General features: G+C 44.3%; 177 protein-coding genes and 2 pseudogenes (2 of these 179 running past the window's edge). 95 read left to right on the forward strand and 84 right to left on the reverse strand.

From position 1 onward, the window contains the following. The 7 genes from arsS to LEP1GSC047_RS07095 form a co-directional block, all read left to right on the forward strand. On the forward strand, positions 1-561 hold the 3' portion of the coding sequence (gene arsS, locus LEP1GSC047_RS07065; RefSeq protein ID WP_010411204.1) for an arsenosugar biosynthesis radical SAM (seleno)protein ArsS. The gene continues 492 nt to the left of window position 1, outside the view; 561 of the gene's 1,053 nt are visible here — the last part of the coding sequence; its start codon lies off the left edge, out of view; the stop codon is at positions 559-561. Between the two features lie 450 nt (positions 562-1,011). Beyond that, the gene (gene kdpF, locus LEP1GSC047_RS22505) at positions 1,012-1,095 is read left to right on the forward strand and encodes a K(+)-transporting ATPase subunit F (protein WP_020988458.1); all 84 of its coding nucleotides are present in this window, start codon (positions 1,012-1,014) and stop codon (positions 1,093-1,095) included. Between the two features lie 9 nt (positions 1,096-1,104). Further along, positions 1,105-2,793, forward strand: coding sequence for a potassium-transporting ATPase subunit KdpA (kdpA, locus tag LEP1GSC047_RS07075; protein ID WP_010411198.1), 1,689 nt, complete (start codon positions 1,105-1,107; stop codon positions 2,791-2,793). Between the two features lie 3 nt (positions 2,794-2,796). Next, on the forward strand, positions 2,797-4,890 hold the full coding sequence (gene kdpB, locus LEP1GSC047_RS07080; protein ID WP_010411195.1) for a potassium-transporting ATPase subunit KdpB: 2,094 nt from the start codon (positions 2,797-2,799) through the stop codon (positions 4,888-4,890). Beyond that, positions 4,887-5,480: a potassium-transporting ATPase subunit KdpC gene (kdpC, locus tag LEP1GSC047_RS07085; protein WP_010411191.1), complete on the forward strand. Its 594-nt coding sequence runs from the start codon at positions 4,887-4,889 to the stop codon at positions 5,478-5,480. Before kdpB ends, kdpC begins: the two co-directional genes overlap by 4 nt. Before the next feature lie 9 nt (positions 5,481-5,489). Continuing rightward, positions 5,490-8,153, forward strand: a complete 2,664-nt coding sequence (locus LEP1GSC047_RS07090; protein WP_010411188.1) for a sensor histidine kinase — start codon at positions 5,490-5,492, stop codon at positions 8,151-8,153. Further along, the gene (locus LEP1GSC047_RS07095) at positions 8,146-8,850 is read left to right on the forward strand and encodes a response regulator (RefSeq protein ID WP_010411187.1); all 705 of its coding nucleotides are present in this window, start codon (positions 8,146-8,148) and stop codon (positions 8,848-8,850) included. The genes LEP1GSC047_RS07090 and LEP1GSC047_RS07095 overlap by 8 nt, the downstream gene beginning before the upstream one ends. On the opposite strand, the gene LEP1GSC047_RS07100 is transcribed toward LEP1GSC047_RS07095, so the two are convergent. The 3 genes from LEP1GSC047_RS07100 to LEP1GSC047_RS07110 all read right to left on the reverse strand — a co-directional run bounded on the left by LEP1GSC047_RS07100 (position 8,847) and on the right by LEP1GSC047_RS07110 (position 12,543). Continuing rightward, the gene (locus tag LEP1GSC047_RS07100) at positions 8,847-11,030 is read right to left on the reverse strand and encodes a cation:proton antiporter (RefSeq protein WP_010411183.1); all 2,184 of its coding nucleotides are present in this window, start codon (positions 11,028-11,030) and stop codon (positions 8,847-8,849) included. The two genes, LEP1GSC047_RS07095 and LEP1GSC047_RS07100, sit on opposite strands and share 4 nt — an antisense overlap. Positions 11,031-11,179: 149 nt before the next feature. Beyond that, entirely contained in the window at positions 11,180-12,034 is an 855-nt protein-coding gene (locus tag LEP1GSC047_RS07105) for a penicillin-binding transpeptidase domain-containing protein (protein ID WP_010411180.1), read from the reverse strand. Further along, positions 12,031-12,543, reverse strand: a complete 513-nt coding sequence (locus LEP1GSC047_RS07110; protein WP_020988326.1) for a hypothetical protein — start codon at positions 12,541-12,543, stop codon at positions 12,031-12,033. The genes LEP1GSC047_RS07105 and LEP1GSC047_RS07110 overlap by 4 nt, the downstream gene beginning before the upstream one ends. Positions 12,544-12,750: 207 nt before the next feature. Here LEP1GSC047_RS07110 and LEP1GSC047_RS07115 point away from each other — a divergent pair, with 207 nt between their 5' ends. The 6 genes from LEP1GSC047_RS07115 to LEP1GSC047_RS07140 all read left to right on the forward strand — a co-directional run bounded on the left by LEP1GSC047_RS07115 (position 12,751) and on the right by LEP1GSC047_RS07140 (position 18,295). Continuing rightward, entirely contained in the window at positions 12,751-13,902 is a 1,152-nt protein-coding gene (locus LEP1GSC047_RS07115; protein ID WP_010411174.1) for a DNA methylase, read from the forward strand. A 464-nt stretch (positions 13,903-14,366) separates the two neighbouring features. Beyond that, positions 14,367-15,164: a flagellar basal-body rod protein FlgG gene (flgG, locus tag LEP1GSC047_RS07120; protein ID WP_010411171.1), complete on the forward strand. Its 798-nt coding sequence runs from the start codon at positions 14,367-14,369 to the stop codon at positions 15,162-15,164. 5 nt (positions 15,165-15,169) lie between these two features. Next, the gene (gene flgA, locus LEP1GSC047_RS07125) at positions 15,170-16,078 is read left to right on the forward strand and encodes a flagellar basal body P-ring formation chaperone FlgA (RefSeq protein ID WP_010411169.1); all 909 of its coding nucleotides are present in this window, start codon (positions 15,170-15,172) and stop codon (positions 16,076-16,078) included. Position 16,079: 1 nt separating this feature from the next. Beyond that, positions 16,080-16,751, forward strand: a complete 672-nt coding sequence (locus LEP1GSC047_RS07130) for a flagellar basal body L-ring protein FlgH (RefSeq protein ID WP_010411167.1) — start codon at positions 16,080-16,082, stop codon at positions 16,749-16,751. Then, complete coding sequence (locus LEP1GSC047_RS07135; RefSeq protein ID WP_010411165.1) at positions 16,748-17,821, forward strand: flagellar basal body P-ring protein FlgI; 1,074 nt, start codon at positions 16,748-16,750, stop codon at positions 17,819-17,821. Before LEP1GSC047_RS07130 ends, LEP1GSC047_RS07135 begins: the two co-directional genes overlap by 4 nt. A gap of 3 nt (positions 17,822-17,824) precedes the next feature. After that, the gene (locus LEP1GSC047_RS07140) at positions 17,825-18,295 is read left to right on the forward strand and encodes a rod-binding protein (RefSeq protein WP_010411162.1); all 471 of its coding nucleotides are present in this window, start codon (positions 17,825-17,827) and stop codon (positions 18,293-18,295) included. Between the two features lie 24 nt (positions 18,296-18,319). Here the strand turns inward: LEP1GSC047_RS07140 and LEP1GSC047_RS07145 are convergent, their stop codons facing one another. From LEP1GSC047_RS07145 to LEP1GSC047_RS07160, 4 genes are read right to left on the reverse strand one after another with little or no spacing between them, the layout of a single operon-like run. Then, positions 18,320-20,572 carry a YhjD/YihY/BrkB family envelope integrity protein gene (locus LEP1GSC047_RS07145; protein WP_010411159.1) on the reverse strand — a complete coding sequence of 751 codons (2,253 nt, stop codon included), beginning with the start codon at positions 20,570-20,572 and terminating at the stop codon, positions 18,320-18,322. Beyond that, positions 20,569-21,456, reverse strand: coding sequence for a class I SAM-dependent methyltransferase (locus tag LEP1GSC047_RS07150; RefSeq protein ID WP_010411146.1), 888 nt, complete (start codon positions 21,454-21,456; stop codon positions 20,569-20,571). The genes LEP1GSC047_RS07145 and LEP1GSC047_RS07150 overlap by 4 nt, the downstream gene beginning before the upstream one ends. Beyond that, a complete protein-coding gene (locus LEP1GSC047_RS07155) occupies positions 21,432-22,067 on the reverse strand; it encodes a class I SAM-dependent methyltransferase (protein ID WP_039934206.1) in 636 nt (211 codons plus the stop codon). The genes LEP1GSC047_RS07150 and LEP1GSC047_RS07155 overlap by 25 nt, the downstream gene beginning before the upstream one ends. Further along, the gene (locus LEP1GSC047_RS07160; RefSeq protein WP_039934397.1) at positions 22,054-23,319 is read right to left on the reverse strand and encodes an ATP-grasp domain-containing protein; all 1,266 of its coding nucleotides are present in this window, start codon (positions 23,317-23,319) and stop codon (positions 22,054-22,056) included. Before LEP1GSC047_RS07160 ends, LEP1GSC047_RS07155 begins: the two co-directional genes overlap by 14 nt. Positions 23,320-23,454: 135 nt before the next feature. Here LEP1GSC047_RS07160 and LEP1GSC047_RS07165 point away from each other — a divergent pair, with 135 nt between their 5' ends. Next, entirely contained in the window at positions 23,455-24,318 is an 864-nt protein-coding gene (locus LEP1GSC047_RS07165) for a flagellar hook-basal body protein (protein ID WP_010411140.1), read from the forward strand. A gap of 529 nt (positions 24,319-24,847) precedes the next feature. Here the strand turns inward: LEP1GSC047_RS07165 and LEP1GSC047_RS07175 are convergent. From LEP1GSC047_RS07175 to LEP1GSC047_RS20805, 5 genes are all read right to left on the reverse strand, one after another. After that, entirely contained in the window at positions 24,848-25,297 is a 450-nt protein-coding gene (locus LEP1GSC047_RS07175) for an SRPBCC family protein (RefSeq protein WP_010411130.1), read from the reverse strand. A 166-nt stretch (positions 25,298-25,463) separates the two neighbouring features. Then, the gene (locus LEP1GSC047_RS07180) at positions 25,464-25,910 is read right to left on the reverse strand and encodes a VOC family protein (RefSeq protein WP_010411127.1); all 447 of its coding nucleotides are present in this window, start codon (positions 25,908-25,910) and stop codon (positions 25,464-25,466) included. 70 nt (positions 25,911-25,980) lie between these two features. Then, positions 25,981-26,415, reverse strand: a complete 435-nt coding sequence (locus LEP1GSC047_RS07185; RefSeq protein ID WP_010411125.1) for an SRPBCC family protein — start codon at positions 26,413-26,415, stop codon at positions 25,981-25,983. Then, positions 26,412-26,741 carry an ArsR/SmtB family transcription factor gene (locus tag LEP1GSC047_RS07190; protein WP_010411124.1) on the reverse strand — a complete coding sequence of 110 codons (330 nt, stop codon included), beginning with the start codon at positions 26,739-26,741 and terminating at the stop codon, positions 26,412-26,414. Before LEP1GSC047_RS07190 ends, LEP1GSC047_RS07185 begins: the two co-directional genes overlap by 4 nt. Positions 26,742-27,733: 992 nt before the next feature. Further along, complete coding sequence (locus tag LEP1GSC047_RS20805) at positions 27,734-31,906, reverse strand: adenylate/guanylate cyclase domain-containing protein (protein ID WP_010411107.1); 4,173 nt, start codon at positions 31,904-31,906, stop codon at positions 27,734-27,736. Between the two features lie 837 nt (positions 31,907-32,743). Between LEP1GSC047_RS20805 and LEP1GSC047_RS07205 the strand changes: the two genes are divergently transcribed. From LEP1GSC047_RS07205 to LEP1GSC047_RS07225, 5 genes are all read left to right on the forward strand, one after another. Next, on the forward strand, positions 32,744-33,088 hold the full coding sequence (locus LEP1GSC047_RS07205) for an ArsR/SmtB family transcription factor (RefSeq protein WP_039934400.1): 345 nt from the start codon (positions 32,744-32,746) through the stop codon (positions 33,086-33,088). Then, positions 33,085-33,636: an SRPBCC domain-containing protein gene (locus tag LEP1GSC047_RS07210; RefSeq protein WP_010411101.1), complete on the forward strand. Its 552-nt coding sequence runs from the start codon at positions 33,085-33,087 to the stop codon at positions 33,634-33,636. The genes LEP1GSC047_RS07205 and LEP1GSC047_RS07210 overlap by 4 nt, the downstream gene beginning before the upstream one ends. A 237-nt stretch (positions 33,637-33,873) precedes the next feature. Next, positions 33,874-34,218 (forward strand): ArsR/SmtB family transcription factor, encoded by a 345-nt coding sequence (locus LEP1GSC047_RS07215; protein WP_010411099.1) that lies wholly within the window; start codon positions 33,874-33,876, stop codon positions 34,216-34,218. Next, entirely contained in the window at positions 34,205-34,678 is a 474-nt protein-coding gene (locus LEP1GSC047_RS07220) for an SRPBCC family protein (protein ID WP_010411096.1), read from the forward strand. Before LEP1GSC047_RS07215 ends, LEP1GSC047_RS07220 begins: the two co-directional genes overlap by 14 nt. 55 nt (positions 34,679-34,733) lie before the next feature. Next, entirely contained in the window at positions 34,734-35,162 is a 429-nt protein-coding gene (locus LEP1GSC047_RS07225) for a GFA family protein (protein ID WP_010411095.1), read from the forward strand. On the opposite strand, the gene LEP1GSC047_RS07230 is transcribed toward LEP1GSC047_RS07225, so the two are convergent. From LEP1GSC047_RS07230 to LEP1GSC047_RS07245, 3 genes are all read right to left on the reverse strand, one after another. Further along, positions 35,152-36,387, reverse strand: coding sequence for a lactonase family protein (locus LEP1GSC047_RS07230; protein WP_010411093.1), 1,236 nt, complete (start codon positions 36,385-36,387; stop codon positions 35,152-35,154). The genes LEP1GSC047_RS07225 and LEP1GSC047_RS07230 overlap by 11 nt on opposite strands. A 543-nt stretch (positions 36,388-36,930) precedes the next feature. Then, positions 36,931-38,163, reverse strand: a complete 1,233-nt coding sequence (locus LEP1GSC047_RS07240) for a lactonase family protein (RefSeq protein ID WP_010411092.1) — start codon at positions 38,161-38,163, stop codon at positions 36,931-36,933. Positions 38,164-38,839: 676 nt separating this feature from the next. Next, the gene (locus LEP1GSC047_RS07245; protein ID WP_010411087.1) at positions 38,840-40,489 is read right to left on the reverse strand and encodes a 7TM diverse intracellular signaling domain-containing protein; all 1,650 of its coding nucleotides are present in this window, start codon (positions 40,487-40,489) and stop codon (positions 38,840-38,842) included. A 984-nt stretch (positions 40,490-41,473) separates the two neighbouring features. On the opposite strand from LEP1GSC047_RS07245, the gene LEP1GSC047_RS07250 reads away from it, so the two are divergent. Further along, complete coding sequence (locus tag LEP1GSC047_RS07250; RefSeq protein ID WP_020988470.1) at positions 41,474-42,814, forward strand: ATP-binding protein; 1,341 nt, start codon at positions 41,474-41,476, stop codon at positions 42,812-42,814. A 20-nt stretch (positions 42,815-42,834) separates the two neighbouring features. On the opposite strand, the gene LEP1GSC047_RS07255 is transcribed toward LEP1GSC047_RS07250, so the two are convergent. The 7 genes from LEP1GSC047_RS07255 to LEP1GSC047_RS07295 form a co-directional block, all read right to left on the reverse strand. After that, a complete protein-coding gene (locus tag LEP1GSC047_RS07255; RefSeq protein WP_010411083.1) occupies positions 42,835-43,830 on the reverse strand; it encodes a response regulator in 996 nt (331 codons plus the stop codon). Positions 43,831-43,836: 6 nt separating this feature from the next. After that, positions 43,837-46,824: an MHYT domain-containing protein gene (locus LEP1GSC047_RS07260; RefSeq protein ID WP_010411079.1), complete on the reverse strand. Its 2,988-nt coding sequence runs from the start codon at positions 46,822-46,824 to the stop codon at positions 43,837-43,839. A 338-nt stretch (positions 46,825-47,162) separates the two neighbouring features. Then, positions 47,163-47,747, reverse strand: coding sequence for an SCO family protein (locus LEP1GSC047_RS07265; RefSeq protein WP_010411075.1), 585 nt, complete (start codon positions 47,745-47,747; stop codon positions 47,163-47,165). Positions 47,748-48,196: 449 nt separating this feature from the next. After that, entirely contained in the window at positions 48,197-48,910 is a 714-nt protein-coding gene (locus tag LEP1GSC047_RS07270) for a hypothetical protein (protein WP_010411072.1), read from the reverse strand. Positions 48,911-48,950: 40 nt separating this feature from the next. Beyond that, positions 48,951-49,922: a hypothetical protein gene (locus tag LEP1GSC047_RS07275; RefSeq protein ID WP_238325530.1), complete on the reverse strand. Its 972-nt coding sequence runs from the start codon at positions 49,920-49,922 to the stop codon at positions 48,951-48,953. A 35-nt stretch (positions 49,923-49,957) separates the two neighbouring features. Then, complete coding sequence (locus LEP1GSC047_RS07280; protein ID WP_238325531.1) at positions 49,958-51,085, reverse strand: hypothetical protein; 1,128 nt, start codon at positions 51,083-51,085, stop codon at positions 49,958-49,960. A gap of 1,044 nt (positions 51,086-52,129) precedes the next feature. Continuing rightward, complete coding sequence (locus LEP1GSC047_RS07295) at positions 52,130-54,103, reverse strand: hypothetical protein (RefSeq protein ID WP_010411061.1); 1,974 nt, start codon at positions 54,101-54,103, stop codon at positions 52,130-52,132. Positions 54,104-54,835: 732 nt separating this feature from the next. On the opposite strand from LEP1GSC047_RS07295, the gene LEP1GSC047_RS07300 reads away from it, so the two are divergent. Continuing rightward, entirely contained in the window at positions 54,836-55,303 is a 468-nt protein-coding gene (locus LEP1GSC047_RS07300) for a hypothetical protein (RefSeq protein WP_010411058.1), read from the forward strand. A 190-nt stretch (positions 55,304-55,493) separates the two neighbouring features. Next, positions 55,494-56,141, forward strand: a complete 648-nt coding sequence (locus LEP1GSC047_RS07305) for a hypothetical protein (protein ID WP_010411055.1) — start codon at positions 55,494-55,496, stop codon at positions 56,139-56,141. Positions 56,142-56,148: 7 nt separating this feature from the next. On the opposite strand, the gene LEP1GSC047_RS07310 is transcribed toward LEP1GSC047_RS07305, so the two are convergent. From LEP1GSC047_RS07310 to LEP1GSC047_RS07325, 3 genes are all read right to left on the reverse strand, one after another. Next, positions 56,149-56,529: a TfoX/Sxy family protein gene (locus LEP1GSC047_RS07310; protein ID WP_010411052.1), complete on the reverse strand. Its 381-nt coding sequence runs from the start codon at positions 56,527-56,529 to the stop codon at positions 56,149-56,151. A gap of 511 nt (positions 56,530-57,040) precedes the next feature. After that, entirely contained in the window at positions 57,041-58,039 is a 999-nt protein-coding gene (locus LEP1GSC047_RS07320; protein ID WP_010411046.1) for an alpha/beta hydrolase, read from the reverse strand. Between the two features lie 753 nt (positions 58,040-58,792). Further along, on the reverse strand, positions 58,793-59,401 hold the full coding sequence (locus tag LEP1GSC047_RS07325; RefSeq protein ID WP_039934214.1) for a glutathione S-transferase family protein: 609 nt from the start codon (positions 59,399-59,401) through the stop codon (positions 58,793-58,795). Between the two features lie 634 nt (positions 59,402-60,035). On the opposite strand from LEP1GSC047_RS07325, the gene LEP1GSC047_RS07335 reads away from it, so the two are divergent. Beyond that, positions 60,036-62,777, forward strand: coding sequence for a TonB-dependent receptor plug domain-containing protein (locus LEP1GSC047_RS07335; RefSeq protein WP_020988413.1), 2,742 nt, complete (start codon positions 60,036-60,038; stop codon positions 62,775-62,777). 46 nt (positions 62,778-62,823) lie between these two features. On the opposite strand, the gene LEP1GSC047_RS07340 is transcribed toward LEP1GSC047_RS07335, so the two are convergent. The 4 genes from LEP1GSC047_RS07340 to LEP1GSC047_RS07355 form a co-directional block, all read right to left on the reverse strand. Continuing rightward, positions 62,824-64,407 carry an ABC transporter substrate binding protein gene (locus LEP1GSC047_RS07340; protein ID WP_010411029.1) on the reverse strand — a complete coding sequence of 528 codons (1,584 nt, stop codon included), beginning with the start codon at positions 64,405-64,407 and terminating at the stop codon, positions 62,824-62,826. Positions 64,408-64,430: 23 nt separating this feature from the next. After that, positions 64,431-66,941 (reverse strand): tetratricopeptide repeat protein, encoded by a 2,511-nt coding sequence (locus LEP1GSC047_RS07345; protein WP_238325532.1) that lies wholly within the window; start codon positions 66,939-66,941, stop codon positions 64,431-64,433. A gap of 302 nt (positions 66,942-67,243) precedes the next feature. Beyond that, complete coding sequence (locus LEP1GSC047_RS07350) at positions 67,244-67,810, reverse strand: methylated-DNA--[protein]-cysteine S-methyltransferase (protein ID WP_010411027.1); 567 nt, start codon at positions 67,808-67,810, stop codon at positions 67,244-67,246. Beyond that, positions 67,807-69,207, reverse strand: a complete 1,401-nt coding sequence (locus LEP1GSC047_RS07355; RefSeq protein ID WP_238325533.1) for an AlkA N-terminal domain-containing protein — start codon at positions 69,205-69,207, stop codon at positions 67,807-67,809. Before LEP1GSC047_RS07355 ends, LEP1GSC047_RS07350 begins: the two co-directional genes overlap by 4 nt. A gap of 288 nt (positions 69,208-69,495) precedes the next feature. Here LEP1GSC047_RS07355 and LEP1GSC047_RS21805 point away from each other — a divergent pair. From LEP1GSC047_RS21805 to LEP1GSC047_RS07390, 4 genes and pseudogenes are all read left to right on the forward strand, one after another. Then, positions 69,496-69,876, forward strand: a pseudogene (locus LEP1GSC047_RS21805) (iron chaperone). Positions 69,877-71,478: 1,602 nt separating this feature from the next. Beyond that, positions 71,479-72,006, forward strand: a complete 528-nt coding sequence (locus LEP1GSC047_RS07380; protein WP_010411005.1) for a hypothetical protein — start codon at positions 71,479-71,481, stop codon at positions 72,004-72,006. A 110-nt stretch (positions 72,007-72,116) separates the two neighbouring features. Further along, on the forward strand, positions 72,117-72,557 hold the full coding sequence (locus tag LEP1GSC047_RS07385; RefSeq protein WP_238325534.1) for a hypothetical protein: 441 nt from the start codon (positions 72,117-72,119) through the stop codon (positions 72,555-72,557). Between the two features lie 408 nt (positions 72,558-72,965). Further along, positions 72,966-73,664: a FecR family protein gene (locus tag LEP1GSC047_RS07390; protein WP_020988273.1), complete on the forward strand. Its 699-nt coding sequence runs from the start codon at positions 72,966-72,968 to the stop codon at positions 73,662-73,664. Between the two features lie 173 nt (positions 73,665-73,837). Here LEP1GSC047_RS07390 and LEP1GSC047_RS07395 read toward each other — a convergent pair whose 3' ends face one another. Beyond that, a complete protein-coding gene (locus tag LEP1GSC047_RS07395) occupies positions 73,838-74,620 on the reverse strand; it encodes an enoyl-CoA hydratase/isomerase family protein (protein WP_020988330.1) in 783 nt (260 codons plus the stop codon). A gap of 272 nt (positions 74,621-74,892) precedes the next feature. Here LEP1GSC047_RS07395 and LEP1GSC047_RS07400 point away from each other — a divergent pair, with 272 nt between their 5' ends. Next, the gene (locus LEP1GSC047_RS07400; RefSeq protein ID WP_010410998.1) at positions 74,893-75,774 is read left to right on the forward strand and encodes an alpha/beta hydrolase; all 882 of its coding nucleotides are present in this window, start codon (positions 74,893-74,895) and stop codon (positions 75,772-75,774) included. Then, positions 75,771-76,064 (forward strand): alpha/beta fold hydrolase, encoded by a 294-nt coding sequence (locus LEP1GSC047_RS22095; protein WP_020988393.1) that lies wholly within the window; start codon positions 75,771-75,773, stop codon positions 76,062-76,064. The genes LEP1GSC047_RS07400 and LEP1GSC047_RS22095 overlap by 4 nt, the downstream gene beginning before the upstream one ends. 368 nt (positions 76,065-76,432) lie before the next feature. On the opposite strand, the gene LEP1GSC047_RS07405 is transcribed toward LEP1GSC047_RS22095, so the two are convergent. Beyond that, positions 76,433-77,002, reverse strand: a complete 570-nt coding sequence (locus LEP1GSC047_RS07405; RefSeq protein ID WP_010410993.1) for a Crp/Fnr family transcriptional regulator — start codon at positions 77,000-77,002, stop codon at positions 76,433-76,435. A 192-nt stretch (positions 77,003-77,194) separates the two neighbouring features. Here LEP1GSC047_RS07405 and LEP1GSC047_RS07410 point away from each other — a divergent pair, with 192 nt between their 5' ends. Continuing rightward, complete coding sequence (locus tag LEP1GSC047_RS07410) at positions 77,195-79,189, forward strand: hypothetical protein (protein ID WP_010410987.1); 1,995 nt, start codon at positions 77,195-77,197, stop codon at positions 79,187-79,189. 253 nt (positions 79,190-79,442) lie between these two features. Here the strand turns inward: LEP1GSC047_RS07410 and LEP1GSC047_RS22390 are convergent, their stop codons facing one another. The 5 genes from LEP1GSC047_RS22390 to LEP1GSC047_RS07435 form a co-directional block, all read right to left on the reverse strand. After that, positions 79,443-79,895, reverse strand: a complete 453-nt coding sequence (locus LEP1GSC047_RS22390; RefSeq protein WP_010410986.1) for a cysteine rich repeat-containing protein — start codon at positions 79,893-79,895, stop codon at positions 79,443-79,445. Next, complete coding sequence (locus tag LEP1GSC047_RS07420) at positions 79,873-80,313, reverse strand: SRPBCC family protein (RefSeq protein ID WP_010410984.1); 441 nt, start codon at positions 80,311-80,313, stop codon at positions 79,873-79,875. The genes LEP1GSC047_RS22390 and LEP1GSC047_RS07420 overlap by 23 nt, the downstream gene beginning before the upstream one ends. After that, on the reverse strand, positions 80,310-80,618 hold the full coding sequence (locus tag LEP1GSC047_RS07425) for an ArsR/SmtB family transcription factor (RefSeq protein WP_010410982.1): 309 nt from the start codon (positions 80,616-80,618) through the stop codon (positions 80,310-80,312). The genes LEP1GSC047_RS07420 and LEP1GSC047_RS07425 overlap by 4 nt, the downstream gene beginning before the upstream one ends. 126 nt (positions 80,619-80,744) lie before the next feature. Then, complete coding sequence (locus LEP1GSC047_RS07430) at positions 80,745-80,999, reverse strand: hypothetical protein (protein ID WP_020988396.1); 255 nt, start codon at positions 80,997-80,999, stop codon at positions 80,745-80,747. A 220-nt stretch (positions 81,000-81,219) separates the two neighbouring features. Further along, positions 81,220-83,232 (reverse strand): hybrid sensor histidine kinase/response regulator, encoded by a 2,013-nt coding sequence (locus tag LEP1GSC047_RS07435; protein WP_020988506.1) that lies wholly within the window; start codon positions 83,230-83,232, stop codon positions 81,220-81,222. A 727-nt stretch (positions 83,233-83,959) separates the two neighbouring features. On the opposite strand from LEP1GSC047_RS07435, the gene LEP1GSC047_RS07445 reads away from it, so the two are divergent. The 4 genes from LEP1GSC047_RS07445 (at position 83,960) to LEP1GSC047_RS07460 (ending at position 89,849) form a co-directional block, all read left to right on the forward strand. Beyond that, complete coding sequence (locus LEP1GSC047_RS07445) at positions 83,960-87,151, forward strand: ATP-binding response regulator (protein WP_052580664.1); 3,192 nt, start codon at positions 83,960-83,962, stop codon at positions 87,149-87,151. Positions 87,152-87,166: 15 nt separating this feature from the next. Next, positions 87,167-87,826 carry a response regulator transcription factor gene (locus tag LEP1GSC047_RS07450; RefSeq protein ID WP_010410968.1) on the forward strand — a complete coding sequence of 220 codons (660 nt, stop codon included), beginning with the start codon at positions 87,167-87,169 and terminating at the stop codon, positions 87,824-87,826. Positions 87,827-88,257: 431 nt separating this feature from the next. Then, positions 88,258-88,959, forward strand: coding sequence for an LBL_2463 family protein (locus LEP1GSC047_RS07455; RefSeq protein ID WP_010410966.1), 702 nt, complete (start codon positions 88,258-88,260; stop codon positions 88,957-88,959). Next, positions 88,923-89,849 (forward strand): LIC10906 family membrane protein, encoded by a 927-nt coding sequence (locus LEP1GSC047_RS07460; protein WP_020988419.1) that lies wholly within the window; start codon positions 88,923-88,925, stop codon positions 89,847-89,849. Before LEP1GSC047_RS07455 ends, LEP1GSC047_RS07460 begins: the two co-directional genes overlap by 37 nt. Before the next feature lie 4 nt (positions 89,850-89,853). On the opposite strand, the gene LEP1GSC047_RS07465 is transcribed toward LEP1GSC047_RS07460, so the two are convergent. Then, entirely contained in the window at positions 89,854-90,246 is a 393-nt protein-coding gene (locus LEP1GSC047_RS07465) for a hypothetical protein (protein WP_010410960.1), read from the reverse strand. 239 nt (positions 90,247-90,485) lie between these two features. On the opposite strand from LEP1GSC047_RS07465, the gene LEP1GSC047_RS07470 reads away from it, so the two are divergent. The 6 genes and pseudogenes from LEP1GSC047_RS07470 to LEP1GSC047_RS21190 all read left to right on the forward strand — a co-directional run. Further along, positions 90,486-90,866, forward strand: a complete 381-nt coding sequence (locus LEP1GSC047_RS07470) for a hypothetical protein (protein ID WP_010410957.1) — start codon at positions 90,486-90,488, stop codon at positions 90,864-90,866. Between the two features lie 838 nt (positions 90,867-91,704). Further along, on the forward strand, positions 91,705-92,727 hold the full coding sequence (locus LEP1GSC047_RS07475; RefSeq protein ID WP_010410953.1) for a DUF3089 domain-containing protein: 1,023 nt from the start codon (positions 91,705-91,707) through the stop codon (positions 92,725-92,727). 346 nt (positions 92,728-93,073) lie between these two features. Continuing rightward, on the forward strand, positions 93,074-96,604 hold the full coding sequence (locus tag LEP1GSC047_RS07480) for a PAS domain-containing protein (RefSeq protein WP_010410951.1): 3,531 nt from the start codon (positions 93,074-93,076) through the stop codon (positions 96,602-96,604). Then, the gene (locus LEP1GSC047_RS07485; RefSeq protein ID WP_039934223.1) at positions 96,601-97,008 is read left to right on the forward strand and encodes a response regulator; all 408 of its coding nucleotides are present in this window, start codon (positions 96,601-96,603) and stop codon (positions 97,006-97,008) included. Before LEP1GSC047_RS07480 ends, LEP1GSC047_RS07485 begins: the two co-directional genes overlap by 4 nt. 244 nt (positions 97,009-97,252) lie before the next feature. Next, the gene (gene tnpA / locus LEP1GSC047_RS22100) at positions 97,253-97,480 is read left to right on the forward strand and encodes an IS66 family insertion sequence element accessory protein TnpA (protein WP_081654359.1); all 228 of its coding nucleotides are present in this window, start codon (positions 97,253-97,255) and stop codon (positions 97,478-97,480) included. Between the two features lie 57 nt (positions 97,481-97,537). Next, positions 97,538-98,067, forward strand: a pseudogene (locus LEP1GSC047_RS21190) (IS66 family transposase); the annotation flags it as partial. Between the two features lie 213 nt (positions 98,068-98,280). Here the strand turns inward: LEP1GSC047_RS21190 and LEP1GSC047_RS07500 are convergent. Beyond that, entirely contained in the window at positions 98,281-100,332 is a 2,052-nt protein-coding gene (locus LEP1GSC047_RS07500) for a cellulase family glycosylhydrolase (RefSeq protein ID WP_010410943.1), read from the reverse strand. 366 nt (positions 100,333-100,698) lie between these two features. Here LEP1GSC047_RS07500 and LEP1GSC047_RS22105 point away from each other — a divergent pair, with 366 nt between their 5' ends. The 4 genes from LEP1GSC047_RS22105 to LEP1GSC047_RS07515 all read left to right on the forward strand — a co-directional run bounded on the left by LEP1GSC047_RS22105 (position 100,699) and on the right by LEP1GSC047_RS07515 (position 103,648). Beyond that, a complete protein-coding gene (locus tag LEP1GSC047_RS22105; RefSeq protein ID WP_010410940.1) occupies positions 100,699-100,929 on the forward strand; it encodes an IS66 family transposase in 231 nt (76 codons plus the stop codon). Beyond that, a complete protein-coding gene (locus tag LEP1GSC047_RS22110) occupies positions 100,863-101,459 on the forward strand; it encodes an IS66 family transposase (RefSeq protein ID WP_238325547.1) in 597 nt (198 codons plus the stop codon). Before LEP1GSC047_RS22105 ends, LEP1GSC047_RS22110 begins: the two co-directional genes overlap by 67 nt. A gap of 130 nt (positions 101,460-101,589) precedes the next feature. Then, complete coding sequence (locus tag LEP1GSC047_RS07510; RefSeq protein WP_010410934.1) at positions 101,590-102,693, forward strand: AraC family transcriptional regulator; 1,104 nt, start codon at positions 101,590-101,592, stop codon at positions 102,691-102,693. Between the two features lie 109 nt (positions 102,694-102,802). Next, positions 102,803-103,648, forward strand: a complete 846-nt coding sequence (locus LEP1GSC047_RS07515; RefSeq protein WP_010410931.1) for a sterol desaturase family protein — start codon at positions 102,803-102,805, stop codon at positions 103,646-103,648. Between the two features lie 53 nt (positions 103,649-103,701). Here the strand turns inward: LEP1GSC047_RS07515 and LEP1GSC047_RS07520 are convergent, their stop codons facing one another. Further along, entirely contained in the window at positions 103,702-106,869 is a 3,168-nt protein-coding gene (locus LEP1GSC047_RS07520) for a SpoIIE family protein phosphatase (protein WP_010410928.1), read from the reverse strand. A 224-nt stretch (positions 106,870-107,093) separates the two neighbouring features. Here LEP1GSC047_RS07520 and LEP1GSC047_RS07525 point away from each other — a divergent pair, with 224 nt between their 5' ends. The 11 genes from LEP1GSC047_RS07525 (at position 107,094) to LEP1GSC047_RS21865 (ending at position 117,498) form a co-directional block, all read left to right on the forward strand. Next, complete coding sequence (locus tag LEP1GSC047_RS07525; RefSeq protein ID WP_010410926.1) at positions 107,094-107,339, forward strand: hypothetical protein; 246 nt, start codon at positions 107,094-107,096, stop codon at positions 107,337-107,339. An 816-nt stretch (positions 107,340-108,155) separates the two neighbouring features. Beyond that, positions 108,156-109,385: a sensor histidine kinase gene (locus LEP1GSC047_RS20810; protein WP_155825654.1), complete on the forward strand. Its 1,230-nt coding sequence runs from the start codon at positions 108,156-108,158 to the stop codon at positions 109,383-109,385. 39 nt (positions 109,386-109,424) lie between these two features. Next, a complete protein-coding gene (locus LEP1GSC047_RS07535; RefSeq protein WP_010410922.1) occupies positions 109,425-109,712 on the forward strand; it encodes a hypothetical protein in 288 nt (95 codons plus the stop codon). A gap of 153 nt (positions 109,713-109,865) precedes the next feature. Continuing rightward, positions 109,866-112,355, forward strand: coding sequence for a chemotaxis protein CheW (locus LEP1GSC047_RS07540; RefSeq protein ID WP_010410917.1), 2,490 nt, complete (start codon positions 109,866-109,868; stop codon positions 112,353-112,355). A 13-nt stretch (positions 112,356-112,368) separates the two neighbouring features. Continuing rightward, positions 112,369-112,809 carry a chemotaxis protein CheW gene (locus tag LEP1GSC047_RS07545; protein WP_010410915.1) on the forward strand — a complete coding sequence of 147 codons (441 nt, stop codon included), beginning with the start codon at positions 112,369-112,371 and terminating at the stop codon, positions 112,807-112,809. Between the two features lie 12 nt (positions 112,810-112,821). After that, entirely contained in the window at positions 112,822-114,417 is a 1,596-nt protein-coding gene (locus LEP1GSC047_RS07550; RefSeq protein ID WP_010410912.1) for a methyl-accepting chemotaxis protein, read from the forward strand. A gap of 27 nt (positions 114,418-114,444) precedes the next feature. After that, a complete protein-coding gene (gene cheB / locus LEP1GSC047_RS07555; protein ID WP_010410909.1) occupies positions 114,445-115,530 on the forward strand; it encodes a chemotaxis-specific protein-glutamate methyltransferase CheB in 1,086 nt (361 codons plus the stop codon). A 5-nt stretch (positions 115,531-115,535) separates the two neighbouring features. Next, positions 115,536-116,387 carry a CheR family methyltransferase gene (locus LEP1GSC047_RS07560; protein ID WP_010410908.1) on the forward strand — a complete coding sequence of 284 codons (852 nt, stop codon included), beginning with the start codon at positions 115,536-115,538 and terminating at the stop codon, positions 116,385-116,387. A gap of 12 nt (positions 116,388-116,399) precedes the next feature. Further along, the gene (locus tag LEP1GSC047_RS07565) at positions 116,400-116,774 is read left to right on the forward strand and encodes a response regulator (RefSeq protein WP_010410905.1); all 375 of its coding nucleotides are present in this window, start codon (positions 116,400-116,402) and stop codon (positions 116,772-116,774) included. 117 nt (positions 116,775-116,891) lie between these two features. After that, entirely contained in the window at positions 116,892-117,167 is a 276-nt protein-coding gene (locus LEP1GSC047_RS07570; RefSeq protein ID WP_010410903.1) for a hypothetical protein, read from the forward strand. A 163-nt stretch (positions 117,168-117,330) separates the two neighbouring features. Beyond that, complete coding sequence (locus LEP1GSC047_RS21865; RefSeq protein ID WP_020988333.1) at positions 117,331-117,498, forward strand: hypothetical protein; 168 nt, start codon at positions 117,331-117,333, stop codon at positions 117,496-117,498. 120 nt (positions 117,499-117,618) lie between these two features. Here LEP1GSC047_RS21865 and LEP1GSC047_RS07575 read toward each other — a convergent pair whose 3' ends face one another. The 3 genes from LEP1GSC047_RS07575 to lsa26 all read right to left on the reverse strand — a co-directional run bounded on the left by LEP1GSC047_RS07575 (position 117,619) and on the right by lsa26 (position 119,867). Beyond that, positions 117,619-118,281, reverse strand: coding sequence for a hypothetical protein (locus tag LEP1GSC047_RS07575; RefSeq protein ID WP_010410900.1), 663 nt, complete (start codon positions 118,279-118,281; stop codon positions 117,619-117,621). A gap of 258 nt (positions 118,282-118,539) precedes the next feature. Beyond that, a complete protein-coding gene (locus tag LEP1GSC047_RS07585; protein WP_238325535.1) occupies positions 118,540-118,899 on the reverse strand; it encodes a hypothetical protein in 360 nt (119 codons plus the stop codon). 170 nt (positions 118,900-119,069) lie between these two features. Continuing rightward, positions 119,070-119,867, reverse strand: a complete 798-nt coding sequence (gene lsa26, locus LEP1GSC047_RS07590) for a surface adhesion protein Lsa26 (protein ID WP_010410895.1) — start codon at positions 119,865-119,867, stop codon at positions 119,070-119,072. Positions 119,868-120,264: 397 nt separating this feature from the next. Here lsa26 and LEP1GSC047_RS07595 point away from each other — a divergent pair, with 397 nt between their 5' ends. Then, on the forward strand, positions 120,265-120,786 hold the full coding sequence (locus tag LEP1GSC047_RS07595; protein WP_010410892.1) for an adenylate/guanylate cyclase domain-containing protein: 522 nt from the start codon (positions 120,265-120,267) through the stop codon (positions 120,784-120,786). 66 nt (positions 120,787-120,852) lie between these two features. Here the strand turns inward: LEP1GSC047_RS07595 and LEP1GSC047_RS07600 are convergent, their stop codons facing one another. Both LEP1GSC047_RS07600 and LEP1GSC047_RS07605 read right to left on the reverse strand, forming a co-directional pair. Beyond that, positions 120,853-122,079, reverse strand: a complete 1,227-nt coding sequence (locus LEP1GSC047_RS07600; RefSeq protein ID WP_010410888.1) for a glycoside hydrolase family 57 protein — start codon at positions 122,077-122,079, stop codon at positions 120,853-120,855. Beyond that, on the reverse strand, positions 122,076-123,431 hold the full coding sequence (locus LEP1GSC047_RS07605; protein ID WP_180993220.1) for a glycosyltransferase: 1,356 nt from the start codon (positions 123,429-123,431) through the stop codon (positions 122,076-122,078). The genes LEP1GSC047_RS07600 and LEP1GSC047_RS07605 overlap by 4 nt, the downstream gene beginning before the upstream one ends. Before the next feature lie 282 nt (positions 123,432-123,713). Here LEP1GSC047_RS07605 and LEP1GSC047_RS07610 point away from each other — a divergent pair, with 282 nt between their 5' ends. Continuing rightward, positions 123,714-124,091, forward strand: coding sequence for a hypothetical protein (locus LEP1GSC047_RS07610; RefSeq protein WP_010410880.1), 378 nt, complete (start codon positions 123,714-123,716; stop codon positions 124,089-124,091). A 73-nt stretch (positions 124,092-124,164) separates the two neighbouring features. Here LEP1GSC047_RS07610 and LEP1GSC047_RS07615 read toward each other — a convergent pair whose 3' ends face one another. Then, positions 124,165-124,821, reverse strand: coding sequence for a DUF2461 domain-containing protein (locus tag LEP1GSC047_RS07615; RefSeq protein WP_010410877.1), 657 nt, complete (start codon positions 124,819-124,821; stop codon positions 124,165-124,167). Between the two features lie 72 nt (positions 124,822-124,893). Beyond that, complete coding sequence (locus LEP1GSC047_RS07620; RefSeq protein ID WP_039934414.1) at positions 124,894-125,700, reverse strand: enoyl-CoA hydratase-related protein; 807 nt, start codon at positions 125,698-125,700, stop codon at positions 124,894-124,896. Positions 125,701-126,069: 369 nt separating this feature from the next. Between LEP1GSC047_RS07620 and LEP1GSC047_RS07630 the strand changes: the two genes are divergently transcribed. Continuing rightward, positions 126,070-126,906: a helix-turn-helix transcriptional regulator gene (locus LEP1GSC047_RS07630; RefSeq protein WP_010410871.1), complete on the forward strand. Its 837-nt coding sequence runs from the start codon at positions 126,070-126,072 to the stop codon at positions 126,904-126,906. Between the two features lie 91 nt (positions 126,907-126,997). Then, positions 126,998-127,549, forward strand: a complete 552-nt coding sequence (locus tag LEP1GSC047_RS07635; RefSeq protein ID WP_010410868.1) for a YbhB/YbcL family Raf kinase inhibitor-like protein — start codon at positions 126,998-127,000, stop codon at positions 127,547-127,549. A gap of 73 nt (positions 127,550-127,622) precedes the next feature. Here LEP1GSC047_RS07635 and LEP1GSC047_RS07640 read toward each other — a convergent pair whose 3' ends face one another. Then, on the reverse strand, positions 127,623-129,086 hold the full coding sequence (locus LEP1GSC047_RS07640; protein ID WP_010410861.1) for a PilZ domain-containing protein: 1,464 nt from the start codon (positions 129,084-129,086) through the stop codon (positions 127,623-127,625). After that, positions 129,067-130,917, reverse strand: a complete 1,851-nt coding sequence (locus LEP1GSC047_RS07645; protein WP_010410858.1) for a PP2C family protein-serine/threonine phosphatase — start codon at positions 130,915-130,917, stop codon at positions 129,067-129,069. Before LEP1GSC047_RS07645 ends, LEP1GSC047_RS07640 begins: the two co-directional genes overlap by 20 nt. Positions 130,918-131,421: 504 nt before the next feature. On the opposite strand from LEP1GSC047_RS07645, the gene LEP1GSC047_RS07650 reads away from it, so the two are divergent. Further along, a complete protein-coding gene (locus LEP1GSC047_RS07650) occupies positions 131,422-132,360 on the forward strand; it encodes an MBL fold metallo-hydrolase (protein WP_010410856.1) in 939 nt (312 codons plus the stop codon). A 130-nt stretch (positions 132,361-132,490) separates the two neighbouring features. Here LEP1GSC047_RS07650 and LEP1GSC047_RS07655 read toward each other — a convergent pair whose 3' ends face one another. After that, positions 132,491-133,456: an NAD-dependent epimerase/dehydratase family protein gene (locus LEP1GSC047_RS07655; protein ID WP_010410852.1), complete on the reverse strand. Its 966-nt coding sequence runs from the start codon at positions 133,454-133,456 to the stop codon at positions 132,491-132,493. Positions 133,457-133,648: 192 nt separating this feature from the next. Here LEP1GSC047_RS07655 and LEP1GSC047_RS22115 point away from each other — a divergent pair, with 192 nt between their 5' ends. Further along, entirely contained in the window at positions 133,649-133,831 is a 183-nt protein-coding gene (locus LEP1GSC047_RS22115) for a hypothetical protein (protein ID WP_020988320.1), read from the forward strand. A gap of 35 nt (positions 133,832-133,866) precedes the next feature. Here LEP1GSC047_RS22115 and LEP1GSC047_RS07665 read toward each other — a convergent pair whose 3' ends face one another. From LEP1GSC047_RS07665 to LEP1GSC047_RS07680, 4 genes are all read right to left on the reverse strand, one after another. After that, a complete protein-coding gene (locus LEP1GSC047_RS07665; protein ID WP_039934415.1) occupies positions 133,867-134,535 on the reverse strand; it encodes a hypothetical protein in 669 nt (222 codons plus the stop codon). A gap of 35 nt (positions 134,536-134,570) precedes the next feature. Continuing rightward, a complete protein-coding gene (locus tag LEP1GSC047_RS07670; protein WP_010410842.1) occupies positions 134,571-135,278 on the reverse strand; it encodes a Crp/Fnr family transcriptional regulator in 708 nt (235 codons plus the stop codon). A gap of 122 nt (positions 135,279-135,400) precedes the next feature. Next, positions 135,401-136,132, reverse strand: coding sequence for a LytR/AlgR family response regulator transcription factor (locus tag LEP1GSC047_RS07675; RefSeq protein WP_010410838.1), 732 nt, complete (start codon positions 136,130-136,132; stop codon positions 135,401-135,403). A 20-nt stretch (positions 136,133-136,152) separates the two neighbouring features. Continuing rightward, positions 136,153-137,532, reverse strand: a complete 1,380-nt coding sequence (locus tag LEP1GSC047_RS07680) for a PAS domain S-box protein (protein WP_010410835.1) — start codon at positions 137,530-137,532, stop codon at positions 136,153-136,155. 488 nt (positions 137,533-138,020) lie between these two features. Between LEP1GSC047_RS07680 and LEP1GSC047_RS07685 the strand changes: the two genes are divergently transcribed. Genes LEP1GSC047_RS07685 through LEP1GSC047_RS07700 form a run of 4 tightly spaced genes read left to right on the forward strand, consistent with a single transcriptional unit; the run spans position 138,021 to position 141,703 of the window. After that, complete coding sequence (locus LEP1GSC047_RS07685; RefSeq protein ID WP_010410832.1) at positions 138,021-138,836, forward strand: efflux RND transporter periplasmic adaptor subunit; 816 nt, start codon at positions 138,021-138,023, stop codon at positions 138,834-138,836. 7 nt (positions 138,837-138,843) lie between these two features. Next, positions 138,844-140,103 carry an ABC transporter permease gene (locus LEP1GSC047_RS07690; RefSeq protein ID WP_010410829.1) on the forward strand — a complete coding sequence of 420 codons (1,260 nt, stop codon included), beginning with the start codon at positions 138,844-138,846 and terminating at the stop codon, positions 140,101-140,103. After that, complete coding sequence (locus tag LEP1GSC047_RS07695) at positions 140,103-140,807, forward strand: ABC transporter ATP-binding protein (RefSeq protein ID WP_010410824.1); 705 nt, start codon at positions 140,103-140,105, stop codon at positions 140,805-140,807. The genes LEP1GSC047_RS07690 and LEP1GSC047_RS07695 overlap by 1 nt, the downstream gene beginning before the upstream one ends. A 44-nt stretch (positions 140,808-140,851) precedes the next feature. Then, a complete protein-coding gene (locus LEP1GSC047_RS07700; protein WP_010410822.1) occupies positions 140,852-141,703 on the forward strand; it encodes a hypothetical protein in 852 nt (283 codons plus the stop codon). Between the two features lie 77 nt (positions 141,704-141,780). Here the strand turns inward: LEP1GSC047_RS07700 and LEP1GSC047_RS21200 are convergent, their stop codons facing one another. The 3 genes from LEP1GSC047_RS21200 to LEP1GSC047_RS07715 all read right to left on the reverse strand — a co-directional run bounded on the left by LEP1GSC047_RS21200 (position 141,781) and on the right by LEP1GSC047_RS07715 (position 144,857). Continuing rightward, on the reverse strand, positions 141,781-142,089 hold the full coding sequence (locus tag LEP1GSC047_RS21200; protein ID WP_020988408.1) for a hypothetical protein: 309 nt from the start codon (positions 142,087-142,089) through the stop codon (positions 141,781-141,783). Positions 142,090-142,164: 75 nt separating this feature from the next. After that, complete coding sequence (locus LEP1GSC047_RS07710; RefSeq protein ID WP_238325536.1) at positions 142,165-144,447, reverse strand: hybrid sensor histidine kinase/response regulator; 2,283 nt, start codon at positions 144,445-144,447, stop codon at positions 142,165-142,167. 149 nt (positions 144,448-144,596) lie between these two features. Further along, positions 144,597-144,857, reverse strand: coding sequence for a helix-turn-helix transcriptional regulator (locus tag LEP1GSC047_RS07715; protein ID WP_010410813.1), 261 nt, complete (start codon positions 144,855-144,857; stop codon positions 144,597-144,599). Between the two features lie 261 nt (positions 144,858-145,118). On the opposite strand from LEP1GSC047_RS07715, the gene LEP1GSC047_RS07720 reads away from it, so the two are divergent. Then, complete coding sequence (locus LEP1GSC047_RS07720) at positions 145,119-145,385, forward strand: hypothetical protein (RefSeq protein ID WP_010410811.1); 267 nt, start codon at positions 145,119-145,121, stop codon at positions 145,383-145,385. Positions 145,386-145,395: 10 nt separating this feature from the next. Here the strand turns inward: LEP1GSC047_RS07720 and LEP1GSC047_RS07725 are convergent, their stop codons facing one another. The 4 genes from LEP1GSC047_RS07725 to leuC are packed head-to-tail and all read right to left on the reverse strand — an operon-like array spanning position 145,396 to position 148,545. Further along, positions 145,396-146,319, reverse strand: coding sequence for a lysophospholipid acyltransferase family protein (locus tag LEP1GSC047_RS07725; protein ID WP_010410808.1), 924 nt, complete (start codon positions 146,317-146,319; stop codon positions 145,396-145,398). 34 nt (positions 146,320-146,353) lie between these two features. Next, positions 146,354-146,488: a hypothetical protein gene (locus LEP1GSC047_RS22345; protein WP_020988397.1), complete on the reverse strand. Its 135-nt coding sequence runs from the start codon at positions 146,486-146,488 to the stop codon at positions 146,354-146,356. A 27-nt stretch (positions 146,489-146,515) separates the two neighbouring features. Further along, on the reverse strand, positions 146,516-147,136 hold the full coding sequence (leuD, locus tag LEP1GSC047_RS07730) for a 3-isopropylmalate dehydratase small subunit (protein WP_020988344.1): 621 nt from the start codon (positions 147,134-147,136) through the stop codon (positions 146,516-146,518). Then, complete coding sequence (gene leuC / locus LEP1GSC047_RS07735) at positions 147,133-148,545, reverse strand: 3-isopropylmalate dehydratase large subunit (protein WP_010410803.1); 1,413 nt, start codon at positions 148,543-148,545, stop codon at positions 147,133-147,135. Before leuC ends, leuD begins: the two co-directional genes overlap by 4 nt. Positions 148,546-148,649: 104 nt before the next feature. On the opposite strand from leuC, the gene LEP1GSC047_RS07740 reads away from it, so the two are divergent. After that, positions 148,650-149,534 carry a LysR family transcriptional regulator gene (locus LEP1GSC047_RS07740; RefSeq protein ID WP_010410801.1) on the forward strand — a complete coding sequence of 295 codons (885 nt, stop codon included), beginning with the start codon at positions 148,650-148,652 and terminating at the stop codon, positions 149,532-149,534. Positions 149,535-149,585: 51 nt separating this feature from the next. Here the strand turns inward: LEP1GSC047_RS07740 and LEP1GSC047_RS07745 are convergent, their stop codons facing one another. Continuing rightward, on the reverse strand, positions 149,586-150,584 hold the full coding sequence (locus LEP1GSC047_RS07745) for an alpha/beta hydrolase (RefSeq protein WP_010410798.1): 999 nt from the start codon (positions 150,582-150,584) through the stop codon (positions 149,586-149,588). 453 nt (positions 150,585-151,037) lie between these two features. After that, on the reverse strand, positions 151,038-152,540 hold the full coding sequence (locus tag LEP1GSC047_RS07750; RefSeq protein WP_010410792.1) for a transposase: 1,503 nt from the start codon (positions 152,538-152,540) through the stop codon (positions 151,038-151,040). 714 nt (positions 152,541-153,254) lie between these two features. Here LEP1GSC047_RS07750 and LEP1GSC047_RS07755 point away from each other — a divergent pair. Then, the gene (locus tag LEP1GSC047_RS07755) at positions 153,255-154,325 is read left to right on the forward strand and encodes an integrase core domain-containing protein (RefSeq protein ID WP_010410789.1); all 1,071 of its coding nucleotides are present in this window, start codon (positions 153,255-153,257) and stop codon (positions 154,323-154,325) included. Positions 154,326-154,537: 212 nt separating this feature from the next. Here LEP1GSC047_RS07755 and LEP1GSC047_RS20815 read toward each other — a convergent pair whose 3' ends face one another. The 6 genes from LEP1GSC047_RS20815 to LEP1GSC047_RS07785 form a co-directional block, all read right to left on the reverse strand. Next, positions 154,538-157,828: an intein N-terminal splicing domain protein gene (locus tag LEP1GSC047_RS20815; protein WP_020988284.1), complete on the reverse strand. Its 3,291-nt coding sequence runs from the start codon at positions 157,826-157,828 to the stop codon at positions 154,538-154,540. A 31-nt stretch (positions 157,829-157,859) separates the two neighbouring features. Continuing rightward, a complete protein-coding gene (locus LEP1GSC047_RS20820) occupies positions 157,860-159,083 on the reverse strand; it encodes a TIGR04388 family protein (RefSeq protein ID WP_337587469.1) in 1,224 nt (407 codons plus the stop codon). A gap of 210 nt (positions 159,084-159,293) precedes the next feature. After that, positions 159,294-159,578, reverse strand: a complete 285-nt coding sequence (locus tag LEP1GSC047_RS07770; RefSeq protein WP_337587470.1) for a TIGR04388 family protein — start codon at positions 159,576-159,578, stop codon at positions 159,294-159,296. Positions 159,579-159,876: 298 nt separating this feature from the next. Beyond that, positions 159,877-160,065, reverse strand: a complete 189-nt coding sequence (locus LEP1GSC047_RS07775; protein WP_010410756.1) for a hypothetical protein — start codon at positions 160,063-160,065, stop codon at positions 159,877-159,879. Between the two features lie 45 nt (positions 160,066-160,110). Further along, positions 160,111-160,728 (reverse strand): hypothetical protein, encoded by a 618-nt coding sequence (locus LEP1GSC047_RS07780; RefSeq protein ID WP_010410753.1) that lies wholly within the window; start codon positions 160,726-160,728, stop codon positions 160,111-160,113. Beyond that, entirely contained in the window at positions 160,667-169,141 is an 8,475-nt protein-coding gene (locus tag LEP1GSC047_RS07785) for a TIGR04388 family protein (protein WP_039934236.1), read from the reverse strand. Before LEP1GSC047_RS07785 ends, LEP1GSC047_RS07780 begins: the two co-directional genes overlap by 62 nt. A 1,908-nt stretch (positions 169,142-171,049) precedes the next feature. On the opposite strand from LEP1GSC047_RS07785, the gene LEP1GSC047_RS07800 reads away from it, so the two are divergent. Together LEP1GSC047_RS07800 and LEP1GSC047_RS07805 are read left to right on the forward strand one after the other, a co-directional pair. Next, positions 171,050-171,331, forward strand: coding sequence for a type II toxin-antitoxin system RelE/ParE family toxin (locus LEP1GSC047_RS07800; RefSeq protein WP_039934239.1), 282 nt, complete (start codon positions 171,050-171,052; stop codon positions 171,329-171,331). A 9-nt stretch (positions 171,332-171,340) separates the two neighbouring features. Beyond that, positions 171,341-171,682 (forward strand): HigA family addiction module antitoxin, encoded by a 342-nt coding sequence (locus LEP1GSC047_RS07805; protein WP_010409355.1) that lies wholly within the window; start codon positions 171,341-171,343, stop codon positions 171,680-171,682. Positions 171,683-172,164: 482 nt separating this feature from the next. On the opposite strand, the gene LEP1GSC047_RS07810 is transcribed toward LEP1GSC047_RS07805, so the two are convergent. Beyond that, positions 172,165-172,599, reverse strand: a complete 435-nt coding sequence (locus LEP1GSC047_RS07810; RefSeq protein WP_010409356.1) for an Rrf2 family transcriptional regulator — start codon at positions 172,597-172,599, stop codon at positions 172,165-172,167. Between the two features lie 196 nt (positions 172,600-172,795). Between LEP1GSC047_RS07810 and LEP1GSC047_RS07815 the strand changes: the two genes are divergently transcribed. Both LEP1GSC047_RS07815 and lsa20 read left to right on the forward strand, forming a co-directional pair. Beyond that, positions 172,796-174,268 (forward strand): discoidin domain-containing protein, encoded by a 1,473-nt coding sequence (locus tag LEP1GSC047_RS07815; RefSeq protein ID WP_052580673.1) that lies wholly within the window; start codon positions 172,796-172,798, stop codon positions 174,266-174,268. 2 nt (positions 174,269-174,270) lie between these two features. Then, positions 174,271-174,858, forward strand: a complete 588-nt coding sequence (gene lsa20 / locus LEP1GSC047_RS07820) for an LIC11469 family lipoprotein adhesin Lsa20 (RefSeq protein WP_010409359.1) — start codon at positions 174,271-174,273, stop codon at positions 174,856-174,858. A 48-nt stretch (positions 174,859-174,906) separates the two neighbouring features. Here the strand turns inward: lsa20 and LEP1GSC047_RS07825 are convergent, their stop codons facing one another. From LEP1GSC047_RS07825 to LEP1GSC047_RS07845, 5 genes are all read right to left on the reverse strand, one after another. Next, a complete protein-coding gene (locus LEP1GSC047_RS07825; RefSeq protein ID WP_010409361.1) occupies positions 174,907-175,488 on the reverse strand; it encodes an MORN repeat-containing protein in 582 nt (193 codons plus the stop codon). A gap of 43 nt (positions 175,489-175,531) precedes the next feature. Then, entirely contained in the window at positions 175,532-177,250 is a 1,719-nt protein-coding gene (locus LEP1GSC047_RS07830; RefSeq protein ID WP_010409362.1) for a hypothetical protein, read from the reverse strand. A gap of 4 nt (positions 177,251-177,254) precedes the next feature. Beyond that, complete coding sequence (locus tag LEP1GSC047_RS07835) at positions 177,255-178,121, reverse strand: DMT family transporter (protein ID WP_010409364.1); 867 nt, start codon at positions 178,119-178,121, stop codon at positions 177,255-177,257. Positions 178,122-178,223: 102 nt separating this feature from the next. Beyond that, the gene (locus LEP1GSC047_RS07840; RefSeq protein ID WP_020988290.1) at positions 178,224-179,294 is read right to left on the reverse strand and encodes a fatty acid desaturase; all 1,071 of its coding nucleotides are present in this window, start codon (positions 179,292-179,294) and stop codon (positions 178,224-178,226) included. Between the two features lie 105 nt (positions 179,295-179,399). Beyond that, on the reverse strand, positions 179,400-180,548 hold the full coding sequence (locus tag LEP1GSC047_RS07845; RefSeq protein WP_010409366.1) for a helix-turn-helix domain-containing protein: 1,149 nt from the start codon (positions 180,546-180,548) through the stop codon (positions 179,400-179,402). Positions 180,549-181,733: 1,185 nt separating this feature from the next. Here LEP1GSC047_RS07845 and LEP1GSC047_RS07860 point away from each other — a divergent pair. The 6 genes from LEP1GSC047_RS07860 (at position 181,734) to LEP1GSC047_RS07885 (ending at position 195,279) form a co-directional block, all read left to right on the forward strand. After that, positions 181,734-185,303, forward strand: coding sequence for a hypothetical protein (locus LEP1GSC047_RS07860; protein ID WP_039934428.1), 3,570 nt, complete (start codon positions 181,734-181,736; stop codon positions 185,301-185,303). Positions 185,304-185,312: 9 nt separating this feature from the next. Beyond that, entirely contained in the window at positions 185,313-189,062 is a 3,750-nt protein-coding gene (locus tag LEP1GSC047_RS07865; RefSeq protein WP_010410726.1) for a hypothetical protein, read from the forward strand. A 312-nt stretch (positions 189,063-189,374) separates the two neighbouring features. Then, positions 189,375-190,976: a bacterial transcriptional activator domain-containing protein gene (locus tag LEP1GSC047_RS07870; protein ID WP_010410723.1), complete on the forward strand. Its 1,602-nt coding sequence runs from the start codon at positions 189,375-189,377 to the stop codon at positions 190,974-190,976. A 173-nt stretch (positions 190,977-191,149) separates the two neighbouring features. Next, positions 191,150-192,151 carry a hypothetical protein gene (locus LEP1GSC047_RS07875; RefSeq protein ID WP_010410720.1) on the forward strand — a complete coding sequence of 334 codons (1,002 nt, stop codon included), beginning with the start codon at positions 191,150-191,152 and terminating at the stop codon, positions 192,149-192,151. Positions 192,152-192,192: 41 nt separating this feature from the next. After that, positions 192,193-193,215, forward strand: coding sequence for a putative solute-binding protein (locus LEP1GSC047_RS07880; RefSeq protein ID WP_010410718.1), 1,023 nt, complete (start codon positions 192,193-192,195; stop codon positions 193,213-193,215). A gap of 99 nt (positions 193,216-193,314) precedes the next feature. Then, positions 193,315-195,279, forward strand: a complete 1,965-nt coding sequence (locus tag LEP1GSC047_RS07885; RefSeq protein WP_010410716.1) for a TRAP transporter large permease subunit — start codon at positions 193,315-193,317, stop codon at positions 195,277-195,279. Between the two features lie 135 nt (positions 195,280-195,414). Here LEP1GSC047_RS07885 and LEP1GSC047_RS07890 read toward each other — a convergent pair whose 3' ends face one another. After that, positions 195,415-197,754, reverse strand: coding sequence for an inorganic phosphate transporter (locus LEP1GSC047_RS07890; protein WP_010410713.1), 2,340 nt, complete (start codon positions 197,752-197,754; stop codon positions 195,415-195,417). A gap of 301 nt (positions 197,755-198,055) precedes the next feature. Between LEP1GSC047_RS07890 and LEP1GSC047_RS07895 the strand changes: the two genes are divergently transcribed. The 7 genes from LEP1GSC047_RS07895 to pgsW all read left to right on the forward strand — a co-directional run bounded on the left by LEP1GSC047_RS07895 (position 198,056) and on the right by pgsW (position 204,988). After that, positions 198,056-198,418 carry an RNA recognition motif domain-containing protein gene (locus LEP1GSC047_RS07895; protein WP_010410711.1) on the forward strand — a complete coding sequence of 121 codons (363 nt, stop codon included), beginning with the start codon at positions 198,056-198,058 and terminating at the stop codon, positions 198,416-198,418. Between the two features lie 47 nt (positions 198,419-198,465). Beyond that, on the forward strand, positions 198,466-198,831 hold the full coding sequence (locus LEP1GSC047_RS07900; protein ID WP_103186178.1) for an FKBP-type peptidyl-prolyl cis-trans isomerase: 366 nt from the start codon (positions 198,466-198,468) through the stop codon (positions 198,829-198,831). A 143-nt stretch (positions 198,832-198,974) separates the two neighbouring features. Further along, positions 198,975-200,498 (forward strand): PAS domain-containing sensor histidine kinase, encoded by a 1,524-nt coding sequence (locus LEP1GSC047_RS07905; protein WP_010410705.1) that lies wholly within the window; start codon positions 198,975-198,977, stop codon positions 200,496-200,498. Between the two features lie 38 nt (positions 200,499-200,536). Continuing rightward, a complete protein-coding gene (locus LEP1GSC047_RS07910; protein ID WP_010410703.1) occupies positions 200,537-202,147 on the forward strand; it encodes a SpoIIE family protein phosphatase in 1,611 nt (536 codons plus the stop codon). 44 nt (positions 202,148-202,191) lie between these two features. Continuing rightward, complete coding sequence (pgsB, locus tag LEP1GSC047_RS07915) at positions 202,192-203,394, forward strand: poly-gamma-glutamate synthase PgsB (RefSeq protein ID WP_010410701.1); 1,203 nt, start codon at positions 202,192-202,194, stop codon at positions 203,392-203,394. After that, a complete protein-coding gene (gene pgsC, locus LEP1GSC047_RS07920; protein WP_020988529.1) occupies positions 203,394-203,873 on the forward strand; it encodes a poly-gamma-glutamate biosynthesis protein PgsC in 480 nt (159 codons plus the stop codon). The genes pgsB and pgsC overlap by 1 nt, the downstream gene beginning before the upstream one ends. Beyond that, a complete protein-coding gene (gene pgsW, locus LEP1GSC047_RS07925) occupies positions 203,870-204,988 on the forward strand; it encodes a poly-gamma-glutamate system protein (protein ID WP_010410697.1) in 1,119 nt (372 codons plus the stop codon). The genes pgsC and pgsW overlap by 4 nt, the downstream gene beginning before the upstream one ends. Here the strand turns inward: pgsW and LEP1GSC047_RS07930 are convergent. The 3 genes from LEP1GSC047_RS07930 to LEP1GSC047_RS07940 are packed head-to-tail and all read right to left on the reverse strand — an operon-like array spanning position 204,985 to position 207,517. Continuing rightward, positions 204,985-205,968 carry an alpha/beta fold hydrolase gene (locus tag LEP1GSC047_RS07930; RefSeq protein WP_010410695.1) on the reverse strand — a complete coding sequence of 328 codons (984 nt, stop codon included), beginning with the start codon at positions 205,966-205,968 and terminating at the stop codon, positions 204,985-204,987. The two genes, pgsW and LEP1GSC047_RS07930, sit on opposite strands and share 4 nt — an antisense overlap. Positions 205,969-205,977: 9 nt before the next feature. Then, the gene (locus LEP1GSC047_RS07935; RefSeq protein WP_010410692.1) at positions 205,978-206,277 is read right to left on the reverse strand and encodes a hypothetical protein; all 300 of its coding nucleotides are present in this window, start codon (positions 206,275-206,277) and stop codon (positions 205,978-205,980) included. Positions 206,278-206,281: 4 nt separating this feature from the next. Next, positions 206,282-207,517: a DUF445 domain-containing protein gene (locus LEP1GSC047_RS07940; protein ID WP_010410690.1), complete on the reverse strand. Its 1,236-nt coding sequence runs from the start codon at positions 207,515-207,517 to the stop codon at positions 206,282-206,284. 245 nt (positions 207,518-207,762) lie between these two features. On the opposite strand from LEP1GSC047_RS07940, the gene LEP1GSC047_RS07945 reads away from it, so the two are divergent. From LEP1GSC047_RS07945 to LEP1GSC047_RS07955, 3 genes are all read left to right on the forward strand, one after another. After that, complete coding sequence (locus LEP1GSC047_RS07945) at positions 207,763-209,340, forward strand: sensor histidine kinase (protein WP_010410687.1); 1,578 nt, start codon at positions 207,763-207,765, stop codon at positions 209,338-209,340. A 186-nt stretch (positions 209,341-209,526) separates the two neighbouring features. Beyond that, positions 209,527-210,000, forward strand: a complete 474-nt coding sequence (locus tag LEP1GSC047_RS07950) for a Crp/Fnr family transcriptional regulator (protein WP_010410685.1) — start codon at positions 209,527-209,529, stop codon at positions 209,998-210,000. A 22-nt stretch (positions 210,001-210,022) separates the two neighbouring features. Next, positions 210,023-210,937, forward strand: coding sequence for an alpha/beta fold hydrolase (locus LEP1GSC047_RS07955; protein WP_039934434.1), 915 nt, complete (start codon positions 210,023-210,025; stop codon positions 210,935-210,937). Here the strand turns inward: LEP1GSC047_RS07955 and LEP1GSC047_RS07960 are convergent. After that, positions 210,913-211,335, reverse strand: a complete 423-nt coding sequence (locus LEP1GSC047_RS07960; protein WP_010410680.1) for a response regulator — start codon at positions 211,333-211,335, stop codon at positions 210,913-210,915. The two genes, LEP1GSC047_RS07955 and LEP1GSC047_RS07960, sit on opposite strands and share 25 nt — an antisense overlap. 258 nt (positions 211,336-211,593) lie before the next feature. Here LEP1GSC047_RS07960 and LEP1GSC047_RS20825 point away from each other — a divergent pair, with 258 nt between their 5' ends. Together LEP1GSC047_RS20825 and LEP1GSC047_RS07970 are read left to right on the forward strand one after the other, a co-directional pair. Continuing rightward, positions 211,594-213,825: a PAS domain-containing sensor histidine kinase gene (locus tag LEP1GSC047_RS20825; protein WP_020988362.1), complete on the forward strand. Its 2,232-nt coding sequence runs from the start codon at positions 211,594-211,596 to the stop codon at positions 213,823-213,825. 50 nt (positions 213,826-213,875) lie between these two features. Then, the gene (locus tag LEP1GSC047_RS07970; RefSeq protein WP_010410675.1) at positions 213,876-215,753 is read left to right on the forward strand and encodes an ABC-F family ATP-binding cassette domain-containing protein; all 1,878 of its coding nucleotides are present in this window, start codon (positions 213,876-213,878) and stop codon (positions 215,751-215,753) included. Here the strand turns inward: LEP1GSC047_RS07970 and LEP1GSC047_RS21615 are convergent. Genes LEP1GSC047_RS21615 through LEP1GSC047_RS07990 form a run of 4 tightly spaced genes read right to left on the reverse strand, consistent with a single transcriptional unit; the run spans position 215,750 to position 224,201 of the window. Continuing rightward, positions 215,750-218,209: an autotransporter outer membrane beta-barrel domain-containing protein gene (locus tag LEP1GSC047_RS21615; protein WP_020988322.1), complete on the reverse strand. Its 2,460-nt coding sequence runs from the start codon at positions 218,207-218,209 to the stop codon at positions 215,750-215,752. The genes LEP1GSC047_RS07970 and LEP1GSC047_RS21615 overlap by 4 nt on opposite strands. Then, positions 218,203-219,387 carry an LIC11435 family protein gene (locus tag LEP1GSC047_RS07980; protein WP_010410663.1) on the reverse strand — a complete coding sequence of 395 codons (1,185 nt, stop codon included), beginning with the start codon at positions 219,385-219,387 and terminating at the stop codon, positions 218,203-218,205. Before LEP1GSC047_RS07980 ends, LEP1GSC047_RS21615 begins: the two co-directional genes overlap by 7 nt. Beyond that, on the reverse strand, positions 219,377-221,497 hold the full coding sequence (locus tag LEP1GSC047_RS07985; RefSeq protein ID WP_010410661.1) for a FecR domain-containing protein: 2,121 nt from the start codon (positions 221,495-221,497) through the stop codon (positions 219,377-219,379). The genes LEP1GSC047_RS07980 and LEP1GSC047_RS07985 overlap by 11 nt, the downstream gene beginning before the upstream one ends. Next, a complete protein-coding gene (locus LEP1GSC047_RS07990) occupies positions 221,481-224,201 on the reverse strand; it encodes an adenylate/guanylate cyclase domain-containing protein (protein WP_010410658.1) in 2,721 nt (906 codons plus the stop codon). The genes LEP1GSC047_RS07985 and LEP1GSC047_RS07990 overlap by 17 nt, the downstream gene beginning before the upstream one ends. A 226-nt stretch (positions 224,202-224,427) precedes the next feature. On the opposite strand from LEP1GSC047_RS07990, the gene LEP1GSC047_RS07995 reads away from it, so the two are divergent. From LEP1GSC047_RS07995 to LEP1GSC047_RS08010, 4 genes are all read left to right on the forward strand, one after another. After that, positions 224,428-224,889 carry a peptidylprolyl isomerase gene (locus tag LEP1GSC047_RS07995; RefSeq protein WP_010410654.1) on the forward strand — a complete coding sequence of 154 codons (462 nt, stop codon included), beginning with the start codon at positions 224,428-224,430 and terminating at the stop codon, positions 224,887-224,889. 133 nt (positions 224,890-225,022) lie between these two features. Then, positions 225,023-227,272: a PAS domain S-box protein gene (locus LEP1GSC047_RS08000; protein WP_020988382.1), complete on the forward strand. Its 2,250-nt coding sequence runs from the start codon at positions 225,023-225,025 to the stop codon at positions 227,270-227,272. Next, on the forward strand, positions 227,272-227,721 hold the full coding sequence (locus LEP1GSC047_RS08005; RefSeq protein ID WP_010410647.1) for a response regulator: 450 nt from the start codon (positions 227,272-227,274) through the stop codon (positions 227,719-227,721). Before LEP1GSC047_RS08000 ends, LEP1GSC047_RS08005 begins: the two co-directional genes overlap by 1 nt. An 8-nt stretch (positions 227,722-227,729) precedes the next feature. Then, positions 227,730-229,157 (forward strand): sensor histidine kinase, encoded by a 1,428-nt coding sequence (locus LEP1GSC047_RS08010; RefSeq protein WP_020988383.1) that lies wholly within the window; start codon positions 227,730-227,732, stop codon positions 229,155-229,157. Positions 229,158-229,220: 63 nt separating this feature from the next. Here the strand turns inward: LEP1GSC047_RS08010 and LEP1GSC047_RS08015 are convergent, their stop codons facing one another. Further along, the gene (locus LEP1GSC047_RS08015) at positions 229,221-229,700 is read right to left on the reverse strand and encodes a four-helix bundle copper-binding protein (RefSeq protein ID WP_010410640.1); all 480 of its coding nucleotides are present in this window, start codon (positions 229,698-229,700) and stop codon (positions 229,221-229,223) included. A 183-nt stretch (positions 229,701-229,883) separates the two neighbouring features. Here LEP1GSC047_RS08015 and LEP1GSC047_RS08020 point away from each other — a divergent pair, with 183 nt between their 5' ends. After that, positions 229,884-230,686: the 5' portion of a diguanylate cyclase gene (locus LEP1GSC047_RS08020; protein ID WP_039934437.1), read on the forward strand. 187 nt of this gene lie beyond the right edge of the window; only the first 803 of its 990 coding nucleotides appear in the window; the start codon lies at positions 229,884-229,886; its stop codon lies off the right edge, out of view.

Raw genomic sequence — 230,686 nt, forward strand, 5'->3', positions numbered from 1 at the left:
AAACGAAGGACGGATGCGCAGAGAGGGGAAGGGGTCTTCGACAAATCCATAGCGGCCCTGCGACGATTGAATGCGGTCGGATATGGACGACCGAATTCCGGCTTGGTTTTGAATTTGGTGTACAATCCGGCAGGTGCATTTTTACCGGGAGGTCAATCCACTCTCGAGGGAGACTTTAAGAAAGAATTGAGAACCCAGTTCGGAATCGAATTCAATTCTTTATTTACGATCACCAATATGCCGATCAGTCGGTATTTGGAGTATTTATTGGAAAGCGGGAATCTCGAGGGCTATCTGGAAAAACTGATCACTTCGTATAATCCGGCTGCCGCCTCCGGAGTGATGTGCAGAAATACTTTGAGCGTAGGCTGGGACGGAAGTCTTTACGATTGCGATTTTAATCAAATGTTGGATCTGAAAGTGGAGGGTCCCGTTCAAAAGATTTCCGACTTTAACCAAGAAACTTTAATCGATCGTCGCATTCGACTTGATCAACATTGTTTCGGTTGTACTGCTGGCAGCGGTTCCTCCTGCGGCGGTTCTATAGCAGAAGACAGATGACAGAGGACTGAGGACAGAACATTGGTGAGCGGAATTTCCATATTCTAGAGAAGGATTCTTATGTTATGGGGGATCTTTCCTCTACCCCAGCTGCTTTCCCAACTTCGAGCCGCTTATGTCTTTCAGAGGACGGAAGACAGAAGACTGAGGACAGAACATTGGTGAGCGGAATTTCCATGTTCTACAGAAAGATTCCTGTGTTACAGCGGATCTTCCCTCTACTTCTTTAACTTTTCCGAGATCGGGCAGCTTCTGTCTAGCGCGAGCAAGGCGAGCGCATCTGTCCTCTGTCTTCAGTCCTCTGTACACCCCAAATCTTAACGAGAAATTAACGCTTTCTTCCATCTTTTACACTTTACTCCTCATTGACGAGACGATAAAAAACAGCTACGTTTTTGGCACACGCATTCATCCGTGAATATTCGGATGACGCGTGATTAGGAGGCTTCCTTGTCCTATCCGTTTTTAATTGTAGTCGTATTCGGTTTAGTCGTCTATCTGACATACGCAATCGTTAGGCCAGAAAGGTTTTAGGTAAGTATTATGAATGGAAATGATTCGGTTTTTTACTTTCTTTACTTTGCGGTCCTTTTTTTGGTTTCACCGTGGTTAGGTTTATTCATCGCCAAAGTACTGGATGGAGAATTTCCTAAATTCCTGAAACCGGTCGTAGCTTTCGAGAATCTCATCTATAAAGTGACCGGCGTTGATCCGAACAAATCGGCTTCTCCCAAAGTTTATGCTTTGGAAATATTGGGTCTTAGTCTCCTCGCTCTTGGCGTGGTCACATTAGGATTAAGATTTCAGGAATTCCTTCCCTGGAACCCCGAGGGAAAAGCCGGCTTGAATTGGGATCTCGCTTGGAATACGAGCGTAAGTTTTGTTACGAATACGAACTGGCAGGCTTATTCCGGCGAAGCGAGCCTTTCTTACGGAAGCCAAATGCTTTTATTAGGAGTCCAGAACTTCGTGAGTGCAGCGGTCGGAATCGCCATCCTTGCCGCGATGGCCAGAGGTATCTTAGGAGCTTCTCCGGCCGGTATCGGTAATTTCTTCGTCGATCTGACAAGATCCACGCTGTATATTCTTCTTCCTCTTTCGATTCTGTTCGCGATCGCATTCGTTGCACAAGGTGTTGTGATGGATTTCTCAGCCTACGTAGGATCGACTTCGTTAGAAGGAGTCGATTCCCGAATCCCTCTCGGACCGGCGGCTTCTCAAATCGCGATCAAGCAATTGGGAACGAACGGAGGGGGTTTTTTCGGAGTGAATTCAGCGCATCCGTTCGAGAATCCCACGCCGTTTTCCAATTGGCTGGAATCTTTATTGATCCTTTTAATTCCGGCCTCTCTTCCGTTCGCTTTCGGAAAATGGGCCAAATCTTGGAAAGCCGGCGTCTCTCTTTTTATAGCGATGCTTTTGCTGTTTGCAGGAAGTATGATTCTCTCCTTCTGGTCGGAAATCTTTCATTCATCCCAAGGCTTTTGGCCTAATTGGGAAGGAAAAGAAATCCGTTTCGGGATTGCCCAAAGCGTACTTTGGGAAATGGCGACGACTGCGGCCTCCAACGGTTCGGTTAACTCGATGCATGATAGCTTCTCTCCGTTAAGCGGAGGCGCCGCCGTTTGGAACATTCTATTAGGAGAAATCGTCTTCGGAGGCGTCGGAGTCGGGCTTGCCGGGATGTTATTCTACGTGATTCTGACCGTCTTCCTTGCCGGACTAATGGTAGGTAGAACTCCGGAATATTTCGGAAAGAAAATAGAATCGCGAGAGGTAAAATATGCCCTCTTCGGAGCCTTGGCACCGGGAGTCTGCATCTTGTTATTTACGGCACTCGCTTCCTCGTACGAGTTCGGGCTTTCTTCCAGAGCAAACCAAGGACCGCATGGCTTAACGGAAATATTATATGCTTTCGCTTCAGCCTCGGGTAATAACGGCTCCGCATTCGCGGGATTGAATGCGAATACGCAATTCTATAATTTCGCGCTATCCTTTTGCATGCTTCTCGGAAGATTCGCCGTGATTTGGCCCGCAATCGGACTAGCGGGTGCCTTAATGAGCAAGAAAAAAGCGCCGGCAGGAGAAGGTACCTTCTCGACCGACGGTGCGTTATTCGTGCTTTTACTCGTATCCGTAATCGGTTTAGTGGGAGCCTTAACGTTCCTACCGGTGTTAGTTCTCGGTCCTGGAGTGGAATTTCTGCTGCAAGGAACGGGGAGGACTTTTTAATCTATGACTACTAAAAAGAATACTTCTTTTTTCGGTGATTCGGCCCTGCTTTTCAGGGCTATCGGTGATTCGTTTATCAAATTGGATCCAAGAACCCAATGGAAAAATCCGGTTATGTTCATGGTTTATCTTGGAGCGATCCTGACCACGAGCGAACTTTTCATTTCCTCCATTGAAAGAGGTTTTGCGATTCAAATTTCCGTTTGGCTTTGGGCCACCGTTCTATTCGCAAACTTTGCGGAAGCGTTGGCCGAAGGTAGAGGGAAAGCGAGAGCCGAATCTTTACGTAAAACTAGACGGGAAACGCAGGCTAGACGGCTTGTTGGAAACGTCGAGTCTCGTGTCCCCGCCTCGACCCTTAGGACCGGCGATCGAGTTATCTGCGAGGCCGGTGAAACCATTCCGGGTGACGGAGAAGTCGTGGAAGGAATCGCATCGGTCGACGAGTCCGCGATCACCGGAGAATCCGCCCCAGTAATACGGGAATCCGGAGGAGATCGATCCGCAGTTACCGCAGGAACAAAGGTACTTAGCGACAGGATCATCATCGAAATTACGACTGATCCTGGAAAGACGTTCATCGATAAGATGATAGCACTTGTGGAGGGTGCCGCTCGTCAAAAGACTCCGAACGAAATCGCGCTTTCGATTCTGCTCGCCGCTCTCTCTCTCGTATTCCTGTTAGCCGTGGCGACCATCGTTCCTATCGTTCAATACAGCGTAAGGGAAGGAGGCGGAGAGGCAGGGTTGTCCAACTCCTTACCTGCGTTAGTCGGCTTTCTCGTCTGCTTAATTCCGACTACGATCGGCGGACTTTTATCCGCGATCGGAATCAGCGGAATGGATCGCCTGATTCGAAGAAACGTTATCGCGAAATCGGGCAGAGCTATAGAAGCAGCCGGTGATATCGACGTCCTTCTTTTGGATAAGACCGGAACGATAACCTTCGGAAACAGAATGGCGACTCGATTTCTGCCGGCTCCCGGCGTAGGCGAGGAACGTTTAGCCAATGCGGCGCAGCTGGCTTCTCTCTCGGACGAAACGCCAGAAGGAAGATCTATCGTCGTCTTAGCCAAGGAGAGGTTCGCAATTCGAGGAAGAAACCTCGCCGAACTGGGAGGGGATTTTGTTCCTTTTACCGCCAAAACGAAGATGAGCGGTGTCGACTTTAAGAATACCACGGATGGAAAGGGGCGTCCCAATATCAGAAAAGGATCCGCCGATGCGATTCGTAATTATGTGATCGGTCTCGGAGGTGAATTCCCCGATGAAATCGTCCGCATCGTGGAGGATATCGCTAAAGAGGGTGCGACTCCTTTGGTCGTGTCGGAAGGACGCGAAATTCTAGGTGTAGTTCATTTAAAGGACGTTGTTAAAGGTGGAATCCGAGAACGCTTCGCCCGACTGAGAACCATGGGAATCAGAACGGTCATGATCACGGGCGACAATCCTTTAACCGCCGCCGCAATCGCCGCGGAGGCGGGAGTGGACGATTTTATCGCGGAAGCGACTCCCGAAAGTAAATTGAAACGAATTCGCGAGGAGCAGGCTTCCGGAAAACTGGTCGCCATGATCGGAGACGGAACGAACGACGCTCCGGCGCTGGCTCAGGCGGACGTCGGCGTTGCGATGAACACTGGAACTCAAACCGCGAGAGAAGCCGGAAACATGATCGACCTGGACAGTAATCCGACGAAACTGATCGAGATCGTCGAAATCGGAAAGCAACTCCTGATGACCCGAGGATCTCTCACCACTTTCAGCGTTGCAAACGACGTATCCAAATACTTCGTAATCCTGCCCGCTATTTTTGCGAGTCTATATCCGGTTGCGGGAAAAGGAGGACTTGGCGTTTTGAACTTCTTAGGTTTGGGAAGTCCGATGTCCGCCGTTTTGAGCGCGGTGATCTTCAACGCACTCATACTCGTGTTTTTGGTTCCGCTCGCTTTGCGAGGAGTGGAATATCGCCCGTTAGGTGCCGATACGGTTCTTGCTCGAAACGTTTTCATTTACGGTTTCGGCGGAATTATTCTTCCTTTCTTTGGAATTAAACTCATCGACGTAGTGTTGAATTATGTTCAAGGTTGGTTTGTATGAGAAGAATCTTCTCTCAGTTTATATTTTGGACGATCCTTTGCGGATTGATTTATCCTTTCTTAATTTACGGAATCGGAAAGCTTTCTTTCTCGAAAGAAAGTCAAGGATCGCTGATCATGAGAAAAGGAAAAATAGTCGGCTCGGAATTACTTTCTCAAAAATTCGAATCCCCGAAATTTTTCCAGGCGAGACCCTCTGCAGGAGGCTATAACCCTGAATCCGGATCCGCCAGTAACCTAGGTTTTACGAGCGAAACGCTTCGTAAACAAGTGGAAGAACGGAAAAACTATTGGCTGTCGAGGGGAGGCGACGCCAAAGTTCCTTCCGAGTTGGTTTTTGCTTCGGGTAGCGGCTTAGATCCGCATTTAAGTCCGGCAGCGGTCGAATACCAACTCCCTCTTGTCGTAAAAGCGAGAGGATTCAACGAAGAGCAAACCCAGCATGTGAAGCTGTTGATTAAAAACTCGACGGAATATCCGCAATGGGGAATTTTCGGTGAAGAAAAAATCAACGTCTTGAAACTGAATTTGTCTTTGGAGAATTATGTCGAAGGTTCCGCATTATCGAAAACGGAATCTTCGGTGAATTGATCTTACTGAATGGCATATCCTGAGGAAAAAAGACCGGATCCGGACGAGCTTCTCTCCAGAATAGAGGGTAAAACTTCCTCTAGAGGGAAGCTTAAGATTTTTTTCGGAATGGCTGCGGGCGTCGGTAAAACTTTCGAGATGCTTCGCGACGCCCAAAAGGCTAAGTCGGAAGGCCGAGACATAGTCGTCGGGTATCTGGAAACTCATAAGCGAGCGGAAACGGAAGCCCAGGCAGCCGATCTGGAAATTATTCCGAGGAAAAAATCCAAGTATAAAAACGTCGAATTGGAAGAAATGGATCTAGATGCGGTCTTGGAGCGAAAGCCGGATTTAGTGTTAGTCGATGAATTAGCTCATACGAATGTTCCGGGTTCTCGGCATCCGAAGCGATACCAGGACGTCCTGGAAATTCTGGATAATGGGATCGACGTGTATTCCACTTTGAACGTCCAGCATTTGGAAAGCAGGGCCAATATCGTCGAGGAACTTTCCGGGGCACCCGTAGCGGAACGGGTTCCCGATTCGATTCTGGAGGTCGCGGACGAGGTGGAACTTGTGGATCTTGTTCCGGAAGACCTAGTTAAGCGATTGAAAGAAGGAAAAATTTATCCGCCCGAAAAAGTTCCAGGCGCCTTACTTTCTTTTTTTAGAATTCCTAATTTGACCGCATTGCGCGAGCTCTCTTTGAGTTACACCTCCAAGCTTGTCGATAGAGAATTGGCTCGTCTCGAGCCGACCCGGGATTCCAAGTTATCGGAGAAAATTCTGGTCGCAATCAGTTCGTCGCCGGCTTCGGGGGAATTAATCCGGCACGCAAAAAGAATGGCCTTCCTTTTGAAATGTAGTTGGGTTACGATTTACATCGAAGACGGAAGAAGTTTATCGGCGGAAAACAGAAAGCAACTCCATTCGCATTTGCAACTGGCTCGCGAACTTGGTGCGGAAATTTTAAGCCTTCCTGAGAAGGATTTGGTTCAGGGGATTTTAAGAGCCGTGGATCGAACAAAGGCCACGCACGTAGTAATCGGGAGAACAACCAGAAATCGATTTTGGCAATTTTTAGAAGGCGGGACCTTACTGGAACGGCTGACTTCCGAATCGGCGAATTTTCAATTGGTGGTTGTTCCGAGTGGAGAAGGGAAATATGAAAATTTCAGACCTCTTTGGTGGGTAGGGAAATCGGGTCCCATACAATATTTCCTATCATTCCTTTCCCTTTTAGCGGTCACTTCCGTCAATCTTTTGACGCTGAACATAATCGGTTACTGGTCTATAGGTTTAGTTTATCTTTTTTTTGTAATGCTGATCTCCTTGTTTGCCGGTAGAGGTCCGGTGCTGATTACCGCGGCTCTCTCTGCCTTACTATGGAATTTTCTGTTTATTCCTCCTCGATTCACTTTCTTTATAGGAAAGCTCGAGGACTGGATGATGTTTGTGATGTATTTCGTGCTCGCCATGGTTTTAGGCGTGTTTACGACTCGTTTGAGATCCAGGGAGGACGCCTTAAAGCACGGAGAAGAGGCGATTTCGTCTCTCTATGAATTGTCCCTCGCTCTTTCCCGCACGCACACGGCGGACGGAATTGTGAGCGCGTCCATAGAACTACTATCTAAGACGTTCGGTTGTCCAATCTTTATCGTAATTACCGATAAGGACGGACGCTTGGAAAGGTCCGCTCATCCGAAGAGTACATTCGTTCCCGAAGCAAGGGAATTCGCGTTAGCGTCCTGGTCTTACCAAAATAGGAAACCTTCGGGTAATTCCACCGACACAGTTCCGCTTTCTCGAGGATTATATCTCCCGTTGTTATCGCCGGGCGGATGTTTCGGAGTGCTCGGATTGGATCGGGAAGGGAGAGAACCCTTAGAACCCGGAGTGGACGCGTTATTGCACTCCATGCTGAACCAAATCGCCTTAGCCGTGGAAAGGATTCAGTTGCTCGGCCTGCGCGAAAACGCGAGAATGGTGGAAGAATCCGAAAGGCTGCATTCGGCGTTATTCAATTCGGTTAGCCATGAATTTCGAACTCCTTTAACCATTATTCGCGCCTCTTTAGATCTTTTGGATGGTACGGTGGATCGGTCGGCAGAAAAGGAAATTTCTCTGTTAGCCGAGGTGCGTAGCGCGTATCGAAAATTGGAAAGACTGGTAAACAATCTTTTAGATATGACCCGCTTGGAGTCGGGTAGGCTGAAACTGGATCTGCAATGGGAGGATCCCGCCGATCTGGTATTGGGCGCCGTCGCGGAAGAGGAATCCGAAAGAGGATCGCATCGTTTAACGTCGGAAGTGGACCAAAACATGCCTCTGGTTCGATTAGACAATCGCATCATGCAGCAAGTGTTAATTCATCTCATTCAGAACGCTTTTCTGCATACGCCGGAGGGAACTCCCGTAACCGTACGTGCGAGCGTTCCGCGAGACCATCTTCTCTTAGTCGTAGAGGATAAAGGACCCGGCATTCCGAAGGGTGAGGAAGAGCGGATTTTCGATAAATTCACGAAAGTTTCCTCGTACGCTCACGGAACGGGACTCGGCCTTTCCATTTGTAAAGGTTTGGTCGAGGCGCAAGGCGGTCGTATCTGGGCGGAGAATCGGCCGGAAGGCGGGGCTCGATTCCTGATTCGGATCCCGGTTATGACCTTCCCGCCTTTGGAGGAAGACATTGGGTAGTCCGGTCATTTTAGTCATTGATGACGAAGTTCAGATTCGCAGATTATTAAGGATGGCCTGCGAACCCGAAGGTTATAAATTAGAGGAGGCCGTTTCGGTAGATGATGCATTATCAAAATTTTATATGGTCCGACCCGATATAGTCGTTTTAGATTTAGGTTTGCCTGCGAGAGGAGGTGAGGAATTTCTCGTTCAAATTCGGGAATCCGGCGCCAAGGTTCCGGTTCTAGTGCTGAGCGTTAAAGATTCGGAAAAAGATAAGATTCATCTGTTAGATATAGGCGCCGATGATTATCTGACCAAGCCTTTCGGGATAGGCGAATTTCTAGCCAGGATTCGAGTACTTCTTCGTCATTCTTCTCCCGAAAAGACGGATGTTAAGGTAAAAATAGGAAGTCTGGAATTGGACTTTGGAACGAGACGAGTAACGAAATCGGGAAAGGATGTTCGCTTGACTCCGACGGAGTATTCTTTCCTAAAATTGCTCGCCACCTATCCGGGTAAAATCGTCACTCAGACGCAAATTCTAAAGGAACTCTGGGGCCCGAACCAGATCTCGGAAGCGGGTTATTTGCGCGTTTACGTGAATCAGATTCGGAAAAAAATCGAAGCAGATCCGAGTAAGCCGGAGATATTGATAACCGAACCCGGTGTAGGGTATTATTTAAAAGCGGAAAATCAGCCCGGAAATTTCTAGAGAAATTCGATCTCTTTGGAAAAGCGAATCAGGAATAAACCCGAGCCATCGGAGAGTTCCCAATTTCGAAGTTCCGGTTCCTCCTCCCATGTCTCCAAATTGCAAAGAATTAAATCGGCCTCTCCCAATACGACAGGATCCGCTTCTCTCAAAATCGGAATTTTTTCCTTCTTAATCAGATTTCTGTCCTTTTGGGTCAATCGTTGAACCGCTCCTCTGGGATCCCAAACGGAAACTTTGGATCCTAGATTCTTTGCCAGTCTACATGCCAAAGTCAACAGCATCGAATCGGTTTCCGAGTACATCGCGACGGTTAATCGATCGAGATTGCCTAGCTTTTCCGCCACTAAAATTCCCGCATTACCGTTCGATTCGGAAAGTAAGGTGCGAATTTTTCCCCCCAAGACGTCGTCACTGAATAACGATCTCGCTCCGCCTGTCAGAAATATATTATAATTTCCTGATTGAATTGTCTTCAGAATGTCTTTCGTGACGTTATCGGAGGGCTTGTATAACGTTTTGAGTTTTAGGCCCAATTCTTTCGAAAGTTTATGCAGAGGCTCGAAGCTGGTTTTTTCGTATCTTTGCGCTACCTTTCGGGAAATGGAGGAGTCCGGACTCATGTGTAAGGCCGTGACTTCCTTGGCTTTGTTACCGTTCGGAAATAATCCGTCGGCTAACCGAAGCAGGTCGATTCCTCTCGAATGGAGCGCGAACGCGACTAGAATCCCTCCTCGTTTCGTATCCTTTCGAGGCGATGCGAATATCTTTTCGATCAGGCTTAAGGAAGGGCCGGTCATAAAGGTGGTCACGAGAGCCATGAGCACCATCATAGAGAACACTTGGGAAGAGAGGATGCCGAGATCGTATCCGATGTTCAGAACTATGAGCTCCATTAATCCTCGAGTGTTCATCAACGCACCCAAGGATAGCGAGTCCTTCCAAGTCTTACCCGATAATCTCGCGGCAATCGCGCTGCCCGCAAATTTTCCCAGGATTGCGACGGCCAATACCCATACGAAGTCCCACCATAGGTTTCCTTCGTTTAATAATCCGATCCGAGTACGTATGCCCGTTAATGCGAAAAATAGCGGAAGAAAGATCGCAGTGCTAACGTCCTCGACTTTTTCGGCTAGGAGAGTTCTCAGTTTCGGTCGATCCGGCATAACGACTCCCGCGAGAAACGCGCCGAATAACGCATGAATGCCGATCGACTCGGTGATCCATGCGGATCCGATCGGAAACAGTAGAAAAAAAGCGACCGCGGTCTTGGTAAAAGCCTCTCGGTTCGTAAATATTTGGCCCGCTCTCCGCATCCAAGGCAAAACCAACTTCCACATAAAAAGAATGTAAATCAGCGCCAGAAGAATCGTCATTAAACCGGGTAAGAGTCCGCCCGCTTGAACGAGAGCGATTACGCAGGCGAGCAGGCACCAGGCCGTTAGATCGTCGGAAGCGGCGCAGGTTAAAGCCAGTCCTCCTAATTTCGTTTTAGTAAGCCCTTTTTCCTGTACGATTCTTGCCAAGACGGGAAAGGCGGTGATGCTCATCCCGATTCCCATAAAAAGCGAAAAGGAGAGGAAGCTAATTCCTTCCGGCGCTAATCTTCCGTAAAAGGAAAGCGCTAAGATTCCGCCTAATAAGAAGGGTAGTAATATACTGGCATGTGAAATTAAGATCGCCGAGTCGGCCTGGTTCCTCAGAATCTTCAAATCCAATTCCATGCCTACGATGAACATAAAGAAAACCAAACCGATTTGGCTTAGTAATTGCAAAATACCTAATGAAGCTTTCGGGAATACGAACGAGTAAGTTTCCGGAAATAGGGTTCCGAATAGGGAAGGGCCCAATAAAATACCGGCCAGAATTTCCCCGATAACCGAAGGTTGTCCGATCGAGACCGCAAGTTTTCCGAATATCCTTGTGGCGATCAAAACGACACCGATTTGAAACAGAAGAATCGCGAGCGGTTCTTTCAATCCTTTGGCCAACTTTTCGAAGGTGTTCGAGATTGCGATCGTCGATCGGTCGAGCCATAGAGCCGATTCGTGGGTTGAATTCCGGGAAACGATCGGAGTGGAAATTTCCGCTTCTATCTTTTCACCGAAATTTAATATAATTAGAAAAACTAAGAAGAAGAGAGTTATAAGAAGAATATAGTAAAATACGTTACGTTTCATTAAGAATCGGCGATCCGTCCCGCCTAGAACGATTTTCTTCAGGCGAAACAGATCGGTTCCATGTTCAAGCCGAGGGTTTTCGAAGAAAAGTATAATCTTCCCGAGTAGCTAGGATTTTGAAAAAGAAAGCGATACCTTAGGATGAAGTTCTATTGAAAAAGAAATTTTTCCCAAATGCCGTTCGCTCGTAAAAATTCGGTTCCGTACCGAGCCGCTTCCAGAGGCGGTAATGTTTCGGATTCGCTCTCGATTCTGGAAAGAAATAGAAACGATTTATCCGGGAACTTCCAATAGAACCAAAATAGGGAAATACTTCGTCCGGCGCTATACGCGGATCCGGAATCCGAATAAAATTTCTCCGCGTTTCCCCAATTTCCCGCCAACCGATGGATTCCGGTGGAATTGCTGACTTCTCCCGGTGTTCTTTCCAATCCGGAAAGGATCATGGATGAGTTCTTTTCCCGGACGGATAATTTTCGAGTAACGAGTTTCTTTAGAAAAAAGAATAACTCCTCTCCGTTTAAGGCATAGTCTCCGTCCATCCAGAAAGCTCGGCCACTTTCGAGAGTCGAGGGCTTAGGTAGATCCGTGCCCGCCAACCAGTTTTGTATTTTGAATCCGGCGGTTTCGGTTAACAATTTTTGAAAATACCAAACCGTGGAAGAAGCTAGAGCCGTTCTTAAATTTTGGTCCTTTTGCCAGCGAATGTACGGATATTTCGTTTTGTCCCATTTATAAAGCGCGTCGGGTTCCTTGAGCGTACCGATTTCCAACGCTGCCAGTGCGATCATCGGATGGAAGAGATGTAGAGGAGGGAGGTCTCTTTTGCAATCCTTAGGATTGACGAGAAGCGTTTCATCAGTTTCCAGTTCCGAAAAAATTAGACAGATTTTTCTTCCGGGGACTTCCGCCAATTTCTCTACGGGAGGAGATATTTCCTTTCTAGTTCCGCAAGAGAGAAATAGGAAGAACTCCGTAAGGATGAAAAAAACGAGTCCTCTCATTCCAGCCACGCTAGGTACGTTAGGTACACTGTTAAAAGAAGAGTCGGAAAATAAAGGAGTAGAAAGTTCTTACCGATTTTTCTCCAGTTCGTAGAAGTCTTTTCCTTTACGAATCCGGAAAGTGAATCCCTATCCATTTCGAATAAATCGTTAGAGTCGTTCCAGCCGTAGACGTTACGAGCGAGTCTTCCGAGGATTTCATCCTTATGATTCAGGATCGTTTGCCACGCATGATCGCTTTCCTCCTTTTCAGGGGAAAGCAGTCTAAGAAAAACTTTAGGCACCAAGAAAACCTGGCCGATCATTAAGCTTGCAAATCGAGTGAATAAACCGAAGAAAAACAGGCTAGAGAATAACGGATTTTCCCGTTTTAACCCGAAGACGATCCAAAAACAAACTAGGTAGGATCCGTAGCCGATATAATATCCGGCTTGTTCCCATCGACGATTCGTTTTTTTCTCGGAAAGAAATTCCTCGTAATAGGCTTTTACTTCGGTGGCTGGAATCATGTTACGTTCTCTGAAAAATTTTTCCGAGTTTCCGTGTAGGAAACGTTTACGTATCTTATTTGCAGAATTTTTCCTCCAGCCGACGTAGACAAGCAGTAAAGAGGACTTCCTACCTTTCGATTTTATGTCCCGGAATCTTTCCAGGAAAAGGTCCGAGGAAAACCTTCTTACGTTCCGAATAGAGAAAGTAAAAGAAGGCGGATCGGAATGAGCATAGCGGTACGAAAGAAAGAACGGAAAATTCTGAGCGGAGAGTTTTGGACGGCTAAACAAAGGCAAGCTCATCCGATTCATTACGTAGTCAGCTATCGCGCCTCTTTTAAACCGGAATTGCCGTCTTTCTTTATCGGAAAATATTTAGGTTCAAAAAAAGGAGTCGTATTCGATCCTTTTGGTGGGCGGGGAACGACCGCTCTTCAGGCGAATTTAGAAGGTCACGCAGCGATACATAACGATATCAGCCCGATGTCCTTGGTTCTGGCAAAATCCAGGCAGACGATTCCTTCGGTCTCCGACTTGGAGAGAAGACTTTCCCGTTTGGATTTGAGCGCAAAAGTTCCCGAAGAGGAAGGCGACTCCGATTTATTACATTTCTATCATAAAGACACCTTACGGGAATTGAAAAATCTTCGTAAAATTCTTCTGGCCGACGATTCCCCGGAAATTAAGTATCTCGGATTGACCGCTCTATCGCGATTACACGGACATAGCGCCGGATTCTTTTCGGTTTATAGCTTCCCTCAAATTTCGATTCCGCCTCTCGCACAAAAGAGAAACAACGAAAAGAAAGGAGTTCGGCCGGAGTATCGGGAAGTGAAACCTAGAATTCTGCAAAAATTAAAGAGAGACTTAAAGGAGAATCTTCCTCCTTTTTTCCACGAATTTTCCTCCAGAAATCTTTATACGAATCATTCCTCACTCGATCTTTCCAGTCTTCCCGACTCGTGTACCGATTTAGTCGTGACCTCTCCTCCCTTTCTGGACAAGGTGAACTATGAAGAGGATAATTGGCTCCGGTATTGGTTCCTTGATATCATTTTGGAAAAGGAGCAGAAACCGAGCATTTTCGGAACTCTTGCAGGTTGGTGTGAATTCATTCAAGGAACTCTTCTGGAATTATCTAGAGTCATAAAGTCCGGTGGAGTTTTAGTATTGGAAGTGGGCGAAGTTCGAAAGGGTAAGACTGTCTTCAATTTAGACGAATACGTTATCCGTTGCTCCGAAGGTACCGGCTTAGTTTGGGAAAACACGTACATTAATGATCAGAAGTTTACGAAACTTGCCAACTGCTGGAATGTGTCCAATAACGAAAAGGGAACCAACTCGAATCGCTGTGTAGTTTTTCGGAATTTTAAATAAAGTCAGATTCAGAGGACGTTCAGAGGACGGAAGACAGAAGACTGAGGACAGAACATTGGTAAGCGGAGATTCCATGTTCTATAGAAAGATTCCTGTGTTATAGTGGATTTTTCCTCTACTCCAGTTGCTTTTCCAACCTCGAGCAGCATCTGTCTAGCGTGAGCAAAGCGAACGCATCTGTCCTCAGTCCTCAGTCTTCTGGGAGACAGAACATTGGTAAGCGGAGATTCCATGTTCTATAGAAAGATTCCTGTGTTATAGTGGATTTTTCCTCTACTCCAGTTGCTTTTCCAACCTCGAGCAGCTTCTGTCTAGCGTGAGCAAAGCGAACGCGTCAGTCCTCAGTCGTCTGTCCTCTGAAAGCGAGCGCACCTGTCCTCAGTCCTCTGTCTTCTGAACAAAAAAAGGAGGAATTCCTAGGGAAATTCCGAATTTAGCCGATAAAAAACCAGAGGTACACACCTATGATGCGATCCCTTTGGACCGCGGCGACCGGAATGATCGCCCAGCAATTCCATATTGATACTATTTCCAATAACCTCGCTAACGTAAATACGACAGGCTTTAAAAAGAACCGTGCGGACTTCGAAGACTTAGTTTATCAGCATATGGTTCTTGCGGGAACTCCTGCGACTTCGGTTAGCGAAATTCCGACCGGTGTGAACGTAGGACACGGAGTTCGAGCCGCAGCCTCTCAGAAACTATTCGAAATAGGTTCGTTTCAGGCCACCGGAAATAAGTTGGATTTAGCGATCACGAGCGAGATGGGCTTCTTTAAAATACAAATGCCGGATGGAAGCTTTGCGTTCACAAGAGACGGTTCTTACAAGATCGATTCGAACCAGCAGGTGGTGACCTCCAACGGGTATCTTTTGGAGCCTCCGATCATACTTCCCGAAGGTGCCATCTTAAACACTTTGATGATCTCGGAGCAGGGAGAAGTCACCGTCAAAATAGGCGCGGATGTTCGTCCGACGGTAATCGGTCAGATCGAATTATATCGATTCGTAAACCCGGCCGGTCTTCAAGCAATCGGTAAAAACTTATTCCAAGAAACGGTCGCCTCCGGTCCCGAAATTCCGGGAACACCGGGGATGGAGGGTTTCGGTAACGTCCTTCAAGGATTTTTGGAAATGTCGAACGTCAAGATCGTGGAAGAAATGGTGAATATGATCGTTGCTCAAAGGGCTTACGAATCCAATTCGAAGGCGATCCAAACTTCGGATAACATGTTATCGACGGCGATAGGTCTGAAGCGTTAAATAATATGAGTTTTCGTTTCCTTGGCATACCACTCTTCGTGTTCGGAATCGTATGGATCGGCGCCGGAGGAGTATTTGCCATGGATACGGTTTATCTGCGCGGAAAATTGCTAACGGATAAAAAGGAAGTCCTGCTTTCGGAGATCGCAAAAATGCCCGATCGGATGCAGGACAAAATAGTATTACGAAATCTTGAATCTCCTATTCTAATCGGACCGGAGGATATTCGAAATCTTTTTCCGAATGTTTCGGTTTCGGGAAAAGAAACGCTGATTTTACCGCTGAATTCCGAACTGGACCCCAAGGATTTGGAGGACAGCGTCTCTAAGGAGATCGCCAAATTTTCTCAGGAAAAGGGCGCCGAATATCGCATAACGTATTTGGACGGAGAACGATCGGTTCCCGCTTCCGGAGTCGATCTTCGGTGGGCAGGGTTACCGCAGGTGATTCATGCCGGACAAGTCGTCGCCTCCCTGGATTTTTACTTTCAGCAAAGAAAAGTCCATACTCAGAGAATCAAATTCAAAATCGAGAAGAAGGCCTCCGTATTCTTCGCAAAGAAAACCATATTGAAAGGCCAAAAATTGGATGCGGATTCCTTGGAAGAGCGAAGCGTTTTTCTTGAAGAAGCGTTTACTGACGGGATAGGATTGGAAAGCGTAGGATCTACTGCTCTAAAAGATCTACAGGCGGGGGAACTTCTGCGTCGGAAGCATATTCGCTTTTTGTACGATGTCCAGCGAGGCGGAGATATACAGTTGGTTTATATTCGAGGCAATTTGGTAGTGAAAGCGAAGACGAAAGCGCTGACCTCGGGGAACCTCGGAGAATTGGTGGAAGTTTCCTCTCATGCTAAGGAAGGAAAATTAACGGCTCGCGTAGTGGAAAAGAATACGGTATTATTAGAAAATTAAGATGTTTCGAATTGGAATTAAAAGACTAGCCGTCCTCTTATTTTCTTTAGGGACCTTCCTGGCCGTTGCCGCGCAGGAGCTATCTCAATGGCAGGACAAGAATCCGTATTCAAGATCGCAAAATATTAAGGTCGGAACCGCGGTATTCGTTCGACTGAAAGACGGTTTTAACGCCGAATTTGAAATGGAATCTACGGCGGACGAAAATATCACGATCAAAGCCGTGCCGGATAAAAAAATCATTCCGGATAACCCTTCGTATAACAACGATAGGAGCATAGTTCGAAAGAATAAAGGAAAGATAAAGTCTTTAGGAAAATTGAAAGGCAACTTAACAGCGACGGTGACTGCGATAGACCCTGCGACAGGGTTACTCACTCTGCAAGGCCAAAGATCCTCGACCTATAACGGGGAGCCTTCCGGCGTCGTTTTGACCGGGCGTCTCTCGCCGGAATTTCTAACCAAAGATAATTCGGTCGATGCGGATCGGATCGCGGATTTGCAGATCCAGTTCACGGGGCGTATCCAACCCAAGGATTTGCAGCCTCCGATAGCTCTTAAAACGATTACGAATCCGGACGGTTCGGTTACGGTTAAAGCCGAATTATCCGACGAAGAAAAACAGCGTTTCATTGTGGACCAGCTCAATCGTCTTTTGGGAGAATCCAGGTGAGTAGAATTCTTTTCTTTTTTCTCTTAATAACGGCCTCGGTTCAAGCTGCGGAAGTCCGACTCAAGGACTTCGCTAAGATCGAAGGAATTCGGGACAATCAAATCACGGGTTACGGAATTGTGATAGGTTTACCGGGAACCGGAGATAGCAAGACTCCCATGACAAGCGAAAGTATGAAAAACTACTTAAAAAATCTGGGAGTCGATGCGAATCTCAAGCCGGACCAAACTAAAAATATAGCCTCGGTTTTAATTACGGCCAATATTCCGTCTTACGCCCGTAAAGGAGATCGATTGGATGTTACCGTTTCTTCGATAGGCGACGCTAAATCTTTGGAGGGTGGAGTCCTTTTACAATCTCCGTTAAAGACCGCTAACGACAAGGTCTACGCCGTAGCGAGTGGAGTGATTTCCTTCGGTGGAAAGGTGGAGAATGAACGTTCTAGCTCGGGACGCGGTTCCAAGAAAACCGTGGGCATCGTTCACCAAGGCGCCATCGTAGAATCGGAATTGAAGGAAGAATTTTTCGCGAATCAGAGAGTCGTAATTCGGTTAAACGAAGCGGACTTTTCGATGTTGAATAACCTTATTAATAAGATACGTGAAACGGTACCCGAAAAATTCGGTTTAAAAGCGGACTCGATCCAGGCTTTATCTCCTTCGGAAATCGTCCTGGAAGTAGGCCCGGGATTTTCCAATAAATCCCCGGGTCTTTTGGCTCTCCTTTCCGATTTGGAAAATTTGTCGGTAGAATCCTCGCCGAAGGCAAAGGTGGTGATCAACGAGCGCTCCGGAGTCATCGTGATGGGCGGAAATATAGTCATAGACGAGGTAGCAGTCTCGCGATCCGGCTTAAGTCTTTCGGTTGCCGATAAAAACCGTCGCAGTCCGCGTCTCGGAAGGGATAATCAACAGCCTCCGAAGGAATCCTTTTTGATCGAAGAAGCGACCCAAGTTTCGGATGTGGTGGACGCCTTGAATAAGGTAGGCGCGTCCACAAGGGACATCATCGCTATTTTAGAGGCGCTGAAAACCGCAGGCGCGCTGCATGCGGAACTCGAGGTTCAGTAAAATATGATAGATCAAATAAATAATTATTCCAATCGCTTAAACTTAACCGAGCGGCCGGAAGTGCAGAGACTGCTTCGGGAAGAAAAGGAACTCCGAAAAGGGCAAACGTTTCCCGAACTGCTGCGCGAAGAATTCAACGATAAACTTTCCGGAAAAGTCTCCTCTTCGGAAGTTCGTATGCCTCATAATATTAAGGAAGAGGTTACTGCCGATCCTTATCGTAAAAGATTATACGACGCTTCGGTCGAATTCGAGTCGATTTTTGTGAAAATGGTACTTAAAGAAATGAAGGCGACCGTCCATAAATCCGGACTGATCGACGGGGGATACGCCGAAGAGATTTTCGAAGATATGCTTTATGACGAATATTCTAAGAATCTCTCGGCCAATTCGTCGCTAGGACTTGCGGAACAGATTTACCAATCCTTATCTTTGAATCTGTCTCCGATTAAGAAACTAGACTCGAAGATCTGACGTGTCTTAGGGAATATCCTTTAATTAGCCGTCTATCAAATCCCTAAACGTAATCGCATCCAAATCTTTTTGGAGATTTAGTTCCGTCTTTTCCAATTTCTCCCGTATTTTATCCGGATAGATCCGTTGAGAGGGGGCCTCTTTTAAGAGAGGCTCGGGAATTTTTCTATAGAAGTCACCGAGAGTTAAATCTAGTCCGGAAGCGACCGGTAGCCAAGTCCCTTCCGAAGTTTCGCCCAGGAGACCGACTTCGGATAAACTTTTCGTTAATCTAGGAATCTCTTCCGAGTTCAAACCGGACTGAATCGCCAAAGTTTCGGTCGAAGCCGAGAGCTTACTTTGTTTTTGAATCGAATAGGCGGCTTTCAGAACCGCCAATAATTTTTTAAATTCGTCGCTAAAGGAAGTGTGACGTTCTTCGACTAACTGAAATGGAAGTAAATATCGTTCCGGGAACTGGACGCAAGCGGTTATCTCGGCGCCATAGAGAACGATCATGGAGAGGGAATAGACTCCGATCAAAAATATGGGAATCGCCGCCAAGGCCTTGTAGACGATCATCGTCGTTTCCGAGAACGATGTAACATATACTTTAAAGCCGTAGAGAAAGAGTAGAAAAATCAAACTCGTAAACGCGGCGCCGATCGAGGACGCCCTAATGGGAACCTTTGTGTTCGGAATCAAAGTGAACAAGGCCAGAAAAAACCACCAAATCCCTGCCAATGGAAACGCTAATCGTAGAATATTGTACGGGGAGAAAACGGAATCTCCTCCGCGGAGAACGGTAGTCATATACTTCACTTCCCGATACTCGGAAAGACTGATCTTTTCGTATTCTCCTATATTCAATAATCTAAAACGACCGTTTTCGCTTCTGTAGAATAAAACCGAAGCGAACACCTTCCCGCGAACCGGAACGTAAAAGGAATTCCAATGCTCTCCTCCGTCGATCGAAACTAATATATTTCCGAGAGAATCCAGTAGGAAGATGTCCGTCGATTCCTGATTTTCGACGGACCACACTTTCTGGAAAGTATAGCGCTTATGACTAAGATTTTTCCAACTATGACCTCCGTCGGTCGTCTTGTAAATGGATCCTCTCTCTCCGGCAACAATGAGTTCGCCCGGGCGAATCCTATGAATGTCTTTTAGACCCTGTCCTGCGATTTTATTCGCGACCCAAGTAACGCCCCCATCCTCGCTCTTCCAGATATTACCGTCCTCGTCCACCAAGTATCCTTCGCCGAACTCCGGAAAGTAAATTCGATTCGCTCGGATTTTTAAGGTATTCGGGAAGACGGGTTTGTAACTTCTTCCTTGATTGAAAAAATGAAGGACTTCACCGTTCCCGAATATAAAATAGAAATTCCCTTCGCTTACGAACTCGAAATCGGAAAATTGGGTATTCTCGAAATAAATCGCGTTCCATACCGAACCTTCGACGGGCCGGTTTAAGAAGAGCCCCTTTCGGGATATTGCGTAAATTTTATCCTCGCGGACGAGAACCCGGATGAAATCTTCCTGCTTCAGTTCCGGTTTTTTACAAAAATCTAATCTAGTTCCGAAGGAATCGACGCAACGAATATTCTCCAAATCGATATCGGTTTCCGAGATGACATAATCATTCTTTAAATTCTTATCCAATCGAAAAAGATTTCCGCTCTCTCCGGCGATCCAAATTTTTCCGTCCGGTTCCTTGTCCATACTGAGATAGTGAGGCGGCCGGAAAAAATCCGTCATTTTCTCCACCAACCCCTGGCCGATTACGATTAAAAGAGGACCTATCGACAGGATAAAAAAGTAAAATACGAATTTCTGTAAGAAGGAACGATTAACGTCTATGCGCCAAATTCCGTTAAAGGAATTTTCGAGGGACCTAAGAACTGCCGTCGCGGAGAATACCAAAATTACAAAGCCGATCGCACCGATTTGTCGGGCCGCGTCTATTAAGTCGCCGATCGTTTCCAAATACGGATTGATATCTAAATTGATGTTACTGGCCAGGAAAAATGCGTTAATACGGTCGAATATCTCTTCTTTTCGGTTTTCCAATCCCGAAGTGATCGTAAGTAGGGAAAGAGCTACGGTAAACATCGGGATCAGCGAGACGATGGTAGTGTAGGAAATTCCGGAGGCTTTCATGAGACAGTCGTCTTTGACGAAGCGATACGCGGAGGAAGCCAGTACGCGGGCGGAAAAATTTAATTTTCTTAATATTCCTGAATCGGGTATATAATCGAATAATCTACTATATTTATGATTTGGGTGAGAGCTCATGATTTTATCGCGTAATGCACCATTGATGAAGTCAATGGCAGCCCGCCTCGTTTAAGTTTGCTGCGAAAATGGTAAAACGATATCGTAATCCATTTTCGATAATCTTTCCAAGACTTGAAGCTTCCTCTCGATTTTAAAAGTTTTGCGTAGAGAGGAAAATCCACGCCAAGGTAGGTAACTTGTCGTTCAAATCCTCGTTTGGCAAGAATTTTCCGTAGGTTGGATGCCGAATAATAATATACGTGACCCGGGAGATAATAATGGTATTTCGGTCCGGCTTCCTTGGCTTGTCGACCCTCGAAATTTGCAGTTTGGATGAGAAGCAATCCTCCCGGCTTTAAAATTTTTGCAAGTTTATCGAAGACCGCTTTCGGATTTTCCAGATGTTCGATCACTTCGATCAATGTGATTACGTCGAAAAAATTTTCGGGTAAATCCGCGTCTAAAAATTGCCCCTGCCAAATTTTAATTCCTCTCATACCGGCTTGTTTTGCGGAATACGGGGAGATCTCGACCCCGTATGGAACGTAGCCCCTCTCTCTCGCGCAATTCAGAAATCCTCCGAAGGAGCATCCGATATCTAGGAAGTTCCCTTCCGATCGGAATTTTGCGATATTTGCAAGTCGAGCAAACCAAACATATCGATCGAATTTTTCCGTCGCACGTTCGTCTCTATACGTAAACCCTTGGCTCCCGGTATAGTAATCTTCGGTATACAGTTCTTCCGGAAGAGGGCGGGGGAATTGGGCTTGAAGACCGCAGGTTTTACAAATGCGGATCGGTAATTTGAAATCCGAATATTCCGAAGTGTAGAGTCGTTCCCAGCGGCAAGTTCCGTCTAACGGACATTCTTCGTAAATTACTTCCGAGCGAGAAAGATCCAATGACAAATCCTCTCATCCAGTTTTCCTAATGGAGTCCTTTCCGTATAACCGAGTTCGAAGGATGAAAATTCCGATCCTAAATCCATTATTTCCGACTCGGAATAGAACCAGGTGGATCCCCCCTTTAAATCGGGAGTTCCTATTCGTCCGTCCTTAGCCTGCAAGTGGGTGTCTCCGAGCGCTCTCACCGAGGCGGCAAGATAAGCGCCGGGTTTCATAATTCTCCTTAGGTCGTTTAACATTGCCTTGGCCATATCGGGGTGATTATAATGCAGCACGCCCCAACTTACGATCAGATCGAACTGCCCGTTTTGAAAAGGATACGGCGGCCGGTCCAAGAGAAACGTTTTTGTCCAGGGGTAGGATTCTCGTATAGACAAAACGGAATTTTCACTATAATCCGCCGCGCTGACTTCGTAGCCGTATTCGTTTAATAAAACGCAATGTCGTCCCGATCCTGCGCCGAAGTCGAGAGCTTGGCGAGATGTCGTTGAAGGGGGAATTCTAGAAAGAATTCGAACCAGATTCTCGTCCGGATAATTTAACTTAGATTTGGATCGGGTATAATGAGTTTCCCATGCTTGCTTGGATGGATGATCAGCGGACATCATAGTCGGCCTTGAATCTAGTCTTAATGCTTTCGTTCCAAGCTTCTTCAGGTTGGGATGAGGTGATTTTGATTCCGAGAACTAGAGGGCGAACTTCGTTGCCGACGGACGTATCTAGTTTCGTTCCGACTTCATGGAGAGTTCTTTCAAACAGGACTTTCTCCCTGGATTTCACTCGGAATTCGGAAACCTGCTTTAAGATCGAAATGCCTTTCGGTGGAATTTCAAAGCGGATCTGCGCTTTTTTGTTCGGACTCGATCGGAGCATGGATGGAGGAAGTTCGAACGGTTCACCAATTAATAATTTTATAAAATTCGAAAAATAATCGTATTGCATGTAGCCCGGTACGAGCACATCCGCAAGGTATTCTCCTCCGACCTCGGGCGCGGCTTCGATTAACACAGGCTCTCCGTCCGTATTCAGTTTGAATTCCGCCACGAAGGGACAATTTTTCAATCCCGTCGCCTTGACGATGGAACGGCAGAGCATAATGATTTCCCCCGTTATCTCGGATTTAGGAAAGGGGAGCCTATGGGCCACCTCTAAGAAAGGGGGAAATTCGGACGTTTCCTTAAGAGTCAGGCTTACCAAATGAAATTCATCGGAGGAGACAAGACCTAATACAGTGCATTCCAAACCAGGAATGAACTCCTCTAAGATCCATTTTTCTTCCGGCTGATTTTTAACGTCTGCGTTCTTTTTGGATTTTACCGAACCTTTTTTCGAATGAGGACTGATCGTCGAAAGGAAATTGGATGCGGCGGCGTCCGAGGTCAGGAGACGGACTCCCTGCTTTCCGCTGCCTTGACTCGGTTTTGCGATCCAAGGGTAGGGGATCGATTTCTCTTTGGCTCGTAATTCCGAAAAAGGGATGTCCCTCGGCACTCGAATTCCTTTTTCACTCGCGACGGATTTTAAAAGATGTTTATCGGAAAAAAGTAATACCGAATCGGTACTCGCGTACCTTAGCTTTAGTTTCTCCGCAAGGTAGGCCGTAGTGTAAGTCGCCTTCCCGTAGGAACGGGTGCCGACGCCAAGTATCGGAATCGGGAGAGGATTTTCCGAAACAGCCCGGTGAATTCGACGATATTCATGAGTGGATTCGATAATTTTAAGGTTAGAAAGCGGGAATCCCGGTGCTTTATCGTTCCGGTCTACCGAAATCACATCCAGCCCTAGATTCTTACAGGCTCGAATCAAGGGTAACTGGTTTTTGCCTGCCCCGACTGAAAGAAAGTACCCTTTCTTCTTCATTTCCCGGATAGATATCCCCGCCTCAGGAAGGGATGTCAAAGGTTTTTTCCTAATGGGACAAAATCTCCCTTCTGGAAATCTAAAAAATCCCGATCTTAATATTGTAGCAACGTATCTGTTTTTCGGGAGGACCTCATGCTAAGAGGACTTTATACTGGTTCGAATGGAATGACGATCCAGCAAACTCGCATGGACGTTATTTCAAATAACTTGGCGAACGTGGATAAAACCGCGTATAAAAGAGACACCACGGTATTTAAAACTTTTCCCGAGTTATTATTGCATAGATATAATGAAGACGGAGTCGGAAAGGTTCCGATGGGATCTTTCGATACTGCTCCCGTAATCGGTAAGCTGGGATTAGGCGGGGAAGTAAACGAAGTTTATACTCGCTTCGAGCAGGGCGCGGTAAAAAAGACGGATAATCCTTTCGATATGATGCTCCAGGACCGGCCGGGATCGGAGCATCCTGCTTTTTTCAGCGTATTGACGAATCGAGGAGAAAGGCTTTCACGATCGGGAGCCTTCGTTTTGGATACGAACGGATATTTAGTAACACCCCAAGGATTTCCGCTGATGGGAGAAAACGGCCCGATCAAAGTGGCAAGAGGCAATTTTCTAATTCGAGAAAACGGAGAAGTTTGGATCAATGGAGAAATCGGAAACGATCCGAAAAATTCCACATCGATCGACAAGAATCGATTCGAAACTCCCGTGTTACTCGACCGAATAAAAATTCGCACCGTTGAAAATCCGAGGCATCTGGATAAGGAAGGTGATTCATTCTACGTGGACACACCCGAATCCGGAGAACCGCAACCTTTCGACTTGAACGAAGAGCCGAATTTATTGCAGGGTTTTTTAGAAGCGTCTAACGTAAGCGTGGTAACGGAAATGGTGGAGATGATCGAAGTTAATCGTTCCTATGAGGCCAATCAGAAGACGGTGCAAACTCAGGATCAAATGTTAGGCCGTTTGTTAAACGACGTATTGAGATAGACATTTCTAGCTGACAATCCGCACTTGTGTGGGTAGAATCGCTTTTAGCTTAGGTATAGCAAATGGAGCCTGCAAAGCAGGTTTCGCGCTCCGCCTCCATTTGCTTAGTCCGGCAAGTCGGTTTTTATCTTCGATTGCAGTTGGTACTTTTTCGACCTCGACTCCGATCCTCTCCCTCCAGTTCTGCACGATTGCCTCCAACCCGAATACCTTTAGATTCCTGAAGAAGCAGAATTCATTTAAGTAAAGCTGTGAATACTCGGGTCGAAGACAGCCGTAGGAAGAGAATGCGTGCTTGATTACCCTCTGATTTCCCTCCGCGTATTGTATGTGAACTCCTTCTTTCGTTACCCATCTATTTCTAGCCCATCGATATCTCTTGTCTTTTGAGTGATATCTCCGCAGAAAAATCCGAAGTAGAATATATCCTTCGACGAAAGAAATTCCGGTCACCTTCTATTTTTTTGAATTTTAAAGCGCAGGGTTCCTTGGAAAACCCTGCGAGGATAAAAAAGTGGACTTAGGTTCTTTATTTAGTGGGTGCTCTAAAAACGCCTTTCCCGGTAGTAAAATAGGAAAATAAACTTGTTCTGATCCAATGGGTCCAGCCTTCTTCGCAGTCAGTGTAGCACTCGAGGTCCGGCGTAAGTCCGTCGTGCGTGAAGTTCAACTCCGTTACGCCGTCCTTTTCATTGAGGTCAAAAATCAATTTGGTGTTAGCCCATTCTTTTTTATCGGAAAACCAGGGCATGTTGCAATCCGTAATCGACCAAACGAGCCTTTTCGCTGGGATCAATTCTTCTACAGTAAAGTCGAAGAAAGAATCTCCACTCATCTTTACGATAAATTTATCATTTTGTTTTTCGGAACTTCCCGTAAATGTTATTCCCCACCATTCCGGTACGTTGCTGATCTTTTTGATCGCCTCGCTGGCGCCGATTTTTACAGAAATACTACTGCTAAAATTGTTCTTCTCCATTTCGTTTACCTTCCTAGCTGCTCGTTACGTGTTCTTAACTTATATTTTACTTCCGCCGAATTTTTCTTCGCACTCTGATCTTCTCTATGAGTAATCCATTGGAGAGTCCGGAATAGAAGCGGGGATTTTTAGTTCAAACGGAACTCCCGTCTCTTACCGGATTTCGTCATCGCTTGATCTCCTCTTTTCGGATTGCCTCTTTTACTTTTGCTACGTCCGGACCTTCTCCGGTTCCTTCGTACTTGGATAGATCCTCATCTATGCCGACCAGCCGGAACACCTGTCCTCCCGGAGCTTGGAAATAGAAATGAGGATCCGGAATCTCCAGCTTTCTCGCACCGAAGTCAAGAAGTCTCCGTTTCATTTCTTCCACGTTGTCGGATTTAAGCTCGAGCCAAATTGATTTTCCGGTACGTTGGAACTCACTCTCGTCGGCGTGGTCCCCGTAGAGAATTCCCATATGAAAGTTATCTCCCATTCGAATGTCGTCCGCATCCTCTCTTACTCTCATGAGATTGCAACCGAGGATATCTAGATAAAATCTACGTACCCTTTCCTTTTCCGCCCGCGGGACGATATGTGCTGTATGGTTTCCAAAAATTATCCTTGTCATAGTTGCTCCTTAACTTGCGCTTTAATTGCACCCTAGCGGTGGAAACCGCTAGGGTGATAGAGCGACCGAATTATTTTTTCTCACTTGAGACAGTCTCGAATTGCTTCGGGAAAATATCTAAAAAATAGTTCCAACCCCTTTCATGCGTTTTTACCTTATCTTCATTCGGAAGGTCCGAATGAAGCAGTGTCATGACCGTATTATCGCCTTGTTTCTTAAATGTAAGCGTAACTGTCGATTCCTCTCCTAAGGTGTACGGTGACACCCATGTATGTTGGATTCGATCTGGTCTCTGAATTTCCGTAAATCGTCCGTAATGAGGAGTTCCTTCTTTGGTAAGCCAGTAAAAGAAACCGTCTACTTCCGGATTTAAGAGAAGCTTATCAGCTATATTCCAGGGGTTGCCCGGAATTTTTGGGTTCAGCCACGCATCGAACACGTCGTTTGGCGGGGCAGGGATCGTTCGTTCGAATTTGAATTCAAGAGTCTTCTCGAATTTATTCATTTTTTCTTCTCCTGTTTGTTCTTAAAATAATGCTCGAACTGGTCGAGACGCTCGTTCCAGAACCGCTCATACTCATGTACCCATCCTACTACCTCGCGAAGCGGCTCGGCTCTAAAGGAGATGAGCACTTCGCGACCTTGCTTATCGCGCTTAATCAGCCCTGCACGCTCAAGCAACTTGAGATGCTTCGTGACAGCATTCAAAGCCACATCGAATTGTTTTGCGACATCGGTAAAGCGAGTAGGCCCGGATTCCGCTAGCCTCCCAATGATTGCTCGCCTGGAAGGATGAGAAATGGCTACGAGGACATCGGTTAATTGGTCCATTTTAACATTACACCATATGGTGTAATGTTTGGCAAGATTTTTTTATTCGAAACTGAAGTAAGATAGGTGAGTTTACGCCCGCCAAGGCGCCTGTTAGTTCAGAGATATTTATTATTTGGATGATTCTAACGCCGAAAGAAAATGTGGGCCTTCACTGAAGACCATGTCTTCACCCAAAAGCATTAAGTGGACGTTATATTTTATAGATTGAAACGATTTGCCTTAAAGCAGTAAGCCTCCCGGATAAATGCGATGCATTTTGTTTCAATTTCATCCTGCTCGATTATAGTTTGGAAAGAGCAAGCGCACATTCGATTTACCGCCCGTTTCAATTAATATAGCCCGCAAACGTTAGACACCGTTTCCTTTTTCCATTCTTTGAAATCGAGTCGTTGCTTCCAGTTATTAGGCGCCGTTTCGAAAGAAAATTGACCTCAGTATTGAGGTATTCGGTCTTTCAGAGGACAGAAGACAGAGGACTGAGGACAGAACATTGATGAGCGGAGTTTCCATGTTCCGGAGAAAAATTCCTGTGTTACAGGGGATCTTTCCTCTACTTCTGTAACATTTCCGAGATCGGGCAGCTTCTGTCTAGCGTGAGCGAAGCGAACGCGTCTGTCTTCAGTCCTCTGTCCTCTGGGAGACAGAACATTGACAAACGGAGTTTCCATGTTCCGGAGAAAAATTCCTGTGTTACAGCGGATCTTTCCTCTACTTCTGTAACTTTTCCGCGATCGGGCAGCTTCTGTCTAGCGTGAGCAAAGCGAACGCGTCTGTCTTCAGTCCTCTGTCCTCTGGGAGACAGAACATTGATGAGCCGGATTTCCATGTTCCGGAGAAAAATTCCTGTATACAGGGGATCTTTCCTCTACTTCTGTAACTTTTTCGCGATCGGGCAGCTTCTGTCTAGCGTGAGCAAAGCGAACGCGCCTGTCCTCTGACCTCTGTCTTCTGAAAGCGAACCCGGAGCAGTGTGACCGCCAACGCAGCTTCTAGGTAGCTTCCTTTAAGGTCAGATATCTCCGCTGAAATTCTTTATTGGGAATCTGTCCGTCATTATCGATCGTAAGTCCATCACGTAATCCTAATAGAAAATGCATTGCGACTTCTCCCTTGTTCTTAACGGGTATCGTTCCTCTATACTCCGTTTTGAAGAAGTCTTTAATCAATTCATAAGTGCTCTGAGAAATATTGATCTTACCCGGTTCGCCCGCCGATTCGAGTCGAGAAGCGGTGTTTACGGCGTCTCCCCAAACATCAAATGCAAACTTTTTCTTACCGATCACACCTGCAATTACCGGCCCCGAATGGATTCCGAGGCGCATTTCCCAAAATGGCAGCCCCAACTCTTTTTTAATCGACTGCATCTGATTCATAAACGCTTGGAATTCTAGTGCGGCTAAGCAAGCATCTATTGCGTGAGTTTGATTTCTCGCCGGCAATCCACCCACGCACATATAGGAATCGCCGATGGTCTTGAGTTTTTCAAGATTGAATCGATGCACAATCTCATCAAATTGTGAAAAGCAACCGTCTAGTTCTCGAATCAAATCCGCCGGCGACATCAGTTCCGCGATAGTCGTAAAACCTTTAAAGTCGGTAAATAGAATTGTCGCTGATTCATAAAGGATGGGACGAACCTCGCCTTTTTCCTTTAATTCTCCGGCAACCTCGGCCGGAAGAATATTGAGTAATAAGGAATCGGTTTTTTGCCGAGCCGCTTCCGTTTCTTGGAACAGATGCGTGCTATGAACCGCGCCGGCGATTTGTGTACAGAATCGTTCTATACTTGCAATCTCATCTTTCGATAAATCCCATGATTCGTCAAAGGCAGTAAACGCCATGATTGCGACCACTTTGCCTTGGATTAATAACGGGATCTGTAAAAAAGCGCTGTTCCCGAGATGTTCTTGAAATCCCCGGTCGATTTCGGTGACGTAACGAGCCCATCGATTTACATCGCTAACATAAAGAGTTCGAAGTCTACGGTAAGTGATGGTTAATGCGCATTCATCCTCAAGCCGGATACGTAAATTTTTTCCCCAATTTAAATTTTCCTGAGAGATACGTTTTTCGATTCCGGGGGAAAAACGACGAGGATACAATATATCTTTGTCCGAGTCGACGACCCAAAGCACGCCGTCTCTGATACCGAAGTTTTCCTCCGTATGTTTGAATACAAGATCCAGGACCGTATCGAGGTTCCCCGTTTCATTTATCCTTATCGCAAATTCATTCAGAGCTTCGATGTCTTTTCGGGCACTTTCCGTTTGGTCGAATAAATAAGTATTCCGAATGGCTCCCGCAATCTGATCACAGAAGGCCTGCACTCTATCTATGTCGCTGCGCGACAGATTCATCCGAGAGTGTCCGGATGTACACCAAATAATTCCGATCGTACGATTCTGAACTACGAGCGGAACAATGAGTAAGGATGCCAGTTCAAGAGTGTCGATAATTTGTTTATCGAGAGGATGAGGAATTTTGAAGTTCGTTCGAGGCAAGTAGAACGGTTGCTTCTTACAAAAGGTGCGCCAGAGTGTTCCGCCGGTCTCATCGAGCGGAATTTCCAAATTCTCGAAATATTCTCTTTGAGATTCGGTCCATTCCTCCGGATCGATCCAAGCCCTTTGAAAACGCAACGTTTTTCTTTTCTCTGCCAGTAGCGATAAGATGCAAGAGTTAATACCGAAGTTTTTTTGGATGAAGGAGAAAATCTCGTCGATTACCAAGTTGAGCTCGTTACTCGCATTGATCCGCCGAGTAAATCCGTTTAGACTTTCCGTTTCCTGGCGCGCCTTCTCGGCAGCGCGATGCGCTTCCTGAGTTTCCGCTATTAGGCGGGCGCTGTATAAGGCTCCGGTAATCTGCTCGCAAATTCTCACAATACGTAGGATCTCTTTTTCCGTGAGCGAGAGTTTTTGATCGTATGCGGTTAAGTTGAGAATTCCGATTACTTCGTTATTAAGAATCAGCGGTATTTGAAGAAGGGATTGCAAACGCCCGTGCATCGTGATCTGAAAATCGATTTTTGATAGCTTGTAGGATTCTCCGTTTAAGACATTGATTGCCGTTCGTTTAGTAGGAATTTCTTCCAAATAAAACGGAGTCATCCTAATAAACGTCTGGTAGAGAGTGCCGCCACTCTGATTCAAAGGCACCCGCAGTTGTTTAAAAAAATTGATATCCTCTTCCTGCATACTCGGAGGCACGAGACCACGGGCATATGCTTCCAATATTCCCGTTTCTTTTTGGACATGCATCAGCCAGATCGTATCGATATTCGTATGCCGAATCATAAAATCAAAAGCCGCTCGAAACAACTTATCCAAGTTCAGAGTGGAATTCAATAATCTGGCAAATTCATTCAGGTTCTCGACTTCCCGTGTCGTTTCTTCGGCGATCTCTTTTGCGGTGGCTAGACTTTCAAACGTGGCGTCCAATTCGGTTGAGATCGGCCGAGTTAAAAAAAAGGTAAGTTGATATCCGAGTAATAGAATAGGCAATCCGAACAAAAATATATATAGGGTTCTCGCAAACGCCGGAGCGTCGCCGTCAGGTAGCAAAGGGAAAACGAGAAAGAGAACGATCGGAATCATCAGGAGGGACAAAAGGGAAATTCTATGTCCGACACGTAGCGCTTGGTGTTCCCTTGAATCCCCGCCGTACTTCAGGACTCCGTACGCGAGTATTGCGGTCGGTAAAATAGTCAAATTACCGAGCGGATAAATCGGAATTCCGGTCGTAGCGGGAAGGTTCAGGAAAAGCATGATTGCGCTTAACACTAGGAATAGCACAGCGAAATTGCCGATCGAACCCGCGCCTTTTCTTCCGCCTGCTCTTTTCCATTCTCGTCCGACCATGATAAGACCTAAAAACGCAACGGCTCCGAAGACCTGAATTACCGGACCTGATGCAAGTATGCGTCCCCATGGAAATTCATAGTAGCCTACAAGTAGCCATGGAGAAAACGACAAAAAACTAAGTAAAATCGAGGAGAAATCGAAGATAAATAGCCATCGTGGCGGAGACCTTTTGAGCGCCACACAGGCAAATCGAATTTGTATGCACGGCGCGAGACAAAAAATCGCATAACACAATTGCGTTATACGATAACTAGCGAGGGATCCGGAAGATAGATTGGTCACAATATTCGAAATCAGCTGCGCCCCGAAAATAAACAGCGAGAATGCGCCTAGCTGATTTAAAGGAGATCCCGGGTTTGTGCCTCCTACCAAGATTCCGAGTCCGAAAACCGCAAGCGCAGAAAGAATCGGTACGAAAAGCCAAAGCGCTCCCGAGGACACGGCCAGATCCGCCGGCGTTAAAAGGCGAATAACCACCGCGGAAATCGTAAAGAAGATGCATGCGATGATAACATTGAGGAAATAGAATAAAATGCTTTTTTGAAATAGCAATACGCTTAAATTTAGGAAATCATTCCGAAAGACCCCGTACGCAAGGATCAGCATGGGAATAAACGAAAAGTTGCCGCCCGGAAATAAGGGAACTCCTATTAAACTGGGCAAATTCGAAGCCGATAGGATAATTAAAAGATTGTGACCGATTGCGAGCGTCCACTTTTCTTGGAGCGAATTATCCTTAAGATAATCGTAATAAGCTGGAACAACCACGACAAAATAGGACATCACTCCTATGATACCCCAAGGCTTAAGAAATCCCGAGGATACCGGGTACTTTCCGAACGAATACTGGATGAATTCTCCGGTAAATGCCCGATCCATTAAAATTCCGATGAGCGCAAGTCCGGCAGCAGCCCAATTTAGCCAGGCCGCCCATCGAACACTTTTATATCGATTTTCTAGAATTTCATCCACTAGATGGCAGCTCATCGGAGTGAATAAAAGAACGATCGGATAAAGTTCGGTATTGAGAGCGACTAACAGACTCTCATCCGGAATTACTGCGCGTAGCCCAAGCAGCAACCCTAACGTTCCAAAAGCAAGACAGCTGATTGCAAAGCTTAGAAAAAGATTACGATTTCCGGAATATCGTAACCGCGCAATTGCAGCCGTAAAGAGCACGAAGCCGACTATGAATGTCAGGAAACCCGGAAGGGAGTAGGGGAATTGATGCCAGAAATACTCTCCCGCGGACGGATACTCCGATAGAGTGGGCCAAAATTTGACAGGGTACGATTCCATCGATATGACTATAGAATTATAATCGAAAAATTCAAATTGTCGCCCTCGATTATAATTCTGGACTTTTTAGGAATGGCGTAAGAGCCAAAGGAAACGGAGATGCGCTTGATGAAAGGCGTGTTTTCCGAAAATTTCGGATTCTAAATAGGAAAAACGACATAAATTTTTGACATCGAATACCTCGAAACCTAATGCACCGGATTCAAAGTAGATTTAAGCGATCCAGAAAGCCCGGGACCGCAGAGCGCTCGTATCATGCCGAACTAAGGCGATGGACAAGGAAATAACGATTTGGAAATAATTTATTTCAGAATATAAAAGAGGAGGGGGTGTTTGAGCCAGGAGGCTTGTTGCGAAGAGGCAGAGATCGGCGTAAGCACGCTAAGCATTGACTTCGTTACCCGAAAGAGAAGGTGAAAATGGGATGCATCGGAGAAACGCTCATGTCAATAAGATGAGTCATTTTTAGAGCCGAGCATAGGGATAGAAGCAAGAATTAGGGTGACTTCGTTACATTTTAAGAAACGTGTCCGAAGAGATTCCGATGAATAGTCTCTCAAAATGGAATACGTTCTCAGGTTTTATTTTGAGTCTTTTCGAAATTCGGAATAGAGTATGTGCTTGGGTTATCTCCTAGCATTTTTAATCTCTTGAATGATCCAGCCATCAACGCAAGTCTCCTTCATCCATATCTTCTCGGGTTAATCGCCTCCGACCCGCATGCTTAGAAAATCTCGAGTCTTGCAAGAGGGAAAATCGCCGGATCTTTGTCGAAAAAAAAGAAAAATGATTGATATATTTCATTATATAGCTGTATATTTATATAATAAACTAACTATGAACCAGCTCGACTCCACCTTCGCAGCCCTCGCCGATTCCACTCGCCGCGCGATACTGATGCGTCTCGCAAAAGGCGAATTAACGGTCGGGGAGCTTGCTAAACCCTTTAAAATGAGCCAACCGGCCATTTCCCGCCACCTCAAAGTTTTGGAGCAGGCCGGTCTTGTCTCAACTGCGATCCGCGCGCAGGCTCGCCCACGACGACTGGAAACTGCCCCGCTTAAAAGAGCCACGGATTGGATCGAGAAATACCGCCAGATGTGGGAGAAGCGCTACCAGGTGCTCGACGGGCTACTCGAAGAATTGAAGGCCATGCAAACAATAGGAGACCAACAAACATGAAAGCAGACCAAAAAGAATTGAAGATAGAGCTTCGAGGAGAAACGGAAGCCGTGCTCACACGCTACTTCTCCGCACCGCGCAAATTGGTATTTGATTGCCACACCAAGCCCGAGCTGATGCGTCGATGGCTGATTGGCCCCGAGGGTTCAGTGCTTGAAACTTGCGAGGTCGATCTTAAGGTCGGCGGCAAATACCTATTTGTCTATGTAGATTCGAATGAAAACGAATTTTGCGTCTTTGGAACATTTCGGGAAGTGATCGTACCAGAGAAGGTAGCAAATACCGAGAATTACGCCACGGACATGTCAGCTTTCAATCCGAATGCCCCCGAAGATCCGAATGCTACCGTCGAGTCGCGCACCTTCACAACGAAAGGCGATGGAACCCTCATGACGCACGTATGTAAATTTTCTTCAGCCGAAGTGCGTAAGATGGTGCTCGAAACCGGTATGGTCGAGGGTTGGGCAGCATGCTGCCAGGAGCTCGATAAATTATTGTTAGAGCTCTTACAGAGGACAGAGGACAGAGGACTGAAGACTGAAGACTGAACATCGATGAACGAAGATTCCATGTTCTTCAAGAAATTCCTGTGTTACAGGGGATCTTCCCTCTACTTCTTTAACTTTTCCGAGATCGGGCAGCTTCTGTCTAGCGTGAGCAAAGCGAACGCGTCAGTCCTCAGTCCTCTGACCTCTGGAGGTATACGCTCTTTTTTCGTCCATTCCTGAAACCTATCCTTGAAATTTTCGTTGACATGCAGGTATTTGCCTGCATAATTCTCCTGTATGCCGAAAGAAATGAGAGGGGTTGACAAGGTGTTCAAAGCGCTGGCTGACCCGAACCGACGGAAAGTTCTCGATCTACTTTATGCCAATAATGGCCAACCGCTTTCGGCTCTCTGCGAACACCTTGATATGCAGCGGCAATCGGCGACCCAACATATTGACATCCTAATCGATGCGATTTTGGTAACGGTAGTTTGGAGGGGCCGAGAAAAACTTCACTTTATTAATCCCGTTCCGATTTACGAGGTCTATGAACGTTGGGTTAGAAAATTTGAACAAAATCGCTTACGATTTTTGCACGACTTGAAAGAGCAACTCGAAGGAGAAAACGATGGAGAAACCTAATTTCGTCTATGTCACGTACATCGCTAGCACACCGGAAAGGATATGGAACGCATTAATCGATACGGAAGTAACGCGCCAATATTGGTTTGATCCAACCAGTGATAAACCGGCACACGAAAACGTTTCAACATGGGAGCCTGGTTCGGAATGGAGGCATGAGCGTATCGATGATGCAAGAACGGTCGACATCGTCGGAAAGGTTGTCGAAAGCAATCCTCCGAATCGCCTAGTTCTTTCCTGGGCGAGACCGAGCGAGGTTGAAGAAGAATTAAAACATTCGCGGGTAATATTCGATATCGAGTCTCATGGGAATGGTCTGGTTCGTTTGGTTGTTACCCACGAGGATTTAGACCCTCAAATGCATGCGGGAATCTCCAGGGGTTGGCCTATGATTCTTTCGAATCTCAAAACATTCTTGGAGTCAGGTCGCGCTCTATCACGGAACATTTCGGCGGCCTAATATTTTGAGACGCTGAGCATTCGATTTTTTTAAAACTTTCAGATGGAGAACAAATATGGATCATCCCTATTCGGGCGGATGTGCTTGCGGCGCGATTCGTTACGATATTTCCGACGAACCGATATTTATGAACGATTGTCAGTGCCGAGACTGCCAACGAATGAGCGGCACCGGCCATGGGTCCTATCTGACGTTTCCATCTCGGGCAGCCGTAAAGCTTACCGGCGAAGCAACGCGGTTTAACATGCTTGGCGACAGCGGCAATACCAAGACTAGCGGCTTTTGTCCAAAGTGCGGCTCTCCCGTGTATATGACGTTTGCCGCAATGCCGGAACTATTTACGGTGCATGCTACAAGTCTTGATGATCCGCGTCGATACAAACCTCAGGCTGTGACATACGGTGCGCGCGGTTATGCTTGGGACCATACCGATCCCACACTGCCGAAGTTCGAAAAAATGCCTTCGCCGAGATCTATTGACTGACCGCTACTGCGTACGGGCCCGAGCCGGTAGCGAAGCTTGAATTAGCAAACGTTCCGTAAAAATAAGCGCCTGTGATCGCGTTAAAAACGGTAACTGTGTTCGATCCTTGATTCGTCACATAAACCGCATTCATCGCGGCGCTAACGGCGACGCCTTTAGGATTCGTACCGGTTGCAAAACTGGAATTAGCAAGAGTCCCGTTCAGATAAGCACCGGTGGTTGCATTAAAATAAGTCACTGTATTGCCAAAATAATTCGTAACGTACAAAATATTCGCGGTCGGATTTACGGCTACTCCGACCGGGCTATTCCCGGTCGCAAAACTGGAACTGGCGAGAGTCCCGTTTAGATAAGCGCCGGTGGTTGCATTAAAATACGTCACCGTGGTGGCCCCGTTATTTGCCACGTATAAAATATTCGCAGTTGGATTCACGGCTACTCCGGATACACCTCCTCCCGTCGTAAAGCTTGAAGCGGCAAGAGTTCCATTTAGATACGCACCGGTTGTGGCGTCGAAGTAGGTCACGGTGCTCACATTATTATTAGTTACATAGATCAGATTTGCGGAAGGGTTTGCCGCAACGTAAAATGGATAGGATGCTGTCGTAAAACTTGCACTTGCGAGACTGCCGTTCAAGTAAGCCCCCGTTGCCGCATTCAGATAGGTTACCGTATTGGACCCGCTATTCGCGGCATAAATCAAATTGGTATTCGATTTGAATGCAATTCCCTGCGTGTATGTTCCTGTAGTAAACGTCGAATTTGCAAGAGTTCCATTTAGATACGCGCCGGTGATTCCATTGAAGTAGTTGACGGAACCTGATCCGTAATTGGCCACATACACGATCGGTCCAGTCGGATTTACTGCGACGGCTGCCGGATTTGTTCCGGTCGTAAACGTTGAATTTGTAAGCGTCCCTAAAAGATAGTTTCCGGTGTTTCCATTAAAGAAAGTTATAGAATTGGAATTGTAATTGGCTACGTAGAAATAAACCGGACCCGTTCCACCTAAGGAAAGAGAAGTACAGGTCGGGATTTGATCGCTGATTACGGATTTTAGTAGGGCGATCTCCAGGAAATCCTTGCTATACCGGTCGCAAGGATTCGCGGCGGGGGATTTACAAGACGATCCGCAGATAAAAGAAAGGATCAGTGGAATTAAATAATATTGAATCGTTACCCGCCAAATGCAAAACTGTCGGCATTTATGGATCATCAAACTCATGAAGGCCCCCAAGACCGATAATTCTGTCTTAGAATATTCAATCGGTCGACTTGGATTATAATTCTGGTCGAATTTATTCCCGATTCTATCGATTTTTAGGGTAAACGCCTAGTAAAACAGCTTCCTTTAGAATTGCGGAAAGTCTAGGAGGGAATATTGTTTTGGCTCCCTTTCCTATGATTCGAATAAATCCTTCCAATACGCAGACGGATCCATTCCTGGAAACGTTCGCATTTTGAACTAAAGAATTCTATCCTGCATTACCAATCTCTTCTTCCGGACAACCCAGAGAGGTCAATTTTTTTTTTCGATCAAAAAGGGGTCAATATCATTCTCGACCAGATTCGTATTCAAGTACAATTTCGAATGGTCCAAAATATAAGAAGCCTTTCCCGCCTAAGAGTAAGACGAAACGTAAGCGATCAAAGTAAGCCCACGGTTGGATAACGATCGTATCATACCAAACTTAGGCGCTGGAAAATGAAATGAAGAGTCGGTACGAATCTATTTTGACGATTAAATCATCCTCTGCGAGCCGAGAGGCTATTGACTAACCGCTACTCCGATCGGAGTCGATCCCGTAGCAAAGCTTGAATTTGCCAATGTTCCGTAAAAATAAGCGCCTGTTATCGCATTAAAAACGGTAACTGTGTTCGATCCTTGATTGGTAACATAAACCGCATTCATCGCAGCGCTAAATGCGACTCCTCGAGGATTCGTACCGGCAGTGAAACTGGAATTGGCGAGAGTCCCGTTTAAATATGCGCCGGTAGTCGCGTTGAAATACGTCACCGTCGAACTGCTGTTATTTGCCACGTATAAAATATTCGCTGTTGGATTCACGACTGGTCTAACCGGACTAGATCCTGTCGTAAAACTGGAATTGGCGAGAGCCCCGTTTAAGTAAGCACCGGTGGTTGCATTGAAATAAGTCACCGTATTGGCAGAATTATTTACAACATATAAAATATTTGCACTTGGATTTACGGCTACTTCGTAAGGAGTAGATCCTGTCGTAAAACTGGAATTAGCGAGAGTCCCGTTTAAATAAGCGCCGGTGGTTGCATTGAAATACGTCACCGTCGAACTATTGAGATTTGCCACGTATAAAATATTCGCTGTTGGATTCACGGCTACTCCGACCGGATTAGATCCTGTCGTAAAACTGGAATTGGCGAAAGTCCCGTTTAAATAAGCGCCGGTGGTTGCATTGAAATAAGTCACCGTGGTGGTCCCGTTATTTACCACGTATAAAATATTCGCAGTTGGATTCACGGTTACTCCCTCCGGAATAGATCCCGTCGTAAAACTGGAATTAGCGAGAGTCCCGTTGGTATAAGCGCCGGTGGTTGCATTGAAATACGTCACCGTCGCACTACTGTTATTTGCCACGTATACGATCCGCCCTGTCGGATTTACTGCGACAGATTTCGGATTTGATCCGGTCGTAAACGTCGAATTTGCAAACGTCCCGAAAAGATAGTTTCCGGTACTTCCAGTAAAGAAAGTGATGGAATTCGAATTGAAATTGGTTACGTAGAAAATCGGACTCGTTTGGCCTAAGGAAAGAGAAGTACAGGTCGGAATTTGATCGCTGATTGCGGATTTTAGTAGGGCGATCTCCAGGAAATCCTTGCTAGACCGGTCGCATGGATTCGTAGCGGGGGACTTGCAAGACAACCCGAATAAAAAAGAAAGAATCAATGAAACTAAAGAATATCGAATCGTTACCCGCCAAATGCAAAATTGTCGGCATTTATGGATGATCCAATTCATGAAAATTTCCTAGAACTGTAATTCTGCCCCAGAATATTCGATCGGTCGACTTGGATTATAATTCTGGCCGAATTTATTCTCGATTCTATCGATTTTTAGGATGAATTACTATAAATGAGAAGCGCGGTTCCGTAGCAGGAACGTAGCTGGGACTTATTTGTCTTTCGGCTAAGTTCGGTTGCGTTCTTTTGAAATTCTTAAATCGTATCGGGGATTTACGGGATCTGCCGCCGCTTTTATCTTTCTTTCCTGCATTTCCATGTCGCTAGACCGGGAGAACTCCAAGATCGTAGACGGAATCTAAGAGCTTGTCCCGAAACTACTTGAAAACCATTCTGATGAGAATGAGAGTAAAAATGATTTTGATATGGAGAAATAATTATTTTCTTTAAATTCCCGACACGTTTTAGCAGCTCTAAATAGTTTGCGAAACATGGAAAAATAAGTCTCGTCGGAAAGTATCAGCGAAAAAGGGTCTTTTTGAAATCTTCGCCCTTCGCAGGTAAGTTCGAAAGGAATTCGCTGATTTTGATTATTTAGTTATTTTAATATTTTATAAATTATTAATATTTATAATAATTTGTCCGAAGCTTTCTTCGGCAAGCATGATTCATTCGCGGAGATGAAACCGATATGTTTTGTTCTGCCCGAACGGGTTTTTTAGCCTTAAAAATTCTCAGAATGCATCAAATTGTGATAAGCGAAATTGCTTCGGGGTTATCCCCGTAAACCGTTTGAAGTCCGAATTGAAAGCGGCCTTCGATTTAAAGCCGGATTCGTAGGCGACTTGCAAAATGTTCCATTCACGGAAATTTCTGAGCAACTTCATCGCATGTTGAATTCTATAATACGAGAGGAGTCGAGGAAACGTAGTTTTCAAATGCGTATTGCAAATTTCGGAAAGCTGATGGGGAGTCAAACCAAGTCTGTGAGATAGGGAACCGAGAGAAAGGTCCTCGTCCAGATAGATCATTTCCGTGACGAATAACCGTTCAATATTATGTAAAATTTCTTCGACATTCATGTTATGAATTTTGCTTCGACGATACTTTCCGATTTCCTTTTTTGACGAATCGTTGCTTGTTTGCGGCGGTGGAACGGAGAATTCCGCTAAACGATCCAATGCCGCCTTCATTTCTAATTCGAGTCTCTTTCGGGTCGAATCGATACTCCTATATCTTTGATAAATACTTGCAGCGAAAAATATCGCTTCAAAGGGAAGGAACCAAACTAAAGCATAAAAAAAGAAAGGGAAGGGAGGAACGATACGCGTTACCCATAGTATATAGAGAAATGCCGCAGAATAAAAAGTTCCCCATGTGATTGCAAAAATCAGCAAGTGCTTTTGATTATTTAAGAGCAACCGAACGGTGATGGTTAGAAGCGCAGGAATCCAAAACAGGTAGACGACGGAAAAAATCCGGGAAAAAAAGACATTCCAATTCGAGATAAAGGATCCGAATGCGGAAACGATTGCAAAAACGAGTAGGGCGATTGCGATTTTGTCTAATTTCGGAAAGTGCATCCGTAGGTCCACGAATTCGCGAAAAAAAGCCACCGCGAAATAGAGCGCGATAGCCTGCGTAAAAAAAAGACCGTGGGTTTGCCAAAACGGAAATTCGGGCCAGAGTATTCGCGGTGCGGAAGAATACAAAAAGCTAAAATTGATCGCTACGGAAAAAAGATATCCTCCGTACAAAAGATAAATTTGATCGCGTAAAACAAAGAAGAAAAAGAGAGCGAACAAACAAACCGCCGCCATAAAGCCGGCGTATAAGGAGGTATACAATACTCGCCGATCCAGTTGCTCCCGCATTTCCGTCTCGGAGCGAATCGCGATCGGGAAGCGCATTAAAGACCGGGTATTTATGCGGATCAGTATTTCTTTTTCTCCTAAAATCGGAAAACTCGGATAGTCGATCCAAGGAATTGCCCATTCACTTCTCGGTAAAATCGCCCCAGCTCGTCCTCTCAAGTCGGATCGACCGGATTCGTCCAATGCGAAAAACTCCGCCTTTGTCAAAGTTGGCCATTCTAAAATGATATAGCATCGTTCGCCGGAGTTCGACGGCTTACCCGATGCCTTTAGCCAAACGGTTGCGCGGGTAAAATCCAGATCCAGAAATTGTTGATTCAATTGTTCGAACGGATGCTGGAACGCCTCGTAGGGGCTGGTGTTAGAGGAAGGATCTATCCAGATTTGAAAATTATACGCTTTGCAAGAATTCTTCGAATCTTGCGGTCGCTGCGACTGCAAATTACATCCGAATATCAGAAGAATCGGAAAAAGAATCGAAACTCTTAGAAAATGGGGAATAGTCTGCATTCGTTTGCGGCTGTCGATGAGCGGTATTGAATGTTAGTTTACGATTATTACTTTGAAAATGTCCAGAAATATTGCTGTTATGCGACGTAAGATCGGAGATATCGATGGGAAACCGATTCAATTGTAAATCCGAATTTATAATAACACCGACCCGATTAGTTTTATGGCAAGACTTTCGTTTGCGTAAATTCCGTTCCAATCATTTCGACCGTAGTATTGAAATCGATCGCGATAGTATCCTCTGACTTGCGGTATAGATACGATTGGCTAGAACGGATTCCCAAACGGAAAAATAACGAGGCGAGTCGGCAATGGATTAAATCAGGCTTGCGGTAGACGTAAGTAAAGCAATGTCGTTTATCGCTAGATCTTAAACGAGGGTTTTAGGGCAGTCGGTATGGTAAAGCGAGCACGGATGCGAAGTGATTGCCGTCTTTGGCAAAATTTGCTATGTTTCTAAAAATTTTTTTGGTCGCGGGTTTTCAGCCATTTTCTTCCCGCGCAAATACGCCGGTGCTTGTACGGAAAGCCAAAAGAAATACTCGGTATCGAAGGTTGAAGCTGCGGACGACATCGCGGCTTCCTTACTTTGCCATGAGAGACATTTAGTTTTATGTTAGAGATGTCGCTCAGGAATGTGACTTCCCGGGAAAGTGTTGTTCCGAAGGTGGCGATCCTCAGACTCGGACACAATCTTCGTCTTCTGCAAGCGGAGGAGAGTCGAAATTAGGATTCGGTGAATAAGGATTGCTTTTAAATCGATGAACCTGCAAAGAATTTAAGCAATCGAAGAATCCGATACGATTGAATAAGATTCCGTTTAACTAAAGGAAAGCTTCGAAGTGCCGGATTTAGATCCGGGACAATGTCCTCCCCGGACAACGGAAACTACCTTTATGCCATTTTCCTGAATTAACCAAATTACGTAGTTAGGAAAAAAATACTTTCTTTCTATTTCTTGGCCATTAAAATCCAAGGATTATTATGAAAAAGCCATACGTAGGTAGACTGACGGAAACGCGCCTGTATGTTTTGGCCATCGTTTTAGTAGCGGTCTTGATAATTATAAATCAAGTTATCATTCATACACTTTTAGCCGAGGTTCGGAAGGATGCATTAATTATTAATGTTGCGGGAAAGCAGCGGATGCTTAGCCAACGAATTACTAAACTCGCCCTGATGTCGATGACTGATCCTAGGAATTTTATCGAATTAAAAAAGGAAGCCGAAATTTGGAATCGTACGCATTCGGGGCTTCAACGAGGAGATGCGGAACTCGGTTTACCGGCGAATGGCTCGACGGAAATATCTACGCTCTTCGACGAGATTGCTCCTTATCAAAACGGATTGTACGTTTCCATTTTACGTCTTGAAAAGAGTTCTCAGATACGCGGGGCGATTTCGGAAATTTTCAAGAATGAGGAAGCGTATCTACCTCTCATGGATTCTATCGTGGATAAATTGGAGAAAGAATCTCAAGCCCGTGTCCGTCGGCTTGAGGTGGTCGAAATATTATTAGCCTCCGTTTCGTTACTATTACTTACCGCCGAGTTTCTATTCATATTTCGACCGATCATTAAAGAATTAAAAACGCGGGAACAAAAACTCGAACGCTTGAATGAAAGTAAAGATGTGATTATGGCCACGATCGCGCATGATATTAGGAATCCGCTCAATATAATACAAATGTCTTTGGATCTTCTAAAGGAAAGAATACCGGATATCTCCGCTAAAAACAGGGAAACTCTTACGTATGCCCAAGAAGCTTGCACGAGAGCCGAAAAATTAATCCGAGAATTATTAGAATTATCTCAAATCGAGAGCGATGAATTCTCTTTGACGAAGGAGATTACTAAACTTGATCCGTATGTGGTACGGGTTCTTTCACCGTTTCGATACCAAGCTTCCGAAAAGCAGATAGAAATAAAAATTACGGTGCATCCTCCGGACCTCTCCGCTATGATCGATCGGGATAGGTTCGCCCGTGTTCTAGAAAATTTAATAACGAATTCGCTGAAATTCACGGAGGAATCGGGAAAGATCGAAATCAATTCTTTTGAAGAGAAAGGAAAAGTATGGCTCGAGATCAAGGATACGGGCATCGGAATTCCCGAAAAATTAAAGGAATATGTCTTCGATAAGTATTCTAAAGCTCGTAGAAAAGGGATGCTGGGTGAAAAAACCGTCGGCTTAGGAATGTGGATTGTTAAGACGATTGTAGAAAAACATCAGGGAAAGATTTGGCTTGAAAGTCAGGAAGGGCTCGGGACTACATTCTATGTTTGTTTACCTAAAGAAAATTTAAAAGCTCGAAACGGCATCTAATTGCATAGTCTCTGGTCTCCCTATTTCTCCGCCCAGCGCTCCTTGATTTTCAGAATTTCCGGCATCTGATCCAAAAAGACGGGTACGATAGATGGATCGAAATGTTTTCCCGACTCCGACGTGATGTACCGTATGGCGTCCGGAATTTCCCACGCCTTTTTATAGGGCCTTTCCGTAGTCAATGCATCGAATACGTCCGCTAAGGCGACGATTCTCCCTTCTATCGGTATCTGCTCTCCTTTCAATCCGTTCGGATAGCCGGAGCCGTCCCATTTTTCATGATGGTTTTGGGCGATACTCTTGGCCAATTGGAGTAGAGTGGAGTTATGATCTCCTATGATTTCGGCGCCGATAGTGGGATGTTTTTTCATGATCTCCCATTCTTCCGGAGTTAGTTTACCCGGTTTTTGTAATATCCCATCCGGGATTCCGATTTTTCCGATATCATGCATGGGGGACGCATTCAGAATATCTTCGGCACATTCCGCGGAGAATCCCAATGCCAAAGAAAGAGTTCTGGAGTAGTGACTCATTCGGATGACGTGCAGTCCGGTCTCGTTGTCCTTATACTCCGCCGCGAGACCCAATCGTTGGATGATTTGCAATCGCGTTTCCCTTAACTCTTCGTTACGAACCAACGATAGATGAGTCCGGACTCTTGCCTTTACTATCGAAGGACTGACCGGTTTCGCGATATAATCCACGGCTCCCGCTTCGAATCCCCCCGCTTCGTCTTCCTCATCCACCATCGCAGTCACGAAGATAATCGGAATTCGGGAACTCTTCGAATCCGCTCTTAGGATCTTACAGACTTCGTGCCCGGTCATTCCGGGCATCATCACATCCAGAAGGATCAAATTCGGTTTTTCGGACAAGGCTAGTTCGACTGCTTTCGCTCCATCCTTAGCGAATATCAGTTTGTAATCTTCTTGAAGAATTTGCCGTAGTACCTGAAGATTCGAAGCCTCGTCATCCACGATCAGAATTTTCGGCCTGGAGTCGACGATAGGATTCATTCTTGGTTATACTCCTGTGATTCCGAGAGATCGAGTCAGTTCTTGCAAGATTCTTTGGGCGGCTTCGAATTCGAATTGCTCGATTTTCGTAACTAACTCCTCGAGCTTAGTCTCCTCGATTTCACCGGAGAGGAGAGAAATAAGTTCGTCGATATCCCTGTCCTCGATCGCGCCTTTCTGAAAAGAATCGAAAAGAAGTCGGATTAGCTCCTCGGCGCGTTCGGAATTCGATGATGATCCGGTTCCGTTTTTGGCCACTTTAGAAGGACTCGGCGTAATCGCGCCGGAAAGATTCATCACTCTGGTGATTTCCTCCATCATCTGGTTGAAATCGATCGGCTTGGATATAAAACCGTCCATTCCCGCATCTTTGGCGGAGTTCCTATCTTCTTCGAAGACGCTCGCCGTTAGGGCTAGAATAGGAATTCTCGGTACGTTTTCTTCTATCTCATAGTGTCGTATGACCCTGGTTGCCTGCAGCCCGTCCAATACGGGCATCTGAACGTCCATCAGTATCAGGTCGAATTTATCGGATTGCACTTTGTTAAATGCCTCCTCTCCGTTGTAAGCTGAGGAAACCCTGTGTCCTTCGTTTTTCAAAAGCAATTCGACTAACTCGGTATTCTGTTCGATATCATCCACGACCAGAATGTTCAAAGAGGGAATATTTCGGCGGACGGACTTTTTGATTTCCGTTTTAGGGCCGTCGATTTTCCGTAGGGGAATGAGGACATGAAATGTGCTTCCTTCTCCTAATCTACTTTCAGCCCAGATCTTTCCTCCCATGAGTTCGGTCAATTGCTTGCAGATAGTCGTTCCTAGTCCGGTTCCTCCGAATCGTCTGGTCGTGGAGACGTCCGCCTGAGTAAACGGTTCGAAAATTTTGTCCAGTCGATCCGCTCGGATTCCTATGCCGGTGTCTATTACGGAAAAATGAAGTTCATTTCCCGATTTCTCGATCCTGAGAGTCACCTTCCCTTTGTCGGTGAATTTGATCGCGTTTCCTATCAGGTTGATGAGGATCTGACGGATCCGAAGGGAATCCCCTCGATAGAATTCGGATAGCTCCGGATCTTGGATTACCTCGAAATCCAAGCGCTTTTTGATCGCGCTTATTCCTAAAAAGGATTTAAGCTCCCCGATAAGCCTAAAAAGAGAGAAGCCTACGGACTCGAGTTCGACGGCGCCTTTTTCGAGCTTAGCGGTGTTTAGGATATCATTCAAAAGTCTTAATAGAGATTTTGCGGAAGCTTTTACGGTTTCGAGATGGGTTCTTTGGTCCTTCCCCAATTTTCCGGAAAGTAACACTTCCGTAAATCCTAGAATGGAGTTCATTGGAGTCCTGATTTCGTGGCTCATATTCGCCAGGAAGGAAGTTTTGGTTACGGAAGCGAGCTCGGCCTTTTCTTTAGAAGTCCGCAAGTCTTCTTCCATATTGTGCCTTTCCGTGATATCCAGGATGACTCCTTCCAGAAAAAGTATGTCGCCGCTACTTCCGCTGATCGCACTGCCGTTTTCCCAAAACCATCTGATCTCTCCGTTTCTATGGATAATTCTGTACTCCAATGCGAAGGCTCTTTTTTCCCGTACGGCTTCCTGAACCGCTTGGTAAACGGCGACCTGGTCCTGCGGGTGGATGATGTCCTTGTAGGATCGGATCGGATTCGGAGGCAAAAATTCCGAAACGGGATAGCCCGTCATAGATTCGACCGCGTCGCTCATGTATAGAGTGGTCCAATCTTCGTTTAAGAGGCATCGATACGTGATTCCGGGTATGTTTTGGATAAGGGATCGTACCTGCTGCTCGCTTTGTTTGAGTGCGGTTTCGATCATTTTTCTTTCGCTGATATCCGTTACGAAACTTACGAATAGCACCTCTCTGGGCAGCTTTACGTGGCCGATCGCCAACCGAGCCGGAAAAATAGAGCCGTCCTTTCTTCGTCCCAAGGCTTCTCTACCCGTTCCGATGATTTTCGTCGTTCCGGTTCTGATATAATTCTTTAGAATGGCGCCTTGTCCCGAATGATACGGTTCCGGCATGAGTTCCTGGATATTCTTTCCCAAGAGTTCCGAATTCGTATATCCGAAGATGCGTTCCGCAGATTTATTGAAATCGATGATTCTCCCGCGAGTATCGATCGTAATCACTCCGTCCACTGCTGTGGAAATGATCGCCCTCATTCGGGCTTCGCTTTCCTTTAGATTATTCACTAGCTTCCGGTACATAAAGAAAGCGTTCACTGCGAAGGTAAATAGCGTGAAACCGATCGTGATGACGGATACTGCCAGAGCAAGAAACATCGGGTCGGTTTGGTTATTCGGGGTAACGGTTTCCTGAACTCCGATAAAACGGGCTGCAGCCATTCCCGTATAATGCATTCCTGAAATTGCGATGCCCATAACGGAGCCCGATATTAGCGTGGGCCAATGCGAAGTTAGTCGGAGGCTTTGGAGTCCGAAACGGATCCAAAGCGAAAGAATAGAGAGTACGACTGCGACTAGTATGGACAGCGCGAAGATCCAAGGATCGTATCGAAGGGAAGCGTTCATGCGCATAGCAGCCATTCCGGTATAATGCATGGATCCGATTCCGGAACCGACAAGAACACCTCCGATAATTAACTCCTGGATTCGAAGCTTAGAGCGACTTACGTAGGTCAAGGCGACCATGGACGCCACGATACTCGGGAGAACGGAAACGATCGTAAGAGTGCGGTCATAAGTCACGTTCGTACAGAGTTTGAAGGAGAGCATCCCGATGAAATGCATGGACCAGACTCCGCATCCCAAGGCAATGCCGGCTGCAAACAGAATCAGAAACCTGCTTGCGGGGGAAATGCTTTCCGGAAGGGGTTGCCCGACCATCCGAAGAGCGATATAGGAGGAAAAAATCGCGACTAAGATAGAGAGGACGATCAGTCCGGGATCGTATGAGCTGTCTAGGAAGGGCGCCGATTGATCGGATAGGAAGAATTGCCGTATCGTTTCATTCATCGAAATTGCCCTCTACAAAATCAGGATTCACGTTTTAAATTCTCGAATTCGAATCGCAAGGAAGAGACATGCACGAATGCCCGAGCATCCGGTCCTCTGAAAAAAGAAAGACATTTAAAGAGTCATAGAAAATAGAAAAACGATCCGTCCTGTCTTTTCCGAATTTACGTTTGGCCAAAAATTCCATCTTCAGTTTATTTTTCAGATCGCATGCTAAAATATTGAGAATTTTGAACTATTCCATCCGATTTACGGTTCGGTTTAAAAACGGAATCCGATTCTCCTCCAGCAAAAATCCAACCTTAGTATATTATAAATATATTAAATAAATATCCGCATTAGTCTTGGCTATTTCTTATTGTTCTTATGAATTCGTCTTCGCTTTCAAGATTCCACCATCTGTTGAATTCCCCAAAAAAGCCCTTAATCCGCCCTTTGGAATTTATCCAGAGTGCCGAATCGGAATGGTCTATATCGTCCGATTGTTCGCTAGGAAACGCCCGGATTCCGAAACGTCTAGCGAGTTCAAACGCTTGTTCCGTCGATTCCATACGGATCAGCACCGATTGTTTTGCGGCCTCTCTGAAGTATTCCCGGAAACGCTTCTGTGAATCGTTCTTCGGATCTAGACTGATAAATACCAGGCGTAGATCTTCTCTTCCGGTTAGTGTACTTTTCAATTTAGCCAAGGTTCCGTGGCAGACGGATTTGCAGTTTAAATATCCGAAATAGACAAGATTCTCTTTTCCGATCAGAATATCCCGAATATCGGTGGCGGCAGTTTCACCCGCTAGCATCAGCGGAAAAGACGGGACGGTTCGGTCAACCTCCAACATCCGTTTGGGCATGACGGAAAGAAAATAGAATAGGGCAAGGATAATCGCCGTTCCCGCTACCGTTATTTTCCATAGTTCCATCTTCATCGGACAAATTCGAATTTAGAATCTTCGTACTTTACCGGAAATAAATATCCTTCTTTTTTTCGAAAAATTTTCCATGTTCGGGATTTTTTTAAATAAAAATCAAAATTGATAAGTACAACGGTTTAGTTTCACCGGGCTCATTCTGCCGATCCTTTCGAAAGGGAACGTCGTTCAGGTAATTATTGTGTCGAATTTTGAAGGATCCTTATCTTATATACGTTAGTCCACTTTGTTTAGATTTGACGGAAATTTAAGGGAAAAAGTATGGCTTTATCCGAGTTCGTTTAATTTCCCGTGATTGGAGAAGTTATTTATTGCTGCGCGTTCGCAGAGATCCTTTTCTACGGTGCATCGGATTTAGGCCGAATTTTCGATGATTGTAGCGAGCGTCGGGTAGATCGGAAGGTAACGAAGAAAGCTGATTTTTCAGGATCTGGCGCCGTTGAAACTCAAAGGTTCCCCTTCGTAAAAGTTTGTGAAAGTGCTTTTACCGACTCCAGGAATAATTTCTCGTCGGAGGCGGAAGCGAACGGGCCCCAAGGGAAAAAGATCCATCCAAACCAGTAGTTCCAATTCGGTTTTTCAGAAATGATAACCGAAGTATGTTTTCCGTCGGCAAAATAGTCGATATCCAAAATCATACTCTCGTGGAAATAGCCCGGCAGTAATAATAAACTGAAGGAGGCTGCGTATAAGGACCAATGTATCCGACGCTCAAAACCGTTGATTCTAATTTCCACGCGCCGTTCTGCGGAATTTTTCCCGCTTCCGATCCGATTTTCTCCACAGTCCCAATTTTGATTCTCCGCGCAAAAGTTCGAAATTGTTTCCGGGAGGTCTCTGAGTAGATTCCATTTTCTTTTGGGGTAAAATTGTCGGAATGAAACAGCCGTTTCATTCCGAAATGATTCGAGCGGGAACCAACCGACTAAACTCCGTTTGCAATCTCCTTCTTTGCTGCATATGGGCGAGTGTTCACTCGATTTGCAAATTTCGGCGCAATATTCTCCTTTGAGTAAGACGGATAGCCTTGTTTTCGTTTTTTGCAGAGGGAGTTTTTCGCCGATTGCAAGCACAGGAAGATTTATCCTGCGATACAGACAACCGTTCGCGAATAAGACTAAGAGCCCAATCAGGAAAATATTTGGAATGATTTTTGCCAAAGATGAAAATCCCCGTCAGAAAAAGCCGCGTAGATGTCGGCTATTTCTTTCTCGCTCCGTGATTCGATTTGGAAGCTTCTTCCGCCTTCGGAAGTACGGGATTTTCTGGAGCGTCGCTTAAGCTCGGAAATTGTCCTCGTATCTCCCGAATCTCGCAATCGCAATAAGCGTGGGATGCGGTGTTTATGATTAAAAGATTCTTTTGTTCCTGTTTACTTAGAAGCAAGGATCGGGTTTTTCCGAAGTCGTCCTCTAAAGGATCGAAGGTAAATATTCCCGAAATGAAATCGAAAATTTCCAGCCAATGCAATTCCACTTCGGCTCCGGTTAAAAGAAAGCCGACCTTCGCACCGGTACTCCAATAATCCCGGTAATCTTGGTAAACTTTCTTATAAGGACTATGTAATACGAATGAATCGTAAATACCTCTCTCGCTTCCTGTGCCGATCGATCGACCGGATATCGCAATCGGTACGATAGGACCCAGTCCGGCTTCTCCCGATAGCTCCTCGGTAAACCCGAGCGTTCTCTTTTGAAACCAACCTAGTTGCATGGTATTTCCGGCGTAGAGCGTAACTTGGAATCCACGAAAGGCCCAGAGGCTAGCTCCTAACTGCGGACCGATTTTAACGTTGAAGCTAGCTATATCAAGAAAATCTAAAATTCTATCCGGAAGATACCAGGCCAATTTTTCGAAAAATCCGGAATCCGCCTCTGTTCGGTTCGCTTTATTGAATCCTTTCAAGGAGATATCCCGCAAACCGGCTTTGTAAGGGTCGGGAAGTTTTTCGGAGATCGAGTTTGCCCTGGAATCCTCGGGATACACTTTCAAAACAGTGCGAAGTAATTCGGTCGCCTCCGAGTATCTCTTTTCCTTGATATGATCCTCTGCGGTATCCAAAAGAGATTTCGAAGCAAGATGAACGTCTCTATATTGAGGAACTGAGGCACAATTATAAGCGGAAATCGATACTAGAAAAATTAAGAATCTAGATAAGGTAAATAGTTTCAATTTTTTGTTTCCTTTCTCTTGAATTTTGGTAGGCATTAGTATTTAAAACCGATTTCGAATCCGATCTGAGATCTTGTGTCCCGAGAGCTCGGATAGGGCCCATAACCGTGAAGCATATTTCCCAATATCGCCCCTGCATTCCCGGTAAGGGCAGCCACGAGTACTCCATCCTTATTTGTCACGTTAGAACTTCTTACGGTATGCGTTGCTTCGGTGCCGGCATAGGAGAGTCTTAGGAAGACCGCATCGGTCACTTGGAAAGAGTATCCGATATGAAATCGATTTCCTACGATCTCCGTTTTTGCCGTTCCCTGGCGTAAGGTTGATATGGGGATGGAAGTATTTCCGATCCTTAAAAGCACGAACGACCCCTCCTGAAAATCGGCGGCGCCTTGCATATTTTTAAAATATTCCAAACCGAAATCGATTTTATTTCTCCCTAAGAACGAAACCGAGTAATTTAATCCGACAAGCCCGTTCAAATAAGATTCTCGATACGTGAGTTTGTCCGGGGTAAAATCTACTCCGTTTGTGACGGTCGTAATTGTGCCCGAGGTTCCCGAAGACATAAATACATTGCTTTTGGAGGATAAGATTACGTCATTTTCGTACACTTCGAATCCGGCCCTCAGAGCGAAGTTTTCCAAAAATCGGTTTTTGGAATCGTGAAAAATCAAGAAATCGGCGCCGTAACTCACCCTTGATGTCACAAGGGTACTCTTCGAGTAATCGTAGATCGTGAGATCTTGACCCTTTATCGTAGACGTCGGATTCGTTAAAGTAATGGAATACTTATCGATATCCGTAAGCGAGTTAGCACCGGACGTTAAGTTAGCGTAGGACAGTAGATAATTACTGCGAATTAAGGGAGTGTGTCGAACCGAAGAATCCCATTCGAATCCTTTTCCCCGGAAGTTGGAGATAGAGGGAATCGCGATGGCATTGACTCCACCTATAGCGGAATTGATCATGAACGAATTTCCCATAGTTAACGCGTTTTTGGCGGTAGCCGAATTGACCTGAACGTCGGTCATTCTGATTCCGATTGAAGTTAGCCTAGTATTCGTAGCTTCTTCCTCAGCCTGAATTGTTGCCGAGAAAGATGCCAATGCAATTAAAATCGCATATTTAAGTTTCAACTTGATCTCCTTTTCGATTTGCATTCGCAAGATTCTTTCCAATCTATCCATTTATCTCCGAGTAGAGACAGGTTTTGCCGAAGAAAATCGGAAATTTTGTTATTACGATTTTATAATTTTATATCATTCGAATCGTTAGGAGAATTTATAAGAATCGACCGTATTGGAACTTTCTGAAAACATAATGGAGTTCCGCGTTTCCGTAGAATTGCGTCCATCCAATGATTATCGGCCGGGCATGGATCGAGGCAAAGAACCGATCGTTCGGCTCAAGTGGAATGATGGTTGAAGATCCTGGTCGCCAAACCCGATGCTTTCTGCTCTTTTGGAACGGGTATGCACGGTAGGCCTGATTCGGAAAGGGCTCCACTACCTCTGTGAATGATGATTCCGGTTGCTTGGAAATGTCATTTTGCCAATACTATATCCACTGGCAATCCTATCGAGAAAATTACAAGAAAATGAATTCAAAAAATACAATTGTTTAAATGTAGATTTATTTTTAAAATACTTATCAAACAATAAAATCCTAAAACAGAATATAGTTCTCGAATCTCCCATTTGGGATATTGGGCGCCTTCCTGAATTCGCGAGCAAGCAAAATGGATTTCCAATTTTGGTTATTGCAGGGAAAAACGCGACCGTTTGCTCTTCTTTGCTCGGACGAGAGGATCGTGCCGTTACAGTTTTGCATAGTTGGAATTTTAAATGATGCTCTTAAGACTGTCAGGCTGAGAATTTTGAAATTTTGATAGCGTCCTTACAGTTCCGCTTAGTTAGAATTTCGGATAAGACTATCAAGTTACGAGCTTTGAAATTTTTAATTCTTTGGGCTTCCCGATGCCAACGTATCTTTTTCGCTCTCTAATTAGCACATCGGCAGGGCACCCGCAAATCTAAAGTGGGCACAATCTTTGATACATTGAAACGATTTGGTTTAAAGCAGTCAGCCCTCCGAATATAGCTTCGGTTATCCTCTAAATCTGCAATCATCGGTTTCTTCCACCTAACTCTAGCATTTAATATCTATATCGCAGTATTAATTCCTCTTCCGCCAACATCTATCGCCTAATATTTTTTTGCTAGGTCATGGGAAAAATAGTGAAATCGCTTGTTTTCATCCTTTAGAATATGAATATCTTGAAAAAATAATACTCCGACGAATTCCAATAGTCGATGGGTCTCGATGCTCATATGCATCGCTGGACCGAATCCAAGCCATACATTTATAGTCGAATATACGGGTAATTCGTCGCAAATTCGAATCAAATAGATTGATACGCAGGTGTTTATGCCGGCGTAAACGACCGCTCTAAGCCAAGGTTCATTATCCGTTCTTTTAATTTCTATTGCCGAAATATTCGTATTACGAGATACGCTGGAAATTCTGGATTGATAACGTTTTGTATACGAGGACGAGACTTCGATCGGGGCATATGCGATACCTAAGCCCGTCCCGAGAGGGCCTATTTCCGTTCCGACTCCAATTCCGTAACCGAATTTGAAAACGAAAATGTCCGCGACTCCCTTGATTATATTACCCACATATCGAAAGGGGACGAGGATTATATTTGTCAGGCCATAATTACGGATCTTAGAATTGTGCTGGTTTACGTTCTCGGCAGTCGTGTTGTACTTCGTAATAATTAAGTCCGTGGTAAATATTTCATTCTCTTCCAATAAAGACCGTGCGGCCTCAACATATTTGATGGATTTGAGTATATGACCCTTATAACTAGTCTTGTTAAGGCTTAATTCGAGAACCCCCCTTGCATTTTCTGATTCTGCCATTTCGAGCAATCCGCGGACGGTGTTGTTCAAATAGGAGAAGCCGCTTTGTTCAGCCGAAATCCGCTTTTGTTCGATTCGAGATAGAAAATCATTAAAATCGCCGTTATCGATCGGAGCGGTATACTTCTGCGCTTCGAGGAAAATATTCTTATATAGTTTGTGAGACTTGGCGAAATTCAATTTTTGATAAGCGTCGTCGGCCTCTTTTTCGGAATATTTCAAGAAGGCTATTTTCACTTCGGCGATTCTATACCGTAAGGTTTTTTGTATTCTGGATTTGTTTTGGTAATCGGAAGTATTATTGATTTCATCCAACAAATTTTGATAAGTAGCGTAATATCGGCTTAGTATTTCCTCCGATAAAATAGTTTCCGCGTTCAGTTCGCGATCGATTTTGATTAATCGTTCCTGGAATAATTTAAAATATGCAAGATCTATGTTTTTACGGATAATCGATTGAAGGTTGCTGAGAGAATTTTGGTACTCGCTACTTAAGGATTGAACGGCTTTAAGGGATTTTACGTAAATGTCTATCGCGTCTCCGTATCGTTTTTGCGAGGCGAATCGATCGGCGGTTAATAGGGAGTCGTTGATTTCATCCGTCAAAATTCTTAAACTGGAATCGGTGCCTTCGAAACTGTACGTATTCATTTTCTCGGAGGATACGCTTTCTATCTTAATCTTGGAAATAGATAAATTGAACCCGTCTTTTTCAGGGGCATTCAATTTGTTGATCGTATACTTGGAGTCGAGGCTTTTTTTTGCGATCTCATCCGCGTAGTAATCGAATTGATACGGGAATAAGTCTATTGTGTCGGAGAAATAAATTTCATAACCTTCCGCACGTGAAGACGGTTTTACGGCTTTAATCGTCAATGAGTATTGATTTGCATTCTTGGAAATGCTTCCCGCGATCAGAATATCGAAGTCGGCTACGGTTCGAAGAGCATCGAAACCTTCTTTTCCGCCGAACCCGGAGAGTTGCAGGGAGGTTTGGTTTAGTAAGGATCGCATTGTGCTATCGTTCATGACGATATACCGCTCTCCGGCTTGGTTTATCAATTTTAAGGTCAACAGATTGGTGATATTCGAGGAAACATCGGACGCGATGTTTTTTCCATACTCGACGGATTGTATGAATATTTTCGGAGTCTTAGTTTGGAACAATTTTCCGTTAGGGTCGCTCTTAACCAACGCATCGGACGCGCATCCGAAGGAACCTAGAATGAGGAGAAGAATTACTTGTCTCAAGTGGAATTTTCCTTTTTATGTCGATGATGTATTCAATTTAGGAGTGGGTTAGGGCATTCCACTCGACGTTTCGGGGTCATTAGAAATTTGAGAACTATCATTTTCAATTCGACTTAAGCTTACATTTCCCGGATGTGGTCTGTTCCGGTCCTTGGATCGGCGGCGAAATCGGTTTCCCGTTATTCAATGAAGATCGCTTCGATTCGTTAGAAAGCTCTTTTCTGATTCGAAAAATTAGATTTCCCGAATGTAATTTTTTCTCCTCTTTGCACTCTGATTGAACGAGTTACTGGACGGAAAAATCGGAATGCAAATGAAACGTAAAGTCCGTTATCATCAAGACCATTTCCATTTTGCAAGGATTCAGGGTTAGTTCTTTATTGTCAATATGAAAATAAATGATTGTATGGGATGTCAATTTGCAAAAATTATTTATATTTACGGAATACTAGATTGATTTGATTCTTCGGACAGAGAACGTCCTGTTGCGACGTAAACGTATTTTAAGTTCGGCAACCGTGGTCGTCTCAAACTTAAAATTTGGGGAATCGATCCACACGAGTTTGAATGCTATTTTGGCGGTAATCCGTTTAGCTAACCGATTTCATTTGGGAAGATAATAATACGAAAGATTAAGCTCTTCGGCTGAAGTGGGTTACGGATTTCGAAAAATCCGTAGTGTCCTTTTTCGGAATTACTTACGTTTATTAGGAAAACTTTTAGGAGAAATGCATGAATCATACTAAATTTACTGCGGTTTTATTTCTTTCCTCGGCGATCCTGGTGCAAGCTATTCATGCTCAGAATATACCCGATTCGATTCGCAAAAATATCGCTTCTTTTTGCTCTTCGGAATGGACTAAGAGGGGAATACTGGATCGAAACATGTTTAAGTATTGCATGAATGAACAGAATGAGGGTTGGCTGAATCTTCAAGATTTGGTGCGTCGAAATAGCGCATATCCTTGGATCAAAGATTTGAAAGAGAAAATTTTTGATAAGTGGACGAGGCGAGGGATTACCGACTGGAATATGGTTCACCATTCTCTCCATGAGGAAGTCGAGGCCATTAAGGATTTGGAATATGGTCTCAAGAAGAAGGAATTTACTAAAGAAAAGTATGACGAATGCTTTTCTCAATGGGGAGATTCGGATTCCCCTTGGAGTATGACTTATTATTGCATCAAGGGGGAAGATTAGCTCAGAGGTTGCGGGTGCATATTGCATTTCTTGTACAAGTGGTTTTGCAGCTGAGTGAGAATATTTGCTATTGTCTTTTTATTATGCAGAACAAGGATTAAAGCCGTAAATATGTTCTGCACTCCGGTCGATCAACTTTTTTGAATACTTTTCTATTGACAATTTTTGAAATAGCTACCTGCTGAAATCTATGTCACCCTTTATTCGAAAGTTTAATCTTACTACTCATGTCACGGTATCGGTCGGTTGGATCGGCGCCGTCGCCAGCTTTCTTGTGCTCAGTATAGCGGGTATCGCCAGTCAAGATGCCATAATTGTTCGTAGTTCCTATATATCAATGGATCTTATAGGACGATTTATGATAATTCCGTTAAGCGTATTGTCCATGCTCACAGGACTGGTCCTCGCCTTTTGGACTCAATGGGGCTTAGTTCGGTATTACTGGGTCTTTGTAAAATTTGTTCTGGGAATCTTTTCAAGTATAGGTTTGGTATTACATCAGTACGTTGCTATCGGAGAAGTAGCTAAGAAGGTAGCCGCGACGGCGACCTTTTCCGATCCGGGTAGATTGGGACCTCAATTAATCATGGATGCGAGTCTGGCAATCTTGGTTTTATTGATAGCGACGGTTCTGTCCATATACAAACCTTGGGGTTTGACTCCTTATGGTCTATGGGAACAGCGGGTGCAAAGGAATCTTGAGCCGCCGGCAACAAGGATCAAGATTAGGGCAGAACTAATACGATTCGGGCTGAAAATTTCTTTTGCTCTCGCCGCCATTCTTATCATTATAGTGGCGATCGTTCATCTCTCGAGCAAGGGTTTCGGAACTCATTAGGCTCGATTTATGATCGCTTTTTAGGGATGGATCTAACGACCTTTTTCTTCTTCCTTTTAGGGGAGGCTTTTGCTCTCCCGTTAAAATCAAGAGCAAGATCGATCCAATACTGAAACTCTTTTTTCGATTTTATATCTTTCTCGTCGACGAATACGAATCCTTTCATTACCTTACCGTTATGAATCATCGGCCGGCATTTCTTTTTCTCTAAAACGGAATCGTATATGTCCGGATCGATGCGACACATTAATTCGTCGTTTGCTACGCAAACGCACATCTTGTCGTTTACCATAAAGCAGATACCTCGAAACATTTTCTTTTCTTCCAGATTTTGTATATGGGGCAATGCCGCTCGTACTCGGATCGCTAGCGTTTCGCTGTATGCCATTGTCGTTTCTTATCCCGCGATGTTCTGTTCTAAAGTCATTTACAGTATCGACTATGATTCAACGAAATATCTATCTAAGGATATTTCGATCAAGTAAACATTCTGTAAGATGACAAAAATTCAAGTATGGAATATTTTGTCTAGTGGAATTATTATATACTAAAACTTCTCCGCTTGCTCGTAAAGTTGGAATTTTTGCAAAGGAAAAAGAATTCCCTATGAAGCTCAAGAATCTTGCCGAAAACCGAAAAGCGGTACCGTCGTCTGGAGAAAATCCCGTAAAGGTCTTCAACGTAAGATACGCGTCGAATTTTCTAAGCCGAATGCCTTAAAAAGAATATAGGCCTGGGAGCCGAAATGGTTAGAGTTTTGTGCCGAGCAGGTTGGAAATCTTCGGTCCGAAATATTGCGAAATTCTAATTCAAAATCCTCTTAATTAAAATAAATGAATAAAACGAATATTGCGGGCAATCTCGGAGGCTGCTCCCGATGATTGCCCTGTTCCTGTATATTAATGAGACGCCAGCCAAGCGACTAAGTCTTTCAAGACTTGAGCTCTGTCTTGCGGGAGTTCGTTCATCGTTTCGTGAAAGAGTCCTTCGTAGATCTTCATCGTTTTATCTTTCGACGGAATTACTGCAAAAGCTTCTTCCGTTCCGGCCGAAAGTGCGACTGCATCCTCTTTTCCGTGAAATAAATAGACCGGAAGATTAATTTTGGAAGCTTTTTCCAAGGCTTTTTCCTTGGAGTTGAGTATGAAGTCCCCCAGATATGCGCCTGCCTTATCATGAACTAGCGGATCGTTTTTATATGCGGCCACGGCTTTTTCGTCCCTGGATAGAGTGGCTGCATCGAGACCGGTAGAAATCGTAAAACTAGGCGAGGTGCCCGCGATTAACCCGAGCATCGCTTTTTTTACTTTTGCGATAAAATTCGTTTTTACCTCGATAGGTAAGCTACTCAGGACCAATCGATCCAAATTTGCCTGGTATCTAGGATCTCCCGCATAGAAGAGCGCGATTAATGCCCCCATCGAATGGCCCATCAACGTTACTTTGGAAACACCTTCTTTTTGTTTTGCGATTCCGATCAACTGATCCAGATCGCTGAGGAATTGATTAAAATCGGTTATAACACCGCGATCTCCTTCCGATTTTCCGTGACCTCGAGAATCAATTAAATAAACATTATATCCTTTTCCGGCGAGAGCTTCTAATAGATTTTCATATCTCCCTCCGTGTTCTCCGATTCCGTGTTGAACGAGCAAAACTCGAGGTTTTGCTGTGTTCTTGGATCTATAGCTGCGATAATAAATGGAAGTATTTCCTACACCGGTGAATTTTCCGTCTTCGACATGGTAGGAATTTTCTAAATTAGATTTACCTTCATCGACGGCTAGGAGGACCCCCGTCAATGAAACCGATAGTATTAGGCAGGTCAGGGTGATTTTTAAGATCCTTCGTTTAAAAATCGATGTCATAAATTCTTTTCCGTAAAATTCCAGATTCATTTGCTTTTTCCCATTTCCTTCATAGTAATCTTTCAAGACTAAGATCGATTTAAAATGTCTAGGAAGAAATTTGCGATTACCGCATTCGACATTCTAAGCCTTCTAGATTCCGAATTTTAACCTAGCGTTTCCGCGGGAGGCGTCCTTTTCTAGGTCTCATTCATTCAGTTAAGATAGGATTTCGTTTCTAGTAGGGAAAGAAAATTTCTAGATACATAAGCACTTTTTGGTCGTTCTATTTTGAACAATCGTAATTCTTTAGATTCTTAGGTGCGTTTATTCTTTGCAGGACATTTTTTCGGAATATTCACAGCCGAACCGCTTCGATTATGCGATAGGAATAATGGAAGTTTACCTGCATATTTAGGGACTTGCCCATTTGAAATGGTCGGCTTGTAATATCCGATCCTTTCTTACTATAGATCCGCATCTAGTGCCGCAACTTTTAAATGTTCGAAAGAATAGATCCGTATGATTTGAACGGAATTCTCTTCGATTCAGAATTACAAAAGAACAGGATTGCTTGAGAACGAACCGTAGTATTTAATTTAAGAATGTTCGGAGTCCGTAAAAATTCCGGGACAACCCTCGGTTTGAAAATCGAAGCCGACGGGGTTCCTCATAGACAAAATACGTTTATCCGATTTGGTACGCTGATTCATTCTTACTCTATAAAATTGATCGAAAGTATTTCGATTCGACAGGAGAAGTCTAGTCTAAGAAAATTAAGTGTTTCGCGAGCAAATGGAATAATTACTTACGTTCGATTTTTCGAAAAGGAACGAAATTTTTCAGATCGGAAAACCGTTCCATCCACTTTTGCACATTAGAATATTCGGTACTATCGATTTTTGCCTCTTTGGATACCGCGCAAAACGGAAAGCAGGCCACGTCCGCCAGAGTGGGTTTATTTAATTCGATCCAATCGCGATTTTCCAGACGTTCATTTAATACGCTCAAAGCCTGCTTCCCCCTTTTTTGGAAAGTTTCCCCGTCCGTACCGATTTTAAATTTGTAATGAATTCGAGCTAAGCCGATTCCGTTATGCAATTCGTTTGCGTCAAAGAATAACCATTGTAAAACGAAGGCTCTATCCCGTATATTTTGCGGAAACCATTTATCTTTGCCGTATTTTTCGGCCAAATAGATTAAAATAGCATGACTGTCCCAAATAGTGATATCATTTTCCACCAGCACCGGTACTTGGGAAAGGGGATTTATTTTCTTAAACGCTTCCTCCTTTTGTTCCGAGCGCAAAAGATCTACGCTAATTTCGTTATACTCTAAATTCAAAAGATTCAGCATCAGTCTTGCTCGGTACGAGTTTACGGATATCGAATGACTATAAAGGACTCTTTCCATCCGGCTTTATTTTTGCTCCGTTCTGAATACTACCGAACGATCGGTAGCTGTAAAGTCTTTTACGATGCATTTTCGAACGGAAAGTCGATTTCCGCGGCTTCGCAGAGGTGTTAGAGCGGTCTCGATGGCTTCGAAAGATTTCCCCTCCTTCCGGTTAATTGCATTTCGATAGGAAGATTCCTGAAATATTTCCGGAGCATTGCGGATAGAACCGGAACGGGATCTAGAAATGATTCTTTCATTCTAAAAATGGCCGAGTAGGCGCGGTCTTAGTTATGATTTGTCACGTTTTTCCGCTTCGTTTATGAATTCGAATTCGAGAACTATTCTTCGAGTAGTAAGGGCGGGACTGACCTCGACATCATATCTTGAATTTGACGCATGTCATTTTACAATGGTTGTTAAAAATTTCTATGTATGGAAAATATATAAATATTTCCGTTATTTTGTCAAAAAGGTGCAGGTATCGAAGGGAAGGTTTAAGGAAATGAAATTCGAAAGTAGCGAAGAACATCCTAAGAAAATTTGTCAGGTTCATTAGTCGCAAATTTCATAATTCGAGAAATAATTTTTATATTGACTTTCCCGGAAAATTCGTTAGATAGTCCGAACGTTTATCACGCCGAATATTTCGATGAATAAATACAATATATTTGGCTGCTTAATTGTAACATTCTTGTATTTTGTTTTAGGGTCGTCGCTCAAGGCCCAGAATTCTTCCGAGCCGATTTATATAGGGCAATTTCAAACCTTCGACTCTAAGTTAGAGCCGGAAATTTCGAAAAAACTCATTGAAAAACTTAAAAGCCAATTCGAGTCCTTGCGTTATTCCGTCGATATATTACCGCCTTTAAATCCGGAGGAAAACTTTAAACGAATTTCCAAGGGAAATATTTACTTAACCGGTTTCTATCGAAGGGAGAAAAGTACCGGTCGACTTATATTGTACGGACAGATTTATAATGCCGAAAAAGGATTCTTGATAGATGCTTATAATAGTTATAACGAAGTGCAGGGACTGGAGGAAATAAAAAACGATTTACCGAAAGACGAAGGTCATCAATCGGATGAAAGCGTAATAGACCAATTTACGCAAAAAATCGTTTTGTCGGTGCGAATTAATAAAAATAAACAGGAAAGAAGAGAGAATATAAACGAGTATGTTTTATCCAACCCGATAAGTAAGAAATTTATCTTCCCGGTTCAGAAGGAAGATATCAAAAAATCCACCGAACAGGTTTTCAATCTACTCCAATCCCAAGTTACGACTGCATCCACTAAAACCGAATTATTAACTCATGATGCTCCGGATCTTGTTTCCGTGATATCCGATAAAGAGCTATTACATTACGGCAGAATATCCTTGAACGATGTGCTCGGGAATCTGCCGGGTTATGCGCCGTCCCAGGATTATGATAGAAACACGATTAGCTATCGAGGAATGTTCGAAGGGTGGAATAATAATCATCTTCTAATGCTCGTGGACGGGATTCAGTTTAACGATAATTTATACGGCTCAGCTTTGACATCGGAAATAACACCCCTGAACATGCTTAAATCCGTCGAGGTGGTAAGAGGTCCCGGATCCGCCTTATACGGTAGTAATGCCATGAACGGAATCATTTCTTTAAATACCTACTCGGGTAAGGATCTGAGAGGGGAGATGCAAACGAGAGTTCGTATGGGAACATCGGGAACTAAGATTTACGATTTTAGAACGGGAAATACGGGTAAGTTATTCGATTATGTCATGAGTTATAATTCGTATGAAACGAACGGAAATAACTATAAGGATTACGACGGTTCGGGTAGAACCGATATCACGGGATCTTTCTTGGCTAAGTTTCGCGTTCAAGACGCTAGATCGAATTACTATCTTTTCGCGAAATTGGAAGGTAAAGACATACTGGAAGGTTTAACGATTCAATATCATAGACAATATTGGAATTTTCAAACCGGGCACGGTTGGCTTTGGGCAATTCCCGATTATAACGGGAAGATGGACGAGTATCGGGACATGGCGTCGATGAAATATAAAAATAAAATAGGCTCCAAGCTCACTCACGAATACGTACTGCAATACCAAAAACATAGTATCGATTGGAACACTCGTTACGCTCAAAACGGAGCTTCTAGCGGATTCTACCCGGCCGGGGTCAGCGAATATTTAAAAACTAACGGACAAAGTCTTTTCGGACGAGCTCAGTTAACGTATGATTTGGGGAACTCCGGAAGTATTTTGGCCGGCGTTGAAACTACGAGATTCATTTATACCGGCGATCAAAGTCATTATGCGAATGCAAATCTTTCCGATGCCGCGGATTCCTTCCCCCCGTTCGCAAACAATGCAAACGGGACTCTCGGACCCTGGCTCGCATGGATTAAGAATAAGCCCGTATGGACGGTGGGTGTATTCGGACAAATCGTTTCCCCTAAATTCTTGTACAATAAGTTGCAGCTGACGGTCGGCGTACGAAACGATCAAACCACACAACACTATATGGGAATAGATAATCCTTATAGCAATTACCTGGGATTTCCGTATGCTCCGAATCAAAAACGCGTTTTTAGAAAGACGAGTCCTAAGGCGGCGTTAGTTTACTTTATTACGAATAGTTTAAATTTAAAGCTGATGGGTGGGCAGGCGTTTCGAACTCCTTCCATTACCGAAATGTTCGGGGCAAATACGTTTTCGCTGGCTTCTAACCCAAGACAATTGAGGCCGGAAATCGTCCGGGATTACGAGGCCGCTCTCGATTGGAATTTGAATCAATATATTAACTTTCGAGTAAACTACTTTGTAAGGAACTTTCAAAACCAGATATTTTACAGTCTGCAAAATAATAATTTAAGCACGAATATTTACTCGGCCGTTACGAACGGTGTCGAATCGGAAATCAATTTTACGTTTCATCAATTCTCCGGTTTCTTCAACTATTCTTATGCTCATCGGTTAAGCGAAAAGATTTTGGATAAAACCATTTCTCCCAGTCAGAATCAAATGACCTGGGCACCTTCCCATCTTGCGAATGCGGGAATTCGATACGTTACGAGTAAGATCGAGGCCGGCATTCAGGCTCATTATCAAGGAACCGTTTATAGAAGATCGTCCGATTTCGGTCCCATTGACCCGATTACCGGGATCTTGCAAAGCGATTCGAGACTGCAATATCCGCAATACCGGCCTAACTACGTCGGAAACTGGGTTAACGTGGATGTACGATTGGCGTATTACATCACGGAAAAGATCAGCATAGGTTTCTTCGCTTCGAATTTACTGAATAATCAGCAGAAGCTGATCAAGATTAATAACTTTCCTTTCGACTATTCGAATTCGCAGAGGCAAGCGATGGTCGACCTAAACGCCTCATTTTAACGGCTAATAAATATTCGGTAAATATAATGTTCATTAGCGGATGCGATTAATTGGCTCGCTTCGCTTGTAGAATTTGAATGGCTTCCCGTTTCTTATTCGAGAGGCGCAAATATTCCTGGGCCCTTTTGTCGGAAGGGTCGATTAAAAGAATATGCTCGAATAGACGAATTGAATTTTCGTATTCCCTTTGCGAATATAGGTTGATCCCTTCTTTCAGGTAGTCCGATATTTTGGAAAGCTCGGACACTCGGATATGATTTAACTCTCCTATGGATTTCGAATTTTGCGGATACGTTCTAAGAGAGGAAAGATACATTTTAATAGCATCGAATACTTTTCCGGTCCTGGCAAGACGTTCGGCCGAAATTCTTTCCGATTCGCTCTGAGCAAAGGTCGCCGTTGACAATCCTTCTTTGGCGATCTGTAAGTTCGGATTGATAAACAGGACTTTTTGATATTCGATTCTCGCCTGCGGATAATTTCCTTTTTTGTAATATTCCTCGGCGGACAAAAGCAATTCTTTCGTTTTTCCGCCGGTCATTTTTTCTATTACTAATTGTAAGTAGGAGGAAACCGATTGATTGTTGGGATCTTTTTTTAGGATAGTTTCGAAGATGACTCTCGCGCTCTTCAGCTTTCCTTCGTTTAACAGGTTGATTCCTACGGTGAATAATTGAGTAAGTTTAGCTCTCTCTTTCATCTCATTCGGGATGTTCAATCCCGATTCCGAGGCGTAATTTTCATTCAGAAAAAAGGCGGGTTTATCGGGAAGAATGAATTTTTCCGTCTTGCAAGAGGATTTTTCGGACAATATTCGATTCGCTAACTCTCCCGTTTCAATTCCTAACTTATTATATTCGGGACTTATTCCGAACGTCGTTCCTGCTCTTACCAACGCGGGGAACGGGGCGCCCAGTATTATTTTATTCTTTCGGGCAAATGCGGAAAGTTCTTCGAAAATCGCCCTATTATAAAGCGGGTCCTTGATTATTATAAATGCGTCATATTCTCCCTTTAATCTGTCTAAACTGCTTCGAAAATTTTCCTCACCGACCTTCCATTTACTGAATAGTAATCGATACTTTAGATCTACGTAATCTCCTTCCGTGGCAAAAAACTCCCCCTCGGGTTGAGAGTAGAAGGTAATTACTTTTTCGGCATTCGGAGACAGTTCTTTTATCGCCTTAAAGAATTCCGCAATCGAAATGTCCATGCCTACGCCGCAAATATTACTCGAATTCATTCCGAAAGATTTCGGGTTACTTACCATCGTAAAGATTATGGGTATTTTCGTGATACTCTCACTCGCTAATTTTAAGGCAATCGGTCCTATCGCTATCAAGAGTTTGGTATTGGCGGCTTCTAATTCTCTAAAGTAGTTGGAGATATCTTTGTTTTCGGACTGAATTAGGTCCACGTAAGAGACCCGGACAGGGTGTTCGAGGGTGGATTGAATACCGTACAGGGCTTGTTCGTAGATAGTGTTGTCGGAAGATAATAATATCTCTATATTGCCCGGTAAAATGCCCGGCGCGGAAAATAAATCGTTCGAAAATTTTGGTGAGACTAAGATTGCGAGGGCAATCATAGTCGTTTTTAATCCGATGTTAGGAACGCTGATATTACCCATGGCTGAAAATTTACTTATGATAATTACACTTCGGAAGCTAATCGATTCGATTCTAAGGATTCAATTTTAGAAAGATTTAAGATGGCGGTTTTGAAATCGGGCTTTATTTCCAGCGCTTTCTTCCATTCTTCCTTGGCTTGAAAGATATTACCATTTCTGTAATAAATGCTTCCGAGATTGTTGTGGGCATGGTGGTTTTTGGGAGCATTTTCGATCGATTTTAGATAGAAACGTTCGGCATTCGCGAGATCGTTTAACAGAGAATGGCAATTGGCTATTCTAAATAGAGTCCATGGGTTATTTCCTTCTATTCTGTTTGCTTTTTCGTAAGATTCCAGCGCTTCGGTGTAATTTTTCTTGTGGTACAAATAGTCCGCTTTCGTGAGAATATCCTCCAGGTTTACGTATTTGGTGTTAGCTATGTCTAACATCTGAATTTCCTCGACAAAGCCGTCCTCTTTCATTCCTACTATTATTTTTTCGTTAAGAAGTTCGGCATCCGGATGATTTGGCTGGACTTCCAGAGCCTGATGGGCGATTTTTTTAGCCCTAGGGTAAATTTTCATCTTGAGGTAGATGTCGCCTAAATTCAATAAATTCATAAAATGAGATCTGTCTCTTAAAAAAAGCCTTTCGCCGTAGTCGGCTGCCTCGGAAAATTTACCGAGCAATCGGAGGCTGTTGGAAATCCAATAGATGCACTCGTTATCTCCGGGTATGGCAGCCGTATATTTTTCGAAGAATATTAGAGCTTTATCAAACTCTTTATTTTTATAATGGATGCTCCCCGCGATCTTTAGAAGATCGGGATACGATTCCATCATGTCTCCGAGTTCTTCTATTATCGTAATGCATTCTTCGAATTTTCCGTCTTCGAAAAGCTGCGTGCTATCCCGTATTACTTTCCGAATTTCGATCGGTATGTCGTTCGCGATCAACGGGATATCACGCAGCTTTTCCAGGTATGATATTCTCAATATGGAAAAATCATCGATAAGAGTTCCTGAGTTTTCGACTTCTTCTTTTATTTTATATAAATTGCCTTTTCCATTCGCCACATGCTGCAGGAACTTCGTTTCATCTTCGTTGATAATATCATCTTCTCCCGATTTGGAAATTAATATATCGTCCCGTCCGTCCGAACCGATGATGATTATGTCGCCGGGGAGCATTTGAAAAAGTCTAATGTAAAATTTATCTTCCTGCTCGGGCATTCCTAATTTTCTTAAACTTAAGTTTGTCTCTAAAAAGGAAGCTTCGGAATCTCTATAAAGAACGGTCCAAGGGTGTTCCGCATTTATATAATATAACAGTCCTGATTGAGTATCCACCAGTCCCATGCAAACCGAGATATACATGCATCCGTCGAAAGATAAAAATACGTTTTGCAGATCCAAAAACCTTTCCTTTAACCACGTCTCGGGAAAGATCTTCTGATTTTTCGATCTCTTATATCTGAGGATGGCCGAATTAAAAACCACTCCTAAGACGAGAGCGCCTCCGGCTCCTTGCATGGATTTACCCATCGCATCCCCGTTCGCAAAAACCGTATATTCTCGGCCGTCTAACCAGATGCGATCCGTTATGCAGATATCTCCACCAAGTTGAGAATTCCATCTACGAAAGGAAAATTTCTTTTTCTGTTCTATGAAAAACTCCGTTTTTACTCTTTTAGAAATATTATTATTCGGTTGTAAAGGTTCCAGTAATACGGAAGTTAGATAATAATCCGCGTCCTGCGAAACCTTTAATGCTTGGACTTTTTCCAGCGTCTGGTTGAGTTCATCCGTTCTTTGATGAACCATCGATTCTAGATTTTGAGTAAAATCGCGAATCTGCGACGTCATCCTATTGAACTGCGAGGCTAAGGTTCCGATTTCGTCCTTTCCGCTGATCGCTATTTGAAAGTTTAAATCGCCCTCACCGATGATTTTAACTCCTTGGGATAGAGTATGAATCGGTTTGGAGAAGTTGATTGCCACTAAAATCGCTATTATGATTCCGAGTACGAATAATGCACTGGCAACGCTGATAATACTTCGCCTTATGGCGTATACAGGTTCGTAAACTTTATCCTTATCGAATTCGAATATGGCAACGCCCACCCACATTTTTTGACCTTGGTAATTTATGAAAATCGGATAAGAAAATCTTAGAACAGTTTTTTCATTAACGGTAATTTCGTTTAGAGTAAGTTCCTTGATCGAGGAAATTTTTTGAAACTCCGATTCGGGTATGTCCTGCCCGATTTTATCCTCGTTGAGATCTGCGACATATTTTCGGTCCACGTTGATCACATACGAATCGATTAAACCGGAAATATTACTTTCCCGTAACCGGAGCAGACTTGTTCTAGTTGCATCATAGGTTTCATTAATGAGCAATTCTTCAGTTGCTAAATTCGCAATATTGTTGGCCAGGTTTCGACATACTTCGAACGTTTTCTCCAAGACAATCGCTTGATTTCGATACAATACGATGATAGAGAGGGGGAGTACGCAGAGAAGAACTATCCCTGATACGAATATAATCATTTTTGTCCGAATTTTAAGATTATTCAAAATGGAAAAAACATATTTCATTCTGGGTGAACCTTAAGCGGAGGCGGAAACTTTGCTGCGTTTTTTGGTATTTGTCAAACAGTTTTAACCGTTCGCATTTTAGTACTTGGATCCGTTACTGATCTTTTGGACAAAACTATTTTACTTGATCGGTTTCTATTTTAAGTAAAAGGATGTAGCAACCTTCTTGCGTTGCTTGATCGTAGATTCAAGCGAATTTTTCGATGAGTGGATTACGTCTTTGTTTCATTTTTCCGAGCTATTTTAATTTCATATCAATTACATTCTGAAGGTACTTCCTTCCGCTTAGACCAGGTCCATAAGTCACCTTCGAAATTCTCGTCGGTTTTTGCGCCGCCTTGTTCGAGACTTTGTTCCATTTCAAGTAAGTACCGTTTATTCGGTAACCCGCCTCCGTATCCGGTGAGATTTCCGTTCGAACCGATCACTCGGTGGCAAGGGACGATGATTGCCATCGGGTTCTTACCGTTGGCAAGGCCGACCGCGCGGGAAGCGTTAGGATTATCGATCCGACGTGCCAATTCTCCGTAGGAAATAACTTTTCCGAAGGGTATCTTCGTAAGCTCCGCCCAGACTCGTCTCTGAAAAGGAGTTCCTACCATAGTGAGCGGTAAATCGAATTTTTTAAGCTGTCCGGCAAAGTAAGCCCTGAGCTGCTCGGATGCGAGTGATATCGGTTCGAGATCGGGATACTCGATCCAATCCGCTCGGATTTCGGCGCCGTATTTTTGCTTATCCATACAGACACGGGTGAGACTTGTTTCATTCGATACGATAAGAAGTTCCCCGATCGGCGATCCTATTTTTGCGTAGTACGTCATACTTTCTCTTCCAAAGATTTCCATAAATGCATTGTTGCGTACGATCGCCAAGGTCGCCAGCTCTCCGCTATCTTTAATACTTTACTCGGATTATTTTCCCCAAGCGCTTTATAAATTCCTAAATCTGTATGCGGGAACGAATCGGGCCAGCCGAAGACGCGCATCGCGACGTACTGGGCGGTCCAATCGCCGATTCCGGGTAAACTCGTCAATTCCCCGATTTGCTTTTCAAAATTAGTATCCGGTTTAAGATTCAGTTTTTTTTCGGCGACGGCTTTTGAAAAGGCAAGAATCGTTTCCGCACGTTTTGTCGGTAAGCCCAAGGTTGCGATTTTCTTAACGTTGGATTCCGCGACGCGTTCCGCGTTCGGAGTCAAATATGTCAGTCCCGCGAAGCCGGTTTCGATTGGAAGACCGAACATTCTCACGAAACGAGCGGCGATAGTGGTAGCCGCCTTGACGCTGATTTGCTGGCCGAGAATGGCTCTAATGCATACTTCGAAAGGATCGAAAGAGCCAGGCACGCGAAGTCCTGGATTCTTTGCGGATAATTTACCTAAATGTTGTGCGATCGAAATCGGTTCCGCGTTGAGATCGAATAATCTTCGGAGACTTGCTAGTATCGGGATCAAAGCGGGGAGAAGAGAGGAGCTGATCCGCGCTCGTAAAATATTTTTTCCTTTAACGGGTGAAACCGAAAGAATACCGGTCGCACCGTCAATGGATACCGTTCTTAGGTACTTGCCATCCTGAATCTCTTCGACACCGGCTAGAATTCTTTGGCTTAAAAAACCGATATTAGAATTCCAATCGAAAGGCGGGCGAAAGCTGAGATCACAATCGATCGTATCCGAATTTTTTGTCGTAGGATGATATGTTTTCCGGAATTGACCCGGAACCATTCGGTACCGACTTTTAAAAAGAGTGTTGAATCTCCTTAGACTAGAGAATCCGCTGGTAAATGCGATTTCGGTTATGCGAAGATCCGTATCCGTTAATAGACGCTTTGCAAGAAGCAATCGTTGCGTTTGCGCTAGTTCGATCGGAGATACTCCGAATTTAAGTTTTATGACCCGTCTTAAATGGCGGGACGTAACGCCGAAATCGTCCGCGAGATCTTCGATCGAACCTTTGTTCAATGCTCCTTCGTCGATCATTTGCAGTGCCTGGGAAGCTAGTCTGCTGACCGCCTCCATCGGAGAATATCCCGGCGCAAGTTCGGGACGGCAGCGTAAGCAAGGACGATATCCTGCGACTTCTGCCGCCGCGGCGCTCGGATAAAAAGCGCAGTTCTTTCGGAGCGGTAATTTTACCCGACAAACGGGGCGACAATATATCATTGTGCTTTTGACCGCTACGAAGAAGATTCCGTCGAATCTTGTGTCACGAGTCGACATGGCTTGGTAGCAAATATTCGCATCTAACATTCTGATAGCATTATAAAACGGTTTTCGTAGGGTGGCTCGCCATTTTCGGACTTTATACTGTAAAAAATATGGGCCTTTTGATTCCTAATCTCGAAGAAACGCCGATGAGCTTACTTTAGTAAGGAGATTCGGTTTAGTTTTGATATATTATAATACTCGAACATTCTATTGATCGGATTAATATACGAGTCTAAGCTATACCGTAAGCGAGAGCCGAATCATTCGGATATAAATAGAAATAAGGAGGATAGTAAAAAAATGAAAGTTAAAGGATCAAACTTTAAGAATATAGACGAGTATATCGAAAATTTTCCCTCCGAAGTTCGGAGGCTTCTAGAAGATCTGCGCTCTACCATTATGAAGTAGGCGCCGAATGCGGTCGCAAAAATCAGCCATCGAATGCCGGCATTCGAACACAACGGAAACCTCTTCTTTTTTGCCGCATATAAAAACCATATCGGGTTTTATCCGACTTCGAGCGAAATAAATTCATTTCGATCGGAATTGTCGTAATATAAAACTTCACGGGGTGGGGTCCAATTTCCCTTAAACGAACCTCTGTCGCTATCGCTGGTTAGCAAGATCGTGAAATACAGGGTAAAAGAAAATATCACCGATGCTAAAAAGAATAAATCTTGAATTTCGATCTTACTATTTTGGAGATGGACAATATCATATTATTTCATTTTAGAATAAGTTCTGATTTTAAAGTAAGGTCGGGTCGAATTTTTCGCCTGAGGATCGTTGGTGTAGTTCGCTTATCATTTCGTTTTCCGAAATAGGAAATTTCGGATTTCTTTGATCATTAGTTCGGCGGAGTCTTCGAAAAAGAAATGATTCGCGTCCGGAAGTTCGATCGTTCTGTGTTTCGGAAAGGCTTTTTGGAATTTGACCAGGTCCTCTCTCGGGAACCCTCGGACCCGATCAGAAGACTGAGGACAGACGCGCTCGCTTTCAGAGGACAGAAGACTGAGGACAGATGCGTTCGCTTTCAGAAGACAGAGGTCAGAGGACTGAAGACAGAAGTTGCTCGATGTTGGAAAGGTAATAGAAGTAGAGGAAAGATCTACTGTAACACAAGAATATTTCTTTAGAATATGGAATCTCCGCTCATCAGTGTTCAGTCCTTTGGAAAATGAAGGAAAGTGGGATTTTATGATCTTAAGATTTCCGGCAGATATGACACTTGATTCATAACTCTCAACATTCGGGGAAAGCGAAAAGTTGCGTCAACGTAGCTGGTATCGAAAGCGTCATCATTTTTATTTTTCATACTTCCCAATCGTTTTGTTTATCAAAAAATTAGAATATTTGAATTAGCATGTCGCTATATCGATTATATTTTAAGCGAAGTTCCGATTGATAATAGTCAAACGGAGTTTAATTGTTTGAATGGATTAATTGTCGACTTCGATTACCCTACTCGATAGGTTCGCAAATGGGTTTGTCGAGGGATGGACATGAAAGATTCTAAAGTAATTCGTAGCTTTTCTCGGGATAGTGAAATCGGGATGGAAGTTTCTCGCCTGAAGGAGACGCCGGAATATGAATTTTTTTGTCCGAAGCACGAGCAAATCGTCCAGAGTTATCCTGGGCGATGTCCTATTTGTAGCCTAATTTTAATTAGGCGGGAAAAATCCGAAAAGTTCGATTCCGCTTCCTTCGGATTCCCGAAGCATCTTGGCAAAAGCGAAGTATTGCAAGTCCCCTTAATCCCACTTTCGTGAAGAAAGTTTTGCAACCGAGGTCAAAGAAAGAGGATAGATTAGGGTATAGAAGTATAAGTATATTATTATATATATTTTTGCTTATTATCTTCTCGTTAGGATGCGGCAATTTTATGAAAGACCGATACGGAGGCGAAAAATAGAAGATTCGATTTTACTTGGAAGAGCAAATATCGCGGAATAATGCCCCGGGCATTCAATGTGCTGCCGTTAAGGCGAATTCGGAAATTTTTTATAGCTTTCGAAAATTTCTTGAATTTGTGGAATTCGATCCTCCATACTCTGAGATTCCATACGATTCGGTTGGAGTTCACAATTTATAGTATCGATAAACGGATCGGTTAACTTGCTTGGCGCCTACTACGGGATATCTTTCCACACAATTTTCGAGAAAAAAAATTTCCGGTATAGGCGGATCGGCTCTCTCAATTCCAGTAACCTTCTTATGGAAAGGAAGAAAATCAGCGATTTCTCGGGTAATAGGTTGGAAGTGAAACCGTAAGGAAATGATTTTATGATTAAAGATAGTTCGCGTATTTCATGCTTCTTAATTGCTGCAATCGTTTTGCTTTGCCTGTCCTGCATCGGACAAGATATACAGGAAGAATTCTATAAGGTCAGAGGAGATAAAATCAAAAGAGACGATGCGAAACAACTTTTGATCGGCGATATTGCCGCTTTGCAGCAAAGATGTCCTCAGTTCGGCAGCTCCGGATATAATTGGACTTCGAGTTATTCGCTGATGTTTGCAAGCACTCCCTGCGGAGGTCCAAGTTCCTCGTCAGGTTCTTCGTCGGGATCATCTAAGCCGACATCTGCCCAACAGAGGCAGGCCGACTCCTTAACGGGCTGTGCAAATTACGATTATCTGGATAGATCTTCCGTCAATACCTGTAGGCTCCTGATTCAAAATGATCCCTGCGGAACTCCCAGTTGCAATAGTTGCAATGAGCCTAGTTTCACTTCGAATTATAGATTCTCGACTTTCGCTTTATGTTCCGGGGCTTTGCGGGCCGATTTTTCCTTTCCGTTTTTCTTATAAACCCTAAGAACAAGCTGCCCGATTTTATCGCATATTATTTAAGGAAATAAGCAAAATACTCAACAAAAATGTGGATAATTCCATATAATGAAAAAATGGAACAGAAAACTTTGAAAATCTTACTTACGATTTATATAATCTACTCGTTGGTCAAATTCTATGAATTCTTCTTTCGGAAAGAGGAAGTAAAGATGAAAGGACTGGAACTGGTGTATGAAAAAGGAGGAGGAAAGATTATCCGCATATTCGATTCCGTGATATTGATTCTGATGATTGTTTTTATGCTTTTACTATTACTTTCGGGCGTGGAATATTTAAGTTTCACTACTGGGCTTTTAGTCGGTATGACGATCATCCAAGTTTTTTTTCACCGATTCGACAACCCTCTTCCTCCGGAGAAGTCGCCGAAACCGCCTCTTACCGCTCTTAAATTGATGTCTTATTCGATTCAGGCGAATCCGGGTAAAGCTTGGCGTGAATTGATTTTAATGACGGTAATTTTTCTGTGGTCCCTTTACATGCTTGCAACCAAGGGATTCGGTCTTTTTTAATAATTTCGATAATATGAGAATCGCGGTTTTGCGCATCGAATCTCGGGGCCACAGTCGTTCGAGTGTGTCTATCGTGAAAACAGATCGTTAGCTGTGAAAAAATGAGGAGCGATTGGAAGAGTGAAATCGGATTATTGAATCTATATGATCCGCTTCACTCGTTATCGTGCGAATTTTTAACCTAGAGAAAAGATAAAGATAATTTTATTCGTTGGACTATGCCAAAACATTGTTGGAAGTATTCCGTCGTTAAATCAAGCGGAGAGATTTCGGACTTTTCCGAAGTTCGTGTTTAGAACGTACTGGTTCGGATTATTATTAGAGTCAAATTATTAGTTTGCTTTTTAACAAGTTAAGATTAATTTATGCCCTCGGATAAACGAATGAATTCCCAACGACCGGAGTCATATGAAGAAAATATCAGTTCTTATAATAGTATCATGCATCACATTCTCAACCTGCGATTGCGGAAAAGGGAAAATAGAGAGTCCCAATGGCGTGATTAACTTTCTTTCCGGCACCGTGAATATACAGAGAGGTGAGCAGATTATGAAACCTGTCGTCTCTCAAGAAATTAAGGCCGGAGATATACTGATTACGGGAGATAGATCGGTTGTGATGATCGTTTTCGGAGAAAATTCATCCGTGCTGGAAATTCAGTCGAACTCTCGATTCAATTTTAGCGATATCAAGAGCGAGAAAGTTTTCTTTCAGGAAAAGGGAAGTTCCTGGATTTCGACAAATAAACTTTTGAAAGGAGAAGCAGTGACATTGCAAACGCCTACCGTAACTGCAGGCGTGAGAGGAACTAAATTTTATACGGGCATCCATGACGATATGACGTTTATCTGTCATTGTGAAGGGAAGGTCGAGTCGGAAAATAGACTGAGTCATTTTAAGAAAGTCAATGACGGCGACTACCTATCGGTGACAAAGGGCGATAAGACGATTTATTTAACCCCGAAAGATTTACAAAAATCAAACATACCGTACGATCATGATCATAGCGAGTTGGAGAATTCGCCGCTGGGTAATCGGAATACGATGAGTCCTGAGGACGTGAAGAAAGTGGTCGAACTGGTTAAGAAAAAACTGGCGTCGAATTAATTTTAAGAATGGAGTTCCTGATCTTGAAATAGCAAAGGTTCCGCAACATAGACGGATTTCAGCCGATTCAGACAAGAATCTACGAGGGCGGATTTCAAATCTCGGCATCGGCATGTGACGCTGAATACTTTCAGTAACTGTAAATCGCATCTATCCTATATTTTAAAATATAGTCATACGAGTTTTGGTCGTCTTTTCTCTTTGAGCGCGGTCATTGCCTCCAGTAAATTGGAAACGACTATAGGATCTTCCAGGCTTTTTTTCGTAAACGTTAGATTTTCCTCGAAGCGACTTAATACGGCTTTATTCATGGCCTGTTTAGTTCTTCGATATGCGCTCGGAGCAATTCCCATAACTTCTTCCAATTTTTTTATAACGATTTTCCTCAGGTCGATACGAGTACTTGCAACTTCGTTAATTAGATTTGTTTCCTTAGCTTCCGTAGCCTTATATAATTTTCCTAAAAGGCACATTTCGTTTAAGCAACGAGGATCGACCGTTTCCCGAAGTCTCTCGATGAAAGTTAAAGGCAACGGTAAGCCTACAAGTATTTCCGTAAAGGCGATTCGTCCCTTGCCTTCCAACATGTATCTAAAATCGCAGGCCAAGGTCATGACGGCTCCTCCTCCCATCGCATAACCGGTAACTTCCGCAAGAAGAGGCTTATCGAATCGAAGCATCTGACCGAAGGAAAGTACAATTTGTCCCATCTCCTCCGTAAGCTTTACTCTGGGAGTGTTCAGAATATTTTCGGCGTCCACGCCGTTGGAAAAAAATTTTTCGTTATCGGATGTCAAGACCGCTGCCCGAATGCTTTCATCGGCTTGGATCTCTTTAAGAATTTCTTCTAATTCAATTAAATTGGTTCTTGTCAGGGAATTTTGTTCGTTCGTTTGGATTTTAATGAATTCGGCACAACCATTTTTAAGTTCGATCTTTTCGCGAAAATAATTCATAGGACAAAATTTATTCGGGTAGATCGAAGTTATCCACTCAAAATTTTCGGATCGATCCCTAAATATCGGCGATTTTGGGATTGATTCGAGTGATGGACAGACTTTGTCGAATAAATTTATCGTTAATCGACAGCAAACGATCTTTTTTACCATCTTTTCTGTCTGATATACGATGCTTCCGCTACCGGACAAAAGTATGAATTCCTCCAAAATAAAAAATTTCGGTCTGAAGCGTACCATTGATTCAATTCGTTCGGAGACGCGAACCCGTTATGTCGATAATCTTGATTCTAAAAAATTTTCGTAAACGTATGATGGCGGAGAAAATAAAATCCGAAATAGTTGCTTGGATCATGTCATCTATCGGATCGAATCCTTCATCCGAATATGCAATGAAAGATTCTAGAATGTTTTTTTATCGTAGCATGATCGTTCGTTCGATTTGCACTATCTTTCTTTCGGCTACGGCATTGGGTTGCTTACCGGCGGCCTGTAATGCTGTGGCGGATTCTAAGCAGAATAGTGCCGAAATTTCGGAGCTAGAGAAAATTCAAATCGGGGGTGTAGATCAATGGTTGTTTTCTCAGGGCAAGGATCGAAATAATCCCGTCCTTTTGATTCTTCACGGGGGACCCGGTGCAGGTTCGATCGGATTCGCTCGTTATCTTTATACTGAATTGGAAAAGCAATTTATCGTCGTAAATTGGGATCAGAGAGGAGCGGGAAAATCTTATTCCTTGTTCATGTCCGATGTCACACCCGAAACGTATCTCTCCGATACGAGGGAGGTCATCTCGTTTCTGAAACGAAAATTTAATGTTCCTAAAATCTATCTAATGGGACATTCCTGGGGAGGTTATTTGGGGGCAATAATCGCTAACCGTTATCCGGAGGATTTATTCGCATATATCGGAATCGGACCGGTCGTGAACGGCGAGCAAAGTGTCGCGATCTCCTATAAGTTCGTCCTTGAGAACGGAAGAAAGAACCCTGAAGTATCGGACAAGGTAAAAGATTTAACGCAAGAGGAATATTTAAAAAACCGCAGATTTTGGCTGAATCAGTTCGGAGTAGGAATGTTTCGCGATACCCAACGATACGATGAGGATAGATTCCTCCGGGGCCTGATGGAGAACTCTCCGGATTCGATATGATAACGTATCTTCCGGGAATATGGAGATCTTCGTCCAGAATTCGTCCGTTTTTTTTTCAAATGAATCTGTTTAAGCAGGCTCCTTCTATCCTGGTGCCCGTTTATTTTTTTACCGGAAAATATGATTATTATAATCCGGAAGAGATTCTTGCGAAATACGTAGACGTCCTCGAGGCACCTAAGAAAACTTTCTACTCGTTTGATTGTTGTGCGCACGCGCCTCATTTCGAGGCCATTGTCGATTTTGCCGAACGGATGAAGCGTGTTAAACTCGATACGTTTAAAAAATAATCGAATCCGGATTCGTTATCGAAAAATATGATTCCTTTCTTACGCATGTTTCCTTGGAAGAGGTTCGATTCGGAACTTATCCGAAACTATGAATTATAGTCATAAAAAATAAGTGGTTTTTGATTTCAAGAATACTTCTCTCTACGGAAGTACATGGCGTTTTCCATAGTGGAGGCAAGTAAATATTAAGTGAAATTCAATCGATGCTAAAAAATCGAATCTACGAAGGTTTGCAGCCTAAGAATGCCGCAATCGTACTCGTTTTTGATCTTTAAATTGAAATTAAAAATCGATCGACCTGGCCGGTCGGATGTAGGCAGGCAACGGCGTCAGTTCGACGGAAAACAAAGAAAGCGTCGGATTTTTGCTTAAGGACGTTCGGACCAGATTCGATTGCGTATTCTGCTTAGCGAGACGGGCGTGATTCCTAAATAGGAGGCTATATAATGCTGAGGTATTCGCTTCACAATTTCGGGATGGTTTCTTATTAGATCTAAATATCGTTCTTCCGGCGTGTCTTTGATTCTTGATAGAAATAATCGGATGTAATTAGTGACTCTCGATAAAAGAAAATCTATTAGATAATCTTTAAATTCTTCGTGTTTATTATATAACATTAATGCATCCTCTCGACGTAACGAAAATAGTCGGGAAGGTTCGACGCTTTCCAGAAAAAATGGACTAGGAGAAGAGGATTTGAAGCTTTCCATCGAGGTAACGGTTTGGCATTCGAAGAAAAATTGAAACGTAATTTCCTTATTATTATCGTTAAACCCCAAGCGGAGGCATCCTTGATCCAGGAAATACACGTACTTCGCTATCTCTCCTTGGCTCAGGAGTAATTTTTTTGCGGGAATAATTTCTTCTTTGAACATATGTTCATACTCGTCCCAATGTTTTTCGAAGAAGGGAAAATCCGATTTTATTTTTTCTAACATATTGATCGCCGCCTGCCGGCCTTATCGCGCTAGAGTCGAAACGAAAGTATTTCCGAAATATCTATATCCGATCGATCATAAATCTCAAGCTTAATTAACGCATTCCTGCTCAACGATCTGAGAAATCGGGATATTTACGACCTAAATCGTCGATTTCGAACCATACGGGTATTCCTACTTGACGAATTCCGAATGATCATCGATCGTTCTTACATGTTTCTTCTAAGTCAGGAATCGGGTTCTCCTATTCTAATATGGCCGGAATTTTCGTGGACTCCGTTTATCAATGGACTCATCTTTTTGGTTCTCCTCGTTACTACGATCTACTTTGTTCAAAAGTCGATTAATCGTAGGAACCGACTGGAAAAATCTTTTCGGCAAAAAATCTTGGCCAACTTACATTTATATGAATTCAATAATAAGGATGTGAATCTTTTTCACGAATTTTTAGATCGAATTTCTTATTCCGAATTGAAGAGACTCGCCGAGGATCCGGCTTGGTACCGGAAATATTTTCTTCCGGAGTTTCTGCCCTTCTTGGCAAATCATAGCAACCTTCCCGCATGGAAGGACGTTTTACTCGTGCAATCCTTGGATCATCTGATTCAGACTTCGAGTCCGTTACCGAAAAATAATTTTCAGGCCCTTTTGACGTCCGATTCCGAAGAAAGTTTTCCTATCATGCTGGAGGTTCATGAGATCGATGAGAATTCGATCGGTAAACAGATTAAGGCGAAAGTTTATACAAAGAGAGGAACTCATACTTTTGCTCTAACAAGATACGAAAAGGTTCAAATTTATTTCCGGAATGAGGATAAAAAATGGTTTAGAATGAATGCGGTATTGATTTCTCAGCAGGATTCGAATCTAATTCTTCAAATCAAGAGTCTGCCCGAATTGGATGAGAAAAAAACGAAAGAATGGGTGGAGGCGCCCAGAGGAGATTGGCTCACTTCCAAAAGTCGGGACGGTTTTCCGGAAGAATATAGAGATAGCCTCTCGCAAATATTATCCTATTCGGGGTTGCCTTCGAGTGTTTGTGAGCAAATTAAGAATTTGGTAAAAGGATATAAGGATCATCCCGGTTACGTTCGAAGGCAGCACAATCAAGAAGATTATAAAGTATTAATTCGTTTATATAAGATCTGCTTCTTGAAATTCCGATCGGATAACGCGGAAGTTCCTAAGCCGATTTTGCTTTTTCTGCATTTCTTTTTCTTGGAAGAAACGATTCTCTCCACGAAAAGAATCCAGGACTTAGAGGCGTCGATTCCCGAATTGAAATCTTCCGTTAAGGATCCGGAGAACCCTGAAATCAAGCTTACATTGCATTTACTTCCGGATTGGTTAAATTTGGTTCTTGCAGGAAAGAGGACTCCTTCCGTAAATCAAACGGGTCAATCCTTCGAGCAGGTTCAGAAATCCGCTCTACTCTGGAATAAGGAGCCGGAAGTCAAAAATTTGCACGATCGGGAATACCTATTACGTCTTCTAGATTGGGAATTGGATAACACCTTACACGCGGGTTTGCTAGGAATATCCCTGAATCCGAGTCAAGCATATCCGATTTTATCGGAAGATCAGTTCTATGGGGATACCAATTCTAATATACTTTTTCCGAAAAAACTTTTATTCAATGCGGACTTGGTTTTAAGGGTCGACCCAGCCTTGTTTTATAGGGAAGTCCGATCAGGTTCCATCGGAAGTTCGAATCAACAGGATTTGATTCGTAAGGAATTTTTTGCAGACTGTATTCTCTTGCCGTTCTCGGGTAATAGAGGCGTTTTTTGGCAGGACGCTTCCAGCGGAAATTTGGCGAACAGTCGACTCTTTTTCCCGACGATTCTGAATGAAAACCTTACTTTGGCGGTTACGAAGACGATGGGTGAATTTCGTTGGGAGACGGAAAGATCGTTTCGCGGAAGAAGGTGGAAAGACCCGATACCGCCTACGCTAATATCAGAATATTATAATTATCTTGAGAATTATCGAAAAGACCAGAATCTCACCGCTGAGGCGAAAAAACGAGTCGATCAGCAATGGATAAAAGTAAGGCATACTATAAAGGATATGTTTAGTATCGATTATGCGTACTGGATCCTCTTTGAAGGTTCCGGAAAACCCAGATTAAATCGAGCCGCTAGGGAAATCCTTGCAAGATTTATTCCGATCAAGGTGACGCGATAGAAAGGGAAGGATCATACTGAATTTGAACGCATTATTGCGCTCTCGAGTAATTTGAACGAAGGAGAACGGGAAAGATGATCTCGATGAAAAGCATTACTAAAAAATGAGATAATGACTGTGCAACTACTCTTTTGGATATGGTATCATAAAATATTTTTACTGTTCCATCCCGAGTGGCGACTCCGGAAATTTTCGGATAATTTTTTAGTCCGTTTAATAGCTGTTCCTCCTTGAGGGAATCGGTTTTTATCCTTTAGTTGAGCGGTCTATACAATTCTTCTAAAGTCTTCTTGCATGAGATGGAGATTGCAGTCTCGTGTTCTTTTAGACATTTAATAATTCGACCTCCTCCGGGAACCACCCATCGGCAGAATTTGGCTCGATCCTCTTTGCAGGATTCCATTTTAGTTTTGAATTCTTCTACTAGCGAGCTTAATTGCTGTTTACAGGCGGAAGATAATTGTGACTCGTCCCTCTTTAAACATTCCATGATTTGATTTAAGATGTTCCGATCTTGGCAAAAAGTCTCTATTTCGTTCTGGCAACGACTTAATTGAGATTGTTTTTTCGGGGCCGCGTCGATCGGGAACGATATAGGGATAATCAATGCTAAGAAATAGAACCATTTCATTTTAAATGTTAGGATCATGCTTTCCGGGATTCTATTTCGCGGATATTTTCCGCTAACTTTTTCCGATCGATACATCTAGGAATTCTTTTAATTGTGTTTCGATTATCTGAGTCCATCCTGCTACGAAATTATCCCGCTTTAAATCGGGATTTTCCCTCGGGAATGTTTCCAGACCGGAATGAGTCAGTCGAATTCGAGTCGAGTCGCCTTCGGGAAATAGCTCGAAAGTTACATATGATTCTCCCGAGTATCCTTCGTACCGCCAGCTATACGTAATTTTAGAACCTTCCACGACTTCGGTGATTTTGCATAAGTGGACATATTTATTTTCATCCGAACCGGCAGAGAATCGAAATTCGAATCCGACTTCGGGCTTGAAAGCGGGTATATCAAAATACCATTTTTTCATTTCCTCTGTATTCGTTATCGCCTTCCATACTCGGGAAACCGATGCCTTTACCGTTATTTGTTTAATTACAAATTCTTGATTCATTCTTTACCCTCCAAATAGTTTTTTAAAGAAAGCAATTTTTTATCCCAAAATCCGCGGTAAAACTCCGCCCAGTCATGGACTTCTTTCAGTTTTTTTAGCTTGGCTTCACAATACCGTTCTCGACCCTTTTGCTTGATTACTATAAGTCCGCACTCCCGGAGTATCTTAATATGCTTTGATATGGAAGGTCTACTTATTTGAAAGTTAGCGGTCACTCCGTTCAATGTCAGGGGTTTAACGGAGAGCAAACGAATGATCTCCCTCCGTGTCGGATCGGCAATCGCTTGGAATACGTCGCGTCTCATATATGTAGCCGTTCGGCTACATATATGAGTTATTCTTCTCTTTGTCAACTTTTTTCTTTGGGAAGAGTTAGGTTTCGGATCGTTCGCAGGCGCTTCTTGGCATTTCGGATCTTTAGCTTTCGAAATTTATTTAGGTTCGTTACTGACGAATTCAAAAGCGGGAGAAGTCTCAGGTAGGAGAATGATACTTCCAACTGACTCATCTTTCGCCTTCCGTCGGATCTCCGTCCAGGCGGTTCTAAAAAGGGCGGTCTCGAATTTGTCTTGGGACCTACCGAATTTTACATCATGACCGATCTGAAGTCCGCCGAATCTTAATAGAAAACGAAGTATTGTCGAATATTTACTTGAGTTTGCTATGGAATACTTCGACATGTACATGGCGTTTTTTCCGATCAAGAATTAGGAGCCGTTGCGATCAGTAATATTGAATGCGGCTCAACGACGATCCGATATTCGCGCTTCGGTTTACTAATATCACTTGGCGTATTAGAAAGTTCTTTCGTTTCCTTGAGTAGGATTTCAATCCCCGCGAACAGTTAATATAATAGATAAGAATAGTATTATATTTGAATGAATTAAATATAATAATTTTATTAGATTAATCGCCGGAAAGTCGAATCTCTCTTAATATTCTTAAAATTTCTTCGAACTTATACGGTTTTTGAATCGTGTGTTTTAACCCGATAGCTTCGATTTCCGATCGTAATTGCGGGTCGATATATCCGCTAGCTAGGATTAGGATTTTGGAGGAGTCCATCGATCTAAGTTTTCTCAGAACCTCTATGCCGCTTGCTTTGGGAAGATTTAAGTCGCATAAAACGACTTGTATCTTATCGCGATTGGCGGAAAAGACCGACAACGCTTCTTCCCCATCCTTAGCGGAAAGCAGGTTGTATCCGAAGTGCGAAAGATAGTTTGTCAAAGGTTCCAGGATCATTTTCTCGTCCTCGACGACAAGAATCCATTCTCCGTTGCCGGACTGAGCCTTCTCTACTTGTTCAGGCGGGCGGATCAATTTCCCCGTTTCAGTTTCGACGGGTAGGTATATGCTGAACTTAGTTCCCTGGCCTAACGCACTTTCTACGGTTATAAACCCTTTATGATTTTCGACGATTCCTTCGACTAAGGCTAGGCCGAGTCCAGTTCCTTTTCCTAAAGCTTTCGTAGTAAAAAAAGGGTCGAAAATTCTCCGTTTCGTTTCCTCGTTCATTCCGATTCCGGTATCGCTGATTTCCAGTAAGGCGAATCTCTTTTGCGATACTCTCGGGTCTTTGGAGGAAAAAGAAGATCGATCAACTTCTTTCATGCCGATCGTGAGTTTTCCTCCCTTTTGCATGGCATCCTTTGCATTCAGAATTAAGTTAATGAAAACTTGATGGATTTGCGTGTAATCACCGTTGATTCGAATCGGATCAGATTGAAAATCCGTATCGATTAGGATCGATTTCGGAAAGGTGGTCATTGCGATATTTAACGCCTCTTGAACTACTTGGTTTAATGAGATAGGTTGAAAGAACGACTCGGATTTTCTAGCTAAAGTCAGTAGTTGCTTTACTAACGAAGCTCCTCGTTCGGCGGCATTTCGAATTACCTGAACCGATTGCATAATTTTTTGCGGTTCCGATTTATTTTGCTCTAATAAGGAGGAGAATCCCATAATGACCGTAAGTATATTGTTGAAGTCATGGGCGACTCCTCCCGCGAGTGAACCTATCGATTCCATTCTCTGTGAATGAGCCAACTGCTTCTCAAGTTCGTGCTGTTTCGTCACATCTCGGGCAACGCCTATGATCCGATCCACCTTATCGTCGGATCCGATTACTTCAAAAGAATGAGCCCGTATCCAACGTTCGGAACCGTCCGCACGTATGATTCGGAATTTTTCGTTCATTCCTCCTCGATCGTTTTGTTTCCTGATATTCGCAAAAAACAGATGCAAATCGTCCGAATGGACGGAGTCCAACCAAGAATCCGGATTTTGAAAAAGGCTCTCGATCGAGCGTCCCCAAATTCTTTCATACGCCGGGCTCACGTATAAGAGACGATCCGTTTCGGCGTCCTTCATCCAGAAGACCTCGTCAATTGTTTCCGCCAATTGCCGAAATCTCGCTTCACTTTCTCGGAGAGCCTTTTCCGCATGTTTACGTTCGGAAATTTCTTGTATTTGAGCTACGAAGTAGTTCGGTACTCCGTTTTTTTTGCGGACTAACGACACGTCTAGTTGGATCCAGAGATAATGACCATTCTTATGACGGTATCTTTTTTCTCGACGATAGGAGTCTGATTTCCCTCTCAATAATTCCTGAACTAGCTTATGATCTTCCTCTAAATCTTGAGGATGGGTGATCGATCGGTAATCGGTTTCTAGCATTTCCGTTTCCGAAAGTCCTACTATTTTGCATAATGCAGGATTTACGCTAATCCATCTTCCATCGGGAGAAACGATTGCAAAACCGTGTGGGGAGTGATGGATGGCCGCGTGAAATCTGAGCTCGTTTTCAATGAACGCTTTGTCGAAGGAGTCAGCTTCTCCGTTAGGCGGGTGAGATGGCTCAAGACCAGGTGGATCGCAATCTTTACTGCCTGAAGTTTGTTCTCCGCATTCTTGCATTGAAGCTCCTTGTTCCTAATAAATCAAAGTTGAAAAGTCGGAACGGTCCTTTTATAGAATCAGACAATTTTAGAACGAAATAAGATCGTTAACATTTGTTAATAAAATAGGAGTTAGGAGTTAGGAGTTTGGAAATAATTTAATTCCTATTCCGAGTTCGATTCTGAATGATCCATCTAAAATGGTAACTGTTACCCGCAGGTTTATATTTGTGCGCGGGAGACAGAGGACAGAGGACAGAGGACAGAGGACAGAGGACAGAGGACAGAGGACAGAGGACAGAGGACAGAGGACAGAGGACAGAGGACAGAGGACAGAGGACAGAGGACAGAGGACAGAGGACAGAGGACAGAAAATTATTCCTATTACCCTGACAACAATTTTTTTAAAAACGAATTATGTTGGAACTCCTACACCGAGAAAAAGGGCAGAGGAAAAATCCAATGTTAGGGGAGTTTCCGTGTTCTATAGAAAGATTCTTGCGTTATAGTAGATCTTTCGTCTACCCCTGCTGCCTTTACAATGTCGAGCAGCTTCTGTCAAGTGTGAGCGAAGCGAGCGCGTCTGTCTTCAGTCTTCAGTCTTCAGTCCTCTGAACGTATCCCCTAAACGAGTGGTTTTGCGCACCTTGTAAATTCAATGGGGAATGAACCTATCGATAAACGAATAAAATTCTTTCTTGATTTCGGAGCGCGAAGGAATCAGTTCTAGGAAAGAGTTCGTTAGAATGAAATTGAAATCAACGCCGTACGACTTGCAAAATATCCTACGAACTGCACGTTTCTATTTTATAATCGTTCAATTTTGTATTTTCCATACTTATTGCACGCAATTATCGCACTCGGAAAATACCCCGAAAGTTAAGAACGGTATTCTTGATTTGAGATCCGGCTGGGACTTCAATACTCGGGGGCCGCTCGGAATGGACGGGATTTGGGAATTCTATTGGCGGGAATTTTATTCGGAATCGGCGTCCTCTTCCGGCAAACGACTTCAATCGGGACAATCCGACGGACTGCAACCTCGGTATGAACCTGTTCCCGACGCATGGAATAATTATGAATCCGGAAAGTTTCCGGGATTCGGATTCGCATCCTACCGGATGAGAATCTTGATGGACAAGCCGGTCCATGACATTTCGATTAAAATGTTGGAAGCGGCCACGGCATACAGGTTGTTCGTAAACGGAAAACTTTTATTATCCAACGGAAGTGTCGGTAGGACAAAAGAGACCGCCAAGCCGCTCTACAGGCCCGCGGTGGGTAATCCGTTTACATTAGAAAAAGATAATGAAATTTTAGTGGAAGTTTCCAATTTCTCGCATTCGAAAGGAGGACTTTGGGGACGTGTCTTCATCGGAAATCATTCCGAATTATCGACTATGAGGCAAAGAAGTATTTGGTTCGATTTATTCATGAGCGGGGGCCTTTCCGTCATGGGATTTTATCAGCTGAGCCTTTTTGCATTTCTCAGGAGAGACCGTTTCAATTTGTATTTCGGACTCCTGTGTCTTTGCGCCATGGTTCGAATGGTTTTGACAGGGGAGCGATTCGCATTTTCCCTCTTTCCGGAATTTGATTTTAATCTTGCCTACCGTGTGGAACTACTTTCGGCTTACTTGGAGAGTGTTTTTTTCGCTCTTTTTCTTCGTTCGATGTTTCCGGACGAAGTTAAGAAACCCGTCACGAGCACCTTGGTTGCCGGCTTTTTAGTATTAAGCGGCATCGCTCTATTTACGGAATTAGAGACTTACTCCAGAACGCTTCCTTTATTCAGCTTATTTTTAGTATCGGGAGGATTGTATCTCCTTTTTACGCTGAGCAAGGCCGTTAAGAAGGATCGGCCGGGCGCTTGGATCGGGCTCGCACTCTTTATAGGTCTATTCACGATTATCGTCAACGATCTTCTTTATGCTAATATGATAATAAATACGACCTATTTCGTTTCTTACGGCATTTCCTTTTTCTTTATTGCTCAGGCATTTATGGTGTCGCGTCGGTTTTCCTACGCATACAATTTGTCCGAGAAGCTTGCCGACGACTTGCTTGAATCGAACCGGAGATTGGTTTCGTTAGATAAGTTGAAAGACGAATTTTTAGCGAACACCTCGCATGAATTGCGTACTCCATTGCAGGGAATCATCGGGATAGCGGATTCCGTAAAAAGGGGAGCCGCAGGACCTTTATCCCGTTTTCTGGACAGGCAGATGACTATGATTATCGCTAGCGGAGAAAGGTTATCGGCATTAGTGAACGATATATTAGATTTTTCAAAATTAAAGCATAAGGATCTAGTGCTAAAAAGAATTCCGGTGGACCTTCGTCAATCCGTGGAATTTACATTGGGCCTTAATCGAGTAAACGTGGATGAGTCGAGACTTAGGCTGGTTAATGCGGTTTCAACCGATTTTCCCCATCTCAACGCGGATGAGAATCGATTACAGCAAATTCTTCAAAATTTAATAGGTAACGCGATTAAGTTTACGGAGAGCGGAGATATTACGATCAGTGCTCGATTGATCGACTCGCAATTCGCGGAAGTCAGCGTGCGGGATACCGGCATGGGCGTAAAAAAGGAGGATCAAGAAAAGATATTCGATTTTTTTGAACAAGCAGACGGAGGGGACGCGCGAAATGTGGGCGGGGCCGGGCTGGGATTAGCTATTAGTAAAGCGTTGATAAGTCTGCATGGCGGGGAAATAGGGGTCGAGTCCGAAGATGGAAAGGGCGCGCGGTTTTACTTTACGATGCCTATCAGTGATCCTTCTTCGGAAAAATCCGATTCGAAACCGATCATGGAACAGTATATTAAAAGCGATGTCAGTTCGTTGGAATTGAATTTCATTCCGGACTCCTATTTTTTAAAGGCTAAAGGCGATTTTTCGCATGAATCGGTCAGAATTCTCGCAGTCGATGACGAACCCATAAACTTGGAAGTTATCAGCAACTATCTTGCCTTATGTAAAATGGATTGTCTGGCCGTACGAAGCGGGCCGGAAGCTCTTGATATTTTGGAAAATGATAATTCGTTTAACATAATTATTCTTGATGTTATGATGCCTAGGTTTTCAGGATTAGAAACCGCCAAAGAGATTAGAAAGAATCATTCGGCTCTCGAACTGCCCATCTTGATGCTTACGGCCAAGAATCAAGATAAGGATTTGGTGAATGCCTTAAACGCGGGAGCTAACGATTATTTGCTTAAACCTTTTAACTTCGAACAGCTCATTCGAAGGGTAAATAACCTTATCGAACTCGCGAGCGGACATGAGAATTTAATGCGCCAAGAGAAAGAAAAGAGAATCGCGATTAATACGGTAAGACAAAAAATTAATATCGATCTTCACGACCACCTAGGCGGGAAGCTGATCGATTTAAAGTTTCTTTCGGAGGAATTGTTGAATTCGGAAGTTCCCGATCCCGCTTTGATCCGAAAAATCAACGGTAACGTAAATCAATCCATTCAGATGCTTCGGGATCAGATGCTTAAAATAGAGGATTTAGGGTTGGTATCGGAAAATTTCTTTTCCGGAATAAATCTGATATTATTGAGAAGATATTCCAATGCCGGGAGAGATCTCGACTTTCAGTGCGACGAAGACTTGATCAAAAATTCCATGATAAAAGCGAATGAAAATAACGTAATGGAACTTTACGGAATCGTTAACGAGATTGCGAATAACGATCTGAAATACGGAGTCGGGACTTCTAAATGGAATTTCTGGTCTAAAAACCGGGAAATCATGATGGATATGAGATCGGCATCGTTGTATCATTTAAAGGAGCATGGAACCGGACGCGGAACCGAGAATTTAATTCAAAGATCCGCTAAGTTGGATGGCCGAATAGAAATGACTCTGTCGGATACCGGTTACCGAATCACTTTGCAAATACCCTTCGGAAAAATTTCCGAATCTTGAGGTCGAGTAAATCAAATGCACGAAGAAAAGAAGGTCGTAAATATCGGGATTGTCGAAAACGATTCCAGCTATCGGGAACAGATTATAAAGGTGCTGGAAGCCTTGCCGCAGATCGGTTCTCTACTTCATTGGGAATCCGCGGAAGCTTTTCTGCAGGATAAAAAAGGAAGAGGTCTGGATATAATATTACTGGATATCATGCTTCCGGGAATGAGCGGAGTGGAATTGGCCGCGAAACTTTCGGAAAGAGAACCCGAAACCAACAAAATCATGTTAAGCAATATGAATTCGGACGAACTTATTTTTAAATCTCTAGGTTATGGAGCGATCGGATATATACTTAAATCGGAATTGAAGGACATTGCGGATATCATCGATATCGTTTTACGAGGCGGAGCTATTATCACGCCTACGATCGCGTTTCGCGTATTAAATAGCTTCAAGCGAATTGAAAGTTCGAGCGAAGTAAAACTTACTAAAAAGGAAAAACAAATCTTAGACGAGATGGTAAAGGGGAAAACGATTAACCGCGTAGCCGAATTCCTTGGAGTCAGTAAATATACGATTCAGCATCACGTTAAAAACATTTATAGAAAGATGAATGTCCATAATCGAGCCGAATTGGTAAGAAGGGCCGGTGATATAGGTCTACTCAGGAATGATTCGGGTTTTTAAACCGGACAAATTTTTGGGGCTAGGGATTTGATTCCTAAACGACTGTCTTATTACCGATAGACTTCGAATAGGAATGCATTTCAATTTAACGCCGTTCGGTCTGGAGATCGGGAATTCTCTTCATTCGGGAAAAAATCCTCGAACGAAAGTTCTTTCGTTTTTGCTAATATTATAAGATTCAAAGTTAATTAAAAATAAGAAACTTATAGGTTTTATTTACTCCAAATAGTTTATTTTTTATTCGAAGAATCGGCGTGGTTATTCATTTCGATAAAATTTGAGAACCTTCCCGCCAAAATGCATCGGAAGCCTACTCTTCATTTCTAATCCTTATTTTACTTTTGAGCATTACGATAACTTATTCTTTGTGAATGTCCATCGACATGACATAATCATCTAGCATATGAGGCGTTCCGTCTCGCGGAGAGAATATGTTTGTAGCAGAAGAAACAGAGCAAGAAACCTCACCGGTAGGTGTGTCCGTTTATTGGAAGAATGAATCATTCGAATGCTGGAAAGTCACGGGCTTTTCGCAAGGTCCCATCATCCGTCGCATAAAGGAGTTTGTTAGAAAAGCGAACGAGGATGTGGGCAATGAGGATTCGGAATGGAGAGCCTTCGATTTGGATCCTTGGTCGATTTGGTTCATTATGACCAGGGGAGAAGAAATTTTATCTGTGATGCGGATCGTGGAAAAAAGGCCGAATAATTTAATTCCTTTAGAAATCGGGGTGATTTTAGGGGATTTACCTAAACGGTATGCCGTCCTAGACCGGAATGTAGCGGATTGGAATTCTGTCGCTTTCTTACGAACTCCGCGAGGGACATATGCGGCTTTCGTTAATTTCGGATGTGTCGCGGATTATTGTATTAAACGAAATTACTCTCGAGTCTTCGGGATGTACAGCCCGTTTCGTCGGGGAATAGAGCGTGTTTATTTGGCAGCCGGCGCCGTTCATAGCGTGGATTATCCGGGACCCATTTATTTTCCCGAATTCCGCTGCAATGGTGAATTAGTACTTTTTAAAACGATCGAGATTCCCAAAAATAGTTTGCATGAAATCGCTGCGTTTCTAACTTTAAATAAGGCGCAAGCATGTCAATTGTTGCATCGAATCATGTCGTCGCATTGAATCTTTGTGCGGCTCTATTTTTTGTAGTCTTAGGAGCGTTGATACTCGTTCCTAAGCCGAGAAAAGCCGTGCAGATCCTATTCGGTATAATGACATCATTTATGGGACTTTGGTTTTCCTCTTTTATACTTCGGGAGATCGTTCCTTATTCTTGGTTGAATGCCTTATTGAATTTGGGTCTGGCGGCGAGTATACCGGCTCCATTTCTTATCTATTTAATTTCAATATCGTACAATGCAAAAGTCTACCGTCCGAATTGGAAATGGTTGATTCCTCACCTAATCCTTGTAAGTTTCTTTTTGGAAGAAAGCCTAAGATTAAATGTTTTGACTCTCGCTTCCGGTCCGGGGGAACAGCTAAGATTCACAAGAACATTCGTTTATTCCGGAATTCTTTTGCACTCTCTGGTGCTTTTTCTGATCGCAATTTTTAATTTCGGAAGGAATGCGATTCACTATAGGGGAAAAACGAGGGTGAGTTCGGTTTTATTATTGTTAGGACTTCTACCTCCCATCGTTTCCGTAGCATGGTATATTTGGATCAAGCCGACTCATTATGGGATTTTTACCGGAGGGCAGGCGGCGATAGGTTCCATTTTCGGTATTTTTATTTGGACGGTAGCAATCGTAAATTGTAATGCGTTTAAGCTTAGGACTTTCTCGATGCACGAGCCCGATCTTCCGCATTTCGTGCGGATGACTAAACCGATTTACGGATTCTTTTATCGTTTGACTGATCCTATGGATTACGAAGTTCAAGATTTAGCCAGGAAGAGACGCTTAACCATGAATCTAATCGCGCACGATTATCGACTAGGCGAGGCTATGGATTTGCCTTATAGGCAAAGGGTGGACATTCTGGTTAAGATATTCGGGAAACACTTGAAATAGCGATTTATTTCCTTCCTCTACGAATGATACTCTTGATGGTTCTATGAATCGTTTCGGTTTCCTTGGGTGAGAGCTGCAATAGATCTTCGATTATATCCACTATGCCCTCGCGAGCGTTTATCTTCTGAATTAATCTTCTATCCGAGTCCTTCCTATTTAGAGCTTTGATCGGATTGGTTAATTGGGTTTTTTCCGGGCCGGTGCCTTTAAGCAGCCATTCCTTGTTATATCCGTGAACTAACTCTATCACTAATGCAGTGGCTTCCGGTATGATTCGCTTTCCTCCCGCATAAGCCCCGATCAATTGCCTAGATTTACGTATCGTATTTCCGAACTCCTCTTGAGTTCCCGGAAAATTGTCCAATATATGCTGAAATCGTTCCGCGGGTGTTTTCAAGATTTTTTATCTACTCGATAGATTTTTTATTATTGAAAAATGCCACAATGTGGCATATAGTTTCCGGGAAAGAAATGCTTTAGCGACGAAAATAAGTACAGGTGCATCAGATAAAGCAAAGTGTCTTCGCCATGACTCATATTTAATAATTTAAGGCATTGGTCAAGCGGTTCATTGGATAGATGCAGGAGCGCCAGCTAGCCTTATTCTTGTTAGGGTAGCCTTTATATATTAAATTCATGAAAACTTCAAATTGGTTTAGCATTGCTTATTTCGAGGGATTGCTCGGCGAATCGTTTCTAGTAAAAGGACTTCGTCATTCCCTCACCTTAAAGGAGAGAACTTTGTCGGCGACGGGAACCTTAAAAATTCCGAGGTCTATGAAAAATGTTATTTTCGTCTGGCGCTTACTCGCAAAAACTAAGATTCAAAAAAAACAGATACATTGGTTGCGCTCGCAAATGCTCGAAATGATCAGCGAAACGACCGCGCTAAAGTCGGAAATTCGAACGTTGCGATGGGAATTGGCGAATCGTAAATCCGAGCTTACTTTGGCGTTGAATTCCTTGTCATTTTATAAGGAAATAAAGGCGATCGACGAAAGAAACGACGAAGAGTAGGAGACAGAGGACAGAGGACAGAGGACAGAGGACAGAGGACAGAGGACAGAGGACAGAGGACAGAGGACAGAGGACAGAGGACAGAGGACAGAGGACAGAGGACAGAGGACAGAGGACAGAGGACAGAGGACAGAGGACAGAGGACAGAGGACAGAGGACAGAGGACAGAGGACAGAGGACAGAGGACAGAGGACAGAGGACAGAGGACAGATAATTATTTCTATTTCCCTGGCAACAATTTTTTTAAAAACGAATTATGTTGGAGCTCCTGTGCGATAGATCTTTCCTCTACCTTAGCTGCCTTTCCAACATTGAGTAGCTCCTGTCTAGCGTGAGCAAAGCGAACGCGTCTGTCCTCAGTCTTCTGTCCTCTGAAAACGAATTATGTTGGAGCGAGGTGCTACTGGATTTTCGGGGAGCGTCAGCAATTTTGTGTAAATGACGATTTTTAAAAAGATTCGTATGTTAGAATGGATCTTTCCTCTGCCTCAGAGGGTTTCCAACTAGTAGCAGCTTCTGTCTAGCGTGAGCAAAGCGAACGCGTCTGTCCTCAGTCTTCTGTCCTCTGCACGGGCGGCCCCCCTCACTTCGTTCGCGGTCACGCTGCTCCGGGCTTCGCTTTCGCTCCGGTCTCAGCGACTCTTTTCTCTTAATATAAACCGTTATCTGTAAGCGCTGCGACTGCTTCGCACCCTACACATCGTTGCCGCTGGCACAGGACAGGTAAAAGTGGTTAGAGTTGTCGCTTTCTATCATTTTTTCTTGATGCGTTTAACCGGGGCTACTGATCTTGTGGGTAAGGTTATGTAATGCCCAATGGGTGTTGTGCGAGCGTGTGATGAAATTATTTCCGCTGATTGTGATCCTTTTTGTTCCGTCTTGCCTTTGGTTAATTCGCCCTCCTTTAACTTTTCAGAAAACCGTTCCTCCCGATGCTCCGAATTACGAGAACATAAAATCTTGGGCAGCGATTCCGGGAAATGATAGTCAGGTTTTTAGCGGTCCGGTACCTCCCTATAAAGTTTACAAATTAGATTCCTATGGGGTCGATATTTTCTTTATCCATCCGACTACCTACTTCGGTCGCACTTGGAACGCGTCGATGGACGACGAAAACGTAAATGATAGAACCGATATGGAATCGATTCGGAGGCAGGCGAGTGTCTTTAATGAGATCGGCCGAATTTTTGCGCCAAGATATAGACAAGCTACGATATATTCTTTCCTAGATGCGACGGACGGTATAAAGGCTCTCGATCTAGCTTACTTAGACGTCTTGAAAGCGTTCGATACTTATATGAGAGTATGGAATCAAGGGCGACCAATCATAATCGCTTCGCATAGCCAAGGAACAATGCATGCAGTCCGACTTTTAAGAGAGAGGTTTTCCCATAAACCGCTTTTGAAAAAACTGATCGTTGCCTATTTAATCGGGGGAGCGGTTTCTCTCGCTGACACGAACGGGATTCCCGCTTGCGAAGAAAAATCCCAAACAAGATGTTTTGCCTCTTGGAGATCTTTTTCAAAGAATGCTAAAGTACCGGTTCTTCCCAACGATTCGTCCGGCCCGTTTATTTGCGTGAATCCTTTAAGTTGGGATTTAAAGCAGGATTTTAGATCGGCGAACGAGAATTTTGGAGGAGTTCCTCTATCCTTTGATCGAGTGGATCCGGAAATCTGCGGGGCCGTTTGCGAGGCCGGTGTTCTAAGAGTTACGAAGCCGAGCCGGACAGGTTATAGGCAGTATTGGAGCGACAACTATCATGTCGCCGATTACGCGCTTTTCTACTTTAATATTCGGCGAAATGCAGTTGAACGGATACTGCGATTCGGAATGCGGGAAAAGACCGATTCAAAATAAAAACCGAGGTTAAACTTGCAATCTCGTTTATAATCTTATGACGATCGTTCAAAAAAGGATGCATTAGATTTCGATGTATAGAGTTTCGATTTATCCGAAAAGCAACGGTAAATATTTCGAATTTTAGTATTTTTATTAAGCGAAGAATTCGATAAATCGCCGTTCAATTCCGTTTTCTAATAAGCTTGATTTTTCCCTCGGAATTAAATTTCTCGTCTTTCGATAACGGATTTATTCTGGCATTTCTTTCGAGTATTAGATAATAAGGATCGGTTCCGAGCTTAATAATTCCGGCTCGGCATGAATCGAAATAATTTCGCATCTATTGAGGGAATGGAGGCTAAGAATGAATCCCGTTCTGAAATGGTTTGAGGAAATTTTCGCATTATTACCTCTTCCATTGCTCGAGGTATGGGGTCGTTTCGGTTATTTAATCGGTTTCGCTCTAATGCTTTCCGCCTACGGCGGTTTTACGTTTCGACCGGGAGGAAGATGGGCGATCGGTAGAGAGAGGCAATCCTGGGATGCGAGAGCATTATTAAGCGTAGCGATAACCTTCGTTTCGATCCTGATAACGGGGTACCTAGGGTCCTTAATCGTTTTAGTGCCGGAAGCACAAACGTTCGAATCTCTAAAGGATCTTTCCGTTTTTTTATGCATTTCTCTTTTCGGCTATCCTGCTTTAATTGCGGTCCCTTTTGCGTACGGATTTTCGGATCTAATGGAGGGCGTACCGCCTGATTTTCTGTTGGATTGGTTGGTGGGCTATTTTATTAATCCTTCCTGTTTTTGGGTCGCTTATCAATTTATAGGTAAGGATCCCGATTTTCGAAAATTGAAGACTTGGGGATGGTATTCGCTTTTCGTTTTAATCTTTATGAGCATCGAGCCTCAACTTTGGGGATACATTTGCTCGGATAAATTTACCTCCGAGATTTCCTATCGAAATATCCTTCCGGCGTTATTCTTTACTACGCTTGTAACCTGGATAATCGCTCCGTTTGTCATGCTTGGAGTTTTCCCTCTCGCGAAAAGATACTCGTTATTTTGGGCCGAAATTCCCGGTCATTGTAAAGAAAAGATCATAGGGGAGACGGATTGCGTCTGGGAAAGCGGAAAGGGAAGCGTAACGCCGAGCGGAGGTTTTAACGATCAGGGGCTACCGATTCGGATGTTTCTCGTGACTCCCTTTATCGTTTTGGTTCTCATAATGGTAGGGACGACGTCTTACTTGACTTTGCGAAGTTCCGAGGAAACCGCAAATAAGCTCGCCGCGCGATTGCATCAGGAAATATCCGAAAATATTAATTTACAATTAGATGATTTTCTATCTTCTTCGAAAGGATCGAGCGAATTCGAGAGACTGCGTGGCGTTGGCGAATTGCTTAAAAGGACGAATATAGCGGCTGCAGGCCGGGCTTTCATTATAGATCGAAGAGGTAAATTAATCTCAAGTTCGAATCAATCTAGATATTCTTCGCCTCGGTCTAACGCCGGAGAGTCGGCCGAAGATAGGGTGATACAAAATGCGGTTCGGAGGCTGACGGAAACTTTCGGAAACTTGGACGGAATCGATGTCTCCACCCAGTCCTCTTTTCATATTATAACCGCCAAGCCTTTGTTCCGAGAGAATTGGCTGATGCAGGCGACTCGGTATCATGACAACTCCAAGAGTCTGGATTGGATTGTCATCACCGCTATGCCGGAAGCTTACTATTTGGAAGGAGTTCGAACGGGAAACAGTCAATCCGCAATGGTATTCGCGGTCGCCTTGGTTCTTTCTTTGCTGATTGCGGCTTTCCTATCGAACACGGTGACTGCTCCGATTACCCGGATTTCTCAAGCCACACAGGCCATCGCGGAAGGGGACCTGACCCAACGGGTACCAATGAGTCGGTTGGCGGAATTAGGAGTTCTTTCCAGTTCGTTTAACCATATGGCGGAGCAACTTCAGGAATTCTTTCATCGGACCAAGTCCAGCGAGGAACGATCTCTGGATTTAGTCGCTACGACGCCCGGAATTGTCTGGGAGGCGGATGCCATTACTTTCAACTTCACTTTCGTGAGTCAGCAGGCGGAGCGCTTGCTAGGTTATTCGGTCGAGGATTGGAAGGAGCCCGGTTTTTGGGCGGATCATATTCATCACGAAGATAGGGAACGTGCCGTAAATTACTGCGTAGAGTGCACCGCCCGTTTAGAACCCCATGAATTCGAATACAGATTTATCGCTAAAGACGGCCGTACGGTTTGGCTTCGTGATTTAGTTCGAGTGATTGCCGGAGATGCAAAACCGAAATGGCTCCGAGGCGTGATGGTCGATATAACCGAAAGAAAGATCGTTGAAGAGAAACTTTTGGAAAGAAACCAGTTTATCGAATCAATCTTGGACATAACTCCGGATATATTATATATTTACGATATAGTCGAAATGAAGAACGTATATTCGAACAACGGGATTCAAGTCGTATCGGGCTATTCCGTCGAGGAAATTCGGGAAATGGGAAGTAAAATCCTACCCATACTAGTTCATCCCGAGGACTACCAAGTTTACGTAGATCATATTATCCCGAAATATGCAACGGCTGGAGACAAGGATTTAATCGAACATCATTACAGAATTCGTCATAAAGACGGAAATTGGAGATGGCTGACCTCGAGGGAATTAATTTATAGAAGGAATACCGACGGATCTCCCAAGGAGATATTCGGGATATCGTATGATATAACGGAAAACAAGCAAGCGGAAGCGACCATTTTGGACTTGAACGCCACACTCGAGAAGCGAATCGAAATTCGAACGGATGAATTAAGAAAATCGAATGAAAGCCTCGTGGAAGCGGTTCAGAATCTCGAAAAGACCATGCACGAATTAAAGGAAGCTCAAGGGCAACTGCTTCTTTCCGAAAAATTAGCCACTCTTGGGCAATTGGCGGCGGGCATGACTCACGAATTGAATACTCCGCTTGGCGCGATCGTTTCTTCCAATCGGGCAATACTCGATATTATTCAGGACGAAATAAGAAGTATACCTAATTTTCTTTCGAACTTAAACGAGGAGGATTTAAAAAGGTTTAAAATCATTTTAGATGTGGCTTTGAGGGAAGCTTCCCGCTCGGAGGAATTTCCGAATCGAACTTTAAGAAAGGAAGTATTTAGAGCGTTGCGCGAATCGGGAATCGAAGATTATGAAAGTATCGCTAATTCCGTAATAGAAACCGGGCTGTATAGAGTGGAAAAAGATCTTCCTTGGCTATTGCAGAGTGAGAATGCATCCAAGATTTTACAAGTCGTGGCTTCTCTATCTACGATTGTACGACTTAGTAACGTGATTTCCATCGCGACCGGAAAGGCTTCGCATGTTGTGGAAGCTCTAAAAAATTATTTGAATCCCGGCGGAGAAGTTCAAGAAGAAGAAGTTTCCTTTGTAGACGTTAGGGCGGAGATCGAAACGATTCTGACTCTGTATCATAGTAAAATTAAGTATGGAGTCGAAATCGTACGGAATTATGATACTAATGAAAAGTGCTTAGGTAACGCCGATAAACTGAATCAAGTCTGGATAAATTTATTGAATAATGGTTTGCATTCAATGGATTACAAGGGCAAAATGGAAATCATAATTGAAAAGCAAGAGCCTTGGATTATAACTTCGTTCATAGATTCCGGCAGCGGTATTCCGAAGGAAATTCAAGGTAAAATTTTCGAACCCTTCTTCACGACGAAAAAGCATGGCGAAGGCGTCGGTTTGGGCCTGGATATCTGTAAAAAGATCATCGAAAAGATGGGCGGAAGGATCGAATTTGAAAGCGTACCCGGGCGAACGAAATTTAGTGTGTGGCTAAAATCTGCTAATCCCAGTAAAGAGGCTCTAGAGTGAAAAGTGTGTTTGAGCGAAATGCGATATTGTGCGTCGATGACGAGCCTATAATTCTTATCACCTTAAAGCAGGAATTAAGAAAGCAATTCGGGGACGAATTCCAGTATGAAATCGCATTGAACGGAAACGAAGCTTTGCAGGTCGTAGACGAACTCGTGGAGGCGGGTGTAAACGTGATTCTGATTCTTTCGGATTGGTTAATGCCCGGTCTTAAAGGGGATGAGTTTTTAATTTTGATTCATGCAAAATATCCGAATATTCGCTCCATATTAATTACGGGACATGTGGATGAGTCCGCCGTCGAACGAGTGAAGAGAGAGGCGGGAACGTATGCCGTATTTTCCAAACCCTGGGATGCGACTAAATTGATGGAAGCGGTTAGAATTTGCTGTAACAAAAATTAAGTCGTTTTTAGTTTTACGGCTTTTTGAACTTTCGGTTTTCATAAAGTCTTATTCAGAATAAGAACGTCTTCAGGGTCGATGACTCTGCCTTCTCGAAAATTGACTTCTAACGGAGGTAAAGTTTCTCCCCTTTGCCGAATCGCGACGAGGATCGGAAAGATACTTCGTCCTTTTTCGGTTAGTACATACTCCTTGGTAAGCCTTCCGTCGGAAGCGGGAACGATTTCGAGAATTCCTCCAATGGCTGGCTTTTGTAATCGAACACTCGGGATTTTCGCAACCGCAATACTGTAAAAAGAAAGGACTCAAATACTCAACTTTTCGTTACCACTGGGAGAGACGGCCTAAGATTCAGCAAAAAGAAGAGAGCTTTGTAGAAGTTCCTCAATCTGTTTCAAACGGCCTCCCTTTGCCAGGGTCTGAATTTTCGACCCTAAAAATAGATTCGTCCGGCAAGGCGATAGTGTCCTGAAAGTTTCGCACAATTAGAAATTCAGATAAGGTTCTCGGGGACCGTCAAGCTGCGAGCTTTGAAATTTTAAAAATAGATCCTAAGAATGCTCAAGCAGAATGGATCGTAAAGGAAATCGGTAAGCTCTATGCAATCGAGTCGAAGGCCAGGGAAGCAAGTTTAAGTTCCGAAGAACATCTAAAACGGAGACAATCTGAATCCAAGCCGGTCGTTGATGAGATCCATTCCTGGATGAATAAACGGATCATGAAGTCGCTCCTAAGTCTTCGATGGGAAAAGCCTATGGTTATCTTGCCGGGCAGTTGGAGAAGCTCCTTATCTTTTTGGATCATCCGGAATTGCAATTGGATACAAATCTGGTCGAGAATGATATTCTTCCTTTTGTGATCGGAAGAAAAAATTGGCTCTTCTCCGGTTGTCCGGAAGGAGCGACTGCAAGTGCAGGATTTTATTCTTTAGTTCAAATTGCAAAGCTCGCGGGAGTCGATCCTTATGTGTATCTGCGGGATCTATTTACCTCTTGGGAATGCGAGCCGAGGAGTCTTTCTTGTCAGGACCTGCCGCAACTCGCTATACCTGTGCTTTGATTAGGGTTCGATTCCGTCGCTTTGTATCTCCCAAGGTAAGTAATTACCTTAGGCCAAGAATAAAAAGCAAATCATAAGCCCAAGGTTTTACCAATATTACGAAGCAGTTACGGGTTGGTTAGTTTAGGGAGGGGTAGGGGCCACATCCGATCCTAGAAAAATCGATTTTGATCTCGTTTTCTAATAGAAATCGGGACTTGCGGCCCTCTTTTTTTACTTAGAAGGATAACCTCCGTAAGTCATTTTTCCTATAAGATAGATAGGACTTTTCTTTTGGGTCAACACTCTCGTTTTTAGAGAAGATTGGATGTTAGAAAGCAGACTACTTGAGTATGTGACTCCTGCGCCGTCCACTGCGACCAAAAAATGGACAGAATTTTCTGGATCTTCTTCAGGATCTAGATCGTCCCACACCGCTAAGATATTTCCGGAGCCGCTAACTCTATTCGGGTCTGGGATTAGGACGGCTTCATTCGAAGTATTCTGTGGACTTGTAGGAATTCCTTTGTTATAGATCATTTTATCCGTGATCAGCACAATATCCGGACCGGAAAAATGAGGAGGAAGATATACTTCTGTAGGGGCGTCGGAACGTTTGCCTGTCCAAATCACTACGATAAATCTTCTGTCTCCGAAATAATTTGTGCCGGTATCCGTAGTACGGATCGCTCCCCACTGAAAGACATTATTCCAAGTATCGTATCCTATCGTGTTATAATAGAAACTCATGAGAGAGCCTTGGACTTTTCTAGGATAACCTCTTTGGAGAACGTGATAGTCCATATTGGATTTTGTTCCGTAATTTCCGATTACGGAAAAGTCTTCATCGTTCCAAGCGTCTTTTGCGGTCAAAAGTTTGGAAGGATTACCGTTCATGTATTCCTTATGATTATCGTAATAATAATCCCAATGCCATTCCGTACCGGATACGACAGGGTTATAAAAATCCGCGAATCTGGTCTTCGTCGTTTGCTGAACGTCCGAAATCTCCATTGCCTGATAAACGCCGCTGATCAAACGAGCAGTGTCCTGGGCTCCGACTCCTTTCAATTTCATCCCGAACTCGCTTAAGAAAACCGGAATATCCAAGAATCTAGCTTCCTTTCGGATCTCATCCAAAGCTTTGAAATAAGTTCCGTTGTCGATCCCTGTCAGATCCAAACTCAATCTGCCCGCATCGTAAAAATGGGAATTGAAAACGAAACCTTGTCCTGGTTTGGAAGTTAAATAACCTCCACCGGTGGCGATCCCGCCGAAGTTTGTATTCCAGAATACCATTGGTTCCGCATACACCCATTTGTTTTCCCAACCGTTTTGGTCCAAGGTTTGTCTAACTTTGGAATAAAAGGGCCAAAGTTTCTGATTGTCCCATTGAGCGGGAGAAAGGCCTTCCATTCCACCGTCGGCAGGTTCGTTAAAAGGATCTAAACCTAGGACGTAATCGAATTCATTACTAGTTAAGTTGTTCTTAATATAGGTTAATGCTTTTCCCATTTGCCAGAGATATTCCGTCTGCAAATTTCTAGTTCCGAAAGATATGGAGAAGGGCGCATTATTCCAAAAATTGCGGAAACCCCTTCGGACTGCTTCGTTAGAGAAAAGGTTTTGCCCCCAAGTGAAGCAAATTCCGCAGGATTCTTGGGGATAAGAACCGCTCGGCAGGACCCAAGCGGGAGCTCCATTCCCGGTATACCAAGAGCCTTTGTTAAATAAATGCCTGGAGAATAGATCCTGGTGGTAATCCAACAGGATATACATTCTGCGAGAGATGGCCGCTTTGATCTGAAGAATGACCGAATCTAAATAAGTATAGTCGATCGTATCAATGGAAGGGTGGACTCCTTCCCATGCGATTAGATAACGAACCATATTGGAGCCCGCCGTTTTTCCTAAAAGAGAGAAAGCGTTCTCCGCATCCGCGGTGTTTCTGAACGGTTTAAAACCGTCGGAAAGCATCTTCGTGTTGCCTGAGATATTGAATCCCCTGAAATATGCCTCACGACCGAGACCATCCATGAAGATCCGGTCCGTTGTTCCCGAATAAGATTTCGTACCTAACGAAATCTTTCGGTCCGCTTCCGATCCAAGATAGTCCAGAGAGTGAGAGCCTGGGCCGGTTGCAGCGGCTACCAATTCGTATTCGTTTGTCCGGTCTTGAGAGCCGGAAAGGTTGAGAAGGGAGAATATAGCGTTGTTATTATTTTTAGAACTTGGGTTTTCACAATGAGTGAAACAAACAAATGCCAACGCTAAGAATATTTTCATATAGAGCTTACGAGTCATGCGTAGTGATCAGAGATCAGATTTTTCTACTGGAAAGAGAATTTTTGGGAGAGCTGAAATATTTTTGAAGGACGGATGTTATTTATTTCCTATGTTATTTTTTGTTAATTGAAGGAGATAAGTGAATTGTAAGAGGTCCTTGGAGAGGGGTGGCGTAGATGAAGTAGTGGTTTTAAAATCAGGACTAGGATAAAGGTATTTGTTGTAAAACACATCCGATACAAATACGCATGCAAACATTTTAATGGAGACGAAAGAAACGAAGCAGGAAACGTAGTAAAGACGGCCCCTCTTCCTCCGCAGTTACTACCGCAAAGTATCGCAACGCCGGGGCTTGTAGCGTATCTCTTGACGAATAAATTCGTAGATCATCTTCCATTTTATAGAATGGAGAAGATATTTCGTAGAATGGATCTGGAATTGCCCCGTTCAACGATGTGCAATTGGACAAAACAAGTGTATGAGAGGTCTACGCGGTCGAAAAAGAAATTCGAAAACAAAAACTTCACTCTCTGTGTTTATTTTCAAAGATTCAAAAAATCAGGGAAGAAAAATCAAAACCTATTTTGGATGATTTAAAAACATTCTTAGACAGTGCCTATTCTCAAGTCCTTCCAAAGAGTCCGATCGGCGAGGCAATTCGTTATACCTTAAACGAATGGGAGCGATTGACGATTTATCTTTATCACGGAGAATTTTATATCGATAACAATCTTGTAGAAAATGGAATTCGGCCCTTCGTAATCGGACGAAAGAATTGGCTATTCTTAGGCAGCCCTGACGGAACTGAGGCCAGCACTTTCTTTTTTTCTATCGTTCAAACCGCTATCGCTAACAAAAAGGATCCCTATGTCGTCCTTCTTACTCTTTTCGAAGGGATGCCTGCCTCCCATTCAACACAAGATTTTGAAAGTCTTTTTTCAAAATCGATGGGATGGGTTTACTTGAGCGCTTACGATTCTTCCCCTACTTCTGTAACTTTTCCAACCTCTAGCAGCTACTGTCTTCTGTCTTCTGAAAGCGAGCGCGTCCGTCTTCTATCTTCCGTCCTCTGCAAGCACGGAAATATTCCGCTAGAATTTGATTGCGGAAAGGAAGCGGAGTCCTAAAATCAAGAAAACCGTAAAAAAGAGCAAAGTAGTTTTTCAAAAAACTCCCGGAAATATTTTTGAAATTATCGCAAATAAAAACATAAAACCGTAATATGTAAAATTTAGTATGGAATAAATTCACAAGACATTGGCTAATTCGTTTTTATCATTTTTCCTTCTTTTTTCGGCTCTACTTTCGTTGCTTTACGCAATCGGAGAGATTTTTTCGTTTTCAAGGGGCAATCGAAGAATCGTCCTGTTCGGGATTTTCCTATCCCTTTCCTATTTTCTGTTTCATGCATATCTCGTATCTTCGCGAAACATTTTACTTTTTCCTTATTTATTTCTAACTCACCTTCCTTGCTCGGCCATCCTTGGCGCTTTGTTGGAACGATATTTATTGTTGGCCTGGGGAAACCCTGCCGAAAAACCGGAGAGATTTCTGCTGAAGATTTTACCGGCGTTGGGGATTGCGATTTGGCTTACTCCTTTTTACTTTCAGAATAGGGAAAGTAAAATCCATCTTTTGGAGAAAATCGCCGTTTCCGGAACGGATTGGCATGTGAAAATACCGGTACTATTTACTATGTGTATCTTCCTTTATTTTTTGCTCTCGGTTCTCGTACGTCTATTCAGAACGGTCCGTTTTTCGGTCGTTAAAAGAGACATTAATTTAGCTACGATCGTGTTTCTGAGCAGTTTTGCAATCTTAAGTACGTTCATCGGATCGTATTCGGTTCTCTCTGGCGGAAAGGATCCTTTAGGTATGATCGGAGCCTGGTTAGGCATCTTTCTTTTATTCATATACGTTTATAGACAAAGATACCCCGAATTTTTTCTGGCGGTTCGTAAAGTCGTGGAAGAGGAAAAACGAGTTAGGGCATCCCAGTTGGGAAAGTTCGACCTTACGGACATCAAATCCAAATTGAAGGATCTTTTTGAAAACGACAGAATCTACAGAGAGGAGGAGTTGACTTTATCTACTCTTGCGGGCCGCTTAGGATTGAGCTCCCATCAGCTTTCCGAGTATCTGAATAACGAAGAAAAGAAGAGTTTCTTTCAATTATTAAACGAATATAGGGTCGGAGAAGCCAAGGAGAAAATTCGATCGAGTCCGAAGGATACGCTGCTGACTATCGCTTATTCTTCCGGATTCCGTTCGAAATCCACGTTTAACGACGTTTTTAGACGCGAAACCGGTTTAACGCCTTCCGAATATAGAAAACGAATCCTTAAAAGAAAGGAAAAATAGGTCCGATTCGATCGGATCGGACACCTTTTTATTTCCGTTCCGATCGAAACGGTCGAGTAAACTCGACGAGTCGAGTATCTTTACGCTATTCCTTCCGGGAGGTAATAAGATGCCATCATGCGAGTTTAGTTGGGAATGTGCGAAATCGTTCGGGCTTTTTCAGCTTACGATGAATTTTCTTCGGTACTATCCTATTGCGGGGCTGGCTTTTTTCGTCTTTTGGGTGTGGAAGAGGGGAATGTTTCAGAGGTTTAGGATTCAGAAACAATTTCCAAAAAAAGAAAGGATTATTTCGGAAATTAAGCAATCTGCCGTTACCCTGTTTATGTTTAGCGGGATCGCATTCTCCGTTTATGTTTTATCCGGGTTCGGTTATCTAAATCGGAAAATTTACTTCAATCTTTCCGAACATGGCGGCTGGCTTTATGCGATATTTAGTTTTATTTTAATTACGGTTTGGCATGAAACATGGTTTTACTGGTTCCATCGTTTGATGCATCATCGGAAAGTATATTCGATAGTTCATTCCGTTCATCATCAATCCGTAAATCCGTCTCCTTTAGCCGCCTATAATTTCCATTGGTTAGAGGCGTTTCTCGAAGCGTTTTACGTGGTTCCCTTTATCTGTTTTGTGCCTATACATTTCGGCTTCTTTCTCGCTCACACGATATACGCGATGGTTATGAATATTTGGTGGCATCTCGGATACGAATTTTTTCCGCGCGGATGGACAAGTCACCCGATATTAAAATGGATCAATACTTCCACTCATCATAACCTGCATCACCAGAAGTTTCACGGAAACTATAGCCTATATTTCAATATTTGGGATAGGATTATGGGAACGAATTTTCCATATTACGAATCTTACTTCGAGCAAGTCGCAAAAGATCGCGATGACAAAAAAGAATCTCCCGAATTCGTTAAAGAGGAACTCGCCGACCAGATCGGGTAGAGGGTCCCGAACGCGGCTTTGGCCGAATGTCGTCGATTCGGCTTTGAAGCAAGTTAAAGATTTTCACTCTCCTGTTTTTCAACCAATCGATTCAAAAGATCTTTGATCTTCTGTATAGTACTATTCTCCGGCGAGAGTTCAAGCGCGAATCTTATAGTCGAAGCGGCCTCGTCGAATTTTTTAAATGCAATGTAAATTTGGGCTAAATTGATTAGATTCTTTAGATGACTAGGTTCTCTTAATCTTAAACGTTCTCCGAAGTTCAAAGCTTTTCTAAGTAAACCGGCCTTCCTTGCGGCAAAGGAAGCTACGTATAATATATCATTATCTATAGGTTTTAAATCCAAATAATCTTCCGCGTATCTGGCGACTTGGCGGTAGTTTTTGACTTTTAAATAAAGTTGAATGAAATTCTTTTTTACTTCCGGGACTCTATTGTTCAGTGTGTCCGCTTCCTCCAAAAACGAGATGGCTTCCTCCATCTCGTCGCTCTTAGTCATTTTTCTCACTTTGGCTAGAAGCTTTTTTATCTTTTCCTTTTCTTTCGTTTCTTCCTCGTTGATCCGTTCATTTGTTTCGGAGAATGAGAGTCTGATCATCGAAAGATCGTCGGTTAGCGGACCGCGGCTCAAGATTCGCTCATAAATCCGTTTGAGATCGCCGCCCCCTTCTTCCACTAGTTTAAGAAAGAGTTGCTCGTCGTCGTTTAGGATTCTTCCTCCCGTTTCGTCGGTGGATAAGAGTATATCGTCCCTTCCGTCGGAACCTGCTATGATAACGTCTCCGGGTTCTAACTGAAACGTTTTTATGAAAACACGTCCTTCCAAACCTGTCGTACCCAATTTCCTAAATAGAAGTTCGTTTTCGATAAAGGATGCAATACCGTCGCGATATAAAACCGTCCACGGGTGTTCCGCATTTATATAATATAAGATTCCACTTTGATCATCTACGAGTCCCATTACCAAGGAAACCAGCATCGATCCGTCAAAACTTTCGAAAACTTTATGAAGTTCCGTAAATGCGCTCTTTAGCCAATATTCCGGAGATTGTAGGCGAATCGAACCGATCAAACGCGTGCGTTCGATAATGGATTCGAATACGGCTCCCAAAACCAAGGCACCTCCGGCGCCTTGCATGGATTTTCCCATGGCGTCAGCGTTTAGAAAAACGGTGAAGGACCTGTTTTTGAGTTCGATATGATTGGCGATATTCATATCCCCTCCGATCTCTTCTTCGTAGTTTCGGAAGGAGAATTTCTTTTTTTGCTCTAGAAAAAAATCCACTTTCACTTTTTCTTGTGTAGCTTTGTTTTCACCGAGAGGCCGGATGAGAAGAGAAGTCAGGAAATAATCCCCGTCCTGTTGCTGTTTTAGTTCCTTGATTTCATCTAATGTGTGCTCCAACTCTCTCGTTCTTTCTTTTACCTTTCCTTCCAGCTCCGCCGCATATTGCTCCAGCCTCGCTCTTGCTGCCTTAATCGAAAGAGTCATTCGATTGAAGGAACGCGCTATGAAGCCGATTTCGTCTTCCACATGAGGAACCAGTCGGTAATCTAAGTTTCCGGAATTAACTTCTCTCAATCCTATCACGATATTATCTAGGGGAGTTAATAATGCTCCTTTAAAGAAAAGTCTAAATCCGGCGGCAGTCACGAACACGATCGATACTAGGGAAATGACTAATATCAAAGCCGGTTGATGAAGGTACCGTCTCAAGGATTTGTAATCGAATCCTGCCTCGTAAATTATTCCGCTCCTCGGATGGGTGTATATGTATGAAACGTAATATTTCGGTTTTTCGTCCCCCGGGCGAAATGTCCGGATACCTCTATAGATTCGTTCTCCTTCCTCACGAATCGGAATCAATGTAGATAGGAATACATCGTTCATTTCCTCGTTATTTTTTCCGCTTTCGACTTCTGAGAGGAATATTTTCGAAAATGAATCAAGAGTCGCAGATACGCCGGGCTCTTTCGAAACGAAAAGTTTGGATACTAAGGCTTTATCGTTCTTTTGAGGCGAATTATAAAATTTACTTCGAATAACCCTTAACTTACTTTCCAAAAGAATGAAAAATGCATGGACTGCTTCATCCGAAACGAATTCCGATCCTTTCGATAATAAAAATTCCTTTAAGCCGGCACTGTATACCGAGAGATGCTTCGGATCCTGCTCTATAATTTCAGACGAACGTTCCCAACGTTGATCTCCTTTTAGATTTCCCAAGCGGATTAGCTTGTTTTTATAATAGAGTAATCGCAACTCGTCCTTATCGTTGGTTCCCGTTCGTTTATCCTTGCTTCCGAACAGGGTCTCAATTCTTGACGTATCCGGATCGAAAGACACTAGATAAGAAAGATCGTCCGGTCTTTCTCCATTTAGAACGACTAACCGAGTGGTTTTTGTTTGAATCGCATCAAAGGAGGATTCGTAGCCGTTTAGGATCGCGTAGCCGACTAGCTGAAATACGAGTAGAAAAGTCGCCATCGCAACACCGACGATTCGACTAAGTATGGTCGTTCGCTCTTTGGTGATATTGATATATAAGACGATCATAATAAAGTAGCCGGCAACTAGAGTTAGATCCGCGCATTGCTGATACGCCGCTCGAGAAACCGTTCCATCTCTGCTTAATGCGTTCATAATTCCCGAGAAGATGCTCAGAAAACAGTAAGACAATAAAATATAAATTACCGCCCGTCGTTGTTTCCCTTTTTCGACTATGGCTCTCCAAATTCCCGCCGCGATTAGGCATATTATATAGATTAAAACTATGAGCGAAAATATCTTATAAAACATAGGCGTTTGAAAGTCCCAGTGATGACTTCCGAATACGAATGTTCTTGTCGCTTTTAATGAAACCGTGACATAGAATCCTGTAACTATCAAGATTCCCAAGTATTGGATTCCAAAAAGAATTAACCCGATTTTCTCCTTTTTCGGTTCCGGGAAATAAAAGAAAAAAAGAAATAAATGAATTAGGCTGATTAAAGGAATCGGAATCATGAACCATCTGTGGAAGATCGTCCATTCATCGTAGGAAGAGAAACCGACCGCGTAAGCCGAATGGTAGAATATAGTGATTAAAGTAGCGATGCCTATGTTGAGGGCCGCTTTGCTTCTATCTTTGATTCCCAGGAAAAATACGGCAGCATACGCCGAGAATAACGCCGCTAATAGGGAGCCGAACGAATAAAAATTGAAATAAATCGGATCCATATGAGAACGGGACTCTGTAGCATTGCGGGAAATAGAGGAACGTCAAGGAAAATAGTTATTGCTTCCATCTTTTTCGAACGACTCGCCGAATATATTCCGTGAAAAACCGATCTCGAGAAAGAAAAATAATGTTAAACGAATAAAAGTTTCTTTTTAATTCGTAGAATTTTAACGTCCAAATTATCCTAAAGAGCCTGTTAGCATTCAAGTAGGGAGAGGTGTAAATGAAGGGGACGATCGCCGGAATTAACGGAAAAGATAACAAAGTGATTATTATGACCGATTGCGGATATACGTATGGGATTGCGAACGTCGAGTATATGAGAGTGAATCAAGTGGTCTCGGGCGACTTGAGAGGTAACGGTTTCGAAATTCTGACAAATCTAAGTTCCGGTGATGATTTTGTTTTGGAAATCGAGGCTTATGATTGCACTAAGGAGGCGGCTCTTCTTCTTTTGAACGAAAATTAAAAGAATAACCTGTATTCGTAATGGATGAAAAGAGCCTGAAAGGAGTTTCTTTCTAGAAAATAGAGTAGGATCTTCAAAGCCCCTTCCTTAAGGGGTTTTTTTATTGCCGAGAGCATTCGGTGCGTAAGCCGGCGATCCAAAGTGCGGAGGTCTTCTCGTTGGATAACCCGTAAGATGCGACAGCATTCGCCGTTACTTATTTAAAAAATCGAAGAAATCTCATCATACCTTACTGCCTAAATTTCTATTAAACTAGCTTTCAAGGCATTCGACCGATTGCTTTGGTATAAAACTATATGATTTTGTTTCATAGATGAACTGGATATATTGAATTTGAGCGTAATCACTATTGACAATTGTCAAGACTTCGATTTCTCATAAAAAATCCTGAGCTTACGATTCAGGCCATGAATTTTCATTTTCTCAAGAGTAACTAATTTGCCATCATCATTTATTTTCGAAAAAAGTTCCAATTGCTTCCGAAATGACGCAGATATGTTCCTATTATATGCGCTCCTTAGGAGAAAAACAATTTATTCTGCATAGAATCGGAGAGAACATTTCGGCCGGTGCACAGTATCGAATACTATTCGAATATATTACTCAAGGGTATATAGGTCTTATAATTAATAATTTATAATGCGCATTTTTTTTTAAGCGATCTCTGTTGATCCGCCTGTTAAAACACGTCCTTGTATTTAGTGGAAAGAAATATTTTCCGTACGCGCTCGATAAGATTCGCTGGAATATTAGGATAGCTTAGTGTCAAAATTTATGAGTGCCGATTTGATTGAGGATTTTACCGGGAGGAACTTTTTGTCCGACCCGAGAAAGAATATCCTGTATATAGATTCCGATGCCGCATATGCGGAGAATCTATCCGCGAATTTTGAAGCGGAAAAATACGGCATTATATACGCATCATCAGTCGCAAACGCTTTGGAGAATTGTATGCAGGTCGAGCCGCCGGCGATCATCGTCGATCCAAGCTTTACCGATATCGATTGCATTAAATTTTTGAGATCCTTAAGAAAATTGTCGCCGGGGAGCGTTTTCTTCGTAAATGCTGCATCCGATTCTCTCGATCCGAATATATCCTCACTGCCTTGGATACATAGCGTGTTGGATAAGGGGCAGGATATCCATAGACTCGTCGAATGCATTTCTACCGTGCTTTGCGAGAAAGAAAGCCGCCTCAGCGAATTTCATAAGAAGGCGTTAAACGAAGAGAATTTGGTATCCGAAGTCGCTTGGCTTCAATGGAAGGAGAATCGAAGAAGTTCGGAAAGTCTTACGATCGGTAAAAATATCCTAGATAATTTAACCCACAGCATTTCTCAGGGATTAGGCATCGGTTCCTTGATCACTAGATTGGATTTGGTTGAATCGTTTCTCGTTCGCGAGAATGGGCGATATTCCGTGCCAATCGATTTACTTGATTCCATTTTTGAAAACAAGGATATACTTCGCGATTGGACCGACAAACTGGAGAAATTCAGATCTTTGTTCGATCTTGCCATCGATAAGGAACGTACCCACTTTGATGCAGTTTTATCCTCGATTCGATCCGGCATCACCGAATTCGAAGAATACGCAAAAATTAAGAACCAACAGATTTTCTTCGAAGATAGATCGTTCGATCAATTCGTCTATTCGCATCCGGATTTCGTGAAGTTTTCATTCAGGGAACTGATGGTTAACGCGATGAAATTCTCCCCGGAAAACTCGAAAATTCACATTCTCTTATATTCCAATCGGAGCTATATTTCGCTTATTGTAATGAATGACATTTCGATCGGTGAAACCGGAATTTCAGGTATCCCCGAGGAGTATTATTTCAAGGTCTTCGAACCGTTTTTCCGTTTGAATCATATCTATGACGAGCGATTTCATACCCTCGACTTCGGTTTCGGCATCGGGTTGAATCTAACTCAAAATCTTGCCAGACAATCGGATTGTAAAGTATCGATATACGAACTTAACGATTATACGGGCGAGTCCTGTTCTCGAAGAGTCGCAGCCGAGTTGCAGTTTCCGATTTGTTGATATATTTGAAAATAGAGTATTCGAGGATTTTGATTCCAAATGAGTAATACCCGGCATAGAGTTATCGCGATCTGCATCCTGATGGAACGATATCTTCGATGCAATTTTAATTTGAAAGAAGCCGTCCCCGATTGGTGGAATATCGACCCGAAAATTTCGGGAGAACATTATATTCGAGAGTTAAACGAGGATAATAAAAGGTATGTTCTTTCGGCTTTCTCGTCCCGTTCGGAAGCTTTAAGCGCATTTCTTCGCGATCTAGGACCTCTTGTGGGAGAGAGTATAGATCGGATTCGTTCCGAAGTGGAAATGGAATATCCAGTTTAAGCTCGAACTTCGGAATAGAGGATATGTTGGAAAGATATTTTTATTATAAGTTTGTGTAATATTATTTCAATAATACCAGTGTATTATTAATATATTATGTTTATTGCTTGATCGTTTAAGATGGCTAAGGGGATCGCCATTTAAGAGGGATAGATGGAAGTTGATTATGTAAGTTTGTTGAAGGATTTCCTGGCCGAATCCGCGGACCTGCTCGATTTAGCGGAACAGGCCGTACTCGATATCGAAAAAGATTATAAACCGGAACAAGTAAATACCCTATTTCGCGTAATCCACACTATTAAGGGGAATTCGGCGATATTTGATCTTCCTGCAGTGTCAAAAGTATCCCATTCTTTGGAGAGCCTGTTAAATCATAGACGAAAGACAGAGACCAAGCCCTCGGATGAGGAAGTCGCGCTTATTCTCAATTGCCTGGATGAAATTAGGGAAATGCTCTCCCAAGTCGAAAAGAATAAGGGTTGGGATGTCGAAGATCTTTTGATTCGAATTAACTCCTTCCTAACGGTCATCGAATCCGGCGAAAAAGCTAGCTTCGGTCTATATTCTCGAAAATCGGAAGAAAAGAATGAGGAGAAAATTGCTCCGAAAGAAAAATCCAAAATATCCATTCCTAAGAAATACGTGGAAAAGGCAAAAGCCGAGAATAGTTCCTTGTTCTTTTTAAAATATCAATCCAAGGAAACCGAGGGAGACGCCGTAAGCGATTCGGTCTTGGAGGCGGTTTCGACCGTTGGAGAAATCCTGCTCTCCGGTCAACTGGGCTCCCCTCAGAATGGATCGCAAAAGAACGGCGTACATAAACGCTATCTCCTGGTCTTATCGGACTTAAGCTTATCGGATATATCATGGAAAACGAATATTCCGATAAATGCATTTACGGCGGTGGTCGAGAGTCGAGCTAACGGGCGGGGCGAGAATGGGTTTCATCCCTCATCGAATCCCAAGGATGAATCCTCTTCATTGACGAGAGCCGACGGAGCGAACGTCCAGGCAGAGTCGTATTTAAGAATTCCGCTTCAAGCTCTCGATCATATGATCAATTTAGCGGGTGAGACGATTATCGTTCGAAACCAATTATTGCAAAAAGTGGAATCCTATCAGGATCATTCGTTACTGTCAATCGTGCGGAACCTAAGCCAGCTTATTACATTGTCTCAAGAAAGTATAATGCGGACTCGTCTTCAAAAATTGGAATCGTTTTATAAAAAAATTCCGCGACTCGTTAGAGACTTGGAGAAAATCACGGGCAAGGAAGTCGAGCTCCATCTCGAAGGCGGAGAAGTCGAGTTGGATAAGAATATCATCGATACGATTTCGGATCCGATCACGCATATGATTCGAAATGCTATCGATCACGGTATTGAGGCGGCGAGCGAGCGGACGGCTTTTGGAAAGCCTGCGAAAGGTAATATCTCTTTTTCGGCGGCTTTGCGGGGAGGGAACGTCATTCTGAAAGTGAGTGACGATGGACGCGGTCTGAATTTCGAAAGAATTCGGGAGAAGGCTATCGAGCGAGGAATACTTAATCCCGAGGAAGCGGATCGAAAATCTACGGAAGAGCTCGCCGAGTTGGTCTTTATTCCTGGCTTCAGCACTTCGCAGTCCGTATCTTCGACATCCGGTCGCGGTGTCGGAATGGACGTCGTGAAAATGAATTTTCAGAAGGCCGGCGGTTCCGTTTCGATATCTTCGGTCCCCGGAAAAGGGACGATTATTAGCGCTACGCTTCCGCAGACTTTATCCATAATAAACTGTCAGATGGTGGCGACCGAAGGGATGCACCTCGCTATTCCGCAGGCTAATATCAGCGAATTGATATTATTGGATCGAAAATTAGTTTCTTCGATCGAGAATAAGGAAGTCTATCAGTTACGCGGGCATTTGCTTCCTATACTAAGTGCAAGTAAAATCCTGCAGCTTTCGAATAGTTCCATTACGGAAAGTAGATATTTAGTCGTTGTCCACACGGAGAAGCATCATTTCGGATTGCTCGTTGAAGAGATAGAAAACTCGGAAGAGATCGTAGTAAAGCCGTTAACCAAGGATTTAGCCCGCCTTAATTTATACACCGGTGCCGCGATTCTTGGCGACGGGAGTGTTAGTCTTATTTTGGATATATCCGGAATCGCCAAATATCTTAGCCTTCAAGCGAATATTCTGGAGGAAACAAAATCGATTTCGACGAAGGAAACGATCGCAAGGGATCAGTATCTTCTGTTTGCAGTGAGAGGCCAATTGTTCGGTATAAATTCGAACGACGTTCAGAGAATAGAACTAATCGATCTTAAACAAATCGAGTATATTATGAAACGTGAAGTAATTCAATATAGGGGCGAAGTTCTGGAGCTTTGTCGATTGGAGAATTACTTTAATCTCTCGAATGAGCAAGTTCATGCTCAAAGCACCGTTATTCTTATGCACTTTGAGGACGGCAGAAAGGGTTTGCTAGTCGAGGAAATCGTAAACGTCGTCGAAGAAATTCCGTCGTTCACCAAAAGCGAGGATTTGTCCACGGGAGTATTAGGGAGCGGCGTCCTCTCCGGACAAATCGTAATCATAATAGACGGTAAGACGGTGATGAGTAAGATAAGTAAGAATTTGACGTTAGTTGATATTAACTAATAAGGAAATTTGAATGGACGAAATAAATAATAAGCAATTTCTATCTTTCTTTCTCGGTAAAGAAATATACGGGGTCCCTCTCGCCGAATGCAAAGAGGTGGATCATAATAAAAAAATATTAAGAATACCTTGTGCACCTCCTTACATCGAGGGAATCGTTAATTTAAGAGGCGACGTCGTAACTATATTGAATCTTCAGAATCTATTCGGAAAGCAGTCCAATGGGGATAAAGATAAGTATTCTATTATACGATTGAAAGGCAAGAAACAGGCTTTTGCCATTCTTGCGGACGAAGTTTCGGACATCATCGAGATATCCGAGAAGAATTTCGAGCCTTGTCCTTCCCATTTGGATGAGAGAGAAGGTCGGTATATTCGGAATGTGGCGGTATTTAAGGGAGAAACGTTAATCGTCTTAAACCATGAAGAATTATTGCATTTAGAGGACGCGTAAGAGGAAAAAAGCATGTTTAACTTTGTTTCACAAAAGAATCAAGTAGAGAACGAACGGAAGCAAATGTCCGTTTCAGTCACGGACCAAGAAGTTGCGATGCGCGACGGGACTACACTCGTCTCAATGACCGATTTAAAGGGAAAGGTCATATACGCGAATAGGGAATTCTTGGAAATCGCGGGTCTTACCGAAGATGAATTGGTTGGAAAGGCGCATAACGTAGTTCGGCATCCTGACATTCCTCGCAGTGTTTTTAAGGACTTTTGGGATACGATACAAGCCGGCAAGCCTTGGAGAGGTATCGTAAAAAACAGGAGCAAAAGCGGAGATCATTATTGGGTTGATGCGAATGTCGCGCCTAGGATCGAAAATGGCAATACTGTCGGATATATTTCCGTTCGGAGAAAGCCGAATCGATCTCAAGTGGAGTCGGCGGCTAAATTGTATAAGGATATTTTATCCGGTAAAACCACATTGGATTCCACCAGTACAAGATGGTTATCCATTCGCTTCAAACTTACCGCTTATATCATTGCGAACACATTTGGACTTTCCTTTTTGGCAGGTTCGATTTATTTCGGCTTAAATCATTTGATCGCATACGGGTCGGCGGCCTTTTTTGCCGCGACACAAATTGTATGGGGATTTTATAATATAGGCTATATTTTGAAACCCTTAAAAGAGTCTACTCAAGTTGCAAATAGAATCGCAACGGGGGATCTATCGGTTAACGTAGTTCATAATCGAAACGACGAGATAGGAGAATTAGACAAGGCTATTTTAAGTATGTTGATCAATACGGCAGGATTGATCGCTAGATTAAAGGAAAACGGGGATATTTTACTTCAATCTTCCAGCGATCTTTCCGGCGCGAGTTTAAATCTATCTTCGGGAACCGAGCAGATGTCGCAGCAATCGCAGACGATTGCGGCTGCCGCCACTCAGATGAATCAAAATTTGAGTATGGTTTCAAGTTCGATCGAAGAGATGTCGGTGTCGGTCGGCGAAGTTGCAAAGAAAGCGGCAGACTCGGCAAAGATCGCTCGCGAAGCCAATTCGACCGCGCTCGAAACGGGCGAAGTCGTAAAAGAACTGGGCGAAAACGCGAGGGAAATCGGTAATGTTATTGAAAGCATTTCGAATATAGCATCTCAAACAAAGCTTCTGGCATTGAATGCGGCAATCGAAGCCGCTGGAGCCGGAGACGCCGGAAAAGGCTTTGCGGTGGTTGCGTCCGAGGTGAAAGAGTTGGCTCGACAATCCGCAGAATCTTCCGAGGAGATCAAAAGCAAAATTTCGGCCATCCAGAGAAGCACCGAAAGAGTGATCGAGTTCATCGGCCGTATTACAAATGTGATCGCCGAAGTGAATCAGATCAGCGGTAGCATTGCGTCCGCGGTGGAAGAACAATCGATCACAACAAAGGAAATAGCCGCGAATGTCAGCCAGACGGCCTTAACGTCGAACGACGTTACTAAAAATATCAACGGTATATCGACCGCATCCGTGGACGGCGCAAAGGATTCCGGTCGTGTATCTAAACTTTCCCAATCGTTGCAGGAATTAGCGGCCGGCCTTACCTCGTTGGTGAACCAGTTTAAGATTTAAACTAGGATTAAGGAAAGAGGAATTAAGATGGGGTACCCTATGGAATTGACGAGGGATAAGAAGAAAATTTCGGTTTTGGCCGTAGATGATTCCCTCGTTTATAGGAATCTGCTCAGGGCCTCATTTTCTCAAGACCCTGAGATCGAATTCCTCGGATCCGCAATAGACGGTAAGTATGCTTTGCCTAAAATCGCGCACCTTAAACCGGATTTCGTGGTCTTGGATGTGGAAATGCCTGAGATGAACGGAATTGAAACTTTACGCGAAATCAAAGCAAACTATCCGGCGACGAATGTGATTATGCTTAGTTCCCTCACCATGGAGGGAGCTAAGGTCACCATCAAGGCTATGGAAATGGGGGCCCTAGATTTCGTATCCAAGCCGGACGGTCTTTCCGAATCTGCCGAAAGAATCGGAGAGGCGTTGGAGCAGTTAACGGCTAAGATTAAAGCAATTCACGCACAGAATTATAGTAAAACTAAGAATATCGTAAAAACGGATTTCGCTCGTAAGATTCCGAAAAGCTCTTTCAAACGGAAATATGCAATTTGCGTCATCGGTATCTCGACCGGCGGTCCTCAAGCCCTGAGAGATTTGTTTTCTAGAATTTCGAGCGAAGTAGAAGGTAGTATCGTCGTTGCGCAACATATGCCTCCTCTTTTTACCAGCTACCTTGCCGAAAATATCTCGCAAGTTACGAAATTAAAAGTTAAAGAGGCGGAAGAAGGAGAGATACTAGAAAGTGGATCCGTCTATATCGCTCCCGGCGGTAAGCAACTCGAGATTTCTCAAAGTCGAAAGGGTCCTATAGCAAAAGTATTCGACGGTCCATTAGAGGAACTTTGTAAACCGTCGGTAAATATATTATTCAACTCAATCGCGAACAATTTTCCGAACGAATCGATCGGGATCATTATGACAGGGATGGGCGAAGACGGGTATGTCGGAATGAAAGAAATGAAAAAGTCCGGAAGCCTATTGTTGGCTCAATGCCAGGAAAGTTGTGTCGTATTCGGAATGCCTAATAAACCGATTAAGGACGGTATAGTGGACGAAGTACTGGATATTCAAGGTATAGCGGATAAAATATCCGATTCCATGAGAAGAGGATAAGTTGAATGAAAGAAGAGATGATACAATTCGTAAGCGTCCTACAGAAGGCGACCGGAATCTATCTGAGCGAGGAAAAGTTATATCTCTTAGAGAGCAGGTTATCCGACATCATGGTCGACCACAAAATCGGTTCCTTCCTCGATTTTTCTAAGAAATTCGAAAACAACCAAGAGGAGGATTTTCGAGAACAAGTTATCGAGCGAATTACCACCCATGAAACAAAATTCTTTCGTGATATAAGTATTTTCGAAGCGATCACGCAGAGGATACTTCCCGAAATAGTCGAACGGCTGGAAGAAGGATCCAAGGATAACGATTTAAGAGATCAGAAAATTCGAATTTGGTGTGCCGCCTGTTCCACCGGCCAAGAACCGTATTCGATCGCTATAGCGATCAAAGAGAGACTCCCCCATTTATTTAAGAATGTTCGAATTCTCGCTACCGATATCGCGAAGGAAACAATCGAAAAAGCAAGAATAGGATGCTATTCTCCCTTTGAAATCGGTCGCGGGTTGGAAGAATACCATACGGATCGCTATTTCGATAAAGCTGAGGACGGAAATTTTAAAATAAAGGATGAAATTAAATCAATCGTGGAATTCGAACAACATAATTTAATTTCTCCGAATTTTCCTTCGGGCTTTGACCTTGTTCTCTGCAGAAATGTTTCCTATTACTTCGATATGAAGGAGCGATCGAATTTGTTCCAGAAGATTTATAAATCGATGAATCCCGACAGTTTTCTAATACTAGGCTCTGCGGAATCAATTTCAGGTTTCTCGAATAATTTCATTATTCGGGAATTCGGGCTTTGTCGCTACTATGAAATTAATTCAACTAGTGTAACATTATTTTAAAGGAGATATAATATGAGTACGGTTAGAATTCTCGCGGTGGATGATTCTGCCACCATGCGAAGTTTAGTGCAGCAAACTTTGGGGATGGGCGGATACGAAGTTCTTTTGGCTTCGGACGGTAAGGACGGGATCGAAAAATTCGGACAAGGACCGTTCGATCTGGTGATCACCGATATCAATATGCCCGTGATGGACGGAATTACGTTCATACGCGAACTCAGAAAAATCGATGCGAAAGTTCCCATTCTTACGCTCACAACCGAGTCGGAAGAAAGCATGAAGAAAAGCGGGGCAGCCGCCGGCGCGAACGGCTGGATCGTAAAACCGTTTCGTCCGGTTCAATTTCTGGACATTATCAAGCAAGTTCTTCAATCAAATATCGCCTAATGGACAATATTAACTGCAATTGAATTCCTTTCTCTGCTTCCGTTCACGGAATGCGAAATATTCGATGGAAGGTACAATCTGCCCCCAGGAATCGAAAATCTTACTTTGAGGAAAGAGATGAAGGATTTTGATAAAATTTATGCCATCTATGTGGATCAAGAAACGATGCAATCCCATATTCTGGAATCCATCCTGGTCTTTAAGGAAAATCGACCGAAATTTCGGGACACCGTATGCAATCTGAGAGTCGCGGGTTCGGAAAGCCATACGCATACTCACTACGATTTATCCGCTCTTCTCAAAATCATTAAACTAAAGCCCGATTCTTTTTGCGAAGAATGCAAATCATATATTTCATCGGATTTTGTAGACTTTAGCTTCGATACTTTATAGACATTTATCAATAAAATAGCTATGTAATGGAGAAGATTTATTCGTCAATTATAATATAAAGAAAAGATAAAAGTTAGATTAGCGAAGGTCTGTCTACCCAATTTAAACTTAGATCGGCGAACGGATGAAAAAGCGGATTCGGAATTTTGGGGGGATTTAAACGATGAAGAAATTTATTCTATTAATTAGTCTTTGGATTTTATGGTTTTATGCGGCTCGAGGAACCGTTCAGCTGGGAAGCTACAATTCTGCGCAAGAATGTAAGGCGGCAATCGATTCGGATAAGTCGGGATTATTATTGTGGAGAACCCGCTGTTTGGAAACTAAATAACCTATCTGACTTTATTTGAATCTATCCGTAGTACTTATTATACGTCTCCGCGTTGCGGGAGACCTCCCGGTCGGATTTAGAATGCTAGTCCGCGCAACCGAATTCATATCCTGTCGTTCGTTATTCTTTTACTAATATGAAACGGTCCTTTTTCCAATGATAGACGATGGAGGGTTTCTTATAATAATCTTCGGGATTCTCTCCGACCAAAGAAAAACGACAGGCAATGTCGTTATCATTCGGGATCAAGGAGCAATATATATGGTCAGGAATCGAATCTTTAGGTAGAGGCTTCAAGTCATACGGTTCGAAGTATTCGGCTTTTATTCCGGGAAAAATTTGATCGGTAATCTCGTTCCAAACATTACTTTCGTTTTTATAAAATTGAAGCGATACGGTTTCGGAAGAATCGGCGTCCGAATACGTGCGTATGATACCGATGATATCCGAATGCTCGGTATTCTTCCAGGACGCCAAAACGATTTCCGAACTCCCTTCCAATAAACCCGCACGTAATCGGAGAGAATTCGTCGAGGATTCGATTAGCGCGTATTTTCCCGTCCCTTTTAGGTCGTAGCGATTCTTGGAATTTAATAACGCTGCGATACGCTGTTCATCGGTCTTTAATCCGGGACCGAGAAGATCCTTAGGTAGACGGAAAAAGTAATCAGCTACGGTTTTTTCCGGATATTTTGCCTTGTCGGTCTCCTTCGAGAAGCTATCTCCGGAGCACGAGGATAGCAGAATTAAGAACTGTATTAAAATAGATATATAGTTTATCATAATATTCTAAATAAAGATCCTGATCTATCTTTCGACTCCCTTCGTCTTTTTCCGGCGACAATTCCTGCCTTTGTCGGAATTACGTATTACTGCGAATCGGAGCTCGGAGCATCATCGGGAAAAAATTCGAAACGTCTTGCATCGATCGGACTCTTCAAAACGAAATTCCTTTAGTCGGTCCGAACCTTATCTAGGAAATAGAGAAGGGAACGGTGAAAGTTTTCCTTTGTTTAGGACGGAGATGTATTCTCCGCCGAATCAAGCGATCGGCGGCGGAAGAGATATAAGTAATTGAATTAATAATTGCGAAGAGCTAAAAGCTTGGAGTTGATCCAAAAAAACGGAAATGCGATTAACTAAGATTAGATCGAATCCCGATCTCGGGAGAAATTTATTTTGAAGATCGAAAGGTGCCTGGGCCTCGAAATAAGATCCCGAAAAAAGACCGTCATGATCCTTAAGACTATGCCTGCCGGGTTTGGCTCGAAGAATCGTCTGCGTAAAGCCTGTCCAATTTCCGCTGCAAATATCGAGCGTATCAATGATTGCATCCATCGATACTGAATAAAGTATTACTAAAAGGACTATAGTTCGTCCAAATTTAGCGCCTTGCTTCATTCTGCTTCGCGAAAGAGACATCTATCAAACCTGGCTTCGAAAGACTATTTCCAAAAACAAACGTCAAGACGAAAAACTTACTCCGTATTTATTTTAGGGTTTCAATCTAATTTCAAAATAAAAACAAGACTCTTACGTGTTTTCGGCTAAGGCATTATTCTTTATAATGATTATTTGAATTGAGCACCTTCGAGCGTGCCTGCCGGACCTTTGAAATTGATTTCGAAAAGATCATAATCAGATTCCCTTAACCCGCTCACGTATGCGACGGAGATTCCTAAGTAATATTTTCCATTGTATTTGAGAGCTCTCCAGGCAAAGCCTGCCATGTCTTCGGACGTTACGGAAAATGGATGCACTTTACCCCTGGATTCGTCGATGTAAAGTCCTTCGTACGTTCCGACTAATGTTCCTTTATATTCGAGACTCAGTATTCTTCCGAAAACCGAAAAATTTCTTTTTCCGCCGGTTTTTCTGTCCACGAACTTGTCCGCGGCGGCATCTTCATTCGCATGGATCCATACCGTAAGACGTTCTTTAGGATCCCTCGCCTTGGACGTCTTCGGCAGGATATTTTCCTGAAATTGAGCGTCGACGACTTCTCTATCCGTAGACAATGAGATGGCTTTGATTCGGTGAATTCTATATTGAACTAATATGGTTTGGTTTAGATTCTTGCTAAGGAAGTTTACGAGATTTACGTTTTCGGGTCGGACGCTAAAGGCCGCCTTCTTTTTTACCGGAGTAAAGCATTCGTCTTTTGCGGCCTCGCACTCCTCCAACGGATCGAAGTAAGTTATTTCCAGAATACCTTCATATGATTCGTAGATTATCCCTCTACTTTCAAATTGAATTAATTTGGCGACCATCCAGCCTTCCGAAAACGTTCCGAACGCGGAGACTGGAGTCGAGATTTGGAAGTAGAGAATCGAAGATATTAGAAAATAGAGAATCCGTTTTATATTCATGCTCTGCCTATCGGTTTGAAGTAACGCTTGCCGTTAAGTAAACAATTGTGGATTCCCCGATTCTCGTCAAATCAACGCGGCAATAACGATTCGATAAATTTCTTGCGCAATTGGTCGGAATAATAGACCTTTTTGCTCTTCTTTTAGGTTTCAATTTCGTAATTTTAAGCGGAGTCATTTTTATTGATTCAACGTTTAGGAAAAAAAAGAATTGCCGGTTCGAATCCTACCGAGTTTGCCTCATCTAGAATTATTCTGATCCTTTCCGAGAGATGGAATATCAAATCCGACGATCTACCGAGTTTTTACCGGTCGATTTGTTCTGTTAGAGTTTTTAAAATTCCTTAATAAGGAAAACATAACCGAGATAGGACTCGGAAACCAAGGGCAAAGAGAAATGAGGATACTTTTCTTCGATATTCGGGATTTTACTCATTCGTCCGAAAAAATGAGCCCAAAAGATAACTTTGATTTTTCGAATTCCTATACGAGAAGAATGGGGCCGTTTATCAGGAAGAATAAAGGATTTGTGGATAAATACTTAGGAGACGGGATCATGGCCTTGTTTCCGAACAGCCCGGACGATGCGTTGCAAGCAGCGATGGAAATGTTAAAAGAACTGGCGAATTTGAACCTTTCCTGGAAAGAGAGAAAATACGAGCCGATTCCGATCGGAATAGGTTTGCATACGGGAACGCGTATGTTAGGGGAGATAGGCGAGGAAGAGCGAATGTACGGCACGGCGATTTCGGACGCGGTCAATCTTGCCTCTCGCATCGAAGGTTTGAGTAAGGAGCTTTATGCGACCATTTTATTAAGCGAGGGTAAGTACAAGAAACTTCATGACAAAAAGAAATATTCGTTTAATAAACTCGGTAAGGTGACCGTCAAGGGTAAGTCAAAATCCAGTCAAGTGTAAGAGGTAGTCGACTGAAGACGACCTCTCACGTCGATCCTATTCGCCCAAATTCACGCTTTCCGACGCTCAAGCCTCTTGTAAGAGTCCGGCTTTTGGGGCGGGTGCGGCGATTCTTCTCTTCAGTTTCTGACGAAAATCCTGTAAAACGTTCATATAGTAGATATACGCATCGTATGGAGAGGAATATGGACTAAAATATTTATGTACATCGCCGTCGTTAAAGTACTTAGTGCACATATAATAAAAATGATCCGAGGTTTGTAATTTTCCGTACGTATCCAGCAACTCTTCGTCTCCGAAACTATAGACCTTATCCTCGAGCTCATATACGGCCTCGAGAGCTTGGCGCTGCATCGAGTTGCCTAACCACGCGGAAGTGTCTCTCTCCATGTCCGCCCAGGATACGGGTTCATGAGTATCAATGTCTCCGATCGGATGATAATTCTCGGCCGCTCTTGAGACGGTGTTGAATTTAAAATCCGGATGCCGTTTTATCTCCGAAGGCAATAGTTTAAGGAATTCGAATATTCCGGAATTCGCCCACTGATGTTCGCCGAATGTTTCAAAGTCCATGAACAGGTTGACGCATTCTCCGTTTCCGGCGACCGAATGAACCCAATTCGAGAATTTATCCGCTTTTAAGGGATAAGCGGTCCAGGTTTTTTCGGAAAAACGAAATGCTATATCGTCGCTTAATCGATAATTTTTCAGCATTAACTTTAAACCCGGTTCGTACTTAGCCTTATAGAGGAAATTAGGGCTTCTCCAATCCAAAAGTCTATCGACTCCTTCCATTAGCATAACCGAATATCCCATATTTCTAACTAAACTTCCGATCCGATTGGAATATATCAGCTCGGTATTCCGGAACGCTTCCGGTAAAACTCCAAGTTCACGTTTAATGGTTTTTCGGTGTTTTTGAACGTGCCTGTTAAACTCCCTCTCGGAGAATAAACTTGAGAGCGAATGGTAATATGTTTCCGCCAGAAATTCGACATTACCGGTATCCGCCAGCCGTTTGAATCGGTCCAGAACCGCGGGGCACCATTTCTTAAACTGATCGATGGCCGTTCCGGAAATCGAAAACGTAAAATTGAATTCGTCCTTGTGCTCTTGAATCAGATCCAGCAGTAATTGCGTGGTAGGTAAATAGCATTTTTCAGCGACTTTTCTTAGTATCGCGGAATTCTTTCCATCATCAAAATACGTATCATCCTTTCCTATCTGGAAAAACCCGTACGGCTTTAGCCGAAACGGTTGATGGACCTCGAAATAAAAGCAAACTGATATCATATTTTTCTCCTATACACGTCTTCGATTTTTTTTGCATTCATATGCCAGGTGAGTTTAGAGGCATCTTTTTTAGCTTCTTGCCCCATTAGGTCTCTTAATGTTCCGCTTTTGAGTAAGGCGATCGTTTTAGCAGCCAGTTCATCCGTGTCCCAAAAGTTCACCTTTAGGCATCGATTGACGACTTCACTTACTCCCGATTGGTTAGATAGTATAACAGGAAGATTATGCGACATGGCTTCCAATGCAGTTAAGCCGAACGGCTCCGAAACGGAAGGCATGATGTAAAGATCGCTTATTTTATAAAGTCGATGTGCGTTTTCTTTATTCAAATATCCGGTATAGTGAAAATGTTTTCCCATTCCCAAATCCGCGGATAATTCGATCATTCTATGATGAAGATCTCCCGTCCCTGCCATGACGAATCGGACATTCGGAACTTCGCGAACGATTTTCACTGCGGCTTGGATAAAGTAATCCGGTCCTTTTTGATACGTGATTCGTCCTAAGAATAAAACGATCGGATCGTCGATGATCCTCTCCTTACCTTCGAAGTATTCCGATTCTGTGCCTTCGGATATTCCGTTATGGGCGACGAAGATTTTATTAGGATCGGCCTGGTATCTTTCTTGTAATAAGTTCTTAGTGTAATCGCTTACCGTTATGATCTTATCGGAGAATTCGCAGGCATCCTTTTCTACCTGCTTTATGTAATCGTTTTGATTTTCGCCCGATCGATCGTATTCAGTTGCATGAAAATGTAATATTGTTTCTGTCGTAAGTTCGGTTCGAATTTTTTTAGCCGCAGGAAAAGTCATCCAATCGTGGGCGTGAATTAAATCCGGTTTCAATACGGCTGCGACTTTGGCCGCAAAATCCGCGTATTTATGGATGTCATGAAATATGACAGGACCGTAACCGCCGGATATAGGAATCGGTAGGGCCGTGGAACTCTTCTTTATTCCTGTCTTTTCCGGGCCTGCAGTTCTTTCGAAAGTTTCCGAATGTGTCCACCTTCGATCTTTTCCATCGCTGAACGTGCTATAAGGCGAGAAGCTTAGATTTTCGCTGCTTTCTTGAACATTGAAAGAATGAGTTAGAATTAATTCGTTTTGGTCTTCTTGAGTAAGAAGTCGCCACCCGGAACTTATGTCCAGTAAATTGACGCCTTCGATTTGCTCCTCGTCACCATGTAGTTTAGGGAGCAACAAAAAGATGGTGTGTCCTAATTTCGATAAGGAATTCACGATTCCCTGACAAGCAACACCGAGTCCGCCCGCGACGTGAGGCGGGTATTCCCAACCCAGCATAAGTACGCTCTTGGGCGGCGTATTTTTTAGTTCAGTATCGTTCACGGCTACAGCTCGTCGTCATGTCATTTAATAATGATTAGTAATACTATATTTTCCGTATTACGCAACCGGCGGAGTGGCAAGCCGCATAAATAAAAGGAAATCGAGTAATATACCGGGTGAAAATATTTCCATGCTTTATCTTTTCGATACTCGCCTAATGAAGCCCATTTGATTTAAACTCTTGCTACGAATCGTTGACAAAAAGCATTCGTAAAACGGATATTAATTATTTTATAATGAATGTAGTTTAAGGTATAATGAGAAAACGTATCGAGGGAAAATATGCGACATTCAGTTCTTTGGATAGATTCGGAGCAGGCAAAAGGATTCGTTTTTACGAAAGATTCGTTCGAAATGAATACAGACTTAGATAGGATTAAGCCGAAACATCATGATAATCATCCGGATAGAATCGATCAGATTCATAATGAGGAAATAAAACATTTCTTCCATGAAGTTTCTCAAAAGCTAGGATCGTCAAGCGACCTACTCATTGCCGGACCCGGCATGGCAAAGAATCATTTCAAATCGTATTTAGAGACCCATATGCCCGAATTGGCTAAGAAAGTGATCGGAGTCGTTACGATGGACCATCCGACTGCTCCCGAAATCATTAAATCCGCCAAGGAATTTTATCACGATCACCATTTGAAGATTTGAAGACCGTTCCGAAATTCCCTTTTCGATAAGATTCCGAAAAGGGATATCTTACTCGAAAGAAGCCGCATTGCAGTCAAAGTTTTAACGCTTTGTTTAAAAATCGATTGAGCGGGAGTAATTGTTCGAAGGATTTTAGACAAAGTTTAACGAAGCGATCGTCTATTACCTCTTTATCGCTAAATTTGCGGATCGCGATGAAACTTTTCAAACGGAGTAAGTCGATATCCGGATGATCTTTCGAAAATCCTTTTGGGGCTGAGTTTAATCGTTCCCCTTTAAGCTCCTTAAATTGATTTTTAAAACTCTTTGCTCCGATTATATTTCTGAGTTCCGTTGAATCCGATGCGATGGCCTTTCGGACGGAAAGTAGAGCAGGAGAGGGCGGGAGATACAATCCCCCGGCTACCATCGATTCTCCCGGAGCAACGTGCACGTAATAACCGGCCGAAACTTCCTTTTTGCCCGCAGTGGCGATCCAAGCCCCGAAATTGGTCTTATACGGTGATTTATCCTTCGCAAATCGCACATCCTTATAGATTCGGAATACGCAGTCTTTCGCGCTTCGATTTCGGATGCTCGAATCGAAAGTATGTATTCCAAGAATCAAATCTTCCACGAATTTGTAAAATTCGTTTAATGAGGAACGATAAACTAATTCATTTTTCTTGAACCAATCCCTATTATTATTCTTGGATAGATTCTTTAAGAAATCCAATATTTGTTTTTGCATGTCCTCTTCTTCTTTTCCTAAATCGAATATTTCCTACGATTTACTAGGATCTTACTATCACAGATCGGTTGATTAGCGAAACCAAAACCGTTCTCCCCTTTGAAAATTAGAGACGCCTTCACGAAATGAATCGCTAGTTACCACGGGGTAGATACCTCTCGCCTCGATTTCTAAAGCCTCCTCCAACGGCCTTCCATATCCGTCTATCGCGGAGGATAAATCCGCCATTAATGCGTCTCTGGGAACGGAGCAAATTTGTTCGGCATAGCGTCTTGCTCTCTCGATGCCTTTTCCCTTAGGAACGATTTCCCATACTAGTCCGATTGCTTGGGCTCTTTCCGCTCGAATTCGTTGGCCGGTGATAATTAAAGGTAAGGCGGATCCGGGTCCTATTAACCAAGGGAGATAGACAGTTCCGCCGTCTGCCAAGGGAACTCCCCAGCGTCGACATGCGACGGAAAACATCGCCTGTTTTTCCGCTATTCGGATATGTCCATGGCAAAATAATTCGAGCCCGCCTGCATACGTATAACCTTGCGAAACCGTTATGACCGGTTTTCGTTGCACGACTCTGGATCCACCCATCGGGCCCGTTGAATTTTTGACCCAATGCCGGATTTCATCGTTTGTGCCGTTGATATCCATCAGCGTTTCCAAAGCGTTTAAATCGGCGCCGGCACAAAACGATTTTTCTCCGTTTCCCCGCAGGATTGCAACCGTCAGATCGGCATCGTCCCTGAATCGTTTCCATGCGGAGAGTAGAAGTTCTGCCGTTTCTCCGTTCACGCAATTATGGACCTCCGGCCGATTGATGATAATTTCGAAAATGTTACCATTTTTTACGGGAAGAACGTTTGTTAGAACGGTTTTTTGACTCATCGGAAATTCTCCAGGACAAAGTTTTGGAAAGTAAACTTTTGATTCGCGCCTAACGATATACGGACCGAAAGTTTGGAAAAGAAGAAAAGAATTCGAAACGTCCAAATAATTTCACCGAATTTCTTGGCAGCGTTGTTCTACTCGATTTCATCGAATCCGGATAAATTTATGACTCATTTGGTTCTAGATTCATATTCGTTCTTGAACCGTTCGTTCCGCACGCTAGACTTTTATCGAAGGAGAGTAAAAATTTCGATGCAGGTCCGAGATTCTACGCTACAAAGTTTTTGTGTAATTTTCCGATTCTTATTTGATAAACGATATGAATGAGCTCCAAATTTTACTAGCGAATGCTTTTCAAAGGAAGAAATGAAACGAACGATTACTTCACGCGATGGTGTCGGGATCACAGCCTCGGTCAGGCAGAAATTCGAATTATACCTTTCACGGGTCGTAACGGAGTTGCCGACTCTTGTTTACGTTAAAAAAGGAACAAAAACGATGCAGCGAGAAGGCGTCGAGTACGTAGTAAGAGCCGGCGAAGCCGTTGCCATTGCCGGTGGTTGGTCTTTTGACGTGGTCAATGCTCCGGAGGAAGGAGAATTCGAAGCTTCTTGGCTGGCGTTTCATCCGGATATAATCAGGCAATTCGGTGAAACGCAATATTCTTCCACGCCGATTGAAATAGCGTTTACGATGAGTTCCCTAAAATCGGGATTTCTAGAGGCTTTCGAACTCGCGATCGAATCCATAACGACCAGTCGAAGTATTCCTACAAGCGTTGCCGCTCATAGAGTCACTGAACTCTTGCTTTGGTTGAGCGAATATGGAAAACGATTTCAAATTTCTTCGCACGCCAAATTAACGCACAGAGTAAGATCGGTGCTTAATTCCGCCCCGGCAAACGATTGGTCGGCCTCGGATATCGCGAGTCAAATGGCGATCAGCGAAGCGACGTTGAGAAGGAAGCTAGCTTTAGAGAGCGTATCTTTTTCCGAATTGTTAATAGACGTGCGAATGTCCCACGCTTTGTCGTTATTACAGTCGACGGATTTATCGATAGGAGAGATCGCCAAGGAAGTCGGATACGAATCCGCGTCTCGCTTTGCGGTTCGATTTAGGGACAGGTTCGGTCATTCTCCCGCGGATTTTCGGAGAAATAAGGGGCAAAATGAGCGGATCGGCACAACCTTTGATCGGGTTTGAAAGCTCCTGCGGTTTTTGAAGAAAATTGGAATGCCAGGTTTTACTCTAACTCTACTCTTTGAATCGCGTTAAGAACTGGGAGGTTTTTATCATGCGATTCGATAGTAAGGTGGTAGCTCTACTTTTTGCGCTTTCCACGAGTTCGGTGTTTGCCGCCGATTTGAAAGTTAGTAGTAGTTCCATTAAAGAAGGCGGAGTCTTAACAAATACTCAAGTTTTCAACGGATTCGGTTGCTCCGGAGACAACGTTTCGCCGGATCTTCATTGGACCGGTGCGCCTAAGGATACCAAATTTTTTGCGGTAACCGTTTATGATCCGGATGCGCCTACCGGAAGCGGTTGGTGGCATTGGGTGGTATTCAATATTCCTGCCGACGTCACGAGTCTAGATTCCAAGGCGGGAAATGAAAAAGGAACTTTACCGAAAGGTGCAATCCAAAGTCGTACCGATTTCGGAAAACCGGGATACGGCGGTCCCTGTCCTCCTGCCGGAGATAAACCTCACAAATATATTTTCAGAGTAATCGCTTTGAAAGATAAGATTCCGCTGGACCAAGACGCTTCGGGTGCCCTAGTGGGATTCTATATCAATTCGATGAAGTTAGCCGATGGGAAACTAACGGCTAAGTACGGAAGAAAATAAGGTAATTTTGAACTTGCATCGGGAGCCTTGTTCCAGACTTCCGATGCGATATTCTTTTAAAAATCGATTTGCCTCAATTTTCACTCGGAGAACTTTTCGTAAGGTAAAAGAATTTTTGGGGAAGAGCGTCGTTGATTACTCCTAGGGTTTTCGGACCCGAGATCGTATCCGCAAAACTAAGTAGCTCTTCGTCACTTCTATAGATCAGGCTCCAATCCATCACTTCCATGATTCCGATTTCATCCGAGTCGGCCGAAAAATTCCCCAAGAAAATTTCTCCGGTCGGATTCAAGAGAGAGTATAAGTGGGAACAGATTTTTTGAGCGGTTCTAGTTTTAATATAATCGAATAATCCTGCCGAATAAATCAAATCCACTTCCGAGTTGGAAACGTATTTTCTAGGATTCGCGGCGAATCTCGAGATTTCCACGTTTAAACAATGGAAGTCCAGTTGCTTCTTGCTTCTGAGTAGAGCGATTCTGATGCCATGCTTCGCTTCGGTGATCGCCCTCGGGTCCTGATCGAGCAGATAAATGCTAAGCTTGTCTAGTAGGGACTGATCCGCGTTTCGAACGAGAGTTACCACTTCCCGGGCAGGGCCGCAGGCCACCGATAGAACGAAAATTCTTCCTTCGGTTTTCTTTAACCTGTCAAGAATCGTCCTGTAAAAGAAATTTTGTCTATGAAAGACCGCTTGCGCCGATTTGAGATTTAAAGTGCACCTGTGTAAGCTTTTCCCCAATAAGTTCGTACCCTCGCTGGTATTTCTATAGATTGCGTCCATCATCTCAAAGTCTCCCGCATAACCGAGCGGTTTAAGCGTAGCTCGTTTAACGAAAGGATCTAAAAATAAAAAGTCTTTTAGCTCCTGACGAATATATTGGAAATTATATTGGATCTCGTTTGGAGGGAGCTCATGGTACAATTCGTTCGACTTTACCTTTAGGAATTCGTAAATCGGAGTCAATAGCGTATAAGTGGCTTTATAGATCTCTTCCTTTAAGTTATATCCGACCGCATACTCATATTCGTTTAGGCTGGATTCCATTTGGGTCAGAAGCGGCAATATGGACTGAATTTTTTCCTTTGCTTGGAATACGATGGAAAGTGATCCGTTATGCGGAGTTTTAGGTTCGTTCGATTCCACCTTATTTTTGATTCCTAAAAGGGAATCATGAACGGAGCGGAATAATTCCAGATGGATGGGTTCGTCAAACTGTACTCCGTATTCCCATCCGGTATCCGTACGTTTTTCCCATCGAATCACTCCGCTTAGTTTTCTGCTATACTGCAAGAGGTCGGTGTAGATGCTCATTTCGAGGGTGGAGCCGATTCTCTCTTCTCCGGGCAGGGATTCCGGGTTATAGATTCGAGTCCCGTGTTTGGATATATCTTTCAGAAACGATTCGATCGTACATTCGCTTCCGTTTAAGGAATGTATTTTGTACTGACAACGATAAGCCGGGATGAAGACCTCTTCTTTAGGGAGTTGCTTTTCGATCGCTTCCGCTATTTGGTTAGACGACGTTTTTTCCATTGTGGGTTTTTAGCCTTCCTAAAAGATTCAGCGCGATAGCATTCTCCGGTTCGTGAGAAAAGACGTCTCTTAATAAAAGTTCCGATCGCTTCGTATCTCCGGTTCTTCTATAAGAATCCGATAATACTATCAGATTGTTGACGTGACTCGGGTTTCGATATCTGAATCGCTCCCCGTATTCGATGGAGTCTTTGTAATTTTTGATCTTATTCAGATTTTTTGCGAGAAAATAAAGGTAGTTCGATTCGATCGGTGAGATTCGGACGATTTCTTTGGCGGCTTGAATCGCTTTGGAAAGATCTCCGTCCTTTAGATTGGCGGAGACGATATGCTTCAGGGAATCCAGAGTTTTTTCGGACGGATGGTCTAGATGGGGCGATGAAAAACTTTCCGAGGATTTACCGTTTCCATTTTGAGCATCGATGCCGATTCGAGAATACTTAGGTTGATACGTTATTTTTAATAGAGATAGATCGTCGATGATATCCCCGGAGTTTTGCAATTCCGAAACGATTCCGTTTATTTCTCCTTTTCCCTTTTCGACTTTATCTAAAAAGAAATTTTCGTCTTCCACCATCGTCTTGGAATTGATTCCCGGATCAAATACCATCAAATCTTCTCTACCGTCCGAACCTAGGATAATCGAATCACCCGGTTCCATTTGGAATAGGCTGACGAATAGTTTACTCTTCAGCTCTAACATTCCGACTTTTCTAAAATACATCTGGGAATCCAAGAAGATCGCTTTTCCATCCCTATATAGAACAGGGAAGGGGTGCTCGGCATTGATATAATATACCAAACCTAACTCTTCGTCCGCAAGGCCGATGACCATCGAGATCATCATCGCTCCGTCAAAGCTTTCGAAGGTCTTTTGAAGCTCGATCACGGCGTTCTTAAGCCATCTTTCCGGATATTGATTCTGCAGGACCTCCATCATTTTGGTTCTTTGAACCATGGCGTGGAAAACGGCGCCGAATACGATCGCACCGCCCGCTCCTTGTAGCGATTTTCCCATCGCGTCGGCATTCACAAAGACAACGTAGGTTTTTCCCTTTAAAGTAATGACGTTGGAAACGCAGATATCTCCCCCTATCTCTTGCTTCCATGTCTTAAAGACGAATTTCTTCTTTTGACTGGTGTAAAATTCTATATGAATCGATTCGCTTTTGGCTAGGTTTAAGCTCAAGGGCTGCAAGACTAGGGAAGTTAAAAAATAATCGCCGTCTTGCTGGGATTTTAGATTGCTGATTAAATCCATTTTCTCGAATTCGGATTTGGTTAACGTGAATTTAAAGTGGGCGATCGTAACCGAGATGATGATCGTCCCCAGCATGAAATATAGATTATTAATGATCGAAATGACCTGGTATTCCTTATCAAAAATCAGGTTCAATATCACGTATTGAACCACGATGATCATACTGTTTAAGCTTCCCTTCAAAGCGTTCCAGGGTAAGAACAGATTTACGGCGATCAAAACTAGGTTTAATCCTGCGTAGTAGGAAGATTCAAAGCCCCCGAGCCGCGTCGTCATAAGAGAGATGATTCCACCGACTACGAACGTAAACACATAGGCATGAATCGCGTTCCAGGGATTCGGATCGGAATATTTCAGAATAATGAATTGGATGAGAACGATGATGCTTGCTACGGCTCTTAGAGTCAGAAAATAAGTTAAGTTCTGATCCAGGTATTCTCTAGGGATGATGAAGTAATCCAAACCGCCAAAGATAGGAACAAGGGTAAAGCCGAGAACGCAAACGATCTGAATCCATTTCTTCTCCAGAGTCCAAACAAATTTCTGGAAACTTTGTTCCTGTGAGAGCATCGGTTCAATCCTTCGGAGAAAGTAAGTTTTGAGTCGGATCTGTCTTTTATTGTCGAGAACAGGACTAACGTTTTGAAAGCGCTCCTTAGGAAGTGTTTCAAAATTTCCGCTATTCTAATCAAGGATATACAATCGTCAATAAATAATTAATGAATGGAAAACAATGTTTTTATTTAAAACGTATGTGTTGATTAGGTGGAGAAAGGTTGATTCAAAAAATTAAAAATGATCGATGAAGGAGCGCCGCACAATGATCATACATTGATTCGAAACCGAACCTACGAAAATATTTCAGGAAATCTAATTTAATCCTGTTCGACGCGAATTTGTAATCTATCAAATTAGTGCGCCGCCCAAGACGGAAGAACCGAAATAAAAGACAAACCGTGAAAGGAATATTTTGTTACTGCGTTCGACACGAGTTAACGGAATCGCAGATCAGTTCCTGCGAAACGGATCGGGAAAATCCCTTGCTTTCCTATCCTTTAAATCGAATCTGTTCGTATGAAATTCTTATCTTTGTTATGCGCAGTGCTCTTTTTATCCTGTTCGGTTACTTCCCATACCGCGTTACAGGTAACGAGAGGAAAACCCGGAACGCTCCAGACCGATACTGTCGGAGAAAAAGGGCCGATCGTATTTCAAAAAGTTCTAGCGGCGGACTGGATGGCGGAAAGATCCGGTTTAATTAACCTAAAAGACCCGAAGGCTAAGGAAGCTAAGCTCGAGTCCGGAAAGGAGCCGATTCAGATTTATTTTTACGTGATCGATCATCCTAAGTTCGGTCGGTATACCATCGATACGGGGATTGCGGATATTTTTCGGAAAGATCCTAAGGAATGGCCGATTTCCTTTCTCATTGCATACGCTATGAATACTAGCGATTTAAAGGTTCATGTGACTGTGGACGAATGGTTAAAAAAGGAGTCCAAGCCCGTCAATGGGATTCTGCTAACCCATCTTCATTTAGACCATATTTTAGGAACCCGCGATTTCCCCGCAGGAACTCCTATCTATACGGGCAAACAGGAATCTACAAAGCGGAATTTCCTGAATTTATTCGTGCAAGGAACTACTGATAAAATTCTGGGACCGTCGCCAGCTCTAGAAGAATTGACTTTTTCGGAATCGGAAGGGAATTCCGCTAGAGTTCTGGATTTCTTCGGGGATCAGTCGCTGTATGTTCTTCAGGTCCCGGGTCATACGACCGGAAGCCTCGCGTTTTTGGTACGGAGCACGACCGGACTCCATCTCATGACCGGAGATACTTGTCACACTCGATGGGGATGGGAACATTCGGTTACACCGGGGGACTTTACCGCCGACCAAGAGAGAAACCGGGAAAGCCTGGATTTTCTAAAGGAAATTGCGGTAAAATTTCCGAAGGTGCATGTGCATCCCGGGCATCAATCCTTGAATACCGATTCTGATATTAAAAAATAGTGATATTTCCTTTAAAAAGAGTCTTGGGATATTCGTTTGCGGAGATTCTTTTTATCGGAGTTTATTTTACCGTATTCGAAACCGACCGGAATTGCCGAATTATCAACCCGGAATGAGGATCGTAAAGGGATTATGATACCGTGTTCCTCATCGCGGCTAGACCTTCTAGGACCTTAATTTTCGGATTATATCCTAAATCTTTTTGAGCCTTATCGATTTTAATCGTACATTCTTTCGCCATAATATCCGTCGCAAAACGCAGTAAAGGCGGTTCACTCTTGATTCCGAATAGATTCCAAATCCCTTCCACGATAAATGCGAGACTTCTCGCTAAGAACGAGGGGACGGAGCCCTTCGGCAAATCGATTCCCTGAGTCTTCATCATCGCGGTAAGGAAGGAGCGAAATGTTTGGTCTTCGTTATCCGTTATAAAATATGCTTCCCCTCCGTTTCCTCGAGTTAAGGCGAGTTCCGTAGCATCTACTAAATTCTGAATATACGTAGTGGAGGTTTTCGCCTTTCCTCCGTCGATCCAAAGAAACTTTCCTTCGGAAACCATTTTTTTTAAGACCGGTAAAACGGATGTATCGCCCGGCCCCCAAACGAGTCTAGGTCTTAACACCAAGGTTTTGAATTCTTTGGCGTTCGCCGCTAAGACTCTTCGTTCGGCCTCCGCTTTTGTTTCGCTATAGAGATAGGGAGTTACTTTCGGATATGGGTAGGTTTCATCGATTTGAATCATATCTTGGCCGTGGAACAGGGCCGCCTCCGTTCCCATATGGATGAAACGTTTTACTCCTACGGCCCTTGCCGCGTCCAGGAGCTGGCTGGTTCCATCCACATTCGCTTCCCAAAAGTCCTTTCGATTTCCCCAAGGACCGACGAAGGCAGCGCAATGAATGACTATGTCGATTCCCCGCAAGGCCTCGGTCGGAATCGCTCCCAGGTTTCCTCGAAAGACCTCTATTCCCGCCTTTTTTAAGATTGCATCGCTCTCTGCGGACCTCGAAAGCGCGAGGATGGAATGGTTTTCTTTTAGTCGTTTTGCGATCGCTCCTCCGACGAAACCGGACGCTCCGGTAATCAATAGTCTCATAGTCTCTCCGTAATATTCATCTTGTCGAATCTTCCGATTTTTACCATTTAGGTTCGGAAATAAAAAAACCGCTTCGGTTCTTGTTCGAACGAATCCTACCGGATTTTTCGGATCTTGTCATCCTGAATCAGGATTTCGGACTGTGGAGGCGGGAAATTTATTCAAGCATAGTAATTGCTCGGAGAATGGATCATGGAATTCTATTATACTATGAATAGAATTCTAGGATTTTCCGTTTTGTTCCGTGCAAGCCTCGCCTGGCTGCTTGCCTTAGGACAAATATTTAAGAACGGAAAAACGTCTATTCATTCCGCTTTTAAACGTTTCACCGGGATGTCGCCGATAGAATACAGGGATTCCCGTTTGAAACGGTAGGATATTTTTTGGATTCGAATCAAGAAGAGAACGGTCTAGGAACGATCGGTATTCAACCAATGCGAGATTTTGCCTATCGCTTCATCCCATTTCTTTTCTTCGGTAAAAAGTCCGGATGAAAGTTGAACGATTTCCATTTCGCTTTTTTGTTTTTTGGGCTCTATAAAGAGTTGTTTGCTTTTTTCTATCCTGGAAAAGTCAAACCCTCCAAAGATTAAAAGCATAGGTATGTCGAGCTCGGATATCTTATTTTTCTCGCCGAATCCGTTCATATCGCCGGAAATCGAAACGATTCCATCCAGTTTCAAACGATTTTCGAGGGCCGCCTTTAAAACGTAAGCCGCCGCATCGTAGGAAACGCAACAAAATAGTTTTAAATTTTTTGTCTTATTATACCCGCGGATCCAGTTTGTGACCGTCAATAATCGATCCTTCAAAAGATTCGTATCCACTTGGTTTAGCGGGATCGATCTTTCTTGGCGGGTCAGGAGACTGTCCAAGGATAAGGTCGCGATACTGTCCGAATGTAATTTATCCCGAAGCCTATGAAAATGCATTCCGGAGCGTGTTCCTAACTTTTCCGCCGCGCCTTCTACGAACAGGGTTAGTTTCGTCGCTCCATCGGGAATGTCGAGATTGGCATCCAAGCTCACAAGATGCACGGGAATTGACAGAGTTGTCGATTCGATTTTTGGTTTAGTCATCGTTACGGACAATCGACCCATCGTGATATTTAATATTACGTCTCCATTAACTTTAATAGGGCTTCTTCGTTCCTAATGGAGATCATATTCTTATCGATTTCTATCCAACCTTTTCCTTTTAGATCGGTTAATGCCCGCACTAACGTTTCCGTTTTGGATCCGATCATGGTTGCCATCACTTCACGGCTGAATTTTACGTTAATTTCGGATCCGTATTTTTCCTTCAGCGATAAGAGGAATTCCGCGAGTTTAGAATGGACTTGTCTGGTTCCCATGGAATAGATTCGATTTTCCGCGGCACGACATTCGGTCGCGATGTACTTGGTGATCGCGGTCTGGAAGGCGAGGTCTTGGCTAAAGGCTTTTTTCATTTCTTCCTTATCGATATATACCGAGACGGTATCTTCCAGGCATTCCGCGGTTTTGTTGTAGTAGTCTTCCGAAATTGCGTCTCTGAGTCCTACCCAACTTTCCGGAGAGTAGATTTTGAGAGTCTGTTGCCTTTGACCGTTGGGCGAATCCTTAAAGGTCCTGACGGTACCTTGGAGAATCAGGTAAAATCCGGTGGTGGGTTTACCCTCGTTGAAGAGGATACTTTTTTTCGGGAATTTAAAGGTACGTTTTCCAAAACGAGGATGCAGAAAGGATTCGTATAAATCCTTTGAGCAAGCAGGAAACGTCGACCAGATGGCCGAGAATGGACTTCTTTCTTCCGTGACTTGGTATGCCAGATCCGATGCCATAGTAAATACCTCGATCTAATTCTTACGGATAGGTATTTAACCCGGATTCGAGCGATAGTCAATGGGGTGGGTGCCATTCGCCGGAACGGACGGGTTTTCGGCGAAACTACAGGGCGAAACGTCTACAAAAGCTCCTTAATTTTGGAGATATATTTTCGCCCGACCGGAAGTTGAGTTTCGTCCTCATCTTTCAGAAAAACGGTGTAATTTCCGGCATTGTCACTTTGCAGCCTGACTAGATATTCCAGGTGAATGATGTATTGTTTGAAGATTCTTAGAAATTTATTAGGAGGAAGTTTGGCCTCCAAGTTTTTGAGGGACTTGTAGGTTACATATTCTTTTTCGTCGGTATGAATAACGCTGAAATTATCTCTGGAGGAAATGTACGCGATATCCTTGTACGGGATTAAGAAATAATTTTCCTTTTCAAGAATAAACAACCCATGTTCGTTAAAGGTGTTGCTCCCCAATTTTCCTTCCCGGCTGATGTATTCCAAGGCTCGATCCACCGCTTTATTGAACCGATCCCTGGAAAACGGTTTTAACAAATAATCCAAGGCGCCGAATTCAAACGCTTCGATTGCCTTATCTCTTAAAGAAGTTATGAATATGATGTAAGGAGTTTTTTCCAGTTTTTCCAGGACTTCCAGACCGGAGAGCTTGGGTAGATTGATGTCCAAAAAGACCAGATCGAACTCGCCGGATTGCAGACTTTCTAACGCTTCCTCCCCGTCTTTTGCGATGCCGGATAGCTTTAATTCCGAACGACCGAGGCAGTAGCTGACGAGCAAATCGCGGGTCGGAGCCTCGTCTTCCACGATTAAGATTTTTAACTCTTTTGTACCGGTTTCCATCTTATCCTATTATGCAATAGTCAGTTTTTCGGCTTATCGAACGCGACCGTAACTATGGCCCCGCCTTCCGGATGATTATCGATTTTCAACTCCGATCCGAAAAGGAAATATTTTAATCTTTCCGCTATATTTCCCAGGGTTCTGGAATGATTTACGTTGGACTTAATTCCTTCGCCGTTATCTCGGATCGTTATCGTAGTTCTTTCCCCAACGATTCGGGCGTGAACCCAAATTTTACCTCTTCCGTTTCTATCCCGGATACCGTGGATATAGGAATTTTCCACCAAGGGTTGCAGAATTAAGGGCGGGAGGACACTTTTTCGAAAATCGCCTTCTTTGGAGATTTCCACGTCCATAAAATCCTGGAAACGCAATTTCAACAGATTAATGTAATTTTCCATAAATTGCCATTCTATATCGAATGGAACCAATTGCTTACTAGCGTTATCGATTAAGAAACGATAGTTTTCGGCCAACATTAAAATAGCGGAGTCTGCCAGCGCCGAGTTCGTTTCCAGATAAGAATGAATGATGCTGAGCGTATTGAATAGAAAGTGAGGGCTCATACGGTCTTGGAATGTCTTGAGGCTGTGCTCGGCCAGACGCGCCTTTTCTTCCGCCTCTTTCCGTTCCGTGATTTCGTTTCGTATTACTAGATATTGAAACGGTTTTCCTTTATCGTCGAAGATGGGGGAAATCGTCGTATCGACCCAATAGAAGCGTCCGTCTTTAGCCTTATTGCGTATTTCCCCCCTCCAGATTTTTCCCTGAGAGATGGTATGCCAAAGGTGTCGGAAAAATTCCGCATCGTGATAGCCCGAGTTGATGATTCGGTGATTTTGTCCTAAAAGCTCGTCTTTGGAATATCCGCTAATCTTGCAAAAATTGTCGTTGGAATAAATAATCGTCCCCCGTTTGTCGGTGATTGCGACGATGGATACCGCGTTGAGAGCGGTCTGAAAATCCGAAAGGATCTTTACGGATTTTTGGAGATTTCGTTCCACGTCCACCCGTTGAGTGACGTCGATCCCGATCGTCCAATTGGTTTCCTTTGAATCGGAAAGTTGCGCGGGAACTCTCGACCAGGAAACCGTTTTCGTTTCGTTCGTTTTGGTTTTTAGCTCGATCTCCCAATTTTCAAAATGGTTGTCGGATCTTAATAAGATGTCCGTAACGGATCGGCGGTATTCTTGATTCGGTAATAGAAGGGAAAAAAAATGCTCGGTATCTTCCGTAACTTCCGTATACGAATAGCCGGTTATTTTCTCCAATTCCCGGTTCCAGAAAACGATTCTGGAAGATTCGTCTACAGCCATGATCAGGACGGGAATGTTTTCTAAAACGTTCGGGACTCCCGAACCGTTTTGGAATATTCGGTCATAGAAATTCGCATCAGTCATAATTGATTCCTAAATTTAGGATTCGAGGTACGGGCTCGCGACGCCCTGCCTCGACCGCGGGTTCCTTGGTCCCTCGGCTTGATTTAGATAGACCGCTTTTTGAAAGTGTAAATAGGCGAGGCGGCCGAAGTCGATTTCGTAATATTCGGTTTTAAAGTTTTCCCCCACTCTCATTTTCTTTTCCAAGGAATTAGGCGCTCTGCTAAATTTCAGTTTTGCTCTTTGAATTTATCAACGAGTAGACAATTGTCAATTGCATATTTACTTATTTTACTTTGCGTTTGACCTTTTTTTTGAATTTATATTCCGTATATCGATCGAAAGGTCGACGAATCGTTAATCGAATAAAAATTCATTAATAGAATATTTTGGAAATAAAAAATTTTATACGAGATTCGGATATAAAATTACGAATTATTAATATACTTCGTTTGATCGGGATTTTTTTGGCAAAATTTTAAACGGGGAATTCCTCTAAAAGGTCATGAATGAATAAGTTACTAGTTTTTCTTCGATTTCTTTACTCATCCAGAAAGGGGAAGGTCGCCATCGTCATTGTAGGATCGGGTCTTTTTTTTCTAGGAGTTTTTCTAATCGCTAAGATCGGTTTCGGTAAACGATCGATGTCTCCTAGGAACGGTCCGATTGTGGAACTCGTCTATGCTTTGGGAACGGTTAAATCCGATCGAATTTATCACATGAAGTTCGGTATCGCCTCCGAGGTCAAAAAGCTATTCGTGAAAGAGGGGGATATCTTAAAAGCCGGAACCGAATTGTTGGTTTCCGATTCGGGCGCAGTCTTCCGGGCTCCGTTTGACGGAACGGTGACGACCTTGTCCTATCAGGAAGCCGAGGTGGTCATGCCGGGAATTTCCGTCTTAACCATGATGGATCTCAAGAAGATTTACGTGCTCTTGTCCTTAGATCAGGATTCTATGTTGCGTCTACGCGTCGGTCAGCCTGCCGAATTAAGTTTTGAAACTCTGCGAGGAATGAAATTGCACGGGAAAGTGACGAAAGTTTACCCTTCCGACGGACAATTCTTTGTCAGAATCGAAGTGGATTCCATGCCCGCAGGAGTTCTTCCGGAAATGACCGCAGATGTGGCCGTGGAAGTGGATCGAAAAACGAACGCATTACTAATTCCGATCACCTCCATCGAGAAAGGCAGGATTCAGATAAAACGAGACGGCAAAAAGTTTTGGATCCCCGCCAAGGTCGGAGCCGTAGACGGAGAGTGGTGCGAAGTATTGGAGAATTCGATTCTTCCGACTGATACCGTATACATTCAAGAAGGGAGATGAAAGAATTATGCTATTCTTAGCCATTCGACAACTATTGAGTCGACCCCAGCAAACGGTTTTGACCTTTCTGGGTATTTTATTGGGAACGGCGGCTTATTGTTCTTTTTCGGGAATCATGATCGGGTTTCAGGAGTATATCACGGATCAATTAGTGAATAATGATGCGCAGATTCGAATTTCTCCTAGGGACGACGTTCTCAAAGTGGAAACCTTTCGGGGAGTTTTTTTTCCGGAGTCGGTCGCCGTCCGCTGGATAAAACCGCCTTCGGGTAAAACAGATTCGAACCAATTAACGAACGCTAACGGTTGGTTTTTGAAACTGGACGAGGACGATCGTGTCGAAGCATACGCGCCTCAGTTAAATCAACAGCTGATTTTTAAATTCGGCAAACAAACACTTCCCGGAAAACTTCAAGGAGTCGATCCTGTACGACAAATGAAGGTTACCACGATCGGTAATTACGTCGAGCAAGGGAACTTCAGGGACTTGGATCGAGGTGGAGACATGATTTTCGTCGGCTCCGGATTGTTGGAGAAGCTGGGCGCAAGTTTGGGGGATACCGTACAAGTCGTAACCGCCCAAGGGAATGTAGCGCATGTAAAAGTCGGCGGAGTAATTCGCGTGGGAAATAAGATGATCGATGATACGGCAGTCTACGCATCTCTTCGGACAGTCCAAAGGATTACCCAGGCAAACGGAGTAGTTTCCGAGATCGCCATCCGGCTGAAGGAGTTATCTCAAGCAGCGGATGTTGCGACAGAATGGTCTTTCTTCACTAGGGATAAAGTCCAAAGCTGGGACCAGGCTTACGAAAATATTCTGGCCGTATTCAATACCCAGAATATAGTCCGCAACACCACCACATTCACGATTATGCTCGTCGTTGCATTCGGAATATATAATATTCTAAATATGGTGGTGAATCAGAAAAAGAGGGAGATAGCGATCCTCCGCTCCATCGGATTCGACGAAAAGGATACGATAGTGCTGTTCGTAATCCAAGGATTACTGCTGGGTTTTTTAGGTGCCATTAGCGGATTACTGGTAGGTGCGATGGCCTGTTACTATCTAGACGGCTATCCTATCGGAGGCGCTGCGAGTTCAAAAGGTGCGATGATGTCTAGCGTTATGCGAATTTCCTGGAATCCTCTTATTTATATCAAAGCATTCTCTATCGCTCAGATTTCCGCCGCAGTGGCGGCTTATATTCCCGCAAGATCGGCTTCTAAACTTTCTCCGGTGGAAATCATCCGAGGTAGCACATAATGAATAATAATAACGATATTTCGATACTTTGTACGGATTTAAGTAAAAGTTTCGGAGAACCGCCGATCGAAGTCGTAAGCAATATTGATTTCGATCTGAAAAAAGGGGAATTCGTCTCTCTCACCGGAAGGTCCGGCTCGGGTAAATCGACATTACTGTATATGTTGAGCGGGTTGGATCAGCCGAGTAAAGGAAAAGTCTTTTTGGACGGAATCGATCTTTTCGGAATGGGAAGCGTCGAGTCCCATCGGTTTAGAAATCGGAATATCGGTTTCGTATTTCAATTTCATTATCTTTTACCGGAATTAACAGCTATCGAGAACGTTTTGATGCCGGCCAGAAAAACGGATCAACACGGTAAGAAGAAGGAATACGCTAGACAATTATTTCGAGAATTCGAATTGGAATCCTGCAGGGATAAATTTCCCGCCCAAATGTCCGGCGGGGAACAACAACGAACCGCGATCGCCAGATCATTGATAATGAATCCGAGCTTTCTTTTTGCGGACGAACCGACGGGAAATTTAGATACGATTAACGGCGATAAGGCGATGGAAATTTTCAGAAGGATTAATCGGGAGAATAAAACGACTATTCTCTTCGTAACCCACGATCCAGATTACGCGGCACTCGCCGATAGACAGATCCATTTAGTGGACGGTAAAGTGGATTCGGACAAACTACAAAATCACGTATCGGTGTGAGAGCCGGTCGGATGGAAACTCGAATATCAAAAAGGGAAAAGAGAATGAAAAAAGAAGCCGTAATTGTCCTTACATGGATCGGAGTATTTTCGATTTTATCCTGCCAAGGCTCGGTACGCAGCGGGGCGAAGGAATTCGATTCCCCCACGAAAAAATTCGCCGCCCTAGTCGGTAACACCGCGAAGACGTATTTTAGATCGGCTCGGGAAAAAAAAGCCAAATGGAAGGTCGGCGTATACGCTGTCGAAGGAATTCCCAACTTCGACGAATCTCTGGACGATTCCCTTTTGGATCGACAATTGAAATTGATCTACGTAGATAAGCCGGAATTGCGGGCCTTGGATAAGAAAATAAGTCTGTTGGACGGAGGAAACCTCCAAGCGGCTCCGATTTCCCAGCCGCCAGAAATATTACTATCCTCTAATTTAGGAGAAAATTATTCGGATAAAGTGGCCGAGGTGAGTACTAAATCGGCAAAATCCAACGGATTGCCTCTCGAGTTTTCCACGGAGGATTCCAATGAAGGTGAGCTTCAAATATTGATCTTCCTTCAAAATGATCCGCCCGTCTTCACTAAGGCCGGAATAGAACCGGATTCCAAAGAAGGGCATCGGAGATTGGACGCTTCCATTCGCGTCAGTATGTCCGTCCATGATAAAGAGAAAGGTCCCGGAATCGAATCCTTTCGCTGTCAAAAACGATTTTTAGCTAAGTATCCGAGCGATTGGTTTATTATAGATTGGTATTTTTCTCCGGGAAAAACTTCTTTCGTTGAAAGTCTGGTGGAGAAAGGAATTCCGATCAGGGAAAACGTTTCGAAACCTAGCTCGGAAGTATTTTCCGTAAAACGTGCGCTGGACGAATGTTGGAAGGAATTAGCGAAAGAAATTCGCTGATCGGATTTTTTATCGGAGTTCGGATCGTACGTCGTTCGATTGCATACCATCCGAACCCGATCGATCCGAGAAAGATATTACAATCTCCAGTGCGAAGGGCGGCCGAGATTATGATATCGACTTCCCGGAACGAAGAATGGGTTATGGCCGGAACTGCGAGATCCTTGATTATAGGAATTCATGGTTTGGTTCCCATAATAATTTCCATACCGATACGGATAATAGGATCGATTACAGGAATATCTAACGTTTCCGCTACAGTTATTCGTGCTTTGACCGTATGCTCCGTCGTACTGGTTCGGAAAAGTGGCGCATTCGCTTAGGAAAAGAAGCGCTAATCCGATTCCAGTCAGTCGGATTAAAGTCGTAACTAAGGAGAGTTTCATGGGATTGCCTCCTGACTCTGATCGGTAAGACCATCCCATTCGTAATTTTATTTCCTAAATTACGAAAAGTTTTCGCTATCCGAATAGAGAATCGCTTTTCTGAATCTCCTGCAGGGCGGAATAGACTTCCGAAGCCTTATAAGGCTTGTCTAAAAAAGCCTTGATTCCTTTCATTCGTAAAATTTCTTTTTTGTCTTTTTCAAGGTTTCCTGAAGTGACGATAATATTCACTTTCGGATTAAATTGGAAGAGCAGATCGATTAACGTTTCTCCCCCCATTCCCGGCATACCTAAATCCGTGATGATTACGTCGAATTTTTCGGGGGCTTCCTTATAAAAAGCGAGAGCTCCTTCTCCGGTTTTTCGACTCCAAACATTCGAGCCGGAGAGCGTTATTATTTCCTGAAGAACTTCCAGGACCAGTTCTTCGTCGTCTACTATTAGGACATTAAGATTTATCTTTTTTGAATGATCTTCGTCTTTTCGGATCGCGTTAACGGTCGTTCTAATAGCGGGAAAAAAGAGGGAAAATTTCGTTCCTTTTTCCGGCTCCGATTCCAGGTCGATAAATCCCGAATGTTCCGTTATGATCCCTCTTACGATCGATAGTCCGAGCCCTGTCCCGTTGTTTCCCTTCGTCGTAAAAAAAGGTTCGAAAATTCTTTCCTTATTTTCCGCGGTCATACCGACTCCGGTGTCGGTAATATCGACTTCGATATAAGTATCCGCATTCGCTTCCGGAAATTTGGATCGGAGCATTTTCCCGTCTATGATTCCACCTCCCACGTAAACGCTTCCTCCGTTTGGCATCGCATCCTTTGCATTCAGTACGAGATTGAGAACCGCCTGATGCAAATGGCCGGAGTCGCCCAAAATGATTCCGTTGAGAGAATGGAAATCGGTTTCAAGGCGAATATTTTTCGGGAGGGAAAACCGCATCATATCCGTGACTTCTTTTAACAAAGGAGCGATTGAAATGGGTTTCATTTCAGTCGAACCCGGGCTCGCGAATAATAGAAGTTGTTTCGTAATCGCTTTTCCGCGCTCGGAAGCGTCTATAATTCGATTGACGTGTTTCTTGAGAGAAGGCTCCGATTTACAAATCTGTCGAATTACCTCCGCCGTTCCGAGAATCATCGTGAGCAAGTTGTTGAAATCGTGGGCGATTCCCCCCGCCAGCAAGCCGATACTTTCCATTTTCTGCGCTTGCCTAAGGGCGCGTTCTGCAGCCGTTCGCTCGGAAATGTCCCTAACGATTCCCTGCAAATGTCCGGAATCCAGGTAACGTGCACTGATTTCGACGGAAATTAATTTCTTATCCTTTCTGATCAGTTTACGTTCCAATATCATCGATTTGCGATCCTGAAGATTGAATCCTCTTAAAGGCGTGGCCGCGAGATCCTCCGGTTGGATGAGATCTTTTATATTCAGCGTCAGTAATTCTTCTCTAGTATAACCGAGCATTTTACTCCCGCTCGGATTGATTTCCAGAAGCTTGCCGTCGGTGTTAGCGACAAAAATTCCGTCGGACGCATTTTCGACCAGGTCCCTATACTTGCTTTCACTCTTGGTTCTTCCTTCCTCGAACGTTTGATACTGTATAGCTAAGCGTACAATATAGGCGGCAAAGAAAATTAATCGCAAGTCTCGATCTTCGGGCTTACGAACTTTCTTATAGTAGATTGCGAAAGTACCTAAAACGTCTCCGTTGGGAGAATAGATGGGTTGAGACCAGCAAGCTCTCAATCCGTAATTAATCGCTAAGGATTTATAATCTTTCCATAATGGATCTGTGAGAATGTCCTCAACGACGACTAACTTACCTTTATAGGCGGAAGTCCCGCAGGAACCTGCCCTAGGGCCGATTTTAATTCCTTCCAAGGATCTTAGATAAACCTCCGGGAGGCTGGGCGAGATTCCGGTCTCGATCCGATCCCCTTTTTTGTTTAGTAGCATGATCGAGGTCCGCATTTCGGGCGAGAATTTTTCGATCGTCGTAAGTAATTTATTTACTAGGGAATGCAACGGCGTAGATCGAGGAAGTTCATCGAATAGAATTTGCAGTAGCTCTTCGGCTCTTTTTCTCTCTTGTGCTGCTCTTCTTAATTCGGAGCGACCGGAAGGTCCCGTTTTCTCCCGATGCAGATAGGACGATAGGGCCGTAGCCGATATAAATCCCAAAATCAGGAAAATAATCGCAAAGCAGGTGAGTTGCAAGGGTGATGAAATTCCGTTTTGGAATGAATACTTGGAATTATGCAGCAGAAAGAAAGAAATAACTAGTAAAAAAAAGTCGCTACTACTATTCTCGTACTGGATCGATTCATCAAGAATACAGTAACATAGACGCGGTGCCAACGCAATAGTGATCGTGAAAATTATTGATGAATGTTCGACCCTAGAACGGAATAGAAGGATTAGATCGCGCTATGCTTTCGGGGAAGAGGCCCTGAATCGAGACCGTGTACGGGTCTATGCGGATAATCGATCTGTCGACGAACATCGTGTTAAACGAATATTTCAGCCGATATTTGGAATATTTCCGCAAGCTTACGGGCTAAATTCTTTCCGATCGTCAATTTACCTTTTTCGATGGATGTCACGTATTCTACTTCTACGCCCCCTAATTTCTCCGCTAAATCTTTACGTGAATATCCGTGTATTTTTCGTAAAATGCGCACAACAATCCCCGGTTTCCAACTTGCCGTATCTCGGCTAAATCTAGTCGAATTGTTTTCTTCCCACTCGAGCAATTCTTCGTTTTCCATATTACTCTGCCCTCCCGATTCAGTATTATTTAACTCGCTTAGGTCCAAAGCGTATTACAGATTCGCTACATTCGGATATGAATTCTTAGCTTCCATTAACCGATTCGTTCCTGTTCCTTTATCGTTCGTTCCGGTATCGGAATTCGTATCAGAAAAACGTTGATTTCGCGATATGGACCGCGACTTGATTGAATGAAGGAACTCTTCGAAAGAATTCGCTCTCTTTTGCTCGGAACCTGAATCTGGAATTGGTGCAATAAAATGAATTTGTATATTCGAATCGGCGCGGTATTATCGTTTTTGTTGTTTCTATCGTGTAATAATAATACGAACAACTTGTATGGGACGGGAAAAAACAATCATAACAAGGATAATAATTGTAAGGCAGCTTCCGCGTTGTATCTTGCCTGCCTAAATGCGAACGGCGGAGCGGCCTATGCCGCGAATTGCAACACTCAATATCTCGTAGTTTTGGGAGCCTGTAGCGGAGGCTCCGGTTCAGGCGGTGGAGGAGGAGGCGGATACTAAGATCCGCTTTTTACTCGGCAGAGTTTTTGATTTCGACTCCCCATTCTTTGAGATTCTTAAGAACGAATTGCAAAAGAATTTCCTGATTTTTTCTAGAGTCGGTGGCTACGGAAAGAGGAGCGCCGAATTTCATGTGTATCATTCGATTCCTGACTAGACTGCCGATATCCTTGAGTAATTTCCCGTTTTCCCAAAAGTCCGTTTTGACGGCAAAGGGAACGATCGGAACTCCGGCCCTTGATGCCAGTTTTACCGCAATCGAGTTAAATTCACTCGGATCGAAAGTCCTAGTTCGAGTACTTTGCGGGAATACGACGATCGAAGTTCCTCCCTTGAGGATGGCGGTTCCTTCCTCCAATACTTTCACAAGATCCTCGCGCGGATTCGTCCGCCCGACCGCTATAGGATTTCGAGATCGCATGATCGGACCGAAAACCTTCCCGTTCACAAGACTTTCCTTAACAACGTAGGTTACGGGACGATGCGCCACTAAGAAGTAAGGAAAGACGAAAGTTTCCAAGACGCTCATATGATTTCCCGCAAAGACGACCGGGCCTTGAGGAGAGATGACGTGTTCGAGTCCTTCGATTTTAAACTTTCCTTCGCATCCTTCGATAACATCCAAGATTCGTCCGGAAGATTCCAACCAAACTTCGTCCGTGTATAGGTTTTTTAAGCAAAGTTTCCGGCTGGCAAAAATCTCCCTAAAGTATCCGATCAGAAAAGCGAGATCACTCCGTAGCAAGACCCGATCTAAAAGGGATCTTTTTCGATCAGAGGGAGTATCGTATTGGATAGTTACTCCCTCTCGAAGCCGGATCGGAGATCCTAAAGTATCCCTGTTTAAATGAAAGACCCCGCTACGAACCGCTTCGTCAGGAATCGTCAATATGGGTTTCTTAATTCTTGCTTCGAGAGAAAGGGTGGGTTTCATTCCTGGTTCGCTCCGGTAACTAGGCAGATTCAAGTTAGGAAGAGTAGACGGATAGTATAATTTTTGCGGATTTCCATGCCAGCATTAATTCCCGTATATCCGGGTGAGAAATGGCAAGAAAACGATAGCGGGAAGAAACCGAACTTTGTTCGATTTTTTCCCGTATCATCCCTAAATTCCTTCGAAAGAAGGGGCTTTAACGGAAGGGTCTTAAATAGGATCGTTCCTGAAAATACCGATCTTCGAACCGAGAGATAAGTCGGAAATCTTTCAGAGTTAAGTCGATATCATCCCATCCGTTTCGAATTCTCCGTACCGAATTTTCATCCAGGGAAAATTCCGCTTCCGTCCCGCCGAATCCGATCCTTCGCTCGCCTAGATCCACGGTCGCAGTAGCTTTCGGAACGGATCGTACCCATTCTTGCAATAATGAAATCTCTCGTTCGTTTAACACTACTAAGGCGATTCCGTTCTTCGGACAATTGATGGAGAAAATATCCGCGAACGAGGGTGCAATAATCACTCTAATTCCGAAATCGGAGAGTGCCCAAGGTGCATGTTCCCTGCTGGAACCGCATCCGAAATTCGGCCCGGTCAATAGGATACTTGCCTCCCTATAATCAGGTTTATTTAATATGAATTCTCCGTTAGGAATCTCGCCGTTCGGATCCGAATATCTCCAATCATGGAAAAGGTGTCGTCCGAAACCCGTTCGATCGATTTTTTTCATGAATTGTTTAGGCAAAATTTGATCCGTATCGATATCGGCTCTATAAAGAGGCGCGATAACTCCGGTATGTTTAGTCCATGCTTTCATATTTCTTTCCACTCCCGAATGTCCGTAAATTTTCCGGTTACAGCGGCACCGACCGCCATTATCGGACTGACAAGATGCGTGCGTCCTCCCCGGCCTTGTCTTCCTTCGAAATTTCTATTTGATGTGGACGCACATCGTTCCCCGACTCGAAGAACGTCGTCGTTCATCGCTAAGCAAAGGGAGCAGCCCGGTTCTCTCCATTCAAAACCGGCCTCTAAGAAAATTCGATCCAAACCTTCGGACTCGGCCTGCCGTTTGACTCGTCCCGATCCGGGAACGACGATCGCTTTCACGTTAGGGTGTACGGTTCTACCTTTCGCCAAGATTGCGGCCGCCCGAAGGTCTTCGATTCTGGAATTGGTACAGGATCCGATGAAAACTTTGTCGATTTGGATTTCGCTAATTTTCATTTCGGGAGTCAATCCCATATACTGAATCGCTTTCTCCGCCGTTTCCTTTCGAGTAGTATCCGTAAAGGAATTCGGATTCGGGACGATCCCCGAGATGGATACGGTTTGAGAAGGATTCGTTCCCCAGGTAACTTGAGGCTCGATTTGCGAAATGTTCATCTCTACGATTTCGTCGAAGGCTTCCTCCGAGTCGGAATATAAGGTTTTCCAATATTCAAGAGCTTGAATGAACGATTCGCCTTTGGGGGAAAAATCCTGTCCATTCAAATATTCGAATGTAATTTCATCGGGCGCGATTAAACCTGCACGAGCACCGGCTTCTATGCTCATATTGCAAAGAGTCATTCTCGCTTCCATCGAAAGTTCCTTTATTGCGCCTCCGGAATATTCCATGACGTAACCTTGGCCCCCGTTCGTTCCGATTTTACCGATCAAGGCGAGAGCTATATCCTTGGAGGTAATACCTGCGCTTAGTTTGCCGTTCAGTTTTACCAGCATCGATTTTGCCTTTCTTTGCCTCAAAGTTTGTGTGACCAGGACGTGCTCCACCTCACTGGTTCCGATGCCGAACGCGAGGGCTCCAAAGGCTCCGTGGGTAGAAGTATGAGAATCGCCGCAAACGACTACGGTTCCGGGTAACGTAAATCCGAGTTCCGGAGCAAGAACATGAACGATCCCTTGGTCAGGATTCTCCCAACCATACAATTCGATTCCGAATTCCCGACAGTTGCGTTCGATCGTATCCATTTGGATCCTTGAGACCGGACCGGCAGCGTCTTTATTGCGTCTGTCTTTTGTTGAAATATTATGGTCGATCACGGCGAGGGTTAACCTAGGGTATTTCACATTTCTTCCCTTTTTACGCAACGCCTCGAACGCTTGTGCGGAAGTCACTTCATGCAGCAGATGCCTGTCCACAAAGAGCAAGGATTCCTCGTCTTGACCGGAAATGACCGAGTGCTGCTCCCAAATTTTATCGTATAGAGTTCTGGGGTTCATTTTTCCTCCAACATTCGTAGAGTATCAATATTCTTAATATAATGCAAATAAATAGGATTTATTGACAGTATAAGTAAAAGTTATATATCTGGAGTGAGGGTTTTATGGAATTTAGGCAGATTCGTTATTTTTTGGAGATCGTCAAAATCGGGACTTTTCAGAGGGCTGCGGAAGGACTCGGACTGACTCAACCTGCGTTATCCAGGCAAATGGCTCTGCTCGAGAGGGAGATCGGAAAACCTCTTATGGAACGAGGATCCAGGGAAATTCGTCTTACGTACGAGGGGGAAATCTTTTTAGGGTACGCCGATAAAATGAACACTCTTTGGGAAGAGTTAAAAGACGGTATGAAGGAGCCGGGTAAGGAACTATCCGGAACGTTTTCGATCTCGGCCGGAGGGACAGTATCGGCTTGGATTTTGCCTAAAATACTTAAGAAAATTATGATAGATCATCCGGGATTGGTTCTTTCCGTAAGGGAAGGGGACGCTCAGGAAACGAAAGAAGCTTTGCTTAGAGGGGAAGTCGATTTGGGGATTCTTACGGGGCCCATGGCGGAGCCCGGGTTAGTGGAAAGGGAATTTCTTTCCGATAGAATCATCGCCGCCGCATCGAAAGAGCACCGGATTTTCAAAAGAAAAAAAATCCGCCTAACGGATCTGAACGAAATCCCGTTCGTTTTCTTTCATCCCGCATCCGCAGTTAGAAGGGCAGTCGAGAAGAAAATTCGGACCTTGGGAAAGAGATTTCGGCCGCGCATTTCCATGGAACTTCGGAGTGTGGAATCGGTGATAAAATCCATAGAGGCCGGTTTAGGAATCGGATTTCTGTCCGAATATTCGCTTAACGATCGCTTGCGAAAGATCGATTTGCCCGAATTAACGGCGGAGAGAAAATTCTTTCTCTGCCACCGTAAGTTCATCCGTCCGGGTCTTTCCTTATTGATGGAAGAAATCGCGGCCGCCGCATCGGATTTTACGAAAAAATGACCCTATAGCGAAGCAATGCGTTTTAAGAATCGCATTTTGAGTATTCCCGCATCACTGAATGCCGGTCTTGGATAAAAAATCCAATATCGATGATTCGATTTTCTCCTTATCGCTTGAAACGTGTTTGGAAGTGAGAACGTGATGGCCTTGCTCTACCGCAACTTTAGTGTTCAAGGGATTCGGATGTTCTCCACCGAATTTAGAAAACGCCTCCAACATCGCTGGAACGCTGGCAACTTTGTCCTGATGGTCCTTGTCTTTATAATAATATATTAATAAAGTCGGACTGTGGATATTTGCAAAGGTCCCGTTCGAAGCTATGAATTTTTTGGCGTTGGATACATGTTGCACCGATGATAAGTATTGATCTTTGTACCAATACTCGTAATACTTTTCTCCGATTCCGTCACCCTCGACTCTAGGAGGCGACTTTCTTATTTTACCGTTGATCATTTCCGCCAAAGAAGTGCCTCCAGGAAGATAAAATAATTTGGCGACCGGTACCGTAAAATCGAAGAAAGGAGATAATAAGATTAACGCGTGAATTTTATCGGGATATTTGGACGCAAGATATGTCGATATTAATCCGCCCATACTGGTCCCAACCAATACGATTTTATCGCCGAGTTTATCCATCATCAGCAGACTTTCTTCGGCAGTCGTCAGATATTCCCGGAAGTCGGTATCTCTATGGTCCTCGTTGTTTGTCCCATGTCCAGGAAGGCGAAGATAGTAAATATTGGCCTTGAGCTTCGCGGCGATTTTATCCATAGATGCTTCTCCTTCGGCACGCGAAGCTCCGAAGCCATGTACATATAGAATGGCCGCCTTCGTTTTTCCCGGGGAAAAGCGTACCAGCTTTTCTTCGTTGCCGGTCCGACCGCCTTTGGCTTGGGTTTCTGCCAATTTCATTCGATAATAGCTGTCGAAGTCTGCGGGTAGAGCGTGCTCTTTATACTGGTACGAGGGTAGAGTCGCGTAATAAACGCCGGTATATGCGGCTACGATAATGAGAACGGTAGCCAAGGAAAATTTAATCGAACGTTTCAAAGATTCTTCCTGGAGAAATATAGTGCACGAAATCTATCTCTATGCCTCAGTAAGGCAAGCGTTTTGCATCGGAACTTTTGCCGATTATGATTCAGAAATATCTGTTTAGGGAGCCGAGCCAAGGGCGGCAGTTAAGTCAGAAGACAGAGGACAGAGGACTGAAGACAGAAGCTGCTCGAAGTTGGAAAAGTAATAGAGGTAGAGGAAAGATCCCCTGTAACGCAGGAATCTTTCTCCAGAACATGGAAACCTTGCTCACCAATGTTCTGTCCTCAGTCTTCCGTCCTCTGAAAGTCCTCTGTGAACCGGAGAGTAGAATTTACTTAAAAAACCCCGCCCTTTGGGTGGGGAGTCTGTTGAAAAAGTTAGCGAGGTTAGTCGGTATTTTTCTCGTAATTGGGATCATTATGTTTAATTGTTATAAAGGCTTTCAGTTAACTTTTGGCGGATCGTTTAAACATACCGAAATCCGCAAAGTTTTGCTATATTATGAGCGGAGCATCTCTCGGACCATTCCAAAGATACTTTTTCTATTCCCTTCGTCATAAATCTATATCCGCGACGAGATCCTTTTATTGCACCAAAGACACCTTCGATCGAGGGGAATCTCTTAGAGTAAATTTTCCGCGATTGCGGATGTCTTAACTTTTTACGCATTTCCATCGTGTAGAAATTGTCCATCTCGTTTGGTTGGTAATTCTTACTTGGACTCAAATGAACATAGTTGTTTTTTAAATTATTAGAATTCACCAAAATGGCTTTAGAGCGATCTTTTGTGCAGAAGTGCTTTAACTTACAACCATTGCAATTCGTTGATCTGTAATCTAAATAACGATTGTCTCCACGAAGAAATCTTTCAGCTTTAAATTTAAGTTCTCTACCTGATGGACAGGTGAATCGGTTGGATTTTCTTTCGTAAGCGAACTTTATAAACTGAGGTCTTCGTTTAGCAGAATCGGGAACCTTCGGTATCCGTCCAGCTTGGAATGGCCTTGTGACTTTTTGATCGGGGCAATAAATATCGAAATCCTTTAAACTCCGAAAGTTGGCTTCACTCGCGTAACCCGCATCCAAGATATATTGAATTTTTCTGAAATCATTGTCTCTTGATTTCAGGGAAAGGTGACAATATTCGACTTTTCGAATCATCTTTTCCGTAAACTTCGTATCTGCTTGCCCCGTTTCCACAGATTGGGAAACAATCATGTTAGATTTGCTATCGACCGCCGCCTGAGCATTGTAACCTACGATAAAGGCGTTTCCCTTTTTCTGTAGATCGCAATTTCTCTCATAGAGATGGATCCTGCGGCGGTCTTTGTGCTTTTTTAAGAATTCTACAGCCTCTTTTAACTTGCCTGCTTTTCGTTCCAAATCTTTCGTTTTTTTCGAAAGTTTAGTCTGTTCTAAATCTGCCGACCGTTCCCACTCCCTTAGTTTTATCTTACTGACTTTTTCTATTTGCTTCAACCGAGTCTCGAATTTCTCTAAATCCCCCATATCATCGGAATTCGCATTGGCCTTTATCTTTGTTCCATCGATTGAAACCGTTTCAAAATCTATATAACCGCTTTCATAACCGAGAAATACCGTTTGAGAGAATAAGTCCTCAATTTCATTTTTGTGGGTCTTTCTAAACTTTGAAATAAACGTATGATCTAACTCTTCTCCATCCAATAGATAAATCAATTCGGCTCTCAGTTTTGAAAGTCTACAAAGTTCTCTCATCGAGAGGTTGCCTATTAGTATCGAATAAAAAAGGGCCGAAATTACTTTCTTGGGCGAGATCGCGGGTCGCCCTGTTTCATCATTCTGGTAATTCTTCTCGAAATCCTCAAAATCTAAGCGATCGATGACTTTCTTAAAGCTATGAATAGGATGTCCTTCTCCAAATAACTCCTGAAAGTTTAAAACATACATCCGCAGCTGTTTAGGGTCCGTATTCTTGAACTTTGCCATTCGGCAAATCTAGTACATTCGTAAAATTTGCACCTCTTTTTCAACAGACTCTGGGGGCCGGAGCGAAGCGGTGGAAAAATTCTTCTACCACAAAACGATTCCCCTGACAAGAACTTTTCCAAAATGAATTTAGTAGGAGCTCCCGCGCAGAGGACAGAAGACTGAAGACAGACGCGCTCGCTTCGCTCACGCTAGACAGTAGCTGCTCGATGTTGGAAAGGTTACCGAAGTAGAGGAAAGATCTACTATAACACAAGAATCTTCCTCTAGAACATGGAAACTACGCTTGTCGATGTTCTTTTCTTGGGCCGACTTTTTTGCATCTAAAAAAGCCTGCATGGGAGTTTTCCCTTGATGCAGTCTTTCTTCGTTGTAAGACTCGGTATAGTTAGCTCCTAAATAAGAGGAGTAACGTTATGAATGTTATTAACAGTAAAGAAGAGATCTCAAGTGATTATGTCTGTTTAGCGGAGGCGTTGTCGGACAAACTGTATCCTCATCTTACGACGATGCCTTAACTTAGGTAAGATTCGATCGGTTCGAGGAAGGCCATGCAAAATGAGGTACTTTTCAGAAAGACGAATTAGAATGGACCTACCTAATTAGGAAGGCCTGCGTATTATGTGTGATTTATCTCCGTCATTTTTTCAGCGAAAAGCTGTCTGCATTTTCGCAACAAGGTTATATATTTGAAAAAACAAAAGGAATTTATTTTTGCATTTCGAATTATCCCTCCTGTTAAACGGCGTCTTACTTCTTTACTTCTTATTCTCTTTAAAATCCGAATCCCGGAACGAACTACAAGTTCTCTTACTTAAATCCCAGCTGACTGCCTACAAACGGAAAACAAAACAATTTCATACGAAACCTTTCGAAAGAATCAAAATCGTGTTACTTTCCTACATCCTTAAAAATTGGCGGAATTTGATGATCCTCGTTTCGCCGGAAACCGTTCTTAGATGGAGAAAAGAAAAGTTCAAAATCTTTTGGGCCATGATCTCTAAAAGAAAGAAACCAGGAAGACCCAATATTCCTTGGAATACGATTAAACTGATCAGAAAAGTCGCTAAAGAAAACTATATTTGGGGAGCTACGAAACTTCATGGACTACTTCATAAATTAGGGTATGATATCTCTGAACGCACCGTCTCAAAATATATTCCGAAACGACCACCGGATCCAAGGAAACGACTCCTTTGGAAACAATTCTACGCTTTACATGCCGAAGCTATGGTTGTTTCAGATACGTTCACTCTGTACTCGGCTAATTTTAAAGAAATCTTCAAGGTTGCTTTCTTTCTTCATGTCGGAACTAGACAGGTACTTCACTTTGATATCCATACCAAACCGACCACAAGATGGATGCGGAACGTTCTCAAACTTGCAATTCGCAAGCGAGGAAATAAAAACTTTCATTACTTTCTTTCCGATCACGATCCGATTTTCGGAAAACGATTCACTAAATATTCGGAAAGGGTAGGCATTAAACATAAAAAGACAACCCCAAGATCTCCTTGGCAAAACTGTTATGCGGAACGATGGATCAAAACTTGCAGAAACGAATTCTTAGATTTCTTTATTCCCGTAAATGAGTATCACCTTAGAAAAAATCTAGATGAGTTTATTCATTTCTATAACCATAACAGAACCCATCTGTCTTTAGAGAAAGACACTCCGATAAGCTCACCCGTTTTATATAAACCCCGAGACGGAAACTATAAATTAGTAGCTACGCCTGTTCTCGGAGGGCTTTATCATACATACTCTTACGAAAAAATAGCTTAAGTTTATTTAACAATCATTATTAAGTGAACTTGAGCCTCCCTCGAACTGACTATGCATGCCCACCGAGTCCACATCGAAAGCTAAAAAGGATTAAACAAAAGGACCTTCCCCGATTTTACTTTGAAATTTTCGGGGAACCATTCGAGTAAGCACTTAGGTTCATTCAAATGAATACGTCTTCATTCGATATATCTGCGTTTTCATCTGCTACTTTAGTTTTTGCGAGGCTCTACAGCGCCTATTGGTAAATCTTTCAAGAAATTTTGAACTTCTTTGGGAGGAATCGCACTCGTGATACCGAGTGGTTTACCGCCTTCTCCGAAGGTGAAATTCTCGAAATCATTCCCGCTTGTTCCTCTGATCGTCAAGTGATTCGAATATCCGTTCGTAAATCCCTTATCCAAGACCGGAGCGTGTGCGTTTTTACCCATTGCCACCGCACCGATTCGTATCTTGTGAGTCATGAATTCCGCCAAGGTCGTATGCATGGAAACTCTTCCACTTACGACTGCCTGAACGTAGTTGTGAAAGACTCTGCAAAGTGCCGCAGCGGTTTCATTTCCCATCTCACTTGGACTTTTGCCTGAAAATATCCATTCTTTGACATCGTTAAAGACTTTCATCTTTGCAGGATCATTTTGGATGCTCGGATCGGGTGTGAATTTTCTTTCATCTCCTCCCACTTGCGTCCGTATCATATCAAAGACGGCTCCTAACTGAGTCGCCAGTGGTCCAAATTGTCTTTGGTTCGCATTCTCTCCCTTCACCATCTCTTTCACCAAGGATATTACATGTTCCGGTTTGGTTGGATCAAATGCTTCGTTCGCATGCGCCCCGGCAAATATTTCTGCGGGGGAGGTAAACGCTTGCTTTGCTAATCGTACCACTTCTTCCGGGTGCAGTGGTTCGATTTTATTGTCTTTGGAACTTCGCTTATTGTATTCCGATAAACTCCGTTCGTGATCTGATGCCACTTCCTTCGTCATCTGTCGCATATATTCCGGTCCCGGTGTGAAGTTCTTTTTCGTATCCGATGTATTCAGGTTATTTGCAATATCCGCCTTTTTGTCCACTTCGATCTCCGGATTGTTGAATTTCTCCAGGGGTCCCTTGAATTGGCCGGTTGCCTTATCATAGTATTCGTTGACTGCGGTGTATTTTAGTGCGTTCAGTTTCTTTTGTATGTATTCATCGGCTCCTTCCAAGCCTTTATTGGCAAGGATCTCTCTAAACTGTGATAGATCCTTTTCTTGGGTTTTCTCGTAATTCTTTACGATTTCCTTATTTTCTTTGTTTAATTCTCGGATCTTTTCTGCGATCTGTTCCGGTGTTTTAAATCCTGTGCTGAGTGGATTTCCGTCTTTTAGAGTTTCTAGTCGCTTGATTTCAGTCTCGTTTCTTTGGTAGTTCAAGTCCTGTTTTGCGGATGCGATGGCGTTTTCATGGATCTCGGGTCCATAGGCTAGCTTCGACGGGATGGAGGACCTCACTTCTAAGTTCCTATTCTCCATCGTAGAAACTACCGATTTTATCCTGCCTTCCGCTTTCTTACTTTCTTGTTCAAACTTTAGTAGAGTGGGGAGATCTTTTGTTAGAGTCGTTAAGTCGAGCCTGTTTAATAGATTCTCTTTTTCTTTACTCAGTCGATTGTATTCCTTAGTTACCTCGTTCAATTCCACCTTTAATTTCTGATACTTCGCATCCGTCGCTAGTTTTGCTTCTGTGGCTTTTCTTCTAGTTTCTTCCAAAGGTGCGATCTTGTCTCTCATACTCAGCAATTGTTCGTAATACTGTCTGTCTTGCGGTTTTAGGACCTCTTTTAATCCGTCCATATGATTCTTATTATTCTCGCTGAGTTCTTTTCCCTTGCCGGATTCATAACTCAAGTTCTGTTTCTTGAACTGAGAATCGCTTAGGAGTAAATTCTTAGAGGATAGATATTCCGTGAACGACTTATTCGCATACAGATTCTCTTTCACGTAGATCTCTATGTTTCTTCTTGCTACGTTTGCTTCTTCCGTAAACTTTTTCGTGAGTGTCTGTATATCCTTGGTTTTTAGGGTAATTTTAGTTTCTGTTTCAGTAAGTATCCTTCGCGCATTCGCTACTTGTTCGGCACTCACCGTATTTCTTGCCGCCTCCAGTGCGATTCCGTGCAGTCCTGCTACCTCTCCTTTTTGATACGATCCGAGCGCCTTAAACACATTCGATTCGGTTCCGATTCCCTTCGCATAACCGGCTTTGACAAGCGCATTCTCTGATAAATATCCATTGGCCCATTTGGTTATCGCTTCCATTTGGTTTCTCGTAAATCCTAATTCTCCCGTATTGCCTCGGAGTGCTTCTCGGATCTCTTTGATTCCGGGCAGGCCATCCGATTTGGGACTCTTGATTACATCCACCAGTAGCTTATTATTGATTTTGGCCAGGTCTAAGACTTTTCTTGCTGCATTACTTTTGCTTAATAGTTCTTTTAGATCCGTTTTTAAACTTCCGTTTGTCTTCTCGTAGTTCGTTGCATTTTTATCCAATTGATCGATTTGGTTTGCTAGTTCCCTATCCCGCACAACCGCATCGGTTCCCGGTATAATCCGGTTCTCTTTGTTTAAGATACTGATTTCTGAACGGAGATTCTTTAATGCACCTCCCTCGTCCTGCGGATAATTATGCACGCTTACATACTCATTTCCCACTTTTATAAAGTAGTTATGATTTCCTTCCATCTCAATGTTATACACTTTCTGGTTCCGGTTGACTTCTTTTCGGTCCTTGATTCCAAGGGTTCCTTCTTTTTCCGTCTTCCAGTTCGTTTGGTAGTCTCGGTTATACGAATTCTCTCCCATCGAAATCGAGGCTACTGATAACACGGAACTTCTTGCTAAGCGACTCTTTAGTTTAGCTCTTCTGATGCTTCGTTTCGTGATGCTTCTATCTCCGGTTTTTAGATCTTCCGCTTTTACCCAAACGTCTCCTGTCACTCCCGAAGTCCTGCTTCGGTCTCCCGCGTTCAACACCCCGAATGGATGGTTCCAGGTAGTCGTCACTGTTACGTCGTTTTCATATTCTATTTTATGAATCGTCTTCACGTCATGCACGAAGGTTTCCGTGATCTTACGAGTCTCGATTTCTCCGGTCTCTTCGTTGATTGTAGTGACTTCCTCTCCGATTTGTAGGGAGTCGATTCTACGGTTTCCCTTCGGTGTTAAGATCTCTTGTGATCCATCAAAGCAAGTCTTCACCTTCCACTTCCCGTCTCCATCCACCGCCATGAGCCCGGAGTCTGCGATGCCGAACATCATCTTGATGTCTCCTCCGATTCTAGCGAGTGTCTTCCCGAGCTCGGATGTGGGTGAGTCGTTCACAAATTCCAGTTTTAGATTATTCTTCTCCGCGATCTCCCGCATGTCTCCCCGGACTCGTTCGTTTTCGGCTCCAATGGTTAAACTTTCTTTGTTTTGGGAGTAGAGCTCTAGGATCTTCTGTTGTCCTTCCGGGTTACTCATGAGAGAGATTCTTTCTGCCTCGGAGATGATATTATTGGAACTTAATACTTGTCCGGCTGCGTCTGCTACCTTGGGTAGCGGTCTCTTCGTTGATTGTAGTGACTTCCTCTCCGATTTGTAGGGAGTCGATTCTACGGTTTCCCTTCGGTGTTAAGATCTCTTGTGATCCATCAAAGCAAGTCTTCACCTTCCACTTCCCGTCTCCATCCACCGCCATGAGCCCGGAGTCTGCGATGCCGAACATCATCTTGATGTCTCCTCCGATTCTAGCGAGTGTCTTCCCGAGCTCGGATGTGGGTGAGTCGTTCACAAATTCCAGTTTTAGATTATTCTTCTCCGCGATCTCCCGCATGTCTCCCCGGACTCGTTCGTTTTCGGCTCCAATGGTTAAACTTTCTTTGTTTTGGGAGTAGAGCTCTAGGATCTTCTGTTGTCCTTCCGGGTTACTCATGAGAGAGATTCTTTCTGCCTCGGAGATGATATTATTGGAACTTAATACTTGTCCGGCTGCGTCTGCTACCTTGGGTAGACTTTTCTCAAAGTTGTGGTTCGCATTTTCTTGTACTTTAGCAAGTAGCATTTCGTTTTGCCAGTTTGTATTTCCCTGTACTTTCTCGAACCTGTGAGTGTTGGAGTTGTAAGCGATGGAGGCGGCCGTTCCCCCGAGTACTTGGGCGCCTAGATTGAATTTGCCGTCGTTGGAGTAGGTAAGAGTTCCACCATAGCCTCGTAGGTTCGGTGGTGTGTTGTCCTTGCCATAATTATAATATCCTCCTACGCTTGCACTTCCGTCTTTGCTTGCGGAGAGGGAAAGTCCTACGTGGTGGCCGTTGGTTCCATTTTTGTAAACATCCATTCCTCCATTAGCGGTGTAGTTCCCGCTTGCGAAGTTGTAATCGAGTCCGATGTATCCACCCTTGAAGTTATAATTCAGGTTGAGATCGAGACCACTTCCGGGAGTGAAGGTTAAACCTCCGTTGATCGGCAAATCGGAGCCTGTGGGAGCCGCAAAGATAGCGCCTCCTCCCCAGCCGCCTTTTCGTTCGCCTGTTCCATACAGTATGTTTGCGTTTTCGTGAGGTGTCCAGGATACAAATCCACTTACTGGGAGTTTATTATAAAGTGTGAATGTACTTAAGAGGCCGTTCACAAATCCTGCAACGGCTCCGTTCGTTCCCCCGTCCTTGTTTCCCATGTATGTTTGCGCCGCTACGTCTGCGACTTCAGAGGACAGAAGACAGAGGACTGAGGACAGAAGGACCGCGTCCCTCGTTTCACTCGGGTCAGGCTCTCACCTCCGGTCAAAAAATCGCATTCGCGATTTTGTGACCCCGGTTCGATCCTTCGCGGGTCGTGATCGTTAATTCTCGCGTTGAGTTCAGTATTCAACGCTAGGATTACGTTTGCTGCCCTGATCCTAATATTTCTCTTCTAAGTCCGATCCCTCTTTCTTAGAAAATCGTTGTCAAAGATCTCTTTTTAGTCTCTTCGCACCCGGCGGTGCAGCGAGAGCGCCTCCTCCCCAGCCGCCTTTTCGTTCGCCTGTTCCATACAGTATGTTTGCGTTTTCGTGAGGTGTCCAGGATACAAATCCACTTACTGGGAGTTTATTATAAAGTGTGAATGTACTTAAGAGGCCGTTCACAAATCCTGCAACGGCTCCGTTCGTTCCCCCGTCCTTGTTTCCCATGTATGTTTGCGCCGCTACGTCTGCGACTTCAGAGGACAGAAGACAGAGGACTGAGGACAGAAGGACCGCGTCCCTCGTTTCACTCGGGTCAGGCTCTCACCTCCGGTCAAAAAATCGCATTCGCGATTTTGTGACCCCGGTTCGATCCTTCGCGGGTCGTGATCGTTAATTCTCGCGTTGAGTTCAGTATTCAACGCTAGGATTACGTTTGCTGCCCTGATCCTAATATTTCTCTTCTAAGTCCGATCCCTCTTTCTTAGAAAATCGTTGTCAAAGATCTCTTTTTAGTCTCTTCGCACCGGCGGTGCAGCGAGCCCCTTTTTTACGAAGAAATCCGCCAAAAGCGGGTTCTAACGGTCTAAACAATACCTTTCAATATTTCCTCCAGGGGGAAGGGTAAATCAAAATAGTTTGTTCGATTCAATTCTTTACACTCAGATTCATTTTTATTAGAGTGAATGATTCGTTTTTTTAATTTTTTACGAGGCTTATCGACTAAGCCCTTTTTTTCTTTATATTCTGCTAAAGTGATCACTTTTGGTTTCATTTTTAACTCCTATTAAATTCTAGGATTTTGTTTTCTTAAATCTCATCAATCCGTAGGTCCTCTTGGGACGTTATAGCTCCCTTCTACCTCCAGGGCATTTTCATAATGCTCCTTGCATTCCGCGAGTGTCGGGGAGTCAATTTGACCGCCCGAAAAAATTTCTTTATTCTTATTAAATTCAACTTCCCCATCGGCCGAAAAGGCTTCAAAGTAGTAAACGCCGGATCCTTCAGAATAGGCCGGATCCTTTCCCTTGTTGAATACAAATTTAAGTACCTCTTTGTTTTCATTAGCGATATAAAGGGTATCATTGTTCAGATAGTTAATAATCTTTAAATCAAACGTTCCTGGCACAGATGCGAAAGCAAAAGTTAGCTTTTTTTTATAAGGATCGAGAAACATACAGCTTTCGGCATACGTTTGCTTGAATGATTTTTCTTTCTTTGCAAATTGAACTAGTTCGCGGCCCGGTCCAAAGTTATATACGCCTTTCATTTCCTTTGCATCAGGAATAGAAAAGTTTTCACTATAATACTTTTCGTATGGAGCTTTATCGGGTTTACATCCCGAAAAAACAGCCAAAAGAAGAATAACCAATATTCTAATTATGATAAACGCCATAGACTGGATACTTTTTTGGTTTAAATTTTTCTGCTTTTCCATGTTTGTCTCTTCCTCCATTATTATTATAATCCCAAATTGCTCCATCTTTCTTATACAAAATCCAGAAGTGATTCGGACCCATGATCTCGTCCGAATTTCCCCAGACTTGAATCACGGCACCTTCGGGTAAACTTTCCGTAAATTTGTTCCAGGTGTCCATACTAATCGGGTTTGTGACTCCTACAATTTTCCCGTCTTTGAAAGATAGATCCGGAAAGTTATTTTGCAGGGCCATTCCTGATGAGTCAAAGGATTTTGAAAGCTTCTCTTCAAATCCTCTCAGCCTGCCCACATCAAACACGGGAGCTCCACCACTCATTTTCACGTCTCCGTTCTGCATTTTGTTGATCATATACTCTCCAAAACTCAGGTTCGTTTTTTCCGAGAAGGTTGCTTGGGTATGATTTGCCAAGACTCTACAGATCGCAGAGGACATTTTCAAAGCAAGCTCTCTACTTTGAATCAATTTTCCTGATTTATCTTTCTGGAATACGAATTCTTTCACTAAGTTTGCATCTCGTAACGCAATTACATCCGAGTTCCAATCTCGAATTTGGTTTAATTTGGTCTTTTCGGATTCGTATATGCCTTTATTGATTTCTCCATTTTCATATTTGGATGTTAGTTCTTGAATTTTAGTCTGTGTTTCTCCAATGATTTTGGAAGCTCGTTTTACGAGTTCTGGGTTCGGACCGAATTTTTCCGGTCCCATTTGCCGGATCATTTCGATGATCACCGAAGATTGTACTTCCATTCCTTTTCCAGGGCCTTGTCCGGCCACCATCGTATCCGCGTATTTCAAGAGTGCTTCTCCTCTCGCCGCTACGGATTCTTTGGTTGGATTTCCAAAAAAGTCGAGTTCCAACTTTGGTATTTCAGGTTTTTCTGTTACTCTTGCGATTGCTTCTTTAAACTGAGTTTCGCTCATGATCGCCTTGTGACCGCGGCCAAGTGGGATGCCTTTTTCGAGTTCGTGGCTCATTGCAAGTTTGATTTGTGTTAAGTTCGGCATTCCTTCCGATCCGAATGTCCGAATTCTATTTGCGTGTTCCTTATCAAAATAGTTTTCGTTTTTATCATGCGCTTTTACGTTCACTGCTTCCGGATCCGGTGTGTTCAAGTAAGATAGCTTACCCGTAAATTCTCCATTCGATCCTTTGGGAACAATGGCCAAGGTCGCCTTGATCTTCTCTCGGATTTGATTGTCGATGGCTGCGAGTTTCGCCGCTTTTTCGTAATTCGCTTTTGTAGACGTTCGATTCTCCCTGGATACATTATCTTTGATTAATTCAAGGTATCTTCCTCCTACAATCGAGTTCGATTTTTGGATTTCTTGATTCACCTCGGTTAATTTTGTTCGTAGAGCCTCATCTTTTGGATTCAGGCGGATTGCCATTTCTAATGAGGCTTTCCTCGTTTGTAGTTGAGATAGATCCGTTTTTATGTTCTTGAGTTTGGTATCTAAACCAGAACGCATCTCAAACAAAGAAAGTGCTTTTCCGGTTTGGAATTTCTTTTGGGCCTCTTGTGTTAAAGTCGCTAGACTTGTTTTTACGGCTTTTTCTGCGGATGTTAACTCTCTTGTTGCAAATCCCAGTTTTTCTTTTATATACTTGTCTAAGGCTTTTACTCCCTTGATTTCTTCAGGTAGTAGAGTCTTATCTTGTAATCGGAGTTGGTTGTCCTCTTGGAGTCTCTTTAGATCTGCGACCGTTTGTTTTGCTTTTTCTTCCGTTTTTAGTAACTCTACAAATTTCTCGGATCGTCTAGCGGCTGCTAGGCTCTGTGCGGCTCCGATGTCTTCTGCGAATTGATTTCTTTGAGAGAGTAGGGTTTTTAGCTCTTTTAGATTATTTTGAACTTCCGGGGTTACTTCCGTGTTTCTTCCGAAGAGTTTATCCAAAAATCCTTTATTCGAAACCGAATCTTCTAGGTCAGCAACCATTTTTTGGTTCTCTTCGTTGACCCTAGCTCCTTTGGTTAATTCATATTCGGTTCCGTTCGCGTAGTTGTGTACTACAAAAGCTACTTCCGATCCGACCACATACGTGTGGTTGTCCTCGACTTCTAGATTATACACTTTTGTAGGCTTTACGTTATGGTAATAGATATCGGTGAGTGTAGCCCAGGTTCCATCCGATTTCAAGACGTGATCTCCCACGCCTAGCTTTTCTACGATCACCCAGTCCGTATTCTCCGGCGTGCCGATTTCTTCTTCTGCCCCTTTTTTCCGAACTCGGATCGGGTGGTTCCAAGTCACTTGAAACTGTTCTTCTCCGTCTAATTCTAAGTTGTATAGCTGTGGGACCTCATGCACGTACAATTGAGTAATCGGTTTGTATTCGAATTTTCCGGTTACTTCGTTCCAGGATAGGGCTATATCACCTATCCTAGCAGTCTCTATCGGTACAGTTCCTCCTTTTAAATTCAAAGGAGTTCCCGCGGTAAAACAAGTCTTCACCTTCCACTTCCCGTCTCCATCCACCGCCATGAGGCCGGAGTCTGCGATACCGAACATCATCTTGATGTCACCACCGATTCTAGCCAGTGTCTTACCAAGTTCACTCGTAGGTGAGTCGTTCACGAATTCCAGTTTTAGATTGTTTTTCTCCGCAATCTCTCTCATGTCTCCCCGGACTCGTTCTCCGTCTACGCTGTTTATGAGGCCCTCTTTGTTTTGGGAGTAGAGCTCTAGGATCTTCTGTTGTCCTTCCGGGTTACTCATGAGAGAGATTCTTTCTGCCTCGGAGATGATATTATTGGAACTTAATACTTGTCCGGCTGCGTCTGCTACCTTGGGTAGACTTTTCTCAAAGTTGTGGTTCGCATTTTCTTGTACTTTAGCAAGTAGCATTTCGTTTTGCCAGTTTGTATTTCCCTGTACTTTCTCGAACCTGTGAGTGTTGGAGTTGTAAGCGATGGAGGCGGCCGTTCCCCCGAGTACTTGGGCGCCTAGATTGAATTTGCCGTCGTTGGAGTAGGTAAGAGTTCCACCATAGCCTCGTAGGTTCGGTGGTGTGTTGTCCTTGCCATAATTATAATATCCTCCTACGCTTGCACTTCCGTCTTTGCTTGCGGAGAGGGAAAGTCCTACGTGGTGGCCGTTGGTTCCATTTTTGTAAACATCCATTCCTCCATTAGCGGTGTAGTTCCCGCTTGCGAAGTTGTAATCGAGTCCGATGTATCCACCCTTGAAGTTATAATTCAGGTTGAGATCGAGACCACTTCCGGGAGTGAAGGTTAAACCTCCGTTGATCGGCAAATCGGAGCCTGTGGGAGCCGCAAAGATAGCGCCTCCTCCCCAGCCGCCTTTTCGTTCGCCTGTTCCATACAGTATGTTTGCGTTTTCGTGAGGTGTCCAGGATACAAATCCACTTACTGGGAGTTTATTATAAAGTGTGAATGTACTTAAGAGGCCGTTCACAAATCCTGCAACGGCTCCGTTCGTTCCCCCGTCCTTGTTTCCCATGTATGTTTGAGCGGCTACATCTGCTACGACTGCGCCTCCTCGGATTACGCTCGCCATTTCTCCGGAGAAGGTAAAAAAGTTTTTGATATCGTCCCCGATGGTGGCTAACGTTTGCATTAAGGTTTGGCTTGCTGCTCCTTCGGTTAACACTGTGATTGCGATACTCGCCGCGATTTCTACTGCCTCGATTGCCTGGTGTTCTCGTTCCTGTCGTGCTTGTTTCTTCGCTTGTCTCTCGTCAAAGACTCTTTGTAAGAGTTGTCCGATCAGGTGTTGTTCCGCTGGATCTCCATTCGGGTCCACGGTCTTTCCGATCAGATCAAAGAAGAGTCCTCTCTCTTGTTCTTTCCACCAGTGTTTGTCCAGGTTTCCTTGGCGAGATTTGGCTTCTAACGCATCTCCCGTTACGCTGTCCGACCAATCTTTGGTTTGTTTATAAAAATCCTTAGTTTCGGATTTTGTAAATAACCCGAGTGCTCGTCCTATATCCGCCTGGGAGGTTAAAATTCCGCGTCCGAGTTGCATCGTTAGCTTCGTCAATCCTCCTTTGAAAAGGGAACGGTCTAGATACGAATAAGAAACTCCTCCACCGAGGGCTGCGGTAATAATATCCTCCGTTAAATGTAGTCTCTTTAGTTCCGATCTTGCCTGTTCTCGATACACCATATTCCCGACCATGTCCGCGACCTGGTTTACGTACGTCGGATCCATGCCCTGTTGTTTTCCGTAGAGTTGTACGGCGTCTTTGGCAATTGCAACTACATCCGCCTGCCAAGCCTTGATCGCATTTTTTTCATAGACCATCTTGGTATCGTTGATGGCGTATCGGAGGTTCTTATCGAAGTTCTGCTCATCTCGTGCGGAAATCATCCCCATCGCTTTCAAATCGTGGCTGAAGTTTTTAAAGAGGGCGCCTTCTAATTCTGCGATGGCTCCGCCGATGGAAGCGTTCACTGCTTTTAGTGTGCCTTCGAGTCTAGAGAGGGAAAACATTCCGCCCCTCATGCCGAGTTCCATTTTCGCATCTCTCATCTTGAAATACTCCGTAACCACTTGGGTTACGAGTGCGATCTGGTCCGGGGGCAGGTTCTGGGCTCTCATGCTCTCTGCTACGATCTGTCCGTAGGCGGCGTACTTGTCGTCTTTCCATTGTTTGATGGCTCGGAGATCGTCTGCGTGTGTGACTCCGATTCCTAGATGGACTAAAGCATCTGTGGGTATTACAGTCTTGAAGAAGTTGTCGATCGGTTTTAAGATCCCCAAGTGCCGTTCTGCTACCTGGGCTGCCTCGTGATCCATATAGGCGCCGGCAAGGAAGGAGGCTCCCTCCGGTGTTAGATGGAAAATATTGGCCAATGTAGTTGCGATAAACCCTTGGACTAGATTATGCGTTTCCTTTTTGATGAAGTCCTTCATTCCCCCGCCTAAATACAGGGTCTCTAAATAATCCGCGATTAGGTTTGCGGTGTGGGCCTGGCCCGAGGCGCTATTCCAAGCGGCCTGGGTATTATAGTTATTCCTAGAATCCAGGGCGTTAACCGACGCAAGGATCGTATTCGTGTAATGGGAATTCTGAAAGAAATTATTCATATTCTCGAAGCTTCTACCCACAAACGAAGACATGATCTTGTCCTCTCCGTGCTCATGGTTGCTATCGAAGATATTCCCGAAGCTGTTCGCTCCCTGGCCTAGCAGAAACACGGGTGGACGGATGGTCAGGTGTTGTGTGTAAGATCCGAAGCGATACGTGCTCGCATCCTGGTCGTTCCCGGTAGATGTCGCTTTTCCGTCGTAGATCGACTCATCCAAGGAGATCTCTCCCGTTTTCGAGTCGTATGCCACATTGGAATATTTCAGTTTCGTGTATTGATTACAGGAATCTAATTTTTCCCCGCAGACGTTTTTCAAGAACGTGCTGATATCGGTGGCCTTTCCTCCGTCGCAGGCATTCGCATCCGTTCCGCAGGAAGTGCAGGAACCGTTTGTATCGCAATGTACGAAATACCCCTGGTTATTCACGAGATAGGTCGTATCTCCCACCACCTTCGTGGAAAGATTCCCGTGGTCTTTTAAAAGATTACTCTCTCCGTTTTGAGTAAAGGTCCTTTCTGAGCGGAGAGAATCCGCAAGTTGCTGCATATAATTCGAACGGGAGTTCAAAAGAGCATTATTGGTGGAAGACAATAAACTTAAATTCCCGAGACCCGCACTCGCGTTACTAAACGCGGTCGAAATCCCCTGGAGAATCGAAAAACTAGGAAGACCCGTCTGAGGATCGATCCCGTTCAAGGACGAAAAAAGAGAACCGAAAAGATTCGAATGAGAAGCACTCAAATCGAAGCCGCTGGGATTCCTGGAGACGGACAAACCCGTCTCTCCATTACGGGAAAGTAAAGTGGAAAACAGTTCTTTCGCGACCAGATCCGCATCCGCCTGGAGTTTGGAATCCCGGAGCTTATTATTGGCGGAGGTAAAATCGCTAGTCGCCTTCGTCTGGAGATCGTTCATATGTACGAGCCAGGCCGTTTCGCTTTTTTGTAATTCTCTTAACGTATTCGAATAATCGCTTTGGGCCTCTGCGATCAAAGCGGCTTCCGTCTTCTGCCAATTTAAATACTGAGTCTCGTATGTGCTTGTCTGAGACGTCCAGTTACTGATCGCCGGCAGGATATTCTGATTCCAGTTAAACGAAAAACTCTGGAGTTGGGTGCTCAAGGCCTGCCAGGTCATTGCGTTCGCATGTGCGTTCGTATCCACGGTCGTATAATTCAAAACGATCCCGATGGAATCCTCCTTCATGACTGTGTTAACAAGGCCAACGCCTTCTTTATAAACGCCTGCTTGATCTTCCGTATAATTATAAAAGTTATTCTCTCCCCACCGAATGATCGTCGGGTTGGACTGAAACCATTGGTTGGCTCCTCCGATCGCAGGCACATTTCCGAACGGGTTAAAAAAACAACCGAGTCCGTCATGGCAATAGGCAGGGTCCTGATTCCAGTTATTCGGACCTCCTTCTAAGATCATATAACTGTTACCGATGTAGTTTCGATCGTTAAACGCAATCAAATCGGTCTGGCCCTGGATCCGACTGACCGCGTCCACGATCACACCCGGAGCTAAACCGCGCAAGGCCGCACCCAGACAACCCGGATCAAAATCGTTGGAGTTATAAACGTCCCTGTCGATCGTGGGACTTCCACTCCCCGGAGCCGTGCCGGGACAAACCGAGGAGCTCCCCGCAGAAGCCGCATTCATGATCCAGTTGGCAAATTCTTTTTCCGTGATTCCGCCTTGGATATAACTTACGATCTCCCAGGCGAGGCCCACAAGCCCGGTTCTCTTTGTCAGATCGTACTGACCCTCCAAAAAATCCTGGGTCGTGATGTAAAGTGTGTTCGGACTATGAGACGGACGCATTCCATGATCGAACGGATTGAAACCGCCCAGATCGATGCCTTGGGTTCCCCCGGAACCGGTTCCGCTTAAAATATACGATAACTCGGTGTTGATCACCCCTTGCTCATGAGCCAGAAATTGAGACATCGTAGTCGCCGCATACATTAGAGAAGCTTCAAACGATTGGATCTGACAGGAGTCTTGAATACCGCCGGAACTAGGGCAGGCGACGCAATTCACATCCCCAGCGGGGCAGGTATTCGCATAATAAAGACCGGTAAGAGAAGACGGATTCGAGCGATCCACTACCGCGTTATAACAGACATGCCCGGACGGACAAACCGTCGAATTCAAAAACTTAGAAGCCGAAAGATCGTACTGTCCCTGGTTGCAAACCGCACCCTCGTTCAAGCAGGACTGAGGATAACTCAAGAGCTGACCCGTTGTGGAATCGAAGATCCCGTACGAATGCAGGCCCTGCGTGATCGCGGTCTCTATGGAATTGATCACCGCCTGAAAGGCCTTCCCGTCCCCGTTCAAGGAAGTATGGATGGAGATATTCTTGGTCGGGTTGGAGGAACAATCCCCGCCGCTCGGACAGGACGGACTCGAGTAGTTTTGAGTCGTCGTGTCATACCGTAATGTGATACAAACGTCCCCATGATTGCAGGAGCTTACGAATTGACTCAAGGTCACGTCGTACAAATAATCCACGCAGATATTACCGCTCGCGCAAGAGGGAGCTCCCACATAACCCCCCGCACCGCCGTTCGCTTTGGAATCATACAAGGCGGAGGCGGTATTCCAAAACAGATCCGTGCTATTCAGGAATTGTTGGTAGCCGTCCATCGTCTGCTTGATCTGATCCTTCACACTGTCCTCATACGATCGGATCTGTTGCAGATACGCCTGGTACTGGGCCTCCGTGGAATTGATCCGGCTCAAGAGCTTGGCGTAATCGTTATTCAAGGCCTGCAAGGCCTCCTGGTAATTATATAAGCCGTTTTGAATATTAGAATTAAATTGACTATACCATTGCTGTTCCAATTGCCGCAAAGACATTTGGGTATTCGTAAATAAATTCCCGTTCCCCGCAAAGACCCCGCTGAGAGAAGGGGAATTCCCCGAAATAAAACTATGAAACTCCGAATCGAATTGATCCTTCAGAGTCGCGACCTGGGCCGCATTCCCCTGATAATAGGTATCGATAAAATGATTTCTCTCCAGTTGGATGGATCTTTCCGCGTCCACCTGCCACTGAGTCAATAAACCCGAGGCCTGACTTTGCAAGGCGTCATACAAATAGCTCTTATAATCCTGAACGCTCTGAAAGCCGTCCTGGGTATGGACCTGACTCACCGAAGAGGAAATCTGCATCTGGATTTCCGCCTGCCACTCCGATTGCAAGACCGCATAGCTCTGCAACATAATCGCATCCCAATTCGTGATAGAATGAGATCCGTTGGCGACCGAATACGATTGCTGCAAAAGAGACTGCCATTGCTGCCAATTATAATGTTGAGGATCTAACTGGGGAACTCCCACTGGTTGGGAATGTACACTGCTCTGAAAACAGAATAGAAACAAAAAAACGAAACGAACAGAAGCAGAGGACAGAAGACTGAGGACAGAGGACGGACGCGTTCGCTTCGCGCCCGCTAGACAGAAGCTGCTTGAAGTTGGAAAAGTAATAGAGGTACGGGACAAATCCCCTGTTACCGCAAGAATCTTTCTGTAGAACATGGAAATTCTGTTCACCAATGTTCTGTCTCCCAGAGGACTGAGGACAGAAGACAGAGGACAGAAGCTGCTAGACTTTGGAAAAGTTACAGAGGTACGGGACAAATCCCCTGTTACCACAACAATCTTTCTTGAGAACATGGAAATTCTGTTCACCAATGTTCTGTCTCCCAGAGGACTGATGACAGAAGACAGAGGACTGAAGCTGCTCGAAGTTGGAAAAGTTACAGAGGTACGGGACAAATCCTCTGCTAACGCAAGAATCTTTCTGTAGAACATGGAAACTCCGTTCATCAATGTTCTGTCTCCCAGAGGACTGATGACAGAAGACAGAGGACTGAAGCTGCTCGAAGTTGGAAAAGTTACAGAGGTACGGGACAAACCCTCTGTTACCACAAGAATCTTTCTGTAGAACATGGAAACCCTGTTCACCAATGTTCTGTCTCCCAGAGGACTGATGACAGAAGACAGAGGACAGAAGCTGCTCGAAGTTGGAAAAGTTACAGAGGTACGGGACAAACCCTCTGCTAACGCAAGAATCTTTCTGTAGAACATGGAAACCCTGTTCACCAATGTTCTGTCTCCCAGAGGACTGATGACAGAAGACAGAGGACAGAAGCTGCTCGAAGTTGGAAAAGTTACAGAGGTACGGGACAAACCCTCTGCTAACGCAAGAATCTTTCTGTAGAACATGGAAACCCTGTTCACCAATGTTCTGTCTCCCAGAGGACTGATGACAGAAGACAGAGGACAGTAGCTGCTAGACTTTGGAAAGTTTATAGGAGTAGAAAAAGAATCCACAATAACACAAGAATCTTTCTCTGTAACATGGAATCCCCGCTCATCAATGTTCAGTCTTCTGTCCTCTGAAAGACCGCGTCTACGAGAATTTAGAAACATAGTAACTCCTTCCTTCACATCCAAATGCAAAAAACCAAAAGCTTTCCTTCGGTCCCCAGAATCCAAACTTTGAAGTCTATTATTCCATTTTAGAATATATTGCAAAATTTTCAATCTTGCTTTCAGAAGACAGAGGACAGAAGACAGAGGTCAGACGCGTTAGCTTCGCTCACGCTAGACAGAAGCTGCTTGGAGTTGGCAAGGCAGCGGAGGATTGGGAAAAATCCGCTCTCAACACAAGAATCTTTCTCTGTAACATGGAATCCCCGCTCATCAATGTTCAGTCCTCTGTCTTCTGTCCTCTGAACGCCCTCTGACTCTCTATCCTCTGCAGGCCAGGAAACGGCCAACAAAACCAAATTTCGCTGGACCCAAAAGAGCCCCCCAGCCAATCCGATAGCAAAAGCATGCCTTACTATCGCGGAATCATGTCAATTCCATAGATAATTATCAAATATGCAATATATTTTTATATTATTATCAAAATGGTTCAGAAGACAGAGGACAGACGACTGAGGACAGAAGCTGCTAGACGTTGGAAAGGCAGCGGGGTTAGACGAAAAATCCACTGATAACGGAGGAATTCTTCCTGTAGAACATGGAAACCCCGCTCATCAATGTTCTGTCTCCCAGAGGACTGATGACAGAAGACAGAGGACTGAAGCTGCTTGAAGTTGGAAAAGTTACAGAGGTACGGGACAAATCCCCTGTAATACAGAAATCTTTCTGTATTACAGGGAATCTTCTCGCACCAATGTTCTGTCTTCTGAAAAAGCAATTGACTATACTAATCAATATGATAAGTATTTAGTTGTGATCAGGTCTTTTAAGGGTCAGGAGACACAAGAAATTTGGGAAGGTCGCTTTTCTAAAAAATATCCACCTGACATTCAGAAAAAAGCACAGATGAAGCTTGGTATGATCAACAACGTTGTGGAAGTAACGGAACTCCGAGTTCCGCCTGGGAATCGCCTTCATAAGTTATCCGGAGATAGAGAGGGTCAATATTCTATTTCAATTAATACCCAATGGCGGATTTGTTTTAATTTTGAAAACAATCACGCATTCAACGTCGAAATAACGGATTATCATTAGGAGACGAAAATGGTAAGAAAAAAGCTATTAAATGTTCATCCTGGTGAGATTTTACGGGAAGAATTCTTAGAGCCAATGGGTATTTCCGGTTATAGATTATCTAAAGAAACAGGGATTCCTGAGTCGAAGATTTCGGATATTATTCATGGGAAAAGAAACATTACCGCCGGTATCTCAATCAAGCTTGGTAAGTTTTTTGACTTAAATCCGCATTTTTGGATTGGCCTTCAAAACGATTTTGATATTCGGGAAGAGCAACATAAATTAGCAAAAATTCTTAAAAACATGAAGTCATATAAGGATTTTTATAAGGATCGGGACAGTAAGAAAGTGGCGCCATCCTTGGCTTAATCTTTTCATCGTAGCGCTGGCTCCGGCACCTAACTTCGACTTCAGTATGGGCGCCTCCTGCTTCGCGTAGTCACGCTCATCCAACACTTCTTGTTATTCTAATATAACCCGTATTTTATTCGAGTGTTGGACTAAAGCCCTGGCGCTTGCAGAGCACTGATGACTGAGGACAGAGAGTCAGAGGACGGAAGACAGAGGACAGAAGACAGAAGACAGAAGACAGAAGCTGCTCGAAGTTGGAAAAGTTACAGAGGTACGGGACAAATCCCCTGCTAACGCAAGAATCTTTCTGTAGAACATGGAATCTCCGCTCACCAATGTTCTGTCTCCCAGAGGACTGATGACAGAAGACAGAGGACAGAAGCTGCTAGATGTTGGAAAGTTTATAGGAGTAGAGAAAGAATCCACAATAACACAAATCTTCCTCTAGAACGTGGAAACTCCGTTCATCAATGTTCTGTCCTCAGTCCTCTGTCCTCTGATTACCTAACACTTATCCTGCCTTCCTCCTCTATATTGAGAAGGACGTCCGCCAGGGAAAAGTCATTCAATTTATCTTCTAAAGCTTTTTGGGCTTCTTGGAAAATTCCTAACAGTGCACCTTGAATTCTCTTTCCTACGGGACATTTAGGATTGGCGCGGGCATGAATAGAAAATAATTCCTCGGTCGATTCGACCGCTTTATACACTTCCAAAAGACGAATTTCCGCAGGAGACTTGGCTAAACTTGCTCCCGGAACACCTTGTCGCGTAACAACCAAGCCCGCTTTTTTTAGCTTTCCCAGGATGCCTCGCACAACGACCGGATTTGTTCCGATGCTACCCGCCATTCTTTGAGAAGTGATTTCCGCCGAATTTTCCAACTCTATCAGGGATAGGACGTGGATGGCGATGGCGTATCGACTAGGAATGGACATGCGAACGGTTACCTAATCAAAAGCCTTATTAATAATACCCAAGAAAGCAAGGAGAATTTTGATGCAAAAAGGATACGAATCTAGATCCTTCTCGATTCTCTTTTTCCCGACGAAACTTACATTTTGGATTTGCAAAGATAGGATAGGAAAAATATTATTTCTACTCGTTGATCATTCCACCGGGAGAATTCCGAATATGCGATCGAAGCTTTTTATACTTGCGTCCTTCTTTCTTATGGTATCGGCATGCGGAAAAAAGCTGCCGGTTTCCATGATAACCGCGACCTCGATGGAGAGCGGATTGCCGTTCGACATTCTGGAAGGGAAAAAATGGAGGCCCGAAAAAGGCGCGAATTTCGTGAAACTTCACGTTTATCCCGACGAATCGTTTTTACTTTCTAAGATCGAAATCGAATCCTGTAACGGTTCGTTTGCCGACTCGATCACTGCGTATATTAATTTTGATGAATATAGTCAGGATTTGACCGGGGGAGGATCCACCGCGACGGTGCAATTTTCCGCTCCTCGTAGTGCACGCTCCGTTACATTCAATTTTCATAAAAATACGGATATCTGCGTGGACAAAGTCGTTTTCTACGACGAAAAGGGATCCAAATTAGGCTGGAAATCCCCGAAAATAGTCGAGGCCTCGATAAAAGCTTCCGAAACTGCAAAGCCTTTCCTTTCCTACGACGTGATGAATCTATTCGATTCCCGTTACGAGTATGCTTGGGCGTCCGATAAAAAAGGCGCAGGTGTCGCCTTGGATTTCGATTTCAAAGAAAAACAGAAAATAAAGGCACTTAAAATTTGGAACGGATACCAACGTTCCGAACGTCACTGCCAGACCAATGGGCGTTTAAAAACCGCGACATTGACAGGGGACGACGGCTATAGTTCCAAGATCGAAGTTCAGGATACGCTCGGTCCACAAACGATTAACCTGTCTAAACCCTTCGAAGGAAAGAGACTTCGCTTAACGGTTGATTCCATTTATGAAGGAAAGGGTTATAAGGGACTCATCATCAGCGAACTCCGCTTTTCCGACGGTGACGATTGGATTTTGCCTAACCCGATCGAGCAAGTTAGGAAAATCGCTAAAGAAAACGCCCTTCAGTTTGCCGCGGCTAATATTAATAACGTTTTAAATTGGAGTTATGTGGGGGGAGAATACTCCGGGGAAATTCCGGTCAATTCCTCGTCGACGGAAAAGAGCTCTCCTCCGGCTCCCGAATCTTCCATGGATCAACCTCCTCAGGAAGAGCAGGTTTCGGACAAGTATCTAGTGTCGTCCAATTGGACTCTCAGACTCCGCTCGGATGGAAGTATGTTTTTGGAAGGAAATACCGAGGACGAAGGAATGGGAGGCAAAACGAATCGAAGTTTCTTTGCATTAGGAAATTATGAAGTGAAAGAGGCGAAGCCCGACGGTTTAAAACTTAGAATTTTCGGACTCGTTCGCCAGAGGACAAGCGAAGAGGAGTATTTCGGAGGAGACTGTAACGGGTGCGGAAGAGACTGCAATATGGGTGAATCGGATCCGAACAATTCCGAGAAAATATTTCAAGAGACGATACGAATTCGTAAAGTCGGCGACAAGATCTATCTTCAAAACGAAAATCCGGATAAGGTATTTCATTTTAAATCCCTCGAAATGAGTCAGGAGTAAGATTGCTATTTTTGAATCGTTTTTGTCTGGTCTTACTCTTCTTTTCCTTTTTCCATGCTTGCGGTAAAGAGGAAAAGCAGGAAGAGTTTTCGCTTACTCTAAAAGATAAGAAAGGCTCGGTACCTGTCCGGATCGAATGGATTCGTAAAGGATTACCCGGAAAGATGGAGCTGTACGAATTGGCGGCCCAAAGGCCGGTGCAACTCTGGGATACTAAGTCCGTTGCGACTTTGGAACAGGCGCCGATCTCGACTCCGATCGAAGCTTCGACTTTACTTCTTTCACCGGGAGAACTCCGGCGATTTGCGTTGGTCTATAAGAATGACACCAAAGAGGATTTATTTTTCTTTGCGGCTCCGCATTCGGTTACGCCGCCCGAATACGGTTTCGGATTCAAATTCAAATGTTTATGCGTAAACCATCTATTTAAGGTGGAATCGGGAAAGGTTTGGTACAGAATCGTCGAGTTGAGAACGATGCCGAATTGGGCAAGCGAGGAATTTTCGATCACTCACACCCTGGTCAGAGTGGATCCGTCCCAGGCTAAGGAATGGGAATCCTCGAGATCCCGGTCGATATCGGACGATTGACCGCAAATATTCCGTTTGTGCATCGACAATCGTTTTACGAAATACTAATTAATTGTTTTGGCAATAAAGGGCTTTGGATTGAAACGAGCAGTCTGCCTGGGTTCCGTCGGCGCGCGTAAATTTTCCGGGGGACGAATTGTTGCCGTCGATGAAGTCCGCTTCCAACACTCCTCCGTCCGGAAAAGAGACTGTGGCCTTTCCTTTTAGGATGCCGTCGGAAAAATTCCCTTCCACGATCGTTCCGGTCGCGAAAGTATATGTTCCGGGGCCTTGTTTTTGATCCGCGGAAAAATTTCCGTTAAATTGATCCCCGTTTTTATACTCGAATTTACCGGTCCCTTCTCTTGCACCGTTCTTAAAATTTCCGACGTATTTATCTCCCGTCGAATATACATAAACTCCGGAACCGTTTTCGCAATCTCCTTGTTCGCACCGACCGTCTTCCCTAGCTTCGTCCGAAAGATCCGCCGAGCGAGAATCGGACTTCCGGGTTTCGGAGGAGGAATCTGCGGAAACATCCGGATTAGCGGGCGGCTCCTTCGTATTCGGTGCACTTGAGCAATTGATCCAAACAGATACGCATAACGTAGAGAACAGAATCGAAATCGGTCGGAATGGAAAGACGAGCATGACTGAAATTTTGCGACGTATTCTCCGTTTCGTCAACCGGAAATCATTGCAGAAGTTCTCTTACCGGCATCGCTTGCTGGTTTAAAAAACTGGGAAGACGCCTACGAATTCTCAAGTAAATCAAATAATAAACGAACCGAAGTGCGGGATGAAACAGTAATTTGTCCAAGATCCGGTATGAACTTTGTCGGCGGACGAAACGTTTGAGCATGGTGCGGGCAAAAAAACCGATCTTTTTCCTTTGCGGAAGTATGTGGAACTGGTAGGCGTTCGAATACTGAAGTGCGTATATCTTTGCCTTTTCTATTGTCTCTTGAAAAATAGGGTCGCTCTGGCTTGGATCGGTCGCATATAATAGACGGCGACAAAGCAGGAGTAAATAAAACGTGTCCCGTTGGAACTCGAATTCGTAAGGAAGTTTGAGCGCCTCGGCAATTTGTCGCATTTCTTCCAAAAGTCGAAAGGCGGCTTCTCCTTGATGTATCGAATACATTCCGTTTTTTGAAAGTGCCGAATAAAGAAATCTAAATGGATCGGAAATGGTAACCCTGTCCCAAGTCACGTGCAATAGGGGAGGGATCCTGACTCGATGAAGGTAATATGTGTTTCGTGCGAATTCCGGATCGTAAAGCAGGTCCTCTATAACCCTGTCGCTGAGTTTTAGAAAGTGAAGAAATTCGTCGGAATTGGAGTTCCCGAAAAATCTACGAACGCATTTTTCGACCGACCAGTTCTTAGTAAAAAGTTTTAAAGCTACGAAAGTATTCAATTCGTTCCAATAAGAAGAATGCTTTAGAAAGGTAAAGTTTCGGAAAGAAGACCAGCCGCCGGTCTGAGTCCAAATGCTGAGGCCGACCATGTTTTTGGCATTCTTAAGTTGGATTCTGTATCGATCGTAAAACCATCCGATAAAGGAGGGAAATTCGCCGAATCCCTCGTATTCTCTTCGAGCCTGTAGTTCTATCAATTTCGGACGGTCATCCTCCAGGAACAGCGGGTTTAGAGGAAGATAGCGGAAAAAATCACCTTCTCCGTATTTCATGGAGATGATCAAAGATCGACTATGGATGTTTCTGAAAACGTTCCGATAGGTCTCCGGATTCCAAATCAGGTCTCCGATCTCGTAAGCTCCCAACGTCCAGGTCCTAAATATTAATTTTTTATTATATTTTTCGAAGACGGGTAGAATCCGGTTTAAAAATTCGTTGACTTCTGCAGGCGTTCTCAATAAAAGTTTACTTCGAAAATCCCCCCTTACATCCACTCCGTCCGATTCTCCGATTCGAAGAACGATTCCGTCGACCTCCGGAAAATCCCGAAAGAAGGATTCCAGACCGGTCATGAAAATCTTCGTCGAATGATCCAGATTTCCCTTCGTTTTCTCTTCGAGATTTTTATTGGAAGTGAAGAAATCCGTCGTGAGAAATATCTTCAAATTCGCTTCCGAGGCGATCTTAAACAATTTCTTATATTTCTTTCGATAGGAGGAAATTTTCCGGTTCAATTCCCGGGAATAAAAAGGATGAGGTATAAGATAACAAAGTTCGTCTATCGTAACGGCGTTGAATCCGAGTTTGGATACTCTTTTGGTATAAGTACGGAAGGACTCGCGGACGCGTTTATGTTTTTTTTTGGAAGGGAAGGAGGATTTATTTTTTTCCAAGGAGATCAGCGGGGCCTTGGACCAATTTACCGTTCCTTTTGCATGCTCTAAGAAAAAGGGTGCGGAGGTGTCTACGATCGTTAAAAATTTTTGAGACATGGATTTATTCTGAATTACGATTGTATCTAAAGGATTCCACGAAGGCGGCAACTAGGATCAAAGTCCCTCCCAGGAATTCTTCCTTTCTTGGAAATTCCCCCAGAACCAACCAAGCAAGAACCGCGGAATAAACCGGTTGTATTGTCGAAAGTAAACCTACAGTCTTTACTTTCATTTTAAATACCGCCTTAATGTACATCGTATGTCCGATCGCCGTGAAAAAGGTTCCTAATAAAAATACCAAGGCCCAATCTTGTCCGCTTTTGAAGGTATCTTCCAGAAAGAGAATCGGGGAAAGTATTACGCAGGATGCCACGCTTTGATGGAACATCACCTGCGAGGAGCCGTGTCCGGATAGATATTTTTTTGTCAGTAGATTTCGTACTGCTAGTGTAAGAGCGGATATAAGCCCTATGATCACGCCGACAAAATATTCGTTGGCAATGGTAAATTCCGGAACTAAAAACCACATCCCCACGCATACGAAGCCTGCCATAGCGATATCGGAAACTTTCAGCTTTACTTTGAAAAAGAAAGGTTCGAGTAAAACCGTCCAAATAGGATGAGTGAATAAGGTTAGGACGGCTATCGCTACGCTGGAAATTTGCGCGGACGAGAAAAACGTCACCCAGTGAGCGGCGAGAAGAACTCCTAATCCTAAAGAGATCCTGTTGTCGCGTTTGGAAGAGAAAAGGATCGGTCTTTTTCTTAAATAAAGAAGGGATCCGAGGAGAAGACTAGAAAATAAAGTTCTTCCCCAAGTGATTACGGAAGGAGAATAGGGAAGGAGATGAGAGAAGAGTACGTTCCCGCTGATAATCAATTGGGAGATTTGGAATTCTAAATAGGTTCGGAGACGATTTTCTTCCATGGAAGTTCGTCTAGTTTTGGAATACCGTAAGAAAAGAAAAGGAAATCCCTCGCGGAGATTTCCTTTTTAAAGCGGCTGTAATAATTCTTTTAACGGAATTAGTTATGCAATTTGAGTGATCGTTGAAGGGGTTTCCTTTCCGAGGCGATTGGCTCGGAAAATGCTACCGAAATCGTTAAATCTAATTCCGTATCGTCTCATCGCCGGATGAACAAAGGGCGCCACCGCTTGCCGGAGATAGAAAGGCTGATTCACTACAAAGTGATGAATTCCGTGGGTACTACCGAAATTAAAGCAGAAGAGATGCAGCGGAAGGAGAAGCCAGGAGTTTAGAACCTGAGTCTGATCATACAATCCCTTTACGTCCCCGTAATAATGCATATTGGACGAGACGATCTGAATACTAGTTTGGCGGATCCAATTAGGTATTAAGTAAACGACCGCCGAAATATTTAGGAATGTGCGGATTCCGTCCAGCCAAGCAGGTTCGCTTATCGGCTTTCCTAAATAATCGTTAATAATGTAAAACGCATTCAGGAAAAGGAAATTATACCATAGATGATAAAAGATCACGAGGTAAGGCCAGCTGGATCGAGTGATTTCTCTCCGCTTAAATTTGGGAGCTTCCTTTCTGAGTCTATGAGCTTGAAAGAGAAACGATAGATTTCCGTCGATCATCGTCAAAAGACGTTTTAGGCCGAAGTTCATTCCGTTTCCGATCAACCTCTCCTCGATATCCTCCTTATGGCCGGAGACCTTGTGATGCAGGGTATGGATCATTCTTCTATACCAGGGACTAACGGTATTTCCCCTAAAGATCCATACGACCCAAAACATAAAGTTTTGCTTTTTTAGGTTATCCTTATAATAAAGGTTATGGATCAAATCATGTTCGATTTCGTGCAACAACGACGCTAAAATTCCGTTTGCGAGGATGCAGGTCCAAGCGGGAATGAATCCGGTGATATACAAGCCGGCAAATAGCAGCATTCCGACAGCGGATCCGACGGTGATTCCCATTCCTAATCGGTCCTGGTTTTTTAAAAAAGGGAATCTTCTCCGTAGTTGTCTATCTCGGAATCGGATCCATTTCATGATCCTTTTACTTCTTTCCTTATCGGAAAGTTTTAGACCCGGTTTGGTTGGAACTATTCTTTGCGTGATTGCAGTCATCGGTTTCCTCTCCATCTTTTCGATTGAATCGAATTTAACCGATTTCTGGTCTACCGTCGTCCCAATAGATCGAATGCCACTTGATGTTTCGTCCTAAACTATAAATTACGACTGCCCGGAGGTCCGGTATTCGGAAGGAGTCTGGCCGGTGTGTTTCTGAAATGCCCTGTGGAAGGATGATTTTGTCCGAAATCCGACTTCGAATGCGATATCTAGAACGGATCGATTCCGATCCGTCCGCAAAAGTTCACAGGCTTCTCGAATCCTAAAATCGTTTACGAACGCTGCAAAGTTTTTTCCGAGTTCTTGGTTGATTAATTCGGAAACCTGATGGGTCGAGAGAGCGAGCTCGTCGGCTAAATCGGCCAAGCTTAACTCCTCGTCTCGATAGAGCCGATCTTTTTCCATAATTTGCAAAAGGGTCTCTTTGAGAGCCGCTCGGTCTAGCCCCTGCAATAAGGAACGGGAATATTTCTGGCGCGTAGCCTGCGCTACTTCTTGCAAAGCCCGAAAAAATTCCGGACGTTTATGGCCGATCAAATAGGCAAGGCAAAGGCTACAGCTCATCATCGCGGAGTTTTCCAACAGGTACAATGGATTGCGGGTAAGCAGATAAATCGCGCCTAAAACCAAATTCCAGAGAGTCGCCAAGACTAAGAAAAGAAGGATGCGAGTGGTCCATTCTTGCCGTAAAATTTCCGGACGAAAAAGATCCGAACTCTTCGTTAAAATAGCGATCACATATCCTAAGAGTAAGGTCAGAGGGACAAACAAAATCATCTCCCCGAGGGTGATTCCCGGTCGCGAGAGGAATGTCGAGATGGAAATCACCATCTGATCTTCGGAAACAAAAATGCCCAGCAGATAGATGACCCAAAATGTTAGCGGGAGAAATAAATGGATTTTACTCAGGCCAAAGTATCCGAATGATTCGGTTTCTCTTTCTACGCTTACTTGGTGAATTCCATAGAGAACGGGACCGACACAGCCTAAAGTCGGTAAATAAGCGAGAGATAGGAGCGGCATCGTCTGATAAAAGCCCGAAAGGATGGAGGCTGAGCATGCTTGGAAAATCCCAATCGAGGCAAACAGCAAGGCCAGGAGTCTATTCAGGGCGGTTTTTCGTTCGATAACGATCTGCCCTAAACACATAAGAAATCCCAGAGAAATACCGAAATGAACCATCCACCAAAGAATCGCCAACCACGGGCCGGTTTCAGGCTGGTTTCCTAGTAAATAGGATGAGTTTGGCATGCCAAGAAAGATCCGACTAGTTTGCCGAGCTGTCAAGGAATTAGAGGACAGAGGACAGAGGACAGAGGACAGAGGACAGAGGACAGAGGACAGAGGACAGAGGACAGAGGACAGAGGACAGAGGACAGAGGACAGAGGACAGAGGACAGAGGACAGAGGACAGAGGACAGATAATTATTTCTATTACCCTGACAACAATTTTTTTAAAAACGAATTATGTTGGAGCTCCTGTGCGATAGATCTTTCCTCTACCTTAGCTGCCTTTCCGACATTGAGCAGCTTCTGTCTAGCGTGAGCAAAGCGAACGCGTCTGTCCTCAGTCTTCTGTCCTCTGAAAACGAATTATGTTGGAGCGAGGTGCTACTGGATTTTCGGGGAGCGTCAGCAATTTTGTGTAAATGACGATTTTTAAAAAGATTCGTATGTTAGAATGGATCTTTCCTCTGCCTCAGAGGGTTTCCAACTAGTAGTAGCTTCTGTCTAGCGTGAGCAAAGCGAACGCGTCTGTCCTCAGTCTTCTGTCCTCTGAAAACGAATTATGTTGGAGCGAGGTGTTACTGGATTTTGGGGGAGGGTCAGCAATTTTGTGTAAATGACGATTTTTAAAAAGATTCCTATGTTAGAATGGATCTTTCCTCTGCCTCAGAGGGTTTCCAACTAGTAGTAGCTTCTGTCTAGCGTGAGCAAAGTGAACGCGTCTGTCCTCAGTCGTCTGTCCTCTGCGCGGGAGCTCCCACAAAAAAGTCTTCATAAAAAATACTTGGCAAATCCAGAGATTTATGATATAGAGCCAAGCACCCTCGCCCACGAGCCCTCCTCCGCCACCCGAAATCAGGGTGGGGGCCCACCGAATAACCCATACTAGTACGATAGTACCGCTGCCTTTCCAAAAACGTGAGGCTCCGTCCTCCATAACCTTTCCAACCTCGAGTAGCTACTGTCTTCCGTCCTCAGTCTTCTGTCCTCTGAAAGTCGCAAATGATCTTTTGAGACTCGCTAGGGTTCCCATGGCATTTTAAATAACAATTGTTATGTAAAAATTTTCTCTTTTGCGTCGTATCTTTTTTTTTCTTAAAATTATTTTTTTTAAACGCCGGATTAAAATATAAGAGTGATATAAGACGGCTCTATGTAGCGGTCGCTATACTGTGTTTGCTTTCTCAAAAGCGGATTGGAATAGCGAAAATGATTCAGAAGCTTCTTTGTATCCTCTTTGTCCCCTTACTGTTCTTGTGTTGCAAATCTAAGAACGATGCGATAGCTCCGGCCAGTTTTTATGATAATATTCCTACAACCGGGCTAAGACTGTTTAATCTTCTTGATAACTACCCGTCTTTGAAAGCGGGATTTCAGAGTCTCCAGCCGATCCCTTTTAATAATCGTCTCGAAAGTTCGATGACCATTCCCTACCGGGAAGACATCGTCGGGTTTTTACGTTCTTCGAGCGATATGCTTCTGAATCCTAACGCTCATGTCAGACAATCTTTATTAAAAGTCCATGATCTTTTAGATCGAATCGATAATGCACCCAATCAAGCTTTCGATACGTTACAGCCTTGGTTAGAAAAGTTAAGAGTCTACCAAAGGCCGGTTTTACGAAATCTGTCTCCGATAAGTCAGTCGGCACTGGCATACATGTACGCAACGTATTCCAAAGAAACGATGCACGGAAAATTCCAAGAGCTCGCTTCCGTTTTGCGGGATCCTGAAATTAAAATCCTATTCGTAGAACTCGAAGACGTATTAGACAAGGCGCTGAATCGGAATGCCAATGCTAAGGCCGCGGTGCAAGGTTTACTACAAGGAATGGTCGACCCTTCGCTCATTGCGGATAAGGTAATGAAGCAAAAATTGATTCAGATTATTTCTTCCATCGGAGATTCGTTCAACCAAAGGGCGGGCTTCAGCGATTTTAAATCCTCGGATACCGTACTAAAGGAATTAATTATTAATCTGGAAAAGTATTATACGTTGGGAGGTGGCGTCTATTCCGATCCGACTTTGACGGATTATACGGACGCCGCTTACCCATCGGAATTTTCCATACTTTTAACCGAAGCCTTTCGGTATCTAAGGCCTATGCTGTCTTTCGGCGGAAGCTACACTGCGGACCCGAACGTTATTCTTTCCTTAAAACTGGCGCAGAATGTCGCTAATTTCGATTTTTCTAGGAGCATATCCGGAGTGGATTTTTCGATTCACGAATTGGTACGGATGGATGCTCTCGGCAGAGATAGGGTTAACGATACGAATAGTAGTCCGGTCACAGCGCTTGAATCTCTCATGTTCATTTTGACGCTTTCGGATAAGTTCGGTTTTCGTTGGGAAAATCCTGCGGATACGTCGATGATGCGCTTGGAACCGAACGGATCGGTAAACGGAGGTCCGATGACCGGCGGAGTTCTTACCGTAGGAGATAGCATTTACTCCCTCGGATCGACGATGACGGGAAGTATCGGGATAAAATCCTTTATGAACCAGAGTTCTGTGGACGGCGCCGTTTTCAGAAACGGAGATGCGACTACTCCTACACCGTTTACGATTTCGATTAATACGCCAACGTTAACTCTTTTGGAGGCACCGGATCCGAGCATACTTCCGTCGGCTAACAATACCGTCTATACGAAAACGATTCCGTTTATTATGAAATTGATTAGGAATGTCCTTATTTCGGGGGGAGGGCCTTACTATAATCGGAACAGAACCGATGCATCGGGTGCGATCTATACGATTGACGGAAAAATGTACAAGGATTCGAACGGGGTCGACCTGATTTATAAATCCAGTTGGAACACATCGGAATATAGAATTAAAGTCTCTAATACCGCCAGCGGTGCCTGCAATAGTACCAGCCTTTGCCGCTGGGTCGGACCAGGCGGAATGGAGACTAACGCTAATTATGCGAATAATTCCTTTACTCCTGTCCCCTCGGGAACGAACGCTTCCGGTGCGAAAGGCTGGAGCATTCCGGTTTGGGAGATCGCGAAAGACGATCAAACTCAAAGAGCGGTGAGTTCGGGTGAGGAAGCTCTTTATAAGAATTTTCAATGGCTTTTGCATGAAAAGCGGATGGTCGCAGTCATTCCTCTTCGAGCCTCCTTGGGGGCCGGAGTTCCGTATAAAATGGCCGCGTACGTTACTCTTATCGCAAACGGATTAACCGGTCTAATGGGCGCGACTCCGATCTTGCAGGACGGAACTAATTGCTCCGATAAAATCAACGGTATTTGGAGATTGAAACAGACGTTTCTAAAACCGGGTTGTGCGTCGTCTACTCAGCCGAATTTCAGACAACCCGGCATTCCCATCCTTCAGGCGAATTATTCCGATCTTCCCGGAGACAGCATGTTCTATTTGGAAGCCTGGGATTACGGCACTACAGGTTCCGGTTCGTTGACGTTTAACAGTTTAGGCGATACTAGCGTTTACAGTATTTTTTATCCTCCGACTTCTTCCTACGGAGTGATTCCGCAAGTAATCGCGGCAAATTTCTCGGTCATGGAAAGGCTTTCCTTCCTAACTTCCAGTCGCGTATTGGCCTCTTCGCCTGCCGATCCGACTCTTGGGAGCTCGGTCGATGCCTCTTGGGACCAACGAAACCGTTTACTCCCGCTGATTGTCGCTCTTGCGCAAACTTTGGACGATCAAGTCGATTCGGTTAACGGTAAAAATCCGTTTCAATTTCTAACAGGCCTTAGCGGAAGCTTAACTCGTCCTCTATTAGGAAGAATCACCGATACGGAACCCGGCTCGGGAGGAAGGCAGATTGATGTCGTGAAAATCGTGAACTCGGATTCGAGCGTACGAAGCAATTCGGCTGGGCCCAACGAATATTTATTTCGATATCTGGATCCGGTTACTCAGAAGCCGATTCGGTCCCCCATTTCCATTCTTTCTGAAAATGACAGGCGCTACCAGGACGGCTTATTGAATTTAATGTCCCGCACGAACCTTATATCGACGTTTGTGCAAATGATGGCCGAGATGGGAAGACCGGAAAGAGCTGCCGGAGCCGTTCTTACATTTCAATCCTTAGCGAATCTTTTGGGAGAAGTAAAACTTACAAACGAATCTCCCACCGCGATCCAATACAATTTGCAAACGTATTTGGAATCGGTCCGCGATATGTTGGCGGCCTATCCGGGAACAAGATCGTCTAACGTGTATGATCCGGATTGGGATAAAGTGGGGGCCTGGGCAGTTCGTCTTCGGGATTATTTCTCCGCGGGCTCCGTCTATAGTTTGATTCCGACTGTCGACTTTTCTCTCGACATGGTGATCGATAACGTTCCAAGTACGACGGAGATCCAAGGTATTTTAAATCTTCTCGGGTCCTTATTCCGCAATTCGGACGGAAATCAGGATTATCTCATATCGAATTTGCTTAGCGGAGACACTCCCGATTTAATCGATATCGCTTCACCCAACGGACGGAGTATTGTCGGTGTCATGATGGGACTCGTCAAGACGGGAGAATTTTATTCCTACCTCGAAGCCGATATGAGCACTCCATTTCCGCTAAAAGCGATCTTTACGGATACGAAACGCCTGATCGCGTCCGATATGATTCAGACTCCGCAACAAGATTCCAGCTCCTTATTATATACCATGGGAGTCCTAACGGGGATTTTCGCCGACATGGCGGCAGGCGGTCGAAAACAAATGCCCGGCGGCTTTACCTTCTACGACAGATTTAATCAGGACGAAAATTCGGACACCTACTGGAACCGACTTATAACGATCTTCACTCGATGAGGCAGAAATATGAATACGAATCGAATCAAACGTAATACTTTCCCAAGAATCAAACAAGGATCGATTAAAAAAATGAAGAATAGAAAGACGTTCAATTTAGGCAAAAACACTGCTCGATTTTTCGTTCGATTCGTTTGCATACTCGTAATAGCAGCCTCGTTCGGTTTTTGTAAACCTAAGAACGGAAGCAGCTTGGACCTTTCGGATATATTCGATATAGGTTTCTTTTCCTTCGGAAAAGGATCGGGCTCGGATCCGAATCTGCAGTCGTATAACAGCGTTGATAATAGTGTGGCCCAGTTGCCCGTGGATTTCGGTGCCACGAGTCCGCAAGCGGTTTTGTTCATCAATTCTTTGGATAACGTGGATCGTTATAAGGAATTGGAAATCCGTTTCTCTCACCCGATGAATAAGACGATTACTCAGGCTAATTTTTCCATTGTGGGAACGGGCGGGCCGCTCTTAGGACCGAATCCCGGCGGAGAGTTTTACTGGATGAGCAGTCAGAAACTTCGATTCAAGTCGTATCGTGAATTCAGACCTGCTGAAAATTTTACGCTGGCAATCACTTCCGGGGCGTTGACGATTTCGGGAACCGCTCTCCAAGGTTATTCCGTTCAATTCAGAACGGCGGTCGATTATAGCTTAACGAATAAAATCACTCAAGGCAGTCAGTATACTTTGAACGGGAATAACGATATTACCTTCGATCAGTCCGCTGCATTGCAATTAGTTTCTACATTTCAAAATCCTGTGGTGGCGAATAATTACATCCAAGGAATTACGCTTAATAAGGTCGGTTCCACGAATTCTCAAACCATTTGCAATTCTCCTCCCTGTTCCATGAGTTCTCCCATCGCTCTAACTCTCGATACTTCCCAGATTCCTCCGACTGTGGGCGGAAACACTTATTATTACGAAATCAAGGCAACGAACGGAAAAACGTTCCGCAAATATTTCAGCTTTAACTACGGAAGATTAGAAAATCCTGATAATCTACTTCCGTACGTGGCGGACGGTATCATGGACGAAGCGCAGATGCTTCCTTTTTTAGGAAAGGCGATTCAGAAATTTACGACGGGTGCGTTCAAGGTTTTGGATTCGACCGGTGTTCCGAGAACCTTCCAAGACTTTCTGCTCGGATTACCGAATTATCCTAAGCGTCAATTTTATGAAAACGGACAATGGACGATCGGCGAAGCATGCATGAAACCGGACGGACTCATGTCAGGGAATGCAAACTTATCCGCTTTCCAAAATTATTCCTATATATCCGTTTTCGGATCCAAGCCGGGAGCGGAGGGAAAAGGATATTGCTGGGTCCGACCCGCCTCCTGCGGTCCCTCGGATAACGGGGGACCGAACGATTATGGTCCTCCGTTTCACCCTAATAGTAGCTGGAATTGGAGCGATTACAATGCATGCCAATCGGGAAATACCGCTAAGTGCCAGGCGATCACGCATTGGAACGAGCCCGCTTGGAGTTACTGTCATTATCCTACCGACGTAAAACAGTATGACGGCTATACTGCGACAGCCTTTTCCCCGTTTGGAAGACCTAAGGGTAAGATTTCGACGATGTGCGACGATACGGTGGATATCGATAATGCGGTTAGTTGGATATCCTGCCTTAAAACCTTCGGGGATGTGAGCGCGGTATCACCGGGACCGTTTTCCAAGTACAGCGCAACATTGAATATTACCAACCAAGGCATCGCAAACGGTAGCGCTGCCGTGAACATGGATGTGTATGTTACCGATATGCGTCTGCCTAGGGCGGTTCGTTGCGGCTCCAATAATGCCACTTACGGATGCAGTGCAGGTGTCGGAACCCAACTAGGCAATGTCGTCGCCGACTTAAAGGTAAATCCCGGTGCGGGGGCGGTGGCTCCCGGGTTGGGGCTCGATCTAAAATCCAGATACGTCGAGGTGGATTTGTTGGTCGTTTCTCGCTTTGAAGATTGGTTCGGAACCTTTATGGGTCCGGGGGCTCAATTGATTTTTACTACAACGGCAAAATTGAACTGGGATCCGGCGGTCGAAGGTGTGCTGAACGGGTCCGGCTACGACTGGCAAAATGTTCAACTGTCCAAGCCGAGACTTGCTACTGCAAGAGCGAGAAACACTCTCAGCGTAGGAAGCGACGGATTGATTACGATGAACGTTCGCACACCGTTTACCGTTAACGATTCCTATTTCCCGGATAACCCGAGCACGGCCGATATCCTATCGAATCTGAATAATTTCTTCGTTCTTCCCTGGTCCAATCCGAACCATTTATCTATGTCCGGCCTGTATCCGGGCGAGGATACATCCGATTTTATGTGGACGTCTCCGATGACCTATTTAGGCGGTAGCGAGCAGTTCGGAACCGTCATTGCGGCCATCGTGGGAAGCCAATCCATCCAGGATATGGCGGGAACTACGGTCCCTCTCGTGAAGCAAATTATCACTCAGTATATGTTAAAGGACATCGTAACTAGAATTGCGCCGAACGTTCTCAATTCGGTGATCGCCGACTTACGGGATACAGGAGTAACCATTACTCTTCCCGATTATTTACCTTCGCCCTTGGGTAATTTTCCGTTAAACGTGAGGTTTAAGTTAAATACGGATGCGATCATCAAGCACGACGGAACGAATAAAGGTTTAGTGACCTCGCTCGATTTTGCGTTTACCAGCAGTTATAGTCCGGCTGCGGGACTTCGCACTCAATCGGGAAAATCGGGGATGGTATCGACGAGGGCTTGGACCGCAGCCAATCCGCCGCCTTCCGGCTATCAGTTCACACAGTCCGCTAGCAATCCCGGATTTCTAATTTCAATGCATACGGATACGATTTCACAGGCGGCTTTCCATCTCTGGAAAAGAAGGGGACTCGATATCGTACTGAACCAGCAGTTCATCAACGGAATGAATTCTTTTGCAGGATCCGATCCTTTATTCGCCCTGACCACCTCATTCTTGAAGGCTTCGCCCTTGGTGACGATATTGGTTCCGGGAAGAACTAAATTACAAGGTTTGAATGCTTCCAACCAGCTAGCGCCTCCCGTAAAATCGTACGACGATATCAATATGGTCATGTCTCCGATACTTGCACCGAACGTAAAATTTAAGCCCATGACTTCCACAAGCGTGCCGAAAATGCGTCTTTACTTTACGGAAATGCAACTGCAGATCATCGCGATAAAACCGAGTTCCTGCGCCGGATTATCAAGCGACGATCTAGCCGATTGTTCGGCCGATACTCGCCCGCCCGGATCTCAGCAGACTTTGGGAACGGTCCGAATTAGTTTTGCGGCGGATGCCGATTTTCGGTTTAAAACCTTCTCCAACCCGACCGGAAATCCGAGTTTAGCCAATCTGAACGCGCTACAGGTAATTTTGGATCCTGCAAATAATTTGGATTATGCCGTAGAAGTTTTGGAAGGAGCGACAAACAATCCTTTCGGATTGGATCCGGAAGGAGTCAAGGCAGTCATTTCTCCCTTAGTCACTACATTGATCGTTCCGATGGTAAACAGTATCATGAAAGAGATACCGATGCCTTCTACGATCACATTCCCGAAACTTAGGAACCCTGCCGCTACTTCTTCGCCCTTAAATCTTTCTACGGCTTGCGCAATTAGTGCAACAAGCGATAAAGTGCAGTTCTTTACCTTGAATACGCCGCAGACGAACGACCCGTATCTTTTAGGAGGAATGCGTTTTGTCGGGCAAGCGGTCACTGATCCCGCTTCCTTGATCGTCTGCCCGTAAAAAATTAGGACAGCACTCGATTCGAGAGGGAACCTCACCGTTTCCCGAGTCGAAAACCGGAGGAAAAATAACTCCGGTTTTTTTCTCGTAGGAATATTTTCGTATTCTTTATGCTGGATTAGAATTCTACCTTCCTCTATTCTCGTCGCCTGCAAACTTTCGAAACTGTTGAGAGATGAACCGGGCGAGGTCCGGCTCCCTCCTACTAGGTTCGCGCGGATCTTATTATTGTGAGCATTTATTCACAAAATTTGCCGTATTCTAGGAAATGGGTTGCAGTAATCCTTATAAGATAGGAAAGGAAAGTCGATCATGACGTACTATCAACTCTCCTGCTATCTGGTAGTCACGGTATTAGTTTACCGAACTGTCCATAATTTGGTTCTTTTCGTTCGGAACCGAAAGCAGGTATATTTGCTTCATTTTGCTTTTTTGCAGATATCCTACGGAGCTTATTTATTCTTTTTTATTCAGACGATTAACGCGGAAAGTATCGAGAAGGCTTTGCTTTGGGAACGATTGGAAAACACTGCGGTTCCTTTTTTCGGAACGTTCCTCGTACTTTTTGTGAACAGTTATCGCAGAATATTCAGCCGGGATTTTACCTACCTCTATATTTTCTTAAATCTTCTTCTCTCCGGAATTCTGATAACGGATCCGAATGCGTATACGATCGAACTTTCTCACCCTAGAAGTTTCCCGTATTTGGGAATCGTGATCTACGAAACCAAACAACCGATCATCGTTCAGTATTTATACATATCGGGAATGATGATGATCTTTTGGACCTTGTTCAAAGTGGCGAATCAATTCCTGAAAAACCATTTTCGAAATCCGTTTCTATTATTCGGACTGATTCTATTTTTTACGTCGATGATTTTGGATATTCTAGTAGCGACGGATGTCCTTCCGATCCCGTACACTTCGCATTTTAGTTTTCTAGTGTTAATGTTCTCTGTTGATAGTTTTCTTACCGTAAACAAATCGGAAAGGGAAGTACGGCTGGAATTCAAAGAATCGATCGCCAAATGGTTGCACGGAAGTATCGCTCAATCCGAAACGATTCTAAACCCGAAAGAGGCGGCGGTTTCCGGTTCGAAAGAATCGGGGGAGATCGGACGGTCACCGTTGAGTCGTAAAAAGGCTTCTAGCCAGCTGATCCTAAAAGTGAAGGCTATGGGTCCCCTGGAATTAGAACTGGACGGTAAAAAAATATCCGCTTCCGAATACTCGAGTAAGAAGAAACTGCTTAAATTAATTAAGCTTCTAATCGTGAGATACGGAAAAGGGATTCATAAGGAAGAACTTTTAGAAAATCTTTGGCCTGGTATGTCCGAAAAGAATGCCCTAAACAGTCTTCACGCTTTGCTGTTCCGTTTACGCAAGATTTTAGGAAATCCGGATGCCCTGGTTTTTGCGGAGGATCGACTGTATTTCCATCCCGATCTAGTGATCGCCGACTTCTCCGAATTCGAGCGGGAACTGGAGCAAGCCCACAGATTGCTTAGAAACAAGAAAGAAGAGGATGCCATTCTAAATTTTAAGAAGGCCCAAGAATACTACCGCGGGGACTTTTTCGAATTCGACCTCTATTTTCCGGAATCGGATCTTAAGCGGGAATATCTGCGTAAGAATTTGATCGAAACATACAGGATTCTCTGCGAATTCTCCCAAAAAAAGGTGGATTTCGATGCCTTGTTTTTGGAGTCGGAAAGCTGGATTCGCCTGGACGATCTGGATGAGCGCGCCTGGAGATTTCATTTTGAGGCATTGCAACAATTGGATCGGAAAAATGAGGCCCTGCGTAAATTTGAAGACCTCAAAAAGATTTTGAAGAAGGAATTAGGAGTAGAGCCGGAAGCGGATACGATGGCCCTGATCGAGAGGATTCGGACCAGTTCTTCGGTTGCCTAAAAATTCGGCATACTCGCAGATTCATTCATTTCGTTCGTTCGATTTAACCCGGTAACATTTAAATTTAGAATAAAACGATCATTAGAAAAAAAATAGTTGGACGTAACTCTGTCCTTTCCATAGGTTTTCCAGAGTTCGCCAAACTTTAAGTGGAAACGTTTCTCCAGCCTCTTATGAATAAACTGACAACTTTTTTTGTAACGATTGTTACAATAAATCTTTTGAATTGCTCCATCGTTTATAGGGTGACCGGTCGCACCCTGAATTCCTATGCCCAGGACAATCTAGTTCCCTATCTATTAGCCTCCGACGATTTGGATTCGGTTTGCGTGGGCGGAACCGCGTTGGGTCCGTTGGTGGCATCATTCGAGAGAGTGGGTTCTTCGGTGGAATTACCCGTAATGGTGGCTCAGATGGGGGCCGGTATTTGCGCCGAACGAAAGGCGCAAGAGGCCGAACTGCTATATCTTGCAGCCGTTCGCAAAGGTCGAGGGGAAGAAGCCTCCGATTTTCAAGCCGTGCAGATTCGTCACCACGGGATTGCTGCAAAACGGTACGGGGAATCCTATAATCGGTTTCTACAATATTTCGGAGAATGGAAGGGCAAATGCCCGTCCATGGACGATGAAGAAGAGTTTTATTTTATGGTCGGTTTGGCTTCCGGCCTTCTTGCAATTTTACATGACCGTGCCGCTCAGGGGTTTGCCGGGATTACGACTGAAATTCCTTCTGTGGTCTCTCAGGCTTCCAAATGTCTGGATCCGAAAAAATGGTGGGGAACTCCCTTGGCTTTCGAAGCCGTGGTCTGGCTTTCCGTTCCGGGAGCCACTCCGGAAGGAAAGGACCCGTTCAAGCATTTGGAGGAAGCCGTAAAACTAGGGGATCAGGCTGGGGTTCGGCTGGCCAGGGCCTTCCAGCTTCAGGGTGTCGCCGGACGGGGCAACGTCGAACTGATGAAAAAACTCATCCAAGAGCACGCAAAGGCTGTACACCAATCTCCCGCTAAAAAGGAATACAGGCTCCTAGAGACGTTTGCGGAAAGCCTGTCTCGGCATGAATCCGATAAAATTTGGGTCAAGGAAACAGGACATCGTGGTCCGATTCATTTCGGAAGTTTTCCCGGCGGAAGAAAGAAGAACAATAAAGAAGATGATGATTTACTAAAGGACTTATAAACTTTCGTGATTCGAAGCGGAACCTCGAAAGGAAGGAGAAAATGAAAATGAAAAAATATCTAGTTTCAGTCGCTCTATTATTCGCATTCGGAAACCCGATTGGGATCCGGACTATAGACGCTGCAGAAGCGGTGGATCGTACTATGTGCGTGTTTGATCCCTCGGGAGCGCACGGGGATGTATTCAAATCCGCCCAAAGATACCAAGCGCAGGCGCTCACCTGGGGAATTCGCTTGGATCTCAAGGCGTATACCGACGAGGTGGTAGCTAATAGCGATTTCAAGGCCGGAAAATGCCATATGGCATTTTTAACGTCTCTCAGGGTGAGAGGATATGTTCCTCAATCGGGCTCCATTGAAGCGATCGGAGCCCTGCCGAGTTACGAACTTTTACGTAGAACCATCGAAGTATTAGCCAACTCTAAAGCTCGTAAATTGAATGTGGATGGCGAGTATGAAACGATGGCGATGTTTCCCGGCGGTGCGGTATATCTTCTGCTTCGTGATAAGAATCTAAAGGACATTAAGGATCTCGCCGGGAAGAAAATCGCCACTCTGACCTATGATCAGGCGGCGACTACGATGGTTGATATCGTAGGTGCTTCCATGGTTCCCGCCGAAATAGCGACGTTTGCCGGGATTTTCAATAACGGAAGAGCGGACGCCTGCTATTCTCCCGCGATCGGGATCAAACCTCTGGAATTGATGAAGGGAATTTCTCCCAACGGAGGAATCGTCCGCTTTCCGATCGGTCAGCTTACATTCCAAATCGTCGCCAGACAAAAAGATTTTCCCGAGAATTTCGGAAATACTTCCAGGTACTGGGCGGCCACCCAATTCGACTCCATGCTTGCACTTACGAAACGGGCCGAGCAGGAGATCCCCGCTAAATTTTGGTTGGAAGTCCCTAAGGAACTCGCAAATAGTTATTTTGAAAAATTTAGGGAAGTCCGCATCAAACTTCGCGATAAAAAAGTATATCACCCTGCGATTCTCAAATTAATGAAGGGCGTTCGTTGCAAATCCGATCCGAGCGCGGCGGAATGTTCCGATAATTTAGAATAATCGAATTTTCAATTTTAAAAAAAAGAAATAAAGAATCGATCACGGAATGAAATTTTTCCGTGATCGAATATCAGCCGCAAAATCCAGAGGATAGAGTTTATGTGGAGAAAGATCGTTTCCTGGTCCGTATTGTTTTTCCTTTTCGTACCTTTGATTCAAAGTGGAGCTCAGCTCGTTCAAGCGAGATTGCTTGGATTAGGAGGAAGTATTTGGCCGGAATACGCGATGATCCGCAACGTTTGTATGGCCGGTTTAGGGAGTGCCGGAGATAAACGGGCCGAAGTCAGCGAATCCGATTCCGTACTATTGGAAGAATTGGATCTCGGTTCCTCCGGACAGGCGCCGGTTCAATCCGGACCTACGGAAACTCAGCTGGAATTAGCCAAGCTAGCGGCAAATCTTACCTGGACTCAGGCGCTTTATTGCGGAGTAGAACGTAGACTTTCTTGGATTACGATTTTTGCAACCGATTACATCCCGATGACCATGGTCGTTTTGCTTTTGGTTGCGGGAACGGTCTCCACGACTAGGCGATATCATATCGCCCTCCGGAATCCGGAGAATTCTAGGGAGGAAATCGTTACGGAAATCAGTCAGATCGTCGCAAACTCGATCGTTATGGTTTCGGCAGCGTTTATGCTTCCTTTACAGAAAGGAGTCGAAGCTCAGATCCAGGTTTTGTGGATCGTCGGTCTCGCTTTCCTTTCTTATTTAAATCTTCATAATTTGTTTCATCCGGTTTTTAAGTCGGGAGAGGGCAGGCAAAATTCGAATCTGACGAATATTCTACTGTGTATCCCTTTGTACTGTTGGATGGCTTTCGTCTGCGGATTGTATTTCTTCCTTTTCGAGAACCATCCTCCGGGCTTGGCCATTTACTTACAAAAGCTAACGGCTCACGCGACTCTTTATATCCAGATCGGTTTGTATGTTTGGACGGGAATTTTATTACGAGATACTTCTCTCGGTCGTCGATTCTTCGATTTGCTGAATCCGTGGCATCTGCCTTCCGAATTAATGGCGGTGATCATCGTGGTTGTGGCCGCTTTGCCGACCGCGTACAGCGGGGCCTCGGGAATCGTAGTTTTGGCGTTAGGTGCGACGATCTTTACCGAATTAAGGAGGGCCGGTGCGACTCAGGAGAGAGCATTGGCAGCGACAGCGATGTCCGGAAGTTTGGGAGTGGTGCTTCCTCCATGCTTACTTGTGGTGATCGTCGCGTCTTTAAATCTAGACGTGACTACGGACGAGTTATTCTATTGGGGATGGAGAGTTTTTGCGGTTTCGTCCAGCTTTTTCCTGATCGTGAGTTGGCTTACTCGTAAGGAATCCTGGAAAATTCGTCCAGCACCCGATGCTTGGGCTCAAACCTGGAAAGCATTTAAACCGTTTAGCATCTACATGTTGGTTTCCGTATCGATCGTGTTAATCATCGTTCTCGGCTTGGGAACTCATTTTGACGAGCATACGGCACCCTATATCCTGCCTTTAGCAATGCTCGCGCTTCTTTCGATCGACTATAAACTGTCCAAATCGTCCCATCCGATCACCGAGCCGGCCAGAGAGGCGGTAAAACTTTCCCGTACATCTTACGATGCCGGATCGCATTTAGGGGCGCTTCTTCTGTTGATGGGACTTTCGGCCTGCATGGGCGGAGTGTTCGAGCGTTCCGAAGTCGTCGATTTATTTCCCACTCAATTAGGTTCGCCTATATCCGCGATGATAGTCCTTACGATCGCTCTCGTGATTATCGGAATGCTGATGGATCCCTATGGAGCGGTGATTCTCGTTTCGGTTACGCTGTATCCGATCGCAAAGGCAAACGGGATTCATCCGTTGAATTTCTGGATGACCGCTTTGGTATCGTTTGAATTGGGATATTTGACTCCGCCGGTGGCCTTAAACCATTTGCTTACGAAACACGTCGTCCGCGATCTTCTTGTAAAAGACGAATCCTTGGCCGGAAAGGGATTTATCGCGAGGCATGAGCATATCATTATTCCGATCGTAGTGCTTCTACTTACGTTGATCGTGACTGCATTCGGGCCGATTCTTTTCGGTTAGAGAATCGCGCCCGTAAAAGAACGGGATCGGACGGATTCTTTTGTTACGGATAAAAACCGAAAAGCCTGGCCTTTTATTTAAGGCCGGGCTTTCGTTTTTTTAAAGGCTATTTATGCTCCTGCGCTCGAGTTCGAGTCAGTAAGCCTTTAGTTTCTTTTTCTTCTTTTTTTTGCCTTTTTTCTCTTCGAAGGACGGGGAGGCGTGGCGTCCGTTGGATACGGTATTGGTTTTTTGTAATCGTTTTCTCATTTCTTCGGCCCAGGGCAGAACATGGTGGAGTTCTTCGGCGAGGCCCATCAGATTTTCGTTAATATCGACCAGTTCTTCCACGACCACGAAATAAGAAGTGCTTGCTTTGAGTCGACTATCTCCCTTTCTGATCCGTCTCATTTGATTCTTATAAATACGAATCTTGATATCCGAGAGTTCTTTGATCTTCTTTTTGGATCTTGCCTTATCCAAAAGGCTGGGAATTTTATCGGAGTCTACCAGGAGTTCGAATCCTTCTTCGGCGAGTTTCCGTAGGTCCTTTAAATCTTCGCGCTCGTCCTTGCTCAGTCCCGAACGGAAAGAGTCCATATTATTGGAACTGCTTCTTAAGATATTCGTAATATTTTCGGCAATTCGATCGACGTATCCGAGCGCGTTCGTCACGGGATGAATGGATTGGAATTCGCTTTCGTCGAAATGTTTGTTCGCTAAGGTTAAGAAGCCGGATATCGAGTTTTCGTACATCTTCTTGATGTTTTTAAGTAATTTTCCGGTTTGTTTAAAATCTTTCTTCTTTCCGTTTATAAAACCCGAATACACGTTATTCATCGCTTTTTTGGCGACGATTAAACTGCCAAGAATGGAAGATACGGTCTTAGCGAGGGCCTTTTCCGGATGGCGGTTGATATTGACCAGTTTTTCGATATTTTCCTCGTAGGCGGCCTTCCGTTGTCCGTGAATTCTATTGAAAAGTAAGACAAGAAAAAGAGTTCCCGCGAGTACCGCTACTACGGCGGCAAAGCCGAAGTAAAAGAAAGTGGTCGCTAACATCGCTCCCATCATGGAGGCAAAGATTGCGGTCATAAACCATCCGCCTATTACGGTCAGAACTCCGCTGACGCGATTGACTGCGTTTTCCTTTTGCCAAGCACCGTCCGCCAAAGAGGTTCCCATCGCCACCATAAAGGTTACGAAGGTAGTCGATAGAGGGAGCTTTTGAATCGTTCCGATCAGGATCAATCCGGAAGCGATCAGGATATTCACGGAGGCGCGGAGTAAGTCGAACGCGTCATTCTCATGGATCTTGACGATTTCCCTGGAAGCCCCGTTGGAGAATCTTTCGCCGATCCAGGTTTTGATTCCTTTCGGAAGAATAATTTTGATCGGTCGGTAAATCCCGATCGCGATTTGAACAAAAACTCTGGCGACAAGACTGCTTTGAAAACTTTCGATCGTTTCCCCCTGAGAACCGAGGCTCACTTCGGTTTGAGTGACCGTTTCCGCCTTTTTTGATCGGAAAAGGGAAAAGATCATTATCAATGCCGCGCCTAAAAGAAGCAGGTTCGGCGTAGGAACTTCTCCCGCCAATCCCACCGCTAAGGTGTTCGCATTCCAATTCGAAAGCTTGATCAACTCGTGAGTCTGGAGACTTGCGATCGGAACACCGATAAAATTCACCAAGTCGTTGCTGGCAAAGGCCATGGCTAGGGACGCCGTTCCCAATAGTACGACGAATTTGAGCACATTCACGCCGGAAAGTACGAGGAGCTGAAAGAGGACCGAAAAACCGATTAAGGAAGTTATAATGATTTGTCGAAAGTTATCGCCGATCCATTTTAGCAGGTCCTTGTCGATGAGCGTGGAACCTTTCATTGCGGTCAGCAGGACGAAGAAGAGGACGGTCGTGGTCGCTAAACCGGCGAATAATCCTCCAAACAAACGAATCGTTTTTTCCAATTTGAAACTGAATATAAGCCGGAAAATAAACATCAGGAATAATCCGGCAAAAAAGGCGAAGATCACGGAAAATACGATGCCGAAGATAATCTTTAACGCACTCTCCGCATTGATGATCCGGAATGCATCGTTAACCGTTTCCGTTTTTAGAATCGCCATCGCGAGCGACGCACCTAATAATTCGAATACCAAGGAGACCGTTGTGGAAGTCGGTAAGCCTAGAGTATTGTACAGGTCCAGAAGAATAATGTCGGCTACCATTACCGCTAAGAACAGAAACATGAGCTCGCCGAGGCTAAAATACTCCGGATGGAAAATTCCCTTTCTCGCCACTTCCATCATCCCGCTGGAACTCAGAGCTCCGAACAGAATTCCGACCGCGGAGATAATTAGAATCAATCGCCTGGACGCCGCTCTCGCACCGACGGCGGAATTGGTAAAATTTACCGCGTCGTTCGAAACACCGACAAGAAGATCCATGACCCCAAGGACGGCCATAACTCCTACGATGATTAAAAAAATATCCATATAATATGTTCCTGTACTCAGTCAGGGGAAAGCAGCCCTGAATCGCTATTTTATTGAACTTTTTCAGAGAATGGGGCAACCTCAACCTAAATTTCCCGATCTCATAACGCGGAGTTTTGGAAACCAACCGGGAGCAAGATTGCGCTAAGGATCGGAACTCTCTTTTTTCAGAAAAGGGAACTCGAATTCGAGTTTCGGATTCCTTCCGATTCTGGAGAATGGATTTACTAAAGCCGTTTCAGCGACTCTACAAGGAGTCGGGAGCGGATGAATTCGTCTGAAAAATGAATAAGGAGGCGGTATGAAAATTTCCGTGGGAAACCTTCCCCAGGAATGGTCTGAAGAAGACTTAAAGAAACTTTTTTCCCAGTACGGGGAAGTTCAGCATGTCCTGATTAAAAAGGACAAACTGACAGGACGCTCTTTAGGTTACGGCTCTTTGGAATTGGAAGACGAAGCCGCTAAAAAGGCTTTGGAAGCATTGAATAAAAAGGAAATCGCCGGAAAAGCCCTGGCCGTTGTGGATTCCGAAGAATGGAAGAAAGAGTTCGATAAAAAGAATTCGGTAAAAGGTGGAACCGGTGGAACGAAAGTTCTAGGTAGCCAAACCAAAGGCGGATTCTCCGGATCCGGTATTCGACGGACAGGAGGTAGAGGAAAATGATAAAAAAAGGAATCAATTCAAAAAAAACAATCTTAGTCATTACATTCATGATCTGCCTAGCCGGAGCAGGCTTGCTCTTTGCCCAAGCGCCGGGTTTGGTTATAAAGGAAATCAAGAAAGGTACCGGTAAGGAAGCTTTCAATGGCTCCAACGTAACCGTTCATTATACCGGCTGGCTTACGAACGGAAAGAAATTCGACAGTTCCAAAGACAGGGGAAAACCGTTTAGTTTCGATCTCGGATCCGGACAAGTGATACGAGGCTGGGATAAAGGCGTTCAAGGCATGAAGGAAGGCGGAATCAGAAAACTTACGATTCCACCCGATCTAGGGTACGGAAGTAGAGGCGCAGGAGCGGATATTCCTCCCAATTCAACTTTAATCTTTGAAGTAGAACTTCTGAAGGTCTACTGACATCTTTGTGTCAAACCGGCGGATGAAGGTCACATGACTCCGCCGGTCCCTCTTCCGTAATTTTTATCGATTTTGTAATATTTCTTTCATAACGATCTTCGAATGTAGTAGGGGAAAATTTCCTCGAACGGGGATCGGGTCTAGTGAAAGAAAAATTTGATTTATTAGAATCTCCTTATAAACCCCCCGATGATCTATTCGACGATTTGCCGATAGCATCTTTACTGATCGATCAAACCGGATTGATCAGACTCGCGAATCATCAGTTCGAACTTCTATCCGGCTGTAAAAAAAAGGAGGTCGAAAATCATTTTCATTGGATGGAATTTGTCCGTCCGGACGATCGCGAAAGCCTGATGGAAAGATTTATAAATCTTCCTAAGAAAGAAAAAAGTAATTCCTTTAAACTTCGTACGAGGCTGAAAACCGCGGACGATTATCGGACCGTGTATGTCTATGCCAAAGATTTGAGGGATGCTCACGGAAAAGGCGAAATTCTCGTTCAACTTCAAGAATTCGACGAGGTGGGACTCCTCGGAGACTACGATTTGCCTGACCCGGACTGTCGATGGAAATCGATTCTTGTGGAAGGAATGGATTCGATTGCGGTTTTGGATCTATCGGGAAATATCCTCTTTCTCAGCAAAACCATTACCGGAATCTCGGTGGAGACCTATATCGGAAAAAGTATCTACGATTTGTTTTCGCCTCACGAAAGTCATAAGCTCAAAATCTTAATGAGCCAAGTCCTCAAGTCGCGCAAGCCGAATTCATGGGAACTCTGGAGTGACTTTACCGGGAAACGGCGACATTACTTCGTTAGAATCTCGCCCGTTAGCAAGCAAGGCGAAGTTCAAGCAATCGTCGCACTCATCACGGATACGACCGAGCAAAAGGAATCCGATTCCGATCGCCTTAAGAGAATGGAATCGGAGAGGCATAGACAAAAATTGGAATCCCTCGGAACGCTCGCTGCCGGCGTTGCTCACGAGATTAATAATCCGCTAACCGGAATATTAAACTACGCCGAAATCGTCAGAGACCAATTAGGAATGAATGAGCCCTTGCGAAAAAATCTGGACGTTATCATCCGTGAGAGCGAAAGAATTTCCGGAATCGTAAGAAGTCTATTAGGATTCGTGCATAAGGAAGAATGGGAAAAATTTCATGTTAAGGCGGGGGATTCCCTGTATTGTTCGGTTCAGTTACTTTTGCCTTTTCTCCTGAAGGACGGAATCGCGGTGGAAAATCTTTCCGGTCTAATCGATGCTCAAAGCGAAATACCGTACGTATTTGCGGAGCCGCAAAGATTAAAGCAGGTTTTTTTGAATTTAATCACCAATGCTCGTGATTCCCTCAACGAAAAATATCCGTCCGCCGATACGAGGAAGAAACTTCTCTTTTCGCAATCCATAATAATAAGGGATGGGGTTCGTTTCGTAAAGATTACGTTGGAAGATACTGGAACGGGAATCAAAAAGGAAAATTTAACTAGGATTTTCGACCCGTTCTTTACGACTAAGCCAACTTCGGTCGGAACCGGACTCGGTCTTTCGATTAGTTACGATATAGTCAAAGACTTAGGCGGAGAAATCGAGTTCGAAACCGAAGATGGGGAGTACGCCCGCTTTCATGTAATCCTACCTGTTGCGGAAAAGATTTCTTGACCGACCCCAATTAAGGAAGGAACGTTAGTGACACGCCTATGTCCTCCGAGCCAGGAAAAGATCCGACGACTGCGAGAACGGCGTTTCGTTCCGCATCCAGAAAGGACGTAATACGCATCCTCGAGCGGATTACCGATGCATTCCTTTCCTTGGACCAGGACCTCAGAATTATATACGCCAATTTCGAAGCGGAACGGCTTTTGGATGTGATCCGGGAAAATTTAGTCGGAAAACGAATTGCCGAAATTTTGCCCCAATTTTCCGGCACTCTGCTATTTCCTACGATTATCGATTCTAAGAGGTCCGGAGTTCCAAAGGATTTGGAATTATTGGATTCGACCGACGGCACCTGGTACGAGGTTCGGATTTTTCCTTCCATAGAGGACGTCGCAGTCTATTTTAGGGACGTCACTTCTAGAAAATTGGGCGAAGTCAAGTTGAGAGAATCGGAGGAAAAACTTTCCGAGCTTGTTCGTACTTCCTTGGAACCGATCCTTTCGCTTAACGCGGCAATGGAAATCGTACTCATGAATCCTGCGGCGGAGGAATTATTCTCTTATCAAAGCTGGGAAGTCATGAACCGGCATATCGAGTTTCTCCTTCCGGATAGGCATAAAAAATGGGGGAGTCGAGTACTAGAAAAATTAGCTCAGAGTCCCGAAAAAGGAATTTTCGGTCCTTTTAGAGGCAGGAGAAAGGACGGTAGCGAACCGCTTTTGGAAGCTGCGGCTTCCAGGATGAAAACTTCTTCGGGAGAAGGTTTTACTATAATCGTACGAAATATTACCGAAAGAATTCGGACCGGCCGCAAACTTAGAAACACTGTCGAGGAATTAAGGCAGGTGGATAGGGAACGGAATCATCTTCTTCATAATCTGGAAGCCCAGGTTCGGGCTAGATCGAAAGAACTTTCCCGATTTTACACCTCGATGAAGGAGGAATTGAATCTCGCCAAGAGGGTCCAGAATAGCCTCCTTCCTCCGATTGACGCGTCCATTCCCGGGGCTTCCACATTTGTGACTTATTTACCGGTAATGGATGTCGGAGGAGATTGGTATGACGTATTCGAAGTTCGACCCGGGGTATTAAGGATTCTTCTCGCGGACGCTACCGGACACGGGGTGCAGGCTGCTCTTGTAACGATGACCATTAAAGGGGTTTATGAACCGATCAAATATGTGGCGAATTCTCCCGTAGAATTGCTTACCGGGATCAATTTCGATTATTGTAGAAATTTCAAAAGTTTACAAATGTATTTTTCCTGTTTTATCCTCGATATAGATACTCGGGAGAAAGAATTCAAATTCGCTTCGGCCGGGCACCCGGCGTTGTTTTGGAAATCCAAGGATAAAATCGAATTGCTGGAACGTACGGGATCTCTCGTCGGTCTCAATACCGGAATGGTTTTTACCGAGGAAGATCGTAAATACCGACCGGAGGATTCCATTCTAATGATTACCGACGGAATTTTCGAAGAGTTCGATTCCCACCAAAATCCGTTCGGAGAAGAACGCATCGAACTCATTTACAGGACATCCGGCTTGGAAGGGAAATCGTTACACGATCGACTCTTAAAGGACATGAAAGCTCATCTAGGCAATAGGGCCGCTCAGGATGATATAACGTTGATTTCAATTAATCTTTCGTAATATGACTGACTTGGTTCTACACATTTGGAAGGTTATTCCCCATCGTGATTGAAACGGCAGTGTTATCCTTCCTTCTGACCGTTTTATTGTTTTACGGTTGGTGGGAATATCGTAGTCATAGACGAATTCTTAAAAAAATTCCGATTCGTATTCATGTAAACGGAACGAGAGGAAAAAGTTCGGTAACCCGATTGATCGCCGCAGGATTGAGGGAAGCCGGTATTCGGACCATGGCAAAGACAACAGGAACTCTTCCGAGAATCGTATTCCCGAACGGCGATGAAAAGTCGGTCTATCGCCCCGGCGGCGCCAATATACTGGAGCAGACTAGGATACTGAGACTTGCCGCTCGAGAATCGGTGGACGCCGTCGTTCTGGAATGTATGGCGTTATTGCCTCAGAATCAATGGATCTCCGAGAATAGGATCGTTCAGGCCACTCATACGGTTATCACGAATATCGGAGAGGACCATCTGGAGATTATGGGACCCGAAAAAGAAGACGTTGCTCTCGCATTAGGCGCAACAATTCCCCCCAATCGGAAACTATTCACTTCGGAAGGGAAATTTTTGTACATTATAAAAAAGATATGTTTGGACCGAGGAACGGAATTGATTAGCGCCGCTCGGAGCGAAACCGATACGGTTACGGACGAGGATCTGGGCGGATTCTCCTATTACGAACATCGTGAAAACGTAAATTTGGCTCTCCGCGTTTGCGATTCGATCGGAGTGGATCGACAAACGGCGCTTAGGGGAATGCAGAAAGCGGTTCCGGATCTAGGCGCAACGACGGCGTATAAAATGGATTTTTTCGGCAGGCGTATCTACTTTGTAAACGGTTTTGCCGCAAACGATCCCGCATCTTCGAAACGAGTTTGGGAATTGGCAAGTTCCGCTTTTCCGGACGTTCAAAGTAAAATAGCGATCGTGAATTGTAGACCGGATCGTCCGGACCGATCTTTGCAACTCGGGACTGAGGTTGGTTCCTGGGGGGAAAATTCACCTCATGCGTATCTGATCGTCGGAACCGGAACTCATATTTTTGCAAAGGGTGCCCTTGATGCGGGAATCCCGGCTTCTAGATTGAATTTTGCCGAGGACGTTTCCGAAATGGAAATCTTTGAAATGGCCCTAGCTCTCGGTAGAAAAACGACATTATTCGTGGGCATCGGAAACATCGGAGGTTTAGGACTTTCTTTGGTTCGAACCTTTAAAAACCGCAGCGAATCGATAGGATTGAGATGATGGATTTATTAACCTTAGCAATCGGGATAGGATTATTCGTCAGTCTCGCGTTTGCGGAGTTTTTCGGAATTGCCGCAGGCGGATTGGTAGTCCCGGGTTATATCGCTTTGCAATTGCATCATCCTTTGGATATTCTCGTAACGATCGGATTAGGCGCACTTACATTCGGACTCGGGAAACTCGTTTCCGGAGTTACGATCCTATACGGAAAACGTAAAACTGCGTTTTTACTTCTGGCAGGTTTTGTTTTGGGCGCACTGTTTCAGGAGTTTCTGAGACGAAATCATTTTACTTCGATTTCGATCACCCCTTTACATTTTACCGATGAAGCAAAGGTCGTCGGACATATCATCCCGGGACTGATCGCACTTTGGATGGACCGACAAGGAGTTTGGGAAACCGTCTGCGTGCTTCTGACAGGCGCGGTCATCGTAAGATTGACATTAATTTTAATTCTAGGCGGGGAATTCCAACCGTGAAGAAAATCTACTGGCGACCTACTTCCGCATCCGTTAAAACTTATTTATTGATCGCCGGAATCTCGATCTTCGGATTATTTTTAGTGGAGACATTTAAGATTCAGCAAAGGCAGCCGTACTATGAACAAAAAATGGAAGCCTCCAGGACTGCAGACGAAGCCTTTACTCTGATTCGCAATATTCGGATCGAGAAGGGTCAGGTCCCCGATCCCGAATTCGATCCGGCTCGCTCGGGTTTGATCGGATCTTTTTTGACTGCGGTTACAAGCAATACCGGAATTATTACGGCTAAGCAAACTTCCGTGAATCCGAATTTTGCGGGGTTGCTCGTGGATCTTTTAAAGAAAGCGGGTGTAGAAGACGGAGGAACCGTTGCAGTCGGCTTATCCGGTTCTTTCCCCGCGCTGAATGTTTGCGTGTATGCCGCCGCAAAATCCCTGAATTTAGAGCTTGTCTCGATTTCCAGTTTGTCCTCCTCGCAATGGGGAGCAAACGATCCCGAATTTCTTTGGGCGGATATGGAAAGGGAATTGTTCAAGGAGAAACTCTTTCCGTATCGATCGATAGCATTGAGTTACGGTGGATTGGAAGATCGAGCGCTGGGCATTTCTCCGGAAGGCAAACGGCTTTTGGACGAATCGGTTCAACGGAATTCCCTCCCTCTCCTAACCGGAGATTCGTTTACTTCCAGCTTGGACGAGAGAATGCGACGATTCAAGAACGGAGCAAAGGGGGAATCGTTTCAAGCTTATATCAACGTAGGAGGCGGGACCATTTCGGTGGGAACAAAGGCAGGCAAATTGAGTTTTAAGCCCGGACTCAACAAAACACTTCCTCCCGGAGCAGCTAAAATCGATTCGGTCATGACCCGTTTTTTATTGGAAGATGTGCCGGTCATTCATTTGACCGAAATCGAGGAACTCGCCAAGAAATACGGATTTCCGTTACGCCCGAAGACCAGGCCGATCGTCGGGGAGGGTGAGATTTTTTCCAAGGAAGAATACGATCGTCGGTTTGCGGGGATCGTACTTTCGGCAATCCTGGCCCTGGTGTATTTTTTATTCCGAACTAAAGGAAAAATTATCGCCGATATCGATTCCGGACAGCCGTTTTAGCGAATTAGAAAATTATAAATTACCTTATCTCTTGATTTATCCTCGAGCAAAACCACTTCGTAATGATTTTTATCGGGAATTTCCAAAACCCTAAAATCCCGCATTTCTTTCCGCATTTTTTCGATCGCGCTGTCCGGAAGCAATTCGTCTCCCGGCTTAAAATTCGGTTTTCCGGCTCTAACCACTAAAACCGGACAAGTCATCGCGGAATAGGGAAGTCGATTATTTTCTTGTAATATTCGAAAACTTGAAATCGGATTTTTCAAAAATCTACGAAAAATCCCGATAGTGCGGATGGAACCGCCCATACTTTGCAATTCGGATTCCGCCACTCGAGGAGGAAGAGAGCACTGAACGGGACCGAACGGTCCGGATTCGTCGCTTGGACCTAGATACTTGGAAAGCGTTCCGATCGGTTCGAGTTCGTATTGCAGGAAATTCCGAATATCCTCGTTCCAAGCGGAGAGAATCGGCGATTTTTTCGCTTCCGCAAGATAGATCTCCTTGCTAGGGACGATCCTGCCGAGTCGTGCCAAAGAGGAACGGATCATTAGAAGGTTGGAAAATTTTCGCAGCGGAGATAAAGCCCCGCCTCCGTCGACCAATACGGCCTTTTCCAAGAACTGAGGCGCCAGCTCCGCTAATCGTAACGTGACCCAGCAACCCAATGAATGGGACAACACTGCGATTCGTTTGTATCCTAAAACTCCGGCAAGATCTTTCAAATCCTGAGCGTGTACTTTTGCCGAATATTCTCCTTCGGGTTTATCCGAATGTCCTCTTCCGCGCAAATCATAGGTGATCACCGTGATCCCTTTCTTGGAAAGAGTATGCGCGATCCGTTCAAAATTTCGTAGATTACCGGTGAGGCCGTGTATGCAGAAAAGAGGAATCTTATATTTTCCCGGAAATTTATCGTAAGCTAAACGGATTCCCGAAGGGAGTAGGGCGATCTTGGGTTCCCTCTGTGGCTGTGACATTTGTAATAATCATGAAATATCCGCACCGAGTCGACGCAGAATATTTCCCAGATTCTTTTCCATCTCTCCTCGAAAGGCCTGGTGAAGTAAAGCGATCTTTTCCTTGCGTTTCGTCGCGGAAAAACCTTCGCCGATTCTTTCCAACTTGTACCAAATCCGAGATTCCCCCAGTCCGGAAAATCGGATGCAAAAATCGTCTCCCGTCAGGTCGAAGCTCGTTAGAGTCCCTAATTCGCCGGCGGAGACGGCTTTTCGCAATTTTCTGAGAAACGTTTCCGGATCCTGTTCCTTGACTCGAATTTCTTTCATACGGTTAAGCGACGTAGAGCATATAAAGGCCTTGGAACAGACCTACGATCGCACCTAACACGGAACCGATCAGAATCAGCACGTATTCGTCTTCCTGGAATGCCGAGCGAAGAATAGGTTCGAACTCTTCGGGAGGAAGATCCTTCATTCTCTTGAACATATTGTTCTCAATGCTCATTGCACGTCCCATATAGCTTTCCAATTTGCTGGAACTATTCGCAAGAGTATCGCTCACATTCCGAATCACCTCTTTCTTAGTAGTTTCAAAATCCGAGTCCTCACCTTTGCCGTTTTCCGAATCTAAATTCCCGTTTAAATGCAATTTATGAGCGGCGCTGACGGTTTCCTCCTGAATGGTTTCCACCAGAGTTCTCGCAGCCCTTTTGTACAGGATCTCCTCTAGAACGTTTCTGGGTGTCAATACCTGAGTCGCAAACACGTTCGAATACTTTCGAGATACTTCTTCCTGCCTAGCTAAAAAAAGGCCTCTGTATTTAACCGGGCCGAAGCGTTTCTCGTACAAAGGCCGGAAGATCATGGTCAAAGCGACCCAGTTCGTAATATATCCTACAATGATCCCTTGGATGGGGAGAGTCCACCAAACGGGGAAGAATTCCCACAGAACGGCTTGCAGGATTCCTAAAGCGCCTCCCAGATACCAACCGCATCTCTCTATGAACGTAAATTCTTTCGAACCCACCTCCTCAAAGATATCCACAATCCTTTTTACGTTCGGACCGGTGAGCTTCCGGAGAACTAGAGATCGGAAATTGAAAACGGAGGAGACATTTTCCTTAACCTGAACCATGATATTCCGTACGGTATGAGCGCATTTTTCCTGAACGGCGTTTATGATTTCCTGTTCATGCCCGTTCTCGAGATGCTTCCGCATATCCGGATCGATATGATGAATGATTTCCTTCGTAGCGGAAGGTACCAAACCGTCTAGAACAGGCTGAAATTCCTTTTCAAGCTGTTCGGGATCTACCTTGGAAAAAAAATCCTCTACTTTGATCAATCTCTCCGTCATAATATTCACGGATTTTAGAGCCAGCTTTTGGGCTTTCTTCGGAACGATTCCTTGCCATCCCAAATAAGGTGGGATTCCGACGAATTCCAAAGGATAGAAAGTCATCTTCAGTGCGACTACGTTGGTAAACCATCCGACAAATCCGTAGGTGAATGGCATCATAATAATACCGATTAGCTCTTTATTTTGGCTAAAGAAGGATAAATCCATGTTTTCAATTCCTGTAGCGACCGCTATAATGGCGGACTCTTTTGCAAAGTCCCGTTCGAGGGAAAGGGCTGCAAGTTCTTTTTCTGAAATTCCCGGAAGTAAAAACGCTTCTAAAAAAGGCTGTAGGTGAAACTACTTTCCTTTAGGCATACCTTGTTCTTTCCGGTTCCTCAAGATTTACGCGTGTTCTTCTCTTCATGAATCAATGGATTATTCTGCACAGTTCGGAAGGCCGCATTCTTGCAATGAACCTACCTGAATCCCAATGGGAAGGGAAAACGATCGGAGATTTATTCAACGGGACCGAAGCGATTCTCGGCCAATCCGGAACCGCCGCTTTACGTTGTAAACCCGAGTTCGTATCCATGACTTCTTCAGAACCGGATGTGGTCGCAAAATGGAAGAGGATACGGGACCAATACTGGTTGGAGCTGACTACCTCGTCCGATTCCGGAGCCTATCCGGAAAATTTCCCAAAAGATCTATTTTCCAACGACCTTCCTTTTCGCCAAGTCTTCGAAACGAATCAAGCCATCAAATGGATTTTGGATCCCGAGACAGGCGGTATCGTTTATGCAAACGAAGCTGCGAGCCTTTTTTACGGCTACTCGAGAGAAGAACTCATGAGTATGAAGATTACCGACATCAATATTCTCTCCCAAGAAGTAGTTTACGAGGCGGTGCATAGCGCAGCGATAGAATCACGGCATTATTCCTTATTCAAGCATCGATTGAAAAACGGTGAGATTAGGGAAATGGAGATCTATACGGGCCCGATTCGACTGAACGGTAAGATTCTGGTTTTCTCGATACTGTATGATGTTACGGATCGAGTGGAAGCCGTAAAAAAACTCGAGGAAAGCGAAAAGAAATATCGATCCATCGTTGAAAATGCGTCCGACGCGATCGTCATCACCGACCGAGGCGCTCGGTTACTGGAAGTAAATCGTCGGTTCGAAGAATTGCTGGATTATTCGAAAGAAGAACTTCTTTCATTCAAGCTAGAGGACGTGTTGGATACGAACAGTTGGCGGGAGACTTCGGAGATTATGCCTAATTTGATCGTAGGCAGGCCGGTCACCTTGCAAAGAAAGTTGAAATCCAAAAGCGGAACTCTTATCGATTGCGAAATCAACGCGGTCTTATTGGATTCCGATAAAGCGATGGGAATCGTTCGAGACGTTACCGAACGAAACCGGATCACCGAAGAGTTGGAAAAATCACTCGCGGAAAAGGAGGTCATGCTCCAGGAGATTCACCATCGGGTGAAAAACAATCTACAGGTGATCGCAAGTTTACTCGGTCTACAGTATGAAAATTACGAGGACCCCACAATCAGGAGTGCGTTGTTAGAAAGCGAAAGTCGGGTAAAGTCCATGGCGTTAGTTCACTCCGAATCGTACCGATCCGATAATTTTACGGAAGTCGATTTAAAGAATTACTTCTATTCGCTATCCTTTAATTTGATTCGGACGTATGAAGCGTCCCAGCGAATCATGTTGGATCTAGAAATTCTACCTTCGAAAGTAACGGTAGAAAAGGCCATACCGTTAGGTTTGATCCTAAATGAGCTCTTAACGAATTCCGTTAAATACGGATTTCCGGGAGAGCGCAAGGGAAAAATCCGGATTCGACTCGAGTCGGATGAGCGCGGGTACTTACTAAAGTACGAAGACGACGGTCTTTCCTACGATCGGGACTTCTTGGAAAGATCCGGTTCGATCGGTCTGCAATTAATCGATATTTTGACGAGACAATTGCGTGCAAAGTCGGATTTTAAAACGGGCGAGGGGATAAAGTTTACGCTTCGGATCCCGGAATGAAATCTCTTATATTCCCGTTAGTAATGAAGTCCATTTAGACGGTCTTTCCGAAGTTTCTATTCCGGTCGAAGTTTCCCGAAACTTGGAAGATGAAATTCGAATGGCCGAATTCTCGGCAATCAACCAGGAAAGTAGCTTGAAGGTTTTTTTCCGGGGGCTAGACTCGGTTTTTCATAAGGAAATTCTATGCAACATTCAATTGAAGAGATTCTGCAAGGCATTTATCTTTTTTCCAGTTTCTCCAAAGACGATCTCTCTAAGATTGCGGAAAAAACAAAATACAAGGTTCTGGAGCAGGGTGATTCGGTCTACCAAGAGGGAAACGAAGCAAAGGCATTTTACGTCGTTATGTACGGAACTCTTAAAATCGTGACTTCAACCGAAAAAGGAACCGACGTAAACGTGACCACGATCGCCACGGGAGATCATTTTGGAGAGTTTCCGTTTTTAGATCAGGGGAAGCGTGCGGGAACGGTGGAAGCGATGGAACGTTGCGAATTGCTGGAAATTCCTTTCGAGCATCTCCAAAAAACTTTGGACGAAGATAAGGAATTAGCGCTAAAATTTTATAAAAGCATTACTACTTACCTGGTAAAAAGGATGAGATTACTCACCCACGATCTCGCTTATGCGAGAGAACTTAAAAAACGTTATTCTTAAAATTCAGTCGCGAGAAACCTGGATGAAAGCCGCCTTGACCCGTATCGTTCTACCATTTTTGCTATTTAGTTTAACCTTCGTTTCCTGTTCGGGAACGTTAGTTCGATTCGGATTCGGTTATGAGCGTTGGAAGTCCAACGTCGAGAAGAAGGAACTAAAACAAGCTCCTTGGAATTGGGTTTACTTGGAAGGAGGAAGCGGTAAAGAAAAGATTCTAATGGTTCACGGTTTCGGCGGGGATAAGGACAATTGGACCCGGTTTGCCGGAGGATTGACGGACAAATACGATATTATCGCCGTCGACTTGCCCGGCTTTGGAGAGAACGAGAAATTAACCGATCAAGGATACTCGATCGATCAACAAGTGGAGCGATTGGATCAATTTACGAAAGCCATCGGTTGGGATAAATTTCATATAGTCGGAAACTCCATGGGTGGATGCATTTCCGGAGTTTTTGCCGCTAAACATCCGGAGAAAATTCTTTCTCTCGGCCTATTCGCTCCGAGCGGAATCAATAGCCCGATAAAAAGCGAGCTCTCCAAAAATATGGAGAACGGGAAAAATAATCTCATCGTCACCAACACGGACGAGTTCGAAGAATTAATGAAGTTCATATTCGTGAATCCTCCTAAGGTACCTTCGATTCTTAAAGGGTATTTCGCGGAAAGAGCGGTTAAAAACGCCGAGTTTAATAAAATCGTATTTAAGGATATTCGCAAGGGATTTCCGCTTCAAGAAAATATGAAATCCATAAAATCGAAGACATTGATTCTCTGGGGGGATACGGACCGTGTTCTTAGCGTATCCGGAGCGGAAGTATTGGAAAAAGGAATTTTCCGTTCTACGAAGGTGATTTTAAAGGATGTCGGGCATGTCCCGATGTTGGAAAAACCGGTGGAAGTCGCGAATATCTACACGGATTTTCTTTCGAAATAATCGTTTATAGAATCGCGAATATCTTCGAATTTATAAGGTTTGGAAATGAAGGAGTTCATTCCGGATTCCAAATATTCTTCGAGTTCATCCGCCAAGGAAATTGCAGTGAGGGCGACGATCCAGGGAGATTCCGCAGATTTCTTGAATTCCTCCCGTAATCTACGAGCGGTTTCGAATCCTCCCAATTCCGGCATGATGAGATCGAGATAGATGATATCGTATTTGCTTCTACGAATGGCGTTTAATACTCCCAGTCCGTTATTTACGATTTCGACTTCGTATCCCGATTTCTGAAACATTCTTTTTGCAATGACCTGGTTGATATGATCGTCTTCGGCGACGAGAATTCGAAGCGTTCGAATCGTTGTTGGAGTTCCGTTTCCCTGAGTTGGATTCATACTTTATTTAGCGCAGTATTTGCATTTGCTTCCTCATAAATCTCTTTTTCAATTCGGAATAGAACGCATTCTTTCTATTATAGGACGCCGTTATCTTGCTCTTTTCAGGAATTAAATAATGTCTAAACTATGGAATATTACCCAGTAAATTGTGCATATTCGCAAAGCGTTAGAAAAATCAATCGAGGAAATAGGGGACGATTTAGTAATCTGTCCTGAATGGAAGTGCGAAAGCTTCTAGGCGCTCTCGGAAATAAAATGACGTTTACTTGGCTTCGAAACTGGTCTACGAAACGTTTGTTCGGAAAAAAATCCTATGAGGAGATGCGCTCCTTTTTGCCGGAAGTCACCTACGATTTTATGTATCGTTTGGACGTATCGGAGGATTATCAATTTCAAGTCGGTTGGGCGAATGAAAGTTTTTGGCGCTTCTTCGGGAAAAAACCCTTCCATAAGAAAAATAGACTTCCTATCGATCGTTTATTAAACGTGCATCCTGAAGATAAGGGGCTCGTTTCCGAAAAGATCAAGACTCTCCTCACGGGAAAGGCGTCGGTTCAAGAATATAGAATTTTGAACGAAGACGGAGAGATACTTTGGATTCGAGATCATGGAAAACCGATCTTAAATCCGGAAACGCGTAGAGTGGTTCAAATTTACGGGTCCATCCAGGATATCACATTACGAAAGAAAAATGAAATTATACTTCGGGATCAATTGGACTATATTCAGATTTTATTGGATAGTACCGACGAATGGGTTATCCAATTAAATCAGGTAGGTATCATTCAATACGTAAATTCCTCCGGTAGACAGGAAGTCAAGAATCAATTCGGATTGTCCCTCCAGAAAGGAATTAACCTTTCTTCTTTGCTTTCCCCCGAACACCGGGAAATATTCAATTCGCAACTCGAGAAAGCCTTTGCCGGAGAAAAAGGAAAATGGCATTTTAGTCGATTGTTTCCGACCGAAATGAACTCCGAATTGGAAGTTTCGTTTGCACCTTTGAAGAAGGAAGGAATGATAAAAGAAGCAGTCATTTTCTTAAAGGACGTGACTTTACGAACGGTCTGGGAGACGGCCTTGCTGGCTAGCGAAGAAAAATATCGGAAATTGGTGGAAGTATGTCCGGATGGAATCGGACTCCATTCCGAAGGAAAATTACTTTATTTGAATGATGCAGGTTTAAGAATATTAGGATATTCTTCCCTGGAAGAGATCGAAGGCAGATCGGTTTTCGATTTCGTTCATCCGGATTCCCAAAAATTGGTTTCGGATAGAATGTTGCGCGCTCTGAAATTTGAAATGCCGTTGGCCCCCATCGAAGAGAAATTTATAATGAAAGACGGCAGCGAGGTACAAGTCGAAGTCACCGGGATCGCATTCCAACAGAGAGACAGTAAGTTCATGCAAGTCATCTTTCGGGATATTTCCGAAAGAAAAAAAGCGCAACAAGAACTGTTCGAATTGCGGAAAAAAATCATGCTAGCCAACGATAGGCTTCGGGCAATTATCGAAGGAGTCAAAGATTCGATATGCGCCGTCGATATGGATATGCGGGTGATGGCCTGCAATAGTTCGTTCGAACTTTTGGTCTGGAAGCTTTACGGAAAGAGGATCAGCGAAGGAGATCGTATCTCCGACGTTTTTTTGACCGATCCTAAGGAGCGAAACACGATTATAGAAAACTGGAGTCGCGCCTTGCGGGGAGATGTCTTCCGTGTCGAGCGAAGAATTTCGGGTCTAGTGAACGAAAATATCGTATTAGAAATAAATTATAGTTCCATCAGGGACTTTAGTCATAATTTGATAGGAGCCGCCCAGGTGATCCGGGATGTTACCGAGCGCTACCAATACGAAGAAACCTTACGGATATCGCTTACCGATAAGGAAGTAATGCTTAAGGAAATCCATCATAGAGTAAAAAACAATCTGCAGGTCGTTTCAAGTTTATTGAGCCTGCAAACCGAATTTACGGACGATCCGAAATTGGTTTCGATTATTAAGGAATGCGAACGACGCATTCAATCGATGGCGCTTATTCATAAAGAGTTATATCAAAACGAATCGATAGCGGACGCGGATTTTCAAGAGTACCTTAATAATCTTTTAGTCGCGCTCGTTCAGTCGTTCGGCGCCAGTCGTAAGGTCAAATACACCGTCGAATCGGACGAGTTGAAGTTAAATTTGGATTTCGCAATCCCTTTGGCTCTCGTACTGAACGAACTTGTTTCAAATAGCTTGAAATATGCGTTTCCGGGAGAAAGGGCCGGGAATATCAATATAGGAATTACCCGAACCGCAAGAACCTTAATTATCGAAGTTAAGGACGACGGAATCGGACTGCCCACCGGGTTTAACATCAAAGAATCGGAAAGCCTCGGTTTGCAATTGGTAGGAATGCTGCTCGGAAAACTTAAGGCCGATTGGAATTTGGTCCCGTCGGACACCGGCGTTCATTATCGGATAGAACTCTCGAATCTAACCTAGATCGGGAAAAAGGTTGATCGTCCGGTATCTACAGAAAGCTTGTAGAGTTAGTGAACTTAATTTCCGTCGATCGCATCTCTAGAACCATCGGTGAAAAGAGTCTATTTCGAGACGTCAGCTTCGGCGTCGACGAGGGGGAGAAGACCGGTCTTCTCGGAATCAACGGTTCCGGGAAGTCGACACTCCTGCGCATCCTTTTAGGAACGGAAGAACCCGATCAGGGAAAAGTCGTTCGAAACAGAACTCTGAAAATTTCCTACCTCCCTCAGTTTCCTTCTTACGATTCCGGTTACACCATTTTGGAGCATATACTTTCGGGAGTCGGCCCGTTGATGGGGACCATCCGGCGATACGAAACCGCCTGCGTCTTACTCGAAAAAGGCGGGACCGAAGCCGAAAGGGAATACCAGGAAGCGATGACGGAAATGGACTTGAAGCAAGCATGGGGGCTCGAATCGGATTTAAAGAATCTGTTAAGAGAATTAAATATTGCTGATTTTTCGAGAAGAATGGGCGAGTTATCCGGCGGAATGGTAAAAAAAGTCGCCTTGGCTCAGGCTTTAACGGAAGAATCCAATCTTTTGGTATTGGACGAGCCGACCAATCATTTAGATATAGATGCCATCCTTTGGCTACAGGATTATTTGAAAGAGACGAAAAAAGCCGTTCTATTAGTGACCCATGATCGTTATTTCCTAGAGGAAGTCGCCGGAAGAATTCTGGAAATCGAGAGAGGGACGTTTCGGATTTTTCCGGGAAACTACGATCTGTATTTGGAGAAGAAAGTGGAGATGCAGATCGTCGAGGAAAAAGAGGAAGTCAAACGTAAATCGTTTTTACGAACGGAGCTGGAATGGTTGAAACGGCAACCGAAGGCTCGAGGCACTAAGCAAAAAGCTAGAACCGACAGAGTATTGGAAGTGTTGGATCGCAAGAAAAGCGGAAAAGACATCGTTCTGGATATTTCGGTGTCCGGAAGAAGGTTAGGAGGAAAAATATTAGAACTTAAAAATATTAAGAAATCCTACTCCTCCTCGCTCATCGGAGGCTTCTCCTATATCTTTAAAAGTCGCGAGCGTATCGGAGTCGTCGGTCCTAACGGAGCCGGGAAGACCACTTTATTGAATATCGTGACCGGTAGGGAAAAGCCGGATACCGGGGACGTATCTTCGGGAGTGAATACTACGTTCGGCTATTTTGATCAGCTTACCCGTGATTTACCCGGGGAAAAAAGGGTCTTGGATTATCTAAAAGAAGAAGTAGCTCCTACGGTTAGAATGGCCGACGGCTCCTTATGGTCGGCGTCCCAATTCCTGGAAAGGTTCCTGTTTCCGCCTCAACTGCAGATGACGAAGATTGAAAGGCTTTCCGGCGGCGAAAAAAGAAGACTGTATCTCGTCGTTCTGCTGATGAAGAATCCTAATTTTCTCGTCCTCGACGAACCTACGAACGACCTGGATATTCCCACTCTTTCGGTATTGGAGGATTTTTTACAGGATTTTCCGGGCGTGGTCTTAGTCGTGTCCCACGATCGCTATTTCATGGACAGGGTTGTGGATTATATATTTATAATGAATGGAAAGGGAGATATCGAAAGGTTTCCCGGAAACTATTCGGAATATCTCGAATATAAATTTTACCGAGAGAGGAATCCGGACGGTGAGGAACAAAAGTCATCGATCTCTCCCAAGGATCCGGTATCCGGAAAAAAGAAAGGACTCGGATATCAAGATAAGCGCAAGTTGGAAATACTGGAAAAAGAGATATCCGAGCTGGAGTCGGAAGAACGAATTCTCGTCGAGACGCTGCAGTCGGGGACCGCATCTCCGGAAAAAGCGAAGATCTCCGGAGAGAGATTAACGACAATCCAGGAAGAACTTGTCCGGAAAGTCGGGGAATGGGAAGACCTAGCTTCCAAGGAAGTCTAGAGGCAATTCGAATTTAGTTCGAACGCTCCGACGGATATCGCGTTCGATCCTAGCGGTTGTAGGAGATAGGGTGTCGTGGTTCTGGTCGTTAAAGCCAGGTCCGTATTGAATAAAGGTAGATACGCCGCGGGAATCGGAGGTGTAACTCCCCCATACATCGAAGTGCAGGGCATTGTTGACGAAGAAGGAGTTCCTAGCGCGCCGGGCGTCTTCGGGAAGAAAACGAAATCTTCCGACGAGGTAGCTATAAAATTCGGGTTCGCGTTATACGAATTGGTGAAATTACCGGTAGGCGGGAGGGTAGGCGTCGAACAAAGAGTCGAGGAGAGAGTGAAATTTCCGCAAACGGAATATTGCGTCCCTCCGATGACGGCGGGAATGTTCGTATAGAAATTATTTCCCCGAACCACCGACCCCGCTGCCGGCGAATTTCCGATCGCTAACGCCACACCGTTGCTGGGAGCCGATCCTGATTGTCCGAATATCTGATTATTATAGATGCTGTAGGGAAGTCCGACGAGACTTTGGGCAGTAATTCCGGTGGCGTTACCCACCACACCCGACGTAGCGTTTCCAAGGTAAATACTATTATTAAAGATATATAAATTCGTCGGATCCGCGGAGCTCGTTACTTGAATTCCGTACGAGATGACCGGAAGAATCGTGGTTTGATTCAAATATTGGATTCCGTTAATTTCATTATCGGCGATCGCGGAAGTATACGCCGAACTGAAGTTTTGGACGATCACTCCGGAGCTATAGCCGGTCGGAGCGGATTGCATGCCGTTGATTCGATTATAGGCTAAAACTACCGAGGAACTGTCGATTACGACTCCGGCAGATATATTTCTTCCGGAGCCTCCGTAAACGTAATTGAATCCGACCAAGACGTTTGCGCTGGCCGTTATATAGATTCCGACTTTTCCTCCCAAAGCCGCATTTGCACTTGCTTTGCCCCCGTCCAAAACATTCCCGCCGATTCGTACTTGTCCGGGACCGGCCGTCCCTCCGATGAGAATCGCGGCAGAAGCGTCCGCATTCGGTAATGCTTTTACGACAAACCCGCTAAATTGAATGAAGTCCGAGGCCGATGTTAGTGCAGCGGTGGTTATAAGAACGGGAGTGCAAATACTTCCGGGATAAGCCCCCGCGCAAACTTGATTGTCTGAAATAACGGAAGGATTGTTTTTTACGTCCTGAACGGTAAATGTCGAATCGTAACTTCCTAAGACGGAAGTTTTAGCGTTCAATAAGATCTGATCGGTCGCGGTTACGGTGATAGGGTAGGTCGATCCTCCTTGTACTAGGACGTAGCATACCGTGCCGGTTGCATTGCAGGCGTTGACCCCCCTTTGAACGGTTCTGCATTCGGTGGAAATCGAATTACAGTTATTTAAATCGCTTCCGCCCGTAAATGAAACATACATAACGTTTGAAGTAACGTCAAAGTTGTACCAAACTCCCGTCGAGTTCACGACGGAATTTCCGGCTCCGTCCTTGCAGCCGGTCAAGTTCACGAAGACCTGTCCGGCACTAATTCCCCAGTAAGACGCGGGACCGGGTGTCAATTGAATCGTATCGTCGTTGGGCGCCGCTAATGTGCTGATGCTGACGTTTCCTGATCCTATATTCGTTCTTCCGGCAATAGTTGCGGCGCCGTTGATAACGCAGGAATTAATCCCATGGGAGGAAAATTTAATAAATGCGGAACTGGCTTGGGGAACCAGCATGGAATTAGGAGAAAACGCGATTGCACTCAGACAATTTACGTTAATTGTAAAGGTGCTGTTCGGCATCGTTCCGGGGTTCGGTACGGTCGTGACCGCACAATTATGCCCGGAGGGCGTCGACAGGATTTGGACATTGTACGCGTTCCCGGCTCCTACTTGATTAGCGAAGATTTGGGTTCCGTTTCCCGTAAAAGAAAGAGTATCGGTGGAATTTTGAAGCAATAGTGTAGAGGTATTACTCGAGGCGATTCCTACAACCGTGACGCTCAAATTATTGAAGGCCTGAGCACATTGTATTACGATTAACGTAGACGGATAAGTGATCGGTCCATTCGGGTTATTGATCCGACAGGACAAATTGCTGGCCACAGGAGGTCCGGATACGATCTGCACATTGTACGAACTTATCGGAGACACCGGAGTGGGGAATGTTAGCGTGCCGTCGGAGTTGAACGTCAACGATTCGTTCAGACTATTGCTTACGACTAACGTATTTCCTCCTAACCCGGTCACCTGGACTTTTATCGGAACGGGGGTCGTCGATACGGCGGATGCGGAACTAAACGTAAGAAAATCCAGTACGGAGCCTTGCACAGGCTTTTTGTAGCAGCCCGAAAAAAAAACGGAAAATACTAGTACTAAAGCGGATCGGAAGACGACGGACCGGGACGCGATATAAAATGATCCATTATTAAATCGTAAATCGGTAATACGATTTTCTACCATGAAAATTGTACCCCAACTTCGACTCTTTGGCGTAAATATTGTTGGTTGGAGGCGGCAAACGAATAACCACCTCCGTCTCTTTCGTTTCTTATGACCGGTGACCAGCTGGCCGTTTTGTCCGTACCTTCGATTTTTACCTGTCTAGAACCCGGAAAAAAAGCCGTATCCGCGAGATTGAGAGCATAAAGAACTGCTAATATTCCTATGGAAAGTTCGACTTGATGATATGAGGTTGAGGCGGCGCTATATTTACCGGGAATTTGCAGATAATTAATCAGGGCCAACGGGTATACGGAGACGTTCCCGGTTTGAACGCTATAACCTAACAACGCATTCGTTCTACGCGCAGCATCGTAATCTTTCACAGAATGAAGATACGACTCACCCTTATAGTACGTGTAGGCTCCGACGGCTGCGATTAAAATCGGAAACGAATAGGATCTGATTTTGGACTTTTCCTGGTATACTTGCCCCCAACCGGGAAGCACTGCGGATCTTGCGATCGCTCTATAATCGAAACGGAAGGGTTCTGGCGGAGTTAATCGTTTTTGTAACGCGGCAAGTCGCTCCTGAGTATCGGCGACGAGTAAAAAGGCTTCCGTTTCGGTAATTTTGTTCCTAGGATTTTCCAATCGCAAAGAGAGAATCCCTTCCGGAACTTTCTTCTTATCGAAGTAAACTAGGATCGTATCAGGCTCCTTATATTCGACGGACTTGATGATCTGAACTTCTTCTCCGTTAGAGTCTCTTAGAGATACTTTCGTCGCCTCGGTTAAATACTTACCTTTCAGTTCGAAAGTTTCCGGTAGATCTTGACTCAGATAAGAATTTTTCGTAGAGGAAGTTAGAACAGGGGGCCTGGAAAGAATGACGTCAAACGGAATCCAAGATGAAAAAATGGAGACTCGACCGTATCTGTTCAAAACTCCGATCCGGTGTTCATAGGTTCCGGGTTTTAAATCCACGATGATTTGCGTGGCGGTCGTTTTTTCTCGCGTGATTCTTCCGTTCGAATCCTTGATCTCGACCAGGTATCCGCCTGAATCCGGAATTGCTTTCCATTCTAATTTGACTCCATCCTCCTTGTCTTTTGCAAAGAGGGAAACGGAGAAAAATAGGCAACCCGCTAGAATAAATAGGCGCATTACTTGAGGGCTTGTAAAACGACTATTCGACATAAATTTCCTTAGGAGTCAATACTTCCGGCGCCTTTAAGGTTGCGGATAAAAGAACGTTGAATTCCCTTGATAAAGGAATTGTAGTCCTACTTTTGCCCGCTTCGTCTTTGTATTTAGCGCTTAATCTCCACTGATATTTTCCTGCCCTTAGTTTATACAACTCCCGAAATTCGAATGTTTCTCCTCGAATTTCCTTTTTTAAGATCGGTTTCCAGTTTTTTCCTTGGGATTCGAGTAATTCTAAAACGTAAATTTCGGGGGTTCCTTGGGTTTCCCAGTAGAAAGAAAGGCTTTCTTTATCGTCTAAGTCGATTTTATCCCGGTCTCTCGGATACACCGGAGTTACAAACGGGGCTGAATCCGAGGTCCTGAAATTTGCCACCGAACTCGAAACGAGAGTTTCTCCATTAGGAGTCACTAGGCCGACTCTCCAGTAGAAGGAACCCGGAGAGGGCAAGGATACCGTAATAGCGCCCGATCTCACTCTGGAATCCGTGAGTTTCGTTTCGAAAGACGCATCCCTCGCTAATTCGACTCTATAGAGCCCGCTCGGATCCGGTCTATCCCAGCGAAGAATTATTTTTCCGTCGGATGGGTGCCCGGATTCCGTACCGTCTTTCGGAGAGGAAAGTTTTATGAAATCGACATGTTTTAGCACGAATTTTTGAGGAGAGGAATCCCTTTTTCCGCCGTCTTTCAAATTGCCCCGTACTTTCCAGAAATAAACGCCTTCTTTCCAATCGAATTCCGGTTTAAGAAAATTGTCCGATCCGGTGCGGGACAAGAGTATATTTTTAAATTCTCGATCATTAGAAATTTCTAAAGTATAGGATTGAAATTCCCTATTAGCCGACCAACTAAAAAAGGAATTTCCGGTTTTGAAAATCCTTAATCCGATTTCCTCTTCGGGCAACGGACGATGTAGACGGGGAGGTTCCGCCTCGGCCAGCTTTCTGACGGAAAACGGTATTGCCGCGGATACCTCTTCGGAAAATCCTTCTCGATCGGAATGCATTTTGACGCGCGCGAAAAAATTACCTTCGGACTTCGATTCCCATTTGGCGAATCCCGATTTGGATTCGGATCTGAATGCGATTTGTTTAAAGTTTGAATCTTCCGCGATTTCCAGAGTGTATCTGGCGTTAGGATCCGTGACCGACCATTGGAACCGAATCACTGGAAATCCCGTCGTGAAAGTAAACGTCTCTTTTGCGGCGGGGGAGAGCAACCTAGGGCTGTTCCAGGAGAGGACCCTTAAATTTCTCGCCAAACTGGATTCATTCTTACCTGTTTTGGGATTTCTTCCGGCTACTTTCCAGAAATAGTTTCCGACTGATACGTTAACCGAAACCTCTGAGTCCGTTGCAGGAATTCGTTTAAGCCCGATGCGAAAGGACGGATCCTTTGCGATTTCCAAATAATAGTTTTTTACTCCTGCTTCGGGCTTCCAGGCAAAACGCAACGGCGAAGTTTCACCCTTTACGGGTACTATCGCCCCGTCCGCCGGGGCGATTTGCTCTAATTTTAGCGTGCGAACTTCCAACGTGTTTCCCTTAAGTTCCGCAGCCTGATTTCCGTTCAGCACGCTTTCACCCGAAGATGAGACGACTTTGGCCTGTCCCTCCTTGACTTCCAAATTTAGGGCCTTACCTTCGTCTTTTGAAAGTTGCACATTTGAGTTTGCCAAAGATATCTTCGTATCTCCCGAACTGATCTGCAACTTGCTTGCATCTCCGCTATTGGTGGCGGACAGAGAACCGGACACGAAACTGATCTTATCCGTGTCCTCGATAAGAATCATACTTCGTTCGCCCATCTGAATTTCCGTGGAGTTGCTTCCGTCTTTGAACAAAAGTACGGCTAAAGAACCTTCCTCAGTACGAATCGTGTCCCTAAAGCGGATCGGATCGCTCGGATCCAGCTCTTCCCAGACAACTTCGGAATCTAGCTTTCTTAAAATCTTAAGTTGTTTGGATTTAAGTTCGCCTACGATCTTATTGTTTCCCGACTTCGGGCCCGCATTCGCATATATATAAAGTAAGGACGAGAAAAAGATAATCAGCAGTACGAGGCCGGTGACTACGAATTTGGCGTCAGTCAAGTATCTCATACTTTACTTCCTCTTCCGGATCTCCGTCATGCTTAGCTTTCTTCGCATCGAATTCGATTCCGATGAGCTTTCTGAGATCCGCCACCGAGGCGGGCGTTGCCGGGTCGTCTTTTCTGCCCAATACGGCATAGATTACTTGAGGCTCAGCTTTCCCTTTCACCTTGATCGATTGCATTTTTTCGACCGCAAAGATCTCTCGAACCTGATCGTATAGATCCTGCGTGATCAGCACATCGGTTCCGAAGGGTTTATTTAAAGCTTCGACCCTGGAGGCCAGGTTTACGGCATCACCGATAACCGTGTATTCGAGTCGTTCTTCCGAACCGATTTGTCCCGCGATCACCGGTCCGTAGTTCAATCCGCAGCCGATCCGAATCACCGGCCTTTTATCACCCCCTCTCCCTTCGTTGAATTTCTGGAGAGCTTTACGCATTAGTAATGCACCGTTTACCGCGTTTTCGGCGTCCTGAGTTCCGGAAGACTTCAGGGCACCCCAAGTCGCCATGATGGCATCGCCTATAAATTTATCCACGATCCCGTGGGTCTGATTTACGCAATGAACCATTTCGGTCATATATTCGTTTAGAAATTCGACGACTTCTTCCGGTTGTAATTTTTCGGAGATTGCAGTAAAGGATCGAATATCGGAAAAAAAGATCGCGCACATCTTTCTTTCCCCACCCAAGGTCAACTCTTGATTTAGGACCATTTCGGCGATCTCTTTGTTAACGAATCGACCTAGGGCATCCTTAACTTTTTCCCGCTCTTCGAGCCCCTTGCCCATGGTAACGAAGTAATCGGTCAAAAGCCCGACTTCGTCCTTTGTCGTGGACTTGATTCCGATCCGGAAATTTCCCTTCGCTATTTCGACGGTTGCGTTCAGGAGAGCTAATAAGGGAATTGTAATATTCCTAGCGAGGAAAAATACGATTATCAATGCCATACACAACGCGATTGCCATGATCAAAAGGTTTTTTGTCTGAATTCTGTAAACCATCTCGAAGACTTTCTCTTCGGGTACGGTGACGATGACTCCGGCTCCTCCGAAACCTACTTTCTGAAACGATCCGTAGTATCTAGTTCCGGTGGAATCCTGGTACCGAGTTTGCTGACTATCTTCGCGGACGGCCGAGAGCATGGTTTCGAAGATGGGTAAGTCGGCCCAATTCGTCTGAGAGGCGAGAAGTTGCGGATCGTAATGAGCGATTAGATCTCCGTCTCCGTTGATCAGGAACGGAACGTTAATATCCTGTTTTTGGAATGCACTCAGAAGTCTTTCGGATCTAAGAACATAAATCAAAATTCTGCTTTTGGAAGCGTCCGCTACGGATATGGAAAAGGCCGGTTCTTTGAAATCCGGAGTCAGGTTATCGATTCGACCGTCCGAATTGAGAGTTTTTAAAAAAGTCGATTCTTTGCCTTTGATTGCCGAGTCCAACTCTTCACGGTTCGAGGAAATTCCTTCCAAATACGAATCGTTATAAAGTACTACGTCCTTTTTTAAGGATTGTCCTTGGACTTTATAAATTCCGACTAATAGAAAGTCCGGTTCGTTTCGAAAAAATAAATCGGCGTAAGCTCCCGGTCCTTTCGGATCGAGTAATTTGTCGGTAAGGGATTTTCCCTTGTCCCGGATATCCTTTAAGTCCGACTTAACTTTAATACCTAATATGTTTACCAAGGAGAAGTTCGTTTCTAAAACCCGAACTTCATAATTTTTTTTGAATTCGCTGGACGCGTAAAGGATGACCGTGGAAACCGTAACGGTCATTAATAGGGAGATGACTCCCATTAATTTTAATTGAAGCGGAAATTTCGCCTTAGTCTGATCGGCGGGCGACAGGTGAGCGACTACCGGAGCGGGGATTTCTTTTTTGGTTTCTTTCGGGGGAGGACTCTCTCGCTTCGAATCGGGGGCGCTTTCCTTCGGTTCGACAAGGGATTCCATCGAAGCAGCGGGAAGATCTAGATCTTTCGGCTTTGCAAAATCGTCGAGAGCCGCAGGACTGTCGGATCCGGGGACCCTGGGAGATTGGGATTCTTTACTGGAAACCTGAATTTTTCTTTTTTCTTCGAGCTTATCGACTTTACCGTTTTTTAAGCCGTTATTCTTCCCGTTTTCCGGATGGGAACCGCCCAAACTAATTTCTCGAAATGAGAGAGGTAATTCCCTCAAAAATACGGAGAATTCCCCTCGGTTTCCTTCCGGAATTTCCCTTGGAGGTTTTCTTCTCGAAATGAAACTTTTAAAGTCGTTTAATAATAGCGGTTCAGAGTCACCGGATAAGGACGGGAACCAGGCTCCCAATTCTCCCGGAGCCAAATGAGGGTGTGCAGACAGGACCATTTTAGAAAGCAGGACTTCCCATCTTTCATTCAATTCTTCCGGAACCAGAAATAGAATATTGGATCTTCCGATCGACTGAAGAAGTTTCCAAGCGCAAAAGAAAACCGACTCGTTCGTTTCCGGTCCTAAAGGAATTTCTAATGCATAAAGTTTCCAATCCTCTCCGTGAAGCGACTCTTCCAGATCCGTAATGATCGACGAACCTTTTTCGGAGAAAACGCAGACAACGGTTTTGATCCCGCGATCCGACCAATCCGAAATCTGTTGCCTATTCGACCGGGCATGGGAGGAGACAGGCTCCCAGAAAGCGACGGAACCGTTTGTCCCGAAGGGAATGTATTTAGCCGAAGAGTTCATCGTTTGTCCGATCGAAAGAAACGTCTTTCAGATCTGGTTATCCCTTAAAATAAAGAAAAAAATTTCCCGTTTGCAACGAAAAGAATATTCCGAAATGCCTCTGTTAAATTATCGGAATTGAGGACAGTCAAATTGAAGGGAAATGGAATTTGTTCCAGTTAGTAAAAGCCGGAAACGGTTGCTAACACCGGGATAGGAGAAATTTTGGACTACTAGGAGGAAGCAAATGCCTTTCGCAAAATTCGTTACTAATCGAGGAACTTTTTCTGTTTTATTGGATACTGAGAAGGCCCCTGTCACTACCGGAAACTTCATCGAGTTAGCCAAAAAGGGATATTATAATGGACTCATTTTTCATAGAGTCATTCCAAATTTCATGATTCAGGGTGGATGTCCGAGTGGAACCGGAACCGGTGGACCGGGGTATAAAATAAAAGACGAGTTCCATCCGGATCTAAAAAATAAGAAATTTACCATCTCCATGGCAAACGCCGGACCAAATACGGGCGGCTCTCAGTTTTTCATCAATGTCCGAGACAATCTCTATTTGGATAATCGGCATGCAGTCTTTGGCCATGTGACAGAAGGAGAAGATATAGTCCTGGGGATCTCCGAGACAGAGACCGGACCAGGTGATCGTCCGGTCCAGCCAGTAGTCATTGAAAGCTTGGAAATATTAGAGACATAGTTGCCAATAATTCATTCGATTGGCTGAATTATAACCATATGGCGCGGAAAAAGACTTGTAAAATCCTCATTTTCGCCATATTTTAAGCCCTCTTCCACGGAGTTTCTACTGTCCTGGAAAGAGAGCCCTAACTATGGGAACGCCGAACGAGTCTATTCCATCCTCCATCGACTTCGTGTTAAGCGAGGGTCAGGTATATAAAGATCGATTGGAATACATTCTATCCAACGTAACACTCGTTCTATTTTCTACGGATAGAAATGGAACGTTTACCTACGCAGCAGGTTGCGGAATATTCGGAATTGGAATCGAACCTGAGTCTTTGGTTGGAGCTTCCTTTTTCGAAGTAGATTGGTCGGGCAGGGTTCGAGATTCGAATGGTGAGTTTCGACCCATGACGAGAGAGGCGATTTTCCAGTCCGTCTTTCAAGGTAGAATGATCGAAGCCGAGACCCGCTTTGGGGGAAAAATATTCTCCAGCCGTTTCTCACCCGTTTTCGGAACCGAGGGTGAAATCGAAGGACTGATTGGCGTAAGCATCGATATCACCGATTCAAAAAGGAGAGAGGCTTCCTTCCTGCGGAAAGTCGGCGATTTTAGCACCGCTCTACAAGTTCTTCCGATCATCGTCTTTTCCTTCGATTTGGATGGGGTCATTCTTTTTGCGGAAGGAAAGGGATTCGAGCGACTCGGTTTAACCGTACAGGACGTGATCGGCAGGAATTTTTTCGATTCGCAACCGGATCAGGTCGAAAGGAATCAGGCAATCCAAAAAGCGATCGGAGGAGTCGATTCTTTTTACCAATCTCGGGTCAGAGGTAAAGTCTTTGAAAATTGGTTATATCCGAGATTCGACGAATTAGGTAGAACAACCGAGATTTTAGGTATCGGTTACGACGTCACGGAGCGGGAGGTTTTGAATAATAAATTAAGAGAAAGTGAATTAAATTATCGTAATTTATTTAAAAGTAATCCTCAGATTATGTATATTTTCGATCGGGAGTCCTTCCGGATCCTAGAGTCTAATTCGACCGCTCAGTCGGTTTGCGGTTACTCCGAATCGGAATTTCTGGAAAAGACCGTTCTGGATATCCATCCCGCCGACGACCGATCTTGGGTCCTGGATAAAGTTCAAAACTTGGCGCTTGGACCTAATTTTTTTTCGGAAGTACTGCATCGGAAGAAGAGCGGAGAATTTTTTTACCTGGATATCGCGTTAACTCATTTTCGGTTTTCCGGTCGGGATTGTATTTTGGTGTCCGGTTCGGACGTGACTCAGCGAGTTAGAACGGAAGCCGAGAACAGATTCAATTTACAACTTTTATCGCAAATCAGCGACGCGGTAATCGCCTTGGATTCCGAATTTAGAATCACTTATTATAATCTTCCTGCGCAGCATATGTACGAAATTTCCGATCCTAGTTTAATCGGAAAACATTATAGGGAACTATTTCAGGAAGATTGGATTTCCGACGGAAATCGTACTCGAGCGATGGATGAATACGAACGTAACGGAATTGCCAATGCCGAGATAATCCATACCTTGAAATCGGGAAAAAGGATTCATCTCGAGACTAGTTTCAAGAAGATTTCGGATCCAAGAGGAAACGATGCGGGTTTGATCATGGTAAATCGGGACATCGCGGAGAAAGTATTCGTCAGGGAATTTCTTAAAAAAGCGGTATCCGATTTGGAGATGACGAACCGCGAATTAGAGCAATTCGCTTACGTTGCGTCTCACGACCTGCAAGAACCGTTAAGAACCATCGCCAGTTACTTGCAGCTTTTAGAAAGGAAATTTTCTCCACAGCTACCTTCCGAAGCGAAGGAATTCATCCAAATTACGATCGAAGCCGCTAAGCGACAACAAGGACTGATCGAATCGTTACTCCGTTATTCCAGATTAGGCGTAAAAGAAGACAGATGGGAAAAAATAAACGTTAAGGCCTTATTGGAAAATATCCGAGAAGACTTATCTTCGGTGTTGAAAGAGGCTAAGGTTCGTATCGAGATCGAAGGGGAGATGCCGGTTGTTCTCGGAGAACCCGATCAGATACGACAATTATTCCAGAATTTAATAACAAATTCCGTAAAATTTCGGAGTCCAGAACGGAGTCCGAAGATCGTAATTTCAGCCGCTAAGACTCGAGCCGAGTGGAAATTCAGAATAGCGGATAATGGAATCGGGATAGATTCCCGTTATTTCGATAAAATATTTATTATATTCCAAAAATTGCATCCTAAGTCGGAATTTCCCGGCACAGGAATCGGGCTTTCCGTGTGCAAAAAGATCGTTGAAAACCATGGGGGAAAGATCTGGGTGGAATCCGACGTCGGCGTCGGATCCGAATTTTTCTTCACGATCCCCGTTCGGAGAGACTGATGAATTCGATAATTAAGGCAACCTTCGATATTTTACTCGTGGAAGATAACCCGGCCGACGTTCGATTGACTTTAGAGGCACTTGGAGAAGCGCCTAAATCCAAGAATTTAATAGTCGTAAAGGACGGCGAGGAAGCCTTGGATTATGTCAAAGGCGAAGGACAGTATTCGGATTCGGGGAATTCCAGGCCGGATCTGATTCTATTGGACTTAAATCTTCCCAGAAAGAACGGTTTTGACGTGTTGAAGGAACTGAAGGGAGATCCCGATCTAAGAAGGATTCCTATCGTGGTTCTGACGACTTCCGGTTCCGACAGGGATATTTTACAAACTTATAATTTACATGCGAACTCCTACATACAAAAACCTGTGGAGTTCGAGAGCTTTATCGAAGCTATGCAATCGTTGCGAATCTACTGGTTTCAGACTACTACGTTACCGCCAAGATGAGTGCGAAAATGACCTCAACGCTGATCAAAGTCAAACAGGTACTCGTAATAGAAGATAATCCCGCCGATTCAAGATTGATCGGCCTCTATTTAGAAGAGGCGGGAGGTCATTCCCTTTGTACCTCCTATGCCAATACGGCCGCCGAAGGTCTCGAGATCCTTCGCTCCCGCCCGGGTGAGATCGAATGCATCGTTTTAGATCTTTCCTTACCGGATAGTTTCGGCTTAGACGGTTTCGATGCGATACGTTTGGAGTTTTCCGGAATACCGATCGTAATATGCTCCGGTTCGGAGGATGAGGGGCTCGCTAGCGAGGCTTTAAAGGCCGGCGCGCAAGATTACCTGATCAAAGGCAAGTTCGATTCGCACTTACTGAATCGGTCCATTTTATACGCTATGGAGCGTAACGATTTACTTTCTAAATTGAACGAGCAGGCTTCCATTATACGCGAAAGCGAGGAAAGATATCGGTTACTTTTCGAAAATAACCCTCTTGCCGTTTGGGTATACGACTATAAAACTCTGGAAGTCATCGACGCTAATCAGGAGGTGGAAAGGCTTTACGGTTACAGTTGGAAAGAAATTCAAAGATTAGCGATTTCCGACATTCGACTCGCTTCGGGGGCAAAGAAAGCCATGTCGGAACACGCTGCCTTGAAAAGCGGAAAGAACCCGCCTGTCACCACCGTCCACAGGCGACGTACGGGGGAATTTATCTTGGTCGAAGTGACTTCCTATAAATTCAAATTGCGGGGACGCGAAATAGTTTTGGCGATCGTAGTCGATATTACTAAATGGAAACAGGCCGAGGAATCGTTAAGAGAGTCTCTTCGAGACAAGGAGGTCCTACTGCAGGAAATACATCATAGAGTTAAGAATAATCTTCAGATCATGGCTAGTCTGTTGAATCTACAGTCGAATTACGCTAAAAACAAAGAGGTAATCCGGGAATTAAAAGATACGGAAAGTAGAATCTACTCGATGTCCCTGGTTCATAACGAGCTTTATAATTCTAAGAATCTCGCGGATGTAAAATTACGATCGTATATAGACAAACTTTTGGACAATCTTTGGAACGTGTACGGAGTAGGAGAGGAAATCGAAAGGCGGATAGAAGTAGGCGAATTGAGCTTGGAAGTGGACACCGCTATTCCTCTCGGCATGATCCTGAACGAGATCGCGACGAATTCATTAAAATACGCGTTCCAGAATCGAACGTTCGGTAAGTTCTTCATTTCTGCCGTCCAAGACGAAAAGACGATTCGAATGGAAATCGGAGACGATGGGGGAGGAATTCCGAATCTAGATGAAATCGAAAAAAAAGAAACATTGGGGCTGCAACTTGTCCGAATTTTATCCAAACAATTAAAAGGGGACTTGTCCGTAACGACGGATTCCAAAGGAACCCGTTTTGTTATTATTTTCCCGACTAATTGATTTTGATTGAAAAATGCGTATCATTTCCAAAAGGAAAAAATACGTTTCTTTCCTTCGGCGAGTCTATGCCGCTAATTTCTTAAATTCAACCATGCAAGCTTTGCAAGCATCGGCACAGGCCTTGCATTCTTCGTGATGATCGGCATGCTTATCGCATTGTTTCGCACAGGATTCGCAAACATTCAGGCAGATCGCCGCTATCTTTTTCGAAGAAGTCGAATTTAAGCTTCCGAGTTTTATGAAAGCATTACACAAAGCGACAGTCTCCTCGACGCTTTTTAAGCAGTCGGCTAGTTCCGATTTTCCGGAGGAGAGGGCTTCTATGCACATAGCGATGCAGAGTTCCCCGCGTACAACGCATTCTCCCGATGCCAGGATGGCGGAAGTAAGCAGAGTCGATTTTCCTTCGATTTTCTTCTTTACGTGTCCTTTTTTTTGCGAATGATCATGTTCTTGCGAAAGTACTTCGGAGAGACTTCCTAGTGTTAGGAGAGTAGCTCCGGCTGCACCGAAAAATTCTGTTCTTGTCAGTTTGGAATTCATGCTTTTTACCTTGGGAATACTATGATATCCGCCAAAAGCCCTAGCCAGAACTTTTCAACAGCCTGCTCGAAATTTCGAGCGGAACTATAGTTGAAAAAAGGAATTGATCGTCCAATACGTACGTTAATGCAGAATTTTCCGGCAAGTGATGAAAAAAATATCGCGAACTCTATGGCGGGAGGAATGGATCGAATTTTGATTTTAGACGATGCTCCGGAAAATTGCCTTTTGGTGGAGCGAATTTTAAGAAAGGCCGGATACGGAGATATAGTCGCCACTCAATCGCCGGCAACCGCGCTCGAATGGTTGGGACTCCAAGGCGATCCTAATAATAAACAAAAAATTTCCTTATTGCTATTGGATATCCTATTACCGGGAGGGCAAAACGGATTAGATTTGTTGCGACAGTTTGCAGGACGGGACGAACTCGCGGATCTTCCGGTTATCATCATAACCGCTATCCATGATACTCAGACATTAGAATCGGCCTTTGAAGCGGGAGCGGTCGATTATGTGACCAAGCCGTTCGATGCAACCGAGTTGCGAGCCCGCGTTCGCTCCGCATTGCGCCTAAGACACGAGATGGTCCAGCGTCGCCAGAGAGAAAAGGATCTGGAAGAGATCACGGACAAACTCTCGGAGGCGTACCAAACCTTACTACGAGTATCGAGAACGGACGGTTTATCGGGAATCTGGAATCGTCGATTCTTTGACGAGATTTTGGATGTGGAATGGAAACGAGCCAGTCGTTCGGGCAGACCGATTTCGTTATTGTTAATCGACATAGATTTTTTCAAAAAATTCAACGATACTTACGGACATCAAGCGGGGGATGAATGTATTCGAAAGGTTGCGACTGTGCTAAAGGAAACTGCCAGACGCGCAGGAGATTTTCCGTCAAGATACGGAGGGGAGGAATTTGCGGTTATTCTTCCGGAAACGGATTCGGATAGCGCGCTGATCGTTGCGGAAAATATCCGAACCAA

The organism is Leptospira inadai serovar Lyme str. 10, assembly GCF_000243675.2.
Classification (GTDB): domain Bacteria; phylum Spirochaetota; class Leptospiria; order Leptospirales; family Leptospiraceae; genus Leptospira_B; species Leptospira_B inadai.

Excerpts from the sequence above, each read along its gene's own strand:
- kdpA (WP_010411198.1), top strand. The coding sequence starts at position 1,105 with ATGAATGGAAATGATTCGGTTTTTTACTTTCTTTACTTTGCGGTCCTT.
- kdpB (WP_010411195.1), top strand. The coding sequence starts at position 2,797 with ATGACTACTAAAAAGAATACTTCTTTTTTCGGTGATTCGGCCCTGCTT.
- kdpC (WP_010411191.1), top strand. The coding sequence starts at position 4,887 with ATGAGAAGAATCTTCTCTCAGTTTATATTTTGGACGATCCTTTGCGGA.
- LEP1GSC047_RS07090 (WP_010411188.1), top strand. The coding sequence starts at position 5,490 with ATGGCATATCCTGAGGAAAAAAGACCGGATCCGGACGAGCTTCTCTCC.
- LEP1GSC047_RS07100 (WP_010411183.1), bottom strand. The coding sequence starts at position 11,030 with ATGAAACGTAACGTATTTTACTATATTCTTCTTATAACTCTCTTCTTC.
- LEP1GSC047_RS07105 (WP_010411180.1), bottom strand. The coding sequence starts at position 12,034 with ATGAGAGGACTCGTTTTTTTCATCCTTACGGAGTTCTTCCTATTTCTC.
- LEP1GSC047_RS07110 (WP_020988326.1), bottom strand. The coding sequence starts at position 12,543 with ATGATTCCAGCCACCGAAGTAAAAGCCTATTACGAGGAATTTCTTTCC.
- LEP1GSC047_RS07115 (WP_010411174.1), top strand. The coding sequence starts at position 12,751 with ATGAGCATAGCGGTACGAAAGAAAGAACGGAAAATTCTGAGCGGAGAG.
- flgG (WP_010411171.1), top strand. The coding sequence starts at position 14,367 with ATGATGCGATCCCTTTGGACCGCGGCGACCGGAATGATCGCCCAGCAA.
- flgA (WP_010411169.1), top strand. The coding sequence starts at position 15,170 with ATGAGTTTTCGTTTCCTTGGCATACCACTCTTCGTGTTCGGAATCGTA.
- LEP1GSC047_RS07130 (WP_010411167.1), top strand. The coding sequence starts at position 16,080 with ATGTTTCGAATTGGAATTAAAAGACTAGCCGTCCTCTTATTTTCTTTA.
- LEP1GSC047_RS07140 (WP_010411162.1), top strand. The coding sequence starts at position 17,825 with ATGATAGATCAAATAAATAATTATTCCAATCGCTTAAACTTAACCGAG.
- LEP1GSC047_RS07145 (WP_010411159.1), bottom strand. The coding sequence starts at position 20,572 with ATGAGCTCTCACCCAAATCATAAATATAGTAGATTATTCGATTATATA.
- LEP1GSC047_RS07155 (WP_039934206.1), bottom strand. The coding sequence starts at position 22,067 with ATGATGTCCGCTGATCATCCATCCAAGCAAGCATGGGAAACTCATTAT.
- LEP1GSC047_RS07160 (WP_039934397.1), bottom strand. The coding sequence starts at position 23,319 with ATGAAGAAGAAAGGGTACTTTCTTTCAGTCGGGGCAGGCAAAAACCAG.
- LEP1GSC047_RS07165 (WP_010411140.1), top strand. The coding sequence starts at position 23,455 with ATGCTAAGAGGACTTTATACTGGTTCGAATGGAATGACGATCCAGCAA.
- LEP1GSC047_RS07175 (WP_010411130.1), bottom strand. The coding sequence starts at position 25,297 with ATGGAGAAGAACAATTTTAGCAGTAGTATTTCTGTAAAAATCGGCGCC.
- LEP1GSC047_RS07180 (WP_010411127.1), bottom strand. The coding sequence starts at position 25,910 with ATGACAAGGATAATTTTTGGAAACCATACAGCACATATCGTCCCGCGG.
- LEP1GSC047_RS07185 (WP_010411125.1), bottom strand. The coding sequence starts at position 26,415 with ATGAATAAATTCGAGAAGACTCTTGAATTCAAATTCGAACGAACGATC.
- LEP1GSC047_RS07190 (WP_010411124.1), bottom strand. The coding sequence starts at position 26,741 with ATGGACCAATTAACCGATGTCCTCGTAGCCATTTCTCATCCTTCCAGG.
- LEP1GSC047_RS20805 (WP_010411107.1), bottom strand. The coding sequence starts at position 31,906 with ATGGAATCGTACCCTGTCAAATTTTGGCCCACTCTATCGGAGTATCCG.
- LEP1GSC047_RS07205 (WP_039934400.1), top strand. The coding sequence starts at position 32,744 with ATGAACCAGCTCGACTCCACCTTCGCAGCCCTCGCCGATTCCACTCGC.
- LEP1GSC047_RS07210 (WP_010411101.1), top strand. The coding sequence starts at position 33,085 with ATGAAAGCAGACCAAAAAGAATTGAAGATAGAGCTTCGAGGAGAAACG.
- LEP1GSC047_RS07215 (WP_010411099.1), top strand. The coding sequence starts at position 33,874 with ATGCCGAAAGAAATGAGAGGGGTTGACAAGGTGTTCAAAGCGCTGGCT.
- LEP1GSC047_RS07220 (WP_010411096.1), top strand. The coding sequence starts at position 34,205 with ATGGAGAAACCTAATTTCGTCTATGTCACGTACATCGCTAGCACACCG.
- LEP1GSC047_RS07225 (WP_010411095.1), top strand. The coding sequence starts at position 34,734 with ATGGATCATCCCTATTCGGGCGGATGTGCTTGCGGCGCGATTCGTTAC.
- LEP1GSC047_RS07230 (WP_010411093.1), bottom strand. The coding sequence starts at position 36,387 with ATGAGTTTGATGATCCATAAATGCCGACAGTTTTGCATTTGGCGGGTA.
- LEP1GSC047_RS07240 (WP_010411092.1), bottom strand. The coding sequence starts at position 38,163 with ATGAATTGGATCATCCATAAATGCCGACAATTTTGCATTTGGCGGGTA.
- LEP1GSC047_RS07245 (WP_010411087.1), bottom strand. The coding sequence starts at position 40,489 with ATGCAGACTATTCCCCATTTTCTAAGAGTTTCGATTCTTTTTCCGATT.
- LEP1GSC047_RS07250 (WP_020988470.1), top strand. The coding sequence starts at position 41,474 with ATGAAAAAGCCATACGTAGGTAGACTGACGGAAACGCGCCTGTATGTT.
- LEP1GSC047_RS07255 (WP_010411083.1), bottom strand. The coding sequence starts at position 43,830 with ATGAATCCTATCGTCGACTCCAGGCCGAAAATTCTGATCGTGGATGAC.
- LEP1GSC047_RS07260 (WP_010411079.1), bottom strand. The coding sequence starts at position 46,824 with ATGAATGAAACGATACGGCAATTCTTCCTATCCGATCAATCGGCGCCC.
- LEP1GSC047_RS07265 (WP_010411075.1), bottom strand. The coding sequence starts at position 47,747 with ATGAAGATGGAACTATGGAAAATAACGGTAGCGGGAACGGCGATTATC.
- LEP1GSC047_RS07280 (WP_238325531.1), bottom strand. The coding sequence starts at position 51,085 with ATGCAAATCGAAAAGGAGATCAAGTTGAAACTTAAATATGCGATTTTA.
- LEP1GSC047_RS07300 (WP_010411058.1), top strand. The coding sequence starts at position 54,836 with ATGAATCATACTAAATTTACTGCGGTTTTATTTCTTTCCTCGGCGATC.
- LEP1GSC047_RS07305 (WP_010411055.1), top strand. The coding sequence starts at position 55,494 with ATGTCACCCTTTATTCGAAAGTTTAATCTTACTACTCATGTCACGGTA.
- LEP1GSC047_RS07310 (WP_010411052.1), bottom strand. The coding sequence starts at position 56,529 with ATGGCATACAGCGAAACGCTAGCGATCCGAGTACGAGCGGCATTGCCC.
- LEP1GSC047_RS07320 (WP_010411046.1), bottom strand. The coding sequence starts at position 58,039 with ATGAATCTGGAATTTTACGGAAAAGAATTTATGACATCGATTTTTAAA.
- LEP1GSC047_RS07325 (WP_039934214.1), bottom strand. The coding sequence starts at position 59,401 with ATGGAAAGAGTCCTTTATAGTCATTCGATATCCGTAAACTCGTACCGA.
- LEP1GSC047_RS07335 (WP_020988413.1), top strand. The coding sequence starts at position 60,036 with ATGAATAAATACAATATATTTGGCTGCTTAATTGTAACATTCTTGTAT.
- LEP1GSC047_RS07340 (WP_010411029.1), bottom strand. The coding sequence starts at position 64,407 with ATGGGTAATATCAGCGTTCCTAACATCGGATTAAAAACGACTATGATT.
- LEP1GSC047_RS07345 (WP_238325532.1), bottom strand. The coding sequence starts at position 66,941 with ATGATTATATTCGTATCAGGGATAGTTCTTCTCTGCGTACTCCCCCTC.
- LEP1GSC047_RS07350 (WP_010411027.1), bottom strand. The coding sequence starts at position 67,810 with ATGACGTACTACGCAAAAATAGGATCGCCGATCGGGGAACTTCTTATC.
- LEP1GSC047_RS07355 (WP_238325533.1), bottom strand. The coding sequence starts at position 69,207 with ATGTCGACTCGTGACACAAGATTCGACGGAATCTTCTTCGTAGCGGTC.
- LEP1GSC047_RS07380 (WP_010411005.1), top strand. The coding sequence starts at position 71,479 with ATGATTAAAGATAGTTCGCGTATTTCATGCTTCTTAATTGCTGCAATC.
- LEP1GSC047_RS07390 (WP_020988273.1), top strand. The coding sequence starts at position 72,966 with ATGAAGAAAATATCAGTTCTTATAATAGTATCATGCATCACATTCTCA.
- LEP1GSC047_RS07395 (WP_020988330.1), bottom strand. The coding sequence starts at position 74,620 with ATGAATTATTTTCGCGAAAAGATCGAACTTAAAAATGGTTGTGCCGAA.
- LEP1GSC047_RS07400 (WP_010410998.1), top strand. The coding sequence starts at position 74,893 with ATGTCGATAATCTTGATTCTAAAAAATTTTCGTAAACGTATGATGGCG.
- LEP1GSC047_RS22095 (WP_020988393.1), top strand. The coding sequence starts at position 75,771 with ATGATAACGTATCTTCCGGGAATATGGAGATCTTCGTCCAGAATTCGT.
- LEP1GSC047_RS07405 (WP_010410993.1), bottom strand. The coding sequence starts at position 77,002 with ATGTTAGAAAAAATAAAATCGGATTTTCCCTTCTTCGAAAAACATTGG.
- LEP1GSC047_RS07410 (WP_010410987.1), top strand. The coding sequence starts at position 77,195 with ATGATCATCGATCGTTCTTACATGTTTCTTCTAAGTCAGGAATCGGGT.
- LEP1GSC047_RS22390 (WP_010410986.1), bottom strand. The coding sequence starts at position 79,895 with ATGTATCGATCGGAAAAAGTTAGCGGAAAATATCCGCGAAATAGAATC.
- LEP1GSC047_RS07420 (WP_010410984.1), bottom strand. The coding sequence starts at position 80,313 with ATGAATCAAGAATTTGTAATTAAACAAATAACGGTAAAGGCATCGGTT.
- LEP1GSC047_RS07425 (WP_010410982.1), bottom strand. The coding sequence starts at position 80,618 with ATGAGACGCGACGTATTCCAAGCGATTGCCGATCCGACACGGAGGGAG.
- LEP1GSC047_RS07430 (WP_020988396.1), bottom strand. The coding sequence starts at position 80,999 with ATGTACATGTCGAAGTATTCCATAGCAAACTCAAGTAAATATTCGACA.
- LEP1GSC047_RS07435 (WP_020988506.1), bottom strand. The coding sequence starts at position 83,232 with ATGCAAGAATGCGGAGAACAAACTTCAGGCAGTAAAGATTGCGATCCA.
- LEP1GSC047_RS07445 (WP_052580664.1), top strand. The coding sequence starts at position 83,960 with ATGAAATTGAAATCAACGCCGTACGACTTGCAAAATATCCTACGAACT.
- LEP1GSC047_RS07450 (WP_010410968.1), top strand. The coding sequence starts at position 87,167 with ATGCACGAAGAAAAGAAGGTCGTAAATATCGGGATTGTCGAAAACGAT.
- LEP1GSC047_RS07455 (WP_010410966.1), top strand. The coding sequence starts at position 88,258 with ATGTTTGTAGCAGAAGAAACAGAGCAAGAAACCTCACCGGTAGGTGTG.
- LEP1GSC047_RS07460 (WP_020988419.1), top strand. The coding sequence starts at position 88,923 with ATGTCAATTGTTGCATCGAATCATGTCGTCGCATTGAATCTTTGTGCG.
- LEP1GSC047_RS07470 (WP_010410957.1), top strand. The coding sequence starts at position 90,486 with ATGAAAACTTCAAATTGGTTTAGCATTGCTTATTTCGAGGGATTGCTC.
- LEP1GSC047_RS07475 (WP_010410953.1), top strand. The coding sequence starts at position 91,705 with ATGAAATTATTTCCGCTGATTGTGATCCTTTTTGTTCCGTCTTGCCTT.
- LEP1GSC047_RS07480 (WP_010410951.1), top strand. The coding sequence starts at position 93,074 with ATGAATCCCGTTCTGAAATGGTTTGAGGAAATTTTCGCATTATTACCT.
- LEP1GSC047_RS07500 (WP_010410943.1), bottom strand. The coding sequence starts at position 100,332 with ATGAAAATATTCTTAGCGTTGGCATTTGTTTGTTTCACTCATTGTGAA.
- LEP1GSC047_RS07515 (WP_010410931.1), top strand. The coding sequence starts at position 102,803 with ATGCCATCATGCGAGTTTAGTTGGGAATGTGCGAAATCGTTCGGGCTT.
- LEP1GSC047_RS07520 (WP_010410928.1), bottom strand. The coding sequence starts at position 106,869 with ATGGATCCGATTTATTTCAATTTTTATTCGTTCGGCTCCCTATTAGCG.
- LEP1GSC047_RS07525 (WP_010410926.1), top strand. The coding sequence starts at position 107,094 with ATGAAGGGGACGATCGCCGGAATTAACGGAAAAGATAACAAAGTGATT.
- LEP1GSC047_RS07535 (WP_010410922.1), top strand. The coding sequence starts at position 109,425 with ATGAGTAATACCCGGCATAGAGTTATCGCGATCTGCATCCTGATGGAA.
- LEP1GSC047_RS07540 (WP_010410917.1), top strand. The coding sequence starts at position 109,866 with ATGGAAGTTGATTATGTAAGTTTGTTGAAGGATTTCCTGGCCGAATCC.
- LEP1GSC047_RS07545 (WP_010410915.1), top strand. The coding sequence starts at position 112,369 with ATGGACGAAATAAATAATAAGCAATTTCTATCTTTCTTTCTCGGTAAA.
- LEP1GSC047_RS07550 (WP_010410912.1), top strand. The coding sequence starts at position 112,822 with ATGTTTAACTTTGTTTCACAAAAGAATCAAGTAGAGAACGAACGGAAG.
- cheB (WP_010410909.1), top strand. The coding sequence starts at position 114,445 with ATGGGGTACCCTATGGAATTGACGAGGGATAAGAAGAAAATTTCGGTT.
- LEP1GSC047_RS07560 (WP_010410908.1), top strand. The coding sequence starts at position 115,536 with ATGAAAGAAGAGATGATACAATTCGTAAGCGTCCTACAGAAGGCGACC.
- LEP1GSC047_RS07565 (WP_010410905.1), top strand. The coding sequence starts at position 116,400 with ATGAGTACGGTTAGAATTCTCGCGGTGGATGATTCTGCCACCATGCGA.
- LEP1GSC047_RS07570 (WP_010410903.1), top strand. The coding sequence starts at position 116,892 with ATGAAGGATTTTGATAAAATTTATGCCATCTATGTGGATCAAGAAACG.
- LEP1GSC047_RS21865 (WP_020988333.1), top strand. The coding sequence starts at position 117,331 with ATGAAGAAATTTATTCTATTAATTAGTCTTTGGATTTTATGGTTTTAT.
- LEP1GSC047_RS07575 (WP_010410900.1), bottom strand. The coding sequence starts at position 118,281 with ATGATAAACTATATATCTATTTTAATACAGTTCTTAATTCTGCTATCC.
- LEP1GSC047_RS07585 (WP_238325535.1), bottom strand. The coding sequence starts at position 118,899 with ATGAAGCAAGGCGCTAAATTTGGACGAACTATAGTCCTTTTAGTAATA.
- lsa26 (WP_010410895.1), bottom strand. The coding sequence starts at position 119,867 with ATGAATATAAAACGGATTCTCTATTTTCTAATATCTTCGATTCTCTAC.
- LEP1GSC047_RS07595 (WP_010410892.1), top strand. The coding sequence starts at position 120,265 with ATGAGGATACTTTTCTTCGATATTCGGGATTTTACTCATTCGTCCGAA.
- LEP1GSC047_RS07600 (WP_010410888.1), bottom strand. The coding sequence starts at position 122,079 with ATGATATCAGTTTGCTTTTATTTCGAGGTCCATCAACCGTTTCGGCTA.
- LEP1GSC047_RS07610 (WP_010410880.1), top strand. The coding sequence starts at position 123,714 with ATGCGACATTCAGTTCTTTGGATAGATTCGGAGCAGGCAAAAGGATTC.
- LEP1GSC047_RS07615 (WP_010410877.1), bottom strand. The coding sequence starts at position 124,821 with ATGCAAAAACAAATATTGGATTTCTTAAAGAATCTATCCAAGAATAAT.
- LEP1GSC047_RS07620 (WP_039934414.1), bottom strand. The coding sequence starts at position 125,700 with ATGAGTCAAAAAACCGTTCTAACAAACGTTCTTCCCGTAAAAAATGGT.
- LEP1GSC047_RS07630 (WP_010410871.1), top strand. The coding sequence starts at position 126,070 with ATGAAACGAACGATTACTTCACGCGATGGTGTCGGGATCACAGCCTCG.
- LEP1GSC047_RS07635 (WP_010410868.1), top strand. The coding sequence starts at position 126,998 with ATGCGATTCGATAGTAAGGTGGTAGCTCTACTTTTTGCGCTTTCCACG.
- LEP1GSC047_RS07640 (WP_010410861.1), bottom strand. The coding sequence starts at position 129,086 with ATGGAAAAAACGTCGTCTAACCAAATAGCGGAAGCGATCGAAAAGCAA.
- LEP1GSC047_RS07645 (WP_010410858.1), bottom strand. The coding sequence starts at position 130,917 with ATGCTCTCACAGGAACAAAGTTTCCAGAAATTTGTTTGGACTCTGGAG.
- LEP1GSC047_RS07650 (WP_010410856.1), top strand. The coding sequence starts at position 131,422 with ATGAAATTCTTATCTTTGTTATGCGCAGTGCTCTTTTTATCCTGTTCG.
- LEP1GSC047_RS07655 (WP_010410852.1), bottom strand. The coding sequence starts at position 133,456 with ATGAGACTATTGATTACCGGAGCGTCCGGTTTCGTCGGAGGAGCGATC.
- LEP1GSC047_RS22115 (WP_020988320.1), top strand. The coding sequence starts at position 133,649 with ATGGAATTCTATTATACTATGAATAGAATTCTAGGATTTTCCGTTTTG.
- LEP1GSC047_RS07665 (WP_039934415.1), bottom strand. The coding sequence starts at position 134,535 with ATGACTAAACCAAAAATCGAATCGACAACTCTGTCAATTCCCGTGCAT.
- LEP1GSC047_RS07670 (WP_010410842.1), bottom strand. The coding sequence starts at position 135,278 with ATGGCATCGGATCTGGCATACCAAGTCACGGAAGAAAGAAGTCCATTC.
- LEP1GSC047_RS07675 (WP_010410838.1), bottom strand. The coding sequence starts at position 136,132 with ATGGAAACCGGTACAAAAGAGTTAAAAATCTTAATCGTGGAAGACGAG.
- LEP1GSC047_RS07680 (WP_010410835.1), bottom strand. The coding sequence starts at position 137,532 with ATGACTGATGCGAATTTCTATGACCGAATATTCCAAAACGGTTCGGGA.
- LEP1GSC047_RS07685 (WP_010410832.1), top strand. The coding sequence starts at position 138,021 with ATGAATAAGTTACTAGTTTTTCTTCGATTTCTTTACTCATCCAGAAAG.
- LEP1GSC047_RS07690 (WP_010410829.1), top strand. The coding sequence starts at position 138,844 with ATGCTATTCTTAGCCATTCGACAACTATTGAGTCGACCCCAGCAAACG.
- LEP1GSC047_RS07695 (WP_010410824.1), top strand. The coding sequence starts at position 140,103 with ATGAATAATAATAACGATATTTCGATACTTTGTACGGATTTAAGTAAA.
- LEP1GSC047_RS07700 (WP_010410822.1), top strand. The coding sequence starts at position 140,852 with ATGAAAAAAGAAGCCGTAATTGTCCTTACATGGATCGGAGTATTTTCG.
- LEP1GSC047_RS21200 (WP_020988408.1), bottom strand. The coding sequence starts at position 142,089 with ATGAAACTCTCCTTAGTTACGACTTTAATCCGACTGACTGGAATCGGA.
- LEP1GSC047_RS07715 (WP_010410813.1), bottom strand. The coding sequence starts at position 144,857 with ATGGAAAACGAAGAATTGCTCGAGTGGGAAGAAAACAATTCGACTAGA.
- LEP1GSC047_RS07720 (WP_010410811.1), top strand. The coding sequence starts at position 145,119 with ATGAATTTGTATATTCGAATCGGCGCGGTATTATCGTTTTTGTTGTTT.
- LEP1GSC047_RS07725 (WP_010410808.1), bottom strand. The coding sequence starts at position 146,319 with ATGAAACCCACCCTTTCTCTCGAAGCAAGAATTAAGAAACCCATATTG.
- LEP1GSC047_RS22345 (WP_020988397.1), bottom strand. The coding sequence starts at position 146,488 with ATGATACGGGAAAAAATCGAACAAAGTTCGGTTTCTTCCCGCTATCGT.
- leuD (WP_020988344.1), bottom strand. The coding sequence starts at position 147,136 with ATGAAAGCATGGACTAAACATACCGGAGTTATCGCGCCTCTTTATAGA.
- leuC (WP_010410803.1), bottom strand. The coding sequence starts at position 148,545 with ATGAACCCCAGAACTCTATACGATAAAATTTGGGAGCAGCACTCGGTC.
- LEP1GSC047_RS07740 (WP_010410801.1), top strand. The coding sequence starts at position 148,650 with ATGGAATTTAGGCAGATTCGTTATTTTTTGGAGATCGTCAAAATCGGG.
- LEP1GSC047_RS07750 (WP_010410792.1), bottom strand. The coding sequence starts at position 152,540 with ATGGCAAAGTTCAAGAATACGGACCCTAAACAGCTGCGGATGTATGTT.
- LEP1GSC047_RS20815 (WP_020988284.1), bottom strand. The coding sequence starts at position 157,828 with ATGAGTAACCCGGAAGGACAACAGAAGATCCTAGAGCTCTACTCCCAA.
- LEP1GSC047_RS07775 (WP_010410756.1), bottom strand. The coding sequence starts at position 160,065 with ATGAAACCAAAAGTGATCACTTTAGCAGAATATAAAGAAAAAAAGGGC.
- LEP1GSC047_RS07780 (WP_010410753.1), bottom strand. The coding sequence starts at position 160,728 with ATGGAAAAGCAGAAAAATTTAAACCAAAAAAGTATCCAGTCTATGGCG.
- LEP1GSC047_RS07805 (WP_010409355.1), top strand. The coding sequence starts at position 171,341 with ATGGTAAGAAAAAAGCTATTAAATGTTCATCCTGGTGAGATTTTACGG.
- LEP1GSC047_RS07810 (WP_010409356.1), bottom strand. The coding sequence starts at position 172,599 with ATGTCCATTCCTAGTCGATACGCCATCGCCATCCACGTCCTATCCCTG.
- LEP1GSC047_RS07815 (WP_052580673.1), top strand. The coding sequence starts at position 172,796 with ATGCGATCGAAGCTTTTTATACTTGCGTCCTTCTTTCTTATGGTATCG.
- LEP1GSC047_RS07825 (WP_010409361.1), bottom strand. The coding sequence starts at position 175,488 with ATGCTCGTCTTTCCATTCCGACCGATTTCGATTCTGTTCTCTACGTTA.
- LEP1GSC047_RS07830 (WP_010409362.1), bottom strand. The coding sequence starts at position 177,250 with ATGTCTCAAAAATTTTTAACGATCGTAGACACCTCCGCACCCTTTTTC.
- LEP1GSC047_RS07835 (WP_010409364.1), bottom strand. The coding sequence starts at position 178,121 with ATGGAAGAAAATCGTCTCCGAACCTATTTAGAATTCCAAATCTCCCAA.
- LEP1GSC047_RS07840 (WP_020988290.1), bottom strand. The coding sequence starts at position 179,294 with ATGACTGCAATCACGCAAAGAATAGTTCCAACCAAACCGGGTCTAAAA.
- LEP1GSC047_RS07845 (WP_010409366.1), bottom strand. The coding sequence starts at position 180,548 with ATGCCAAACTCATCCTATTTACTAGGAAACCAGCCTGAAACCGGCCCG.
- LEP1GSC047_RS07860 (WP_039934428.1), top strand. The coding sequence starts at position 181,734 with ATGATTCAGAAGCTTCTTTGTATCCTCTTTGTCCCCTTACTGTTCTTG.
- LEP1GSC047_RS07865 (WP_010410726.1), top strand. The coding sequence starts at position 185,313 with ATGAATACGAATCGAATCAAACGTAATACTTTCCCAAGAATCAAACAA.
- LEP1GSC047_RS07870 (WP_010410723.1), top strand. The coding sequence starts at position 189,375 with ATGACGTACTATCAACTCTCCTGCTATCTGGTAGTCACGGTATTAGTT.
- LEP1GSC047_RS07875 (WP_010410720.1), top strand. The coding sequence starts at position 191,150 with ATGAATAAACTGACAACTTTTTTTGTAACGATTGTTACAATAAATCTT.
- LEP1GSC047_RS07880 (WP_010410718.1), top strand. The coding sequence starts at position 192,193 with ATGAAAATGAAAAAATATCTAGTTTCAGTCGCTCTATTATTCGCATTC.
- LEP1GSC047_RS07885 (WP_010410716.1), top strand. The coding sequence starts at position 193,315 with ATGTGGAGAAAGATCGTTTCCTGGTCCGTATTGTTTTTCCTTTTCGTA.
- LEP1GSC047_RS07890 (WP_010410713.1), bottom strand. The coding sequence starts at position 197,754 with ATGGATATTTTTTTAATCATCGTAGGAGTTATGGCCGTCCTTGGGGTC.
- LEP1GSC047_RS07895 (WP_010410711.1), top strand. The coding sequence starts at position 198,056 with ATGAAAATTTCCGTGGGAAACCTTCCCCAGGAATGGTCTGAAGAAGAC.
- LEP1GSC047_RS07900 (WP_103186178.1), top strand. The coding sequence starts at position 198,466 with ATGATCTGCCTAGCCGGAGCAGGCTTGCTCTTTGCCCAAGCGCCGGGT.
- LEP1GSC047_RS07910 (WP_010410703.1), top strand. The coding sequence starts at position 200,537 with ATGTCCTCCGAGCCAGGAAAAGATCCGACGACTGCGAGAACGGCGTTT.
- pgsC (WP_020988529.1), top strand. The coding sequence starts at position 203,394 with ATGGATTTATTAACCTTAGCAATCGGGATAGGATTATTCGTCAGTCTC.
- LEP1GSC047_RS07930 (WP_010410695.1), bottom strand. The coding sequence starts at position 205,968 with ATGTCACAGCCACAGAGGGAACCCAAGATCGCCCTACTCCCTTCGGGA.
- LEP1GSC047_RS07935 (WP_010410692.1), bottom strand. The coding sequence starts at position 206,277 with ATGAAAGAAATTCGAGTCAAGGAACAGGATCCGGAAACGTTTCTCAGA.
- LEP1GSC047_RS07940 (WP_010410690.1), bottom strand. The coding sequence starts at position 207,517 with ATGGATTTATCCTTCTTTAGCCAAAATAAAGAGCTAATCGGTATTATT.
- LEP1GSC047_RS07945 (WP_010410687.1), top strand. The coding sequence starts at position 207,763 with ATGAACCTACCTGAATCCCAATGGGAAGGGAAAACGATCGGAGATTTA.
- LEP1GSC047_RS07950 (WP_010410685.1), top strand. The coding sequence starts at position 209,527 with ATGCAACATTCAATTGAAGAGATTCTGCAAGGCATTTATCTTTTTTCC.
- LEP1GSC047_RS07955 (WP_039934434.1), top strand. The coding sequence starts at position 210,023 with ATGAAAGCCGCCTTGACCCGTATCGTTCTACCATTTTTGCTATTTAGT.
- LEP1GSC047_RS07960 (WP_010410680.1), bottom strand. The coding sequence starts at position 211,335 with ATGAATCCAACTCAGGGAAACGGAACTCCAACAACGATTCGAACGCTT.
- LEP1GSC047_RS20825 (WP_020988362.1), top strand. The coding sequence starts at position 211,594 with ATGACGTTTACTTGGCTTCGAAACTGGTCTACGAAACGTTTGTTCGGA.
- LEP1GSC047_RS21615 (WP_020988322.1), bottom strand. The coding sequence starts at position 218,209 with ATGGTAGAAAATCGTATTACCGATTTACGATTTAATAATGGATCATTT.
- LEP1GSC047_RS07980 (WP_010410663.1), bottom strand. The coding sequence starts at position 219,387 with ATGTCGAATAGTCGTTTTACAAGCCCTCAAGTAATGCGCCTATTTATT.
- LEP1GSC047_RS07985 (WP_010410661.1), bottom strand. The coding sequence starts at position 221,497 with ATGAGATACTTGACTGACGCCAAATTCGTAGTCACCGGCCTCGTACTG.
- LEP1GSC047_RS07990 (WP_010410658.1), bottom strand. The coding sequence starts at position 224,201 with ATGAACTCTTCGGCTAAATACATTCCCTTCGGGACAAACGGTTCCGTC.
- LEP1GSC047_RS07995 (WP_010410654.1), top strand. The coding sequence starts at position 224,428 with ATGCCTTTCGCAAAATTCGTTACTAATCGAGGAACTTTTTCTGTTTTA.
- LEP1GSC047_RS08000 (WP_020988382.1), top strand. The coding sequence starts at position 225,023 with ATGGGAACGCCGAACGAGTCTATTCCATCCTCCATCGACTTCGTGTTA.
- LEP1GSC047_RS08005 (WP_010410647.1), top strand. The coding sequence starts at position 227,272 with ATGAATTCGATAATTAAGGCAACCTTCGATATTTTACTCGTGGAAGAT.
- LEP1GSC047_RS08010 (WP_020988383.1), top strand. The coding sequence starts at position 227,730 with ATGACCTCAACGCTGATCAAAGTCAAACAGGTACTCGTAATAGAAGAT.
- LEP1GSC047_RS08015 (WP_010410640.1), bottom strand. The coding sequence starts at position 229,700 with ATGAATTCCAAACTGACAAGAACAGAATTTTTCGGTGCAGCCGGAGCT.